Source organism: Roseateles hydrophilus (assembly GCF_026712245.1).
GTDB classification, from domain to species: domain Bacteria; phylum Pseudomonadota; class Gammaproteobacteria; order Burkholderiales; family Burkholderiaceae_C; genus Pelomonas; species Pelomonas hydrophilus.
The window spans coordinates 171579-396533 of the sequence record NZ_JAPPUY010000003.1; the positions used below are offsets into that span (position 1 = coordinate 171579).

The 224955-nt window shown below is 70.3% G+C and carries 206 protein-coding genes and 1 pseudogene (2 of these 207 running past the window's edge); 78 read left to right on the forward strand and 129 right to left on the reverse strand.

The window, feature by feature from the left end; all coding sequences use genetic code 11:
* Positions 1–639: the start of an L-glutamate gamma-semialdehyde dehydrogenase gene (locus tag NYO99_RS12425; protein WP_422395502.1), read on the reverse strand. 2925 nt of this gene lie to the left of the window's left edge; only the first 639 of its 3564 coding nucleotides appear in the window; the start codon lies at positions 637–639; its stop codon lies beyond the left edge, outside the window.
* Positions 640–726: 87 nt separating this feature from the next.
* On the opposite strand from NYO99_RS12425, the gene NYO99_RS12430 reads away from it, so the two are divergent.
* Both NYO99_RS12430 and NYO99_RS12435 read left to right on the forward strand, forming a co-directional pair.
* Complete coding sequence (locus tag NYO99_RS12430; protein WP_268168049.1) at positions 727–1197, forward strand: Lrp/AsnC ligand binding domain-containing protein; 471 nt, start codon at positions 727–729, stop codon at positions 1195–1197.
* A gap of 32 nt (positions 1198–1229) precedes the next feature.
* Positions 1230–1814, forward strand: coding sequence for a PAS domain-containing protein (locus tag NYO99_RS12435; protein ID WP_268167523.1), 585 nt, complete (start codon positions 1230–1232; stop codon positions 1812–1814).
* A 6-nt stretch (positions 1815–1820) separates the two neighbouring features.
* Here the strand turns inward: NYO99_RS12435 and NYO99_RS12440 are convergent, their stop codons facing one another.
* Positions 1821–2516 carry a dienelactone hydrolase family protein gene (locus NYO99_RS12440; protein WP_268167524.1) on the reverse strand — a complete coding sequence of 232 codons (696 nt, stop codon included), beginning with the start codon at positions 2514–2516 and terminating at the stop codon, positions 1821–1823.
* Between the two features lie 82 nt (positions 2517–2598).
* Positions 2599–4203, reverse strand: a complete 1605-nt coding sequence (locus tag NYO99_RS12445; RefSeq protein ID WP_268167525.1) for an HDOD domain-containing protein — start codon at positions 4201–4203, stop codon at positions 2599–2601.
* Between the two features lie 131 nt (positions 4204–4334).
* On the opposite strand from NYO99_RS12445, the gene ribA reads away from it, so the two are divergent.
* A complete protein-coding gene (gene ribA, locus NYO99_RS12450; protein ID WP_268167526.1) occupies positions 4335–4949 on the forward strand; it encodes a GTP cyclohydrolase II in 615 nt (204 codons plus the stop codon).
* Positions 4950–4953: 4 nt separating this feature from the next.
* Here the strand turns inward: ribA and NYO99_RS12455 are convergent, their stop codons facing one another.
* Positions 4954–5757, reverse strand: a complete 804-nt coding sequence (locus NYO99_RS12455; protein WP_268167527.1) for an AraC family transcriptional regulator — start codon at positions 5755–5757, stop codon at positions 4954–4956.
* Positions 5758–5892: 135 nt separating this feature from the next.
* On the opposite strand from NYO99_RS12455, the gene bglX reads away from it, so the two are divergent.
* Entirely contained in the window at positions 5893–8151 is a 2259-nt protein-coding gene (bglX, locus tag NYO99_RS12460; RefSeq protein WP_268167528.1) for a beta-glucosidase BglX, read from the forward strand.
* A 14-nt stretch (positions 8152–8165) separates the two neighbouring features.
* On the opposite strand, the gene NYO99_RS12465 is transcribed toward bglX, so the two are convergent.
* The 18 genes from NYO99_RS12465 to NYO99_RS12550 all read right to left on the reverse strand — a co-directional run bounded on the left by NYO99_RS12465 (position 8166) and on the right by NYO99_RS12550 (position 34397).
* Positions 8166–8468, reverse strand: coding sequence for a hypothetical protein (locus tag NYO99_RS12465; RefSeq protein WP_268167529.1), 303 nt, complete (start codon positions 8466–8468; stop codon positions 8166–8168).
* Positions 8469–8615: 147 nt separating this feature from the next.
* A complete protein-coding gene (locus tag NYO99_RS12470) occupies positions 8616–9581 on the reverse strand; it encodes a glycoside hydrolase family 43 protein (RefSeq protein WP_268167530.1) in 966 nt (321 codons plus the stop codon).
* The gene (yjfF, locus tag NYO99_RS12475) at positions 9581–10537 is read right to left on the reverse strand and encodes a galactofuranose ABC transporter, permease protein YjfF (RefSeq protein ID WP_268167531.1); all 957 of its coding nucleotides are present in this window, start codon (positions 10535–10537) and stop codon (positions 9581–9583) included. Before yjfF ends, NYO99_RS12470 begins: the two co-directional genes overlap by 1 nt.
* Before the next feature lie 17 nt (positions 10538–10554).
* Positions 10555–11574: an ABC transporter permease gene (locus NYO99_RS12480; protein ID WP_268167532.1), complete on the reverse strand. Its 1020-nt coding sequence runs from the start codon at positions 11572–11574 to the stop codon at positions 10555–10557.
* Positions 11571–13112, reverse strand: a complete 1542-nt coding sequence (locus tag NYO99_RS12485) for a sugar ABC transporter ATP-binding protein (RefSeq protein ID WP_268167533.1) — start codon at positions 13110–13112, stop codon at positions 11571–11573. Before NYO99_RS12485 ends, NYO99_RS12480 begins: the two co-directional genes overlap by 4 nt.
* Positions 13113–13613: 501 nt before the next feature.
* On the reverse strand, positions 13614–14567 hold the full coding sequence (locus NYO99_RS12490) for an ABC transporter substrate-binding protein (protein WP_268167534.1): 954 nt from the start codon (positions 14565–14567) through the stop codon (positions 13614–13616).
* Positions 14568–14653: 86 nt separating this feature from the next.
* Complete coding sequence (locus tag NYO99_RS12495) at positions 14654–17008, reverse strand: glycoside hydrolase family 127 protein (protein ID WP_268167535.1); 2355 nt, start codon at positions 17006–17008, stop codon at positions 14654–14656.
* A 128-nt stretch (positions 17009–17136) separates the two neighbouring features.
* Complete coding sequence (locus NYO99_RS12500) at positions 17137–18657, reverse strand: glycoside hydrolase family 43 protein (protein WP_268167536.1); 1521 nt, start codon at positions 18655–18657, stop codon at positions 17137–17139.
* 203 nt (positions 18658–18860) lie between these two features.
* Positions 18861–20405, reverse strand: coding sequence for an alpha-N-arabinofuranosidase (locus NYO99_RS12505; protein WP_268167537.1), 1545 nt, complete (start codon positions 20403–20405; stop codon positions 18861–18863).
* 102 nt (positions 20406–20507) lie between these two features.
* Entirely contained in the window at positions 20508–22094 is a 1587-nt protein-coding gene (locus NYO99_RS12510) for an aldehyde dehydrogenase (NADP(+)) (RefSeq protein WP_268167538.1), read from the reverse strand.
* A gap of 13 nt (positions 22095–22107) precedes the next feature.
* Complete coding sequence (locus tag NYO99_RS12515; protein ID WP_268167539.1) at positions 22108–23862, reverse strand: IlvD/Edd family dehydratase; 1755 nt, start codon at positions 23860–23862, stop codon at positions 22108–22110.
* Between the two features lie 120 nt (positions 23863–23982).
* The gene (locus NYO99_RS12520; protein WP_268167540.1) at positions 23983–24936 is read right to left on the reverse strand and encodes a glycoside hydrolase family 43 protein; all 954 of its coding nucleotides are present in this window, start codon (positions 24934–24936) and stop codon (positions 23983–23985) included.
* A gap of 140 nt (positions 24937–25076) precedes the next feature.
* A complete protein-coding gene (locus NYO99_RS12525) occupies positions 25077–27947 on the reverse strand; it encodes a TonB-dependent receptor (protein ID WP_268167541.1) in 2871 nt (956 codons plus the stop codon).
* Positions 27948–28316: 369 nt separating this feature from the next.
* On the reverse strand, positions 28317–28550 hold the full coding sequence (locus NYO99_RS12530) for a DUF2805 domain-containing protein (RefSeq protein ID WP_268167542.1): 234 nt from the start codon (positions 28548–28550) through the stop codon (positions 28317–28319).
* A gap of 67 nt (positions 28551–28617) precedes the next feature.
* A complete protein-coding gene (locus tag NYO99_RS12535) occupies positions 28618–29880 on the reverse strand; it encodes an acyl-CoA dehydrogenase family protein (RefSeq protein WP_268167543.1) in 1263 nt (420 codons plus the stop codon).
* Between the two features lie 96 nt (positions 29881–29976).
* Positions 29977–31752, reverse strand: coding sequence for a lipoprotein N-acyltransferase Lnb domain-containing protein (locus NYO99_RS12540; RefSeq protein ID WP_268167544.1), 1776 nt, complete (start codon positions 31750–31752; stop codon positions 29977–29979).
* 20 nt (positions 31753–31772) lie between these two features.
* Positions 31773–32135 (reverse strand): hypothetical protein, encoded by a 363-nt coding sequence (locus NYO99_RS12545; protein ID WP_268167545.1) that lies wholly within the window; start codon positions 32133–32135, stop codon positions 31773–31775.
* Between the two features lie 270 nt (positions 32136–32405).
* Complete coding sequence (locus NYO99_RS12550) at positions 32406–34397, reverse strand: monovalent cation:proton antiporter family protein (RefSeq protein WP_268167546.1); 1992 nt, start codon at positions 34395–34397, stop codon at positions 32406–32408.
* Positions 34398–34555: 158 nt separating this feature from the next.
* Here NYO99_RS12550 and NYO99_RS12555 point away from each other — a divergent pair, with 158 nt between their 5' ends.
* The 3 genes from NYO99_RS12555 to NYO99_RS12565 all read left to right on the forward strand — a co-directional run bounded on the left by NYO99_RS12555 (position 34556) and on the right by NYO99_RS12565 (position 37251).
* A complete protein-coding gene (locus NYO99_RS12555; RefSeq protein ID WP_268167547.1) occupies positions 34556–35167 on the forward strand; it encodes a hypothetical protein in 612 nt (203 codons plus the stop codon).
* Positions 35168–35181: 14 nt separating this feature from the next.
* Complete coding sequence (locus NYO99_RS12560; RefSeq protein WP_268167548.1) at positions 35182–35778, forward strand: hypothetical protein; 597 nt, start codon at positions 35182–35184, stop codon at positions 35776–35778.
* A 201-nt stretch (positions 35779–35979) separates the two neighbouring features.
* Complete coding sequence (locus NYO99_RS12565; RefSeq protein WP_268167549.1) at positions 35980–37251, forward strand: Glu/Leu/Phe/Val family dehydrogenase; 1272 nt, start codon at positions 35980–35982, stop codon at positions 37249–37251.
* A gap of 52 nt (positions 37252–37303) precedes the next feature.
* On the opposite strand, the gene NYO99_RS12570 is transcribed toward NYO99_RS12565, so the two are convergent.
* Positions 37304–37747: an OsmC family protein gene (locus NYO99_RS12570; protein WP_268167552.1), complete on the reverse strand. Its 444-nt coding sequence runs from the start codon at positions 37745–37747 to the stop codon at positions 37304–37306.
* A 102-nt stretch (positions 37748–37849) separates the two neighbouring features.
* Between NYO99_RS12570 and NYO99_RS12575 the strand changes: the two genes are divergently transcribed.
* The 5 genes from NYO99_RS12575 (at position 37850) to NYO99_RS12595 (ending at position 43839) form a co-directional block, all read left to right on the forward strand.
* Positions 37850–38410 (forward strand): DUF2242 domain-containing protein, encoded by a 561-nt coding sequence (locus NYO99_RS12575; protein ID WP_268167553.1) that lies wholly within the window; start codon positions 37850–37852, stop codon positions 38408–38410.
* Complete coding sequence (locus tag NYO99_RS12580; protein WP_268167554.1) at positions 38410–40149, forward strand: M14 family metallopeptidase; 1740 nt, start codon at positions 38410–38412, stop codon at positions 40147–40149. The genes NYO99_RS12575 and NYO99_RS12580 overlap by 1 nt, the downstream gene beginning before the upstream one ends.
* A gap of 359 nt (positions 40150–40508) precedes the next feature.
* Entirely contained in the window at positions 40509–42482 is a 1974-nt protein-coding gene (locus NYO99_RS12585) for a methyl-accepting chemotaxis protein (protein WP_268167555.1), read from the forward strand.
* 44 nt (positions 42483–42526) lie between these two features.
* Positions 42527–43192 (forward strand): hypothetical protein, encoded by a 666-nt coding sequence (locus tag NYO99_RS12590; RefSeq protein ID WP_268167556.1) that lies wholly within the window; start codon positions 42527–42529, stop codon positions 43190–43192.
* A complete protein-coding gene (locus NYO99_RS12595) occupies positions 43189–43839 on the forward strand; it encodes a phosphatase PAP2 family protein (protein ID WP_268167557.1) in 651 nt (216 codons plus the stop codon). Before NYO99_RS12590 ends, NYO99_RS12595 begins: the two co-directional genes overlap by 4 nt.
* A 5-nt stretch (positions 43840–43844) precedes the next feature.
* Here the strand turns inward: NYO99_RS12595 and NYO99_RS12600 are convergent, their stop codons facing one another.
* From NYO99_RS12600 to NYO99_RS12625, 6 genes are read right to left on the reverse strand one after another with little or no spacing between them, the layout of a single operon-like run.
* A complete protein-coding gene (locus NYO99_RS12600) occupies positions 43845–44501 on the reverse strand; it encodes an arginine N-succinyltransferase (RefSeq protein ID WP_268167558.1) in 657 nt (218 codons plus the stop codon).
* Positions 44498–45520 (reverse strand): arginine N-succinyltransferase, encoded by a 1023-nt coding sequence (locus NYO99_RS12605; protein WP_268167559.1) that lies wholly within the window; start codon positions 45518–45520, stop codon positions 44498–44500. The genes NYO99_RS12600 and NYO99_RS12605 overlap by 4 nt, the downstream gene beginning before the upstream one ends.
* A complete protein-coding gene (locus tag NYO99_RS12610) occupies positions 45517–46509 on the reverse strand; it encodes a GlxA family transcriptional regulator (RefSeq protein ID WP_268167560.1) in 993 nt (330 codons plus the stop codon). Before NYO99_RS12610 ends, NYO99_RS12605 begins: the two co-directional genes overlap by 4 nt.
* Positions 46510–46528: 19 nt before the next feature.
* Entirely contained in the window at positions 46529–47917 is a 1389-nt protein-coding gene (locus NYO99_RS12615) for a YfcC family protein (protein ID WP_268167561.1), read from the reverse strand.
* On the reverse strand, positions 47914–49032 hold the full coding sequence (locus tag NYO99_RS12620) for a succinylglutamate desuccinylase/aspartoacylase family protein (protein WP_268167562.1): 1119 nt from the start codon (positions 49030–49032) through the stop codon (positions 47914–47916). The genes NYO99_RS12615 and NYO99_RS12620 overlap by 4 nt, the downstream gene beginning before the upstream one ends.
* Positions 49033–49044: 12 nt before the next feature.
* Positions 49045–50271 carry a cyanophycinase gene (locus NYO99_RS12625; RefSeq protein ID WP_268167563.1) on the reverse strand — a complete coding sequence of 409 codons (1227 nt, stop codon included), beginning with the start codon at positions 50269–50271 and terminating at the stop codon, positions 49045–49047.
* A 247-nt stretch (positions 50272–50518) separates the two neighbouring features.
* Between NYO99_RS12625 and NYO99_RS12630 the strand changes: the two genes are divergently transcribed.
* Positions 50519–53290, forward strand: a complete 2772-nt coding sequence (locus NYO99_RS12630) for a TonB-dependent receptor (RefSeq protein ID WP_268167564.1) — start codon at positions 50519–50521, stop codon at positions 53288–53290.
* Positions 53291–53347: 57 nt separating this feature from the next.
* Here the strand turns inward: NYO99_RS12630 and NYO99_RS12635 are convergent, their stop codons facing one another.
* The 6 genes from NYO99_RS12635 to NYO99_RS12660 form a co-directional block, all read right to left on the reverse strand.
* A complete protein-coding gene (locus NYO99_RS12635) occupies positions 53348–54607 on the reverse strand; it encodes an RNA polymerase sigma factor (RefSeq protein ID WP_268167565.1) in 1260 nt (419 codons plus the stop codon).
* A gap of 4 nt (positions 54608–54611) precedes the next feature.
* Positions 54612–55097 (reverse strand): VOC family protein, encoded by a 486-nt coding sequence (locus NYO99_RS12640; protein WP_268167566.1) that lies wholly within the window; start codon positions 55095–55097, stop codon positions 54612–54614.
* 10 nt (positions 55098–55107) lie between these two features.
* Positions 55108–55509 (reverse strand): VOC family protein, encoded by a 402-nt coding sequence (locus NYO99_RS12645; protein ID WP_268167567.1) that lies wholly within the window; start codon positions 55507–55509, stop codon positions 55108–55110.
* Positions 55510–55520: 11 nt separating this feature from the next.
* Positions 55521–55964: an SRPBCC domain-containing protein gene (locus NYO99_RS12650; RefSeq protein ID WP_268167568.1), complete on the reverse strand. Its 444-nt coding sequence runs from the start codon at positions 55962–55964 to the stop codon at positions 55521–55523.
* A 10-nt stretch (positions 55965–55974) separates the two neighbouring features.
* Positions 55975–56379 (reverse strand): YciI family protein, encoded by a 405-nt coding sequence (locus NYO99_RS12655; protein ID WP_268167569.1) that lies wholly within the window; start codon positions 56377–56379, stop codon positions 55975–55977.
* 147 nt (positions 56380–56526) lie between these two features.
* Positions 56527–56874 (reverse strand): YciI family protein, encoded by a 348-nt coding sequence (locus NYO99_RS12660; RefSeq protein WP_268167570.1) that lies wholly within the window; start codon positions 56872–56874, stop codon positions 56527–56529.
* 113 nt (positions 56875–56987) lie between these two features.
* Here NYO99_RS12660 and NYO99_RS12665 point away from each other — a divergent pair, with 113 nt between their 5' ends.
* Complete coding sequence (locus NYO99_RS12665) at positions 56988–58685, forward strand: GAF domain-containing sensor histidine kinase (RefSeq protein ID WP_268167571.1); 1698 nt, start codon at positions 56988–56990, stop codon at positions 58683–58685.
* A gap of 38 nt (positions 58686–58723) precedes the next feature.
* Positions 58724–59032 carry a YkgJ family cysteine cluster protein gene (locus NYO99_RS12670; protein WP_268167572.1) on the forward strand — a complete coding sequence of 103 codons (309 nt, stop codon included), beginning with the start codon at positions 58724–58726 and terminating at the stop codon, positions 59030–59032.
* Positions 59033–59045: 13 nt separating this feature from the next.
* On the opposite strand, the gene arsC is transcribed toward NYO99_RS12670, so the two are convergent.
* Genes arsC through NYO99_RS12695 form a run of 5 tightly spaced genes read right to left on the reverse strand, consistent with a single transcriptional unit; the run spans position 59046 to position 61448 of the window.
* The gene (gene arsC / locus NYO99_RS12675; RefSeq protein ID WP_268167573.1) at positions 59046–59477 is read right to left on the reverse strand and encodes an arsenate reductase (glutaredoxin); all 432 of its coding nucleotides are present in this window, start codon (positions 59475–59477) and stop codon (positions 59046–59048) included.
* Positions 59474–60124: an aquaporin gene (locus NYO99_RS12680; RefSeq protein WP_268167574.1), complete on the reverse strand. Its 651-nt coding sequence runs from the start codon at positions 60122–60124 to the stop codon at positions 59474–59476. Before NYO99_RS12680 ends, arsC begins: the two co-directional genes overlap by 4 nt.
* 2 nt (positions 60125–60126) lie before the next feature.
* Positions 60127–60630, reverse strand: a complete 504-nt coding sequence (locus NYO99_RS12685) for an arsenate reductase ArsC (RefSeq protein ID WP_268167575.1) — start codon at positions 60628–60630, stop codon at positions 60127–60129.
* A gap of 3 nt (positions 60631–60633) precedes the next feature.
* Positions 60634–61110 carry an ArsI/CadI family heavy metal resistance metalloenzyme gene (locus tag NYO99_RS12690; protein ID WP_268167576.1) on the reverse strand — a complete coding sequence of 159 codons (477 nt, stop codon included), beginning with the start codon at positions 61108–61110 and terminating at the stop codon, positions 60634–60636.
* Positions 61111–61121: 11 nt separating this feature from the next.
* On the reverse strand, positions 61122–61448 hold the full coding sequence (locus NYO99_RS12695) for an ArsR/SmtB family transcription factor (protein ID WP_268167577.1): 327 nt from the start codon (positions 61446–61448) through the stop codon (positions 61122–61124).
* Positions 61449–61631: 183 nt separating this feature from the next.
* On the opposite strand from NYO99_RS12695, the gene NYO99_RS12700 reads away from it, so the two are divergent.
* A complete protein-coding gene (locus NYO99_RS12700) occupies positions 61632–61874 on the forward strand; it encodes a hypothetical protein (RefSeq protein ID WP_268167578.1) in 243 nt (80 codons plus the stop codon).
* Between the two features lie 52 nt (positions 61875–61926).
* Positions 61927–64167 carry a helicase-related protein gene (locus tag NYO99_RS12705; RefSeq protein WP_268167579.1) on the forward strand — a complete coding sequence of 747 codons (2241 nt, stop codon included), beginning with the start codon at positions 61927–61929 and terminating at the stop codon, positions 64165–64167.
* Positions 64168–64268: 101 nt separating this feature from the next.
* Here NYO99_RS12705 and NYO99_RS12710 read toward each other — a convergent pair whose 3' ends face one another.
* Positions 64269–65066 carry a PEP-CTERM sorting domain-containing protein gene (locus NYO99_RS12710; RefSeq protein ID WP_268167580.1) on the reverse strand — a complete coding sequence of 266 codons (798 nt, stop codon included), beginning with the start codon at positions 65064–65066 and terminating at the stop codon, positions 64269–64271.
* Positions 65067–65216: 150 nt separating this feature from the next.
* On the opposite strand from NYO99_RS12710, the gene NYO99_RS12715 reads away from it, so the two are divergent.
* A complete protein-coding gene (locus tag NYO99_RS12715) occupies positions 65217–65696 on the forward strand; it encodes a helix-turn-helix domain-containing protein (RefSeq protein WP_268167581.1) in 480 nt (159 codons plus the stop codon).
* A 102-nt stretch (positions 65697–65798) separates the two neighbouring features.
* Here NYO99_RS12715 and NYO99_RS12720 read toward each other — a convergent pair whose 3' ends face one another.
* Entirely contained in the window at positions 65799–66836 is a 1038-nt protein-coding gene (locus tag NYO99_RS12720) for an NAD-dependent epimerase/dehydratase family protein (protein WP_268167582.1), read from the reverse strand.
* A gap of 50 nt (positions 66837–66886) precedes the next feature.
* Here NYO99_RS12720 and NYO99_RS12725 point away from each other — a divergent pair, with 50 nt between their 5' ends.
* From NYO99_RS12725 to NYO99_RS12735, 3 genes are all read left to right on the forward strand, one after another.
* Entirely contained in the window at positions 66887–67831 is a 945-nt protein-coding gene (locus tag NYO99_RS12725) for an ion transporter (RefSeq protein ID WP_268167583.1), read from the forward strand.
* 88 nt (positions 67832–67919) lie between these two features.
* On the forward strand, positions 67920–70247 hold the full coding sequence (locus tag NYO99_RS12730; RefSeq protein WP_268167584.1) for a methyl-accepting chemotaxis protein: 2328 nt from the start codon (positions 67920–67922) through the stop codon (positions 70245–70247).
* Positions 70248–70284: 37 nt separating this feature from the next.
* Entirely contained in the window at positions 70285–70953 is a 669-nt protein-coding gene (locus tag NYO99_RS12735) for a glutathione S-transferase family protein (protein ID WP_268167585.1), read from the forward strand.
* Positions 70954–70975: 22 nt separating this feature from the next.
* On the opposite strand, the gene NYO99_RS12740 is transcribed toward NYO99_RS12735, so the two are convergent.
* Positions 70976–72961, reverse strand: a complete 1986-nt coding sequence (locus NYO99_RS12740; RefSeq protein WP_268167586.1) for a peptidase U32 family protein — start codon at positions 72959–72961, stop codon at positions 70976–70978.
* Positions 72962–73067: 106 nt separating this feature from the next.
* On the opposite strand from NYO99_RS12740, the gene NYO99_RS12745 reads away from it, so the two are divergent.
* The gene (locus NYO99_RS12745; RefSeq protein WP_268167587.1) at positions 73068–74999 is read left to right on the forward strand and encodes a methyl-accepting chemotaxis protein; all 1932 of its coding nucleotides are present in this window, start codon (positions 73068–73070) and stop codon (positions 74997–74999) included.
* Positions 75000–75021: 22 nt separating this feature from the next.
* On the opposite strand, the gene NYO99_RS12750 is transcribed toward NYO99_RS12745, so the two are convergent.
* Entirely contained in the window at positions 75022–78081 is a 3060-nt protein-coding gene (locus NYO99_RS12750) for a ligand-binding sensor domain-containing diguanylate cyclase (RefSeq protein WP_268167588.1), read from the reverse strand.
* Positions 78082–78254: 173 nt separating this feature from the next.
* Between NYO99_RS12750 and NYO99_RS12755 the strand changes: the two genes are divergently transcribed.
* Complete coding sequence (locus NYO99_RS12755; RefSeq protein ID WP_268167589.1) at positions 78255–78974, forward strand: response regulator; 720 nt, start codon at positions 78255–78257, stop codon at positions 78972–78974.
* Between the two features lie 3 nt (positions 78975–78977).
* On the opposite strand, the gene NYO99_RS12760 is transcribed toward NYO99_RS12755, so the two are convergent.
* Complete coding sequence (locus tag NYO99_RS12760) at positions 78978–80342, reverse strand: MFS transporter (protein WP_268167590.1); 1365 nt, start codon at positions 80340–80342, stop codon at positions 78978–78980.
* A 71-nt stretch (positions 80343–80413) separates the two neighbouring features.
* Between NYO99_RS12760 and NYO99_RS12765 the strand changes: the two genes are divergently transcribed.
* Positions 80414–81514 (forward strand): 6-carboxytetrahydropterin synthase, encoded by a 1101-nt coding sequence (locus tag NYO99_RS12765; protein ID WP_268167591.1) that lies wholly within the window; start codon positions 80414–80416, stop codon positions 81512–81514.
* Positions 81511–82146 (forward strand): 7-carboxy-7-deazaguanine synthase, encoded by a 636-nt coding sequence (gene queE / locus NYO99_RS12770; protein ID WP_268167592.1) that lies wholly within the window; start codon positions 81511–81513, stop codon positions 82144–82146. Before NYO99_RS12765 ends, queE begins: the two co-directional genes overlap by 4 nt.
* A gap of 19 nt (positions 82147–82165) precedes the next feature.
* Here queE and NYO99_RS12775 read toward each other — a convergent pair whose 3' ends face one another.
* The 4 genes from NYO99_RS12775 to NYO99_RS12790 all read right to left on the reverse strand — a co-directional run bounded on the left by NYO99_RS12775 (position 82166) and on the right by NYO99_RS12790 (position 85074).
* On the reverse strand, positions 82166–82426 hold the full coding sequence (locus NYO99_RS12775; RefSeq protein ID WP_268167593.1) for a hypothetical protein: 261 nt from the start codon (positions 82424–82426) through the stop codon (positions 82166–82168).
* 39 nt (positions 82427–82465) lie between these two features.
* Positions 82466–83077, reverse strand: a complete 612-nt coding sequence (locus NYO99_RS12780; RefSeq protein WP_268167594.1) for a PH domain-containing protein — start codon at positions 83075–83077, stop codon at positions 82466–82468.
* Between the two features lie 131 nt (positions 83078–83208).
* On the reverse strand, positions 83209–83877 hold the full coding sequence (locus NYO99_RS12785; RefSeq protein WP_268167595.1) for an OmpW/AlkL family protein: 669 nt from the start codon (positions 83875–83877) through the stop codon (positions 83209–83211).
* A gap of 30 nt (positions 83878–83907) precedes the next feature.
* On the reverse strand, positions 83908–85074 hold the full coding sequence (locus NYO99_RS12790) for an SGNH/GDSL hydrolase family protein (RefSeq protein WP_268167596.1): 1167 nt from the start codon (positions 85072–85074) through the stop codon (positions 83908–83910).
* A gap of 391 nt (positions 85075–85465) precedes the next feature.
* On the opposite strand from NYO99_RS12790, the gene NYO99_RS12795 reads away from it, so the two are divergent.
* The 3 genes from NYO99_RS12795 (at position 85466) to NYO99_RS12805 (ending at position 87047) form a co-directional block, all read left to right on the forward strand.
* Positions 85466–85783 (forward strand): nucleotide pyrophosphohydrolase, encoded by a 318-nt coding sequence (locus NYO99_RS12795; RefSeq protein WP_268167597.1) that lies wholly within the window; start codon positions 85466–85468, stop codon positions 85781–85783.
* Positions 85783–86433 (forward strand): 3'-5' exonuclease, encoded by a 651-nt coding sequence (locus tag NYO99_RS12800; RefSeq protein WP_268167598.1) that lies wholly within the window; start codon positions 85783–85785, stop codon positions 86431–86433. The genes NYO99_RS12795 and NYO99_RS12800 overlap by 1 nt, the downstream gene beginning before the upstream one ends.
* A 95-nt stretch (positions 86434–86528) precedes the next feature.
* Positions 86529–87047, forward strand: a complete 519-nt coding sequence (locus NYO99_RS12805) for a GNAT family N-acetyltransferase (protein WP_268167599.1) — start codon at positions 86529–86531, stop codon at positions 87045–87047.
* Between the two features lie 76 nt (positions 87048–87123).
* Here NYO99_RS12805 and NYO99_RS12810 read toward each other — a convergent pair whose 3' ends face one another.
* Positions 87124–87834, reverse strand: a complete 711-nt coding sequence (locus NYO99_RS12810) for a PEP-CTERM sorting domain-containing protein (protein WP_268167600.1) — start codon at positions 87832–87834, stop codon at positions 87124–87126.
* Between the two features lie 65 nt (positions 87835–87899).
* Positions 87900–88943 carry a hypothetical protein gene (locus tag NYO99_RS12815; RefSeq protein WP_268167601.1) on the reverse strand — a complete coding sequence of 348 codons (1044 nt, stop codon included), beginning with the start codon at positions 88941–88943 and terminating at the stop codon, positions 87900–87902.
* A gap of 126 nt (positions 88944–89069) precedes the next feature.
* Here NYO99_RS12815 and NYO99_RS12820 point away from each other — a divergent pair, with 126 nt between their 5' ends.
* The 4 genes from NYO99_RS12820 (at position 89070) to NYO99_RS12835 (ending at position 91125) form a co-directional block, all read left to right on the forward strand.
* On the forward strand, positions 89070–90038 hold the full coding sequence (locus NYO99_RS12820; protein ID WP_268167602.1) for a helix-turn-helix transcriptional regulator: 969 nt from the start codon (positions 89070–89072) through the stop codon (positions 90036–90038).
* Between the two features lie 91 nt (positions 90039–90129).
* Positions 90130–90438 (forward strand): ElaB/YgaM/YqjD family protein, encoded by a 309-nt coding sequence (locus tag NYO99_RS12825; protein WP_268167603.1) that lies wholly within the window; start codon positions 90130–90132, stop codon positions 90436–90438.
* A 16-nt stretch (positions 90439–90454) separates the two neighbouring features.
* Positions 90455–90838 carry a phage holin family protein gene (locus tag NYO99_RS12830; protein ID WP_268167604.1) on the forward strand — a complete coding sequence of 128 codons (384 nt, stop codon included), beginning with the start codon at positions 90455–90457 and terminating at the stop codon, positions 90836–90838.
* Entirely contained in the window at positions 90835–91125 is a 291-nt protein-coding gene (locus tag NYO99_RS12835) for a hypothetical protein (RefSeq protein ID WP_268167605.1), read from the forward strand. Before NYO99_RS12830 ends, NYO99_RS12835 begins: the two co-directional genes overlap by 4 nt.
* 1 nt (position 91126) lies before the next feature.
* On the opposite strand, the gene NYO99_RS12840 is transcribed toward NYO99_RS12835, so the two are convergent.
* Both NYO99_RS12840 and NYO99_RS12845 read right to left on the reverse strand, forming a co-directional pair.
* On the reverse strand, positions 91127–91723 hold the full coding sequence (locus NYO99_RS12840) for a cob(I)yrinic acid a,c-diamide adenosyltransferase (RefSeq protein WP_268167606.1): 597 nt from the start codon (positions 91721–91723) through the stop codon (positions 91127–91129).
* Between the two features lie 47 nt (positions 91724–91770).
* Positions 91771–91998 carry a hypothetical protein gene (locus tag NYO99_RS12845; RefSeq protein ID WP_268167607.1) on the reverse strand — a complete coding sequence of 76 codons (228 nt, stop codon included), beginning with the start codon at positions 91996–91998 and terminating at the stop codon, positions 91771–91773.
* An 89-nt stretch (positions 91999–92087) separates the two neighbouring features.
* Between NYO99_RS12845 and NYO99_RS12850 the strand changes: the two genes are divergently transcribed.
* From NYO99_RS12850 to NYO99_RS12860, 3 genes are read left to right on the forward strand one after another with little or no spacing between them, the layout of a single operon-like run.
* Positions 92088–93497 (forward strand): FAD-binding oxidoreductase, encoded by a 1410-nt coding sequence (locus NYO99_RS12850; protein WP_268167608.1) that lies wholly within the window; start codon positions 92088–92090, stop codon positions 93495–93497.
* A gap of 45 nt (positions 93498–93542) precedes the next feature.
* On the forward strand, positions 93543–96164 hold the full coding sequence (locus NYO99_RS12855; RefSeq protein WP_268167609.1) for a glycoside hydrolase family 3 C-terminal domain-containing protein: 2622 nt from the start codon (positions 93543–93545) through the stop codon (positions 96162–96164).
* A 38-nt stretch (positions 96165–96202) separates the two neighbouring features.
* Positions 96203–97120, forward strand: coding sequence for an alpha/beta hydrolase (locus tag NYO99_RS12860; RefSeq protein ID WP_268167610.1), 918 nt, complete (start codon positions 96203–96205; stop codon positions 97118–97120).
* 27 nt (positions 97121–97147) lie between these two features.
* Here the strand turns inward: NYO99_RS12860 and NYO99_RS12865 are convergent, their stop codons facing one another.
* On the reverse strand, positions 97148–97951 hold the full coding sequence (locus NYO99_RS12865; RefSeq protein WP_268167611.1) for a hypothetical protein: 804 nt from the start codon (positions 97949–97951) through the stop codon (positions 97148–97150).
* 142 nt (positions 97952–98093) lie between these two features.
* Between NYO99_RS12865 and NYO99_RS12870 the strand changes: the two genes are divergently transcribed.
* Entirely contained in the window at positions 98094–98492 is a 399-nt protein-coding gene (locus NYO99_RS12870; RefSeq protein ID WP_268167612.1) for a VOC family protein, read from the forward strand.
* 61 nt (positions 98493–98553) lie between these two features.
* The gene (gene sugE / locus NYO99_RS12875; RefSeq protein ID WP_268167613.1) at positions 98554–98868 is read left to right on the forward strand and encodes a quaternary ammonium compound efflux SMR transporter SugE; all 315 of its coding nucleotides are present in this window, start codon (positions 98554–98556) and stop codon (positions 98866–98868) included.
* A gap of 41 nt (positions 98869–98909) precedes the next feature.
* Here the strand turns inward: sugE and NYO99_RS12880 are convergent, their stop codons facing one another.
* From NYO99_RS12880 to NYO99_RS12890, 3 genes are all read right to left on the reverse strand, one after another.
* Positions 98910–100454 carry a SpoVR family protein gene (locus NYO99_RS12880; RefSeq protein ID WP_422395506.1) on the reverse strand — a complete coding sequence of 515 codons (1545 nt, stop codon included), beginning with the start codon at positions 100452–100454 and terminating at the stop codon, positions 98910–98912.
* A 53-nt stretch (positions 100455–100507) separates the two neighbouring features.
* Positions 100508–101791: a YeaH/YhbH family protein gene (locus NYO99_RS12885; RefSeq protein WP_268167614.1), complete on the reverse strand. Its 1284-nt coding sequence runs from the start codon at positions 101789–101791 to the stop codon at positions 100508–100510.
* A 76-nt stretch (positions 101792–101867) separates the two neighbouring features.
* Positions 101868–103790: a PrkA family serine protein kinase gene (locus tag NYO99_RS12890; RefSeq protein ID WP_268167615.1), complete on the reverse strand. Its 1923-nt coding sequence runs from the start codon at positions 103788–103790 to the stop codon at positions 101868–101870.
* 490 nt (positions 103791–104280) lie between these two features.
* Here NYO99_RS12890 and NYO99_RS12895 point away from each other — a divergent pair, with 490 nt between their 5' ends.
* A complete protein-coding gene (locus tag NYO99_RS12895; RefSeq protein WP_268167616.1) occupies positions 104281–105225 on the forward strand; it encodes a PEP-CTERM sorting domain-containing protein in 945 nt (314 codons plus the stop codon).
* 31 nt (positions 105226–105256) lie between these two features.
* Here NYO99_RS12895 and NYO99_RS12900 read toward each other — a convergent pair whose 3' ends face one another.
* Together NYO99_RS12900 and NYO99_RS12905 are read right to left on the reverse strand one after the other, a co-directional pair.
* Complete coding sequence (locus NYO99_RS12900; protein ID WP_268167617.1) at positions 105257–106162, reverse strand: ParB/RepB/Spo0J family partition protein; 906 nt, start codon at positions 106160–106162, stop codon at positions 105257–105259.
* A 16-nt stretch (positions 106163–106178) separates the two neighbouring features.
* Entirely contained in the window at positions 106179–106718 is a 540-nt protein-coding gene (locus tag NYO99_RS12905) for an RBBP9/YdeN family alpha/beta hydrolase (RefSeq protein ID WP_268167618.1), read from the reverse strand.
* A 49-nt stretch (positions 106719–106767) separates the two neighbouring features.
* Here NYO99_RS12905 and argC point away from each other — a divergent pair, with 49 nt between their 5' ends.
* The 3 genes from argC to NYO99_RS12920 all read left to right on the forward strand — a co-directional run bounded on the left by argC (position 106768) and on the right by NYO99_RS12920 (position 111580).
* Positions 106768–107715 carry an N-acetyl-gamma-glutamyl-phosphate reductase gene (argC, locus tag NYO99_RS12910; protein WP_268167619.1) on the forward strand — a complete coding sequence of 316 codons (948 nt, stop codon included), beginning with the start codon at positions 106768–106770 and terminating at the stop codon, positions 107713–107715.
* A 95-nt stretch (positions 107716–107810) separates the two neighbouring features.
* The gene (locus NYO99_RS12915; protein ID WP_268167620.1) at positions 107811–110240 is read left to right on the forward strand and encodes a hypothetical protein; all 2430 of its coding nucleotides are present in this window, start codon (positions 107811–107813) and stop codon (positions 110238–110240) included.
* Positions 110237–111580 (forward strand): esterase/lipase family protein, encoded by a 1344-nt coding sequence (locus NYO99_RS12920; protein ID WP_268167621.1) that lies wholly within the window; start codon positions 110237–110239, stop codon positions 111578–111580. Before NYO99_RS12915 ends, NYO99_RS12920 begins: the two co-directional genes overlap by 4 nt.
* A 29-nt stretch (positions 111581–111609) precedes the next feature.
* On the opposite strand, the gene NYO99_RS12925 is transcribed toward NYO99_RS12920, so the two are convergent.
* From NYO99_RS12925 to NYO99_RS12955, 7 genes are all read right to left on the reverse strand, one after another.
* Positions 111610–112650 (reverse strand): OmpA family protein, encoded by a 1041-nt coding sequence (locus tag NYO99_RS12925; RefSeq protein ID WP_268167622.1) that lies wholly within the window; start codon positions 112648–112650, stop codon positions 111610–111612.
* A gap of 78 nt (positions 112651–112728) precedes the next feature.
* A complete protein-coding gene (locus NYO99_RS12930; RefSeq protein WP_268167623.1) occupies positions 112729–113484 on the reverse strand; it encodes a GNAT family N-acetyltransferase in 756 nt (251 codons plus the stop codon).
* A complete protein-coding gene (locus tag NYO99_RS12935; protein WP_268167624.1) occupies positions 113481–114254 on the reverse strand; it encodes a ParA family protein in 774 nt (257 codons plus the stop codon). Before NYO99_RS12935 ends, NYO99_RS12930 begins: the two co-directional genes overlap by 4 nt.
* Before the next feature lie 78 nt (positions 114255–114332).
* The gene (rsmG, locus tag NYO99_RS12940) at positions 114333–114959 is read right to left on the reverse strand and encodes a 16S rRNA (guanine(527)-N(7))-methyltransferase RsmG (protein WP_268167625.1); all 627 of its coding nucleotides are present in this window, start codon (positions 114957–114959) and stop codon (positions 114333–114335) included.
* Positions 114956–116917 (reverse strand): tRNA uridine-5-carboxymethylaminomethyl(34) synthesis enzyme MnmG, encoded by a 1962-nt coding sequence (gene mnmG / locus NYO99_RS12945; RefSeq protein ID WP_268167626.1) that lies wholly within the window; start codon positions 116915–116917, stop codon positions 114956–114958. The genes rsmG and mnmG overlap by 4 nt, the downstream gene beginning before the upstream one ends.
* Positions 116918–117148: 231 nt before the next feature.
* Entirely contained in the window at positions 117149–117403 is a 255-nt protein-coding gene (locus tag NYO99_RS12950) for a hypothetical protein (RefSeq protein WP_268167627.1), read from the reverse strand.
* 13 nt (positions 117404–117416) lie between these two features.
* Positions 117417–118229: an SOS response-associated peptidase family protein gene (locus tag NYO99_RS12955; RefSeq protein WP_268167628.1), complete on the reverse strand. Its 813-nt coding sequence runs from the start codon at positions 118227–118229 to the stop codon at positions 117417–117419.
* A 127-nt stretch (positions 118230–118356) separates the two neighbouring features.
* Between NYO99_RS12955 and NYO99_RS12960 the strand changes: the two genes are divergently transcribed.
* The 3 genes from NYO99_RS12960 (at position 118357) to NYO99_RS12970 (ending at position 119577) form a co-directional block, all read left to right on the forward strand.
* A complete protein-coding gene (locus NYO99_RS12960) occupies positions 118357–118995 on the forward strand; it encodes a Crp/Fnr family transcriptional regulator (protein WP_268167629.1) in 639 nt (212 codons plus the stop codon).
* Positions 118996–119062: 67 nt separating this feature from the next.
* Positions 119063–119257: a YgaP family membrane protein gene (locus NYO99_RS12965; protein WP_268167630.1), complete on the forward strand. Its 195-nt coding sequence runs from the start codon at positions 119063–119065 to the stop codon at positions 119255–119257.
* A 35-nt stretch (positions 119258–119292) separates the two neighbouring features.
* On the forward strand, positions 119293–119577 hold the full coding sequence (locus NYO99_RS12970) for a YkgJ family cysteine cluster protein (protein ID WP_268167631.1): 285 nt from the start codon (positions 119293–119295) through the stop codon (positions 119575–119577).
* Here the strand turns inward: NYO99_RS12970 and NYO99_RS12975 are convergent.
* The 6 genes from NYO99_RS12975 to NYO99_RS13000 all read right to left on the reverse strand — a co-directional run bounded on the left by NYO99_RS12975 (position 119565) and on the right by NYO99_RS13000 (position 125530).
* Positions 119565–119792: a DUF2061 domain-containing protein gene (locus tag NYO99_RS12975; protein WP_268167632.1), complete on the reverse strand. Its 228-nt coding sequence runs from the start codon at positions 119790–119792 to the stop codon at positions 119565–119567. The two genes, NYO99_RS12970 and NYO99_RS12975, sit on opposite strands and share 13 nt — an antisense overlap.
* A gap of 89 nt (positions 119793–119881) precedes the next feature.
* Positions 119882–120412 (reverse strand): hypothetical protein, encoded by a 531-nt coding sequence (locus NYO99_RS12980; protein ID WP_268167633.1) that lies wholly within the window; start codon positions 120410–120412, stop codon positions 119882–119884.
* 33 nt (positions 120413–120445) lie between these two features.
* On the reverse strand, positions 120446–121615 hold the full coding sequence (locus NYO99_RS12985; protein ID WP_268167634.1) for an ABC transporter permease: 1170 nt from the start codon (positions 121613–121615) through the stop codon (positions 120446–120448).
* Positions 121612–122394: an ABC transporter ATP-binding protein gene (locus tag NYO99_RS12990; protein WP_268167635.1), complete on the reverse strand. Its 783-nt coding sequence runs from the start codon at positions 122392–122394 to the stop codon at positions 121612–121614. The genes NYO99_RS12985 and NYO99_RS12990 overlap by 4 nt, the downstream gene beginning before the upstream one ends.
* Positions 122391–123845 carry an alpha/beta fold hydrolase gene (locus NYO99_RS12995; RefSeq protein ID WP_268167636.1) on the reverse strand — a complete coding sequence of 485 codons (1455 nt, stop codon included), beginning with the start codon at positions 123843–123845 and terminating at the stop codon, positions 122391–122393. Before NYO99_RS12995 ends, NYO99_RS12990 begins: the two co-directional genes overlap by 4 nt.
* A gap of 122 nt (positions 123846–123967) precedes the next feature.
* Positions 123968–125530: a thioredoxin family protein gene (locus tag NYO99_RS13000; protein WP_268167637.1), complete on the reverse strand. Its 1563-nt coding sequence runs from the start codon at positions 125528–125530 to the stop codon at positions 123968–123970.
* A gap of 67 nt (positions 125531–125597) precedes the next feature.
* Between NYO99_RS13000 and NYO99_RS13005 the strand changes: the two genes are divergently transcribed.
* On the forward strand, positions 125598–126284 hold the full coding sequence (locus NYO99_RS13005) for a DNA alkylation repair protein (RefSeq protein ID WP_268167638.1): 687 nt from the start codon (positions 125598–125600) through the stop codon (positions 126282–126284).
* Between the two features lie 228 nt (positions 126285–126512).
* Positions 126513–126722: a hypothetical protein gene (locus tag NYO99_RS13010; RefSeq protein ID WP_268167639.1), complete on the forward strand. Its 210-nt coding sequence runs from the start codon at positions 126513–126515 to the stop codon at positions 126720–126722.
* A gap of 30 nt (positions 126723–126752) precedes the next feature.
* On the opposite strand, the gene NYO99_RS13015 is transcribed toward NYO99_RS13010, so the two are convergent.
* Positions 126753–128804: an NADPH-dependent 2,4-dienoyl-CoA reductase gene (locus NYO99_RS13015; RefSeq protein WP_268167640.1), complete on the reverse strand. Its 2052-nt coding sequence runs from the start codon at positions 128802–128804 to the stop codon at positions 126753–126755.
* Positions 128805–128995: 191 nt separating this feature from the next.
* Here NYO99_RS13015 and NYO99_RS13020 point away from each other — a divergent pair, with 191 nt between their 5' ends.
* The 7 genes from NYO99_RS13020 to NYO99_RS13050 all read left to right on the forward strand — a co-directional run bounded on the left by NYO99_RS13020 (position 128996) and on the right by NYO99_RS13050 (position 134846).
* A complete protein-coding gene (locus NYO99_RS13020) occupies positions 128996–130318 on the forward strand; it encodes a DUF4397 domain-containing protein (protein WP_268167641.1) in 1323 nt (440 codons plus the stop codon).
* A gap of 85 nt (positions 130319–130403) precedes the next feature.
* Positions 130404–131090, forward strand: a complete 687-nt coding sequence (locus NYO99_RS13025; protein WP_268167642.1) for a hypothetical protein — start codon at positions 130404–130406, stop codon at positions 131088–131090.
* Between the two features lie 17 nt (positions 131091–131107).
* Positions 131108–131518 carry a DUF1801 domain-containing protein gene (locus tag NYO99_RS13030; RefSeq protein ID WP_268167643.1) on the forward strand — a complete coding sequence of 137 codons (411 nt, stop codon included), beginning with the start codon at positions 131108–131110 and terminating at the stop codon, positions 131516–131518.
* Positions 131515–131733, forward strand: coding sequence for a cysteine-rich CWC family protein (locus NYO99_RS13035; RefSeq protein WP_268167644.1), 219 nt, complete (start codon positions 131515–131517; stop codon positions 131731–131733). The genes NYO99_RS13030 and NYO99_RS13035 overlap by 4 nt, the downstream gene beginning before the upstream one ends.
* 7 nt (positions 131734–131740) lie before the next feature.
* Positions 131741–132616, forward strand: a complete 876-nt coding sequence (locus NYO99_RS13040) for a DMT family transporter (protein WP_268167645.1) — start codon at positions 131741–131743, stop codon at positions 132614–132616.
* On the forward strand, positions 132613–134283 hold the full coding sequence (locus NYO99_RS13045) for a long-chain-fatty-acid--CoA ligase (protein WP_268167646.1): 1671 nt from the start codon (positions 132613–132615) through the stop codon (positions 134281–134283). Before NYO99_RS13040 ends, NYO99_RS13045 begins: the two co-directional genes overlap by 4 nt.
* 47 nt (positions 134284–134330) lie before the next feature.
* A complete protein-coding gene (locus tag NYO99_RS13050; RefSeq protein WP_268168051.1) occupies positions 134331–134846 on the forward strand; it encodes a nucleotidyltransferase family protein in 516 nt (171 codons plus the stop codon).
* Here the strand turns inward: NYO99_RS13050 and NYO99_RS13055 are convergent.
* The 4 genes from NYO99_RS13055 to NYO99_RS13070 all read right to left on the reverse strand — a co-directional run bounded on the left by NYO99_RS13055 (position 134804) and on the right by NYO99_RS13070 (position 137191).
* Entirely contained in the window at positions 134804–135031 is a 228-nt protein-coding gene (locus tag NYO99_RS13055; protein WP_268167647.1) for a hypothetical protein, read from the reverse strand. The genes NYO99_RS13050 and NYO99_RS13055 overlap by 43 nt on opposite strands.
* 95 nt (positions 135032–135126) lie before the next feature.
* On the reverse strand, positions 135127–135789 hold the full coding sequence (locus NYO99_RS13060) for a PEP-CTERM sorting domain-containing protein (protein WP_268167648.1): 663 nt from the start codon (positions 135787–135789) through the stop codon (positions 135127–135129).
* A 156-nt stretch (positions 135790–135945) separates the two neighbouring features.
* Positions 135946–136641, reverse strand: coding sequence for a PEP-CTERM sorting domain-containing protein (locus tag NYO99_RS13065; protein WP_268167649.1), 696 nt, complete (start codon positions 136639–136641; stop codon positions 135946–135948).
* A gap of 226 nt (positions 136642–136867) precedes the next feature.
* Positions 136868–137191, reverse strand: coding sequence for a DUF2834 domain-containing protein (locus NYO99_RS13070; RefSeq protein WP_268167650.1), 324 nt, complete (start codon positions 137189–137191; stop codon positions 136868–136870).
* Between the two features lie 111 nt (positions 137192–137302).
* Here NYO99_RS13070 and NYO99_RS13075 point away from each other — a divergent pair, with 111 nt between their 5' ends.
* The 3 genes from NYO99_RS13075 to NYO99_RS13085 all read left to right on the forward strand — a co-directional run bounded on the left by NYO99_RS13075 (position 137303) and on the right by NYO99_RS13085 (position 140238).
* Complete coding sequence (locus tag NYO99_RS13075; protein WP_268167651.1) at positions 137303–138103, forward strand: helix-turn-helix domain-containing protein; 801 nt, start codon at positions 137303–137305, stop codon at positions 138101–138103.
* Between the two features lie 212 nt (positions 138104–138315).
* Positions 138316–140064, forward strand: coding sequence for a sodium:solute symporter family transporter (locus tag NYO99_RS13080; protein WP_268167652.1), 1749 nt, complete (start codon positions 138316–138318; stop codon positions 140062–140064).
* Between the two features lie 33 nt (positions 140065–140097).
* A complete protein-coding gene (locus NYO99_RS13085; protein WP_268167653.1) occupies positions 140098–140238 on the forward strand; it encodes a hypothetical protein in 141 nt (46 codons plus the stop codon).
* A gap of 144 nt (positions 140239–140382) precedes the next feature.
* Here NYO99_RS13085 and NYO99_RS13090 read toward each other — a convergent pair whose 3' ends face one another.
* The 17 genes from NYO99_RS13090 to NYO99_RS13170 form a co-directional block, all read right to left on the reverse strand.
* The gene (locus tag NYO99_RS13090; RefSeq protein ID WP_268167654.1) at positions 140383–145467 is read right to left on the reverse strand and encodes an alpha-2-macroglobulin family protein; all 5085 of its coding nucleotides are present in this window, start codon (positions 145465–145467) and stop codon (positions 140383–140385) included.
* An 87-nt stretch (positions 145468–145554) separates the two neighbouring features.
* Positions 145555–145686, reverse strand: a complete 132-nt coding sequence (locus tag NYO99_RS13095; RefSeq protein ID WP_268167655.1) for a hypothetical protein — start codon at positions 145684–145686, stop codon at positions 145555–145557.
* Between the two features lie 103 nt (positions 145687–145789).
* Positions 145790–146773: a branched-chain amino acid ABC transporter permease gene (locus NYO99_RS13100; RefSeq protein WP_268167656.1), complete on the reverse strand. Its 984-nt coding sequence runs from the start codon at positions 146771–146773 to the stop codon at positions 145790–145792.
* Complete coding sequence (locus NYO99_RS13105) at positions 146773–147660, reverse strand: branched-chain amino acid ABC transporter permease (RefSeq protein ID WP_268167657.1); 888 nt, start codon at positions 147658–147660, stop codon at positions 146773–146775. Before NYO99_RS13105 ends, NYO99_RS13100 begins: the two co-directional genes overlap by 1 nt.
* 240 nt (positions 147661–147900) lie before the next feature.
* Positions 147901–149109, reverse strand: coding sequence for an ABC transporter substrate-binding protein (locus NYO99_RS13110; RefSeq protein ID WP_268167658.1), 1209 nt, complete (start codon positions 149107–149109; stop codon positions 147901–147903).
* A gap of 23 nt (positions 149110–149132) precedes the next feature.
* Positions 149133–149846 carry an ABC transporter ATP-binding protein gene (locus NYO99_RS13115; protein WP_268167659.1) on the reverse strand — a complete coding sequence of 238 codons (714 nt, stop codon included), beginning with the start codon at positions 149844–149846 and terminating at the stop codon, positions 149133–149135.
* 1 nt (position 149847) lies between these two features.
* A complete protein-coding gene (locus NYO99_RS13120) occupies positions 149848–150618 on the reverse strand; it encodes an ABC transporter ATP-binding protein (RefSeq protein ID WP_268167660.1) in 771 nt (256 codons plus the stop codon).
* A gap of 65 nt (positions 150619–150683) precedes the next feature.
* On the reverse strand, positions 150684–151538 hold the full coding sequence (locus tag NYO99_RS13125) for an alpha/beta fold hydrolase (RefSeq protein WP_268167661.1): 855 nt from the start codon (positions 151536–151538) through the stop codon (positions 150684–150686).
* The gene (locus NYO99_RS13130; RefSeq protein WP_268167662.1) at positions 151535–152617 is read right to left on the reverse strand and encodes a branched-chain amino acid ABC transporter permease; all 1083 of its coding nucleotides are present in this window, start codon (positions 152615–152617) and stop codon (positions 151535–151537) included. The genes NYO99_RS13125 and NYO99_RS13130 overlap by 4 nt, the downstream gene beginning before the upstream one ends.
* On the reverse strand, positions 152617–153591 hold the full coding sequence (locus NYO99_RS13135; RefSeq protein WP_268167663.1) for a branched-chain amino acid ABC transporter permease: 975 nt from the start codon (positions 153589–153591) through the stop codon (positions 152617–152619). Before NYO99_RS13135 ends, NYO99_RS13130 begins: the two co-directional genes overlap by 1 nt.
* Positions 153592–153595: 4 nt before the next feature.
* Complete coding sequence (locus tag NYO99_RS13140; protein WP_268167664.1) at positions 153596–153973, reverse strand: hypothetical protein; 378 nt, start codon at positions 153971–153973, stop codon at positions 153596–153598.
* Entirely contained in the window at positions 153970–154710 is a 741-nt protein-coding gene (locus tag NYO99_RS13145) for an ABC transporter ATP-binding protein (protein WP_268167665.1), read from the reverse strand. The genes NYO99_RS13140 and NYO99_RS13145 overlap by 4 nt, the downstream gene beginning before the upstream one ends.
* Positions 154707–155450 carry an ABC transporter ATP-binding protein gene (locus NYO99_RS13150; protein WP_268167666.1) on the reverse strand — a complete coding sequence of 248 codons (744 nt, stop codon included), beginning with the start codon at positions 155448–155450 and terminating at the stop codon, positions 154707–154709. Before NYO99_RS13150 ends, NYO99_RS13145 begins: the two co-directional genes overlap by 4 nt.
* Before the next feature lie 19 nt (positions 155451–155469).
* Positions 155470–156681 (reverse strand): substrate-binding domain-containing protein, encoded by a 1212-nt coding sequence (locus tag NYO99_RS13155; protein WP_268167667.1) that lies wholly within the window; start codon positions 156679–156681, stop codon positions 155470–155472.
* A gap of 160 nt (positions 156682–156841) precedes the next feature.
* Entirely contained in the window at positions 156842–158347 is a 1506-nt protein-coding gene (locus NYO99_RS13160; protein ID WP_268168052.1) for a sigma-54 interaction domain-containing protein, read from the reverse strand.
* A 65-nt stretch (positions 158348–158412) separates the two neighbouring features.
* Positions 158413–158643, reverse strand: a complete 231-nt coding sequence (locus NYO99_RS13165) for a hypothetical protein (protein WP_268167668.1) — start codon at positions 158641–158643, stop codon at positions 158413–158415.
* A 53-nt stretch (positions 158644–158696) separates the two neighbouring features.
* On the reverse strand, positions 158697–160895 hold the full coding sequence (locus tag NYO99_RS13170; RefSeq protein WP_268167669.1) for a TonB-dependent receptor: 2199 nt from the start codon (positions 160893–160895) through the stop codon (positions 158697–158699).
* 259 nt (positions 160896–161154) lie between these two features.
* Here NYO99_RS13170 and NYO99_RS13175 point away from each other — a divergent pair, with 259 nt between their 5' ends.
* The gene (locus NYO99_RS13175) at positions 161155–162087 is read left to right on the forward strand and encodes an MBL fold metallo-hydrolase (protein WP_268167670.1); all 933 of its coding nucleotides are present in this window, start codon (positions 161155–161157) and stop codon (positions 162085–162087) included.
* 11 nt (positions 162088–162098) lie between these two features.
* Positions 162099–162551, forward strand: coding sequence for a hypothetical protein (locus NYO99_RS13180; protein ID WP_268167671.1), 453 nt, complete (start codon positions 162099–162101; stop codon positions 162549–162551).
* A 16-nt stretch (positions 162552–162567) separates the two neighbouring features.
* On the opposite strand, the gene NYO99_RS13185 is transcribed toward NYO99_RS13180, so the two are convergent.
* The 3 genes and pseudogenes from NYO99_RS13185 to NYO99_RS13195 form a co-directional block, all read right to left on the reverse strand.
* Entirely contained in the window at positions 162568–163701 is a 1134-nt protein-coding gene (locus NYO99_RS13185; protein ID WP_268167672.1) for a GGDEF domain-containing protein, read from the reverse strand.
* Between the two features lie 44 nt (positions 163702–163745).
* Positions 163746–164252: a YgjV family protein gene (locus tag NYO99_RS13190; RefSeq protein ID WP_268167673.1), complete on the reverse strand. Its 507-nt coding sequence runs from the start codon at positions 164250–164252 to the stop codon at positions 163746–163748.
* Between the two features lie 177 nt (positions 164253–164429).
* Positions 164430–164792, reverse strand: a pseudogene (locus NYO99_RS13195) (Fur family transcriptional regulator); the annotation flags it as partial.
* Positions 164793–164866: 74 nt separating this feature from the next.
* On the opposite strand from NYO99_RS13195, the gene NYO99_RS13200 reads away from it, so the two are divergent.
* The 4 genes from NYO99_RS13200 to NYO99_RS13215 are packed head-to-tail and all read left to right on the forward strand — an operon-like array spanning position 164867 to position 170503.
* Positions 164867–167005, forward strand: a complete 2139-nt coding sequence (locus NYO99_RS13200) for a TonB-dependent siderophore receptor (RefSeq protein WP_268168053.1) — start codon at positions 164867–164869, stop codon at positions 167003–167005.
* A 2-nt stretch (positions 167006–167007) separates the two neighbouring features.
* Entirely contained in the window at positions 167008–167730 is a 723-nt protein-coding gene (locus tag NYO99_RS13205; protein ID WP_268167675.1) for an ABC transporter ATP-binding protein, read from the forward strand.
* Positions 167727–169154: an ABC transporter permease gene (locus NYO99_RS13210; protein WP_268167676.1), complete on the forward strand. Its 1428-nt coding sequence runs from the start codon at positions 167727–167729 to the stop codon at positions 169152–169154. The genes NYO99_RS13205 and NYO99_RS13210 overlap by 4 nt, the downstream gene beginning before the upstream one ends.
* Entirely contained in the window at positions 169151–170503 is a 1353-nt protein-coding gene (locus NYO99_RS13215) for a DUF3526 domain-containing protein (protein ID WP_268167677.1), read from the forward strand. Before NYO99_RS13210 ends, NYO99_RS13215 begins: the two co-directional genes overlap by 4 nt.
* A 165-nt stretch (positions 170504–170668) precedes the next feature.
* Here the strand turns inward: NYO99_RS13215 and NYO99_RS13220 are convergent, their stop codons facing one another.
* On the reverse strand, positions 170669–170974 hold the full coding sequence (locus NYO99_RS13220; RefSeq protein WP_268167678.1) for a hypothetical protein: 306 nt from the start codon (positions 170972–170974) through the stop codon (positions 170669–170671).
* Between the two features lie 91 nt (positions 170975–171065).
* Here NYO99_RS13220 and NYO99_RS13225 point away from each other — a divergent pair, with 91 nt between their 5' ends.
* Positions 171066–172397, forward strand: a complete 1332-nt coding sequence (locus tag NYO99_RS13225; protein ID WP_268167679.1) for a hypothetical protein — start codon at positions 171066–171068, stop codon at positions 172395–172397.
* Between the two features lie 701 nt (positions 172398–173098).
* On the opposite strand, the gene NYO99_RS13230 is transcribed toward NYO99_RS13225, so the two are convergent.
* The gene (locus NYO99_RS13230; protein WP_268167680.1) at positions 173099–175381 is read right to left on the reverse strand and encodes a TonB-dependent receptor plug domain-containing protein; all 2283 of its coding nucleotides are present in this window, start codon (positions 175379–175381) and stop codon (positions 173099–173101) included.
* Positions 175382–175615: 234 nt separating this feature from the next.
* Here NYO99_RS13230 and NYO99_RS13235 point away from each other — a divergent pair, with 234 nt between their 5' ends.
* Positions 175616–176107 (forward strand): hypothetical protein, encoded by a 492-nt coding sequence (locus NYO99_RS13235; protein ID WP_268167681.1) that lies wholly within the window; start codon positions 175616–175618, stop codon positions 176105–176107.
* Here NYO99_RS13235 and NYO99_RS13240 read toward each other — a convergent pair.
* The 9 genes from NYO99_RS13240 to NYO99_RS13280 form a co-directional block, all read right to left on the reverse strand.
* The gene (locus tag NYO99_RS13240; RefSeq protein WP_268167682.1) at positions 176082–178061 is read right to left on the reverse strand and encodes a TonB-dependent receptor family protein; all 1980 of its coding nucleotides are present in this window, start codon (positions 178059–178061) and stop codon (positions 176082–176084) included. The two genes, NYO99_RS13235 and NYO99_RS13240, sit on opposite strands and share 26 nt — an antisense overlap.
* Positions 178062–178215: 154 nt before the next feature.
* Complete coding sequence (locus NYO99_RS13245; RefSeq protein ID WP_422395503.1) at positions 178216–179319, reverse strand: PQQ-dependent sugar dehydrogenase; 1104 nt, start codon at positions 179317–179319, stop codon at positions 178216–178218.
* Positions 179320–179397: 78 nt separating this feature from the next.
* Positions 179398–180132: a zf-TFIIB domain-containing protein gene (locus NYO99_RS13250; RefSeq protein WP_268167684.1), complete on the reverse strand. Its 735-nt coding sequence runs from the start codon at positions 180130–180132 to the stop codon at positions 179398–179400.
* Between the two features lie 44 nt (positions 180133–180176).
* Positions 180177–180701 carry a PEP-CTERM sorting domain-containing protein gene (locus NYO99_RS13255; protein WP_268167685.1) on the reverse strand — a complete coding sequence of 175 codons (525 nt, stop codon included), beginning with the start codon at positions 180699–180701 and terminating at the stop codon, positions 180177–180179.
* A 41-nt stretch (positions 180702–180742) separates the two neighbouring features.
* The gene (locus NYO99_RS13260) at positions 180743–183262 is read right to left on the reverse strand and encodes an Ig-like domain-containing protein (protein WP_268167686.1); all 2520 of its coding nucleotides are present in this window, start codon (positions 183260–183262) and stop codon (positions 180743–180745) included.
* Positions 183263–183308: 46 nt separating this feature from the next.
* Complete coding sequence (locus NYO99_RS13265; protein ID WP_268167687.1) at positions 183309–185903, reverse strand: LamG-like jellyroll fold domain-containing protein; 2595 nt, start codon at positions 185901–185903, stop codon at positions 183309–183311.
* Complete coding sequence (locus tag NYO99_RS13270; RefSeq protein ID WP_268167688.1) at positions 185900–186577, reverse strand: hypothetical protein; 678 nt, start codon at positions 186575–186577, stop codon at positions 185900–185902. Before NYO99_RS13270 ends, NYO99_RS13265 begins: the two co-directional genes overlap by 4 nt.
* 133 nt (positions 186578–186710) lie before the next feature.
* Complete coding sequence (locus NYO99_RS13275; RefSeq protein WP_268167689.1) at positions 186711–187607, reverse strand: caspase family protein; 897 nt, start codon at positions 187605–187607, stop codon at positions 186711–186713.
* Entirely contained in the window at positions 187604–190450 is a 2847-nt protein-coding gene (locus NYO99_RS13280; protein WP_268167690.1) for a CHAT domain-containing protein, read from the reverse strand. The genes NYO99_RS13275 and NYO99_RS13280 overlap by 4 nt, the downstream gene beginning before the upstream one ends.
* A 103-nt stretch (positions 190451–190553) precedes the next feature.
* On the opposite strand from NYO99_RS13280, the gene NYO99_RS13285 reads away from it, so the two are divergent.
* The gene (locus NYO99_RS13285; RefSeq protein ID WP_268167691.1) at positions 190554–191126 is read left to right on the forward strand and encodes an RNA polymerase sigma factor; all 573 of its coding nucleotides are present in this window, start codon (positions 190554–190556) and stop codon (positions 191124–191126) included.
* On the forward strand, positions 191116–191709 hold the full coding sequence (locus NYO99_RS13290; protein ID WP_268167692.1) for a hypothetical protein: 594 nt from the start codon (positions 191116–191118) through the stop codon (positions 191707–191709). The genes NYO99_RS13285 and NYO99_RS13290 overlap by 11 nt, the downstream gene beginning before the upstream one ends.
* Positions 191710–191720: 11 nt before the next feature.
* Here the strand turns inward: NYO99_RS13290 and NYO99_RS13295 are convergent, their stop codons facing one another.
* Positions 191721–193373: a peptide chain release factor 3 gene (locus tag NYO99_RS13295; RefSeq protein ID WP_268167693.1), complete on the reverse strand. Its 1653-nt coding sequence runs from the start codon at positions 193371–193373 to the stop codon at positions 191721–191723.
* 158 nt (positions 193374–193531) lie between these two features.
* Here NYO99_RS13295 and NYO99_RS13300 point away from each other — a divergent pair, with 158 nt between their 5' ends.
* Positions 193532–195340 (forward strand): methyl-accepting chemotaxis protein, encoded by a 1809-nt coding sequence (locus NYO99_RS13300; protein WP_268167694.1) that lies wholly within the window; start codon positions 193532–193534, stop codon positions 195338–195340.
* Positions 195341–195346: 6 nt separating this feature from the next.
* On the opposite strand, the gene NYO99_RS13305 is transcribed toward NYO99_RS13300, so the two are convergent.
* From NYO99_RS13305 to NYO99_RS13315, 3 genes are all read right to left on the reverse strand, one after another.
* Entirely contained in the window at positions 195347–196666 is a 1320-nt protein-coding gene (locus tag NYO99_RS13305; protein WP_268167695.1) for a hypothetical protein, read from the reverse strand.
* Positions 196663–197157 carry a Dps family protein gene (locus NYO99_RS13310; RefSeq protein WP_268167696.1) on the reverse strand — a complete coding sequence of 165 codons (495 nt, stop codon included), beginning with the start codon at positions 197155–197157 and terminating at the stop codon, positions 196663–196665. Before NYO99_RS13310 ends, NYO99_RS13305 begins: the two co-directional genes overlap by 4 nt.
* Before the next feature lie 78 nt (positions 197158–197235).
* Positions 197236–198156, reverse strand: coding sequence for a hydrogen peroxide-inducible genes activator (locus tag NYO99_RS13315; RefSeq protein ID WP_268167697.1), 921 nt, complete (start codon positions 198154–198156; stop codon positions 197236–197238).
* A gap of 87 nt (positions 198157–198243) precedes the next feature.
* On the opposite strand from NYO99_RS13315, the gene panB reads away from it, so the two are divergent.
* On the forward strand, positions 198244–199053 hold the full coding sequence (gene panB / locus NYO99_RS13320; protein WP_268167698.1) for a 3-methyl-2-oxobutanoate hydroxymethyltransferase: 810 nt from the start codon (positions 198244–198246) through the stop codon (positions 199051–199053).
* 2 nt (positions 199054–199055) lie between these two features.
* Positions 199056–199895, forward strand: a complete 840-nt coding sequence (panC, locus tag NYO99_RS13325; RefSeq protein ID WP_268167699.1) for a pantoate--beta-alanine ligase — start codon at positions 199056–199058, stop codon at positions 199893–199895.
* On the opposite strand, the gene NYO99_RS13330 is transcribed toward panC, so the two are convergent.
* A complete protein-coding gene (locus tag NYO99_RS13330; protein ID WP_268167700.1) occupies positions 199888–200361 on the reverse strand; it encodes an FKBP-type peptidyl-prolyl cis-trans isomerase in 474 nt (157 codons plus the stop codon). The two genes, panC and NYO99_RS13330, sit on opposite strands and share 8 nt — an antisense overlap.
* A 139-nt stretch (positions 200362–200500) precedes the next feature.
* Here NYO99_RS13330 and NYO99_RS13335 point away from each other — a divergent pair, with 139 nt between their 5' ends.
* From NYO99_RS13335 to NYO99_RS13360, 6 genes are all read left to right on the forward strand, one after another.
* Positions 200501–201196 carry a peptidylprolyl isomerase gene (locus NYO99_RS13335; RefSeq protein ID WP_268167701.1) on the forward strand — a complete coding sequence of 232 codons (696 nt, stop codon included), beginning with the start codon at positions 200501–200503 and terminating at the stop codon, positions 201194–201196.
* Between the two features lie 123 nt (positions 201197–201319).
* Positions 201320–202219, forward strand: a complete 900-nt coding sequence (locus NYO99_RS13340) for an alpha/beta fold hydrolase (RefSeq protein ID WP_268167702.1) — start codon at positions 201320–201322, stop codon at positions 202217–202219.
* Positions 202220–202222: 3 nt separating this feature from the next.
* Positions 202223–203269, forward strand: coding sequence for a sensor histidine kinase (locus tag NYO99_RS13345; protein WP_268167703.1), 1047 nt, complete (start codon positions 202223–202225; stop codon positions 203267–203269).
* Positions 203266–204009 (forward strand): LytR/AlgR family response regulator transcription factor, encoded by a 744-nt coding sequence (locus tag NYO99_RS13350; protein WP_268167704.1) that lies wholly within the window; start codon positions 203266–203268, stop codon positions 204007–204009. Before NYO99_RS13345 ends, NYO99_RS13350 begins: the two co-directional genes overlap by 4 nt.
* Positions 204006–205127 (forward strand): 6-phosphofructokinase, encoded by a 1122-nt coding sequence (locus NYO99_RS13355; protein ID WP_268167705.1) that lies wholly within the window; start codon positions 204006–204008, stop codon positions 205125–205127. Before NYO99_RS13350 ends, NYO99_RS13355 begins: the two co-directional genes overlap by 4 nt.
* A gap of 115 nt (positions 205128–205242) precedes the next feature.
* Positions 205243–205437, forward strand: coding sequence for a hypothetical protein (locus tag NYO99_RS13360; protein WP_268167706.1), 195 nt, complete (start codon positions 205243–205245; stop codon positions 205435–205437).
* 37 nt (positions 205438–205474) lie between these two features.
* On the opposite strand, the gene recG is transcribed toward NYO99_RS13360, so the two are convergent.
* From recG to NYO99_RS13380, 4 genes are all read right to left on the reverse strand, one after another.
* Positions 205475–207619 (reverse strand): ATP-dependent DNA helicase RecG, encoded by a 2145-nt coding sequence (gene recG, locus NYO99_RS13365; RefSeq protein ID WP_422395504.1) that lies wholly within the window; start codon positions 207617–207619, stop codon positions 205475–205477.
* A gap of 31 nt (positions 207620–207650) precedes the next feature.
* Positions 207651–208400: a substrate-binding periplasmic protein gene (locus NYO99_RS13370; protein ID WP_268167708.1), complete on the reverse strand. Its 750-nt coding sequence runs from the start codon at positions 208398–208400 to the stop codon at positions 207651–207653.
* 105 nt (positions 208401–208505) lie between these two features.
* Positions 208506–208874, reverse strand: a complete 369-nt coding sequence (locus NYO99_RS13375) for a hypothetical protein (protein WP_268167709.1) — start codon at positions 208872–208874, stop codon at positions 208506–208508.
* Between the two features lie 20 nt (positions 208875–208894).
* Entirely contained in the window at positions 208895–209257 is a 363-nt protein-coding gene (locus tag NYO99_RS13380; protein WP_268167710.1) for a TraR/DksA family transcriptional regulator, read from the reverse strand.
* Between the two features lie 127 nt (positions 209258–209384).
* Here NYO99_RS13380 and queA point away from each other — a divergent pair, with 127 nt between their 5' ends.
* Entirely contained in the window at positions 209385–210431 is a 1047-nt protein-coding gene (queA, locus tag NYO99_RS13385) for a tRNA preQ1(34) S-adenosylmethionine ribosyltransferase-isomerase QueA (RefSeq protein WP_268167711.1), read from the forward strand.
* Here the strand turns inward: queA and NYO99_RS13390 are convergent.
* Positions 210383–210988, reverse strand: coding sequence for an IMPACT family protein (locus NYO99_RS13390; RefSeq protein WP_268167712.1), 606 nt, complete (start codon positions 210986–210988; stop codon positions 210383–210385). The genes queA and NYO99_RS13390 overlap by 49 nt on opposite strands.
* 31 nt (positions 210989–211019) lie before the next feature.
* Here NYO99_RS13390 and tgt point away from each other — a divergent pair, with 31 nt between their 5' ends.
* On the forward strand, positions 211020–212147 hold the full coding sequence (tgt, locus tag NYO99_RS13395) for a tRNA guanosine(34) transglycosylase Tgt (protein ID WP_268167713.1): 1128 nt from the start codon (positions 211020–211022) through the stop codon (positions 212145–212147).
* Positions 212148–212153: 6 nt separating this feature from the next.
* Here the strand turns inward: tgt and NYO99_RS13400 are convergent, their stop codons facing one another.
* From NYO99_RS13400 to NYO99_RS13425, 6 genes are all read right to left on the reverse strand, one after another.
* Positions 212154–214376 carry an ATP-binding protein gene (locus tag NYO99_RS13400; protein ID WP_268167714.1) on the reverse strand — a complete coding sequence of 741 codons (2223 nt, stop codon included), beginning with the start codon at positions 214374–214376 and terminating at the stop codon, positions 212154–212156.
* A 23-nt stretch (positions 214377–214399) separates the two neighbouring features.
* Positions 214400–215230 (reverse strand): phosphate/phosphite/phosphonate ABC transporter substrate-binding protein, encoded by an 831-nt coding sequence (locus NYO99_RS13405; RefSeq protein WP_268167715.1) that lies wholly within the window; start codon positions 215228–215230, stop codon positions 214400–214402.
* 235 nt (positions 215231–215465) lie between these two features.
* Complete coding sequence (locus tag NYO99_RS13410) at positions 215466–217364, reverse strand: MFS transporter (protein WP_268167716.1); 1899 nt, start codon at positions 217362–217364, stop codon at positions 215466–215468.
* The gene (locus tag NYO99_RS13415; protein WP_268167717.1) at positions 217361–218155 is read right to left on the reverse strand and encodes a DUF2145 domain-containing protein; all 795 of its coding nucleotides are present in this window, start codon (positions 218153–218155) and stop codon (positions 217361–217363) included. Before NYO99_RS13415 ends, NYO99_RS13410 begins: the two co-directional genes overlap by 4 nt.
* A complete protein-coding gene (locus NYO99_RS13420) occupies positions 218152–218592 on the reverse strand; it encodes a hypothetical protein (protein ID WP_268167718.1) in 441 nt (146 codons plus the stop codon). The genes NYO99_RS13415 and NYO99_RS13420 overlap by 4 nt, the downstream gene beginning before the upstream one ends.
* A 17-nt stretch (positions 218593–218609) precedes the next feature.
* On the reverse strand, positions 218610–219086 hold the full coding sequence (locus tag NYO99_RS13425; protein WP_268167719.1) for a YiaA/YiaB family inner membrane protein: 477 nt from the start codon (positions 219084–219086) through the stop codon (positions 218610–218612).
* Positions 219087–219278: 192 nt separating this feature from the next.
* Here NYO99_RS13425 and NYO99_RS13430 point away from each other — a divergent pair, with 192 nt between their 5' ends.
* Entirely contained in the window at positions 219279–220082 is an 804-nt protein-coding gene (locus NYO99_RS13430; RefSeq protein WP_268167720.1) for a helix-turn-helix domain-containing protein, read from the forward strand.
* Here the strand turns inward: NYO99_RS13430 and NYO99_RS13435 are convergent.
* From NYO99_RS13435 to mnmH, 5 genes are all read right to left on the reverse strand, one after another.
* Positions 220051–220734: a CAAX prenyl protease-related protein gene (locus NYO99_RS13435; RefSeq protein WP_268167721.1), complete on the reverse strand. Its 684-nt coding sequence runs from the start codon at positions 220732–220734 to the stop codon at positions 220051–220053. The two genes, NYO99_RS13430 and NYO99_RS13435, sit on opposite strands and share 32 nt — an antisense overlap.
* Positions 220735–220821: 87 nt before the next feature.
* On the reverse strand, positions 220822–222693 hold the full coding sequence (locus tag NYO99_RS13440; protein WP_268167722.1) for a phosphoenolpyruvate carboxykinase (GTP): 1872 nt from the start codon (positions 222691–222693) through the stop codon (positions 220822–220824).
* A 270-nt stretch (positions 222694–222963) separates the two neighbouring features.
* Positions 222964–223287: a hypothetical protein gene (locus NYO99_RS13445; RefSeq protein WP_268167723.1), complete on the reverse strand. Its 324-nt coding sequence runs from the start codon at positions 223285–223287 to the stop codon at positions 222964–222966.
* A gap of 12 nt (positions 223288–223299) precedes the next feature.
* Positions 223300–224358: a selenide, water dikinase SelD gene (gene selD / locus NYO99_RS13450; protein WP_268167724.1), complete on the reverse strand. Its 1059-nt coding sequence runs from the start codon at positions 224356–224358 to the stop codon at positions 223300–223302.
* Positions 224355–224955: the 3' portion of a tRNA 2-selenouridine(34) synthase MnmH gene (mnmH, locus tag NYO99_RS13455; protein ID WP_268167725.1), read on the reverse strand. Its footprint extends 446 nt past the window's final position; the window shows 601 of its 1047 coding nt (coding positions 447–1047); its start codon lies off the right edge, out of view; it ends in the stop codon at positions 224355–224357. Before mnmH ends, selD begins: the two co-directional genes overlap by 4 nt.

Sequence of the window (224955 nt, forward strand, 5' to 3'; positions counted from 1 at the left end):
GGCGGCCTGGTAGCGCTCGGCGTCATGCTCGGTGCGGGCGCCTTCGCCCAGCATGTCGTAGCTGAAGCGCAGGTTGGCCTGGGCCTTGCGCGCGTCGCTGGCCTCGCCCATGGCCTCCTGGATGTTGCGGCCCAGCACGAACTGGCGGCCCAGCAGCTGGATGGCCCGCACGGTGGCGGCCACCACGGTCTGCGCGCCCAGGCGCTTGAGCAGGCCGCCTTCGTCCTCGGCGCCCGGCAGGAAGCGCTTGGACATGGCGATGGCCGAGGCCGACAGCGCGGCCAGCATCTTGTGCGGGCTGCCCTCGCTGGCGCCGTCGAAGTCGGCGCGGCCCAGCTGGTCGGCGGTCAGCGCGATCGCGGTGGGCGCGTCGGGCACGCGCAGCAGCGCCTCGGCCAGGCGCATCAGGGCCAGGCCCTCGGCGCTGGTGATGGGGTACTCGCGCAGCAGCGACTCCATCGCCCAGAACGGCGCGGGGTTCTTGCGCACCTGCTCCACCCAGGGCGAAGCCATGTCGATGACGCCCGGCCAGTGCAGCGCGGCACCGACACGTTCAGCCAGCGCCTGCACGACGGGCGCCTCGGCCCGGTAGGGCTCGGGCAGGCGGGGTTGCTCGATGGGCGCGACAAACTTGGTCATGGCTGGCTCCTGGTGAGATCAGCAATGTATTCAGCGGGTTCTAGAATTAATCGCTGATGATCGAATGATTCGATGAAGAAAATCCAGATGACGGACGAAAACCGACTCGACAAGATCGACGCACGCATCTTGCGCGTGCTGCAGGCCGATGGGCGCATTTCCAACCTGAAGCTGGCGGAAGAAGTGCACCTGTCGCCCACGGCCGTGCTGGAGCGCGTGAAACGGCTGACGCGCGACGGCTACATCCTGGGCTACGAGGCGCGGCTGAACCCGGCGAAGCTCGGCGCGGCCATGCTGGTGTTCATCGAGGTGCACCTGGACCGCACGGTGCAGGACGTGATGGACACCTTCAAGGCCGCCGTGCAGGCGCGGCCCGAGATCCTGGAGTGCCACCTGGTGGCCGGCGGCTTCGACTACCTGCTCAAGACCCGCGTGCGCGACATGAGCGCCTACCGCGAGTTCATCGGCAGCGTGATCTGGAGCCTGCCCGGCGTGCGCGAGACGCGCACCTATGCGGTGATGGAAGAGGTGAAGGCCACCAACGCCCTGCCGATCTGAGTCGGACAGCCAACACCCGCACAATGAGCCCCATGGACATGCGGCATCAACCGGCCTGGCTGCGCTGGCGCCAGGCCCTCGCCACCGGGGAACTGGGCGTCTGGGACCTGCGACTGGACCTGGAAACCGTCCACTACTCCCCGCACTGGAAGCTGCGGCTGGGGTTCCCCGAGCCGGAGCGGCCCGACAGCACGCACTTCTGGCGCATCCGCGTGCACCCGGACGACATCGACACCATGATGACCGGCATGCGTGAGCATGTTCGCGGCCTGCAGCCCACCTATGAAGCGCGCTTCCGGCTGCGCAGCAATGGCTCGGGCTACCGGCTGGTGCAGTCGCGCGGCCGCGTCGTCGAGCGCTGCACCGAGGGGCGCGCCGTGCGCATGGTGGGCACCATGCTCGACCTCACCGACCGCCCGCCCACGCCTCAGGGCGGCCTGCCCGAAGGCCCGCGCGGCGCCATGGAAGCGGCGCCGCTGGTGCGGCCCTTCCACCAACTGCTGACCGAGGACGACAGCCACGAGCCGAGCCAGCTCGAGCGCGACCGCGTGCTGGCGATGGTGGACGACCTGCTGCAGGACACGCTCACCCAGCTCGCCGCGCTGCGCCCCGGCTGAGCCCGGTCAGCCCAGTTGCCGGCCGAAGAAGCGCATGGTGCGGTCCCAGGCCAGCTGGGCCCAGGCGGCGTCGTACTGCGTCTGCGGCAGCCGGCCCGGGCCCTGCGCCGTCTCGTTGGCGAACGCATGGTGGGCCAGGTAACGGTGGCCCTCGTAGGCCACGCCGGCCTCGGCCAGCTTGGCCTCCAGCGCGTCCACGCCGTCGATCTTGAAGAACTCGTCCTGCGTGGCCCAGTGCGCCTGCAGCGGGATGCCGATCTTGCTGGCGTCCACGAATTCCAGCGGCGGCATACCGTACCAGACCACCGCCGCATCCGCCTCGGGCACCAGCGTGGACGCCAGCACCGTCAGCGCGCCGCCCATGCAGTAGCCGGTGACGCCCACCTTGCCGCTGCCCAGGGCCAGGCCCTTCAGGTAGCTCACGGCGCCGCGCACGTCCTGCGCGGCCGCCTGGCCGAAGTCCAGGCCCGACATCAGGTGATGCGCTTCTTCAGCCTCCACGGTGCTCTGGCCGCGGTACAGGTCGGGCACCAGGGCCGTGAACCCGGCGCGGGCGAAGCGGTCGGCCACGCCACGGATCTGGTCATTCAGGCCCCACCACTCCTGGATGACCACGACGGCACCCACGGGCTGCGCCGCTTGGGCCAGATAGCCGCTGACCATGGCGCCATCCGGGCGCTGGAACTGGACGGTTTGGGACATGCCTGACTCCTGAACGAATGGGGCTGCAGTCTGCCTCAATCGCAAGCCCGAGCAGGGCCTGCTGGCATTGGGGAAGGCGCCGCTAGGCAGCGCCCGTGGCCGGACGCGCCATCATCAGCGCGGCCAGCACCTGCGCGCGCAGCGCCTTCAGCAGGGTCAGCGCGCGCTCGTGCACCAGCAGGTCGCCGGGCTGGCGCTGATCGCCATAGATCATGCCCAGCACGCCCGGCGGGCCGACCAATGGCAGCAGCAAAAAGGCGCCGGCATCCACCTCGGCGCGGAACCACGCCGGCAGGCGCTGCGCGATGACCGGGTCGGTGATGTCGCTGATCAGCGTATCGGCATTGCGGCTGCACAGCATGCCGAACAGGTCGGCCGGCGGATTCAAGGGCACATCGAACAGCGGCGCCAGCACCACGGCCTTGTCGCCCAGGCCCAGGCGGCCCTGCAGCGCACCGCGCGCCGGGTCCAGCAGGCAGATGACGACGCGCTGCAGGTGCAGCGCCTTCTGCAGCAGCCGTGCGGCCGTCTCCAGCACCTCGCTCAGCGGCGCGCCGCGCCGGTTGAGGCGGGTCAAGTGGTCGATGGCGTCCGCCAGGTCCTCGGCCAGAGCCTGGCGGTAGGCCTTGCTGTTGGGGTCGGGGCGGGCAGCGGCCTCGGCGGCCGCCAAGGCGGCATCGTCCGGCAGCGACATGCCCAGCGACCGCAGCAGCTCCTGCCAGGCGCCGTGGGTGCGCTCGACGAGCGGCACCAGCGTGTCGGCGTCCAGGCCCAGCGGCCCGGCAAGCTGGGCTGCACATCGCTGCACCACGGCGGCGCGTGCGGCCTCGCGCTCCTCGGGCGTGCCCGCAGTCGGCAGCCGCACCAGCTCGCCCGCCAGAGCGTTCATCGCGGTGCACAGGGTGCGCGCATAGGCGTCACCGCTGAGCGCATCTCCACCCGGCGCCAGCGGCAGCGAGCGCATGGTGGCCAGCAGGTCGGGCGGCCAGCCCCAGCCCGCAGCGACCGAATGGCCGATGGCTTCCACCGTGTCGCCCCATTGCAGCCGCGCCAGGCGCTCGCGTTCGCGCAGCCGCTCGGGGGATTCGGGCGCCAGCTTCTGCGCGTCCAGCAGGTCGTCGAAGGCGCGCACCTCGTCGCGAAAGTGCAGCCCGCCCAGCATGTCACCCAGGCGCTGGAACAGCGCGGCGAGGTAGATGTGGTCCAGGTGCGCGCGGCTGTGGCAGACCTCGTGGGCCAGCAGCGCGGCCAGCTGGGCCCGCGCGAACTCGCGGCCCAGTCGCTGGCCATCGGCGCCCGCGGGCAGCTTGTCGAACAGCATCAGCGAGCTGGCCAGCATCGCGATCTTCTCGAAGCCCAGCAGCGACACCGCGCGCGCCATGCTGGTGATCTCGCCGCCACCGGCCGTGCGGTAGAAGGCTGCGTTGCTCAGGCGCAGCAGCTTGCTGAGCATGCCGGGGTCGTTGTGGATGAGCGCCTCCAGCGCGCGCACATGCGAGTTCTCGGCATGGGCTACCCGCTGCAGCTGGGCCATCGAGGTCTTCAGGCTGGCGAAGTCGGGGCGGGCATCGATGCCCTGCAACAAGCGCGTCAGGCGCTCGCGGCGCTGGGCGTCTTCCTGCGCCGCCAGCGCGTCCTGGCGTGCCTGAGGCGACGGCGGCGTTTCGACTTCGGGTGTGGGCTGCATCGCGGACGGGAGCCTACACCGACCCGACCCGGCGCGCGCCCGGCGCAGCCAGGTTCGGCACGCGCCATCGGCACGCCGGCCACGGGTATTTCCCGGGGCGGCGACAATGGCACCCTGATCGCCCCCACCCCATGAAGCTCGACCACATCGTCTCCACCCGCCTGCCCACGCCGTTCGGCGAGTTCGCCATCCACGGCTTCCGCGAGAGCGACAGCGGCCAGGAGCACGTGGTGCTGAGCATGGGCGACCTCGTCGGCCAGCCCGGCGACGAGCCGCCGCTGGTGCGCGTGCACTCCGAGTGCATGACGGGCGAGGTCTTCGGCTCACTGCGCTGCGACTGCCGGCCGCAGCTGGAAAGTGCGATGAAGCGCATTGCCGCCGTGGGGCGCGGCGCCATCGTCTACATGCGCGGCCACGAGGGCCGGGGCATCGGCCTGGTGCAGAAGCTGCGCGCCTATGCCGAGCAGGACGCCGGGGCCGACACCATCGAGGCCAACGCCGCCCTGGGCCTGCCCATTGACGCGCGCCGCTACGACGCCGCCGCCTGCATGCTGCGCGCCCTGGGCGTGCAGCGCATCCGGCTGCTGACCAACAACCCGCTCAAGATGGCCGCACTGGCCGAGTTCGGCATCGAGGTCGTGGAGCGCGAGGCCTCGCTGACCCGCCCCGGCCCCGAGAACGAGAAGTACCTGCGCACCAAGGCCGAGTCCATGGGACACCACGACCTGGGGCACCTGTTCGAGTGAGGCCTCAGTCGCTGCGGCGGTAGCGCTCGCGGTAGGCCGAGGGGCTGAGCCCGTGGCGGCGCCGGAAGCGCTGCGTGAAGTAGAACGGGTTGGCAAAGCCCACCATCTCCGCCACCTCCGCCACCGGCTGCGCCGTGGCGCGCAGGTAGTGCGCCGCCATCTCCAGGCGTCGGTCTTCCATGTAGACCTGCGGCGAACGCCCCGTGCCACGCCGGAACAGCAGGCAGAACTGTGAACGCGACAGCCCGGCGCATTCGGCCAGCTGATCCACGTTGACGGTGGCCGCCAGGTCGCAGTGAAAACGCTCCAGCACGCGCTCGATGCGCGGGTCCACCGGCGTGGCGCCGCCCGGGCTGGCTGCGGCTGCGGCCACCCGCAGCAGGAAGGCTTCCAGCAAAGCCTCGACGATGGGCTCGCGCTGCGGCAGGTCGGGTTGCGCCAGGTTGAAGCGATGCGCTGCCTCCAGCTGCGAGGCCAGCTCCACGCGCAGCGACACATCGGCCACCGCATGCACCTGCCACGGGCGCCGCGGGTCGAACCAGCTCAGGCGCTCGCCCAGCCGGGGCGTCATCCGAAAATGTAGCCAGTAGAACTCCCAGCCGACCTGCGGGTCCGGGATGCGGTAGGAGCGCGGATGCGTGGGGGACAGCAGCAGCAACTCACCAACGCCGGTGGCAACCGTCTCGGCCGCGAAGCGGACCTCGCCTTTTCCCCGGAGCGTGAAGTAGCCGTTCCAGTGCGCGAGGTTGCCCTCGCCCCACTGGCGCGGCTCGGCACGGCTGTTGAAGTAGCCGGTCATGGGCATCATGGGCCCGGTCGATCCGATCACGCCACGCATCGGCCGATGTTATAGGTGGATCGCCCTTGCGGCGATTCACGGCCGCGGGGGTGGGCCCCTAGAGTCGCCGCCGGCCCTGCCCATACAACACCCAGGAGACACCCCATGGCCCGCCCGTCCCGACTCGCCGCCGCCGTTTGCACCGCCCTGCTGGCCGGCAACACCCTCGCCGCCGACGCCCTTGTTCGGCGCGCCGATGCGCTGATTGCGCGCATGACGCTGGACGAGAAGATCGGCCAGCTCACGCAGCTGGGCGCTGACGCCCCGGGGCCGGACAAGGAGGCCGCCGACACGCTGATCCGCGCCGGCAAGGCGGGCTCGGTGCTCTGGACCATCAACAGCGATGCCATTGCCCGCATGCAGCGGGTGGCGGTGAAGGAAAGCCGGCTCGGCATCCCGCTGCTGTTCGGCTTCGACGTGATCCACGGCTACAAGAACGTCTTCCCCGTGCCCCTGGGGCTGGCGGCCACCTGGGACACCGCGCTGGTGGAGCGCGTGCAGGCCATCGCGGCCAAGGAGTCGCGCGTGGCGGGCATCAACTGGACCTTCTCGCCGATGGTGGACATCGCGCGCGATGCGCGCTGGGGCCGCATCGTCGAGGGCGCGGGCGAAGACACCTTCCTGGGCGTGGCCATGGCACGCGCCCAGGTGCGCGGCTTCCAGGGGCCTGCCCTGGGCACGCCTGAGCGCGTGCTCACCAGCGTGAAGCACTTTGCCGCCTACGGCGCCGCCGATGGCGGGCGCGACTACGACTCGGTCTACGTGCCCGAGGTGCAGCTGCGCAACGTCTACTTCCCGCCGTTCCAGGCCGCCATCGACGCCGGCGCCGGCACGGTGATGGCCGCCTACATGACGCTCAATGACGTGCCGGCCTCCGGCAACCGCTGGCTGCTGCGCGACGTGCTGCGCGGCGAGATGGGCTTCAAGGGCTTTGTCGTCAGCGACGCATGGTCGGTGCACTCGCTGGTGAACCACGGCTTCGCGGCCGACAAGGCAGACGCCGCGCTGCGCGGCCTGCAGGCCGGCGTGAGCATGGACATGGGCAGCAACACCTACCTGACCCAGCTGCCCGCGCTGGTGAAGCAGGGCAAGCTGCCGCTGCGCGTGGTGGACGACGCGGTGCGCGAGGTGCTGCTGGTGAAGCTGCGCATGGGCCTGTTCGAGCAGCCCTACGGCGCGCCCGAGCGCAAGGACGCGGTGTTCAACGACCCGGCCCACCGCGCCGCCACGCGCGAAGCCGCGCAGCGCTCCATCGTGCTGCTGCGCAACGAGGGGCGCGCATTGCCGCTGGCGAGCACGCTGCGGCGCATCGCCGTGATCGGCCCGCTGGGCGACAGCACCGAGGACATCAAAGGCTCGTGGACCGTGGAAGGCGGCGCCGCGGTATCGGTGCTGGAAGGCATCAAGGCGCGCTGGCCGCAGGCCGAGGTGAGCTTCGCGCGGGGCGGCGACATGCAGCGCGCCTATGCGCTGCCCTGGGACGCCGACCAAGGCAAGCCCGCCCCGACGCTGATGCCCGCCGCCGAGCAACAGGCCGAGCTGCTGAAGGCGGTGGACACCGCCCGCCAGGCCGAGGCCGTCGTGATGGTGCTGGGTGAACGCGCCAACATGAGCGGCGAGGCCGCCTCGGTCGCCTCGCTGGCGCTGCAGGGCAACCAGCAAGCGCTGCTGGAGGCCGTGGTGGCCACGGGCAAGCCGGTGGTGCTGGTGCTGCTCAACGGCCGGCCGCTGGACATCCGCTGGGCCAGCGAGCATGTGCACGCCATCGTGGAAGCGTGGTTCCCGGGCACCGAGGGCGGCCACGCCGTGGCCGACGTGCTCAGCGGCGCCATCAACCCAGGCGGCAAGCTGCCCGTCACCTGGCCACGCAGCACCGGCCATGTGCCGGTCTACTACAACCACAACCGCACGCATGCCGACGAGACCAGCCGCACCTTCACCTCGCGCTACGCCTCGGACGCAACGTCCTCACCGCTCTATCCCTTTGGCCACGGCCTGAGCTATACCAGCTTCAGCTACGAAGGGCTGACGCTGGACCGGCGCACCGCGCGGGTGGGCGAGCCGATCCGCGTCAGCGTCACGGTGCGCAACACCGGGGCCGTGGCCGGCGACGAGGTGGTGCAGCTCTACACCCACCAGCGCGCCGGCAGCACCGCACGACCGCAACGCGAGCTCAAGGGCTTCCAGCGCATTCACCTTGCGCCCGGCGCCGCGCAGACGGTGACCTTCACGCTGGGCCGCGAGGAGCTGAAGTTCTGGAGCCCCATCACGCGCGCCTGGGGCGTGGAGGCTGCGAGCTTCGACGTGTGGGTGGGCGGCAGCTCGCTGGCCACCGCCCATGCCGAGTTCAAGCTGACCCGCTGAGCGCGGGCCGCGCGTCAATCCTCCAGCCCGCCGCCCCAGGCGGCCTGGAACGCGTCCGCGAACTCGGCCGAGGCGCTGAACGTCAGCGTGACGGTGATCCACCCGCCGTCTTCGTGCTGCACCAGCAGCTCATGGTCCCAGGCGTTGCCGTCCTCCACCGGCCCGTGCCGGCTGCCGAAGTGGGCCTGCGCCCAAGCCAGCATCTGGTTCACCTCCACCATCACGGCCGCATGCTCGGCCCCGCGGGTGGAGGCCATCGCTTCCAGCGTGAGGATGTCGTCGGAGCTGTCGGTGAAGTCGAAGGTGAGGTGGCGCATGGGGGGAACGGTCGTGCGTTCACCATTGTCCTGGCGAGGGCGCGTCTGCGGCGGCGGTGACGTGCGACTTATCGGGGGATTGCCGGGCGCGCATCCCGGCAATGCAACGGGCAAACGCCTGCTACCCGCAGACAACCCGACAACGCATCAGCGCTTGCAAGCCGCCGAAGGATTCGCCCTCGGCCCCGTCTTCGTCTGCGGAATGAACGGCATCGTCCCGTCCTCGCGGTACTCGAACTCCTCGATCGCCACCGACCGCCGGTACTCCCCGCCGCCCGGCAGTTCGGCGTTGTGATACGCGATGTAGCTGCGGCCGTTGAAGTCGAAGATGGCCTGGTGGATGGTGGGCGTCTTCAGGTTCTTGGCCATGATGACGCCGCGCGGCGTCCAGGGGCCCGTCGGTGACGGCCCGGTCAGGTAGGCCGTCTGCTCGGGGAAGAACTCCGAGTAGCTGAGGTAGTACATGGCCTTGCCGCCCACCTTGCGCTTGTGCAAGTAGGGTGCCTCGACGAAGTCCTTCACCGGCAGCACCTGGATGGGCCCGTCCAGCTCGGTCATGTTGGGCTTGAGCTTGGCGTACTTCAGCACCGTGTTGCCCCAGTACAGATACGCCTGGCCGTCGTCGTCCAGGAACACGCCGGGATCGATGTCGTCCCAGGCGATGTCGGTCTGGGTGGTCATGTCGTTGGTGATGAGCGCCGAGCCGCGTGCGTCCTTGAACGGGCCGGTGGGCGAGTCGGACACCGCCACGCCGATGGCAAAACCTGGCACCGTGGCGTGCTCCACTGTCGAGTAGAACCAGTACTTGCCGTCGCGCTTGACGATGTCGGACGCCCAGGCGCGGGCCTTGGCCCAGGCGAAGGTCTTCACGTTCAGCGGCACGCCGTGGTCCTGCCAGGTCACCATGTCGCAGCTGGAGAACACGCGCCACTCGTGCATGACGAAGTCCTTGCCGCCGGGCTGGGCCTCGTCGCGGCCGGTGAACAGGTAGACGCGGCCGCCGTCCACCAGCACGGCCGGGTCGGCCGTGTAGAGCGGGGCGAACAGCGGGTTGGTGGCGGCGTGCGCCGCGCCGCACGCCAGCGCGGCGGCCAGCAGGAGCTTCTTGAACATCAGTGTTGGGCTTTCTTCAGAGACAGCAGCCGTTGCACGGCGCAGAACACGAACAGCAGCACGCCGATGACGATCTTGGTCCACCAGGAGCTGAGCGTGCCGTCGAAGGCGATCAGCGTCTGGATGAGGCCCAGCACCAGCACGCCCGACAGCGCGCCGGCGACGTAGCCGTAACCGCCCGTCAGCACGGTGCCGCCGATGACGACGGCGGCGATCGCGTCCAGCTCCACGCCCTGGCCGTGCTGGCCGTAGCCGCTGAGCATGTAGAACGCGAACAGCAGGCCGGCCAGCGATGCGCAGAAGCCGCTGAGGCCGTACACGGCCACCTTGGTGCGGCCCACGGCCAGGCCCATCATCAGCGCCGAGGTCTCGTTGCCGCCCAGCGCGTAGACGGTGCGGCCGAAAGCGGTGCAATGCGCGATCCACAGCCCCGCGCCCAGCACGGCCAATGCGATCACCGCGCCGGGCGACAGGAAGGCGTCGCCCAGCAGCGGGATCTGCGTCTGCGACAGGCTCACGAACAGCGGCGCGTCGATGGTGATGCTGTCCACGCTGATGAGGAAGCACAGCCCACGCGCCAGGAACATGCCGGCCAGCGTGACGATGAAGGCCTGCAGCTTGAACACGTGGATGACCAGGCCTTGCAGCGCGCCGAACAGCGCGCCGCCCAGCAGCACGACCGCGATGACCAGCGCCGCCGGCCACTGCGCGACCTGCAGCAGCCAGGCCGCGACCATGGTGGTCAGCGCCAGCACCGAGCCCACCGACAGGTCGATGCCGCCGGACAGGATGACGAAGCTCATGCCCACCGCGATGACGAGCAGGAAGGCGTTGTCGATGAGCAGGTTCAGCACCACCTGCGTGGAGCCGAAGCCGGTGTAGCTGGTCGCACCGGCCACGAACAGCAGCCCCATCAGCACGACGCTGACCCAGGTGGTGAAGGAGGGAGCGGCCATCGCCGCACGCAAGGCTTTCACTTGGACCTCCGCGCGGACCAGATGGACGACTGCGAGATGCAGACGGCGAACACGACGACGGCCTTGACGACCATGGTCACCTGCGGCGGCACGCCCAGGGCGTAGATGGCCGAGGTCAGCGTCTGGATGATGAGCGCGCCGATGAGGCTGCCGGCCAGGCTGAACTTGCCGCCGTTCAACTGCCCGCCGCCCAGCGTGACGGCGAGGATGGCATCCAGCTCCAGCAACAGGCCGGCATTGTTGGCGTCGGCGCTCTTGATGTTGGACGAGATCAGCAGGCCCGCGAGGCCCGCGCCCAGGCTGCAGTACACGTAGACGAAGAACACGATGGCCGCCGTGCGCACGCCGGCCAGCCGGGCGGCCACCGGGTTGATGCCAACCGTCTGGATGAACAGGCCCAAGGCGGTGCGCTTCATCAGCAGCGCGGTGAGGCCCGCGACGAGGGCGACGACGTAGAACGACACCGGCAGGCCCAGCACGTAGCCGGCGCCCAGCCAGAAGAAGCTGGCGGGCTCGTAGACGGTGAGGATCTGGCCGTCGGTCAGCAGCTGCGCGAGGCCCCGGCCGGCGACCATCAGGATCAGCGTCGCGATGATGGGCTGCAGGCCCAGGCCGGCCACCAGCAGGCCGTTCCACAGGCCGCACAGCAGCGCGGCACCGAGCGCCGCACCGAAGGCGACGGCCACGCCGTGGCTGGCCGCGAGCACGCAGGCCACGGTGCCGGAGATGGCGACGATGGCGCCCACCGACACGTCGATGCCACGCGTGGCGATGACCAGCGTCATGCCCAGCGCGGCCAGCATCAGCGGCGCAGCGCGGTGCAGGATGTCGACGAGGTTGCCGTAGAGGCGGCCGTCCTTGATCTCCAGGTGCAGGAAGCCGGGCACGCTGATGGCGGCGATGGCCAGCAGCAGCGCGAGCGCGGCCAGCGGGCGGAACAGCGGGTGCTGCCAGGGCCGGCGGGCGGCCGCGGCGCTGGGCGGGGTAGGGGTGAGGGTCACGGTCGGGGAACTCATGCGGTGGCGGCCTGGGGCGCCGGTTCGGCGGCGATGACTTCGAGCACGCTGCGCTCGTCCAGTTCGCCACGGCGGTACTCGCCGGCGGCACGGCGATCGCGCATCACGAGCACGCGGTCGCTGCAGTGCAGCACCTCGGGCAGTTCGGACGAGATGAAGACGACCGCCATGCCGGCCTGGCCGTCTTCAGCATGGGCCAGCGCGCGCACCTGGTCCATCAGGTCTTCCTTGGCGCGCACATCGATGCCGCGGGTGGGTTCGTCCAGGATGAGCACGGCCGGCTGCGTGGCCAGCCAGCGCGCGAGCAGCGCCTTTTGCTGGTTGCCGCCGGAGAGCTGCCCGATCGGCGTGTCAGCGCTGGCGGTCTTGATGCCCAGCTTGCGGATGTAGTCGTCGGCCAGTGCCTGCTGCTGCTCGTGGCTCATGCACAGCCGCAGGCCGGTGCGGGCCTGCAGCGCGAGCAGGATGTTCTCGCGCACGGACAGGTCCAGGATGGCGCCCTCGTGCTTGCGGTCCTCCGAGCAGAAGGCGATGCCGGCGGCGATGGCGTCGCGCGGCGACTGCCAGCGGCGCGCCCGGCCCTGCAGGGTGATGTGGCCGGCGTCGGCCGCATCGGCGCCGAACAGCAGCCGCGCGGCCTCGGTGCGGCCGGAGCCCAGCAGGCCCGCAAGGCCCAGCACCTCGCCTCGGCGCAGCGTCAGGTCCAGCGGCTGCAGCGCACCGCGGCGGGCCAGGCCCTCCACCGTCATGAACGTGTCGCCACCGGCGCTGGCGCGGCTGTCCAGCCGCGTGGGCTGCTGGTCGGGCGGCGCGCCCACCATCTTGTTGACCAGCGCCAGGCGGCCCAGGTCGGCGGCCAGGTACTCGCCCTCGGTCTCGCCGTTGCGCATGACGGTGATGCGGTCGGAGATGGCGTAGGTCTGGTCCAGAAAGTGGGTGACGAACAGGATGGCCAGGCCCTGGTCGCGCAGGCGCTTCAGCACGGTGAACAGGCGCTGCACGGCGGCATCGTCCAGGCTGGACGTGGGCTCGTCCAGGATGAGCACGCGCGCCGAGATGCGCAGCGCGCGGGCGATGGCCACCATCTGCTGCACCGACAGCGAGTAGCGCGACAGCGGCGCCGTGACGTCGATGTCCAGGTCCATCTGCTTCAGCACGCGCTCGGCGTCAGCGTTGACGGCGGCCCAGTCGATGCGGCCCCACTTGCGGGGGAAGCGGCCCGCGCAGATGTTCTCCGCCACGCTGAGGTTGGGGCAGAGGTTGACCTCCTGGTAGACGGTGCGGATGCCGTGGGCCTGGGCGTCTTCAGTGCGCTTCGGTTGAATGGCCTGGCCGTCGAGCGTGATGGTGCCGGCGTCGGGCTGGTACAGGCCCGTGAGCACCTTGATCAGCGTGGACTTGCCGGCGCCGTTCTGGCCCATCAGCGCGTGGACCTCGCCGGGGAAGAGGCGCAGCGACACATCGCTGAGCGCCTTGACGCCGGGGAAGCTCTTGTGGATGCCGGCGAGTTCCAGCACGGGGTGGGTCGTTGTTGTCATGTCTTTGCGACTCTTGTTGAGTGCCAAGAGTGGTGCCCGGCGTTCGCCCGGGCGGGCGGCCTACTTTCTTGTGCGGACAAGAAAGTAGGCAAAGAAGGCGCCCCCGATCCGCCCGCCCTTCGTTGCGCTACGGGCTCCCTGCGGTGCTCGGTGCGAACGGCATTCGGGCTTGGCTGTTGGCCGTTGGGATGGGCTGTTTGAGGCCTCCCCTTCAAAACCGCTGAGAAGCACAGAAACCCAGGGCGCGCGCGCAGCGCGCTTCAACATCTGACTTCGCGCCCCTTTGTCTGAACGGAGCGTAGCGAAGTGAGTTGGGCGCGGCCCTGGGTTTCGAGCATCGCAGGGGACCCGGCTTTGCCGGGCGGTTTTGCAGGGGCGGTTTCTTTGCCTACTTTCTTGTCCGCACAAGAAAGTAGGTCGCCCGCCGGGGCGAATTCCCGGCATGGGCCTCACGCGACAACCTGCTCCCACCACAAGCGAGCCCGGCAGCCGTCGACGGAATCAGTACTTCCGGTTCGGCAGCTCCTTCGCCGCCATGTCCGCCGTGAACACGCCTTCATTGACGGTGATGCGCTTGTCCACCGGCTTCTTGGCCACCACATCCTTGGCCAGCTGCATCAGCTGCGGGCCCAGCAGCGGGTTGCATTCCACGGTCACGTTCAGCTTGCCCGCCTTCATCGCTTCAAACGCGCCACGCACGCCGTCGATGGAGATGATGACGATGTCCTTGCCCGGCTTCAGGCCGGCTTCCTCGATGGCCTGGATGGCGCCGATGGCCATGTCGTCGTTGTGCGCGTAGAGCACGTCGATCTTCTTGTCGCGCTGCTTCAGGAAGGACTCCATCACCTCCTTGCCCTTGGCGCGCGTGAACTCGCCGGACTGCGAACGGATGATCTGCAGCTTGGGATTGGTCTTGAGGACTTCCTCGAAGCCCTTCTTGCGGTCGATGGCCGGGGCCGAACCCACGGTGCCCTGCAGTTCGACGATGTTCAGCGCGGCGTTCGGCGACTTCTTGGCGTGCTCCAGCAGCCAGCGCGCGGCCTTGCGGCCTTCCTCGACGAAGTCGGAGCCGATGAAGGTGACGTACAGCGACGGGTCGGCCACCTTGACGGCACGGTCGGTCAGGATGACGGGGATGCCGGCCTTCTGGGCTTCCTTCAGCACCGTGTCCCAGCCCGATTCGACGACTGGCGAGAAGGCGATCACGTCCACCTTCTGCGCGATGAAGCTGCGGATGGCCTTGACCTGGTTCTCCTGCTTCTGCTGCGCGTCGGCAAACTTCAGCGTGATGCCGGCTTCCTTGGCGGCCGACTTGATGGAGGCGGTGTTGGCCGTGCGCCATTCGCTCTCGGCACCCACCTGGGAGAAGCCCATGGTCAACGGCGCGGCCAGCGCGGCGAAGGCAGGCAGGGACAGCGCAGCTGCGATCAGCGCGCGGCGGGCAACGAGTTTCATGGGTTTGTCTCCGGGTTGTGGGGCGATGCTAGGAAGGGCGGCGATGCAGCGCAATGACATTTCCGCTCCTGGCGATATCCAATTCGTTATCGAAGCAGGCGCAAGCCGTACAAGCCACCGGCGATGGAGCCGGGCTGGGCGACGAACTTGACCTCCAGCTTGCCGCCGGCGGCCTGCACCAGCGCAGCGGGCAGCGCGAAGTCGCGCGTGTAGATCTCCTCGCGGCTGGCGTCCGAGGCGAGCTCGATGTCGGCCACGTGCTGGCCGTTGAGCTGCAGCGCGAAGCGCCGCCCGGCGTCACGCGTGGAGAAGCTCAGGCGCAGCACGCGGGCCTCGGTCTTGGGGTCGTTCAGCACATAGCTGAACCACTGCCTGGCATGGCGCCAGCGGCCGGCCGGGGCGATGCCGTTCTCGGCGCCCTCGCCCTTGAAGAAGTGGTCGGACTCGGGCTGCTGCTCGCCGGGGGCGACCTGGTCGATGGTCTGCGCATCCAGCGCCAGCCGGGCTTGCTCGGCCTGGGCGAGCTCGGCGCGGAGCAGGCTCTGCCGGGCCGGCGTGCTGCGGCCCCAATAGAGCATGTAGCGGGAATCGTGCAGGCGGAAGAAGGGGATGAGCTGCAGGCGGTCGGCGCCGGGGCGACCCTGGATGAGGCCGGGCGCGGTGAACGTCAGCGGCTGGCCGGGCACGGCGCGGAAGCGGCGCACGAAGTCGGCCTTGTCGCTGACGAAGACGGGCGCCGCGTCCTGCGGGCAGACGGCGCCGTGCGCGATGTGGCCCATGCGCGAGGCGTCAGCACGGAAGTTCAGCGTCTCGCCGGGCTGCGGCGTCTTGGCGGCCAGCACGATGGGGCCGTGCAGCACGGCGACGTAGTTCGTCAGCCCGGGCATGGGCTCCAGCGTCGTGCGCATGGGCAGCTCGACGTCGACGGTGTCCCCGCGCTGCCAGGTGCGGCTCAGCGTGACGAAGCCGCCGGGCCGGGCCGTCAGCGTCACCGGCTTGCCGTTGAGCTTGAGCTTCAGCGCGCCAGGTGCCACCCAGCCGGGGTAGCGCAGCTTCAGCACGAAGCGGCCCGTGCCGTCCACCGTCAGCCGCGTGCGCGACTCGTCGGGGAAGCGGGTGGCCTGGGTCAGCTGGATGCCGCGCTCGCGCCAGTCCAGCGTGGACGCAACGAAGAGGTTGACGAACAGCGTGTCGCCGTCGTGCGCGTAGATGAACTCGCCATGCCGCGCATGGCTCTCGATGCCGGAGCCCACGCAGCACCACATGCCCTCGTGCACCTGCGAGTAGACGCGGTAGTGCTGCGGCCGCATGGGCGTGAAGTAGACGAAGCCGCCCTGCGGGTGCTGGGACGCGAGGATGTGGTTGTAGAGCGTGCGCTCGTAGTAGTCCGCATAGCGGCCGGTCTCGGGCGCGGCCTGGGCCAGCAGCGCTGTCAGCTTCAGCATGTTGTAGCTGTTGCAGGTCTCCGGCCCTTCCACCTCGTTCAGCATGGGCTTGAAGTCGGTGTCGGGGTGGAAGTGCTCCTTGACGCTGTTGCCGCCGATGGCCACCGAGCGCTTGTCCACCACGGTGCGCCAGAAGAACTCGGCCGCCTGGCGGCCTTCGGGCTCCTCGGTGAGCTGCGCGATGCGCGCGAAGCCGATGACCTTGGGGATCTGCGTGTTGGCGTGCAGGCCGGTCAGCTTGTCCTGGCTGCTGGCGAGCGGCTGCAGCACGGCCTGGTGCGAGAAGCGCCGCGCCAGCGCCAGGTAGCGCAGGTCGCCGGTCATCTGCGCCACGTCGGCCAGCACCTCGTTCATGCCGCCGTGCTCAGCCCGCAGCATGTCCTGCATCTGCGCGTCGGTCAGCGGCGTGGTCAGGCGCAGCGCCCAGTCGGACAGCTTGACCAGCATGGCCTTGGCGTCGGCATGGCCGGTGTGCACCCAGGCGTCGCGCAGACCCGCGAACATCTTGTGGACGTTGTACCAGGGCACCCAGCGGCCGTTGACGGAGAAGCTGTCGACCTTGAGCTGACCGGCGCCGACCTCGCCCCAGGCCTTGCCGCCGTCCGGAATGCCGCCGAGGTAGCCGGTGCCCAGCGCGTCCTGGCAGCGCTTGAGTTCGGCGATGACGTAGTCCAGCCGCTGACGGGCCTGCGCGTCGCCAGTGGAGGCCACCATCAGCGCCAGCGCCGACAGGTAGTGCCCGCCCATGTGGCCGTCCAGGCCCGTGGACTCCCAGTTGCCGTAGCTGGGCGACTTCGCCGGCAGGCCGGCCTCGCGCAGAAAGGGCGCGAGCAGCCGGTCGGCGTCCAGCGCCAGCAGGTACTGCAGGTTGGTGGCCTGGGCCTGCTGGAAGGGGCCGTCCTGCAGCCGCACGCGGTCCAGCGCAAAGAGCTGCGTCGCCGCGCCAGCCGCATGGGCACAAAGCACGAGGGCCAGCGAGGCGAGCAGCCGACCCATGAAGCTCGCGGGCCGAGCGCCGGGCCGCTCCCAAGCCGGCCCGCTCTGGCGATGTGCTTGCGGCTCAATGCCGCAAGCATCGCCGTCCCCGCGGGGGACCGGCCAAGGTCGCCCTTGGACGAGGGGCTTCACGTCCTGATCGCCCACAGCGACACCCCGCCCGCCGACAGCGCGCTGAAGCTCACGACAAAGGCGCTGGCGTTGGTGTTCCACTGCCGGGACAGTACGCCCTTGTAGGTCGTGCCGCCGCTCACCACGCTGAGTTTGTTGGCGCCGTTGTGCGTCCAGGTGCCGGTCAGGCCGCCGCTCACGGTGCCGTCGGTGTTCAGCGTCACGTTGATGGAGCCCTTGGCCGCGGCCGCGATGTCCTTGCCGTGGTTGACCAGCTTGTAGCTGCCGGCCGCCTGCGCGGCACTGACGTCGGCCGTCTGTGCGGGGCTCGCCAGGCTCAGCGGGGCGTAACGCAGCGGTGCGATGACGGGCCAGCCGTCCTCGTTCAGGTGCATCTCGTGCACGCGGATCTCATGCGCCTCGCCCATGCCGGGGAAGCGCGTGTGGAAGATCATGAAGAGCTGGCCCGTGGCCGCATCCAGGTAGGCCGAGTTGTGGCCAGGCGAGATGTAGCCCAGTGCCGTGCCGGTCTCGCCGCTGGCATTGGCGAACTGGTGGGCACCCATCAGCTTCATGCCGTGCGGCGCGATGCTGGCGTCGTCGAAGAAGGTGCCGGCCGCGCCCTTCACGGTGGACATGTCCTTGCCGGCGCCGTCCACATAGGGGCCGTCGGGCGACAGCGAGCGTGCCACGCGCACGTTGTAGCCGCCGTCGGTACCGGCGCCCAGGCCGCCGAAGGAGACGAACAGGTAGTAGTACTTCGTGGCCGGGCTGTACAGCACATAGGCGCCCTCGATGCGCGCATGGTTGCCGCCCATCAGATGCTTGCCGTAGCCCTGGCCGGCCAGCGGCAGGCCGGTCGTCGCGTTGAGCTGCAGGATGAAGATGCCGCCCGAGTACGAGCCGTAGATCATCCACAGCTTGCCCGTCGCGTCGGGGAAGACCGAGGGGTCGACGACGTTGGGGTGGATGTTGGCGTTGTAGGTGCTGCCGTCCTCGCTGGCGCCGGCCATGCCGGACTTCAGCAGCAGCTGCTTGTTGACGTAGGGCCCGTCGACCTTGTCGGCCACGGCGATGCCCAGCGCCGACAGCGGCGAGTCGCCCTTGCAGGCGCAGTAGTACATGTAGAACTTGCCGTCGGCCAGCTTGGTGACGTCGGGCGCCCACAGCGTGTCGGTCTTGGCCCAGGCCAGCGCCTCGGCCAGCTCGGTCGTCACCTTGTTGCCGAAGATGGGGTTGGCGTTGTTGACGCCGTCGCCGATCTTGGTCCAGTTCATCAGGTCCGTCGTCTTGGCGGCCGCGAGGTGCGAGCCGAAGACGTAGAACGTGCCGTCGGCCTTGATGACGGAGGGGTCATGCACCCCAGCGTTGCCGAATGTCAGCGCCGTCTGCGTCGGGTTGCTCGGCGTGGGCGTGACGACGGGGGGCGTCGCGACGGGCGGGGTGGTGGCGCTGCTGCCACCGCCGCCGCCACCACAGGCGGTCAGGGCGAGGGCGGCCGAGCCGGCGAGGAAGTCGCGGCGGTTGTGAAGGGCCATGTCAATGTCTCCGGGTCTGGTTGTTCTGGCGCGCGCAGCCTAGGGGCCAGGGCTGCAGCGCACCAATGACATTGCAGGCGCGGTCGATCCTGGTTTTGATATGCCCCATGCGGGGCACGCACGCAGCGCAAAGCCTGGGCCAACAACATGGCGGGCCCAGGCTTTCTCAGGTCGGCAGGAGGTGCTTGCCGAGGGGCTGGCGATCAGCCCTCGACCGCCACCACAACGATGGACTTGGCCGGCAGCTTGATCGTCAGCTTGCCGTCCGTGGCCTTGGCCTCGAAGGGCTGCGGCACGACCTGCGCGGCCTTGCCCAGCTCGTTCTGCGCGTCCATGGCGCCAGCCGTCAACACCTGGCCCTTGACGGTCTTGGGCGCGCCCGCGCCGACCTGCAGGTCCAGCTCTGCCGCCTGCGTGGCGTTGGCGTTCACCAGGCCCACGTAGAGCTTGCCGTCCTTGGCGCGGCCGGCCGTCACGGACAGGCCCGGCATCTCGAACTTGTCGTGCTTGTAGACGGGGTTGTTCTCGATCTTGACGGGCAGCGAGGTCGCGTCCTGGAAGGGCGTATAGAGCTTGAACGCGTGGTAGGTCGGCGTCAGCACCAGCTTGTCCTTGCTGGTCAGGATCATGGCCTGCAGCACGTTGACCATCTGGGCCACGTTGCTCATCTTCACGCGCTCCGCATGGCTGTGGAACACGTGGAAGTGCAGCGCCGCCAGCAGCGCGTCACGCAGCGTGTTGCGCTGGACCAGGAAGCCGGGGTTGCTGCCGGGCTCGGGGTCGTACCAGCTGCCCCACTCGTCGAAGTAGATGGCGAGCTTCTTGGCCGGGTCGTTCTTGTCGAGGATGACGCGGCTCTTGGCCAGCGTGTCGTCGATCTTCTTGACCTGCGACAGCATGGAGATCCACTCAGCCTCGGGGAAGCCGGCGGCCGCGCCCTTGCCTTCCCACTTGCCGCTGGGGAAGGTGTAGGCGTGGTGGGCAATGCCGTCGAAGTTGTGCTTGACGTTCTTGCTCAGCACCTCGGTCCAGGTGGTGTCGACATCGTTGCCGCCGCTGGCGATGAACTGCGGGCGGTTGTGGGCCGGCGTCTTCAGGAAGGTGGCCCAGTGGCGATACAGGTCGGCGTAGTACTCGGGGCGCATGTTGCCGCCGCAGCCCCAGGTCTCGTTGCCCAGCGCGTAGTAGTGCACGCGGAAGGGCTTGTCGCGGCCGTTCTTGCGGCGCTGCTCGACGATGGTGGCATTGCCCTCGCCGGTCATGTACTCCAGCCACTCGGCCGCTTCCTGCGGCGTTCCGGTGCCCATGTTGGCGTTCACGTAGGCCTCGGCGCCCAGTTGCTCGACGAGGTCGAAGAACTCGTGCGTGCCGACGGCATTGTTCTCGGGCACGCCGCCCCAGTGGGTGTTGACCTTGACCGGACGCTTGTTGCGGGGGCCGATGCCGTCACGCCAGTGGTACTCGTCGGCAAAGCAGCCGCCGGGCCAGCGCACCAGCGGCACCTTCAGGTCCTTGAGCGCCGCGACAACGTCCTTGCGCCAGCCGCGCACGTTGGGGATCTTGCTCTCGGGGCCCACCCACATGCCTTCGTAGATGCCGGTGCCGAGGTGCTCGGCGAACTGGCCATAGATGTTGCGGTGGATGACGGGGCCCGGCTGGTCGGCGCTGACGACGACCTTGATGTCGGCGGCCAGCGCACCTGCGCTCACCGCCAGCATGGCCGCGAGGGCCAGCAGTGGTTTCTTCATCTGTCTTGTCTCCTGAATGTCGCGGTTCGAGTGATCTCCGACAGGCCCTGTGCCGGGCCCTTGTGTCTCTGGCGCTCGTGCGGTGGGGCGCACGAGCTGTCATCAGTTCCGGGTCAGCGCGCCATCGCGGCGGCGCCAGACGCCGCGCTCGTTGGGCTCGCGCAGCACCGCCGGCAGCAGCGCGCGCGGCAGGTTCTGGTAGCTCACGGGGCGCAGGAAACGCTGGATGGCGGCCGTGCCGACCGAGCTACTGCGGCCGTCGCTGGTGGCCGGGAAGGGGCCGCCGTGCACCATGGCCGTCGACACCTCGACACCCGTCGGGAAGCCATTGGCCAGGATGCGGCCCACCTTGCGCTCCAGCGCGGGCAGCAGCGCGCGCGCGGCGGCGATGTCGGCCTCGTCGTCGTCCTGCAGCTGCAGCGTGGCGGTCAGCTGGCCTTCCAGGCCCTCGATGACGGCCAGCAGCTCGGCTTGATCCTCACAGGCCACCAGCAGCGACGTGGGGCCGAAGATCTCGGCGGACATCGCATGGTTGGCCAGGAAGGCCGCGCCGGTGGTCTTGAACAGGCTGGGCGCGCCCGTGCAGGCGGCGGATTCACCGCGCAGCAGCGCATCCACCTGCGGCTGGCCGGCCAGGGCGGCCTCGCCGCGCTGGTAGGCGCCGGCGATGCCGGGGGTCAGCATGGTGGCGGCCGGCACGGGCTTGAGCGCCTCGGCCGCAGCAACGGCGAAGCGGTCGAAGTCGGCCCCGGCAATGCCCAGCACCAGGCCGGGGTTGGTGCAGAACTGGCCCACGCCCATCGTCAGCGAGGCCGCAAAGCCGGTCGCGATCTCGGCGCCACGGGCCTTGAGCGCACCGGGCAGCAGGATGGTGGGGTTGATGCTGCTCATCTCCGCGTAGACGGGGATGGGCTGCGGGCGCGCGGCGGCCACCGCCATCAGCGCCAGGCCGCCAGCGCGCGAGCCGGTGAAGCCCACCGCCTGGATGGCCGGGTGCTGCACGAGCGCCGTGCCGATGTCATTGCCGTTGCCCGGCAGCAGCGCGAACACGCCGGCCGGCAGGCCCGACAGCTTGACGGCCTCGGCCACCGCACGACCGACGAGTTCCGACGTGCCGGGGTGGGCCGGGTGGCCCTTGACGACGACGGGGCAGCCGGCGGCCAACGCGGCGGCGGTGTCGCCACCGGCGACCGAGAAGGCCAGCGGGAAGTTGCTGGCACCGAACACGGCCACGGGGCCCACGCCGATGAAGCGCAGGCGCAGGTCCGGCCGCGGCGGCGTGCGCGTGGGCAGGGCGGTGTCGATGCGGGCGTCCTGCCAGCTGCCTTCGCGCAGCAGTTCGGCGAACAGCTTGAGCTGGTTCATCGTGCGGCCGCGCTCACCTTCCAGGCGGGCACGCGGCAGGCCGCTCTCGGCCATGGCGCGCACGATGAGGTCGTCACCCAGCGCGAGGATCTGCGCAGCAATCAGGTCCAGGAAGTCGGCGCGCTCGTGGTCGCTGGTGGCGCGGAAAGCGTCGAACGCCGCATTGGCCAATTCGCAGGCCTGGGCGACCTGGGCGACGTCCACCGAGTGGAAGTCCGGGCCCAGCGCTTCGTTCTTGCTCGGGTCAAACGCCTGGAAGGCCGCGCCGTGGCCGCGCACGGCCTCGCCGCCGATCAGGGCCAGGCCGTGGATCGTGTTGCTCATGGGAACCTCGGAATCAGTGGGAGTGGCGCGGGACAGCGGAGCCGCGGCAGCCGCGCAGGAAGTCGAAGTCGCAGCCCTCATCGGCCTGCAGCACGTGGTTCACGTAGAGGTGGCGGTAGCCGGTCGCATCCGCCGGGTCCACGGTCTGCGCGGCGGCCCAGGCTTCCAGGCGCTTGGCCAACTCTTCCTCGGAGACGTCCAGATGCAGGCGGCCAGCGGCGCAGTCCAGCTCGATGAAGTCGCCTTCCTGCACCACCGCCAGCGGGCCGCCGGCACGCGCTTCGGGCGACACGTGCAGCACGACGGTGCCATAAGCCGTGCCGCTCATGCGGGCGTCGGAGATGCGCACCATGTCCTTCACGCCAGTGGCGAGGATCTTGGGCGGCAGGCCCATGTTGCCCACCTCGGCCATGCCGGGGTAGCCCTTGGGGCCGCAGTTCTTCATGACGAGGATGCAGCTGGCGTCCACATCAAGGTCGGGGTCGGCGATGCGGGCCTTGTAGTCGTCGAAGTTCTCGAACACCACGGCGCGGCCGCGGTGCTTCATCAGCTCGGGCGTGGCGGCCGAGGGCTTGAGCACGGCGCCGCGCGGCGCGAGGTTGCCGCGCAGGATGCAGATGCCGCCGTCGGCGATCAGCGGCTTGTCCAGCGGGCGGATGACCTCGTCGTCGTAGATGGGCGCGTCGACGCAGTTGTCCCACAGGCTCTTGCCGTTGACGGTCAGCGCACCCGGGTTGGGCAGCAGGTTGGCTTCGCCCAGGCGGCGGATGACGCCCGGCAGGCCGCCGGCGTAATAGAACTCTTCCATCAGGAAGCGGCCCGAGGGCAGCAGGTCCACGACGGTGGGCGTGCCGCGGCCGATGCGGGTCCAGTCTTCCAGCTCCAGGTCCACGCCGATGCGGCCGGCGATGGCCTTCAGGTGGATGACGGCGTTGGTGGAGCCGCCGATGGCGGCGTTCACGCGGATGGCGTTCTCGAACGCTTGCTTCGTGAGCACCTTGGACAGGCGCAGGTCTTCCCACACCATGTCGACGATGCGCATGCCGGACAGGTGGGCCAGCACATAACGGCGTGCATCCACGGCGGGGATGGCGGCGTTGTGCGGCAGCGAGGTGCCCAGCGACTCGGCCATGCAGGCCATGGTGGACGCGGTGCCCATGGTGTTGCAGGTGCCGGCGGAGCGCGAATGGCCGGCCTCGGCGGCCAGGAAGTCGTGCATCTTGATCTCGCCGGCCTTGACCTGCTCGTGCAGCTGCCACACGGCCGTGCCCGAGCCGATGTTCTTGCCGTTGAGCTTGCCGTTGAGCATCGGCCCGCCGGTGACGACGATGGCCGGCACGTCGCAGCTGGCCGCGCCCATCAGCAGCGCGGGGGTGGTCTTGTCGCAGCCGGTCAGCAGCACCACGGCGTCAATGGGGTTGCCGCGGATGCTTTCCTCGACGTCCATGCTGGCGAGGTTGCGCGTCAGCATGGCGGTGGGGCGCAGGTTGCTCTCGCCGTTGGAGAACACCGGGAACTCGACCGGGAAGCCGCCCGCCTCCAGGATGCCCTTCTTCACATGCTCGGCGAGCTTGCGGAAGTGCGCATTGCAGGGCGTCAGCTCGCTCCAGGTGTTGCAGATGCCGATGATGGGCTTGCCCTGGAACTCATGGTCGGGGATGCCCTGGTTCTTCATCCAGGAGCGGTACATGAAGCCGTTCTTGTCCTGCGTGCCGAACCACTCGGCGGAACGCAGCTTGACCTTGCTCTTCTTGTCCTCAGTCGTCATGTCTTGTCTCGAGTGTTCGTGTTCTCGGGCACGCGCGGAAATGCGCTCTGAAACGATGCTAGGCGGCGTGGAAATTGCAATCCAATCAATTCGCCGCCCGTATCGATGCCAATTTGGATATCAGTCGCGGCGGGAAGGCCGGCCGAACAGCGGCATGCCGTCCGCGCTCCAGCGCAGCGGCTTGACGAAGGTGTGGCGATCGGGGTTCCACAGCGGGTCGCCCTCGATCTCGGTGTAGGTGCGCGCGTGGTAGACCAGCAGCACCTCGTCGGGGTTGTCGGTCTCGGTGAAGCTGTTGTGGCCCGGGCCGAAGACGCTGTCCTCGGCGGCACTGCGCATCACCGGCTCCGGCGACTTGTGCCAGCTGGCCGGGTCCAGCAGGTCGGCGTTCTCGTCGGCCCACAGCAGGCCCATCGCGTAGTTCTCGTCGGTCGCGCTGGCCGAGTAGCTGATGAACACCTTGCCATGCCGCTGCAGCACCGACGGGCCCTCGTTGACCAGGAAGCCGCGGCATTCCCAGTCGAACTCGGGCTTGCTGAGCATCACGGGCGCGCCGGCCAACTGCCAGGGCGTGCTCATCGGCGCGATGTAGAGGTTGGAGTTGCCGGCGATGGCGCGGTCCTTCTGCGCCCACAGGTAGTACAGCTGGCCGCGGTGGGTGAAGGTCGTCGCGTCCAGGCAGAAGCTGTCGATGCCACTGTCCACCTGGCCCAGGAACTCCCACTCGCCGGTGAAGGGATCGGCCGCGACGTTGCGGATCGCGTACATGCGGTGCTGGAACATGCCCAGCGCGTCCAACGCCCGCGTGTGCGCGGCCGCGAAGTAGACATACCAGGCGCCCTGGTTGAAGTGCAGTTCCGGCGCCCAGATCAACTCGCTCCAGGGCCCGGTGTCGGGCTTGCGCCAGGCGACATAGGCCGGCGCGTTGGTGAGGCCGTCGATGCTGGTGGCCCGGCGCAGCTCGATGCGGTCGTACTGCGGCACCGACGCGGTGAAGTAGTAGACGCCGTTGCCATGACGGGAGATGTGCGGGTCGGCCCGCTGCGGGATCAGCGGCTGGATCAGGTCAGACATGGGCGGCTGCCGAAGAAAAGAAAAAGGGCGTTGCCCGGGAGGCCCGTGCAACGCCCGAACGAGGATGAGTCCAGCCTCGACAACAGGGGAGCAGGTCCGGTCGCGTGCTCGGGCCGCGCCGGACGTGCCGGATGCCTGCCTTACAGCTTCCAGCGGAAGCCCACCGAGACCGAGCGGCCGGTCTGCACCGTGCCGAAGTTGGTCAGCTCGGGGCTGCCGGCGTCGCCGAACTTGTAGTACTGCTGCTGCATCTCGTTGGTCAGGTTCACGCCGCTCAGATCCACCGACATGCTGTCGTTGATCTTGTAGCTGAACTGCAGGTCCACGCTCTTCTCCGGCTGGCGCCAGATGCCGATCGGGTTGGCGAACAGCGCGGCCTCGTTGGCAGCCAGGAAGCTGGAGCGACGGACATACGACAGGCGGGCGCCGATCGGGCCCTTGTCATAGGCCAGCGTGGCGTTCCACGACAGCTTGGACACGCCGAAGAACGGTGTCTCCAGTTGCGAGACGATGTTGCCGGCGCTATCGGCGGTCGGCACGTTCTGCGACGAGGTCAGGCGCGTCATGCTGCCCTGGAAGCCCACGCCGTCCAGGTACCACGGCAGGCCCTTGGGGAAGTAGATCGCGCCCAGCTCCACGCCGCTGATCTTGCCGTTGGAGGCATTGACCGGCGAGCTGATGACGTAGTCGTAGCCGTTGCTGTGGTCGCCGCCCGAGGTGGAGTTGCGGAACGGGTCATTGGCGGGGTCCACGCGCACCTTGCGGCGCAGCGGCACGACCAGGCCGTCGATCTTGCGCTGGAACACCGTGCCGTACAGCGCGCTGTCCTTCTTGAAGTACCACTCGCCCGTCAGGTCCAGGTTCTTGGAGCGGGTCGGCTCCAGGCCCGGGTTGCCGCCGCTGCCGCCGCCGTAGCCCACGCGGGACACGTCGTCGCTGAGTTGCAGCACCGGGTTCAGCGCGCCGAACGCCGGGCGACGCAGCGTCTCGCCGTAGTTCAGGCGAACCAGCACGTCCTTGACCGGCTCGTAGCGCAGCGTCAGGCTAGGCAGGAACTTCTTGGCCGTCTTCTCGCCGTTCTTGGGCGTCGCCACCTTGGTGGTGGCGTTGACGTCATAGGCGGTCATGCTGGTGTCCACCTGCACATAGCGCACACCGAAGTTCGCGCGCAGCGGGCGACCCAGCAGCTCGTGCTCGGCATCTGCCATCACGAACAGGTTGGTCGTGTCTTCCTTGACCTCGAAGATCTTCTGCAGATAGAGCTTGTCGGTCGTCAGGAAGTTCGCGTCGGCCGCGTTGTACATCTTGCGCCAGGCGTCGATGTTGTCGCGGATGTAGTACGCGTTGGGCTCGATCCAGGAGCGCGGCACGTCCGAGATGTCCGAGCCGAAGTCGGAGTTGACGTGGTAGTAGTTCGCGCCCAGCGTGGCCAGGTTGCGCCCCAGGAAGGCCGACTGCTCACGCTTGGCTTCCGAGGCCTTGCGGCTATCAAAGCGGAAGCCGAAGTTCAGCGTCTTCACCGGGCCCCAGTCGGCGTCGTAGGTGCCGTTCAGGCTCGCGGTCGCGGCGCTGCCTTCGTTGCGGTTGGCGTTGTCGTAGAACTGCGCGACGTTCCACTTGGTGGGGTCTGCCAGGTCCGCGTTGTTGTTGAACTTGAACGCCATGTTGCCGCCGCCCGAGTTGAAGTCGACGGTGATCTGCGGCGCAACGCGATCGATGCGGGTGGCGGTGAATTCCGAATGGAACTTGCTGGTCTGGTAGGACACGTCGCCATCCAGACGCAGGCGGTCACCCAGGTTCCACTTGCCGTTCAACGCGTAGACATACGAGTCGGTGGCCGAGGTCGTGTAGTCGCCGCTGTTGAAGCCATAGACGTCATTGACGACGCGCGTCTTGATGACGTTGGTGCCCGGGAAGGTCGTGATCGTGCTGGCCGGGTTGCTACCCAGGCTGCCCCACCAGTCCACGAAGCTGAACAGCAGCCGGTTGAACGCCTTGTCGCGGTAGCCGTTGTACATGGCCTCGAACGTGTAGACAGCGTCCTCGTTGGGCTGCCATTGCAGCGCGAGGTTGGCAGCCGGGCGCTCGCGCTGGCCGGCGACGTCGCTCTGGAACACCGCGTCACGGGCCAGGTAGAAGGGACGGGCCGTGCCATTGAAGCTCAGCGTCGAGCCGGCCTTCTGCGGCAGGCCGGTGTAGGTGCCGGGCGTCCAGATGTTGTTGTCGAAGATGCGCTGCAGCGGCGTGTAGCCCGCCGGCACCTCTGCCGCATTCGGGCTCGTGAACGGCACCATGGCGCCCGGCGTCACGCTCTCGTTGCGATAGTCGGTCTTGACCATGGACAGGTTGACCAGCGCGCCGACGTCACCGAAGCTGGTCTTCCAGCGGTTGCTGGCCATGCCGCTGAGCTGCGGATTCCACTTCTTGGCCGGGTCCAGGTAGGTCTCACGGGCCAGCAACGAGAACTGCGCGCCCTTGAAATCGAAGGGGCGCAGCGACTTGACGTCGATCTGGCCGGCGATGCCGTTCTCCAACTGGCTGGCGTCGCGGGTCTTGAACACGTCGATCTGGCGCACCAGCGTCGACGGGATGTCCTGCAGCGCCACCTGCGTGCCGGACGCGGTGAAGATGTTGCGGCCGTTCCAGGTGGTGGCGATGTCCGGCAGGCCACGGATGGAGATGGCACCCACCTCGCCACCGGCGCGGTTGGTGACCTGGATACCCGTCACGCGCTGCAGCGCCTCGACGACGTTGTTGTCCGGCAGCTTGCCGATGTCTTCAGCCACCACCGATTCGACGACCTGCTCGCTGGTGCGCTTGATGGCCAGGCTCTTGGTCAGCGAGGCGCGCACGCCAGTCACCGTGACCGTCTCCAGCGACTCGGCCTTGGGGGCCTCCTGGGCCACAGCGATGGACGACAGCGCGGCCAGTGCGGCGGCGGCGGTCAGGCTCAGGGCAAAACGGGTGGACGTGGCGGACGCGCGCGGCGACGCCTGGGCGGGCTTGTTCATCTTGTCTCCGGGATCGTTATGGAAGGAGCGGCCAACCTCGGCAGCCGTCCGGCCCTCGTAGGGAGGCCGGTGAGGCTCGGGTATGGATTTCATGCTATGGATCCAAGCGATCCCGCACTAATCACATTTTTGGACTTCACGATGCTGATTCGCGCATCACTGTTCCGGGTTAGCCCGTGGTTTTCCTAGGAAACATGGCCCTGTTGCCACCAGGGGCAGCCGCCCGGGCAGGGCGCCGCGCGGCGCGGCTTGTGGAGCTCGCGCAACAGTGTCCCGCAGGTGCCAGGCGCACGAGCCCACGCCCGCGCGCTCACGCGTGGCGGTGGTGATCGGTGGTGGCAGGCAGGGCCGCCGTCCGGCGGCGAGGCTTCAGCGGCCGTGGGGCCAGGTGCCCTGCGTGGCCGGCCCCTTGGCGGCCTTGGTGCGCGACACCCACAGCTTGTAGGCGGCCGGCGTCAGCTCGCGCTTGAGCAGCGCCACCAGCTCGCCATGGCCGATGCCGTGCTCCACCAGCACGCGGCGGAACGGCGGCTTGTCGTCCCAGGCCGTGGCGATGACGCGCTGGGTTTCTTCGGGACTGAGTCGGGGGGCTTGCTTGGCCATGGGCGCATTGTCGCGGCAAGGGCGCCCAAGCGCCCCTGCCACGCTCACGCCATGCCCGCGTTGCGCGTCAGGCGCCGCGCGTGACGGGCATGCGGATGCCGTCGGTCGGCAGCTTCATGTGGCGGGCCAGCTCCAGCTTGGCCAGCGAGTTGCGGTGCACCTCGTCGGGGCCGTCGGCCAGGCGCAGCGTGCGCTGGTGCGCCCACATCATGGCCAGCGGCGTGTCCTGGCTCACGCCGGCACCGCCGAACACCTGGATGGCCCAATCGATGACCTGCAGCGCCATGTTGGGCGCCACGATCTTGATCATCGCGATCTCGGCCTTGGCAACCTTGTTGCCCACGGTGTCCATCATGTAAGCGGCCTTGAGCGTCAGCAGGCGGGCCTGCTCGATCATGCAGCGCGCCTCGGCGATGCGCTCCTGCGTGACGGTCTGCTGCGCCAGCGTCTTGCCGAAGGCGGTGCGTGCGATGGCGCGCTCGCACATCAGCTCCAGCGCCCGCTCGGCCGCGCCGATGGAGCGCATGCAATGGTGGATGCGACCCGGGCCCAGGCGCCCCTGAGCGATCTCGAAGCCCCGGCCCTCGCCCAGCAGGATATTGCTGGCGGGCACGCGCACGTTCTTCAGCTCGACTTCCATGTGGCCATGCGGCGCGTCGTCGTAGCCGAACACGCTCAGCGGGCGGATGACGGTGATGCCCGGCGTGTCCGCCGGCACCACGATCATGGATTGCTGCTCGTGCTTGCCCGCCTCGGGGTTGGTCTTGCCCATCACGATGTAGACGGCGCAGCGCGGGTCGCCCGCACCGGAGCTCCACCACTTGCGGCCGTTGATGACGTAGTCGTCCCCGTCGCGCTCGATGCGGCATTCGATGTTGGTGGCATCGCTGGACGCGACGGCCGGCTCGGTCATCAGGAAGGCCGAGCGGATCTCGCCCTTGAGCAGCGGCTCCAGCCAACGGTCCTTCAGCGCCTCGGAGGCGTAGCGCTCCAGCGTCTCCATGTTGCCGGTGTCGGGGGCCGAGCAGTTGAAGACCTCGGGCGCCCAGAATGCGCGGCCCATGATCTCGCACAGCGGCGCGTACTCGAGGTTGGACAGGCCCTCCGGCGCCCGCGTGCTCTTGGGCAGGAAGAGGTTCCACAGGCCTGCGGCGCGCGCCTTGGGCTTGAGCTCCTCGATCACCTGCGTCGGCAGCCAGGGGTTGCCCGCGCGGCGGTTGGCCTCGACTTCTTCCAGGTAACGACGCTCGTTGGGCGTGATGTGTTCGTCGAAGAAGGCGAGCAGGCGTTCGCGCATCTGCGCGACCTTGGGGCTGTAGTCGAAGTTCATGGCGCGGCTCCTGTGGGGCGGACGCCAGTGTGGCCCAGCACTGCGCGCGCGCTTGTCACCGAGGCGGCAGGGCCCCGGCAACACGCAGACGGTTGCTCAGAACAGCCGCTTGAGCCGCAGCTGCGCCTCGCGCCGTGACAGCTCGCCCTGCTGGCGCAGGGTGTAGCCGCCCACCAGCGTCCAGTGGCGGCCGATGTACTTGGCCTGAGTCCACTGCCACTCGCGCACCGTGCGGCCGTCGCCCAGGCCGTTGTGCAACAGGCTGAAGCTGACCACCGCCTTCATGGCGAACACCTGGCGCAGCACAAAGCCCACGCTGGGCTGGGCGTACAGGTAGGCGCCGCTGCGGGCGCCCACGCCGGCCGTCGCCATCGCAAACACATCCACATCGCGGCCCAACCGCTGGGTGAGGCCCAGGCCGCCTTCGACGAGCAGGCTGCCACGGCTGCGCAGGTCACCCCCGGCCTGCGGCTCGTGGCCGATCTTGAAGCGCCCGGACAGGCCGCCACTGAAGCGGTCGCGCGGCAGCAGCGACTCCACGGCGTAGACCGTGGCCCGCTCCACCCGCGCGCCGCGGCCGCGCAGCGACTGCGTCAGCGCGAGCTCGAACAGCCGCAGCGCGCTTTCGTTGAAGTACATGTCGTTGCGGTCTTCCAGCCGGTGCGAGGCGGGCAGGAACTCCAGCAGCAGCGCCTCGTCGCCATCACGGCGCAGCAGGCCCACGCTGATCTGCGCATCGGGCGGCGCCGCGCTGGGGCTGAGCGCCGGGCTGCTGGTCAGCGTGAGGTCGTCCTGCGCGGCGGCCTGCAGGCGGCGCTGGTAGGCCGCACCGACCTCGGGCGCGCGCTGGCCGTTGCTGACCCACTGCTGGTTCAGCGCCAGCGCAGCTTGCTGGCGCAGGAAGCCGCGCGGGTCCTGCGGCGCGGCTGGGGGCAGGTCTTGCGCCGCCACGGCCTGCTGCACGCGGGCCACGTCGTCGGCGCTCAGCGCGGGGTCCAGCAGGTGCAGGGTCCAGCGCGGCGCGCTGAGGGCGCGGGCCGGCTCCAGCATGCCGGCGGCCTGCGCCGCCCGCACGACGTCCTTGGGCGTGGTCCAGAGGTCGGGCGTGGACAGCACCTCGGGCCGCGCCACCGCCAGCACCTGCTTGACCAGCGTGGCGCAGTTGTAGCGCTGGAAGTAGTAGGTGAACTGCACCGGCCGCAGCTCCATCAGGTGGGCCTGCAGCAAACGGCGCTGGGCCGCGTCCAGGCGCAGCGGGTGCTCCCACAGGCTGCGGCCCTCGCGGCCGATGTAGCCCTGCACCTGCTCGGCGTACGGGCCCAGCGTGAAGTAGCCCGGCATGCCGGCCACCAGGCTGCGCCAGAACAGGCGCGGCAGGTTCCAGGTCACCGGCTCGGTGAAGAAGGAGATCGCGTGCTCGCGGGCCTGGCCCGCAGCATCGTTGCCGCTGAGCTTCAGAAACACGTGCCCCATCATGCTGGAGGGCTGGCTCAGCGTCTCGGAGGCGAACACCAGCGCCACCTCGTCCATGGGCGCGCGGGCATTGAATTCGGTCAGGTCGGCGCAGTGCGCGAGCGAGCGCTCGGGCAGCACGCCCTGGCGGTGCAGCCAGAGGTAGCGGGCGGGAAAGCGGCACAGGCTCTGCGCGTCAGGCCCTTGCAGCAGCGCCACGGTGGCCTGCAGCTCGGCGCGCGGCGAGAACTGCGGCAGCGACAGCAGGAAGGCCGGGTCGCGCACCATGGGCTGGCCGTCGCTCACATGCAGCAGCGCCGCCCAGCCGGGGTCGGCGGCCACGGTGTCGAGGTCGGCCGCCGCCACCGGGGCAGCGGCGACGCACAGCCATGCAAAAGCGGCCCGAAGGCCGCTTTGCATGCGCAAGCGCAGGCGGGAGATCACTGGCAGCTGACGACCACCGAGTCAGCGTACTTCCACATGCGCTCGGTCGAGTAGTCGGTCGTGGAGCCCAGGGCGCCACCGCTCAGGATGTTGATGAAGAACTTGGAGTCCACCGAGCTGGCGACGGTGGTGTTCTTGGCGCAGCCGGCGGTGTCGACGGTCACGATCTTGTCGCCCTTGGCGCGGGTGAACTGCACCACGCCCGGGCCGGTGAAGGCCTTGCCATCGACGGTGCCGGTGATGGGCTTGCCGGTGGACGAGGTGATGTTGACGCCTTGGGTCTGGTCGTTGAGGATGGAAGCGCAGCCGGTGGACAGGACAGCGATGGCAACCAGGGCGGCAGCGTTGAGTTTCTTCATGGGTGTTGAAGCAAAGGTTGGAAACAAGGATGCGGCCAACCGCTGCGACGACCGGCAACGAGACGAAAGACCGCCGCACCGCGCTTGCGCGATGCGCCTGTTGCCCTCCTCCCTCACTGCAGGCCGTTGTGCCACGGCTGAACGCGGCGCGACTGTAACCAAGGCTTTGTCGCTGGCCGCCAACAAATCCAGGGCAACAATGCCCAGGCCCACCCTCACCCGCGTGGGCCGCCATCCGGCGCACAGCCAGCTGGTGGCGGCGGCTTGTGCTCAGGCCTTCAACAGCTTCTCTTCGGCCAGCACCAGCGCCGCCGGCGTGCCGCTGATGACCAGCGTGTCGCCGCCGGCGAGCGTGGCGCCGTCGACGAGCTGGCCTTTGCCATCGGCGCGGCGCAGCGACACCACGGCCACGCCGATCGCATGCAGCGCCAGGTCGTCCAGCGGCCGGCCGGCGTGCGCCGAGGCCGTGGGCAGCGTGACGGAGGACAGCCGCGCCTGCTCGATCTCGTCCACCGTGTCGTCGTCCGCGCCGTGGAAGTAGCCGCGCAGCAGGCCGTAGCGCTTGTCGCGCGCGTCGCGCGTGATGCGGATGACGCGCCGCATCGGCACGCCCACCAGCGCCAGCGCATGGGACGCCAGCATCAACGAGCCCTCGATGGCCTCGGGCACCACCTCGGTCGCGCCGGCCGCCTTGAGGCGCTCCAGGTCGCTGTCGTCAATGGTGCGCACCACCACCGGCACGCGCGGCGCATGCGCGCGCACCAGGTCCAGGATCTTCAGCGCCGACGGCGTGTCGTGATAGCTGACGACGACCGCGCTGGCCCGCGCCAGGCCTGCCGCCATCAGGCTCTGCACCTTGGCAGCATCACCGAACACGACGCTCTGGCCGGCCGCCGCCGCCTGGCGCACGCGGTCGGGGTCCAGGTCCAGTGCCATGTACGGAATGTGCTCGCCTTCCAGCAGACGTGCCAGGTTTTGCCCCGAGCGGCCGTAGCCGCAGATGATGACGTGGGCTTCCTGCTTGATGCTCTTCTTGGCGATGGTGGTCAGCTGCACCGACTGCATCAGCCAGTCGCTGCTGGACAGCTTCATGACGATACGGTTGCTGTACAGGATGAGCAGCGGCGTGGCCAGCATGGACAGCACCATGCTCGCCAGCACCGGGCTGACCCAGTGCGGCGCGATGAGCTGGTGCTGCGCGCCCAGCGTCAGCAGCACAAAGCCGAACTCACCCGCCTGCGCCAGGTACAGGCCCGTGCGCAGGGCCACGCCCGGCGGCGTGCGGAACAGTCGCGCCAGCCCGGCGATGAGCACGAACTTGGCCAGGATGGGCAAGGCCGTGAGCAGGATCACCAGCCACCAGCTGTCCACCAGGGGGCGCCAGTCCAGCTTCATGCCGATGGTGATGAAGAACAGCCCCAGCAGCACGTCGTGGAAGGGCCGGATGTCGGTCTCCACCTGGTGACGGTACTCGGTCTCCGAGATCAGCATGCCGGCCACGAACGCCCCCAGCGCCAGGCTCAGGCCGGCATGCTCGGTCATCCAGGCCAGGCCCAGCGTGACGAGCAGCAGGTTCAACATGAACAGCTCGTCGCTCTTGCGCCGCGCCACCAGCGTGAGCCACCAGCGCATGAGCTTCTGGCCACCGTACAGCAGCAAGCCCAGCAGCACGATGGCCTTGAGCGCCGCCCAGGCCAGCGCCTCGGCCATCTGGCCGCCGCTGCTGTTCAGCGCCGGGATCAGCACCAGCAAGGGCACCACCGCCAGATCCTGGAACAGCAGCACGCCCATCACCAGCTTGCCGTGCGGGCTCTCCAACTCCAGCCGCTCGGCCATCAGCTTGACGACGATGGCCGTGGAGCTCATGGCCATGGCGGCGCCCAGCACCAGCGCGCCCTCCCACTGCAGCTCCCACACGCCGCCGAGCAGCGCGTAACCGGCGATCAGCAGCGCGTTGCCGACCATCGCGCCGGCAACGGTCAGCACCACCTGCGACATGCCCAGCCCGAACACCGCCGTCCGCAGCGCGCGCAGCTTGGGCAGGTTGAACTCCAGCCCGATGGCGAACATCAGAAACACCACGCCGAACTCGGCCAGGTACTGGATGCCGGCCGAGTCCTGCGCGAACGCCAGTGCGTTGGGGCCGATCAGCACCCCCACCGCCAGATAGCCCAGCATGGGCGGCAGCTTCAACGAACGGCAGACGACGACGCCCAGCACGGCGGCGACGAGATAGAGCAAGGCGAGGTCGAGCGAGGTCACCGGGCGATGGTATTCGTCACCATCACCGCAAGCCTGGGGATAGTGCGGGCCTGCGACGCCGTGGCATGTCCCTATAGTCCGCGCCGCTGCGTAAGCCCGCCTTGCGACGAGGCCGCGGTTGCAGGCAGCGCGTTCCATCCAAGACACAAGGGAGTTCCATGTCCGTACTGATGAAGTGGGCGCGCCGAACCGCGCTCGGCCTGTTCCTGACCACCACCGCCCTGCTGGGCGGCTGCGCCAGCGCCTACCTGGACGGCAGCACCAAAGAAATTCCCGCCGCGCAGTTCAAGAAGCCGGCCAGCCCGGCGCCGGTGCAGGTGCTGTTCGACTTCCAGACCAAGGGCGTGGCCAACGCGCACGCAACCGCGCTGCTGCGCGACCGTGTCATCGCGCAGGTCAAGGCCAGCGGCCTGTTCAGCGACGCCAGCACCAACGCCACGCCCAACGGCGCCGTGCTCAGCATCACGGTGAACAACGTGCCGCTGACCGATGACGCGTTCTCCAAGGGCTTCGTGACCGGTCTGACCTTCGGCCTCGCGGGCTCGCAGGTTTCGGACGGCTATGTCTGCACCGCCACCTACCGCGCGTCCAACAACGCCGCGCCGCTGACCAAGCAGGCCCGTCACGCCATCCACACGACCATGGGCGCAGCCGCCACACCCGGCAACGCGACCAAGATGCCGGACCACCAGGAAGCCGCCTTCCAAATGACCACCCAGGTCGTGAGCAACCTGCTCAACCACCTGTCGCACGACGCCAACTTCAAGTGAACCCACCGACCACCATGAACATCACGATGAACCCTTCGCGCGCGCTGTGCCAGCGCCTGGCCCTGGTCGCCCTGCTGGCCGTGCTGACGGGCTGCGCGTCCGTGACCATGCCGGCTGCCGCGCCCAGCGCCGCCAATGCCGAGAAGCTGCGCGCCACCAAGCTCGCGCCCGCGCAGATGGGCAGCTTCAAGCTGGCTGCCGGCAAGCCGGCCGACATGGACACCACGCTCGGCGGGCTGCGCGGCTCGTCGGTCAGCCCGGCCAACGGCAGCTTCGCGGGCCAGCTGCGCGATGAGATCGCGTCGGAACTGGCGGCCGCGGGCCTGCTGGACCCCAAGTCCGGCATCGTCATCGAAGGGCAGCTCACCGACAGCATGGTCGACGCCGGCATGAGCACCGGCAAGGGCCGGCTGGCGGCCAAGATCCAGGTCAAGCGCGGCGGGCAGACGCTGTTCGACAAGGAGATCGTCGCCGAGGCCACCTGGGAGTCGTCCTTCGTTGGCGCCATCGCGCTGCCGGCGGCCATCAACCAGTACGGCGCCCTCTACAAGACCCTGGCCGGCAAGCTGTTTGACGACGCCGACTTCAAGCGCGCCCTGGCGGCCAAGTAAACCGGCGACGCGCCACGACCAACCCGGCTCTGGCCGGGTTTTTTTGTGCCTTGGGTGCGCGGCCACCAGTGGAATTCCGCACGGTTTCATGGGGCTCATGCATTGCTTGCATGAGCGCATGACCAGTTGGCTAGACAAGTTGTTGAGGCGAAGCCAGCCTTCGCGCTACCGTTCGCCCCACCAAAAATTACGGAGCGTTTCATGCCCAACCTGTCCTTCGTCTCGCCGACGCGCAACAGCCCCTGGGGCACGTATCTGTCGCAGATTGATGCGGTGGAGCCCTACCTGGGCCACTTGAGCAAGTGGGTCGAGACGCTGCGCCGCCCCAAGCGCGCGCTGATCGTGGACATCCCCATCGAGATGGACAACGGCACGGTGGCCCACTTTGAGGGCTACCGCGTGCAGCACAGCCTGACGCGCGGCCCCGGCAAGGGCGGCGTGCGCTACCACCCGGACGTCACGCTGGAAGAAGTGATGGCCCTGTCGGCCTGGATGACCATCAAGAACGCCGCGGTCAACCTGCCCTACGGCGGCGCCAAGGGCGGCATCCGGCTGGATCCGGCGCTGCTGTCCATGAAGGAACTGGAGAAGGTGACGCGCCGCTATACCAGCGAGATCGGCATCATCATCGGCCCGCAGCAGGACATTCCGGCGCCGGACGTGAACACCAACGGCAAGATCATGGCCTGGATGATGGACACGTACTCGATGAACACCGGCGCCACGGCGACCGGCGTCGTCACGGGCAAGCCCATCGAGCTGGGCGGCTCGCTGGGCCGCGTGGCCGCCACCGGCCGCGGCGTGTTCGTCGTGGGCCGTGAAGCCATGCGCCGCCTCAACATCAACATGGAAGGCGCCCGCATCGCGGTGCAGGGCTTCGGCAACGTCGGCTCCATCGCCGCCAAGCTGTTCGCCGCCAACGGCGCCAAGATCGTTGCCGTGCAGGACCACACCGGCACGCTGGTCAACAGCAACGGCTTCGACATGGCCGACCTGCTGGACCACGTGGCCAAGACGCGCGGCATCGCCGGCTTCAAGGGCGGCGACATGATCGCCAACGAGGACTTCTGGGACGTCAAGAGCGACGTGCTGATCCCCGCCGCGCTGGAAGGCCAGATCACCGCCGATCGCGCCAAGCGCATCTCCACCCGCCTGGTGCTGGAAGGCGCCAACGGCCCGACGACGCCCGACGGCGAGGCCGTGCTGGCCGACCGCGGCATCGTGGTGGTGCCGGACGTGATCGCCAACGCCGGTGGCGTGACGGTGTCTTACTTCGAGTGGGTGCAGGACTTCTCGTCCTTCTTCTGGACCGAGGACGAGATCAACCTGCGCCTGGACAAGATCATGATCGGCGCGTTCAAGCACATCTGGGAAACGGGCGAGCAGCACCGCATCCCGCTGCGCACCGCCGCTTTCACGGTGGCCTGCACGCGCGTGCTGCAGGCGCGCGAAGAGCGCGGCCTCTACCCCTGAGCCGCCGGCCTCGTCCCAGCCGCAAGCCCGCCCCGTGCGGGCTTTTTTGTCCTCAACCCTTCAGCACGGCGCCCGTGCTGTCCAGCACGCGCAGCGCCACCGGGATGGCGCCGGCCACGCTCTGCGTGACGGTGCAGTAGTCCTCGAAGGTGTCGAGCACCCGCTGCAAGTGGGGCAGTTCGGCCGCCGGGCGGCCCAGGTGCAGGTCCACCGCCAGGCCCAGCACCCGCATGCGGTTGCGCTCGTTGCGGCCGACCGTCGCCTTCACGTCGGCGCGCAAGCGGCCGGGCTCGTCCTTGTACTTCTGGCAGGCGAACAGCAGCGACGCGCTGAGGCAGTTGCCCACGGCCGACGCCAGCAGCTCCACCGGGTCGGGCCCCAGGCCCGTGCCCAGCGGCGCGGGCTCGTCGGACAGCAGCACCGGGATGTCCGGGCCAAAGCGGTGTTCGAACTGGTAGCCCTGGCGCTGGGTCAGGGTGACGCTGGGTTGGTCCATGAAGCCTCCGGAATGAGGCCGCCATTCTGTGCCTGTCATCGCGCGGCCCGCCGCGTCCGTTGCGTCACGGCCCCGCTGTGGCGGCGCTGAATAATGCACCCCATGCCACGTCTGCTTTCGTTGTTCCTGCCCCTGCTGCTCACCGCCCTGCTCGCGGGCTGCGGCGGCCTCCCCAAGGCGGCCGACAAGTCCAAGAAGGTCTACCAGGGGGAGAGCTTCGCCGCCGAGGAGACCTTCTCACGCCTGTTCGACGCCGGGGTGGACGACACCTGCGAGGCCGCGCGCCGCGCGCTGCTGAGCCAGGGCTACGTCATCAGCAAGGCCGCCAGCGGCATGGTGCAGGGGGCCAAGCGCTTCCAGCCCGAGGGCGAGGTGCATGTGGAGATCGGCTTCAACGTCGTCTGCGTGGGCGACGGCCCCAAGCAGCAGGTTGCCACCGCCTACGTCAGCGCCCAGCAGGACCGCTACGTGCTGAAGAAGAACGCGCAGGCCGCCAGCCTGGGCGTCAGCGCGCTGGGCTCCATCTCGGTGCCGCTGTCGTCCACCGAGGACTCGCTGGTCAAGGTGGCCTCCGAGACCATCCCGGCCGGCGAGTTCTACGACCGCTTCTTCACGCTGATGAGCCGCATGCTGCGCGAAAACACCACGGGCGAGCCCCGCTGATGCGCGCGCTGCTCACCACGCTGGCACTTGCCGCCGCCGCGGGCCACAGCCTGGCCGCGCCGCCCCTCACCACGCAGGCCGAGCGCAGCGGCTTCGTGCAGACCGGCCGCTACGACGAGGTCGCCCAGCTGTGCCGCGACTTTGCCCGGGCCCACCCGGCGCAGGTACGCTGCGAGCGCTTCGGCACCACGCCGCAGGGCCGGCCGATGTGGGCGCTGGTGGCCAGCCAGTCCGGCGCGCTGACGCCGGCCGCCGCGCGCCGCGCCGGGTTGCCGGTCACACTGGTGCAGGGCGGCATCCATGCCGGCGAGATCGACGGCAAGGACGCAGGTTTCCTAGCGCTGCGCGAGCAGCTGGCCCGGCCCGGCGCGCTGCGCCACCAGGTGCTGGTGTTCGTGCCGGTGTTCAATGTCGACGGCCATGAGCGCTTCGGCCCCTGGCACCGCCCCAACCAGCGCGGCCCCGAGCAGATGGGCTGGCGCACCACCGCGCAGAACCTCAACCTGAACCGCGACTACGTCAAGGCCGACGCGCCCGAGATGCAGGCCATGCTGGGCCTGGTGCGCGCCTGGGACCCGCTGGTCATGGTGGACCTGCACGCCACCGACGGCGCGCAGTTCGAGCACGACATCGCCATCATGGTGGAGCCCGTGCACGCGGGCGATGCCGCGCTGCGTGAGGCCGGCCGCGCCTGGCGCGACGGCGTCATCGACGCGCTCGCGGCCCAGGGCGGGCTGCCGCTGCCGTTCTACCCGTCCTTCGTCGAGATGGACAACCCGGCCAGCGGCTTCCGCGACGGCGTGCCCACGCCGCGCTTCTCGCAGGGCTACTTCCTGCTGCGCAACCGGCTGGGCATGCTGGTGGAGACGCACAGCTGGCGCCCGTACCCGCACCGCGTGCGCCAGACCCGCCAGACCATCGACGCGGTGCTGGACCAGGTGGCCCGCCACGGCCGCGACTGGCTGCGGCGCGCCCACGCGGCCGACGCCCGGCCGCCCGCCGAGGTGGCGCTGACCTGGCGCACACGGCCCGAGGCGCGCGAGATCGAGTTCCGCGGCTATGCCTACACGCGCACGCCCAGCGAGGTGTCGGGTGCGCTGATGACGCGCTATGACGAGACGCGGCCGGAAGTCTGGCGCGTGCCGCTGCGCGACCGCATCGAGCCCGACCTCGTGCGCGCCGCGCCCCGCGCAGGCTACCTGGTGCCGGCCGAACACGCGGCCTGGGTCGGCGAGAAGCTGGCGCAGCACGGCGTGCGCTTCGAGCGCCTGGCCCGGGGCCGCACGGCGCTGCCGGTGCAGGTCTGGCGCGCCAGTGCCGTCAAGCGCGACGCCGCCTCCACCGAAGGCCACCACCGCATGGCGCTGGCCGGCCAGTGGGCCGCCGAGGCGCGCGACCTGCCCGCCGGCAGCCTGTTCGTGCCGGCACAGCAACCGCTGGCCGCGCTGGCCATGCACCTGCTGGAGCCCGACGCGCCCGACTCGCTGGCCAGCTGGGGCCGCTTCGCGCCGGCCTTCGAGCCCAAGGAATACATGGAGCCCTACGTCGCCGAGCAGGTGGCCCGCGAGCAGCTGGCCGCCAGCCCGGCGCTGCGCGAGGCCTTCGCCACCCGGCTGCGCGACGACGCCCGCTTCGCCGCCGACCCGCAGGCGCGGCTGGACTTCTTCTACCGCCGCGCACCCAGCTGGGACGAGCGCTTCAACCTCTACCCGGTGCTGCGCACGGATCAGCGCCCCTGACCCACGCCTAGACGCAGCGCGGGGCCGGGCCGGCGGCCCGCGGTCAGGCGTGGCCGCCGGGCATTCACTGGCGATGAGCCCCCCCTGACGATCAGCCGAGCGCTGACGCGGGACGCTGCCCGCTCATTTCTTCGCCGGTCGCACCGGCCCGTTGTGGTGCTGGTGCAATCGATGCGCAGCGTCGGCGCCACAGTCGCCCCGCGCAGTGGGAACAAATCCACGCCCATCGCGCGATGCGTTGCGAAAAATCACAGGGCCTCATCACTTTTGACGAAACACTCGCGGCGCCGCAACGGCTTTCCGTCTCCGAAGGTCCCGCCGCGCCCCCCGCGCCACGGGCCGCTGACCGCACATCGTCCATGTCTCATCCGCGCGCTTCCCTGCCCTCCGAGCCCAGCAGCACCCCGTCATGGGCCCGCCCGGGCGTGTCCTGGTTCCGCAACATGCGCTTCACGGCCAAGGCCACCGTGATCCTGCTGTTCCTGCTGGTGCCCATCCTGTTCACGACCTACCTGCTGGTTGCCGACCGCCAGGCCGCCATCGCGGCCACGCAGCTGGAGCGCACCGGCCTGCGCGGCGTGCAGTTGGTGATCCCGGCGATGGACGCCACGCAGCTGCTGCGCCGCGCGCTGGTGGACCAGGCCAATGGCGTGGAACGCCCCGATGTGGCCGAACTGCGCCAGCGCTTCAAGGCGGCCATGGACGCGCTCGCCAAGGACGGCAAGCCCCTGCTGGACACCCTGCCCGACCCCGGCACCGAGCACTGGCAGGCCCTGACGGCCGCGCGCCAGGCGGCGGACAGCCAGGCCAGCGGCCTGAGCGCTGCCGAGGTGCGCAAGCCCTATGTGGAGATCAGCGCGCAGCTGGGCGAATTGACCCAGCATCTCGTGGACGTGAGCGGCCTCGCGCTGGACCCCGAGGGCGACTCCTACTACCTGATGATGGTCGGCACCGTGCACCTGCCTGACCTGCTGGAGAACCTGGGCCTCACGCGTGCCGCGCTGGCCAGCCTGGCCGCCGACCCACAGAACGCCCGGCTCACCGCACAGGCCGCCGCCCGCATGGCGGTAGACAAGAAGCTGGTCGAGACCGTGGCGTCCGAGTTGGGGCGCGTCACCGAGTTCAACCCCACACTGCCGGTGGCCCAGCACCTGGATCACCTGAAGCCCGTCAAGGCGTTGATCGCGCAGCTGAGCCCGCTGGTCATGCAGCAGGCGGCCGAGCTGCCCGCGCCGGCCGAGATCGTCAAGCAAGCCTCGGCGGCCATCCAGTCGCTGAGTACGCTGCAGCGCGACGTGGCCAACGAGCTGGACGGCCTGCTGCAGGCCCGCGAGGAGCGCCTTGTGTCGCGCATCACGGTGGCCATCGCCATCGTCAGCGTGATGGTGCTGGGCGGGCTGTACTTCTTCTACTGCTTCTACCTGTCGATGAAGTCCGGCATGCGCACGCTGACCCGCCGCATGCACGCCATGGCCACCGGCGACCTGACCGACACGCTGGTCCCCAAGGGCAGCGACGAAACCGCCGACCTGCTGCGCTCGCTGGCCGAGATGCAGACCTCGCTGCGCGGCACCGTGCGCGACGTGCGCGAAGCGGCCGACGCCATCATGCAGTCGTCGCAGGAAGTCGCCGAAGGCAGCCTGGACCTGTCCCGCCGCACCGAGCAAGCCGCTGCCAACCTGGAGGAAACCGCCTCGGCGATGGAGCAGATCAGCGCCACCGTGGCCAGCACCACCGACGGCGCCGGTCAGGCCGCCCGCTCGGCCGATGGCAACGCGCAGCTGGCCCAGCGCGGCGGCGAGGTCATCGCTCAGGTGGTGGACACCATGTCTGGCATCGAAACCTCCAGCCGCCGCATCGGCGAGATCATCGGCGTCATCGACAGCATCGCTTTCCAGACCAACATCCTCGCGCTGAACGCCGCCGTCGAAGCCGCCCGGGCCGGCGAGCAGGGCCGGGGCTTTGCGGTCGTGGCGAGCGAGGTGCGCGCGCTGGCCCAGCGCAGCGCGTCGGCCGCACGCGAGATCAAGCAGCTCATCCTGGAAAGCGGCGAACGCGTCGACGGCGGCCAGCGCATCGTGGCCGAGGCGGGCACCACCATCCGCGCCATCGTGGACAGCACCCACCAGGTGGGCGAGCTGCTGGGCAGCATCGCCAACGGTGCCCGCGAGCAGTCGCAAGGCATCGCCCAGGTCGGCGCCTCCATCCAGGAGCTGGACCAGATGACGCAGCAGAACGCCGCGCTCGTCGAGCAGACCGCCGCGGCAGCCAGCTCGATGCGCCAGCAGGCCGAGCAGCTGGCGGCCGCCGTGGGGGTGTTCCGGCTGCCCTGAGTGGCCTGGCCGGTGGCGGCTGGCGGTGTAGATTCGCGGCCGCCATGAACCGCCTGCTCACCGAACTGCAACGCCTGTACCCGCCCGCCGACGCCGGCCTCACCCACACGCTGGTGCTGGAGCTGGCCCGGCCGGCCGACTGGACCGCCCTGGGCCCGCTGTGGCGCGGCGTGCAGGCCGACCTGGGCCTGCCCGCGCCGGCCATTGCCGTGTCTGGCACCGACGGGCTGCAGCTGTGGTTCTCGCTGCAGCAGCCCGTCACCACCGCCCGTGCGGCCGACTTCCTGGCCGCGCTGCAGGCCCGCTACCTGCCCGATGTGGCACCGGCCCGGCTGCGGCCCTGGGCCGACGGCAGCCGGCCCACGCTGCCGGCGCAGGACGCCGCCAGCGGCAACTGGTCCGCCTTCATCGCGCCCGACCTCGCCCCTGTCTTCGCCGACACGCCCTGGCTGGACATCCCGCCCAGCGCCGACGGCCAGGCCGACCTGCTGGGCCGGCTCACCAGCATCCCGCCCGCCGCCTTCGACGCCGCACTGCGCGCGCTGCAGCCCGTAGCCCCCATCAGCGCGGCACCGGCAGCAACCACCACCGCCCCCCAGCCCGGCCCGCGGCTGGACCCGCGCCAGTTTCTGCAACGCGTGCTGGACGACGAGAGCGCGCCGCTGGCCCTGCGCGTCGAGGCCGCGCGCACGCTGCTGCAGCACCCATGAGCGCCCGCAACACGGCACGCCGCCCGCTGGGCCTGGCGCTGATTTTCTTCATCGGCTTCGGTCTGCTGGGCCTGGCCATGCACCACGGCGCCACCGCCGGCTGGGACCAGGCTGCGCTGCAACTCGCCCAGCAGTGGCGCGCCGCCCACCCGGCCGTGACGCGCGCCATGCTCGACGCCAGCAGCCTGGGCGGCACGCCGGTGCTGACGCTGTTCACCCTGCTGGCCGCCGGCTACCTGCTCAGCGTGGGCCGGCCCGCGCGGGCGGCCGCCGTGGCTGCGGCCATGGTCAGCGGCGTGCTGGCGCTGGACGGGCTGAAAGCCGTGTTCGAGCGCGCCCGGCCCGACCCCGCCTTCGCCGCGCTGGTGCAGGACGGCCTGAGCTTTCCCAGCGGCCACGCCAGCATGTCGGCCGTGTTCTACCTGACGCTGGGCGTGCTGCTCGCGCAACGCCACGGCCGGCGTGCCGAGCGGCTCTACCTGCTCGCCGTGGCGACGCTGCTGGCCGCGCTGATCGGCACCAGCCGCGTCGTGCTGGGCGTGCACTGGGCCAGTGACGTGCTGGCCGGCTGGGCCTTTGGCGTCGGCTGGGCGGCGCTGTGGTTCAGCCTCGCGGCACGCCTGCGCGACGCACGCGGCCCGGGCTGACGCGCTCAGCCCGGCGCACGCCACACCAGCACCGGCCCGCCGTCGTCGATGCGCGCATGCACCGGCCGCTGGAAACCGGCGGCGCGCAGCGCGGCCAGTGCCGGCAGCGCGCGGTCGTCGGCGCGGGCCAGGCTGGCCTCGGCCGCGGCACCGAGGAAGGACAGGTAGATGGTCTGACGCGGCAGCAGCGCAGCCAGGTGGCTGCGCCAGGCCGCGCCCAGCCGGGCCTGCGCCTCGGCCGGGTCGCCGGCGTAGAAGCGCGCGCCCAGCGCCTGCCAGAACGGCGACGCGCCCGCAGCATCGCGCCAGCCCGGCAGCTCGGCCACCAGCGCGTCGCCGAAATCCTGCGGGTGCTGCTGCATGAGCGCCTGGGCGGCGGCGATGAGCGCGCCCAGCGCGGCCGTCTGCTGCGCGGCGCCCAGGCCGGGCGCGAGCTGCAGGTCGGCCAGCTCGGCCTGGCCCGTGTGGTCGTTGCCCAGCAGCAGCGTGGTCTGCACGCGGAACAGCGCGAGCTCCTGCGCCGCGTGCACGACGCGGCCGATGTGGAAGTGGTAGCGCGGCAGCGCCAGGCCCAGCCGCGGCACCAGCCGCAGCGACGCGCTGCCATCGGGCAGGGCCAGCCGGTGGCCATCGGCCGTGGTGTCGATGCGCAGGTCGCTCATGCCTGGCCCTCCGGTTGCAGCGGCACGGCCAGCAGCCGCTCGCCGGCACTGGCGGCCATGGCGCCGGTGTCCTCGGGCGTGGGCTGGTCGCCCGCGCGGGCCAGCACGGCGGCGAAGCGCTCGCGCGCCGGCCGCACCAGCAGCTGCAAGCGGCGCGGGCCGTCCGCCGCCTCGGCCTGCACCGTCACCTCGCGCGCCAGCCGCACGCTGCGCAGCGAGGCCAGCGGCGCCTCCACAGTGGGGCCGCCGTCGAAGATGTCCACATAGCTGTCGGCGTCGAAGCCCTCGTCCTGCAGGATGCCGAACGGGATCTCGCCCACCGGGTGCAGCTGGCCGATGGCCCACTGCGCGGCTTCGGGCAGCAGCGCCACGTAGACGGGCGACGGCGGCATCAGCTCGGCGATGCAGGCGCGGCTGCGGCCGCCGATGACGGCCTCGGCCTCGGGGTAGTCCATGCCGAAGAAGCGCCGGCCGACGGCGTCCCAGAACGGGCTCTGGCCGGCGGCGTCGGTCACGCCGGGGCTTTCGGCCGCGATGCGCTCGGAGAAGCGCTCGGCATGCGCCTGGATGAACAGCAGCCGCGCCCGGCTCAGCAGCTGGGCGGCCGGGCCGTGTTCGTAGGCAGGGTCGAGGTAGAACGAGGTCAGCAGCGTGGCGCCGGTCAGGTCGTGGCACAGGTGCAGCGTGTGCATGCGCTGCGACACGCCCAGCGCGGCGCTCGCATGCACGACGAACTCGTTGCGGTAGCTGTAGAAGCGGTCGAAGAAGCCGGCGCTGGCGGCGATGCCCGAGCAGCCCACGAGCCGGCCGGCGCTGGTGTCCTCCAGCACGAAGAGGTAGGTCTCCTCGCCGCTGGCGTCGTCGGGGCTGGCGAAGGCCTGCAGCGACGCGGCGATGCGCCGGCGCAGCTTGGCCTCATCGTTGGGCAGCGAGCTGATCGCATCGGCGCTGGCGGCGGCCATGCGGTGCAGGTCGGCAAGGTCGGCCGCCGCCACGGGGCGCAGCAGCAGGTGGTTCATGAGGTCTCTCCCGTGGGGGTGCCGCTGCGCCAGGCGAGCGCGCGGCGGCTGCGCTCGTCGCGCGGCGTGTGGCCGAAGTGGGCCTTGTAGGCGTTGGAGAAATGCGGCCCCGACGCGAAGCCGCTGGACAGGCCGATCTGCAGGATGGACTGGCTGCTCTGCTGCAGCAGCCGCTGCGCGCGGGCCAGGCGCAGCGCGAGGTAGTGGCGCGAGGGCAGCGTGTCCAGGTGCTGCTTGAACAGCCGCTCCAGCTGCCGGCGCGACACGCCCACCAGCCGTGCCACCTCCTCGGTGGGCAGCGGCTCGGCGAGGTTGGCCTCCATCAGCGCCAGCGCCTCGGCCAGCTTGGGGCTGCCGGCGCCGCGCTGCTCGCTGTAGCCGGCGCGCTGGCGCTCGTCGCGCGGCCGCAGGCCCTTCAGGCCCAGCGCCTGCGCCAGCTCCTGGCCGACGCGCTCGCCATGCTGCGCGGCCAGCCAGGCGCAGCACAGGTCCAGGCTGGCGGTGCCGCCGGCGCAGCTGAGCTGGCGGCCGTCCGCGGCGATCTCCCACAGGCCGGCCGCCCAGGCGACCGCGGGGTAGGCGTCGGCCAGCGTGTCCAGCTGCGCCCAGTCGGCGCAGGCGCGCTGGCCGTCCAGCAGGCCGGCCGCGGCCAGCGCGGCGGCGCCGGCGTCCACGCCCGCCAGCACGGCGCCCTGCGCGGCCCAGGCGCGCAACGCGGCCGACAGCAGCGGGTCGGCCGGCCCGGCCTCGGCGCTGAGCAGGAAGACGGCATGCCAGTCGGCGGCCAGCGCCCAGGGCTGGGTCAGCGCCTGCAGCCCGCTGGACGACGCCACCGGCCCGCCCGCGGCGGACAGGCAGTCGGCGCGGTAGCAGGCCTCGTCCTGCAGCGCGTTGACGGCGGCCAGGCTGTCGAGCACGCCCGCCAGCGCGAGCGCCGGGAAGCCGGGCTGCAACACCAGGCCGACACGGCGCAGCGGGGCGGGGGTCATGCGCGCATTGTGGCCGCCGTCACGCCCAGCCCATGCTGGCGGCGATGGCCAGCAGCGCCAGTGCCATGACGAGGTAGGCCGCCTGCAGCGGCAGCATCCAGCGCACCCAGGTGCCGTAGGGGATGCCCGACAGCGCCAGCACGCCCACGGTGATGCCGGACGTCGGGATGACGGCCGTCGTCAGCTCGCCGAACTGGAAGGCCAGCACGGCGGTCTGGCGCGTGATGCCCACCAGGTCGGCCAGCGGCGCCATCAGCGGCATGGTCAGCGCCGCCTGGCCGGTGCCGGAGTGGATGAAGAAGTTGATGACCGACTGGATCAGGAACATCTTCTGCGCGGCGAACACCGGGTTCTCCGAGCCCACCAGCGGCGCCAGCGCATGCAGCATCGTGTCGATGATCTGGCCGTCGCGCAGCAGGATGACGGTGGCCTTGGCCAGCGCGATGACGAGGGCCGTGCCGACCAGGTCGCGCGCGCCGTGCAGGAAGGCGGCGACGATGTCGTCGGCCGACAGCCGCGCCACCAGCCCCACCGCGACGGCCATGACGAGGAACAGCGCGGCGATCTCCTCGATGTACCAGCCCCAGCGCACGACGCCCGCGATCATGCCCACCAGCGTGGCGGCGAACAGCCACAGCACGGCGCGCTGGCGGCCGGTCATGCCGGCGAAGGCCTCGAAGCTGGCCAGGTCCAGCGTGCGGCGGCGCTCCTCGTCCAGCGCGAAGCTGGGGCTGAGCTCGGGCTGGCGGCGGATGCGCGCGGCCCACCACATCAGGAAGGCGATGGTCAGCCCCGTCGCGATGGCCCAGCAGATCGCGCGGTAGCCGATGCCGGAGAACAGCGGCACGCCGGCGATGCCCTGCGCCACGCCGACGTTGAACGGGTTCAGGAAGGCGGTGGCGAAGCCCACCTGCGAGCCGACGAAGGGGATGGCCACGCCGGTCAGCGAGTCCAGCCGCAGCGCCAGCGCCAGCGGGATGAAGATCAGCACGAAGGGGATGGCCTCCTCGGCCATGCCGAAGGTGGCGCCGCCCAGCGAGAACAGCGTGACGAAGCCAGGGATGACGGCCGCCCGCACCCACGCGGATTGCCGGTGCGCGCGGGCCACGGCCTTGATCATCGCGTCGATGGCCTCGGTCTTCTGCAGCACGGCGAACGCGCCGCCGACGATGAGCACGAAGCCGATGATGAGCGCCGCCTCCACGAAGCCCTTGATGGGCGCGGTGAGGAAGGCGACCACCCCCTGCGGCTTGGCCGCGGCGGGCTGGAAGCTGCCGGCGACGACGACCGGCTTGCCGTTGACCAGCTCGGTCTCGAAGCGGCCGCCCGGCACCACCCAGGTGGCCAGCGCAATGAGCGCCAGCAGGGCCAGCAGCAGGACGAAGGTGTTGGGGAGCTTGAGCTTCATGGCGACAGCAGGTTGCCGCTGCGCCACGGGGTGGCGCCGGCGATCTTCATGAGCCGCATGCCGCGCGTGGCGTAGCGGCGCGACGTGCGGGCAAAGCAGCGGCCGGCGGCGCGGGCGTGCAGCGGCGTGCGCGCATCGGACAGCGGGCAGACGAGTTCGGCCACCAGCTCGCCGGCGGCCACCCAGTCGCCTGGCGCCTTGGCGAACACGACGACGCCGGGCACGGGCGCGGTGACCGGCTCCACGCCCTCCAGCGGCGTGGCGGCACAGGCCGGCGGCGCGGGTGCGGCGTCGCCCCGCACATGGCCGGTGTCCTGCAGAAAGGCCAGCAGCGCGTCGGCGTCCTGCTCGGCCAGCGCCTGCGACACCTCGGTCTCGCCGCGCAGCTCCACGGTGGCGGCCAGGCAGCCCAGCGGGTCGATGGGGAAGCGGCCGTCGAAGTGCGCGGCCAGCTCCCACCAGGTGCGCGCCACGGTCTCGTCGAAGGGCTCGTCGCCCGACACCTCGGCCACCAGCAGCGCCTGCGCGCCCAGCCGGGCGGCCAGCGGCGCGAGGGCCGCGGCCTGCGGCGTGGCGGTGTAGACGTGCATGACGGCCTCGTTGTCGCAGTGCAGGTCCAGCACCAGGTCGGCATCGACCGCCAGGCCTTGCAGCAGCCGCTTCAGCGCCTCGGCGGCATCGGCCGGCTGCCAGGCCTGCAGCAGCGCGGCGCTGGCCGCGCGGATGGCGCGCGCATTGGCGTCGCGGTCGGCGCCCAGCCGGCCTTCCAGCCGCGGGATGAGCGCCGCCGTCAGGTGCCTGAAGCGGCGGTTGAAGTTCAGGCCCGTGGCGAGGTCGAAGCGGCCGAAGGCGCTGCCTTGCAGGTGCTGCGCCAGGCCCAGCGGGTTGGCCATGGGCACCAGCACGATCTCGCCGTCGATGGCGCCGGCGTCGTCCAGCGCCTGCAGCCGCTGCGCCAGCGCCTGCGCAACCAGCATGGGCGGCACCTCGTCGGCATGCAGCGCGGCCTGCAGATAGGCCTTGCGGCCGGACACGCCGCGTCCGAAGTGCAGGCTGCGCAGGCAGTGGGTGGTGCCGGCACTGGCGGCCGGCAGGTCGTGGATCAGGGTTCGCATCGGGCAGGGCGCTCAGGGCGCGGTGATCGGCGTCACGAAGGGCGTGGCCACGCGCACGGGCTGCACGTCCAGCCGCGCGTTCAGCACGGTGTAGTCCTCGCCGCCCAGCGCGCCGCTGAACCAGCCCGTCAGACCCGCGCCCTTGTAGAGCCGGAACTCGAAGCCCACGTCGGGCGCAGCGTCGCCGCCGCGCGGCCGCGCGCGCCAGGCCAGGCCGCGCACCTCGGGCGCCGGGCTGTCCAGCAGCTGGGCCATCGCGGTGACGAGGGTGTTGTCGCCGAGGATGTCGAGGAAGTAGGTGTCGGCGCGCAGGTAGGGCTTGTAGTCGCTGGCGGTGGGGTCGATGCGCGGCTCGCGCAGCTTGTGCGCGGCGGGCGTGGTGACGCCGGTGGCGAGGTCGTGGCGATCGCCGCGGTCCAGGTAGCTCAGGCGTGCGCCGCGCAGGTTGAAGTGCGGCAGCCGCGCATCGCTGCTGGCGTCGGACAGGTCCACCAGCAGCGCGCCGCGCGCGCCGATGACCTCCACCGCCGTGCCCTTGACGACGATGGCCGAGTCCTCCTCCACGCCCAGGCCCAGCCGGTAGCCGAAGGCGCGCATGGCCGGCAGCATGCGGCCGATGCGGCCGCGCTTGAGGAAGTGCTGGTCGATGAAGAGGTCGGGCCCGACGAAGCCCAACCCGCGGTCGTACTCGCGGCGCTCGCGCCAGCGGCCCTTGAGGATGTCCAGGTTGTCCTGCGCGTCGCGGAACATCATGCGGCTCATGATGGCCGCACCGGCGCTGGTGCCGGCCACGACACCACCGCCGTCGAACACCTCGCGGATGGCCTTCAGCATCGCGGTGGGCTGGCCGCCGGGCTGCAGCGTGTCGACGATGAGCTCCTGCGCGCCGCCGGAGAAGAACACCGCGCGCGCGGCCTTGACCTGCGCGATCAGCGCGGGGTCGGCCAGCTTGGCGGCCAGGTCCACGCCGGCCAGGCGCGGCGCCACCGGGATGACTTCGGCCTGCGCGCCGCGGCGGTTCAGCGCGGCGGCGATCTGCGCACCGCTGCGCGCCGGGTTGGCGGCCGCCGTCGCGAACACGGCGATGCGCGCACCCGCGCCGCCGGCCTCATCGACGATGCGCTGCCAGACGGCGTCGTTGTCGGTTTTCAGCGCGCCGCCGATGACGATGGCCGTGCCGGCCTGCGCGGCGCCGGCGGCCAGCAAGGCGGCCAACAAAAGGGGTTTCACGAACTTCATGCAGCCATGTTGTCAGCGGGCCTGTGCGGCGGCCACAGGGTTGGGCCCCGCATCGGTGCGCCATGCACCGCGGACGCAATTGCATGTCGCTTCAACGCAAGCGCTGTGGCGAGGCCGCCCGGCCCGCTTGCCGGGAAGCGACGCGCATTTGCGCGCAAGCGACCGGCGCGCCCAAACCCCATAGGCAAGTCGCGACGCGCCTCCCTAACCTGATTGGCATCCGCTCACCGCCACACCCCGAGGCCCTATGACCCCAGCCCGTTCTTTCTCGCTGCACACGCTGGCCCATGCCGCGCTGCTCACCGTCACCGCGCTCACCGCGCATGCCCAGGACCAGAAGCTCGAACGCGTGGAGGTCACCGGCTCCAGCATCAAGCGCATCGACGGCGAGGCCGCGCTGCCGGTGGACGTCATCAAGCGCGCCGACATCGACAAGGCCGGCGTGACGACGGCCGCCGAGCTGCTGCAGAAGATCACGTCCAACGTCGGCGGCCTGACCGACGGCGCCAGCGTGACCGACCAGACCGGCGGCCAGCGCGGCTTCAACGGCGCCAACCTGCGCGGCCTGGGCGTGTCCAGCACGCTGGTGCTGCTGAACGGCCGGCGCCTGGCCAACTTCGCCTCGCCGGGCGACAACGCCGGCGTGGACCTGAACAACATCCCCACCGGCGCCATCCAGCGCGTGGAAGTGCTGAAGGACGGCGCCTCCGCCATCTACGGCACCGATGCGATGGGCGGCGTCATCAACTTCATCACCCGCAAGGACTACCAAGGCGCCGACCTGAGCGTCTACGGCCTGCGCACGCAGGACGGCGGCGCCGGCAAGACGACGTTCAGCGCCTCCGGCGGCTTCGGCGACCTCGCGCGCGACCGCTTCAACGTGTTCGCCGCGCTGGACGTGCAGCAACTCGACGCGCTGGACGCCAGCCAGCGCGACTTCATCCAGGCATACAGCCTGCCCACGCGGCTGCCGCCGCAGACGTCCAGCAACAGCTTCCCGGCCAACGTGGACCTGACGTCCGGCCAGCTCAGCGCGCTGAACGCCTTCGTGCTGGCCAACCCCAACACCGCCCTCAAGGGCAGCAACGCCAACGGCACCTGGAACCCGGGTGGCGTGAACTCCGGCTCGCGCCGCGTGAACTTCGGCAAGGCCTCGTGCACCGGCGGGCTGAACCCGAATTCCGTGCAGCCGCTGGGCCTGGGCGGCCGCGAGGGCTGCTCCTACGACTACGTCGCCGGCTCGGAGATCTACCCCAAGTCCGACAAGGCCAGCGTCATCGGCCGCGCGACCTTGCAGCTGGCCGAGGAGCACCAGCTGTTCATCGAGGCGCTGTTCGCCAAGACCGACACCGACTACGCCGCCTCACCCGCCACGGCGCGCTTCCGCACCGCCTCGGGCATCACGCTGCCGGCGTCGCTGCAGGCCGTCACCGGCATCACCAGTGCGGTGGATTTCCGCTTCCGCCTGGAAGACGCCGGCAAGCGCATCAGCCGCGTGGAGAGCCAGGCCACCCGCGTCGTGGCCGGCGCCAACGGCCGTTTCGCCGACTGGGACTACGACGTCGCGCTGAACCACAGCGTCAACAAAGCCACCGACACCAACCTCGACGGCTGGGTGTCACTGACAAAGCTGGAAGCCGGCATCAAGGCGGGCGCCTACAACCCCTTCCAGCGTGCCAGCGACGCCAGCGCCGGCCGCGCCTTCATGAACAGCATCCGCATCGACGGCGCCGCGCGCATCGCCGAGGGCAGCAGCACCAGCCTGGACGGCAAGCTGACCCGCGCGCTCACCACGCTGGCCGGCGGCGACCTGATGCTGGCCGTGGGCGCCGAGCTGCGCCGCGAGAAGCTGCAGTTCCGCGCGACCGATGCGCTCAAGAGCAACGACGTCAACAACGACCGCTCCAGCTCCGGCCCGCTGCTGGCCGACACCGACCACCACCGCGACGTGATGGGCGCCTTCGCCGAGCTGAGCGCGCCGTTCACCAAGCAGTGGGAAGGCCAGTTGGCGCTGCGCCACGACCGCTACGACGGCATCTACGACGCCGCCACCAACACCACGTCGCCCAAGCTCAACACCACCAACCCCAAGCTGGGCCTGAGCTTCCGCCCCGACCGCACGCTGCTGGCGCGCGCGTCCTACGGCACCGGCTTCCGTGCGCCGACGGTGTCGGAGCTGTTCCGCCCGCTGCGCTCCGGCATCACGGCCAGCTTCGTGAAGGACCCGGTGTCCGGCGAGGTCGCGCAGATGGCGGTGGACCGCTACTCCAACCCGGCGCTCAAGCCCGAGAAGAGCAAGCAGTTCAACATCGGCATGGTGTTCGAGCCGAACAAGCAGTGGAACGGCAGCGTCGACTACTGGGCCATCCGCAAGACCGACATCATTTCCGAGATCGGCGAGGAGACCATCTTCACCAACCCGATCTACTACAACGACCCCACCATCGTGAAGCGCTTCTCCGACGGCTTCGTCGAGTTCGTCAACGTGAAGAAGGAGAACCGCGGCAAGCTCGACACCTCGGGCCTGGACGTGTCGCTGGCCTGGCGCGGCGAGAACACCGCCTACGGCCGCTTCGGCGCCAGCCTGGCGGGCACGCTGATCACCGAGTACAAGTTCAACACCGACCCGCGCTCGCCCATGGTGGACGGCCTGGGCAAGTTCCGCGACGACAAGGCCGTGCAACGCTGGCGCCACAAGCTCAGCGTGGACTGGGACCTGCGCGACGTCGGCCTGACGCTGGCCAACACCTACCTGTCCGGCTACCGCGACCAGAACACGCCGGGCCTGGCCGCGCCGGAATGGAACGACCGCGACGTGAAGCCCTACTCGCTGTGGGACCTGACGGGCAGCTACCGCATCACGCCGCAGCTGCGCCTGCGCGCCGGCGTGCTGAACCTGGCCGACACGGCCCCGCCGTTCACCAACCAGTCGCGCTACTTCCAGGTCACCTGGGACCCGACCTATGGTGACCCGCGCGGCCGCAGCTACTTCGTCAGCCTGAGCTACGCGATGCGCTGAAGGGCCGCGGCCTGAACCGGGGCGGGCATCGGGCGCCGCACCGGTTCACGCACCGGTTCAGTTGGCCAGGCGCGTCGCCCGCTCCAGCAGCAGCGCGCGCTGCACCTCGTTGTGCTGCAGCTCCGCAGCGCGCAGGTAGGCCTCACGGGCCTCGGTCACGCGGCCCAGGCGCTCCAGCACATCGGCCTGGGCGCCGGCCAGGTAGGGGTAGCGCTGCAGCTGCGGCTCGGCGGCCAGCGCGTCCAGCAGCGGCAGCGCGGCGGCCGGGCCGTCGGCGAAGCTGATGGCCAGCGCGCGGTTCAGCGCGATGACGGGCGAGGGGTTCAGCGCCAGCAGGCGGTCATAGCCCTGCACGATGGCGCGCCAGTCGGTGTCCTCGGCGCGCGCCGCGCGCGCATGGCAGGCCGCGATGGACGCCTGCAGCGTGTACGGCCCGGGCTCGCCCAGCGCCAGCGCTTGCGTGAGCGCCGCCAGGCCGCGCTGGATGAGCAGGCGGTCCCACTTGCGACGGTCCTGGTCGGGCAACAGCACGGGGCGGCCTGCGGCGTCCAGCCGCGCGGGCAGGCGCGAGGCCTGGATCTCCAGCAACGCGGCCAGGCCGTGCACCTCGCCGTCCTGCGGCAGCAGGTGCTGCAGCTGGCGGGCCAGGCGCAGGGCTTCGTCGCACAGCGCCGGGCGCAGCAGCGTCGCGCCGCTGCCGGCGCTGTGGCCCTCGTTGAAGATCAGGTAGACCACGGCCAGCACGGCGCCCAGGCGCTGCTCGCGCTCCTCGGCCGGCGGCAGCTCATAGGCCTGGCCGTTGAGCGCCTTCTTGGCGCGCACGATGCGCTGCGCGACGGTGGCCTCGGGCTGCAGGAAGGCCCGGGCGATCTCGGCGGTCTCCAGCCCGCCCAGCAGTCGCAGCGTCAGCGCCACCTGCGCCTCGCGCGGCAGCACGGGGTGGCAGGCGATGAAGATGAGCCGCAGCAGCTCGTCGCCGATGGCGGCCTGGTCGCGCGCGGCGTCGAGCTGCTCGGTGAAGTCGGGCACGACGTGGGTGCCATAGGCCGCGTCGTCGGCCGCGAGGTGCTCATGCTCGCGCGCCAGCATCGCGCGGCGGCGCAGCCGGTCCAGCGCCTTGTTGCGGGTGGCGGTCATCAGCCACGCGGCCGGGTTGGCGGGCTGGCCGTCGCGCGGCCAGCTGTCCAGCGCGGCGATGAGGGCGTCCTGCGCGCAGTCCTCGGCCTCGTCCAGGTCGTGCAGCAGCTTGGCCGCCGCGCCGACAAGGCGGCTGCGCTCCAGGCGCCAGACGCCGGCGGCGATGTCGGCATGGCTCACGCGCTCACTGCCCGTCGTAGGCGCGCTGCAGCGCGGCGAGGTCGATCTTCTCCATGGCCCAGATCGCCTGGAACACGCGCTGCACGCGGGCCGCGTCGGGGTCCCGGATCATGTCGAACCAGGCTGCGGGGATGATCTGCCAGGACAGGCCCCACGCGTCCTCCACCCAGCCGCAGGCCTTGGGCTTGCCGCCCTGGGCCTGCAGCTGTTCCCACAGGTGGTCGATCTCCGCCTGGTCCTCGCAGGCCACCATCAGCGAGAACGCTTCGGTGAGCTTGAAGTGAGGGCCGCCGTTGAACGCCGTCATCTGCTGGCCCAGCAGCTCGAACTGCACCACCATGACGCTGCCGGCCGCACCGGGCGCGTTCTCGCCCCAGCGCTGCGTGTGAATGACCTGGCCGCTGCCAAACACCTGCAGGTAGTGCGCCACCGCGTCTTCGGCACCCTGCTCGTACCAGATGAAGGGGGTGAGCTTTTGCTGGATTCGCATGGCTGGCGCCTCAGGCGGGGCTGCCGGTCATGCAGGCCAGCTCCCAGATGTGACCGTCCAGGTCCTCGAAGCCGTGGCCGTACATGAAGTCGCCGTGGATCTGCGGCTCACGCGGCACGGCGGCGCCCGCGGCGCGGGCCTTGGCGACGAGGCTGTCCACCTGCTCGCGGCTCTCGCAACTCAGGCACACCAGCACTTCCGTGGCGGTGGTGGCGTCCACCAGCGGCTTGCTGGTGAAGCCGCGCGCGAAGTCTTCGGTCAGCAGCATCGCGTAGAGGTTGGGGCCCAGCTCCAGGCAGGCACCCACTTCGTTGCTGAACTGCGGGTTGAAGCTGTAGCCCATCGCCTCGAAGAAAGCGCGGCTGCGCGGCAGGTCCTTGACGGGCAGGTTGACGTAGATCTGTTGGTGCATGGGGTGTCCGGTCAGTGGGTGGATTCGGCCAGGGCCTTCAGGCGCTGCAGCGCGCGGGGCCAGGTGTCTCGCAGGAAGGCAAGGAAGCCGTCATTCCAGCTTTGCAGGTGCACCGTCAGCTGCGTGCCACCCCCGGGCAGGGCGCTGAACTCGTAGCGCTCATGGGCCGGCGTGGCGGCCAGCGGGCTGTCGGCCACGGGCCGGCCGGCGCTGATCTCGCCCACCAGGCGCAGCGACAGGCGCTCATGCAGCCGGTGCTCGTCGACGATGGCCTCCATGCCGTTGCCGTCCGGGTCGCGGAACACGATGCGCGCGCCCTGCGCCCACGAGCCCTCGTAGGTCGAGCCCTCGCAGAAGGCACGCGTCCAGTCGGCGTAGGTGGTGGCGTCGAACATGCAGTCCCACACGCGCGCCACGGGCGCGGCGATGACGATGTCGTAGTGCAGGTCTTGCATGCGCATCTCCTCAGGCGCCGCCGATGGCCATGTCGCCACCGGGCGCGAAGTCGGCCTCTTCGTACAGCCGGCGCACCTCGATCTCGCAGGCGATGCCGACGAAAGGCATGGGGAAGCGGCGGGCCCAGGCGCGGGCCTCGGCCTCGTCGCGCACCTGGATCAGCGTGTAGCCGGCGATCAGCTCCTTGGCTTCGGCGAAGGGGCCGTCCAGCACCTCCACGCGGCCGTCGGCGCCGTAGCGCTGGCGCCAGCCGTCGCGGCTGGGGCGCAGGCCGGCACCGTCCAGCAGCACACCGGCGCGGGCCATTTCGCCGTGGAAGGCACCCATGGCCTCGAACAGCGGGGCGTACTCAGGGCCGGGTGGGTCGCCGCGCTCGCTGACGGCATTGGCGCGGACTTGGATCATGAATCGCATCGAGGGCTCTCCTGAAAGGTGGCGGGCAGGCGGTACGCGCTGCCTTCCAAGCCACGACGATCGAGGCACACCGGCCTCGACAGCCCCCGGGAAACTACCGAATCTCCGGGCCGCCCGCGTCCAGCGGGGCGGTACCCGGCGAAGGGCTCACAGGTAGCAGGGGCCCACGCCGCGCACTTCCACGGTGGCCCACTCCGCCGCCGGGCAGCGGGCCGCCCAGGCCAGCGCGACGTCCGGGTCGTCGGTGTCGAGCAGGAAGTAGCCGCCCACCATCTCCTTGGCCTCGGCGAACGGACCGTCCAGCACCTGCACCGAACCGTCGCGTTTGGCCAGGCGTCTGGCCGCCGTGCCCAGGGAGTTGACGCCCAGCAGCAGGCCCTCGGCCTGCAGCAGGCCGGCAAAGTCCAGCATGCGCTGGTAGGCCACCTCGCCGTCGGCGCGGCCGCGTTCGGCGCGCTGGCCCGGGGGTTCGACGATGAGCAGCATCTGCGGCATGGCGGCATCCATCTTGGATAGGAACGGGCGGCGATTCTGACGCGACACCGGGGCCCGCCGCCACAGCGGCTGGGGTGTAATCTGCCTAAGCACGCGACTCTGTGGAGGACGTGATGGACGACATGACCCATGTCGCGATCTTGCTGGTGACGGCCACGCCCGGGCTGCCCATCCTCGGCGCGGCCTCCGGGCACGCCAAGGTGCTGGGCTACGACCCGCAGGCGCTGCGCGACATGCCGCTGGCCGCGCTGTGCCCGACCCACCAACCCGACGGCCGCGCATCCGCCGCGCTGCTGGACGAACTGCTGGCCCAGGTGCAGCAGGACGGCGCCGCGAGCCTGCGCTGGACCTTCGAGACCCGCAACGGCGAGCATCGCCCCCACGAACTGCACCTGACCCTGAACCTGCGCGACGACGGCGCGCAGCTGGCCGTGTGCATGGTGGACATCAGCCGCATGCAGTTCGCCGAACGGCTGAACGAGGCGAAGAACGAGCTGTTGGAGATGGTGGCCACCGGCCAGCCGCTGTCGCCCGTGCTCGCGCGGCTGACGGCGCTCATCGAGGCGCCGTTTGATGGCCTGTACTGCACCGTGCTGCTGCTGGACCTGGACGGCCGCCACGTGCGCCCCGGCGCCGGGCCGCGCATGCCGGCCGAGTACATGCAGGCGCTGGATGGCGCCGAGATCGGGCCCACGGCGGGCTCGTGCGGCACGGCCATGTTCGATGACCGCGTGGTCATCGTCGACAACATCGCCACGCACCCGCTGTGGACGAACTACCGCGACCTGGCACTGCCCTACGGCTTCAAGGCCTGCTGGTCGGCGCCGATCCACGGGCCGCAGCGCGGCGTCATCGGCAGCTTTGCGATGTACTACCGCGAGGTGCGCCGCCCCACGCCCGAGGAACTGGCGGCGCTGCACGCGGCCAGCCACCTGGCCGGCATCGCCATCGACCAGGCGCGCCGCAGCGAGGAACGCCAGCGCGCCGCGCAATGGCTGGAAGAGCAGGTGCAGGCGCGCACCCGCGAGCTGCTGGCCGCGCAGGACGAGCTGGTCAACAGCCGCAAGCTGGCCGCGCTGGGGCGGCTGCTGTCCGGCATCTCGCACGAGCTGAACACGCCGCTGGGCAATGCGCTGCTCAGCGCCAGCGCGCTGCGCGCGGGCAGCGCCGGCTTCGCCGAGCGCCTGGCGGGCGGCCAGCCGCTCAAGCGCCAGGAGCTGACCGACTGGCTGACGCAGACCCGCGAGGGCGCCACGCTGGTGGAGCAGAACGTGGACCGCGCGCTGCGGCTGATCAGCCGCTTCCGCCAGCTCACCGACGGCAGCGGCCATGCCGAGCGCACGCGCTTCGACCTGCGCGACGCCGTGCTGCGCGCCTGGGCCCGCGTGCAGGCGCGGCTGAGCGTGGAGCAGGTGCAACTGGCCTGCGAGCTGCCCGCCGGGCTGATGCTGGACAGCTATCCCGAGGCGCTGCTGCAGGTGCTGGAGCAGCTGATGGAAAACGCCTGCCTGCATGGGCTGCAGCCACTGGGCAGCGGCCGGCCCGCGCAGCTGCGTGTCAGCGTTCGTCGGTGCGCCGATGAGCGCCGGCTCGCGCTGCTGCTGCAGGACAACGGCGTGGGCATGCCCGCCGCCGACGTCGCCCGCGCCTGCGAGCCCTTCTTCACCACCACCTTCGGCCGCGGCGGCAGCGGGCTGGGTCTGTTCGTCGCACACAGCCTGGTGGGCGGCATGCTGGGCGGCAGCCTGCAGCTGGACAGCCAGCCCGCCGAGGGCACGACCGTGCGGCTGGAGCTGCCCCTGGCCTTGTAGCCCGGGCGCGGCCGGCTGGCCCGAAAATCGCCGCCACCATGAGCGCCGCCTTCGATTGCCAGCGCTGCGGCGCTTGCTGCGCGCAGTTCCGTGTGTCCTTCTACTGGGCCGAGGCCGATGACGCGCCCGGCGGCACCGTGCCCGTGGCGCTGACCCGGCCGGTCGGCACGCTGCACCGCTGCATGGCCGGCACCGAGGCCCGCCCCGTGCGCTGCGTGGCGCTGCAGGGCGAGGTGGGGCGGGCGGTGGGCTGCGCCATCTACGCGCAGCGCGCCAGCACCTGCCGCGAGGTGCAGCCTGGCGACACGCAATGCCTCAAGGCCCGCGCGGCCCACGGTCTGGGCTGAGCGGGCGCGCGCCTCAGCGAACAAGCGAGCGACGGTGGCCGTTGTCGTGGATGAGTTCGCCGTCTTCCTTGGTGAACGGCGGCAACGGGCCCACCGGCAGCAGCGCCAGCACCGCCTCGGACGGCCGACACAGCGCCGTGCCCAGCGGCGTGACGACAAGCGGCCGGTTCAGCAGCACCGGGTGCTGGGCGATGGCGTCCAGCAGCGCGTCGTCGCCCAATGCCGGGTCGGCCAGGCCGAGTTCGGTGAACGCAGCCTCCTTCTCGCGCAGCAGCGCACGCAGCGGCTGGCCCGTGGCGGCAGCCAGCGCGCGGATCTCGTCGCGCGTGGGCGGCGTCTTCAGGTACTCGACGACGCGGGGTTCGAGGCCGGCATGGCGGATCAGCGCGAGCACATTGCGCGAGGTGCCGCAGCGGGGGTTGTGGAAGACGGTGATGTCGCTCATGGCCGGAAAGCGCCCAGGGCGCGGTGAGCCAGCACTGCCAGCGCCGCGCCGGCCAGCTGCGCGGCGACGAAGCCGGGCACGCAGGCCGGCGCAATGCCGGCGAAGCTGTCGCTGAACATGCGGCCAAAGGCCGCCGCGGGATTGGCGAAGGACGTGGACGCCGTGAACCAGTAGGCCGCGCCGATGTAGGCGGCCACCATGGACGAAGCCCGGCCCGCCGGCGCCCGCAGGATGACCAGCAGCAGGCCGAACGTGGCCACCGCCTCGGCCACCCATTGCCCGGTGCCACTGCGCAGCTTGGTGGAGAACTGCAGCAGCGGCAGCTCGAACATCGCATGCGCCAGCCAGGCGCCCAGCACCGCGCCCGCCAGCTGCGCCAGCACATAGGGCGGCAACGCGGCGCGCGGCAGCTCGCCACGCCACGCCATCACGGCGCTGACGGCGGGGTTGAAGTGCGCGCCGCTGATCGGGCCGAACACCTCGATCAGCACATACAGCCCGCCCACGGTGGCTGCCGTGTTGGCCAGCAGTGCCAGCGCGACATTGCCACCCGACAGCTGTTCGGCCATCACGCCGGAGCCGATGACGATGGCCAGCAGCAGCGCCGTGCCCAGGCCCTCGGCGGCCAGCTTGCGAACCAGCCCCACGGTCAGCGCCCGGCGATGTCGGTCAGTGCCTGCTGCAGCGCAGCGCGGTCCATGCTGGCCAGCGGCAGCTGCAGCAGTTGCAACATGCGATAGCCAATGGCCTGGCGCGTCAGCTCGAACGCGCGGCGCTTGCCTTCGTCGCCGCCCTCGGCGTTGGAGGGATCGGGGTAGCCCCAGTGCACCTTGACCGGCTGGCTGTTGCCGCCGAAGAACACCGGGCACTGTTCGGCCGCCGCGCTGTCGCACACCGTGATGACGATGGCCAGCGGCGGCGCGTCAGGCGTCGTGAACTCATCCCAGCTCTTGCTGCGATAGCCGCTGGTGTCCACGCCCGCGTTGCGCAGCGCCTCCAGCGCGAAGGGGTTGATGCGGCCACTGGGCGCGCTGCCGGCGCTGTGGGCCTGCACGTCGACACCCAGGCGGCGGGCCCAGTGATTGAGCATGCCCTCGCTGAGCACGCTGCGGGCGGAGTTGTGGGTGCAGAGGATGAGAACGTGGGTGGTCATGGATCAGCAGCAGCTGTTGTTGGACTTGACGGCAATGCCCACCGGCTTGCCGCGCGACGGGGTGGGGCAGCAGGCCGACGCAGCTTGCGGCGCCGCCGCCTGGCTGGCGCTGAAGGTGGGGATGTCGGACAGGGTCTGGAAATGCTCCCAGGCAATGCCCTGGGGGTCGGTCACCCAATGCTTGTCGCTGGCGGCGTAGCAGCAGGTGGTGGCGCCTTCGTCCAGCAGCGCGGCGTCGGCCACGCGGGCGCGGGCCTTCAGCTCGGCCAGTTCCTCGGGCGTGTCGGCCTGGATGCCGAGGTGATCCACGCCGGGCTTGCCGCCGCGCGAGGAAATCGCGAAGTTGATGCGCGGGTCGTCCAACATCCACTTGGCGTAGTCGGCCTCCAGCCGCGTGGGCGCCACGCCGAACAGCTTCTCGTAGAAGGCCACGCTGGCCTGCAGATCCTCGACATGGGCATGCACATGGAAACGCTTCATCACAAGCTCCTTCAACAACAGGACGGGGATGCGCCAGCGGGCACGGCACAGGCCGAGCCCTGGCAGCAGTTCTCGGTCAGGTAACCGAGCACGGCATTCATGCGCCCGTAGGCGGCGCGGTAGATCAGGTGGCGGCTGGCACGCTCCTGCGTGACGAGGCCGGCATTCACCAGTTCCTTCAAGTGGAAGGACAGCGTGTTGGCCGGCATGCCCAGGCCCTCGGCCATGGTGCCGGGCGTGAGGCCGGCGTCACCCGTCACCACCAGCGCGCGGAACACCTTCAGCCGCACGGGCTGGGCCAGCGCAGCCAGGGCCTTGATCACGTCTTGCTCGTCCATATTTCCAGAATACTCGAATTGTTGTGGCGGCACAAGACACGCAAGCCTCGTACTCGCGTCGTCGCGGCCGCCCGGGTCTGCACGGCCGCTGCACCCGGTTACACAGCACCGACATCAGGGTGCCACGCGCTTGTGTTCCACTCGACCCCAGCTTGACGATGCCAAGCGCTTGCGGAGATCTCGATGATCCTGACTGCCCCGGCCACCACGCGGCGAGACATGCTGCGCGACCGATTGCTCGCCACCGTGGACCTGCTCAAGCAGCGCCGGGCGGCCGAGATCGCTGAGGGCTTCATCGATGACTACGTCGAACTGCACTGGATGGAATGGCGCGGCGGTTCGCTGGCGCTGACGACCACCGGGGAAAACCTCTGCAAGCACCTGCGGGCGCTGCTGAGCCAGGGCGACAAGCGCGCCGGACGCTGACGGCACCCGCCGGGCAGCGCCGTGGCGGCGCGGGCTGTGTTCCACTTCCGGCGTGAATTCCGAAGTCCCTGCCTCCAAGCCGCCCAAACCGGCCAAGCCGCCCGCGCCGGCGTTCCCGCTGCCCCAACCCCGCCACGCGTCGCGACTGCCAGCCAGCCTCACGCCCGAAGACTGGGCCCGCATCCGCCAGGCCGCCCATGCGCTGCCGCAGGTGCTGACGCCCGGCGACCTGGACGATGGCAGCGAAGACGCGCTGGACCGACTGGGCGCCATCCAGATCTCCAAGGCTGCCGGCGGCGCACGCCCCAGCCGCTGGATCATCCCGGCCCACATCCCCGTCGCGCTGGCGCAGCTGGACGCCACGCCACTGGCCAACACGCTACGCCCGCAGCTTCAGCAGCGCCTGCATCAGCTGGAAAGCCTGGGCCTGCGCCGCGAGGGCCTGGTGTTCACGCGGCTGTGCATCCACCCGCTGACGCTGGCGCATGAAGGCTGGCGCATCGATCTCTCGCACCGCGTGCCGGTGCCCGAGGCGCCGGTGTGGGCCTTCTTCCGCGACGGCGACACCGCCGCGCTGCGCCACGGCCTGGGCCAGGCACCGGAGTACTCGTTCAAGGCCGAGCTGGCCCTGCACCTGAACCACCTCGTGGCCCGCAGTGAGGCCATGGGCGACAGCGCCCAGCTCGCGTCGCTGCTGCCGCGCCTGCAGGCCGAGTGCGGCGTGCCCATGCCGTTCGACGACCTGAAGGCGGCACTGACCCGCGCGCAGGACCGCTGGGAACAGCAGGTGGAAGAGCAAAGCACGCTGGCCAGCCTGGGCCGCGAGCTGGCCTTCCAGGGCTACCCGGACAGCTTCGACGCCGCCCGCAAGCTGGGCCGCAAGGTGACGCTCTACCTGGGCCCGCCCAACAGCGGCAAGACGTACTCCGCCTTCGAGCGGCTGGCGCAGGCGCTGGACGGCGCCTACCTCGCGCCGCTGCGGCTGCTGGCCCTCGAAGGCCGCGACCGGCTGGTGGGCCGCGGCGTGCCCTGCTCGCTGCTGACCGGCGAGGAGAACGTGCCGGCCGCCAACGCCCGCGTGGTGAGCAGCACCATCGAGATGGTCAACACGCGCGACGTGATCGACGTGGCCGTGATCGACGAAGCGCAAATGATCTTCGACGACTCGCGCGGCTGGGCGTGGACGCAGGCCATCGTCGGCGTGCCGGCGCGCGAGGTCATCATCATCGCGTCGGCCTACGCGGCACCCGCCATCGAGCGGCTGCTGCAGTTGTGCGGCGAGAAGGCCGAACGCCGCGTGTTCGAGCGCAAGCAGCAGGTGCAGCTGATGCCCGCACCGGTGCCCATGACGCACCTGCAGGCTGGCGACGCCGTGGTGGCCTTCAGCCGCCGCGACGTGCTGATGCTGCGCGACCAGATCTCGCAGAACGGCCACGCCGTCAGCGTCATCTACGGCGCGCTGCCGCCCGAGGTTCGCCGCCGCGAGGCCGAACGCTTCGCGGTGGGCGCGAGCGACATCCTGGTGGCCACCGACGCCATCGGCATGGGCCTGAACCTGCCCATCCGCCGCGTGCTGTTCTCCACGCTGACCAAGTTCGACGGCGTGGGTGACCGGGAGCTGAGCGTCAGCGAGGTGCACCAGATCGCCGGCCGCGCGGGCCGCTACGGCATGCATGACGAAGGCTTCGTCAGCGTGCTGAAGGAGGCCGAGGCCGAGGCGATGAAGATCCTGCGCCAGCAGCTGCCCAAGGAGCCGCGCGCGCCGCGCGACTTCAAGTGCCCGGTGGCGCCCAACTGGCGCCACGTGCAGACCATCTCGCAGCGCATGGGCGTGAACAAGCTCTACGCGGTGCTGAGCATCTTCATGCAGCAGCTGCGCCTGGACGACGCCCACTTCGCCGTGGCCGAGCTGGAGCAGATGCTGGAGCTGGCCGACATGCTGGACCGCAACGCCATCGCGCTGCCGCTGAACGAACGCTTCAAGTACGCCCAAGCGCCAGTGGACGCGCGCCTGCCCATGCTGCTGGACCAGTTCCAGAGCTGGGCCACCAACCACGCCCGCACCGGCAAGGCCGGCGAGCCGCACTTCCTGGACGAGTTCGACCAGCACGGCCGCCTGGACCGCATGGAACAGGCGCTGCGCATCTGCACGCTGTGGCTGTGGCTGGACCTTCGCTTCCCGGGCGTGTACGGCCACGTGGAAGAGGTCATCGACCTGCGCGGCCGGCTGAACGACGGCATCGAACGGCAGCTGAAGGGCAAGCGGCCGCTGTGGCAGCGGCGGGGGCGGTAGCCAGGCCGGGCAGCACGCACGGGCACCTCCCTTGGGATGATCACGCATCAAGCGTTGCCGCCCGCCAGGCCATCACGCACTCGTCAGGCATGAGGCAGGCGTCAGCAGCCGGGTGAAGGGGCCTGACGTTGCCGTCTGCGCAGGCCCAGCATGGCAACACCAAGCAGAGCCAAGGTACCGGGCTCCGGCAGTTGGCCGACCGGGCCCACGAAGTGCATGAACAGCCCGTCCACCGGATTGGAAAACTGCTTCTCGAAGTCATTCACGACCTCGAAGGCTGAGCAGCTCGAGCCCGTCTCCGTGCAGTCGTGACTCTGGAACAGTGAGATGAAGACGTCGTTGCCCAACAGGTCAAACAGGGTCAGCCTGGCGCCGTACAAGCTCGCATAGGCCGAGTAGGGCGTGTAGGCTGCCAGGTACCCGGGGTAGTCCCCGCTGCCGGGGAAGGCCGGATGCGCGACGACATCCTTGAGCGGCGCCTGCCCAGAGCCCGGCGGGAATTCGCCAACCGGCGCCAATGCGTCGTTGAAATACCAGTCGAGCGCGTAGGAGCCGCTCCGCACGCCTCCCTGGAACAGGTGCCCGCTGATGGTCCGGCATTTGTCGACGCAGTAGGAATCGGTGCCGCTGCGAATGGCGCTGACGCTGGTGACGTTGCCCGCCCCAAGGATGCCGACACCGGAGAAACTCGCATGCTGCAGGTTGGCGCTGGAGAAAAGGCCCTCTGCATCACCACGCAGGATGGCAGCGAGAGAGGTCGAGCTCAGCGTATTCGCGTCGGGGCCGCTGCGGTCGCCGAAGCTCAGGCTCATGTGCAGCGGTGCCGCCGAGATGCCTAGGCTGACGGTGGCCAGGACGGCAGCGACGCTGCGCAACAGGCCAAGAGAAGTGGATGCCATGGTCTGCTCCTTGAAGCGTGGTTGAGAGAACGCAAAACGATCAGACCGAAGCGGTGCACCATTCATGCCGCGCGCCGAACCTCCGGCACGGCACGACAGAACCGCTGTCGCGGCACACCTGCCACACCCCAACCATCTCGCTGATGCCCCATGTGTGCCACACCCGACCTGGATCTGTTGCCCCTTCAACGCGCCTGGCATGTCGCAGCACAGCGGGATGACGAGGCGCGATATCAGCACCGTCTTCTGGCAGTGCTGCTCGTGGCGCAGCACCACAGTTGCATGCACGTCGGCGCATGGCTGGCCTGCAGCCCGCGCAGCATCGAGCGCTGGGTGAGCGCCTACCGTTCCGGCGGTTGCGCCGCACTGCACATGCTTCGCGCTGGTGGTCGGCCAGCCCGGTTGACGGCCATCCAGCAGATGCGGTTGAGTGCTGACCTGGCGGGTCCCCCCAGCGCCGTGGGTTTTGTCCAGACCGGCTGGTGCGGCAAGTTGCTGGTCACGCATCTGTCGCGCAGTTACGGCCTGGCGCTCAGCCTGCGTCAATGCCAGCGCATGATCCGCCAGTCACACCTAGAGCATGGCGAGACCGCCGCCATGCGACAGGGGTTGCGGCGTTATGAGGGCTGAACCAGCGCCGGGCCGCCCCGCCCCCCGCACCGACCTGCCGGTCTTGTCAAGTTTCTCGACAGACAGGATGTTCCTGCGGGCGCAGCCTTGCTGAATGGCACGTCAACGTGTTGGCCCCATGCCCAGGGCCAGCAAATCCCTAGCCGACGCCAGGATGGCCTCCCGCGGCGCCCGCGGCACCCAGCCCAGCACCTCGCGGGCATGGCTGGCATCCTGGTGTCGTGTCGTGCCCAACTCGCTGGCCGCATTGCGCACCAGCGGGCTGACCTTGGCCATCAGCCGCACGCTCCAGTCGGGCAGCTGCAGCGTGGGCACGCGGCGGGCATCCGCGCCCAGTTCCTCGCGCAGCACGGCAGCGATGTCGCGCAGCCACGTGAAGCCACCGCAGGCGATGAAGCGCTCGCCGGCCATGCCGGGCGCGGTGAGCGCCAGGCGGTGCAGCTCGACCACGTCGCGCACGTCGACGATGCCGAAGCCGATGCGCGGCAGCGCCGGGATGCGCCCCTGCAGCAGGCTCTGCACGATGACGACACTGGCCGAGTAATCGGCGCTGGCCACGGGCCCGAGCACCACCGACGGGTTGACGGTGCAGAACTCCAGGCCGCCGCCCTCGCGCGCCACCCAGTCGCGCGCGGCACGCTCGGCGACCGTCTTGGATTGCACGTAGGGCGGGACGCCGGGCGCGGCGAGGTTGGTCCAGTCGCGCTCGGTGAAGTGGCGATCGCCGGGGCCGTGGCCATAAGCGATGGCGGCGACGGAGGACGTCATCACCACCCGCTGCACGCCGGCATCGCGCGCGGCCTTCAGCGCGCGCAGCGCGCCATCGCGGGCGGGCACGATGAGCTCGTTGGCATCGCGCGGCACGCCGGTGGGCAGCGGGGACGCCACATGCGCCACATGCGTGCAGCCGGCCGCAGCCTCGGCCCAGCCGGCGTCGGCCATCAGGTCGGCGGCGAAGCAGCGCAGCTGGTCCTTCTTCACGCCGCGGCTGGCGCCGAGTGCCTTGCGCAGCGCCGGCTCGCGGGCCAGGTCGCGCACGGTGGTGTGCACCTGCCAGCCGTCGGCCAGCAGCTGGCGGATCAGCACACCGGCGATGTAGCCGGTGCCGCCGGTGACGAGGATGCGGGACGGGGTGCTCATGCGGGCTCCAGGGTGGCCGGCGATTCTCGGCGACGGGCTAGCATGGCCCGATGAGCTCGCGCCCGCCGCCCACCCCCGACACCGCCCCCGCCAACCCGCATGCCGGCTGGCGCCTGCGCCTGTACACGGTGATCTTCGAGGCCGACACGCGCGCCGGCCGGGTGTTCGACCTGGTGCTGATCGGCCTGATCCTGGCGAGCGTGGCCGTCGTGATGCTGGACAGCATTGCCAGCGTGCATGCCCGCTGGGGCCCGGTGTTCACGGTGCTGGAGTGGGGCTTCACGCTGATCTTCACGGCCGAGTACATCGCCCGCCTGAGCTGCGTGAAGCACCCGCTGCGCTACGCACGCAGCCCCTTCGGCATCATCGACCTGGTGGCCGTGCTGCCCACCTACCTGGCCATCCTGGTGCCGGGACTGCATGCGCTGATCGATGTGCGCGTGCTGCGGCTACTGCGGCTGTTCCGCATCCTCAAGCTGGGCGCCTATGTGCACGAGTTCGCGATGCTGGGCCGGGCGCTGATGGCGTCGCGGCGCAAGATCCTCGTATTCATGTCCTTCGTGCTGATGGTGGTCACCATCATGGGCACGCTGATGTACGTGGTCGAAGGCCCCGAGCACGGCTTCACCAGCATCCCGGTGGGCGTGTACTGGGCCATCACGACCATGACCACGGTGGGCTTTGGCGACATCACGCCCAAGACCGACCTGGGCCGCGTGATCGCCTCGGCCATGATGCTGCTGGGCTGGGGCACGCTGGCCGTGCCCACCGGCATCGTCAGCGCCGAGTTCACGGCCCAGCGCATGGGCACGCCGCCCACCACGCGCACCTGCCACGAGTGCCTGAGCGAAGGCCATGCGCCTGACGCGCGCTTCTGCCGCGACTGCGGCGCTCCGCTGCCCAGCTGGCAGCATGATGACGAGCATGCCCAGCGCCCGGACGGCGCAGCAGGCCTGTCGCCAGCGAGCCACTCGCCAACGCGGCCAACCCGGTAATACGCCACGCTGCCCTGCCGGTGCTGGGTTGACGCAGCCCCGTTGAGCCAAGCCGCTCGATACATTCGTCCGCCGTTGGAGGTGGAACATGCGTCTGCGTGAGTTGCTTTATCCCGGCATGTGGGCGGTGCGCCGGCTGCGCTTTGGCACCAAGCTGACGTTGTTGTTCTTCATCGTGGCGATTCCCCTGCTGGTGAGCGCAGCCTTGCTGCTGACGCGCACGCTGGACGACCTGACGCTGACCCGCCACGAGCTGGACGGCATCGACCGCCTGGAGCGCGTGTACGACCTGACGCGCCAAGTCCAGGCCCACCGCGGGCTGACCAACATGGTGCTGCTGGGCGATGCGGCCCAACAGCCACGCCGTGACGCGGCCCGCGCCGAGATGAGCAAGGCGCTGGCCACGCTGGATCGCACGCTTCAGGACGCCGGCTTTGAAGCCTCCAAATCTTGGCCCACCCTGCGCAGCCGGCTGCAGGGCCTGCCCGCGCAGCTGGAGGGCCTGCCGGCAGACAAGGCGTTCGCGCTGCACACCGAGCTGGTGGAAGCGCTGGGGCGAACCACCTTTGAAGTGGCCGAAAGCTCCAGCCTGCTCTACGACCCCGACCCGCTGACCTATCTGCTGATGGACATGTCGGTGCTGCGCCTGCCCGTCTGGCGCGACCAGCTCGGCCGGCTGCGCGGCAAGGGCGCCGGCCTGCTGACTTCACCCGTGCTGGACGAGGCCGACTCGGCCGTCGTGAAGAGCTGGGTCGACGAGCTGGCTGGCACCACACGCAGCATCCAGCATGCGCACGACATCATCACCAGCAAAGGGCTGACGCCCGCAGGCTTCGACAAGGCCGTCGCGGCCGTTCAGCAGTTGCTGGAGGACAGCCGCGCCCGCTTCCGCTCCGGCGAGCGCTCGGGGTCGGCGGAAAGCTACTTCGCCTCGGCCAGCGGCGCGCTGGAGGCCGTGGGCAGCTACCAGCGGGCCATCAACAGCGGCATGCGGGCCTCGCTGGAGCAGCGCCAAGCCGCGCTGGTGCGCAAGGCCTGGCTGGCCGGGGTGGGTGCCTCGGTGGTCATCCTGGCGTTCAGCTACCTGATGCTGGCCTTTCAGGTCAGCTTCCTGGCCGACCTGCGCCAGGTCTTGCACTTCATGGAGAACACCGCGCAGGGCAACCTGCAGCATGTGGTGCGCATCCGCGGCAAGGACGAGCTGTCCGACATGTCCGCCGCCATGTCGGTGATGGTGAACAACATCTCCTTCATGGTGGCCGCCGTGCGCAGCAATGCGGCGCTGCTGTCGGGCTCGGGCGATGTGCTGGTGCAGGGCAATCATGCGCTGTCAGAGCGCACCGAACAGCAGGCTGCCAACCTGGAAGAAACCTCGGCCAGCGTGCAGGAGCTGGCCGCCACGGTGCAGATCAATGCGCAGGCAGCGCAGGCCTCGGATGCCTCGGCCCAGGCCGTCAGCCAGACGGCCGAGCAGGGCGCGGCCGGCATGAAGGCTGCCGTCGACGCCATCGAAGCCATCGCGGCCAGTGCCCGACGCATGGACGAGATCGTCGGCGTCATCGACTCGCTGGCCTTCCAGACCAACATCCTGGCGCTGAACGCCGCCGTCGAGGCCGCCCGCGCGGGCGAGGCTGGGCGCGGCTTTGCCGTCGTGGCCACCGAGGTGCGCACGCTGGCGCAGCGCTCGGCTGCCTCGGCCAAGGAGATCCGCCAGCTGATCACGGCATCGTCCGAGCAGGTGAATGCCGGCGTGGGCATGATCCGCGGCGCCGGGCAGCGCATCGAGGCCATCGCCGACGGCGTGCGTTCGGTGGCCGAGCACATGTCGCAGATCTCGGCCTCCAGCGCCGAACAGAGCGCCAGCCTGACCGAGATCACGTCCGCCATCCGCCAGCTGGACACGCTGACCCAGCGCAACGGTGCCATGGTGGAGCAGGCGGTGGCCCAGGCCACGGAACTGCAGGAGCGCGCCAAGGTGCTGACAAGTTCGGTGTCCGCGTTCAAGTTGCCGCAGGGCACGGCTGACGAGGCCCGCGAACTGGTGGATCGCGCGCTCGACATGCGCCGCGAGGCCGGCAGCCGCGATGCGCTGCTGCGCCGCATCAATGCGACCGACAGCGGCCTGTTCGACCGCGACATGTACGTCTTCGCGCTGGACGCGCAGGGCCGCTACCAGGGCTTTGCGGGCAACCCGGCCCGGGTGGGCCAGCGCGTGCAGGACGTGATGAAGGGCGGTGCCGGCGAGCAACTGCTGCAAGCCATCATCGAGCAGGCCGAGAGCGGGCCGGGATGGGTGCAGTACACCATCGCCCATCCGCAGACCGGCGAGCCGCAGCAAAAGATGTCTTACGTCGTCAAGGTAGACGACCTGTACCTAGGCTGCGGCGTCTACAAGGGCTCGATGCGGGCGCTGTGAGGCGCACGGCCGGCAGGCCGTCCCTACACTGCGCCGCATGATCACCGTCCACCACCTGAACAACTCCCGCTCGCAGCGCGTGCTGTGGCTGCTGGAAGAACTCGACTTGCCCTACGAGGTGAAGCGTTACGAACGCGACGCCAAGACCTCGCTGGCGCCCCTGGAACTCAAGGCCGTGCACCCGCTGGGCAAGAGCCCCGTCATCACCGACGGCAGCCTCACGGTGGCCGAGAGCGGCGCCATCCTGGAGTACCTGGTGGACAAGTACGGCAGCGGCCGCCTCAAGCCCACCGGTGAGCAGGACGCGCTGCGCTACCGCTACTTCCTGCACTTCGCCGAGGGCTCGGCCATGCCGCCGCTGGTGATGAAGCTGGTGTTCAACAAGATCAAGCGCAGCCCCATGCCCTTCTTCGTGAAGCCCATCGCCAAGGGCATCGCGGACAAGGTGCTGGCCAGCTTCGTGCAGCCCAACATCGACAACCAGTTGCGCTTCCTGGAAGCGGAGCTGGCTGCGCGCCCCTGGTTTGCCGGCACCGAGTTCAGCGCAGCGGATGTGCAGATGAGCTTCCCTCTGGAAGCCGCCGCGGCGCGTGGCGGATCGCTGGACGGTTTCCCGAAGATCCAGGCCTTCCTCGCCCGCATCCATGCGCGGCCGGCCTATCAGCGCGCGCTGGAGCGCGGCGGTCCCTACGACCTGTTGAGTTGAGGCAAGCGCCCTGCGGGTGCGCTCAGCCCGCCGGGCGGCTGCGGTAGAAGCGCACCGGCTCGGCCTTCATCTGGCTGTTGAGCTGCTTGAGCACATGCTTTTGCATGCTGCCCACCACGTGCATTTCGCAGGGCTTGCAGTCAAAGCGCAGGGTGAAGTGGTCGTCGCCGTGCTGCAGCGTCAGCGGCTCGGCGCGCACCGTGCCTTGCACGCCGGTCACGCCCTTGGCCTGCTTGGGGCACAGGCTCAGGCTCCAGCGCACGCAGTGCTTGGTGATCATCAGCGGCACCTCGCCCAGTTCCTCGTGGCTTTCGTAGGCGGCACCGATCACCTTCACGCCGTGGCGGGCGTAGAACGCGGCGGCCTGGGCGTTGTAGACGTTGGCGAGGTAGGTGAGCGTGTCATCCGGGTAGGGCACGGGCGGCTCCACCGGCGCGTGGCGCGGCAGGCGCCGGAAGGCGGCCTCGCGGGCGGCCTCCAGCGCGGCCACGCCGTCGCGGCGCAGGGCGTTGAGCTTGCTCACCGGCAGGAAGTAGGGCTCGCGCATGGCCAGCCGCACGCGGCGGGCGTCGAAGATGGTGTCGCCCAGCTTGGCCAGGTGCTCCTTGTACTGGGCCTCGGCCTGCTGCGGGTTGCGCGCGGGCTCCAGCGCGTGCGGCAGGCGCACGGCGGCCTTCACGCCGGTTTCGTCTTTGAGGCTGAGCTCGAAGCCGTCGGCCACCTGCGCCAGCGTCACGTCCACGGCGATGCGGCGGTCGGCGCTGGGCTTGGCCAGCAGGCGCTCCCAGGCCATGTCGCGGTTGCGGTTGAGCGCGGTGCCGGGGAAGAGGTCCTTCAGGTCGCTGAACTGCTGGCCCTTGGACAGGTTGGGCTCGATGCGCCAGGCCGTGCCGCCCAGCGGCGTCGCCACGTTCACCGGCACGCCCTGCAGCTCGCCCTGGCGGTCCCACCAGGTCAGCGCGTCGCCGTTGTTGACCACCCGGGTCGCGTCGCCCGTGTCCACGTCGAAGCTGTCGGGCCCCACGCGCTTGACCTCGCCCAGCGGCATGCCCGCGTGCTTGGGGCTGTCGAAGGCGCCGATGTCGATCTTGCGGCCGTTGACGAAGTAGTCGGTGCCGCCGCGGTTGAAGGCCTGCTCGGGCTCGGGCGTGAAGGTGTAGCGGCAGCGGCCGTCGCTGCTGCGGGCCAGCTCCGGTCGGCGGTCGATGATGGCGTCCAGCAGCGTGCGGTAGTGGGCCGTGACGTTCTTGACCGTGGCCATGTCCTTGTAGCGGCCTTCGATCTTGAAGCTGCGGATGCCGGCGTCAATCAGCGCCTCCAGGTTGGCGCTCTGGTCGTTGTCTTTCAGGCTGAGCACGTGCTTGTCATGCGCCACCACGCGGCCCTGGCCGTCCACCACGGTGAAGGGTTGGCGGCACTCCTGACTGCACGAGCCGCGGTTGGCGCTGCGGCCGGTCATGGCGTGGCTGATGAAGCACTGGCCGCTGTAGGCCACGCACAGCGCGCCGTGCACGAAGAACTCCAGATGCGCGTGCTGCACCTGCTCGCGGATCGCGCGGATCTGCTTCAGGTCGAGCTCGCGGGCCAACACCATCTGCGAGAAGCCGACGTCCTGCAGGAAGCGCGCTTTCTCGGGCGTGCGGATGTCGGTCTGCGTGCTGGCGTGCAGCTGGATGGGCGGCAGGTCCAGCTCCAGCAAGCCCATGTCCTGCACGATGAGCGCGTCCACACCGGCGTCGTGCAATTGCCACGTTAGCGTTCGTGCCCCCTCAAGTTCGTCATCGCGCAGGATCGTGTTCAAAGTCACAAAGATGCGCGCGTTGAAGCGGTGCGCGTGGCGCACCAGGCGGGCGATGTCCTCGATGGCATTGCCTGCCTTGTCACGCGCGCCAAAGCCCGGACCCCCGATGTAGACGGCATCGGCGCCGTGATTGATGGCCTCGATGCCGATATCGGCGTCGCGGGCGGGGGCGAGAAGTTCGAGACGGGTCATGGGCGTGGCGGGCATACCGAATTTTATGAATTCGCCCGCTGGGCTTGATGGCATCTGTTGCGGCGCAGCATGAGTCCAGATAGTCTTTTCTAGCGCTACCAACGGCGCAGGGAGACATGGCATGAAGACCTGGATCGAACGACTGGGCGTGAGCCGGAAACTGGCCGCTGTGGCATGCGTGAGCGCCTTGATGGGCCTGGTGCCCTCGGTGCTGTACGTGCGGGAGGCTGTGCAAGCGGAGCGGCAGATCAGCAAAGAAGCCAATGCGCTGCCCGCCGTCACGCTGGGCCTGAAGGTGGCGCGGCTGACTGCCCAGCACCGCGGGCTGGCCAACAGCCAACTGAACGGCGACGCGGCTGCGGAAGCCAAGCGCAACGAGGTGTGGCGCAACTTGCTGGCGCTGAAGGCGCCCAGCCTCGCTGCCACCGAGGCCGCGTTGAATCCCGCGCTGCTTCGCGAGCTGCAGGACTACTGGCGCGGGCAGGAGCAACTGGCCGCAGACATCAGCAGCCGCAGCATCACAGCGCCGGACAGCTTCCGCCGGCATACCGAGCTGATCGACGCCCGGCTGGCCTGGCTGTACGAGGCGGCCGTGGCGTCGGAGATGGTGCTGCACCCGTTCGCCAACGGCTACTTCCTGCAGGACGCTGCGCTTCAGCACCTGCCGCGCAGCGCGGAACTGCTGGGGCGCTTGCGGGGCGCCGGCATGGGCATGCTGGCCAAGGGCGAGCTGACCCCGGCCGACAAGCAGCGCCTGGTGGTGGCGCTGGAGCGGGCGCTGGCCGACCAGGCCAACGCCATGCGATCGCTGCGCCACGTCGTTCTGCCCAGCGCCGAGCAGCAAAAACTCACCGCGCTGACCGAACAGTTGACCGGCCGCCTGAACGAGGCGCGCCAGCTGGCGCTGAAGGGCCTGATCGAGCCGGAATCGCCGCAGGTCAAGGCGCCCGACTGGTGGGCCGCGACCACGGCCGCCATCGATGCGCAGTACGCCCTGGGCGACGCCGCCATGGCCGCGCTGGAGCAGGACCTGATCGACACGCTGGCCTACGACCGCCGCATCGTCATCGGTGGTACGCTGTTCTTCCTGCTGCTGGCCGCAATCGGCGGCTGGCTGCTGTGGGTCATCGCGCGGCAGACCTCGCGTTCCATGGGCCGCGCGCTGGGCATTGCCCAGGCCGTGGCCGACGGCAATCTGGCGCATGCGGGCGATGTGGACCGCCGTTCGCAGGACGAGGGCGAGCGCCTCACCGCTGCGCTGCTGGACATGGCGGCCAAGCTGGGCGACGTGGTCTGCACCGTGCGCAGCCGCGCCGACGAGGTGGCCACCGCCAGCCAGCAGATCGCCTCGGGCAGCGCCGACCTGTCGGCCCGCACCGAGACGCAGGCCGCCGCGCTGGAGCAGACCACCGCCTCGGTAGACACCGTGCGCCACGGCCTGGAGCAGGGCGCCCAGCAATCCGGCCACGCCGCCGAGCTGGCCACCGAGGTGCGCAAACTCGCGGAGTCCGGCGGCGGCCTGGTGAGCACGCTGGCCGTCACGTTGCGAGACATCCAGACCAGCTCGCAGAAGATTGCCGACATCATCGGCACCATCGACGGCATTGCCTTCCAGACCAACATCCTGGCGCTGAACGCCGCCGTCGAGGCAGCCCGCGCGGGCGAGCACGGCCGTGGCTTTGCCGTGGTGGCCAGCGAGGTGCGCGCGCTGGCGCAACGCGCGGGCGCGTCGGCCAAGGAGATCCGCACACTCATCGGCGCCAGCGTGGAGCGCGTCGGCGCCGGCCATGCACAGGGCGAGGAGGCCGCCGCGCTGATGCAGCGCGTGGTGGAGGCCGTCACGCGCGTGACCGGCGTCATCGGCGAACTCAGCACGCTGTCGCGCGATCAGCACCTCAGCATGGACGAGGTCGGCGTGGCCATCCACCAGATGGACGACACCACGCAGCAGAACGCCGCGCTGGTGGAAGAGAGCGCTGCCGCCGCCGAGAGCCTGAAGCGCCAGGCCGAGGCGCTGCGCCAGGCCATGGCGGGCTTTCGCACCGCCGGCTGAACGGGCGCGGCCGGCCGGCGGGTCAGGCGGGCTGGGCGTCGCGCTGCGCGCTCGTGATCACCTGCAGCCGCGCCTCGCGCCGCCAGCCGGCCAGGCTGGTGGGCGCCTCGCGTGGCGCCAGGCCCAGGCTGTCGATGGCGCCCACAAAGCCGTCGCGGCCCTGTGCCTTGGCGGCGTACAGCGCCGAGTCGGCCAGGCCCAGGCAGGCGCGCCAGTCCCACAGGCGCGGCTGGCGCGGGTCCAGCGGGAAGGCGCAGAAGCCGATGGACACCGTCACCTGCACGGTCTCGCCGGGGCCGATGTCGAACGGCCGCTCGCGCACGGCGGCGCACACGCGCGCCGCCAGGTCAGCGCCATCGCGGCGCTCGGTTTCGCGGGCCAGCACCAGGATCTCCTCGCCACCCCAGCGCACCAGCGAGTCGGTCTCGCGGAACACCTGGCGCAGGCGCTGCGCGAGCTGCACCAGCACCGCATCGCCCGCTGCATGGCCGTGCTCGTCGTTGATGCGTTTGAAGTGGTCCAGGTCCAGCAGCATCAGCAGCAGGTCGGCCCCTGGGCCGGGGCCATCGCCGTCGGGGGTCTCGAAGCGGCGCAGGCACAGCGCCAGGTCGTCGTCCAGGCGCAGCTCCAGGTAGCGGCGGTTGCGCAGGCCGGTCAGCGTGTCGGTGAGGCTGAGCTCGCGCAGCTCGGCGGTGCGCTCGGCCACCAGTGCCTGCAGCTCGGCTTCGTGCCGGCGCAGCTGGCGGGTGCGCCAGCCGGTCCAGGTCCAGATCACAGCCAACAAGGCCAGCAGGCCGGCGACATGCGCCGGGCCGGTTTCCCACCAGGCGGGCTGCAACTCGATGGGCAGTTGCAGCGGCTCGCCATCCCAGCGCGCGTGGTGGGCCGTGGCGCGCACCTGCAGCGTGTAGCGGCCGGGCTTCAAGGGCCCGAAGCTGGGCTGACGGCCGGCGGCGTCCACGCGCGTCCAGTCGTCATCCAGGCCCTGCAGGCGGTACTCGTAGCGCAGCCGAGACGGGTCCGCATAGTCCAGCGCCGCGAACTCCACCGACAGCATGCGCCGGCCTGGCGGCAGCGTCAGCACACCCTGGCCCTGCGGCCAGGGCTGGCCATTCACGCGCAGGCTGCTGACCACCAGCGGCGGGCTCGTGCGCAAGCTCTGCCAGGCCTCGGGCTGCACGCGCAGCAGGCCCCGGCTGCCGCCGAACAGCAGGCCACCGCCGGGCAACTCGGCGCTGGCGAAGAGCCAGAAACTGCCGAAATGCCCGCCATCGGCACCGCCGAAGGCGTCCAGCCGGTCGGTCTGCGGGTCGTAGACATGCTGCTGGCTCCAAATGCGGCCGCGCGCGTCCTCGTGCAGGTGGCCGCCAAACAAGCCGTCCACGCCCAAGCGCTCGCTGATGGACTCGAAGCGTGCACGGCCCTGGCCATCCCAGCCCTTGAGGCGGTGCAGGCCGGCCACGGTGGTGTCGGCATACAGCCGGCCGTCGCGGGCCCACAGCAGGGCCATGACGGCGGGGCTGCCCAGCGCCTCGCCCGGCGCCTGCGGCACGGGTGCGAGCACGCCGCCAGCGGCCGCTTCCTCGCGCAACAGACCGGCCTGGCCGCCCACCCACAGGCGCCCGTCCGGCGCCTCGCGCAGCACGTAGATGCCGCCATGCAGCGGCGCGTCGCCCTGCAGGTGCACGCGTTCCAGCGCCGTCGCCTGCGCACCGGCCAGGCGGTACAGGCCTTCCTGCATGCCCAGCCACACGCTGCCGTCGGCACGCAGCAGCAGCTGCTGGGCCCGGCCGCCATCCAGCGCCCAGTCGCGCAGCAGGCGGCCATCGGCGGCGCGGTGCTCCAGCCGGCCGGCAGCGGCCATCCACAGGCTGGCGTCGGGCGCCTCGGCGAGGTGCTCGACCACGGTCTGCCGCTCCCGCGGCCAGGTGCCCAGCGTGGCCAGCTCGCGGCCCGGGCGGCCGTCCAGCCGCACGACGCGGCCGGTCTGCGTGGGCGCCAGCACCTCGCCGTTGCGCAGCGCCAGCAGCGCGCGCACATCGGCCTCGGCCAGCGGGCCGCTGCCATCGGCATCGGGGCCGCGCACGGCCAGTGCCGGGTGGTGCAGGTGGCGCTGCACGCCCAGCCCGTAGCCGCTCACCCACATGGCGCCACTGGCGTCGCGCAGCACGGCGCTGAAGTCATTGCCCGCCAGGCCCATGGGGCGGCGCGGGTCCTGGCGCAAGCGGGCCTGCACGGCGCCGCTGGCCGTATCGACCCAGAACAGGCCGTTCTTGCTGCCCACCCAGAGCTGGCCGTCGTACCCCTCGGCCAGTGCCTGCACCGGCAGCCCCAGCGACTGCACCCAGCGCACGCGTCCCTGCTCGACAACGCCCAGCTGCCCGCTCTGCGTGCCCAGCCAGAGCCGGCCGCCGCTGTCCTCGGCCAGCGCCAGCACCGTGGCGCCGGCGGGCAGGCCCGGCAGTGGCACGTCCTCCCAGCGCTCGCCGACACGGCGCGCCAGGCCGCGCCAGTGGCCGGCCCAGACGCCGCCGTCCCGCGCAGCGAGCAGCGCGAGCACGCGACTCTCGGCCTCGCCGCGCCAGGTCAGCACCTGCGACTCGACCCGGCCGCTGCGCGGCTCGTAGCGGTACAGGCCCCGGCCCACGGTGCCCACCCAGACGGCGCCCGCACGGTCCTCGGCCACGGCGCGGATGGGGGCCTGGGGTGCGCCTGGTGCATGGCGCTGCACGCGGTCTTGCGCCGGGTCGTAGGCCACCAGGCCCAGGAACTCGGTGCCTATCCACATGCGTCCGTCGGCGGCCGGCGCCATCGCCCGCACCCAGCCCAGGCCACGCCGCGCGCCCGTCTCGGGCGGCAGCTCGATGGGGCGCAGCCGGTAGCCGTCGTAGCGCGCCAGGCCCTTGGTGGTGGCAATCCACAGCAGCCCTGCGCGGTCCTGGGCAATGGCGGGCACCGCGTCCTGAGGCACCGGCACACTGCGGAACTGCACCTCCAGCGGGCCAGCGCCGGCATCTGCCCGCGCCGCGCTCAGCGCCAAGGCAGCCAGCAGCGCAGCGACACTACGAACTAGGGGATGCATGGGAGCGCATCCTAAGGTAAGCACTGGCAACAACACCCCGGCGCTCGATGCGTCCACCTGGGGCGGACGCGGGGGTAAAGCCCCGGAATCCGTGACGGATGCCGGCAAATCATTGATGGTGCCCGCAGTGAGCGGGTGTTAGGCTGCCCGGCCTAGACGCAGGGGATGGAGAGATGTTTCACGAGTTGCAGGAGTTGCTGGGCGCGTACCTGATGCCGGTGCTGATCGCGATCCCGCTGGCCATCATCGTGCTCATCGCCGCCTTCAAGCGTGACGACTACCGGCCGCCACGCGAGTACACGCCGCCGCCGCGCCCGCCGGAGGGCCAGCGCACTCGCGCGGCCCAGGCGCCGGTGGTGCTGCCGCCACTGCCCGGCACGCCCGGTGCACCGACGATGGCCAGCGCCTTCGTCATGGCGCCGTCGCCCATGCAGCCGCCCGCTGCTCCCGCCCCGGTGGTGCCCGAGGGCCCGCCCACGGTGCTGATCGCCGACGACTCCGCCGTGGTGCGCACCAAGCTCAAGCGGCTGCTGGAAGGCGCCGGCTTCACGGTCGTGCAGGTCAACGACGGCAACGAGGCGCTGGCCGAGCTGGATGCCAAGCCCGCCATCGCCGTGCTGATCACCGACCTGGAAATGCCCAACAAGGACGGCTTCGAGCTGATCGCCGACGTGCACGGCAGCCTGGCCACCGAAGACCTGCCGGTGATTGCCATCACCGGCCACGACGAGCTGCACGGCCGCGTGGGCCAGATCGAGGGCGTCTACGGCATCTTCAAGAAGCCCTGGAACGACCGCGAACTGCTCAAGCGCGTGGAGTCGCTGGTGCACCTGCGCAGCGCCGCAGCCCGGCGCGGCCGGCGCGTGACAGACGTGCGGCCGCCCGCGGCCTGACCCTCACGCCGCCCGCGGCAGCGCTCGCGGGCTGACCACGGCCGCAGCGGCCGCCAGCGCGCAAGCCATCACCAGCACCGGCAGCACCTGGCGCGTGGACGGGTCGAACAGCAGGCCCGCCAGCCCCAGCGCGGCACTGCTGACCAGCGCATCGCTGAGCTGCAATGATGAGGTGTTGGCCCCCTGGCTCTGCGGCGGCGACAGCTTCAGCAGCAGCACCGACAGCATCGGGAACGACAACCCGATGCCCAGGCCCACGACTGCCCAGCCCAGCAGTGCCAGCCACGCCGGCAGCGCCGCGACAAGCACAGGCGCCATGACGACGGCCAGCCCCAGCGCCGCGAGCGCAAAGCCCGATGGCAGCAGCCGGCGCCGCGCGGTGTCGCCCTGCACGCGCGCCTGGATGGCGCTGCCAATGCTCCAGGTGACAGCGCCGGTGCTCAGCGCGATGCCAGCCTGCGTCAGGCTCCAGCCGAAGTGCTGGGTCAGCAGCAGCGGCAGGAAGGCCTCGGCGCTGGCAAACGCGGCGGCGATGAAGCCGCGCAGCAACACGACGCTGGGCAGGCCGCGCGCCGCCGTCAGCGTGCCGGCCGGCAACAGCTGGCGCGCCGCGAGCCAGGCCGCCACGGCGCCGACCGCGAATAGCAGGCCAGCGCCGACGCCCTCGTGCTGGCCAGCCCCATGCAGCAGCAGGGCGCCGCCGCTGGCCAGCGCCGCCCAGCGCAACCCGCCCCAGTGCAGCGTTGCACCGGTGCCGCCACCGCCGCGCCGCAGCGATGGCAGCATCAGCGCCGCCGCCACCGGCACGGCCGCCGCAACCGCCAGGAACACCCAGCGCCAGCCCAGCCAGTGCACCAGTCCGGACGCCAGCGCCGGGCCCACCAGGCCAGGCAGCACCCAGGCGCCGGCAAACATCGCGAACAGCTTGGGATGCAGCGGCGCCGGCACGACCTGGCCCACGCCCACATACAGCGCCACGCCCAGCACGCCCGTGCCCAGGCCCTGCAGCGCGCGGCCCAGCACCAGCGCGGTCATGGACGGCGCCAGCCCGGCCAGCAGCAGGCCGGCCAGAAAGGCCGCCAGCCCCAGCAGCGATGCACGGTAGGCACCGCGCTTGTCGCACAGCTGGCCGGCGATCGTCATGCCGATGACCGAGGTGGCCAGCGTGGCGCCAAAGGCCAGCGCATACAGCGACAGGCCGCCCAGCGCCTCCGCCACTGCGGGCATGGCGGTGGCCACGGCAATGGACTCGAAGGCCAGCATGGAAATCAGCGCGACGGCGCCCACGCAGGCCGCGCGGCGGCCGGGGGCGAAGAGCCTGTCGTCAGGGGTGGTGTTGGCAGCTGTCACGGGGTCGGCGAGGTTCATGGGCTGAAGCCTAGAAGTTCAAGTCGGCTTCAAGTCAAGCAAGGTCATGAGCCCCAAGGGACAATCGGGGCATGTCAGTTTCGGTCCTTCACTGTGCGTCCGCCGGCTTCGAGTCGGCCTGCCGCATTCCTGCGCTGCCGGCATCGCACCGCAGCCACGGCCTGCACGGCCACAGCTATTTCGCCACGGTGCGCAGCGCGCTGCCCGCCGGCTGGGCGGCTTTCCCGGGTGGCGAGGTGGAGGACCTGCGCGCGCGCATGGCTGGCACCGTCGCACCGCTGGACCATGCGCTGCTGAACGACCACCTCGACGAGCCCACCGACGAAAACCTGGCCCGCTGGGTGCGCAGCCGGCTGAACGTGGATGTGCCCGGCATCGTGCAGGTGGGCGTGCAAAGCACCACGCACAGCGGCGTGGACCTGGACGGCGCCGGCCATGCCCATGTGTGGCGCCGCTACCGCTTCCAGGCTGCGCACCAGCTGCCCAACGTGCCGGCCGGCCACCAGTGCGGCCGCATGCACGGCCATGGCTTCGAGGTCATCCTGCACGCGAATGCCGATCTCGGCGAGCGTGACCTGGCCATCGACTACGACCACCTCGACGAAGTCTGGGCGCCGCTGCACTTCGAGCTGAACTACCGCTGCCTGAACGACATCCCGGGCCTGCAGAACCCGACCAGCGAGAACCTCTCGGCCTGGCTGTGGGCGCGGCTCAAGCCCCAGCTGCCGGAACTGAGCTGGGTGACCGTCTACGAAACCGGCTCCAGCGGCGCCAACTTCAACGGCCAGAGCTACCGGATCTGGAAGGAGATGACGCTGGACAGCGCCGTTCGCCTGCGCCACGCGCCCGACGGCCACCCGCTGGCCGGCACGCACGGCCACACCTTCACCCTGCGCCTGCACCTGGCCGCGCCGCTGGACCAGGTGATGGGCTGGACGGTGGACTTTGGCGATGTGAAGAGCCTGTTCAACCCCATCTTCAAGCGGCTGGACCACCACCCGCTGTTCGAGATCGCCAACTTGCCGGACGGCGACGCCGCCAGCATCGCGACCTGGGTGTTGAACGAGGGCGGCTCGGTGCTGCCGCAGATCGACCGCGTGGACCTGTACGAGACGCGCGGCTGCGGCGCCATCGTCAGCCGCGCCGACTCGGAAGAATTGATTCCCGTATGACGTATTCAGTCAAAGAGCTGTTCTACACGCTGCAGGGCGAAGGCGCCCAGGCCGGCCGCGCGGCAGTGTTCTGCCGCTTCACCGGTTGCAACCTGTGGACCGGCCGCGAGCAGGACCGTGCCACCGCCGTCTGCACCTTCTGCGACACGGACTTCGTCGGCACCGACGGTGAAGGCGGCGGCAAGTTCGCAACACCCGATGCGCTGGCCGATGCAATCGCCAAGGCCTGGCCTGACGGCGAAGGCGGCCAGCGCTACGTGGTGTGCACCGGCGGCGAACCGCTGCTGCAGCTGGACACACCGCTGATCGATGCGCTGCACGCGCGCGGCTTCGAGGTGGCGGTGGAAACCAACGGCACGCAACCCGCACCGCCGGGGCTGGACTGGATCTGCGTCAGCCCCAAGGCCGATGCGCCGCTGGTGCTGACGTCAGGCCACGAGCTGAAGCTGGTCTACCCGCAGCCGCTGGCAATGCCGGAGCGGTTTGCCCATCTGGCCTTCGAGAACTTCTTCCTGCAGCCCATGGACTCGGTGCTGCAGCGCGAGCACACCAAGGCCGCGGTGGCCTACTGCATGGCCCACCCGCAGTGGCGGCTGTCGGTGCAGATGCACAAGGTGGTGGGCATCGCCTGAGAGCGCGACGCCGGCCGTATCAGCCGGCGTCGGCCATACGCTGGCGCCTGCGCGCTGCCAGCGCGCTCGCCAGGCAGCCCACCACGATCAGGCCGAAGCCGCCACCCAGGCACAGCCCGAGCAGGCTGTTCAGCAAGGCCCCGAAGCCGTCGCCGATCGCAGGCTCGGGAACGCCGCTGAGGGACCACCAGAACCCGGCTGCGGCGCCAGCCAGTGTGATCAACGTCCACACGCCGACATAGAGAATGCCCCTGAACATGGAGCGCGCGATGGCTTGCATGCCTGCAGCTGAGGTTGTCGATGCGGTCGAGCAAACCTCTCAGTTCTGGATGTAGCGCTCGAACACGCCGCCGAAATCCTTGCGGCTGAGCTTGTCCAGCACGACGCTGTTCACGGTGTTGAGCAGCGACAGGTAGTGGCGGCTGACCTGTTCCTCCGTGACCTCCTGGCCCAGCTTGAACATCTGGCCGGTCACGCCCAGGCACTCCATCGCATGGGCACGCGCCTGTTCGTCACGTTCCTGCAGCTTGCCGATGCTGTGCAGCGCCTTGTAGAGATCCTTGAGCTGCTCGATGAAGTTCTTGCGCACGTCGATGCTGAACGGCGCGCCCTCACCGATGTGGAACTTGATCTCGACGTCCATGTCGATGGTGCCGGCCGTCTCCAGCGTCACGTGGCTGATGCGGTGGCTCAGCCAGTCGTAGCGCCGGATGACGCGCTTGGACGACACGGCGGATTCGCCATCCACATGCACCAGCGCGAGGTTGGTGAAGCAGTACTCGTCCTTCTTGGACTTGATGAGGAAGTAGATCTTCTCGCCGTCCTCGCTGAACAGGTAGTCGTCGGCATCGACCTTGTTGAAGTCGGCCGCGGGCACGATGACGCCGATGTCGCTGAGGCCCAGCGCCTCGGAAGCCAGTCTCTTGAACATTGCTTGCTCCTGGTGGTTTGGCGGCGCGAGTGTGCCCGCCGCAGACGGCAGCAACCGGGCCGCCTGACGGGAATATCAACCCAACAAAAAAGGAGCCCGCAGGCTCCTTGTGGCGACGTGCCGCTAGCGGCTCAGAAGCGGTAGCCGACGCCGAACTTGATGGACACGGGGTCCAGCGAGGTCTCGATGGTCTGGCCGGTGGACAGCGAGCCCGTCGTCTTGATCATGGTCTTGGTGACCGAGACGCTGGCCGACCAGTCGCGGCTGATGTTGTAGGCCGCGCCCAGCTCCACGGTGGCGCCCAGGCGGCGCTTCATCGTGAGCGTCGTCGGCGTGTTGACCGTGCCACCGGTGATGCCGGACAGCGTGGCCGTGGCGCGCGGCTTGAAGAAGTAGGCATAGGTGGGGCCTGCACCGATGAAGGGGCGCACCGTGCTGTTGGCATCACCGAAGCGGTACTGGGCCAGCAGCGTCATGGGCAGGGACTTCACGCTGCCGATCTTGCCGACGCCGTCGATCGCACCGGCACCGACGATGTCGTGCTCGAAGGGCAGCGCGATGGGCAGCTCGATGCTGAGCTTGTCGGTCCAGTAGTAGGTGATGCCGCCGACGAAGGAGCTGGCCTTCTTGACGTCGATCTTGGTGCCGGGAAGGCTGGGCGCGGTCAGGTCGCCGCTGTCGACCTGCGGGCTGATCTGGGCCGCACCGGCACTGATGACGAAGCTGCCGGCCGATTGGGCCCAGGCGCTGCCGGTGAGCAGCAGCGCGGCGGTCGCACCGAGGAGGAACTTGGTGGTCATGGGATATCTCCGTGAACGGGTGCGTGCGGCTTACAGCCAGCCCTTGGTGGTGATGGACTTGGCGATGAGCTGCTGGATCAGCTGGTGGGCGTAGGGCGTGGGGTGGAAGCCGTCCGAGAAGCCGTAGGTCTTCCACCAGTCGGCGCCGGTCACCCCTGCCGGCGGCGCGGCGCTCAGTGCCGCGGCCGTGCAGGTGGGGAAGCTGTAGGTGGGCAGGCCGTCGCTGCCGACGCCGGTGCGCGGGCAGGCCGTGTCCTTGGAATTGGTCAGGCCGAACTGGGCGGGCGTGGTCACCTGGTCCTGCAGGCCCTTGTAGAAGTCGATCAGCGCGACACGCTCGTCATTGCCGACCTTGGCGGCGAGCTGGGTGTTGTAGGCCGACATCCAGGCCCGGAACGTGGCCTGCGCCTGGGCGCGGGCCGTGGCACCGGTGGTGCCGCCACCGCTGGCCAGCGCGATGCCGTCCAGCACGGCCTGGAAGCGCGGCGTCAGCGTGATGTCCGGCAGGTTCATCAGCACCACGTGCGTGGCGCCCTTGTCCAGCACGCTGGCCTTGATGGACGCGTAGAACTTGTCGGCCAGCGCCGCCATGTAGGTGCCGCCGATCTGGGCCGTGGTGGTGGCGCCGCCGGCCAGCGCGGTGCCGATCTGTGTGGGGGTCAGCAGCGTGCCCAGCAGCGCCGAGAAGGCCGCAGCGCTGTCACGCGGGATGTTGAGGTAGGCGCCGACGAGGTCAGCCGCGTCATTGCCGCCGCCGTCAATGATGACCAGATCGCTCGCCGTGTAGCTGCCCACGGCGGCATAGGTCGCCATCTGCACACCCACGTTCAACGGGTTGGCGGCGCTGGCACCGGCACCCGTGTAGGTGATGCGGCCGCCACCGATGGAGAAGTTGGTGCAGCCGGTCTTGGCCGTGTTGGCGGCAAAGGTGGTGCCGGTGAACACGTAGAAGTTGCACAGGCTCAGGCCGTAGTTGGCGGCGATGCGCTCCGGGTAGACCAGGTTGTCCGCCGTCTGCACGGTGAACTTGTAGCCGAAGGTGCCGCTGTCCTGCAGGCTGTCGCCGAAGACCTTGACCGAGGTGATCTTGACCTGGGGCGTCGTGTCGGCCGTGGCGCCGCCACCGCAACCCGCCACCAACACGCTGCCAAGCAAGGCTGCCGACGCTGCGGCAAGCCGGGTGAGGACGTATTTCATCGTTGTCTCCTGGGCGGCACCGCTCTGACGACGCCTTTGAATTCGGGGAGGGCAACTCTAGCCGCTGACTTTTAGAACGGTCGTTCGTTTTTCCCCTTGGTCACGTCAAGAAAGGCGGCCGAAAGCTAGAGAGCGCCGCCTAGAACGCATGGGGCAAGTCTGTGGATGACGGCCGAACAACTTCATAGATATCCACAGGCTGAGGCTGCGCCGCCAAGTTGTTCCCAATTGAGGGACAAGTCATCCGGGGCCTGGCGCACAGGCTTGTTAGGAAGCCAAGTGGTTGCTGCGAAAGAGATTTCTTATCTTGTCCACAGCGCAGGCCGCCCTCTACCACCACGACTACCTTTGATTCTTCAATACAGTCTTGAATACAGAGGACATCTTTTCCATGAACATTTCCGCCTTGCAGGCCCGCCTGCGGCGCTTTGCCGCCGACCGCGACTGGCAGCCCTACCAGACGCCCAAGAACCTGGCGATGGCCATGACGGTGGAAGCCGCCGAGCTGCTGGAGATCTTTCAGTGGCTGACGCCCGAGCAGTCGCTCGCGCTCGACGACGACCAGCGCCGCCATCTCGGCGAAGAGTTGTCCGATGTGCTGCTGTACCTGCTGCAGATTGCCGACCACACAGGTGTGGACCTCGAGGCGGCGGTGGAACGCAAGCTCGCGATGAACGCCATCAAGCACCCGCCATTGACGAGGTCTTGATGGAGACCATCGCCGTCGTCGACTTCGAGACCACCGGGCTCGGGCCCACCAGCGGCGGCCGCGCCACCGAGGTGGCGGCCGTGCTCGTGCGCCAGGGCGAGGTGGTGGATGCCTGGAGCAGCCTGATGAACAGCGGCACGTGGGTGCCACCGCACATCCAGGCGCTGACGGGCATCAGCAACGAGATGCTGGCCAGCGCACCACCGTCTGCCGATGTGATGGCCGAACTGGCCCGCTTCACGGCAGGCTGCCCGCTGGTCGCGCACAACGCCTCGTTCGACCGCGGCTTCTGGCAGGCAGAGATGCAGCGTGCCGGCATCGCACCCGACCCGGCGCATGAGTTCGCATGCACCGTGCTGCTGTCACGACGGCTGTGGCCCGAGGCCGGTAGCCATGCGCTGGGGGCGCTGGTGCGGTTTCATGCGCTGAGCTTCAGCGGCCGCGCGCACCGTGCCATGGCCGATGCGCGCGTGACGGCGGAGCTGTTGCTGAAGGTGCGGCGCGAAGTCGCTACGCGTTTCGCGCTCGACCTGGGCGGCATGGCCGTGGACCACGCACTGCTGGCCACGCTGCAGCGCACCCCGCTCAAAAGCCTGCGCCGCGGCCTTGTGGACCATGTGAAAGCACGGGCACGAAAACACATGTCCTGATCACAGGAAAAATTTCTGTCAAGAGCCCGCTTGCACGGCTTGGACAAGGACAATCTTGCCCTTTCGTGCCCAGCGTATTGCTCAAGAAGAATTCCATGTCCGTGATCCAGGTTCGCCCCGCCACCCTGCGCGATGCCAAGGCCATCGCCGAGATTCACGTCGCAGCCAGTCAGGATGCCTACAAGGCCCTGCTGCCCGCGGCCGCGCTGGATGCGATGTCGGTGCAGAAGCGTCAGGCGTTCTGGCGCGAGGCCATCGACCTGTGCGAGCCGCAAGTGATCGTGGCCCACCTGGACAACAAGATCATGGGCTTTGCCGGCTTCGACCGTTCGCGCGACAAGGGCACGCCGGCCACCACCGGTGAAGTCTGGGCGCTGTTCGCCAGCCCCGAGCACTGGGACAAGGGCGTGGGCTTGGCGCTGTGGGACGCCACGCGCGACGGTCTGCAGGAAGAAGGCTGCACCAAGGCCACGCTGTGGTGCTACCTGCGCAATGAGCGCGCGCTGCGCTTCTTCGAGCTGGCCGGCTTCAAGCGCGAGCTGGGCAGCGCCCGCACGACGGAAGTGGGCGGCTCGCGCGTCGAAGAGATCCGTCTGTTCCGTTCGCTGGTCTGACGCCACGGCCCTGGCCGGTTTGGCCATGAAAAAAGCGCCCCTCGGGGCGCTTTGTCATTGCCGCAGCGTGCGCAGATCAGCCGCGACGACGGCGCGCGATGAAGCCGACGGCCAGCAGACCGGAGAGCATCAGGGCGTAGGTTTGGGGTTCGGGCACGGCGGAGACGGCCGACACCGTGGCCATGTCGAAGCGCCACGTGCCCGTACCGGCGTAGCTGGAGCTGCTTCCCGCATAGGCGTTGGTGCCGGGTGCAAATGATGCGACGACGCGAACACCGAAGTTGGCGTTGTTGGACGCGCCAGCGATGCCGCTGAGGTCGACGCTGCGGTTGTTGAACCAGGTGTCGCCAGCGGCACCGGTGAACAGGGCGATGTCGTTGAACGTGGTGCCGTCCAGCGTGTATTGCACGCGCTCATGGCGGGCCGACGTGTTGCTGTGGCGCAGGTCGTAGCTGAAGCTGATGCCCTGGAAGCCGACTGTGCTGACCTTGAAGAAGACGCCGGCGGTCTCATTGCCAGTGCCTTGGGCCTTGTAGCCCGTCGTCTGCAGACCGGTGTCATCGATGGACGCAGGGTCCGATGAGCCGCCGTTGGCAGCGCCGCTGCTGAAACCACCGGTGACCCCGCCAATCAGACTGAGCGAGCCCGTGCCGATGCTGGGCAGTTGGGTGCCAGTGCTGGCGCTGCTGTCCGCGGGGACGGAATTGAAGTTCCACTGGGTGACAACCACGGCGTGCGAGGGCAGGGCTGCCGCAGCCAGGGCGAGGGTCAGCAAAGTCTTGGTCATGAGCATGGGAAGTTGGTGAACGAAGCGGTGGCACTCTGTCCGGCGCAAATGACCATGCCGTGACGTCAGCGCAGATACCCCCCCGTTTCCAGGGCCCATCCCTCCGTCGCATCGTCATGCCGCTGCACATGCACCGGGCTCAGCTTGCGGGCAGCGGCGCGTTCCACCAGGGCCTCGGCCTGTTCGGGGTGCAGCTGCAGCGCAAAGCGCGTCCAGCGCTTCATGACCAGCGGCTGGGCCCAGGCGTCTTCCAGCGCCCAGCGGATCTCATGCGGCGACTGCAACTCGGCAGCGGCCAGCACGCGCGGGGCCAGCGCGAGCAGGAAGCGGTTGAAGTCGGTGCGCAGGGCCTCCGTGGGCAGCAAGGCCTCCAGCCGCGCCAGGCGGGCGCTCCAGCCCGGCGTGGCGAGCTGGCGCGTGACCAGCGCCTGCAGCGCCTGGATGGGGTTGAACAGCCGCATGCGGTTGGGCGGCAGCACGCGCAGCGGGATCTGGGCGGCCTCTTCGTGGCTCAGTGGCGTCACGAAGCTGCTCAGCACAGCCAGGCGCTGCCACTGGGCTTCATCCAGGCCGCCGATGCGGGTGATGGGGCCGGCGGCGCAGCTGCTGGCCATGTCCAGCAGGGCCTGGCGGTTGCGGCTACCCTTGGCGCGGTTGGCGCGCTGGCTCATGACGGCGAGGTTGCCGGCCGCATAGCCAGCGTCGTCGCGCACGCGGTCGATGCTGCGGTTGTCGTCGCCCAGTAGCTCACGGGTGATGGGGCAGTGCGTGGTGTCCAGCTGTGCCAGGTGATGCGGCGTGAGCTGGATGTCCTCGAAGCTGCGGCCACGGGCCCAGGCGTGCGTGCGCAGCGCCAGCCACAGCTCGACCTGCGGGCTGGCCGGCGTGCGCACGGCGCGGCTGCGGGCCGACATCCAGCCGCGCTGCAGCGGCGATTGTGGGTAGAGGTGGGCGATGGGCGGCGTGAGGCCATGCAGTGCGTAGTCGCGGCCCAGCGCGAGGCCCACGCGTTCGTGCGCGCTGACCTGCGCGGGCGTGTCGTCCATGTCCAGCGTGAACTGGGCCAGGGCGGGGTGGGCGTGGATCTGGGCGGTGGTGACGGCTTGCATGGCGGCTCCTGAGGTTGAGAGGCCTGGGCTGTTGAATCGCGGGCCTTGCAAGCAGTCTGTGAGCCAGCTGGCTCATGAGATGATCCACCAGGAAAACACTGTGAATCTGTTCAGCCACCCCGTCTCATGGACCGCACCGAACGCTTCTACAAGATCGAGCACCTGATCCGCTCCCGCGGCTGCGTGTCGTTTGCCGAGCTGATCGCGGCGCTGGAGGTGTCACCCGCCACGCTCAAGCGTGACCTGGCCTACCTGCGCGAGCGGCTGGACGCGCCCATCGAGTACGACGCGGCCGAGAACGGCTACCGCTTCGGCCAGCAGTGGCGTGGCGGCAAGCACGAGCTGCCGGGCGTGTGGTTCAACGAGGCCGAGCTGCACGCGCTGCTGACCATGCAGCAGATGCTGGCCGGGCTGGACGAGCAGGGCATCGTCGGCCGCCATCTGCAGCCCATGTTCGACAAGATCACCGGCATGCTGGGTGTGGACGCGGCCGAGGCCGACGAGCTGCGCCGTCGCGTGCGGCTGATCGGCACGGCGCGGCGGCGCGTGGCCAGCGACTGTTTCGAGACCGTGGGCAGCGCCGTCGTGAAGCGGCGCCGGCTGGCCATCCGCTACCGCAAGAAGCGCGACGGCGCGGCCAGCGAGCGAGAGGTGTCGCCGCAGCGCCTGGTGCATCACCGCCATGCCTGGTACCTGGATGCCTGGTGCCACGCCAGCGATGGTTACCGGCGCTTTGCGCTGGACGGCATCGAGGCGGCCACCTTGCTGGAGGCCGGGGCGCGCCCCGTGCCGCTGGCCGAGCTGGAGGCCGAGCTGGACCAGGGCTACGGCATCTTTGCCGGCGGCACGCCGCGCGAGGCCGAGCTGCTGTTCAGCGCCGAGGCCGCGGCCTGGGTGTCGCGCGAGGAGTGGCACCCGGCGCAGCAGAGCGAGTTCCTGCCCGACGGCCGTTGGCGTCTGCGCCTGCCGTACGTGGACGACACCGAGCTGCTGATGGACCTGCTGCGCCATGCCGGCCAGGTGACGGTGGTGGCGCCCGCACCGTTGCGGGACGCGTTTGCGGCGCGGCTGCGCCAGGCGGTGGCGGCGCTGTAGGACAAGTGCGCGTCCTTTGCGCCTGGTCATACGGGCGGCAAGCAATCGCGTTAGGCTTGATTCACCAAGCAACCCGATCAAGGAGCCTGCGATGAGCAACACCGCCCAAGCCAAGGACAAGCTGGCCGCCGACTTTCGCGCCGTGATGGATGACATTGATGCGCTGATGAGCAGCACCGGCAATGACGTCAGCGGCGAGGCCAAGGCCTTGCGTGCGCGCATCCGGGAGCGCCTGGATGGCGCCAAGGAAAAGCTCATCGATGTGCAGCACGAGGCCGTGCAGCGCGCCAAGGATGCGGCCGCAGCCACCGACGACTATGTGCACGCCAAGCCCTGGCAGGCCATCGGCGTGGCGGCGGCGGTTGGCTTGGCGCTGGGCGTGCTGATCGGCCGCCGTTGAGCGCGCGGCGATTCAGGTGAGTGAGGATCAGGAACCCGTCTCCGCACCGCTGCGGCGGCTTGGCCGTTCGCTGCTGACACTGGGCCGCATCCGGCTTGAACTGCTGGCCATCGAGGTCCAGGAGGAGAAGGACCGCATCGCCAGCCTGGTGCTGTGGGCCGTGCTGGCCGCGCTGCTGGCCGGCTTTGCGGTGCTGATGCTGCTGGTGCTGGCCATCGTGGCGCTGTGGGACAGCCATCCGCTGCTGGCGCTGGGCGCGGCCACCGGCGTGCTGCTCGTCGCGGCCGCGTTGGCGCTGCGCCAGCTGAAGAGCCTGGCGGCGCAGCCGTCCACGTTGTTCCAGGCCAGCATCGCCGAGCTGCGCAAGGACGCGGCGGGCCTCGATCCGCGGCAGCCATGATCCCGCCCATCCCGCAAGACCCGGCCCGGCGCAGCGAGCGCAAGGAGAACCTGTTGCTGGCGTCCACGCTGCTGCGCGGCCAGCTGCAGCAGGACCTGCAGGTGCTGGGCGGGCACGCCGACCGCGTGGCGCGGCCGGTGATGCTCGTGAAACGCTGGCTGTCGGACCCGCTGATCCTGGCCGCCGTCAGCGGCGGCACGGCCTTCTTCGCCGCCTCTCGACGTGGGCGGGCGCTGGGCCTGCTGCGCTGGGCCTGGCTGGCGTGGCGGGTCTGGCAGCGGCGTTGAGTCAGCCGGTGTTGTCCGCGTCGTAGGCGTCCAGCCGCTTCATGCGCTCGCTCTGCCAATAGACATCGTCGCCGCCCAGCCCGTCGAGGTTGGCGCGGTTGAGCACGCGGGCCAGCACGAACAGCAGGTCGGACAGGCGGTTCAGGTACTGGCGCGGCGCGGCGTTGATGGCCTCGCTGGCCGCCAGCATGATGACGGTGCGCTCCGCCCGCCGCGCGACGGTGCGGCACACGTGGGCGATGGCCGCGCTGCGTGTGCCTGCCGGCAGGATGAATTCCTTCAGCCGGGGCAGGTGCTCGTTGTAGTGGGCCAGCGCGTCGTCCAGGCGCAGCACGGCGGCGTCCTTCAGCAGGTGGCCGCCGGGCCAGGAGAGTTCGCCGCCGAGGTTGAACAGCTCATGCTGGATGGTGACGAGCAACTCACGCACGTCGCCCGGCAGCGGCTCGGCCAGCAACACGCCCAGCTGCGAGTTCAGCTCGTCGACATCGCCCATGGCCTGCACGCGCAGGTGGCTCTTGCTGACGCGGCTGCCGTCGGACAGGCCGGTGCTGCCGTCGTCGCCGGTGCGGGTGGCAATCTGGGTGAGGCGGTTGCCCATGTGGCGGTCTGCAGAGGTTGCGGGGCCGCCATTGTGCTCAGGCGCCGTCAGTGGCGTCGGCCGCTGCGGTGAAACGCCGGCTTGCGGGTGGGGGCGTTGTGTGGGCGCAGGCCGGTGTTGTGGGGTTGCGGGGCCGCGGTGGCGTCGATGGGTGGAACAGTGCCGGCGGGTGGGCCGACGAGTTCGCGCCAGCGGGCTAGCAGCACCTCGAAGCGCAGGGCACCCAGCACGATCAGCAGGGCGGCCAGGATCAGCAGCAGCCAGGTCAGGGTCATGGAGAGGCTCCCGGAGTGGAGACTTCATGCTGGCACTGAGGGCACGGCGCTGCAACACAATTCCCTGACGTGGATCAGGAGACCTGCCGATGAATGCGCCCGCTTTCCCAACCGCCGTCGCGGCGCCCCTGCCGGCAGACCTGCTGGCCGCGCTGCAGGCGGCGTTCGGCGCGCGCTGCTCGACCGCCCGCGCCGTCTGCGAGCAGCATGGCCGGGACGAGTCCGTCTTCGATGTGCCGCCGCCGCAGGCCGTCGTCTTCGCCGAGAGCGAGGCGGAGGTGGCGCAGGTCGTGGCGGCGTGCGCCGCACACCGCGTGCCGGTCATCCCGTATGGCGCCGGCTCGTCGCTGGAAGGCCACCTGCTGGCGGTGCAGGGCGGCGTCAGCCTGGATGTGTCGCGCATGAACCGCATCCTGCGCATCGATGCCCAGGACCTGACGGTGACGGTGCAGCCCGGCGTCACGCGCAAGGCGCTGAACGAGGCGTTGCGGCACGAAGGCCTGTTCTTCCCCATCGACCCCGGCGCCGATGCGAGCCTGGGCGGCATGGCCGCCACGCGCGCCAGCGGCACGAACGCGGTGCGCTACGGCACGATGCGCGAGAACGTGCTGGGCCTGCGCTTCGTGGCGGCCAGCGGCGAGCTCATCCGCACCGGCTCGCGCGCGAAGAAGAGCAGCGCCGGCTACGACCTGACGCGGCTGCTCGTCGGCAGCGAGGGCACGCTCGGCGTCATCACCGAGCTGACCGTCAAGGTGCATCCGCTGCCCGAGGCGGTGTCGGCGGCCATCTGCTTCTTCCCCAGCATCGACGCGGCCGTCCAGACGGCCATGCAGGTCATCCAGATCGGCGTGCCCATCGCGCGCTGCGAGCTGCTGGACACGAACGCGATCCGGGCCGTCAACGCGCACGACCGGCTGGGCCTGAAGGAAGCACCCATGCTGCTGATGGAGTTCCATGGCAGCGAGGCCGGCGTGGCCGAGCAGGCAGCCACCGTGCAGGACGTGGCGGCCGACCATGGCGGTGACGCCTTCGAATGGGCCACCACGCCCGAGGCGCGCACGCGGCTGTGGGCGGCCCGGCACCATGCCTACTTCGCGGGCCTGCAGATGCGCCCGGGCTGCCGTGCCGTCACGACCGACACCTGCGTGCCCATCTCGCGGCTGGCCGAGAACATCAACGCCTCCATCGCCGAGGTGGAGGCGGCCGGCCTGCCGTACTTCATCGTCGGCCATGTGGGCGACGGCAACTTCCACATGGCCTACCTGCTGGACCCGGCGCGGCCCGACGAGCTGGCCACGGCCGAGCGGCTGAGCGCCCAGATGGTGGCGCGGGCCCTGGCGCTGGAGGGCACCTGCACCGGCGAGCATGGCATCGGGCTGCACAAGCAGCGCTTTCTGCTGGACGAGACGGGCGCCCCGGCCGTGGCCCTGATGCGCGCGCTGAAGTTGGCGATGGACCCGATGGGCATCCTGAACCCAGGCAAGGTATTCTCTGGATGATTGCGCTACCAGCAGGCGGGCGCAGCATCACAAGAGGAGACATGCTTGAAGACGCTGACCGCCGCTTGCCTGGTTTGGGGCATGACAGTCGCCGGCTTGACTGGTGCCGCTACCAATGACGATGTAGAGCGCCGTGCGCGCGACCTCGTCGGAGCGCTGACGCTGGACGAGAAGCTGGAGCAGTTGCTCAACGGCGCGCCGGCTGTTCCCCGGCTCGGCATCCCGGCCTACAACTGGTGGACGGAGTCGCTGCATGGGGCCTTCGGGCCGGGCGCCACGACCAACTTTCCGCAGCCCGTGGGCCTGGCTGCGAGCTTCAACGATCGGCTGATGCATGACGTGGCCAGCGCCATCAGCACCGAAGTGCAGGCCGTGTACGCGCTGGGGCGTGGCAAGCCCAATCCGCACCGGATGGGCGGCGCGCTGAACACCTGGTCGCCCAACATCAACATCTTCCGGGACCCGCGCTGGGGCCGCGGGCAGGAAACCTACGGGGAAGACCCCTTTCTGACCGCCCGCCTGGGCCAGGCCTTCGTGCAAGGCATGCAGGGCCCGGACCCGGCGCGGCCGCGGGTGATCGCCACACCCAAGCACTTCGCGGTGCACAGCGGGCCGGAGTCCACGCGGCACTCGGTGGACGTGTGGGTGTCGATGCAGGACCTGGAGGACACCTACCTGCCGGCCTTTCGCGCCGCGATGGTGGATGCGCAGGCGGGCTCCATCATGTGCGCCTACAACCGCGTCAACGGTGAGCCAGCCTGCGCCAGCCGCAGCCTGCTGATGGATACCCTGCGCCGCGACTGGGGGTTCAAGGGCTATGTGGTGTCGGACTGCGATGCGGTCGTCGATATCCACGCGCACCACAAGTACGCCCCGGACGCCGCCGCAGGTGCTGCGTTGGCGCTGAGGCATGGCGTGGACAACGAGTGCAACGGCGCAACGCTGTCGCACACGCCGGGCCTGGGGGAACGCTATCGCCAGGCCTTGCAGCGCGGCTATGTGCGCGAGGCCGACATCGACACCGCGCTGCAGCGCCTGTTCGCCGCGCGCCTGCGGGTGGGCGACCTGCCCGGCGCCGTCAGCCGCGAGTTCCCCGCTGAGGCGTCCATCAACTCGACGGCGCACCGTGCACTGGCGCTGCGCGCCGCCGTGGAAAGCCTGGTGCTGCTGAAGAACGACGGCACGCTGCCGCTGAAGGCCGCGGCCCGGGTGGCGGTGGTTGGGCCGCTGGCCGATGCGCGCCGGGTGATGCGGGGCAATTACTCATCGGCACAGACGGGGCCGACGCAGACCGTCCACGAAGCGCTGCGCCAGCTGCTGCCGGCCGCGCAGGTGACGCTGCTGCCGTTTGGCGCGTCCATCACCGACGGGGATGCTGTGCCGTCTTCGGTCTTCCTGACGCCCGACGGCCAGCCGGGACTGCAGGCCAGCTATCACCTGCTGCAGCACGGCTCGCCGCAGGCTGCAGGCCAGCGCCGCTACGAGCGCCAGGCGGCCGCCACGCATCGTGTGCCGGCGCTGGAATCACGGCCGCAGGACATGTTGCCCACCGGGGCCATCGTGCGCACGGTGTGGACGGGCTTCTTCGTCGCGCCCGAGACCGGCACCTACCGCCTGGGCTTGGCCGGCGTGCAGGGCCGCCTGCGCGTGGACGGGCGCGATGTGTCGCTCGCCAAGCGGCCCACGCGCTGGGCCGAGCCTGTGGCGCTGACGCAGGTGGCGCTCAAGCGGGGCGAGCGCCATGCGCTGCGCTTCGAGACGGAGAGTGGCGTCAGCGCGCCGCCGGGCATGATGTGGAAGCGCGTCTCCACCCGGCCGCTGGCCGATCTGCGCGCCGGCCTGCGCGAGGTCGACGTGGTGGTGGCCGTGACCGGCCTGACCTCGGACCTGGAAGGCGAGGAGATGCCCGTCAAGATCGAGGGCTTCTCCGGCGGCGATCGCACGTCGCTGGACCTGCCAGCCGATCAGCGGGCCTACCTGCAGGCTGCCGCGGCGGCGGGCAAGCCGCTGGTGGTGGTCAACCTCAGTGGCAGCGCGGTCAACCTGGCCTGGGCTGACCAGCATGCGGCGGCGGTGCTGCAGGCCTGGTATCCCGGCGAGGGCGGTGGCCAGGCCATCGCTCAGGTGCTGACGGGTGCCGCCAACCCGGCCGGGCGCTTGCCGGTCACGTTCTACCGCAGCGCTGCCGACCTGCCGTCCTTTGACGACTACCGCATGGCTGGGCGCACCTACCGCTTCTTCGACAAGCCGGTGGTCTACCCCTTCGGCCACGGGCTGAGCTACGCGAGCTTCCGCTACGACACACCGCAGGTGGCGCTGGAGGATGACGGCCAGCGCCAGCGGCTGGTCGTGCGCACCGCCGTCACCAACCACAGTGCGCGCGATGGCGACGAGGTGGTGCAGCTCTACCTGACGCCGCCGCGCTTCGAGGGCGGGCCGCGCCTGGCGCTGCGGGCCTTCGAGCGGTTGCAGCTGCGGGCCGGCGAGCGGCGCGAACTGCGCTTCGAGCTCGGGCCGCGCGAGCTCAGCTTTGTGGACCGAGACGGCCAGCGTCTGGTCATGCCCGGCGACTACCGCCTGGCCGTGGGCGGCGGCCAGCCGGGCACCGGCGCCCCGGGCGCCAGCGCCGCCTTCACGATCACCCGTGCCCAAGCCCTGCCGCGCTGAACGCGGTGCCACCGGTGTCAACCTCAGGATTCCTGACCATGCCCCAACTGCCCTTGCTGTTGTCCACGCTGCTGCTCATGTGTGCCCAGGCCTCCCAGGCCCAGGACGGCACGATCCGGCCGCTGGCGCCACCCACCGAGCCGCCGTCCATCGTGCTGGGCACCGGTGGCGTGGAACAGCAGCCCGCGCCGGAGAGCTGGTTCCACCAATGGGGCCAGCCCATGGTGCGCAACGTCAGCACGGCCACGCTGACGCCTTTCCTGCCTGCGCCCGGCAAGGCCAATGGCGCGGCCGTGTTGGTGGCACCCGGCGGCGGCTACCGCTGGCTGGCGATCAACCATGAAGGCTGGCAGGTGGCCCAGGCGCTGGCGGATCAGGGCATTGCCGCCTTCGTCCTCAAGTACAGGCTGCAGCCCACGCCGGCATCGCTGGACGGCTTCAAGCAGAGCATGGACCGCATGTTTGCGGCGGTCGGTACGAGCGACGCCAATCCGCGCGCGCTGGTGCCCAACCTGGACAACCAGCTGGCTGATGCCGAGGCCGCGTACGCCCTCATCCTGTCGCGCGCCAAGGACTGGGGTGTGGATCCTCAGCGCCTGGGCATGGTGGGCTTCTCGGCAGGCGCGGGCCTCACGCTGCACAGCACGCTGAACTCCAAGACCATGAAGCTGGCCTTCATCGGCCCCATCTACGGCGGCATGGGGCCGGTAGCCGTGCCCAAGAACGCGCCGCCGATGTTCAACGTCATCGCCACGGACGACTTCCTGTTCCGCGGCCAGACCGGCATCGTCAAGTCCTGGTTCGACGCCGGCCGGCCGGTGGAGTTCCACCTGTTTCAGAACGGCGGTCATGGCTTCGGGCTGGGCTATCCGGGCTACACCTCCAACGGCTGGTTCCCGCTGTTCACGCGCTGGCTGGACGTCAACGGCTTCCTCAAGCCGGCGGGCGCGAAGTAGGGCGCCTCGGCGCGCCCGGCCGCGTGCTCAGGGCTCGGTCGCGCGCACCAGCAGCAGTGCTGCCAGGCCGGCCAGCGCCAGTCGATCGTCGGCGTGCAGCCCGGGGCTCAGCCACACCGTGCCGCCGCCGCTGGTGGCCACGGCCGCAACGGTGCGGCCGTCGCGTTCGAACGCGTAACCGAGCGCCAGCCCGCGCACCGGCATGGCGATCGGGCCTTGTGGGCCGGCCAGTTGCGTGAGGGGGGACAGCGTCAGCCGCTGGCCCAGGTCGTTCTCGGCCCAGCCGCTCAGCTGCGGGCCGGTGTCGGCCAGTGCGAGCCGCCAGCCGGGCTGGCCGGCCTTGGCGGGCTGGACGGTGCCGAGCACCTGGATGTTGCGCACGAAATCGGAGCCAACGTCGCTGGGCACGCCGAACCACCGGGTGATCCACGCGCGGCGTTCCTCGTCGATGCGTTGCACCAGCTGTACATCGGCCTCTGCGCCCTGGCCGTCGACCAGCGTGAGGCCGACCCGCTGCGTGGTGGTGCGCAGCGCTTCGTCGAAGCGCCGGCTGTACACGCCCAGCTCGACGCGGCTGCAGCCTTGCGGGCAGGCCTGCGTCTGCACCTGCTGGCGCTGGGTGAGTGCGCGGGTGGCGTAGTCGCCAAAGCGAAGCTCGCGGCCGGGCAGCCAGCCCTGGCGGCCAGCGACAGCCAGCGGCGTTGCCGTGGCCAGGGCGGGTGGGGGCTGCACCTGCACCGTCGTGACGGCGCAGGCCGTCAGCAGCAGCGCGGTAGACAGCACGGCGAGCATGCGGGCGAGTGGCGGCGAAGCGGGGGAGCGTCGGTTCATGCGGCGCAGCCTAGCGGCGGCCAGCGGCCGTGACGGAAGTCCTGCCGTCGGGCATGCGAGCGCTTCCCGGCGGGCCGGGCCGGACTTGACCACAATGCGGCGCCTGAACCTTTCCATCCCTCTGCACAGGAGATATGAGCCCATGTTCAACCACATCATGGTCGGCAGCAACGACATCGAGCGCAGCAAGCACTTTTATGACGCCGTGCTCGGCGTGCTGGGGGCACCGGCCGGCTTTGCGAACCAGGCGCCCAGCGGTCACCAGCGCGTGTTCTACCGCCACGCGGGTGGCAGCTTCGGCGTGAGCCAGCCCATCAACGGCGAGCCGGCCAGCCACGCCAACGGCGGCACCATCGGTTTCAAGTGCGAGTCGCCGGAGCAGGTCAAGACCTTCCACGACGTGGCCGTGGCCCATGGCGGCACGTCCATCGAAGCCCCGCCCGGCCTGCGCGAAGGCGCGCTGGGCGCCATGCACCTGGCCTATGTGCGCGACCCCGACGGCAACAAGCTGTGCGCCGTCTACCGCGTGCCCAAGGACTGATGCACCTCGTGCACGGCGCGTTGCTCAGCCCTGAAATCGCTCACTACCGAAAGGCACGGCCATGGCCTGGTTGCTGCTCCTGATTGCCGGCCTGCTGGAAGTGGGCTGGGCCATCGGCCTGAAGTACACCGAGGGTTTCACGCGGCCCGTGCCCACGGTGTTGACCGTGGGCGCCATGGTCGCCAGCGTCGGCCTGCTGGGTGTGGCGATGAAGACCTTGCCGGTGGGCACAGCCTATGCCGTGTGGGTGGGTGTGGGCGCCGTGGGCACGGCGGCGCTGGGCATGGTGCTGTTCAACGAGCCGGCCACGGTGGGCCGGCTGGTGAGCCTGGGCCTCATCGTGGCGGGCATCGTGGGTCTGAAGCTGGCGAGCTGAGCTCGCCGTGAGGGGGCCGCGCGCCGGCCCACCTCGATGCTTCAGCCGTGCTGCGCCGGCACGTTCCAGCGCCGGGTCACGTCGCCGCGGCCGTTGACGCTTTCCAGGTTGACGGCAAAGCCCCACAGCCGGCCGACATGGCGCAGCACTTCCTGGGCGCTGTCGTGCAGCGGGCGGTTGAGGTGCTGCTGGTGGCGCAGCGTGAGGGAGCGGTCGCCGCGCAGGTTGACGTTCCAGACCTGGATGTTGGGCTCGCGCGTGGAGAGGTCGTACTGGCGTGACAGCGCCTGGCGCAGGTGGCGGTAGCCGGTCTCGTCGTGGATGGCGGAGATCTCGTACTCGGCCTTGGCCTCGTCGTCGAGGATGGCGAAGAGCCGGAAATCGCGCATCACCTTGGGGCTCAGGTACTGGCCGATGAAGCTCTCGTCCTTGAAGTTGCGCATCGCGTGGTCCAGCGTAGGCAGCCAGTCGCTGCCGGCGATGTCGGGGAACCAGGCGCGGTCTTCGTCGGTGGGAGCCTCGCAGATGCGCTTGATGTCCGTGTACATCGCAAAGCCCAGCGCATACGGGTTCAGGTTGGCGCCCGGGTGCTGGTAGACGACGTTGGTGTGGGACTTGAGCCACTCGATCATCATGCCGTCGCTCAGGTAGCCATCGTCATACATCTGGTTGAGCAGCCGGTGGTGCCAGAAGGTGGCCCAGCCCTCGTTCATGACCTGGGTCTGCCGCTGCGGGTAGAAGTACTGCGCGATCTTGCGGACGATGCGCACGATCTCGCGCTGCCAGGGCTCCAGCAGCGGCGCGTTCTTCTCGATGAAGTACAGCAGGTTCTCCTGCGGCTCGTCGGGGAAGCGGCGGCTTTCGGCGGCTTCGTCCGGCCGGTCGGGCTTCCTGGGCAGCGTGCGCCACAGGTCGTTGACCTGCATCTGCGCATGGTGCTCGCGGTCCTTCAGTCGCGCGCGTTCCTCGGCCAGCGAGAGCTTGGCCGGCCGGCGGTAGCGGTCCACGCCGTGGTTCATCAGCGCGTGGCAGCTGTCCAGCAGCGCCTCGACGGCATCCAGCCCGTGCCGCTCCTCGCACTCGGCCACGTAGTTCTTGGCGTAGACGAGGTAGTCGATGATGGACGACGCATCCGTCCACATGCGGAACAGGTAGTTGCCCTTGAAGAAGGAGTTATGCCCGTAGCAGGCGTGGGCGATGACCAGCGCCTGCATGGCCAGCGTGTTCTCCTCCATCAGGTAGGCGATGCAGGGGTCGGAGTTGATGACGATCTCGTAGGCCAGGCCCATCTGGCCGCGCTTGTAGTTGCGCTCGGTGGCGATGAACTCCTTGCCGTAGCTCCAGTGCCGGTAGTTCACCGGCATGCCGACCGACGCGTAGGCGTCCATCATCTGCTCGGAGGTGATGACCTCCAGCTGGTTGGCGTAGGTGTCCAGGCCGAAGCGGTCGGCGGTTTGCTTGATGACGGCGTGGTAGTCCTCGATGAGTTCGAAGGTCCAGTCGTTCGGGGAAGGCAGCGGCTGGCTGGGTCGCTGTTGCAGCGGCAGCATGCAGCGCAGCGGGTCGCGCTGTCGGCGTTCGGGCATGCCGGGCGGCGGCGTGGCCACGCGCTCGGCGTGGCGGCGGTCTTCCTTGCAGCTCATGATGTCGCGCCCTCCTTCTTGAACAGCTCACGGAAGACCGGGTAGATCTGCGAGGCCTCGACAGCCTTGCGCATCGCGAAGTGGCCGACGTCGTCCTGGAGCTTCAGGTATTCCTCCCAGAGGTTCTGTTCGGGCTCGGCCACTTGCACGTAGGCGAAGTAGCGGCACAGCGGGAGGATCTTGTCGGCCAGCAGCTCGCGGCAGCGGCCACTGTCGTGGTGCCAGTTGTCGCCGTCACTGGCCTGCGCGCCGTAGATGTTCCATTCGGTGGGCGAGTAGCGCTCGCGGATGATTTGCTCCATCAACACGAGCGCCGACGACACGACGGTGCCGCCGGTCTCGGTGGCGTGGAAGAAGTTCTGCTCGTCGACTTCCTGTGCCTGCGTGTGGTGGCGGATGAAGACGACGTCGATCTTCTCGTAGTGCCGCGTGAGGAACAGGTACAGCAGGATGAAGAAGCGCTTGGCCAGGTCCTTGCGGCTCTCGTCCATGGAGCCGGACACGTCCATCAAGCAGAACATGACGGCGCGCGTCGTCGGCACCGGCACGCGCACGCGGGAGCGAAAGCGCAGGTCGATGGGGTCCAGGAAGGGGATGGCCTCCAGCCGGGCCTTCAGGTGGGCGATGCGCTCGCGCGTTTCCAGCAGCAGCCGGGGCGTCTCCGGGCGGTCTTCCTTCAGCAGCTCCTGCTCGCGGGCTTCAAGCTCATGCAGCTCGCGGCGCTTGTCCATGCCCAGCGCGATGCGCCGGCCCAGGGCGCCGCGCATGGAGCGCACCACGTGCAGGTTGGTGGGCGTGCCGTCGGACGAGAAGCCAGCGCGGTGGCTCTTCCACTCGGGTGTGTCGGCAAGCGTCGTGCGGGCGAGGTTGGGCAGGGCCAGGTCGTCGAAGAAGACCTGCATGAACTCTTCCTTGCTGAGGTGGAAGACGAAGTCGTCCTCACCCTCGCCCTGGTCGCTGGCTTCGCCGCTGCCACTGCCTTGCCCGCCTTGTCCACCTTTCGGCTTGGCGATGCGGTCGCCCTTCACGTACTCCTGGTTGCCGGGCCGCACGACCTCGCGCACGCCACCGTCGCCATGGCCGAAGACGGGTTCGTTGAGATCCTTTTTCGGGATCGTCACGTTCTCGCCGCGCTCCATGTCGCGGATGCCTCGGCCGTCCACTGCGCGCTTCACGGCCTCGCGGATCTGCTCCTTGTGCCGACGCAGGAAGCGCTCGCGGTTGCCGATGGACTTGTTCTTGCCCGACAGCCGTCTATCGATGATTTGCTGAAGCGACATCGCTACCTTTCAGCGGGCCGGCCCGCATCCCCTCGGGGGATCGGCCGACGTATTCGTCGGACGAGGGGCCCATGTTTCAGCTGCTCTTGCGCACCCTCAAGTACCACTCACACAACAACCGCACCTGCTTGGCCGTGTAGCCCTTGTCCACCATGCGCTGCACGAAGTTCTCGTGCTTCTTCGCATCCTCGGCGCTGGCCTTGGCGTTGAAGCTGATGACGGGCAGCAGCTCCTCGGTGTTGGAGAACATCTTCTTCTCGATGACGGTGCGCAGCTTCTCGTAGCTGGTCCACAACGGGTTCTTGCCCGCGTTGTTGGCGCGCGCCCGCAACACGAAGTTGACGATCTCGTTGCGGAAGTCCTTGGGGTTGGAGATACCCGCCGGCTTCTCGATCTTTTCCAGCTCAGCGTTCAGTGCCGCGCGGTCGAAGACCTCACCGGTGTCGGTATCGCGGTACTCCTGGTCCTGGATCCAGTAGTCGGCATAGGTCACATAGCGGTCGAAGATGTTCTGGCCGTACTCGGAGTAACTCTCCAGATAAGCGGTCTGTATCTCCTTGCCGATGAACTCGGCGTAGCGCGGCGACAGCTGCTCCTTGATGAAGCCGACGTACTTTTCTTCCAGCTCCTTGGGGAACTGCTCGCGCTCGATCTGCTGCTCCAGCACGTACATCAGGTGCACGGGGTTGGCCGCCACCTCGGCGCTGTCGAAGTTGAAGACCTTGGAGAGGATCTTGTAGGCGAAGCGCGTGCTGATGCCGCTCATGCCTTCGTCGACACCGGCGTAGTCGCGGTACTCCTGGTAGCTCTTGGCGCGCGGGTCGGTGTCCTTCAGGTTCTCGCCGTCGTAGATCTGCATCTTGGAATACAGCGACGAGTTCTCGGGCTCCTTCAGGCGCGTCAGCACCGCGAACTGGCTCATCATCTTCAGCGTGCCCGGGGCGCATTTGGCCTCGGCCAGCGACGAGCCGCGGATGAGCTTCTCGTAGATCTTGACCTCTTCGCTGACGCGCAGGCAGTACGGCACCTTCACGATGTAGACGCGGTCGAGGAAGGCCTCGTTGTTCTTGTTGTTGCGGAAGGTCTTCCACTCGCTCTCGTTGCTGTGCGCCAGCACGATGCCGTCGAAGGGAATCGCGCCGAAGCCTTCGGTGCCCTTGTAGTTGCCCTCTTGAGTTGCGGTCAGCAGCGGGTGCAGCACCTTGATCGGCGCCTTGAACATCTCCACGAACTCCAGCAGGCCCTGGTTGGCCAGGCACAGACCGCCGGAGTAGCTGTAGGCGTCAGGGTCGTCCTGCGCGTACGTCTCGAGTTTGCGGATGTCGACCTTGCCCACCAGGCTGGAGATGTCCTGGTTGTTCTCGTCGCCCGGCTCGGTCTTGGCCACGCCCAGTTGCTTGAGCACGCTGGGGTAGCGCTTGACGACCTTGAACTTGCGGATGTCGCCGCCGAACTCGTCGAGCCGCTTCACGGCCCAGGGCGACAGGATGCGGTTGAGGTAGCGGCGCGGGATGCCGTAGTCGCGCTCCAGCAGCGGGCCGTCTTCCGTGGGGTCGAACAGGCCCAGCGGCGACTCGTTCACCGGCGATCCGGCGATGGCGTAGAAGGGCACGTGTTCCATCAACTGCTTCAGCCGCTCTGCGATGGAACTCTTGCCGCCACCCACCGGACCCAGCAGGTAGAGGATCTGTTTCTTCTCCTCCAGCCCCTGCGCGGCGTGCCGGAAATAGGACACCACCTGCTCGATCGCTTCCTCGAGCCCGTAGAACTCGGCGAAGGCCGGATAGATCTTGATCGTCTTGTTGGCGAACAGGCGCGACAGGCGCGGGTCGTTGCGCGTGTCCAGCATCTGCGGCTCGCCGATGGCCTGCAGCATGCGCTCGGCGGCCGTGGCGTAGGCCAGGGGGTTGCGTTTGCACTCGGCGAGGTACTCCTCCAGCGAGAGCTCTTCGACCTTGGTGCGCTCGTAGCGCGCCGCGAAATGGCTGATGACGTCCATGTTCGACCTCCTGCGGTTTGAACTCCACAGGGCCACAGGCACGATGCGTGCCCGAGGGGCTGGGGGGTTCTGATCGCGCCTCAACTGCAAGGCGTCATCAGAACTCTCCGCGTGTCTGAGTGGCAGCTTGACGCTGCCGGCAACTGGCTGATCTCAACAATAAGCCGCGATATGCCCACCAACAAACCACGTCGGTGATTGGTTGACATGGCGAGTCCAGCATACGCCCGCCGCACAGGCAAGACCTGGCACCTGATGGACAAACCACACAGACATGGGGGCATTGCCGACCGGGGCTTGCAAGGGCCCAGCACCCGCTAGCCGCGTGGCTGCCGTGCTGCGTGCGCGCGACGCGGCTGTCCCTGATCACGAGGACGTCGCGGGCGTCGCCCCCGGGAACCCGGGGGGCCGCCGACCTGCCCACCTTGTACAACCGCGGGCTTTCCATTCGTTGAGACAAATGATGATGCTTGTGAAGCCCATGCGTTGGATGTGTTCAGCCGCTCTGCTGGGCCTGGCGGTGTCGGCTCAGGCGGACGTCACGTTCGCCTACGGCGTGACGGCCGAAGACCAGCTGAACCGGGTGGGGGTGTACCTGTACCCACCGGTGCAGACCGAGGGCGTGCTCAGCACCGGTGGCCCGCTGGTGGCCCAGGCCGGGCAGGTGTCGGCGCAGGTCAACGCCTGGGCCGACGTGCGCACCGGCATGTTCAAGGCCATGACACGCGTGGACATCAACCCCGTCGGGCAGAAGCCGACGGACATCGCCGAGGCCTATGCACGGCTGGATGTGACGGACACGCTCGTCTTCAAGGGGCCGGGCGCCACGGCGACGGCCGAGTTCCGCCTGAGCTATGACACGCACTTCAGCGGCCTGGGCTTCGAGGCCTTTGCGCGCGAGGGGGCGCTGTCCCACTTCCAGCAGCTGGACTCGTTCCGGACCTTGACGCTGTCCTACGACATCGAGAACCCCGACTACGACCCCGGTGCCGTGTGCACGGACTTCGGCAGCGACGGTGTCTACTGCCCGCCCGAGGCGCAGCGCTACCTCACCATCGAGAAGTCAGCCGGCAAATCCTTGTTCCGGGAGGTGGCGCTGGGTGGCCCGACGGGCATCTACACCAACGGGGATGCCGACAACGGCCACTACAGCGGCACCGAGGTGCTGACGCTGGAAGTGCCGACGGGCGTGGAAGTGCGCCTTTCCTACACGGCCTACAGCGGTGCGCGCTGCTTCCACCTGGCCTCGTGCGCGCTGGTGAACGATGCGACGCATTCGGACTACCTGGCGCTGCTGGCTCCACAGGGTTTCAGCTCGGCCAGCGGCTATGCCTACCTGGGCGTGGCGGCAGCGGTGCCCGAGCCGGCGACGGTGTGGATGGGGCTGGCCGGCCTCGGGCTGGTGGCCGGCGTGCTGCGCCGCCAACGCCGCTGAGCGGCAGCGCTGGCGTGAGTGGTGCGGGGCCTCAGCCGCCCCGCAGGCGCTGCAGGATGCCGTCCAGCGCGTCCAGCGAGTCGAACTGGATGGCCAGCTCGCCGCTCTGGCCGCCCTTCTTGGTGCGCTTCTTCACGCGCACTTCCACCGTGGTGCCCAGCGCGTCGGCCAGTTCTTCCTCCAGGCGCAGCACGTCGCGGCTCTTGTCGCCCTTCACGCGCAGCAGCGGCGCCTGACGGGCGGCGCCCTGGGTCTTGGCGACCAGCTTCTCGGCCTCGCGCACGCTGAGCTTCTTGGCCGCGATCTCGCTGGCGGTGGTGATCTGCGTGGCGCCTTCCAGCGGCAGCAGCGCGCGGGCGTGGCCCATGTCCAGATCGCCGGCCATCAGCATGTTCTGCACCGGCGCGGCCAGGTTCAGCAGGCGCAGCAGGTTGCTGGCGGCGCTGCGCGAGCGGCCCACGGCCTGCGCGGCCTGCTCGTGCGTCAGGCCGAACTCGTCGGTCAGGCGCTTCAGGCCTTGCGCTTCTTCCAGCGGGTTGAGGTCCTCTCGCTGGATGTTTTCGATCAGCGCCATCGCGGCGGCCGATTCGTCGGGCACCGCCTTCACCAGCACCGGCACCTCGCGCAGGCCGGCCAGCTTGGCGGCGCGGAAGCGGCGTTCGCCGGCGATGATTTCGTAGCTGACGCCGCCGTTGGGCGTGATCGGGCGCACGAGGATGGGCTGCATGATGCCCTGGCCCTTGATGCTCTCGGCCAGCTCGTACAGCGAGCCCTCGTCCATGCGCGTGCGCGGCTGGTACTTGCCGGCCTGCAGCTGTTCGAGCTTCAGCGTGCTGGGCGTGCCATCGCGTTCTGCGGGCGCGGGGGTGTCGCTGACCTTGGGGCCCAGCAGGGCTTCCAGGCCGAGGCCGAGGCCTTTGGGTTTCTTCGTTGCCATGGGCGCGGATTGTCCTTCACGGCTTCGCGAGGCTGCGCAGCAGCTCGCGGCCCTCGGGCCAGTCGCCCAGGCCCGAGTCGGCGTTCAGGTGGCCGCGCGGCCCGGCGATGACGACGCTGCTGCCCCAGTCCGCTGCCATCGCCGTGCTGCGCTCGGCGGCGCCGAAGGGGTCGTCACTGCTGATGACCGCGATGCTGGGGAAGGGCAGGCGGCCGCGGCGGATGGGGCGCCAGTTGTGCAGCTGCGGCGGCATGTCCTCGCGCTCGGTGTCGGGCGGGGCGACGAGCAGTGCGCCGGCCACGCGGGCCGTGTGCTGCGAGTGCTCCGCCCAGCTCGCCACCAGCTGGCAGCCCAGCGAATGCGCCACCAGCAGCGCCGGGGCGTCGTCCTGCAGCAGCACCTCGTCCAGCCGCGCCATCCAGTCGCCACGGCGTGGCCAGTCCCAGTCGTGCTGGTCCACGCGCTGGTCGCCGTGCAGGCGCTCCCAGCGGCTCTGCCAGTGGTCGGGGCCGGAGTTCTGCCAGCCGGGAAGGAGCAGGACGCGGGTGGGATTCATGGTTTGCCCTTAAGCTGCACGGTTCGCGATTTTCAGTGGAGCAGCGGTCATGACGTTCAAGGTGTTTGTGGATGGGCAAGAGGGCACGACGGGTCTGCGGATTCATGAATACCTCGCGGCCCGCACCGACATCGAGGTGCTCAGGATCGATGCCGACAAGCGCAAGGACCCCGCCGAGCGCGCCCGCCTGCTGAACGCCGCCGACGTGGCCTTCCTGTGCCTGCCCGACGCGGCCTCGCGCGAGGCCGCGGCCATGATCACCAACCCCAACACCTGCCTGATCGACGCCAGCACGGCGCACCGCACCGTGCCCGGCTGGAGCTTCGGCCTGCCCGAGCTGGCCCGTGGCCAGCGCGACGCCATCCGCGCGTCCAAGCGCATCGCCAACCCGGGCTGCCACGCCAGCGCCTTCATCCTGGCCGTGCGCCCGCTGGTGGATGCCGGCCTGCTGCCGCGCGATGCGGCGGTCAGCGCGACGTCCATCACCGGCTACTCGGGTGGCGGCAAGAGCATGATTGCCGAGTACGAGCAGCAGCCGCTGCCCGTGCACCTGCAGGCGCCGCGCCCCTATGGCCTGACCCTCAAGCACAAGCACTTGCCGGAGATGATGGCCCACACCGGCCTGGCCACGCCGCCGGTGTTCATGCCCATCGTCAGCAGCTTCTACAAGGGCCTGGCCGTCAGCGTGCCGCTGCAGCTGAGCCAGCTCAAGGCCGGCACCACGCCCGAGCACCTCCACGCCGCGCTGGCCGCTCACTACGCGGGCGAGCGCTTCATCAACGTGATGCCGCTGCGCGACGCGGCGACGCTGGAAGGCGGCTTCTTCGACGTGCAGGCCTGCAACGACACCAACCGTGTGGACATCTTCGTGTTCGCCAGCGACACGCAGGCGCTGGTCATCGCGCGGCTGGACAACCTGGGCAAGGGCGCCAGCGGCGCGGCCGTGCAGAGCATGAACGTGCACCTGGGTGTCGAGGAAAGCCTCGGCCTCGTTTGAGAGGGTCTCATCCTCTGACCCCCAAACGGTGACGTTACGCCGCTGCGCGGCGTCGCCATACTCCGGGCCCTTGATGGCCGACAGGAGAACTGCCCGTGGCAACAGCAGGCAGACCGGGGAAGGGCGCCGCGCGCGCGCATGAGCAGCTGCTGGCAGGCGTGCACATCGCCCATGATGGCGATGCGCTGGGACAGACGCTGGCCGCCGTGGACGAGCGCTCGCGCCAAAGCATGGCGCAGCAGGCGCTGCGCTGGACCTACCTGCTGCGCTCGCGCCAGCGTTGGGTGCGCGAGGCCAAGGTGCGCGAGCAGCACCAGGCCGACGCGGCCGCCACGCTGCGGGCTTTGGGCCTGGGTGCGGCTCAGCTGCAGGCGCTGGGCCAGGCATCCACGCTGGTGGTGCGCGTGCCGTATCAGCACGAGGCGCTGTGCTGGGAGGGGCGCGTGTTCCCGTGGGAGTACGTGCTGGCTGCCGCCACGCGCGAGCAGCGCCGCGCGGCCCCGGGTGGCCCGCGGCCGCTGACCGTCATCCGCGAGCTGCAGGTGCAGCATGAGGTGGCTGGCGCGTGGCAGCCCGTGCCGCGCCAGGCGGTGGTGCTGCCGGCCTGGCGGGAGCTGCGCGTGCTCTTCGTCAACGTGCTGCCCAGCGAGCTGGCCGAGCGTTGGACGGTGGAGGCCGAGCTGAAGAACCTGGCCGCTGCGCTGCCGCGCGAGGTGCCGGCGCCGCGCGTGCTGAACCATCCCAGTCTGGAGGAACTGGTGACCGAACTGGCGGCCCGCCCGCCCCACCTGCTGCACGTGGCCGGCATGGACAGCCACCAGGCGCTGCGCGAGCTGGGCGCGTTGGCCGCGAGGACGGCGCTGGTGGAGGTGGCCAGCGCCGATGCGCTGGACGCGCCGCTGCAGCGCCTTCCGCTGGACGAAGTGCTGGCCGACGCACGCCGCCTGCAGGACGGCCTGTTGCTGCGCGGCACCGACGGCGCCCCGCGCCTGGTGCCGGCCCAGGCACTGGCGCAGGCCATCGCGGCGGCGGTGGGCACGCAGCCGCCCTATCTGACGACGCTGAACGTCTGGAACAGCGCCGCGCGGCTGGCGCCCATGCTGATCGCCGAGGGCGCGTCGCGGGCGGCGCTGGGTTTCCAGGATGCCTTCGACGACTCGCTGGCCGAGTACGCGCTGACGCTGCTGCTGCGGCAGCTGTTCGATGGTGGCTTCGACCTGCCGGACGCCTTCTCCCGCATGTGGGCCGAGGTGAGGGCGCTGCCCGAGTCGGTGGACGCCACCGGCGTGACACTGTGGCTGGACGGCCCGGTCTTCGTCGACCCGGCCACCCGAGCGGCGCACGCGGCCCAGGGGCGGCGGCTGGCCGTGCGTGCCGAGGCCGCCACGCGCCCGGCCTCGGCCGAGGTGCGCTGCGAGATCGAGCCCTTCCGCGAGCTGAACTACGCCGTGCTGCACAACGCCCAGCCGCTGTTCCGGCGCTTCGTGCTGAGCTGCGAGCGCTTCCAGGATGCTGCGCCGCTGGATGTGGAGGTGGCCGTGCACCTGGGCGCCGAGGTGGCGCGCTACCAGCGCCGCGTCAAGCTGCGCCAGGTGCGCGAGAAGCTGACCGACAAGATCCATGTGCCGCTGACGGCCGAGGTGGCGCGCAGCGTGCACGAGGCCATCAACACCAGCCTGCATGTCTGCGTGCGCCAGGGCGGTGAGGTGCTGTACCACGACAGTCACCGCCTGCGCCTGCTGCCCGTGGACCAGTGGCGCGACAACCGCCGGGACGGCCGCTGGCTGCCGTCTTTCGTGCTGCCGCGCGACCCGGCTGTGGTGCGCGCCGTGGCGCAGGCGCAGCGCTACAACCGCGTGCTGCGCGACGACCCGTCAGCCGGCTTCGAGGGCTACCAGGCCGTGCCGGCCGATGCCATCGACGAGGACGCGCTGCGCGCCGTCGACCGCCAGGTGGAGGCCATCTGGGCCACGCTGCTGCACGACTGGCAACTCGGCTACATCAACCCGCCGCCCAGCTACAGCGGCGACCTGGACTCGCAGCGCCTGCGCGTGCCGTCCACCGTCCAGGCCGACCGCGCCGGCACCTGCATCGACCTGGCGCTGCTGTTCGCGGCCTGCCTGGAGCTGGTGGACATCTACCCGGTCGTCTTCCTGCTCGACGGCCACGCGCTGCCTGGGTGGTGGCGGCACAGCAGCTTCCAGCAGGAGTACCAGCAGATGGGCGCGGCCAGCTACAGCGAGGTGGTGCAGGCCGATGCCGGCGGCAGCTCGGCGGCCAATGCGCAGACCGTCGGCTGGCATGCCGGCAAGGCCAGCTGGGCCGAGGTGAGGCGCTGGATACGCGAGCGCAAGCTGGTGCCCATCGAGACCGTGCGGCTGACCGAGCACTGCGGCTTCATCGAGGCCATCGAGTCTGGCGTGCAGGCGCTGGCCGAGCGGGCCGACTACGACTCCATGCTGGACATCGTCACCGCGCGGCGGGCCCAGGTCACGCCGCTGCCACTGCTCAAGGAGCTGCCATGAGTTCGCATGCGCTGTGGGCCCAGGCGCGAGAGTGCTTCACCGAGCCGCCGGTGGCGCCGGGCGAGGTGTTGAGGCCGTCGCTTCAGCAGCGCCGCCGGCGGGACTTCGAGCCAGGCGACGGGCGGGCGGCGGTGCGCCTGGTGCGCGATGACGACGGCCTGCTGCGATGGGTGTACGAGCCCCCGGCGCGGCCGCGCGGCGCCAGCGGCGCCCGGCGCAGCTGGCGCGCCATCGGCGTGGATGCGAACGACACGGTTGAGCGCATTGCCTTCCCCGAGCTGGGGCTGAATGCCGTCACCGACGGCCTGCGCCGGCTGGACGAGCGGCTGAACCCCGCGCTGGCCGGCCAGCGCCCGGTGGACGGCTTGCGGCGCTGGAATGGCGCGCACTGGGCGCCGCTGGCGGCGGGCGAGCTGGCCAGCCTGCGGGGCCGTGTGCTGGTGCTGGTGCATGGCACCTTCAGCGCCAGCGCCATGTATGCCAAGGAGCTGGCCGCCACGGCCGACGGCGAGGCTCTGCTGGCGCGGCTGGCCCGCGCGGGCGGCACCTATGCCGCCGTGCTGGCCTTTGACCACCCGACGCTCAGCGTCGCGCCGTGGCTGAACGCGCTGGCGCTGCGCGACGCGCTGGCCGACTGCACGGCCGAGCTGGACTTCGTGGGCCACAGCCGGGGCGGGCTGGTCATCTCCTGGCTGCTGCGCCTGGCGCCCACGCTGCCGGTGCGCCAGGCGCTGTTCGTCGGCTCACCGCTGGCCGGCACCTCGCTGGCGGCGCCGGACAAGCTGCGCCAGGCGCTGGACACGCTGGCCAGCTTTGCCGATGCCGTGGCCCACGCGGCCCTGAAGGCCGACCGGGCCGTGCCGCCCGGCCTGCAGCCGTTGGCGCTGGGCGTGGCCGGCCTGGCCTGCGTGCTGGGCCAGGTGCTGGCCCTGGGCGCCCGCACGCCGCTGGCCGACGCCGCGGTGGGCCTGGTGCCCGGGCTGCTGGCGCAGGGGCGCGTGGCCAACAACCTGGAGCTGGCCCAGCTTTACCCGCTGCCCGGCAGCGTGGACGTGCACGCCATCGGCGGCAGCTTCGTACCGGCCGAGGTCAACCAGCCGCTGTGGACGCTGTGGCAGCGCGTGACGCAGCTGAAGGACCAGGCGCTGCACCGCGGGGCCGATCTGATCTTCCAGCAACCCAACGACCTGGTCGTGGACAGTGCGTCCATGAACCAGCTTGGCACCACACCGCTGGCTGCGCCGCACTGGCAGGACCTGGGCGCCAGCGCCGAGACCCACCACTGCAACTACTTCCAGGACCTGCGCGTGCTGACCTGGCTGGACGCGCGACTGCGCTGAACGGTGTCGTCAGGCGGGGCGGCGGGCGCTCATTGCGCCACCAGCTCCACGCGCCGGTTCTTCGCCCGGCCGGCCTCGCTGCCGTTGCCGGCCACGGGCGCCAGGGCGGCTAGGCCGCGCGCAGCCAGCCGCTTGCCGTCCACCTGGTAGGGCGGGGCCGTCAGCGCCGCCACCACGGCCTGGGCGCGGGCCAGACTGAGCTTTTCGTTGGCCTCGACGCTGCCCACGTTGTCGGTGTGGCCGACGATCCAGGCCTTGAGCCCGGGTTGGGCCTTCAGCAGCTCGGCCATGGCCTCCAGCTGGGGGCGGGACTCGGGCTTGAGCTCGGCCTTGCCGGTGTCGAAGAACAGGCCGGTCAACGCGATGCGGCCGTCGGCCTGCAGCCCAGCGGCGATGGCGTTGGCGTCCACGCTGACCTGGCCGGTCTGCATGGACCGGGGCTCGACGATCTCGATGTAGGTGGCGGCGCGGTCGGTGTAGGCGTTGTCGGCCAGCGAGGTGTAGAGCAGCAGCTCCAGCGTGCTGCCGTTGCGGGTGAGCGTGCCGGCCAGCATGCGGCCCTCGTCGGGGCTGAGCGCCATGACGAGCGGGAACTCGCGGCCCTTGAAACTGCCCCGGGCGCCCATCAGCGAGCCCTTGGCCCAGCTCATCTGGCGGCCGCGGGCGTTCTTGCCGAGGGCGAAGTAGGTGTCGTGGCAGGCCTTGAGCTCGCAGCTGAAGCGCGGCTTGAAGCCGGCTGCCACCAGCGCCTGCTGGTGGTTGCGGAAGACCTCCAGCGCCGTCTTGCCCACCGGGCCCAGGTAGAACAGCTGGGTCAGCTTGCCTTCGGCGCGCACGGGGTCGGCCAGCTGGCGGCGATCACCGCGCGCGGCTCCGGTGGCGCTGGGCAGTTCGGTGGCGGCCCAGTCCTGCTGACCCCAGCCGGCCAGCGTGCTGCCGGTGAAGCGGCTGATGACGGGGTGGTCCGCACTCCCCGGCACATCGGCCAGGGTCACGGGGTCAACGGCCTGGGCGCTCAGCGGGAGCGTCAGGGCGAGCAGGGCGGTCAGGGCGTGGGTGGTCAGGCGCATGGTCGGGCATGTTGGCCCAGCCGCCGGAGCCTGCCTGTCGGACGGCGCCCTGAAAACAGGGGACAGCCGGGCGGGCGCTCAGACCAGCTCGGTCTCCGGGCTGCGGTAGTGGTAACGGTAGGCGAAGACGAAGCCCAGGCGGCCGTAGAGGCGCTGGGCGACGGCGTTGTCGCTGCCCACCTGCAGGTAGGCCTGGGTGGCGCCCTGCTGGCGAGCCAGGGCCAGCAGCGCGCGGCACAGGCGCTCGCCGTGGCCTTGGCGTGGTACGGCGGAGGCGATGTCGTACAGGCCGACGAGATCGCCCGCCACCACCATCTGGCCGCAGGCGAGCAGCTGGCCTTGCGCGTCGTTCAGCGCGAAGCCCTGGTAGGCGACCGGGGCCTTGGCGATGCGCTCGGCGTGGGCGGCGATGGCGCTGGCTGACGAGCCGCGCAGCGTGCCGACGAGGGCGGCGTAGGCCGGGGCGTCCAGCGCCTGGAGGGCAGCCGGCGCGGGCTGTGGCGCCAGGGTTTCCAGCACCATCACGTCGGCCGCATCGAAGGCGGCCCAGCCCTTGGCAGCGAGGCGTTCGTCCAGGTCGGGCGGCTGGCTCCACGGCGTCACGCGCACGGCCAGCGGCAGGCCGGCGGCATCAAAGGCGCGCTGGCAGCGGGCCAGCAGCTCGTCCAGCGGCAGCGTGCCCTGGCGCAAGGCGTTGATGCAGCGCGAGCGCTTGGCCTTGCCAGGGGACAGGCGGATCAGCCAGCCGTCGATGTCGGTTTGCTGCGGCGGGGCGGAGGCATCCAGGCCGGCGAGTTCGGCGCGCACGGCGAGCGCCGGCAGGGCGGTGTTCACCGCATCGTCTCGATGCGCTTCACCATCTCCTTGGCGAAGTCCACGAATGCCACGGCGCCCTTGGAGGACGGGTCGAACACCACGCCCGGCAAACCGTAGCTCGGTGCTTCGGCCAGGCGCACGTTGCGCGGGATGACGGTGTCAAACACCTTGTTGCCGAAGTGGGCCTTGAGCTGGTCGCTGACCTGCTGCTGCAGCGTGATGCGCGGGTCGAACATGACGCGCAGCAGGCCGATGATCTCCAGGTCGGGGTTCAGGTTGGCGTGGATCTGCTTGATGGTGTTGACCAGGTCGGTCAGCCCCTCCAGCGCGAAGTACTCGCACTGCATGGGCACGATGACGCCATGCGCGCTGCACAGGCCGTTCAGCGTCAGCATGGACAGCGACGGCGGGCAGTCGATGAGGATGAAGTCGTAGTCGGCTGCGGCCTGGGCGATCGCGGCCTTGAGCCGGGCCTCGCGGCGCTCCAGCGCCACCAGGTCCACCTCGGCGCCGGCCAGTTCGCGGTTGGCGCCCAGCACGTCGTAGCCAGCTTTCTCGGCGTGGGCCTTGGCCTCGGCGATGGTGGCAGACTCCAGCAGCACGTCGTAGACCGTGGTCTCCAGCTTGCGCTTGTCGATGCCCGACCCCATGGTGGCATTGCCTTGCGGGTCCAGGTCGATGACGAGGACGCGCTGGCCGATCTTTGCGAGGCCGGCGGCCAGGTTGACGGTGGTGGTGGTCTTGCCGACGCCACCCTTCTGGTTGGCGATGCAGAAAATCTTGGCCATGGCTGGGGTTCCGGGAGCAGCCGGCATCGTACCGGTGTCAGAGGGGGTTGGCCCTCGGGCTCGACCCGTGAAGCGGCCTCAGCGAGGCCTCATCCAGACGATGCAGCGCTGCGCGTCCAGACCGGGGACGGCCAGTTGTTCCACGTGAAACACCTCCACGTCAGCCGGCAGGGCGGCGATCTCGTCGGCCGGGTGCTGGCCCTTCATGGCCATCCACACGGCGCCCGGGGCCAGGTGCTGGCGGGTCAGTGAGGTGAAGTCCACCAGCGACGCGAACGCGCGGGATGTGATGACGCCGAAGGGCTCGGTCGTCAGTTGCTCGACGCGGCTGTGCACGCCGTGCAGGTTGGGCAGCTTCAGCTCGGCGGCCACCTGCTGGATGAAGGTGGCCTTCTTGGCGACGGCATCCACGCAGGTCACGTCGGTGGCGGGGCAGCAGATGGCAATCACCACGCCCGGCAGCCCGCCGCCTGCGCCCACGTCCAACAGGCGCACCGGCGCGCCGTGGCGTAGCAGCGGGGGCAGGGCCGACAGGCTGTCGATCAGGTGGTGGCTCAGCATCTGCGCCGGGTCACGCACGGCGGTCAGGTTGTAGACCTTGTTCCACTTCTGCAGCAGGGCAAGGTAGGCCAGCAGCTGGTCGAGTTGGTGGTCGCTGAGGTTCAGGCCCAGTTGGGTGGCGGCGGCTTGGAGGGTGTCTTTCATGCAGTGGCCACCGTGTCGGCAGCTTCGGTGAAGCCCTTGAACTTGCCCTTCTTCAGGTGCACCAGCAGCAGCGAGATGGCAGCCGGTGTGATGCCCGAGATGCGCGAGGCCTGGCCCAGGGTTTCCGGGCGGTGGGTGTTGAGCTTCTGCCGCGCCTCGAAGGAGAGGGCGTGGACGAGGCTGTAGTCCAGCTCATCCGGCAACTTCAGATGCTCGAAGTGGGCGGCGCGGGCGACATCATCGACCTGCTTGTTGATGTAGCCGGCGTACTTGACGCTGATTTCCACCTGCTCGGCCACCAGGTCGGCCAGCTCAGCGCCGAGTTCGGCGGCGAGTGTTTCACGTGAAACCACGACCTCGGGTTTGGCGATGGCGGCCACCTCGGCCACAGTGTCGAAGCCCACACCAGGGCGGCGCAGCAGGTCGGCGAGGTTGTACTCGCGCTCCAGCGCCTTGCCCACCAGCCGCTCGGCCTCAGCCGCGGGCAGGATGCCCGGGTGCACCCAGGTGCTCTTGAGCTTCTCTGTTTCACGTGAAACAGCGTCGCGCTTGCGGTTGAAGGCTGCCCAGCGCTCGTCGTCCACCAGGCCGAGCTGGCGGCCTACTTCGGTCAGGCGTGCATCGGCGTTGTCCTCGCGCAGCTGCAGCCGGAACTCGGCGCGGCTGGTGAACATGCGGTAAGGCTCGGTGACGCCCTTGGTGATGAGGTCGTCCACCAGCACGCCCAAGTAGGCCTGATCACGCGCTGGCGTCCACGGCCCATCGCCGCGCACCTGCAGCGCGGCGTTCAGGCCGGCGAACAGGCCCTGGGCGGCGGCTTCCTCGTAGCCGGTCGTGCCGTTGATCTGGCCGGCGAAGAACAGGCCCTGGATCACCTTGGTCTCGAAGCTGCTCTTCAGCCCGCGCGGGTCGAAGTAGTCGTACTCGATGGCGTAGCCGGGGCGAATGATGTCGGCGTTCTCCAGGCCCGGGATGCTGCGCACGGCGGCCAGCTGGATGTCGAAGGGCAGGGAGGTGGAGATGCCGTTGGGGTAGAACTCGTGCGTCGTCAGGCCCTCAGGCTCCAGGAAGATCTGGTGCGAGTCCTTGTCGGCGAAGCGGTTCACCTTGTCTTCGATGCTCGGGCAGTAGCGCGGGCCCACGCCCTCGATGACGCCGGTGAACATCGGGCTGCGGTCGAAGCCGCTGCGGATGATCTCGTGCGTGCGGGCGTTGGTGTGCGTGATCCAGCAAGGCACCTGCTGCGGGTGCATGGCGGTGTTGCCCATGAAGCTGAACACCGGCACCGGCGTCAGGTCACCCGGTTGCGCCTCGCACTTGCTGAAGTCGATGGTGCGGCCATCGATGCGCGGCGGCGTGCCGGTTTTCAGGCGCCCTTGTGGCAGCTTGAGTTCCTTCAGCCGCGCCGACAGCGACACGGCCGGCGGGTCGCCCGCGCGGCCGGCGGCGTAGTTCTGCAGGCCCACATGCACGCGGCCGTCCAGGAAGGTGCCGGCCGTCAGCACCACGGCGCGGGCGCGGAACTGGATGCCGGCCTGGGTAACGGCGCCCACCACGCGGTCGCCCTCCACCATCAGGTCGTCCACCGCCTGCTGGAACAGCATCAGGTTGGGCTGGTTCTCCAGCCGGCGGCGGATGGCAGCCTTGTAGAGGATGCGGTCGGCCTGGGCGCGGGTGGCGCGCACGGCCGGGCCCTTTGACGAATTGAGGATGCGGAACTGGATGCCGCCTTCGTCGGTGGCCAGCGCCATCGCGCCGCCCAGCGCGTCCACCTCTTTCACGAGGTGGCCCTTGCCGATGCCGCCGATGCTGGGGTTGCAGCTCATCGCCCCGAGGGTTTCGATGTTGTGGGTCAGCAGCAGCGTCTGCGCGCCCATGCGCGCAGCGGCCAGCGCGGCCTCGGTGCCGGCATGGCCGCCGCCGACGACGATGACGTCGAATTCCTTGGGGTAGAGCATCTCGTTCCTGGCAAGAGCAGGCCCGGGCAGGGCGCCTGGGCAAACCCTGAATTTTACGAACCGCCTGTGGACAAGTCACCCACCGGATTTCTCGCCGGCTGCGCCTTCCTGCCGCGTGTGCATGCCGCCGAAAAAGTGCCCGACGGCCGTGCTGACCGTCGGGCCCAAGGTCCTGTCGTCCAGAAGACGCCAGGCAACTGCGCGAATGCCGCTGCGTTGCAGGCGCCGGGCTCAGTCGGCGGCCGATGCCTCGGGCCAGGCGATGTCGTCCGGTGCGGCGGGCGGCGTGAGGTGCCAGGCGTGGTCGGCGGGCGGCTTGAGTGCGCGCAGCTCGGGCCGGGCATCGATGACGCGCCGCGCGCTCAGGATGCTGTGCGCGAATTCGGGGCTGGCCAGGAGCTTGTAGTCCAGGTAGCTGTCATGGCGCTCGGGCCAGACGCGCCACCAGGCCACGATGCTGTCCACATTGCTCAGGTCGAGTTGCATGGCGTGCTCCGCTTCAGAAGAGCTCGGCCGTGGTTGGGCCGACGGGCTCGGATGCCGGGATGCGCAAGGCGCGCGGGCCCCGGGGCGTGCGTGGCGGCGGCGCTTCGACCGCCATCGCGTGCCACTCGTGGGCGAACATGTCGGGCAGCACCGACCAGCTGGCCGGTTCGCGCGGCAGGGCCGTGGCACGCGCCTCGGGCGCGGCGTTCAGCGGCTCGGTCGCTGCGCGTTGCAGCAGTCGCTCGGCGTCCTTCAGGCCGCTGTCCAGCCACAGCGGCAGCGCTGGCGCCGCCAGCATGACGGGCATGCGAGGCGGCTGGCCGGGCAGGGTCAGGTGGCGGAACACCTCGTGCTCGTCGGCGGCTCGGGTCAGCACGCTGAAGCACAGCACCGTCTCGCCGGCTGGCCCGGTCCATTCGTTCCACAGCCCGGCCAGCGCGAGCGGCGCGCCGTCGGCATGCTGCACCTGCCAGCGCTGCGGCCGGCCGGTGGCGTAGCTCCAGGCCGAGACATGCGCCACCGGCACGATGCAGCGGCGCCCGGCCCACCAGCTTTCGCGGACCTTGGCTTGTGACTTCATCGCCTCGACCGGGCAGTGCATGGTGGGCTGCGCCAGGTCGGCCGTGCCGGCCGCCGGGGGCAACAGGCCAAGCCGCCCGAGGCGCACGTCGCCGAGCGCGCCCTGCGGGGCTGCATCGGCATGAAGAATGACCGGCCATGCCGCGGCCGGGCCGGCGGTGGCGGGCGGGGCGCTCTCGGGCAGCGCCATGCCGAAGCGAGCGAGCCACTGCGCGTTGTCGGTGACGGGTTCGTAGTGCGTGAGCATGGTTGGATGCTGTGGCCAGCCGGGCCGTCCCTGGGCTGTGTGGTGATGTTACTGTATAAAAAAACAGCTGTTGGTGTTGTGGGTGACCGATGCCTGCGCAGGCCACGCGGCGTGCTGCAATCGCGCCATGTCTATTCCGTCTGATGCCGTGCTCGCGCCGCTGGCCGACCTCGCCGCGCGCGCCCAGCCCCTGTGCGTGCCGGCCGGCACGCGGCTCTTCGATGCCGGCCAGCCCTGCCCAGGCTTCCCGCTGGTGGACGCTGGCAGCGTGAGCGTGTCGCTGCTGGCGCCGGACGGTCGGCGGCTGGAGCTCTATCGGGTGGAGCCCGGCGAGGTCTGTGTCGTGTCGGCCACCTGTTTGTTTGCGCATCGCGTGGCCACGGCCAGCGGCGAGGCGCGCACCGAGACGGCGCTGCGCCTCATCAGCCCGGCGGACTTCGAGGCCGTCTGCGAGCGCGACCCGGTGCTGCGCCGCTACGTGATGGGCCTGATGGCCGAGCGTCTGGCCGACCTGATGGCGCTGGTGGAGGCCGTGGCCTTCCAGCGGTTGGACCAGCGCCTGGCCGCGCTGCTGTGCGCCCGCGGCCCGCGGCTGCTGGCCACGCACCAGCAGCTGGCCGACGAGCTGGGCACCGTGCGCGAGATCGTCAGCCGGCTGCTGCGCCGCTTCGAGCGCGACGGCTGGGTGCAGCTGGGCCGGGAGCGCATTGACGTGACCGACGTGGCCGCGTTGCATCGCCTTTGCGCGGCGTCAAACGCTGTGTGACGCAGGTCACCGACAGCGGTGGCTCCCCCGCCGAGGATGACGGCATCGCAACCCGAAGGAGAGCTTCATGTTCAAGACCAATGTCGGCGGCGTCGACCGCATCGCCCGCATCGTTGCCGGCCTCGTGCTGCTGGCACTGGCCGTCACCGGCACCGTGGGCGCCTGGGGCTATGTCGGCCTCGTGCCGCTGGCCACCGGCTTGCTGAGCACCTGCCCGCTGTACTCGGTGCTGGGCTTCAACACCTGCCCGCTCAAGGGCTGACGTCCGCCGGGCGGCGCGCGGCCGACAATGCCGCCATGGACTGCCGCCCCCGTTGTGCCGCCTGCTGCATTGCGCCGTCGATCAGCTCGCCCATCCCCGGCCACCCGCAGGGCAAGCCGGCCGGTGTGCGCTGCGCGCAGCTGGACGATGAGCTGCGTTGCAGGATCTTTGGCCGGCCCGAGCGCCCGGCCGTGTGCAGCTCGCTCGCGCCGCAGGAGGAGATGTGCGGCAGCAGCCGCGAGCAGGCGCTGCGCTGGCTGGGCTGGATGGAGGAGCAGACGGCGCCCCATCCGCCCGAACTGCCTGATCAGCCTGGCTGAGCCACCGCCGCCGGGCGGCCGACGCGCCAACGCGCGCGCCAGGCCTGGGCGCGGGCATGGTCCCAGTACTTGTCGAAGAAGTAGTGCAGCACCGTGTTGGCCAGCGGTTCCAGGAAGGTCACCGCGCCCGCAATCGTCACGCTGCCCGTCAGCGCATAGGTGATGCTGAAGGCCGTGATCAGGTGCATGACGCCGAAGCAGAGGGTCTTGGTCATGGTGTCTATCGCCTGACTGGTTTGAATAGGCAAATGCTAATTATTCGCATCGGCCTTGGCCAATCAGTTCCGGCTATGCCGGCGATGGGCTAGCCCGCCGTACCCGGGCCGCTGACCTTGGCGGTCGCCGGCTGCCCGGTGGCGAGATCCTCGATCCAGGCTTCACAGGCGCCGCTATCGATGCGGCCGCGCACCGCGTAGCGCGCGCCGGCCCGGGGCGTGAAGTCCACATCGCCCACCGTGCGGCAGCTGGGCTGGGACAGGGCGACCACGGGCGACGCGTACTGCGTGGCGGCCTGCAGCCGCACGCGCGTGGGCCGCACGGCCAGTTCGTTGGTCAGCGCCACCGGCGTGACCGTCATGCTGCCGCCCTGGCCGGCGCGCCGTGTGGCGGTGCTGCTGCTGGCCAGCCGGCGGCCGTCCACGTGCGTGATCTCGAACACATGCAGCCGCTGCGGGCCGACCGCCTGCACCGCGTCCGCCACATTGGCCGTGGGGCCGTCGTAGTCGGCCGGCGTGGCGGGCTGGAAGGCGTCGAAATGCGGCAGGGTGGCGCAGCCCGCCAGGCTGGTGGCCAGCAGGGCGGTGGCGAGTGCAGGGAGGGCCGGGATGCGGGTCATGGCGGCGAGCCTACCGCGAGCCGGCCCCCGGGTTCAGCGTGCCACCGCCGCGCGCATCGAGCGGGCCACGTAGGCCAGCGCGCCGGCCGTGATCGCCACGCCGGTGATGACGCCCGGCGCCACCTGCTCCCAGCGCAGCGCCTCGCCCTTGAGCACGGCCAGCATCAGCGTGTTCTGGGCCAGGCCGGGCACCCAGAGGTACCACGCCGCGTCGCCGCCCGGGTTCAGCAGGCTGACCATGGGCATCAGGCTGATGACGGTGACGATGAGCGTGCTGCTGGCCTGCGCTTCCTTGAAGGTCTTGGAGCGGATGGCCAGCGCCATCAGCAGTCCCGACAGGCCGGCGGCCAGCGGGATCTGCAGCAGCCAGAAGGCCATTACCTCACCCATGCCGAACTGGAACATGGCCTGCAGGCTGTCGCTGCGGATCAGCCATTGCGCGGGCACGAAGCTCAGGCTGGCCAGCAGCGCCACGGCCATGCCCATCAGCGCCACGGCGCCCCACTTGCCGGCCACGATGGCGCCATGCGGTGCCGGGTTCATCAGCAGCGGCTCCAGCGAGCCGCGTTCGCGCTCGCCGGCCGTGCTGTCCAGCGCGGCGCTCAGCGCGCCGTACAGCACCGCCATGATGATGAACATCGGGATGATGCTGGTCAGCCGCGCGGCGCGGGCCTGGGCACTGGCCAGGTCGCGCTCCTGCACGTCCACGGGTTGCAGCAACTGCGTGGACACACCGCGCAGCGCCATGTTCAGCGCGGCCCGCTCGTTGTTGAAGCCCATCAGCAGGCGCTGCACCGAGCCCACGCCGGCCGCGGCGCGCTGGTTGGCGCTGTCGCTGACGATTTCCACCGTGGGCGCCTCGCCGGCCAGCAACTGGGCCTCGAAGTCCTTGGGCACCACGAGCACGGGCTCCAGCAGCCGCGTGGCGCGCAGTTGGGCTTCGTAGTCGGCCGGCGCGGCCTTGAGGGTGTAGGTCTGGCGCTCGATGAAGTTCTGCAGCGTGGGCGCGTGTTCCAGGCCCACCACCATCAGCTCGCGCCGCTCGGCGCGTTCCTCCAGCGAGGCGATCAGGCCCGACAGCGCCGCCAGCAGCAGCGGCCCCATCAGCAGTGCCGGTACCAGGATGCGCAGCAGCGTGCGCCGGTCGCGCAGTGCGTCGGCCAGTTCCTTGGCGAAGACGATCCAGGTCTTGTGCTTGTTCATGCCGCAGCCTCCTCGGGAAATGCGAGCTTCACGAAGGCGTCCTCGAAACGGGATTCGCCGGCTTGCTGCAGCAGCGCGGGCACGCTGCCGCGGGCCACGCTGCGGCCCTTGGAGACGACGACCACCTCGTCGCACAGCAGCTCCACCTCCTGCATGATGTGCGTGGAGAAGACGATGCACTTGCCGCCGCCCTCCGGGCTGCGCAGCCAGCGCAGTGCCTCGCGCAGCGCGCGCGTGGCCAGCACGTCCAGGCCGTTGGTGGGCTCGTCCAGCACGATGTTGGCGGGGTCATGCACCAGCGCACGGGCCAGGGCCGTCTTCATGCGCTCGCCCTGGCTGAAGCCGTCGGCGCGGCGGTCGAGGATGTTCTTCATCTCCAGCAGCCGGGCCAGCTCGTCGGCGCGGGCGTTGGCCGCATCGGCGTTCATGCCTTGCAGGCGGCCGAAGTAGATGATGTTCTCGCGGGCCGACAGGCGCGGGTACAGGCCATGCGCGTCGCCCAGGATGCCCATGCGGGACAAGGCTTTCAGCGGGTCGTCCTGCACGGTGATGCCGTCGACCGTGATGCGGCCCTGGTCAGGCGCGAACAGCCCGGCCAGCATGCGCAGCGTGGTGGTCTTGCCGGCACCGTTGGCGCCCAGCAGCCCGGTGATGCGGCCATCGGCGGCGTTCAGGCTCACGCCCTGCACCGCATGCACGGTGCGCTTCTCGCCGCGCTTGAACAGGCCGGCACCGGTGCGGCTGGTGAACTGCTTGTGGACGTCATGGATCTCGATCATTGGGGGCTCCCTTCGCGCACGGGCTGGAAGGCGGTGGGGCGCGGGATGCGGGTGGCGCAGGCTGCGTCCTGGGGCAGGGCGGCGGTGTCGGTCTTGGCGTCGATGAAGCGGAAGATCACGTCCCGCATGCAGCCCACGCCGGTCAGGCCGTGGCCGGCCTCGGGCACCACCACATGCTGCACGCGGGCCGGCTGGCCGGCGGCCAGGGCCTGCACGACGCGCTCGCCGTGGCGCGGTGGCGTGACGGGGTCGGCCCCGCCGCTGAGCACCAGCACCGGGCTGGGCGCGGCCGGGACCTTGTAGAAGTCGGCCGGCACGTCGCCGCGGGGCCAGGTCTTGCACACGCGCGCGTACATGTCGGCGTCGAAGCGGCCGTAGTCTGCCCCGGGCTGGTCGGTCGCGCCGTCCAGGCGCGGCGCATCCTCGGCGCACACCACCGAGAAGTGCATGCCCATCGCCAGTTTCATGCCCTTGCGGCCGGCGAAGGCACTGGTCAGGCCGAACAGCCCGTCGAAGCGGCCCTCCTGGGCGGCCGCCCGGATGGCGGCCGGCAGGGCTGCGCCCAGCGCGGGCTGGTACAGCGGTGCCCGCACGGCGCGCAGCAGCAGCGCGCGGTCCACCGTGAATTGCTCGGGCTTGCCCGTCATCGGGTGGGCCACGCTGACCGTGCGCGGCAGTGAGGCCAGCAGCTTCTGCCAGTCCTCGCGCAGGCCGGGGAAGGTCTTGGCGTGGGCGTCGATGAGCTTGTCCAGCGCGGCCTGCGTGTCGGTCGAGAAGCTGGCCGGCAGCACCATGTCCGGCGGCGCGATGCCGTCGATGACGGTGCGGCGCACCTTGCTCGGGAACTGGCGCAGGTACTCCAGCGCGGCGCGTGTGCCGTAGCTGCCGCCTTCCAGGTTCCACTGCGGCACGCCTAGATGCTCGCGCACGGCGTCCATGTCCTGCATGGCGATGGTGGTCGTGTAGAAGCGCAGGTCGCCGTGCGGCAGCTTCTCCAGCGTGGCGCGGCAGGCGTCCAGGCGGCGCAGCTGCGCGGCCGTGTCCAGCTGCTCGGTCAGCGGCAGCTTGCTGTCGTCAGGGCAGTCCAGGCGGGCGGAGCGGCCGGTGCCGCGCTGGTCGATGAAGACCAGGTCGCGCCGGTTGTTCAAGCGCGACAGGCGCTGCAGCATCAGCGGCGCCAGCTCGATGGCGCTCTGGCCAGGCCCGCCGGCCAGCACCAGCACGGCGTCCGGCTGCTTGTTGCGCGCCATCGCGGGCGCGACGACGAAGTGGACATCGATCTTCACGCCGTCCGGCCGCGCCGGGTCCAGCGGGCGCTGCAGGCTGCCGCAGCGCAGCTCGTTGGGAATGCCGTCGATGCGGCAGGGCTTGAGCGGGCTGTTTGCCGCTGCCGCGCTGCCGGTGCCGGCCAGAGTCAGGAGGGCCAGCAGGCCTCCACGCCAATCACGCATGACTTCTCTCGGGAAGTTGGGAGTGGCGCGAGTATCTGGTGTGGCCGGGGGGCTTCAGGGCCTGCGTCGGGCGAACGGCGGTTCGGGCCACACCAGCGGCCCGAAACCGCGGATGGCTGGTGTCAGCCCTTGCGCGTCAGCAGGCCCTGGCAGGCGGCGCGGGCCTTGGCGTCGCTGCCGTCCAGCTGGCCGCACACGCCGTCCAGCTGGCTCTTGAGCCGGCCCACGGCGGCGGCCTGGGCAGGGCTCTTGTTCCAGTCGGCCAGCAGCGAGGCCACCTTCTTCAGCGAGCGCTCGCTGCGCTCGTAGAAGGCGCCGGGGTCCTTGGCGGCCTCGGCAAACAGCTGGGCGGCCGCCTTCTCGATGCGCGCCGTGTCCTCGGGCGCCAGCTCCACCAGCGCGCCCAGGTAGTTGGCGCCCCACTGCAGCCGCGTGGCCGGGCCCTCGCTCTTGTTGAAGGCCTCCTCGTACCAGCGCAGCGCCTCGGCCTTCTGGCCCTGCTTCTTGGCGTTGCCGCCCAGCTGGCTCATCAGGTAGTAGGGCGAGTGGCTGCGCGCCAGCGCGGACTTGAGCAGGTCGTCGCTGTCCTTCCACAGCCCGGCGCGGCCCAGCAGGTGGGCGGCCTGGGTGATGACGGCCTGGCGCTCGTAGCCGTCGGTGATCTCGCGGTTGGCGCGTGCGGTCTGCTCGCGGGCCTCGGCCAGCAGCGCGGCGGGCAGGGCCTTGGGATGGGGCTCGTCGCGGGCGGTGTCCAGCCGGGCCAGCTCGATGCGGCCCTGCAGCGCGCTGAGGCGGTCGGCGCGGGACAGCGAGGTGTCGGCGTTGAGCCGCTTCAGCGTGGCGTCGAAGTCGGCGCTCAGCTGCGTGCGGGCGTCGCCGGCCGTGGGCGTGAACGCGCGCACCAGGTCGCGGGCCTCGTTGGTCAGCACGTCCATCTGCGCGCGCGACTGCGCCGCATCGGCCAGCAGCGCGCGCAGGCGCGGCAGCTGGGCAGCGTCGGCCGCCTTGCCCTCGGCCAGCGTGCCGACCGACTTCAGCCACAGCCGCGTGGCGGTCTCGGCATCGGCGCCCTCGCTGGCGCGGGCCAGTTGCGCCAGCGTCGCCGGGCGCTCGGCCACCGGCAGCAGTTGCTGCTCGTCCGTCTCCCAGCCGTAGAAGCCCAGCAGCCGCCATTCGTTGGCGTTGAGCTTCTTGCCGGCGCGGGCATCGGCCAGCACGGCCTTCACGGGGCGGCCGCTGGATAGGCCCAGCTGCAGCACCTTCATGACCTGGGCCGCATCGGCCTCGCCGGGCAGGCGCGTGATCTCGCTGCCGGCGGGGTTGAACAGGATCAGCGTCGGGTAGCCGCGCACCTTGAAGCGCGTGCCCAGCTTCTGCGCGCCCGGCGCGTCACCGTCGATGCTGACGGCAACGAAGGCCTTGCTCTGGTCGATGAAGTCCGCGCGGTTGAACAGCGTGGCCTTGAGCTGGTTGCACGGCGGGCACCATTTGGCGCCCCAGTACAGCAGCACCGGCTTCTTCTCGGCGGCGGCGCGGGCGAAGGCGCGGTCGATGTCGGCGTCGGCCGCGGCGGCCTGCCACGAGACACCCGGGCCGGGCGCCGCGTGGGCGGGCAGGGCGGGGGCGAACAGCAGGGCGGCAGCCAGCGCGGTGGCGGGGGCGGCAAGGGCGAAGAGGTGCTTCATCGGGCCTGGAGGTCGATCGTGTCGAGGCGGCGATTGTGAGCCGTGCGCGCCGCCGCAGAATCAGTGCATGCCGAATAAGCACAAGCCGTCGCTGGACGAAGCCCTGGCCGCGCTGCAGGCCGCCGCCCGGCCCGAGGCGCTGGCCGGCATGGCGCGCTTCGGCCTGACCGGGGACGGGCGGCTCGGCCTGGCCGTGCCCCGCCTGCGCGCGCTGGCCCGCGAGTTCGGGCGCGATCACGAGCTGGCGCTGGCCCTGTGGGACACCGGCATCCCGGATGCGCAGATCCTGGCCGGCATGGTGGCCGAGCCGGCGCGCCTGACGCTGGCGCAGATGGATCACTGGGTGGCTGGCCTGGCGGCCTGGGACGTGTGCGACCAGGCCTGCCTCAATGCCTTCGTGCGCAGCCCGCTGGCCTGGGAGGCCATCCCGCGCTGGGCCGCGCGCGAGCGCGAGTTCGAGCGGCGTGCTGGTTTCGCGCTGCTGGCGGTGGCCGCGGTGCATCACAAGCAGCGGCCCGATGCCGACTTTCTCGCCCGCCTGCCGCTCATCGACGCCGCGGCCGACGACAACCGCAACTTCGTTCGCAAGGCCGTCAACTGGGCGCTGCGCCAGATCGGCAAGCGCAGCCCCGGCCTGCACGGGCCCGCCCTGCAACTGGCGCAGCGGCTGTGCGAGCGCGACGAGGCCGCCGCCCGCTGGATCGGCCACGACGCCCGCCGGGAGCTGCTGAAAATGGGGTCGGAGTCCATTTGACGCGTTGGACGGCGCGGCCCGCGCCCCGTGGCGCGCAGCGCCCGGGGCGTTGAAATGGACTCTGACCCCAGTTTCACTCCCCCCTTTGGAGGGATGTCGGGGGAGGCGCGGGGGCTGTCTCCCCCGTCGTCCCACCTTCTGGGTGATGTTGGCGATGCGCCCCGGCGCCGATGCTGACGGCATGACGTTGTTCACGACGTCGCCGCCAACACCGCACGGGAGTCCGCCATGTTCTTCACGTCCTCGCAGCAACCCTGGACCCAGCCCAAGGCCGTTTCCATGCTGGCCACGCCGATGCGCGCACCGGCTGTGCCTGCGGTGAGCAAGCCCGAGTGCTGCGGCTGGTTCGACTCCAGCTTCGACCTGGCAGCCGGCCTGGACGTCACTGAGCAGGACTGCAACACGCTCTACCAGCTCTGGGACCTGTCGCAGCGCTGAGCGCGCCGTGCGCGCTCAGCCTGCAGGTGCCTACAGCTGGCAGGCCAGCGTGGTGCCCTGCCGGATGGCCCGCTTGGCGTCCAGCTCGCCGGCCTCCAGCGCGCCGCCGATCAGGTGCACCTTCACGCCGGCCGCCTTCAGTGGTGCTTCGAGTTCGCGCAGCGGCTCCTGGCCCGCGCACAGCACGATGGTGTCGGCCTCGATCAGCTGCGCATCCGCCCGCTTCTCGCCGTAGCTGACCCACAGGCCCTCGGGCGTGATCTGCTCGTAGTTGACGCCGGCCAGCATCTCCACCCGCTTCATCTTCAGCGCCGCGCGGTGAATCCAGCCGGTCGTCTTGCCCAGGCCGGCGCCGGGCTTGCCGGCCTTGCGCTGCATCAGCGTGATCTGCCGCGTCGGCGCGTCGGGCGCCGGCCGCAGCAGGCCGCCGCGCACGGCTTGCGGGTCGCCCACGCCCCAGTGGCGGCGCCAGGCGGCCGGGTCCAGCGTCAGCGAGTGGCCGGCCTCCAGCAGGTACTCCGCCATGTCGAAGCCGATGCCGCCCGCGCCGACGATGGCCACGCGCGTGCCCACCGGCTTGTCGTGGCGCAGCACGTCGATGTAGCTCAGCACCTGGCCGCGCGCCTGGCCTTCGTCCTGGCCCGGGATGCGCGGGTTGCGCGCGCTGACGCCGGTGGCCAGCAGCACCTCGGCGAAGCCCTTCAGGTCGTCCGCCCCCACCCGGGTGTTGAGCTTCAGGTCCACGCCGGTGACCTCGATGCGGCGCCCGAAGTAGCGCAGCGTTTCCTGGAACTCTTCCTTGCCCGGCACGCGCTTGGCCATGTTGAACTGGCCGCCGATCTCGGCCGCCGCGTCGAACAGCGTCACCGCATGCCCGCGCTCGGCCAGCGTGGTGGCGGCGGCCAGCCCGGCCGGGCCGGCACCGACGACGGCGATGCGCTTCTTCGCGCCCTGCACCGGCCGCACGACGATCTCCTGCTCGTAGGCCGCGCGCGGGTTGACGAGGCAGGTGGAGATCTTCTGCGCGAAGGTGTGGTCCAGGCAGGCCTGGTTGCAGGCGATGCAGGTGTTGATCTCGTCGGCCCGTCCCTGGCGCGCCTTGCGCACGAAGTCCGGGTCGGCCAGGAAGGGCCGTGCCATGGACACCATGTCCGCCGAGCCGTCGGCCAGCAGCCCTTCGGCCACCTCGGGCGTGTTGATCCGGTTGCTGGTGATCAGCGGCGTCGTGATGCCCTCGGCCCGCAGCTGCGCACGCAGCTTGGCCGTCACCCAGGCGAAGCCGGCGCGCGGCACGCTGGTGGCAATGGTCGGGATGCGCGCTTCATGCCAGCCGATGCCGGTGTTGATGATCGTGGCGCCGCCGCGCGCCACGCGCCGGGCCAGCTCCAGCACCTCGTCCCAGCTGCTGCCGTTGGGAATCAGGTCCAGCATCGAGAGCCGGTAGATGACGATGAAGTCCGGCCCCACCGCCTCGCGGATGCGCGCCAGGATCTCCAGCGGCAGGCGCATGCGGTTTTCATAACTGCCGCCCCAGGCGTCGGTGCGCTGGTTGGTGTGCTCCACCAGGAACTGGTTGATGAAGTAGCCCTCGCTGCCCATCACCTCGATGCCGTCGTAGCCCGCTTCGCGCGCCAGCCTGGCGCAGCGCACGAAGGCGCGGATCTGCCGCTCGATGCCCCGGGCGCTCAGCTCACGCGGCGTGAACGGCGTGATCGGGCTCTGGATGCGCGACGGCGCCACGCACAGCGGCGAATAGCCGTAGCGGCCGGTGTGCAGGATCTGCAGCGCGATCTTGCCGCCCTCGGCGTGCACGGCGTCGGTGATGACGCGGTGCCGGCGCGCCGCGCCCGAGGTGGCCAGCGTGCCGGCGAAGGGCTTGGCCCAGCCCTCGATGTTGGGCGCAAAGCCACCGGTGACGATCAGCCCCACCTCGCCGCGCGCGCGCTCCGCGAAGTAGGCGGCCATGCGGTCGAAGTGCTTGCGCCCGTCCTCCAGCCCGGTGTGCATGCTGCCCATCAGCACGCGGTTCTTCAGGGTGGTGAAGCCCAGGTCCAGCGGGGCCAGCAGGTGTGGATAGTTCATCGGCCGATGCTAAACAGCGCTCGTCGAGATGGATTGGAGCCGCCTCCTCAAAGCGCCCCCGGGTTTTCCAGCAACAGTTCTTCACCCGGTGCTAGATGGCGGAAATGGCGAGGTCGCTGGCTTGAGTTCTAATCGCCAGTCCGCTTTCCTGGGGATAGGCCCGGCGGCAAGGTTTTTTCGGAGAGTTCTCGATGCGATTCACCCCCTGGGCCCACCGGCTGGCCCTGACGCTGAGCCTGTCGGCCGCTGCCGCTCTGACCGCCTGCGGCGGCGGTGGCAGCAGTGACAGCAAAACGCAGGTTCGCCTGCTGAACGCCACACGCTCGTACGCCCAGCTGGATCTGACGGTCAACGACAAGACCATCAACAGCAAGGTGGCCTACGCCGCCGTGGGTGAATACGGCACCGTGGACACCAACAGCACCGCCACGCGCGTGCTGACCAGCGATGTGGGCACCAGCGTCTCGGCCACCACGCCGACGCTCAACGCTGGCAGCAACTACACGTACATCACCTACGGCTTCGCAGGTGCGGTTCGTACCACGCTGCTGGAAGAGACCCAGACGGCGCCTGAGGCCAACAAGGCCAAGCTGCTGGTGCTGAACCTGTCGCCTGACGCTGGTGCACTTGACATTTACGTCACCACAGCAGCGGATTGCTCCCTCACGTCGGACACTGCCTTGGCGACCAACCTGCAGGGGGGCTCGGGTAGCGGCTACATCCAGATCAACTCTGGCAACTTCCGTGTCTGTGTGACAGGCTACAACAAGCGCAGCGACCTGCGCCTGAACATTCCTGCTATCACGCTGGACTCGGCGAGCGTGAACACGCTTGTTCTGACCGCTACCGACGGCGGTGTGCTGGTCAACGGCATCACGCTGGTTCAGAAGGGTGCCGTTAAGAACTACGCGAACACGCAAAGCCGCGTGCGCACCGTCGCAGCGCTGAGCGGTGCCGGTCAGGTGACGTCGTCCATCAACAGCTCGACGATGCTCACCAACGCTGCCAGTCCGCTGATCAGCGACTACGTCACGACGAACTCTGGCGCTACCAGCCAATTCAGCATCAATGTGAACGGTACGCCGCGCAGTTTCACAGCGCCGACACTGGGTGCGGGCAAGGACACCACACTGCTGGTCTGGGGTGACCCGGCGGATCCGAAGCTGGCTGTGCTGGATGATGACAATCGCCTGCCTACCGTTTCAGGTGATGTGAAGGTTCGTTTGGTCAATGCGCTGCCTACGGCTGGCGCTGGTCTGAACGTGTCGTTTGGCTCCATTGCGTCCAACGTCCCAGCCGGCAGCGCCTCTACGTTCAGCACGACGAGTTCGTCGTCTACCGGTGTGCAGGTCGATCTGAATGTGCCGGCGATCGGCACGATTTACACGAACTCGGCGCTGGTTTTCCCTTCCAACAGCGTCTGGACCTTCTTTGCCGCGCCGACCACGGCAGCAACCACCACCAACTCGCCTGTGGTGGGCTACACCGGTCTGCCCAAGCGCGAGCGTCCTTAAGCGGCGTTGGCGTGTCTTCACGCCAAGCCCCCGTGCCCACCGGCCGGGGGCTTTTTTCATGCGCGGCTGCGGCGAAGATGGCGGCATGACCGCGCCCCGCCGCCACCACCTGCAGCGCCTGCGCCAGCTCTGGCGCAGCGCCGGCTGGCCCTGCCAGGACCTGGTGGAGGTGGAGCTGCTGGCGGCCGGCTGGGTGGAGCGGCTGGCCGAGCCCGACGGCCGCGAGCGGCTGCGCGTGACGGATGCTGGCGTTGCGCTGATCGCCGACTCGCTGACCCGCAACCGTGCCGCCCGCGACGCGCACGAGACGCTGGTGGAGCGCGTGGCCGTGGAGATGCAGCGCGCCGGCCGCATCGCCTGGCGCGGGCTGACGCTGCGCGCCGGGCTGCCGCAGGAGGACGGTGCGCTGCAGTGGGTGCAGGCCATGCCCGACGTCTATTCCATCCGCCACAGCACGGTGGAGGACTACCTCGAACCTGCCATCCACGAGATCAAGGTCAGCCGTGCCGACTTGCTGGGCGAGCTGCGGCGGCCGGCCAAGTCTGCCGCCTACCGGGCGCTGTGCGGCCAGTGCTGGTTCGTGCTCAAGGCCGGCATCGCCGAGCCCGACGAGATCCCGCCCGAGTACGGCGTGCTGATCGGCCACGCCAGCCACCTCGAGCTGGCCCGCCCCGCGCCCAAGCGGGCGCACAAGCCCGATTTCGCCACCTGGATGGCCCTGGCCCGCGCCACGCCGCTGCCCACCGCCGAAGACCCACAATCGCCGCTCTGACCCCTTGGAGGATCGCCATGGCCACCGTGAACAAGACCCAGCCGGGTGACGCCGACGTGCAGGCCTACGTCGCCGCCCAGCCCGAGGCCCGTGCGGCCGACTGCCAGGCGCTGATCGCGCTGATGCAGCGCGTCAGCGGCCACCCGCCGCGCATGTGGGGCCGCATGGTGGGTTGCGGCCATCACCACTACGTCTACGACAGCGGCCGCGAGGGCGACATCTTCGAGCTCGGCTTCGCCAGCGGCGCTGGCGGCAAGGGCGACATCAGCCTCTACGTCAGCGGCGGCAGCGAGCGCGCCGCGCTGCTGGCCCGGCTGGGCAAGCACCGCGAGGGCAAGGGCTGCATCTACATCAAGCGCCTGGCCGATGTAGACGCCGACGTGTTGGCCCAGCTGTGCGAGGCCACCTTGCACGAGCTGCGCGCGTGAGCACATCACCACCACCGCTGCCGCTGGACTGCAGCTGCCCGCGCTGCGGCGGCGGCTTTGCGTGCGGCGCGGCCACGGGGGCCTGCGACTGCTTCGACCTGCGCCTGAGTGACGCGCTGCGCGCCGAGCTGGCCGCGCGTTGGCCGGGCCGCTGCCTGTGCCTGGGCTGCCTGCGCGAGCTGAGCGCGCCGCCGCCGGGAGCGCCCCAGGCATGATGGCCGGATGTCCCTCCTCGACCGCCTGGCCCCGCCGCTGTTCATCTTCATCTGGGCCACCGGCTACATCGCGGCCAAGCTCGCCGCGCCGCATGCCGACCCGCTGACTTTCCTGAGCTGGCGCTATGCCGGCGTGGCGCTGCTGATGCTGGGTCTGGCGCTGGCCGCGCGCGCGGCCTGGCCCACGCCGCGCCAGATGCTGCACCTGGCCGTGGCCGGCCTGGGCATCCAGGCGCTGTACCTGGCCGGCGTGTGGGTGTCCATCCGCCAGGGGCTGCCGGCCGGCACGGCCGCCCTCATCGTCAACCTGCAGCCCGTGCTGGTGGCCGCCGCTGCGCCGCTCATCGGCGAGCGCGTGTGGCCGCGGCAATGGGCCGGCGTGGCGCTGGGGCTGGGCGGCGTGGTGCTGGTGATCTGGCACAAGCTCAACCTGGGCGCCGGCTTCGGGCCGCCGCTGCTGCTGTGCCTGATGGCGCTGCTGGGCATCACCGGCGGCACGCTGTACCAGAAGCGCTTCGTGCCGCAGTTCGACCTGCGCACGGGGCAGGTGGTGCAGTTCGGCGTGTCGCTGGCTGCCACGTTGCCGCTGGCCTGGGCGCTGGAGCCCATGCGCATCGTCTGGAACGCCGAGGTCGTTATCGCCATGGCCTGGAGCATCCTGGTGCTGACGGCCGGCGGCATCAGCCTGATGTTCTACATGCTGCGCCACGGCCGCGTGACGGCGGTCAGCAGCACCATGTACCTGGTGCCCTCTGTCACCTCGGTGATGGCGTGGGCGCTGTTCAACGAGACACTGGGCGCCCAAGCCATCGCCGGCATGGGCGTGACGCTGCTGGGCGTCTACCTCGTCGTCGGCCAGAGAAAGCCGGAGACGACCGCATGACCCGAGCGCATCACCTGTTCTGGCCGCCCCGCGTGCCGCATGCCATCACGCCGCCGGCCACGGCCCTGCCCGACAACCTGGCGGTCAGTGCGCGGCGGTTTCCGCAGCGGCCGGCGCTCGTGTTCCTGGGCCACACCGTGAGCTACGCGGCCCTGCAGGCCCAGGTGCAGCGCCTGTCGGCCTGGCTGGCGCAGCGCGGCGTGCGGCGCGGTGACCGCGTGCTGGTGGACCTGCAGAACTGCCCGCAGTTGGTCATTGCGCATTACGCCATCCTGGCGGCCAATGCCGTCGTCGTGCCCGTCAACCCGATGAACAAGGCGGCCGAGCTGCGCCACCTCATCACCGACAGCGGCGCCACGCTGGCCATCACCAGTGCCGACCTCTGCGCCGAGTGGCTGGCCGCCGGCATGGCTGCGGGCGACCTGCTCGTCACCCGGCTGGCCGAGGCACTGCCCGGTGGCCACGTCGACGGCGAGGTGCTGCAGGGCCTGCCCGCCGGCTGGGCCGACTGGCTCCACGCCACGCCGCCCCTGCCCGAGGGCGCCACGGCCTGGGCCGACGCGCTGGCCTGTGCGGCTGCGCCGCCCGAGACCACGGTCGGCGCTGACGACCTCGCGCTGCTGGCCTACACCAGTGGCACCACCGGCCACCCCAAGGGCTGCATGCACCGCCACAGCAGCCTGCAGCACAACGTGTTCGCTGGCGCGCTGTGGGCCAACGGCAGCCACGAAGACGTGGTGCTCGGCGTCGTGCCCATGTTCCACATCACCGGCATGGTGGTGGTGATGCACGGCACGCTAATGGCCGGCGCCTGCCTCGTGCTGATGCCGCGCTGGCAGCGCGAGCTCGCCGCGCGGCTCATTCAGCAGTACCGCGTCACGCGTTGGACCAACATTCCCACCATGGTCATCGACCTGCTGGCCAGCCCCGAGGTGGACACGTTCGACCTCACCAGCCTCGTCTACATCGGCGGTGGCGGTGCCGCCATGCCGCAGGCCATTGCCGAGCGCCTGCGCCAGCGCTGGGGCCTGCGCTACGCCGAGGGCTACGGCCTCACCGAGACCGCCGCGCCCAGCCACAGCAACCCGCACGACGCGCCCAAACAGCAATGCCTGGGCGTGCCCTACATCAGCTGCGACGCCCGCGTGGTGGATCCCGACACCGGCGCCGAGCTGCCCCCGGGCCAGCCGGGCGAAATCATCGTGCACGGCCCCATGGTGTTCGCCGGCTACTGGCGCCAGCCCGAGGCCACGGCGGCCGCCTTCGTGGAGTTCGACGGCCGGCGCTTCTTCCGCACCGGTGACATCGGCTATGTGGACAGCGACGGCTATTTCTTCATGACCGACCGCCTCAAGCGCATGATCAATGCGAGCGGCTTCAAGGTCTGGCCGTCCGAGGTGGAGAACCTCATGCACGCGCATCCCGGCGTGGCGGAGGCCTGCGTGGTGTCAGCGCCCGATGCCTACCGCGGCGAGACGGTGAAGGCATTCGTCGTGAAGCGTGCCGGCCACGAGGCGCTGAGCGCCGAGCAGCTGCGCGACTGGTGCCGCACGCAGATGGCGGCCTACAAGGTGCCCGCGCAGATCGAGTTCGCCGCCAGCCTGCCCAAAAGCGGCGCCGGCAAGGTGATGTGGCGCGCCCTGCAGGAGCGCGAGCAGGCGCGGTGAACAGCTTGGCCCAGCTGACGGCGCTGGTGCGTGCCGCGCCGTGGTTCATGGCCGCGCTGCGGGCCGGGCGCTCGCTGGGCCTGGCCCATTGGTGCATTGGCGCTGGCGCGCTGCGCAACCTCGTCTGGGACGCGCTGCACGGCCACGCGCACGCCAGCGCGCTGGCCGATGTGGACTTCGCCTACTTCGACGCCGCCGACCTGGACCCGGCGCGTGACGCCGCGCTGCAGCAGCGGCTGTGCCAGTGCGTGGACCTGCCCTGGGAAGTCACCAACCAGGCCGGCGTGCACCTGTGGTTCGAGCAGCACTTCGGCCACGCCGTCCAGCCGCTGCACTCCCTGGAGGACGCCATCGCCAGCTGGCCCGAGCCCGCCACGGCCGTGGGCGTGTGGCTGGACGCGGCCGACGTGCTGCATGTCATCGCCCCGCTGGGCCTGGACGACCTGCTGGGCCTGCGCGTGCGCCGCAACCCGGCGCGCGTCAGCGTCGAGACCTACCGCCAGCGCTGCGCCAGCAAGCGCTACGCCGAGCGCTGGCCGCGCGTGGTGGTCGAGCCCGCCTGAGCCGGCTTGGCAGACCACAGCGGCTGGCGCGCCAGCTCGGCCGCCGTGGCGTCGTCGGCCGTCACGGCGTATTCATGGCCGCTGCGCTCGACGAAGTAGGCCGAGCGAAAGCGCTGCAACAGCCCGCCCAGCGCGCGGCGGGCATCGGCAGGTTGGCCTTGGAAGGTGAGGGTCAGGGTGGTCATCAGGGGGGCTCGCATCCGGCGGATGCGGGCCGCCGGTCACCCCTGAACGGCGCTGGGCCTGCGGCGCGTTGACAGGCGCTTTGCTACCGCTTGTGTCAGGCGGCGTGGCGCTTGCGGGCCCACGCGCCCACCGTCAGCACGCCAGCCAGCAGCAGGGCCAGCGAGGACGGTTCTGGCACGGTCTGCACGTAGACGTTCAGTCCGCCGGCGCTGTTCTTGAGGTTGCTGTGGGCCGCGAAGTAGTCGGCCTCGCCCCAGAGGATGGCGTTGCTGTTGATGCCCGCGAAGTGCTCGGGCGCATAGGTGATCCAGGGGTCTTCGCTCACGCCACCGCGGCTCAGCACGTTGCCCTGCACCTGGCTGACCACACCGTTCAGGCCCAGCGTGAAGTCGATGTTGGCGCCGAAGTAGCCAGCGCGGGCCTGGATCTGGGTGACGAGCGCTTTGTAGTCGGCCATCGCCCACACCGAGCGATCGCCCGTGATGAACAGGATGCGGCTGATGGGCGCGCTGATGGCGATGGAGAAGTCAGGCGTGCTGGCGGTGGGGGAGGCCACCGCGGTGCCGTAGGCCTGCGAGAAGCTCAGCTCGCCCTGGCCGTCGAACATGCCACCCGTGTTGGACATGTGGGCTGCCAGTGTCCAGCCGCCTTGGTCCAGCGGCGACGCGGGGACGGGGATGGCGAACACGGCATGGGCCGTCGGTGCGGCCAGCGTGGCGGCAGCAGCCACCAACAAGGACAGGGCAGGGCGAGACACAGTGAAGCTCCAGGGTGTGGGATTGACTCAATGCGGCGGCGGACGTTATCCGCCGCCGCAACCACGCACAGCCCCCGAGGCGCGGGCCATAGAAACCCGCGTCATCCTCACGATTAACGATGGCGCCTTGCAGCCATCGCGTCCTGCCCCGCTGCCTCAGGCGCGCTTGCGGCGCAGGGCGGCCACACCGGCCAGGGCCAGGCCCACCAGGGCCAGGCTGGCGGGCTCGGGCACCGTGCTCGCGGCGGCGGTGGCCGTGCTCAGCATCACGTTGTCCAGCGCGAAGTACTCGGTGTTGGAGTTGGTGCCGTAGGCGTAGCCGTAGCCGATCCAGCGGATGCCGTAGGTGCCCGGGCCCAGGCTTTCGGTGAACGGCACGTTGACGGCCAGCGCCCGCGTGGCGTTGGAGGCGATCAGGTCGGCCATCAGGTTGGTCCAGCCGCTGCCGTCGTTGATCTGCACCGCGTACTTGTATTGCTGGTACGTCGGGAAGTTGGGGTTGTGGTTGTGGTACGTCGTGAACGACAGCGTCAGGTTGTCGAGCGTGTCGGCCAGCGTGAACGACATCGACGGCACCGTGGTGCCGTTGTCGAAGAAGCGCGTCAACAGCACCTTGTTGCCAACGGCGCCATGCCAATCCACCACGCCGTGGTTGGGCGCGCTGAAGCTGGCGTTGGTGACGCCGGACGCCACCGTCGAGGCCGCGATGTTGGTCAGCTGGTTCGTGGTCGCGTTGTCAAAGGCCCAACCCACGACGACGCCAGCCTGCGCCGCAGGCGTGGCCGCCAGGGCCGCAGCCGCCAGCACGCCGGTCAGGCTGGCGCGGGACAGAAAGTGGTGAATGGCAGTCATGGGAAGTCCCTCGTCATCGGTTGTGTGTGGTGCCGCCTCAGGCCGGGCGGCTTCAAAGCGGCTTGCAATGTAGGGGTTGACGTATCGCTCCGATGGCAGATAGGCCCCCGCGAGCCCGGGGGCGGGCACCCCCGCGAATGGCGGGTTCGCGGCGCCAACCGCGACACAGTTCACGACTTTGGGGCCAGGTCTTGCCCTTGCTGGCCGGCACAGCCAGTGCCGATGCTCAGGGCTGCAGCGCCGCCATATCGGCCGGGTGGCGCGGCGCCAGCAGCAGGTACAGCAGCGGCCCGAACGAGCCCACGGCCAGCGTCATCACGACGAAGGGCCAGGCCTTGCGCCCCGTGCGGCGCGCGTCCTGCACCAGCCAGGCCAGCGCGATGAGCGACATCAGCACGAAGTCCAGCAACAGCTGCCAGGCGCCCACGCTGGCCATGCCGGCCTGCCAGATGCCGACATAGCCCACGGCCCACAGCGCGTACAGCGAGTAGGCCCCGAACGCGGCGAACACGAGGCCGAGGGCGAGCAGGGTGAAGGGGGCAGGGCGCATGGCGATCTCCAGATGGGTTGAGGGTGGCGCCATGCTCGGCAGCGCAGCACATCGCCGCAATGACCTCGCAGGTCATGGCCGCGCCGCGGGCCGCACCGCAGAATGCGCCGCATGACCGCCACGTTCGCCGCCCTGCGCAAGTCGCGCCGCGTCAGCCAGCTGGAGCTGTCGCTGCGGGCCGGCGTGTCGCAACGCCACCTCAGCTGCATCGAGACCGGCCGCGCCCGCGCCGGCCGCGAGACGCTGATCGCGCTGCTGGATGCGCTGGGCGCCTCGCTGGAAGAGCGCAACCAGGCGCTGCTGGCCGCCGGCTACGCGCCTGCGCACGGCGAACGCCCGCTGGACGCGCCCGAGATGGCGCCCGTGCGGGCCGCGCTAGCCCAGCTCATCCACGCCAACGGCGCCGCCCCGGCGCTGGTGCTGGACGGTGAGTACAACGTCGTCATGGCCAACGCCGGCCTGGCGCGCCTGCTGGTGCTGCTGGGCCTGCCGGCGCAGGAGCTGCTGGCCGGGCCGCTGAACCTGCTGCGCGCCTTCTTCGCGCCCGGCGGCCTGCGCTCGCTGTGCGTGGACGAAGCCTGGCTGTGCAACGAGATGTGGGGCCGCGCCAGCCGCGAGGCCGAGCACCTGCCCCGGCTGCGCGCGCTGCTGGACGAGTTGCGCCCCACGCTCACCGCCTGGGCCGCCCCGCAGGCCGCCAGCCTGCTGCCCGTGCTGGCCTTCCGCCTGCGCGCGGCCGACGGCCGCGTGCTGAGCTTCTTCTCCACCATCACCAGCTTCGGCACGCCGCTGGACATCACGCTGGCGTCGCTGAAGGTGGAGCACCTGTTTCCGTCGGATGAGGTCACGCGCGAGGCGTTGGCGACGGGGCTGGGTTCAGGGCGCAGCACCGCGTTGCGGGCTGCGGGCTGACACGCCGGCGCGGCGCCGATCGCGCCCAACCGCCGCGTTCTGATCAAAGACCTGACCGCGACGCCGAGTTCGCGGGTTCCGGGCTCGTTGGGCCGCGACAGATCGCTATATTTCGCGCCGCTGAATATCCGCCAGCGCGGCAACGGGTACCCCGTTGATCGGTAACTCGTCAGCGTTCAGATCACCGATCAACAAGACGGCAAGGCAAACAGATGAATCTTGATGTCAATGCGCTGATCGTGTTGGTGTACTTCGCTTTCATGATTGGCATCGGCCTCGTTTTCCGTCGAATGGCCAGTCAATCGACCAGCGACTATTTTCGTGGCGGTGGGCAGATGTTGTGGTGGATGGTCGGTGCATCCACCTTCATGACGCAGTTTTCAGCCTGGACGTTTACAGGCGCGGCGGGCAAAGCCTATTCGGATGGCTTGACCGCAATCGCGGTGTTTATCGGGAACGTGGTGGCGTTTGGCGTGTCGTGGCTCTGGTTTGCTGCGCGCATGCGCCAGATTCGCGTGGACACGCCCACGGAAGGCGTGCGCCGGCGCTTCGGGCCGGCGAATGAACAGTTCTTCACCTGGGCCATCCTGCCCCTGTCCGTCATCAACGCGGGTTTGTGGCTGAACAGCCTGTCCATTTTTGTGGCGGCGGTGTTCAAGGTCGACATTGGCATGACGATTTGGGTGACCGGCTTGGTCGTCCTCTTTGTGTCGCTGTTGAGCGGCGCCTGGGGTGTCGTGGCCAGCGATTTTGTGCAGGCCCTGATCGTTGCCGTGCTGTCGGTGGCATGCGCGGTGGTGGCGCTGGTTCAGGTGGGTGGGGTTGGCGCCATGACGGCCAACTTTCCCAGTGGTTTTGTCAGCGGCCCCGACATGAACTTTCCGCTGATGGTGGTGGGCACGTTCCTGTTCTTCATCGTCAAACAGATGCAAAGCATCAACAACCTGCAGGAGTCGGGCCGATTCTTGTGCGCCAAGGACTCTCGCCATGCCAGCAAGGCGGCGCTGATGGCCATGGTGCTGATGCTGTTGGGCGCCTTCATCTGGTTTATCCCGCCATGGGTGAGTGCGTCCTTGTTGCCCGATGCTGCAACGGTGCATGCCGACGCCCTGGGGGGCAAGGCCGGTGATGCCGTCTATCTGGTCTTCACCGAACGCTACATGCCCTTGGGCACGGTGGGTTTGTTGCTGGCGGGATTGTTTGCGGCAACGATGAGTTCCATGGATTCAGCGCTCAATCGCAATTCCGGCATCTTCGTGCGCAGTTTTTACAAACCCATCCTCGCGCGCAACCGCGAGGTATCGGACGCCAGCTTGCTGCGCGTGGGGCAGGTGGTCACCGTCGTCAACGGCATTCTGGTGATCTTGATGGCGCAGTTTTATCAGTCGCTGTCGCACCTGTCGTTGTTTGAAATCATGATGCAGGTTGGCACCTTGCTGCAGTCTCCCATCCTCGTGCCGCTGTTTTTCGGCATGTTCATTCGGCGCACGCCGACATGGGTGCCCTGGGTCACGGTTCTGGTTGGCCTGGCGGTGTCGTGGATGCTGGTGACTTGGCTGAAACCATCCTTGGTGGGCGAATGGTTGGGCGTGAGTTTCACGAAGCGCGAGGCAGGCGATCTCTCGCTGATGTTGAACATCACGGCGCACCTGCTGCTGACGGGGGGATTCTTCTGTTTGACCACGCTGTTCTACAAACGCGAGGAAAATGCAGTCCAGCACGCCACGGATGAATTCTTTCGGGATTTGGAGCGCCCGGAAGTTTCTGATGACACGCCGACTCAGGCAGACTTGAACCAGCGCAATAAGCTGGGCGATATCGTGACCGTGGGCGGTCTCGGGATGTTTGCGATGGTGTTGATCCCGAATCCGACGTGGGGGCGTTTGACGTTCCTGCTGTGTGCCTTGAGCGTGCTCGCGATCGGCCTGCTCTTGAAGCGCAGTGCGCGGGTCAGGGTTTAGGGCGCCTGCCACTGCGAAGCGCAAGCGGCGTGCTTGCTGCTTGTGCAGAGCTTCTTCTCCACCATCACCAGCTTTGGCACGCCGCTGGACATCACGCTGGCGTCGCTGAAGGTGGAGCACCTGTTTCCGTCGGATGAGGTCACGCGGGCGGCGTTGGCGGAGGGGTTGGGTTGAGGGGGGATGACGCCGAGCCTGTCGGTTGCGGTGAACGCCGTGAACCTCAACCCAGGTGCCCGGGTGACCAGGTGGCAGGTCGATGGTTGGGGGGGGGGGCGCGAGCTCACCCCAAGCTGCGAGTCACGCGCTGATTGCAGCGCATCACGGCGCAGCCTTCTTGTCCACCACCACGATCTCCCCTTCGGCCTTGCCCACCCCCCGCACCTCCGGCCGGTACATGTCCTCCGCAAACGTCGCCGGCACGACGTAGCGCCCGGGCGTGACAACGCGCACCAGGTAGAACAGGTCCAGTGGTGAACCCAGCCGCGCGGCGGCGACGAAGCGGTCGTCGCGGTACTCGGTGTGGACGATGCGTTCGTTGGCATTGGCCTGCGCCACGTTGACGCCTTCCACCGCGAACTCGCCGGCCTGCGGGCCCTGGCTGAGGTTGAGGTTCTCGATCTCGAAGCCGGCGGGGATGCGGTCCACCACCAGGCCGTCCTTGATGGCCTGGGTGGCTTTCACGCGCAGGCGCACGACGAGCATCTCGCCGGTGCTGAACTGCCGCGTGGCCACGGGCTTGCCGTCGGTGGTGAACAGCGTGCGTTCCACCGAGATGCGCTCGGCGCTGGGCGCCAGCGGCTTGATGGGGTAGCCCTGGGCGGTGATGTCCAGGTAGAGCGGCTTGTCGCCGTCGTTCTTCAGCGCGAGGCCGGCGCGCAGCTGCCCGACGTCGAAGCTCTGCTGCCCGTTGCCGCTGCCGGCCCAGGCGTCGACCTTGGGGCCGACGGTGAGCGTGGTCTTCCAGCGGTCGTCCTTGCCGGCGCCTTGTGTGGCGGCCTGCACGGCCAGGAACAGCGCCAGCCGCTCCTGCGTGGAGTAGTGGCTGCGCTGGCGGAAGTCGTCGGCCAGGTCGAACAGCAGGTTCTCGCGCTTGTCGTGCGCCACCTGGTGGCGCAGCAGCAGCGCATACGCCATGGCGCGGTCGCGGATGCGGGAGCCGTAGTCGCCCAGCCATGGGCCCCAGCCGGCGTCGTCGGGCTGGTAGCCGTAGGGGCGGGCCATGGCGTCGTCCAGCGCGGCCTGGGCGCGGGTCTGGTCGCCCATCAGCTTCAGCGCGAGGGACAGCTGCACCAGCGGCAGCGGGCTCAGGGCGCTTGCGCGGTGCTTGTCGTGCAGCGTGCGCAGCGTGGCCAGCGGCGCCTTCTGCTCGCGGGCCAGGATGTAGCCGGCGTGCGCGGCCTCGGCAAAGCGCTGGTGGGCCAGGCGCAGCACCTCGGCCTCGCGGTAGTCGGCGAGGGCGCCCTTGTTGTTGCGGCGCGGGGCGGCCGGCGGCGTGACCTGCTGGCCGGGGCTGCGCTGAAACTGCTCGGTCAGGCCGCCCAGTGACTTGGCGAGCTGGGCCTCGGGCACGGCGAAGCCGGCGTCGCGCGCGTCCTGCAGGAAGCCGGTGACGTAGGCGCTGAGCCAGGCTTCGTAGGGGTTGTCGGCCGCCCACAGGCCGTAGCCGCCGCGCGCCTGCTGCAGGCCGGCGAGCCGGGCGAAGGCGCCTTCCAGCCGCTTGGCGCGCTCGTCGCGCGGCACGGGCGTCAGGCCCCAGCGCTGGGCGGCGGCGTCGTCGATGAAGAGCAGCGGGTAGGCGCTGGAGGTGGTCTGCTCCAGGCAGCCATAGGGGTAGGTGAGCAGGCCGCGCACCTGGGCCTGGATGTCGATGGGCGGCGTGTTGGCCACGCTCAGCGCCAGCGTGGCGGAGCCGGGCCAGTAGGCGTCCAGCAGCGCGCGGTCCACGGCCTGCGTGGCGCCGGGCTCCAGGCGGATGCGGCGGCTGTCGCGCGTCAGCGGCGTGACGGGCTGCACCTGCAGCGCGGCCCCGCGCACCAGGCTCAAGGGCCCGGCGCTGACGGTGAGCTTGAGCGGTGCCAGGCCGTAGGCGTCCAGCGCCTCGGCCTGGAAGCGCAGGATGTGGCGCTGCTTGTCGGCGAGCTTGATGCTGTCGGTCGCGCCGGTGACCCGCACGGGCCCGGTGGCCGACAGCGCCACGCGCACCTCCTGCGACGCGCCGCTGAGGTTGGTGACGTCCACGGCCAGCGTGGCCTTGTCGCCGGGGGCGATGAAGCGCGGCATGTTGAGCTCGGCCACCAGCGGCGCGGCGACGACGGTGTCGGCCTGCGTGCTGCCGTAGCTGTCGGCACTGCTGACGACGGCCATCAGCCGCAGCGTGCCGTTGAAGTCGGGCAGCTTGACGGGCACGCTGGCCTCGCCCTTGGCGTCCAGCACGACGGGGCCGCTGAACACATCCACCAGCAGCAGCTTGCGCGGCAGGCTTTGCGTGTCGCGCTTGCCGGCGTCGCCGCCGAAGCGCTGCTGCGCGGTGTTGCCGTCCATCTTCTCGATGAGGCGGCCGTAGAGGTCCAGCAGGTCGGCGCCATAGCGGTGCTTGCCGAAGAAGAAGTCGGCCGGGTCGGGCGTCTTGAAGTGGGTGATGCTGAGGATGCCCAGGTCTACGGCCGACAGCGTCACCACGGCGCTCTTGCCGGCCAGCTGGGGCACCTTGACCTTGACCGGCAGCGTGGTGGAGGGCTGTGTCTTGGTCGGTGCCTCCAGCGCCACCTTGAGCTTGCGGTCCTCGCGGTACAGCGGCAGGTGCACCAGGCCCAGCGCGCGGGCCGGTGTCACGCGGTCGCCCTGGCTGCCAGGGCGGAAGGCGGCCACGGTCACGTACAGGTCGTTGCGCGCCCAGGCGGCATCGACCGGGATGTCCAGCTCGGTGCCCGAGGCCTTCACGCCGACGCGCCGGCTCCACAGCACGCGGTCGCCTTCCACGGTGACGATGGCCTCGCCGTCGTGCGGCGGCTTGAGGGTGAGCTTGGCGGTGTCGCCCGGCTTGAAGGGCGCGCCCTTGAGCTGCAGCTGCACGCGGTCGGGGCGGTTGCCGATGTCGTCGGCGTCCTGCGCCCCGTAGCCGGCGTAGAAGCCGTAGCGCAGCGTCTGCCGGGTGGCCGGGTCCTCGATCTCCAGCCGGTAGCGGCCCCACTTCACGGGCAGGCTGACGGTGGTCTTGGCGCTGAGGTTGAGCGTGCGGGCCTCGACGAGCTCGTCCGTGGTGTTGAAGCCGGAGTGCCAGCCGCGGCCCTCGTCATAGCGCCAGTACCACTGGCGCTCCTCGTAGGTGAGGGTGAGCTTCAAGTCCCTGGCGGGCTTGAAGGCGCCGGTGGCGTCCACACGCTGCAGCTCGAAGCCGGCCAGGCCGCCCTCGGGTGCGACATGGCGGTCGAACAGCGGCCGCACGGCGACGAGCGCGGGCGCCGGCCACCACGTGCGCTCCAGGCTGCGCACGACGGGCCGGCCGCCGCTCTCCAGCAGGCTGAACGCGCCGCGCACGCGCATGGGCGAGCGGCGCTCGGCCAGGTTGGCGCTGAGCTGCACGGTGGTCTGGCCACTGTCGTCCAGCGTCTGCTCACCCAGGTCCTGGCGCGCGCGGGCCTTGTCGTCGGCAAAGTCGCCGAACACATAGCCCGGCAGCTTCTGCGGCAGCGGGTTGGCCAGGCGCTCGGTGGCCACCGTGGCCTGCAGCGTGTTGCCGGCCGCGGGGGCGCCGTAGAGGTAGTCGCCCTGCACCTGCACGGGCAGGCTGACCTCACCCTGCAGCGGCGCCTCGGGCGCCGTCAGCGTGAGCTTCATGCGCTCGGGCAGGAACTCCTCCACCTTGAAGGCCCACTGCGCATCGGGGGTCTTTGCGGCCGGGTCCACGCGTGCTTGCAGCGTCCAGCCGCCGGTGGGCGCGTCGGCCGGCAGCGCAACGGTGTGCTGAAAGTAGCCTGTACCGGTCTTGCCGGGTTGCACCAGTTGCTCGACGAGCTTGCTGCCGTCCGGCTTCTTGACGGTGAGCGTCAGCGGCAGCAGCTTGGCCGGCAGGCGGCCGTCGGCGTCACGCGACAGCACCGACACCTGGAAGCTCTCGCCGGGGCGGTACAGGTCGCGGCCGGCGTAGACGAAGAGCTTGTTGCTGCGCGAGGGGTGGCCGGTGGCGTCGAACTCGCTGAGGTCCAGCGCCGCGTCGCGCAGCGACAGCACCGACATCTCGCGCCCCTGGCGGGCGAGCACGGCGCGGGCCTTGTCGCTGCTGCCCTGGAACACCGCATGGCCGTTGCCGTCGGTCTGGGCCTGGGCCAGCGCCTGGCCGGTCTCGTCCACCAGGCTGAGCTCGATGCCGCCGAGCGCGCGGCCGTTCTTCAGCGAGGTGGTGAACACGTCCAGCTGCGCGGCGTGGCGGCGCAGGTGCAGGCCGATGTCGGTGACGTAGTAGTGCGTGACCTGGTAGTCCCAGCCGAAGCGGCCGGGCTGGCTCATGATCGCCACGTAGACGCCGGGCTCCTGCAGCGCCTTGATTTTCTCGACCGGCAGGAAGCTGACGTTGCGGCGGTTGGGCCGCTCGTCGGTCTTGAAGCGGGTGAGGTAGACGCTGTCGGTCATCTCGCGCAGCTCGTCCAGCACCCAGCCGCCCACGGTGCCCTTGAGGCGGCGCTGGTTGTCGCCCCAGCCGTCGTAGTAGGCGCCTTCGTCGTCGGCGTTGTCCCGCCCCTGGCGCTCGCGCCGCCCGCTCACCTGCTCCAGGAAGGCCGGCAGCGAGGCCGGCTTCACGCGCAGGAACTGCACGTCCACCTCGGGCGTGTTGATGCTGACCACCGGCAGGCCGCCGTTCTGGCCGGCTGGCAGCACCAGGCCGCGGCTGGCGAAGTAGAAGCTGGCCGGCATGGCCTCGCTGGCGGCCTCGCAGGTCTGCGGCGTGGCCAGTTTGGCGCCCGAGCGCGACGCCAGGCCGGCGTTCATCGTGATGCGGTAGGCGCGCTCCGGCGTGACGTAGGGCAGGTAGAGCACGCGCGGGTTGTCGCCCAGCACCCAGCGCGCCGCCAGCGGCTTGAAGCTGGCGGGGTCGGCCGGCGCGGCCTTGGACGAAGAGTCGTTGGGGTCGGCCTTGTCGCCGGGCGTGCCTTCGGCGGCGCTCAGCAGCGCGCCGAAGTCCTGCCGGCGGTCCAGCGCCTGCGTGAACATCACGGCGATGGCGGGCGAGCCGTCCAGCAGCCGCGCCTTGCACTCGGTGAACGCGAAAGCCGCTTCCTCGGCGCCGATCTCGGCGCTGCTGGGCAGGCCGGGCTGTCGGAAGTGCTGCCACGCGAGGGTGCCCGCCACGGCCACACCGGCCACCACCACCGCCGCTGCGGCGGCCTTCACGACGCTGGAAGCCATCACCATCCCCTGCTGAGTGCGGGGCGAGTGTAGGGAGGCTGGACGGGCGCTCGGCCGGGTCAGATTCCCCAGGTTGGGGATGGCGGCTCAGCGCTGCGGCGTCTGCATGGCCAGCGGCTCATCGAGCAGGGGCCGGTGCGTCTCGCTCAGCGGCACGAGCACGCCCAGCAGCGCCGCGATGAGCGCGGCGCCGAGGCGGAGGCGGGCGGGCGAGAACATGGCTGCATGGTGAGCCAAGGCCACGCGCAGCGGTCCCCCTAGGTTGCAGGTGATTGCTGACGGCGTGGTGGCAGCAGCCTGCGCGGTCAGTGCGCTGGTGGCGTCAGCGGGCAGCGGCGGGCCGGCGCTTGTCCCACAGCGCCATGGCCTCGCCCACCAGGCCACGGCGGAAGGCCAGCACGCAGACGATGAAGATCAGGCCGGTGACCAGGCTGACCGACTCGCCCAGGCCATTGAACCAGGCCACGCCGGTGGTGTCGGCCAGCCACTTGCCGGCGTCGCCGATCTTGTTTTCCAGCGCGATGATGACCAGCGCGCCCACCATGGGGCCCACCAGCGTGCCCATGCCGCCCACCAGCGTCATCAGGATGACGAGGCCGGAGGTGGTCCAGATCGCGTCGGTCAGCGTGGCGAAGCCCAGCGTCAGCGTTTTGGTGGCGCCGGCCAGGCCGGCCAGGCCGGCGGACAGCACGAAGGCCAGCAGCTTGAAGTGGGCCGTGTCATAGCCCAGCGAGGTGGCGCGGGCCTCGTTCTCGCGGATGCTGGTGAGCACCTGGCCGAAGGGCGAATGCACGATGCGGTAGATCAGCCAGAACGCGGCGATGAAGATGCCCAGCACGACGTAGTACAGCGTCAGGTCGCTGCTGAGGTCCAGCCCCAGGAAGCTGCCGCGCGGCACGCTCTGCAGGCCGTCCTCGCCGCCGGTGAACGGCGCCTGCAGGAAGAAGAAGTACAGCATCTGCGCCAGCGCCAGCGTGATCATCGAGAAGTAGATGCCCGAGCGGCGGATGGCCAGCAGCCCGAACACCAGGCCCACGCCGGCCGCGGCCAGCGCGCCGACGACCAGGCCCACCGGCGTGGGCAGGCCCCAGACCTTGAGCGCATGGCCGCACACATAGGCCGCCGTGCCCAGGAAGGCGGCATGGCCGAAGGACAGCAGGCCGGTGAAGCCCACCAGCAGGTTGAAGGCGCAGGCGAACAGCGCGTAGCACAGCACCTTCATGACGAAGATGGGATAGGCGCCCAGCGCGGGCAGCAGCGCGATGCCGACGAAGAGCGCGGCGTAGCCGATGAGCTTGGGGTTCATCACTTCTCTTTTCCGAACAGGCCCGCCGGACGCACGAGCAGCACGATGGCCATGACGACGAACACGACGGTGTTGGACGCCTCGGGGTAGAACACCTTGGTCAGCCCTTCGATGATGCCCAGACCCAGGCCGGTGACGATGGAGCCGAGGATGGAGCCCATGCCGCCGATCACCACCACGGCGAACACCACGATGATGAGGTTGCTGCCCATCAGCGCCGACACCTGCAGGATGGGCGCGGCCAGCACGCCCGCGAAGGCGGCCAGCGCCACGCCACCGGCGTAGGTCAGCGTCACCATCGCCGGCACGTTGATGCCGAAGGCCTGCACGAGCTTGGGGTTCTCGGTGCCGGCGCGCAGCTTGGCGCCCAGCGAGGTCTTCTCGATCAGCGCCCACACGGCGAGGCACACCACCAGCGAGGCCACCACCACCCAGGCGCGGTAGTTGGGCAGGATCATGAAGCCCAGGTTGGTGGCGCCCTGCAGCTGCTCGGGCACCGAGTAGGGCTGGCCCGACACGCCGTAGAAGCTGCGGAACACGCCCTCGATGACCAGCGTGATGCCGAAGGTCAGCAGCAGGCCGTAGAGGTGGTCCAGCTTGTAGAGCCACTGCAGCATGGTGCGCTCGATGACGATGCCCAACGCGCCGACCAGCAGCGGCGCCAGGCCCAGCATGACCCAGTAGTTCAGCCCCAGCAGGTCCATGCCCATCCACGCCAGGAAGGCGCCCATCATGTACAGCGCCCCGTGGGCGAAGTTGATGATGTTGAGCATGCCGAAGATGACCGCCAGGCCCAGCGACAGCATCGCGTAGAACGAGCCGTTCACCAGGCCGAGCAGCAGCTGCCCGAGCAGGGCAGGCAGGGGGATACCGAACAACTCAGTCATGGCATTGGTATTCAGACCCTGGATGCCCGCCGGGCCGCTCCCAAGGGCGGCCAGGGCCGATGTCGATGCCGGCCGGGCCGGCATCGATCGGCGTCCCCTCGGGGGCTGAGGCCGGACTCGGCGAGTCCAGTGGACTCGTCGTGCCTGCCGAAGGGCAGCGGGCTGGCCCGCTGCGCGGTCCGCAGGACCGACCGGACGCGCGCGCGCTCAGCGGCGCGTGGCTGGGCGAGGGGCTCACGATCACTTCTTGACGATCGGGCACTTGCTGTCGGCCAGCTTGGTGTACGCCTCGGCGGCCGGGATGGTCTGCACGACCTTGTAGTAGTCCCACGGCTCGGTGGACTCCTTGGGCGACTTCACCTGCATCAGGTACATGTCGTAGCGGTGGCGGCCGTCGGGGCCGATCTCGCCGTTCTTGGCGAAAAAGTCGTTCACCTTGGTGGCCTTCATCTTGGCCAGCACCTTGTCGGCGTCGTCGGTCTTGGTGGCCTCCACGGCTTTCAGATAGTGCGTGACGGAGGAGTAGTCCGCCGCCTGCAGCATGGAGGGCATGCGCTTCATCTTGTCGAAGAAGCGGCGGCTCCAGGCGCGCGACTCGGCGTTCTGGTTCCAGTACCAGCCGTCCGTCAGGTACATGCCTTCGGTGGCCTTCAGGCCCAGCGAGTGCACGTCGTTGATGAACATCAGCAGGCCGGCCAACTTCATCGTCTTGGTGATGCCGAACTCGTTGGCCGCCTTGATGGAGTTGATGGTGTCGCCGCCGGCATTGGCCAGGCCCAGGATCTGCGCGCCCGAGCCCTGCGCCTGCAACAGGAAGCTGGAGAAGTCGCTGGCCGACAGCGGGTGCTTCACGCTGCCGACGATCTTGCCGCCGGCCTTCTGCACGACAGCCGTGGTGTCGGCCTGCAGGCTGTGGCCGAAGGCGTAGTCGGCGGTCAGGAAGTACCAGCTCTTGCCGCCGCTCTTGACCACCGCGTTGCCCGTGCCGTTGGCCAGCGCCACGGTGTCGTAGGCGTAGTGCACGGTGTAGGGCGTGCAGTCCTCGTTGGTCAGCCGGGCCGAGGCGGCGCCGATGGAGATGAAGACGCGCTTCTTCTCGGCAGCCACCTTGGCCATCGCGATGTTGGCGCCGGAGTTGGTGCCGCCGATCAGCAGGTCCAGCCCCTGCGTGTCCATCCACTCGCGCGCCTTGGCAGAGGCGACGTCGGCCTTGTTCTGGTGGTCGGCGAACAGGAACTCGATCTTCTTGCCGGCGGCCATGCCCTTCATGTCGGCGATGGCCATCTTGATGGCCTCCACGCCGCCCTGGCCGTCGATGTCGGCATACAGGCCGGAGAGGTCCGTGATGATGCCGATCTTGATGACGTCGCCGGACACCTGGGCCTGGGCGCCCAGGGCGCAGGCGCCGAGCGCGGCGGTGGCGAGGGTGGTGCGGATGGCTTTCTTCATGGTCTGTCTCCTGTTGGGTGTGATCAAACGCTGAGCAGCTCGTCGAGCTGGGCCTGGTGGGCAGCCAGCTCGGCAGCGGGAAAGGACAGCACGACCTCGCCGTGCTCGATGACGACGAAGTGGTCCGCCAGCGGGGCGGCGAAGCGGAAGTTCTGCTCCACCATGACGATGGTGAAGCCCTGGGCCTTGAGCGCGCGGATCATGCGCGCCAGGGCCTGGACGATGACGGGCGCGAGGCCTTCGCTGATCTCGTCCAGCAGCAGGATGTCGGCGCCGGTGCGCAGGATGCGGGCCACGGCCAGCATTTGCTGTTCGCCGCCCGACAGCCGCGTGCCGGGGCTGTGGCGGCGCTCGGCGAGGTTGGGGAACATCGCGTAGATCTCGGCCTCGGACATCACCTTGCCGCGCCGGGACTTCAGCGGCGGCGGCAGGCGCAGGTTCTCCTCGGCGGTGAGCGACGCGAAGATGCCGCGTTCCTCGGGGCAGTAGCCGATGCCCAGCTGCGCGATGCGGTGCGTGGGCAGGCCGATGGCCTCCTCGCCGTGGATCTTGATGGAGCCCTTGCGCGCGCCGGTCAGGCCGAGGATGGCGCGCAGCGTGGTCGTGCGGCCGGCGCCGTTGCGGCCGAGCAGCGTGACGACCTGGCCGGGCTGCACGCTGAGGTTGATGCCATGCAGGATGTGGCTTTCGCCGTACCAGGCGTGGAGGTTGTGGATCTCGAGAGCGGGTGTGGCCATGTCAGTGCGCCCCCTGCAGCTCGGTTGCTTCGGTCCCCATGTAAGCCTCCAGCACCGCCGGATGCTTGGACACCGTCGCGTAGTCGCCCTCGGCCAACACCGCGCCGCGCGCGAGCACCGTGATGCGGTCCGCGATGCTGGCCACCACCTTCATGTTGTGCTCCACCATCAACACCGTGCGGCCCTCGGCCACGCGCTTGATGAGCGCCGTCACGCGGTCCACGTCCTCGTGGCCCATGCCCTGCGTGGGCTCGTCCAGCAGCATCAGCTGCGGCTCCATGGCCATGGTTGTCGCGATCTCCAGCGCGCGCTTGCGGCCATAGGGCAGGTCGGCGGCCTTCAGCTGCGCCATGTCGCGCAGGTCGACGAGCTCCAGCAGCGCCAACACCTTGGCGTCCAGCGTCTTCAGGCCCGTCAGGCCCTTCCAGAAATGAAAGCTCGTGCCGGTGAAGCGCTGCAGCCCGATGCGCACGTTCTCCAGCACCGTGAGGTGCGGGAACACCGCCGAGATCTGGAAGCTGCGGATCACGCCGCGGCGGGCGATCTGCGCGGAGGTCTCGCCGGTGATGTCATGCCCCGCGAACACGATGCGGCCGCGCGTGGGCGTGAGGAACTTGGTGAGCAGGTTGAAGCAGGTGGTCTTGCCCGCCCCGTTGGGGCCCAGCAGGGCGTGGATGTGACCTCGCTGCACCCGCAGGTTCACGGCGTCCACGGCCGTGAAGCCCTTGAACTCCTTCGTGAGGTCGCTCGTCTCCAGAATGATGTCGCTCATGGATGGGGGGCTGAAGCGTTGCGGCTGACTCTAGGGCCTGTCGGCAGGCTGCGGGCTCGGGGCATTCACCCCCCTGAGCCTGTCACCTCGGCGGCAGCGAGGAAGCGCTCCACCAGGCCGATCTGCTCGGGCGTGTTCAGTGCCGGCGCATGGCCGCAGCCGGCAATGGTGGCCACCGCCGCGCGCGGGCCGTGCTCGCGCATGGCCTGGGCGGTCTCGGCGGTCAGCAGCGTGGAGTCCTCGCCGCGCAGGCACAGCACCGGCAGGTCCAGCTGGTCCCAGGCGTGCCAGAGGCTGTAGTCGTCCGGGTGGTGCTGGAACTGCAGCGCCAGTGCCGGGTCGTAGTGCGGCGTCAAGCGGCCATCGGGCAGGCGGCGCAGCGAGGTCTCGGTCAGGTGGCGCCACTGGGCGTCGGTCAGTGCGCCGAAGCTGGCGTAGATCTCGCGGAAGTAACGCTCCAGTGCGCTGACGGTGGCAAAGGCCGGCGGCTGGCCCGCATAGGCCTGGATGCGCGCCAGCGCGGGCGCGGCGAGTTCGGGGCCGTTGTCGTTGAGCACCAGCCGCTTGATGCGCCCGCGCAGCCGCGTGGCGGCAGCCAGCGTGCCGACGGCGCCGCCCATGGACGTGCCCACCCAGTGCACCTTCTGCAGGCCCAACTGGTCCAGCAGCGCCTCGGCCTGCTCCACGTAGAACGACAGGCAGTACTCGCGTGCCGGGTCCACCGCCCATTGCGACAGGCCGCGGCCTAGCGTGTCGGGGCACACCACGTGCCAGCGCGCGCTCAGCGCGGCGGCGAAGTCGTCGAAGTCGCGGCCGCTGCGGGCCAGGCCGTGCCAGGCGATGACGGCCGGCAGCCCCGGGTCGCCCCAGGTCGTGACGTGCAGCTCGCGGCCCAGGCAGCTGAGGTAGTGCGATCTCATGCTTGCTTCCTCCCTCGCGCCCAAGAGGCCAGCCGCAGCCGCCCGACGATGCCGCCGGGGAAGTGGTAGACCGCCAGCACGAACAGCACGCCCAGCCACAGCAGCCAGCGGTCGGGCGACACCAGCGTGCTCAGCACCGGCACGCCCTCCACCAGCGCGCCCGCACCCTTCAGCAGCGCCTGCAGGTAGTTCTGCGCCACGATGAACAGCACGCTGCCGATGACGGCGCCGTACACCGTGCCCATGCCGCCGATGACGACGATGAGCAGCAGGTCCAGCATGATCTCCATGCTCATGGCCGTCTCGGGGCCGGTGTAGCGCAGCCACAGCGCCAGCAGCGCGCCGCCGCAGCAGGCCAGCAGCGCGGCGATGACATTGGCGCCGGTGCGGTAGACGACGGGCCGGTAGCCGATGGCCTCGGCGCGGAACTCGTTCTCGCGGATGGCCTGCAGCACGCGGCCAAACGGCGAGTTGACGATGCGCAGCAGCAGCAGGATCAGCGCCGTGACGGCGGCGAAGAGCAGGTAGTAGATCAGCAGCCGGCCGTCCAGCATGACGCCCAGCAGCGGCTCCTCCATGAACTCGGTGGACGGGCGCAGCACGTCAGGCAGCTGGAAGTTCAACCCGTCCTCGCCGCCGGTGATGTCACTGAGCTGGGAGCACAGCGTCATGAAGGCCGAGGCCACGGCCAGCGTGATCATCGCGAAGAAGATGGCCTTCACGCGCAGGCTGGCCAGGCCCATGGCCAGCGCCAGCACGGCGCTCAGCGCGAGGGCGGCGACGAAGCCGAGCGCGAGCGAGCCCCAGTCCGGCCCCATGCGCGTGGAGGCGATGGCGATGCCGTAGGCGCCGATGCCGACGAACATCGTGTGCGCGAAGCTGACGATGCCGGTGTAACCCAGCAGCAGGTCGTAGCTGGCCACAAGCAGGATGAACACCAGCACCTTGGCCGCGACGTTCAGCGCCTGCGTGCCGGGGAAGATGAAGGGCGCCCCGAGCAGGCCGATGAAGCAGGCGGCGAGCAGGCCGGCCAGCAGACGGCTGCGCGGCAGGTCGTGGGAAAGCAGCGCGCGCAGCATCACTTGGCTCCGACGGGGTAGAGGCCCTGCGGGCGCCACAGCAGGATGGCGACCATCAGCCCGATGTTGCAGAACAGCGCGGCCTTGGGCGCGAGGAAGCCCACGTAGTTGGCCACCAGGCCCACCAGCAGCGCGCCCACCAGGCAGCCCAGCGTGGAGCCCAGGCCGCCGATGATGATGACGATGAACAGCAGCAGGTTGACCTTGGCGCCGATCTGCGGCTCCACGCCCTGCTGCACCAGGCCCCACAGCACGCCGCCCAGGCCGGCGAGCGCCGCGCCGGCGACGAACACGCCGACAAACAGCCGGCGGATGCGGTAGCCCAGCGCCTCGACCATCTCGCGGTCCTGCACACCGGCCCGGATCAGCAGGCCGAGCTTGGTGCGGTTCAGCACGAGCAGCAGGCCCACGAGCACGACGATGCCGATCAGCATGGCCAGCACGCGGAACTTCTCCACCGCCACGTCGCCCATCAGGAAGATGCCGCGCAGGGCCTCGGGCAGGGGCAGCGGGATGAGCTGCGCACCCCAGCTGGCCTTGATCAGCTCCTCGCCGATGATCATGCCGCCCATGGTGATGAGGATCTGCTTCAGGTGCTGGCCGTAGACGGGCCGCACCAGCACGCGCTCGAACACCAGGCCCACGGCGGCGGCGATGGCCATGCCGGCGAGGCACGCGGTTGCGAGCGCTGCCAGGTTGGCGAGGACGTCGGGGCTGGTGGCCCACGGCGCCATCGCCGCCAGCACGGTCGTGGCCATGAAGGCGCCCAGCGCGATGAACACGCCGTGGCCGAAGTTGAGGACGTCCATCAGGCCGAACACCAGCGTCAGGCCGGAGGCGATGACGAAGATGATCAGGCCCATGGCAATGCCGGCCAGCGTCAGGTTGAGCCAGGTGGAGGGGCTGCCAGTGAGGGGCAGGGCGAGCAGCGTGATGGCTGCGAGCAGGGCCAGGGGTTTGGGGTCGAGCTTCATGTGCTCACTGCTTCAGGTTGATGGCGAGTGCCGTGCCGGGATGCGCGCCCGGCAGCGCGGTAACTTTCTTCTGCGGGGCCAGAAGAAAGTCACCAAAGAAGAGGCCCTGAACCGCACACGACCTGTCTCCTGCGGCGAGTGGCGCGCGAAAACACGCAGTTGTTTGGCGGGCAGACGCGACCCGCTGCGCTCTCGCGGCTGTCCCTGTGACGAGCGCCATCCATCGCCCCTTCACGCCGCTTAACGCCGGCTGCACGCCGGGCTCATCAGGAATTGCCGCGTCGCTGGGGCGACGGCACGAGCGGTAGTGATCGGCAGTGCCGCCCGGGTGGCGCTGCATGGGGCGGAGGCGCGAGCCCGAAGGCTTGTCGAGACGGCTCATTGATGCGCCCCCAACGACAACCCCAACAGCCGCTGTTGCAAGCCAGCGTCCTCGATCAACTCGGCCATCGCCCCGCGATGCACGATCCGCCCGTCATCCATGACGGCGACCGAGTCACCCAACTCCGCAGCGACCCGGAAGTTCTGCTCCACCAGCAGCACCGTCGTCTGCGACGTCTTCTTCAGCTCGCGCAGCGCCGCGATCAGGTTCTCCACGATGGCCGGCGCCAGGCCCTTGCTCGGCTCATCGATGACCAGCAGCTCGCGCGGCTCGATCAGCGCGCGGGCGATGGCCACCATCTGCTTCTGCCCACCGCTCAACTTGCCCGCCGGGTGCTGCCAGAAGGTCTTCAGCGCGGGGAACAGGCCGAACAGCCAGTCCAGCCGCGCGGCATCCAGGTCCGCCAGCCGCTTGGCCGAGCGTGCCGCCAGCAGCAGGTTCTCCGCCACGGTCAGCTCGCCGAAGATGCCCATGGTCTCGGGCACGTAGGCGATGCCGCGCGACGCGATGTCGGGAGTGGCGAGCTTCGTGATGTCCTCGCCCTTGAACGTCACCGTGCCGGCGCTGGCCGTCCACAGGCCCATCAGCGTGCGCAGCGTGCTCGTCTTGCCGGCGCCATTGCGGCCCAGCAGCATGGTCACCTGGCCAGCCGGCACGTCGAGGTCCACGCCGTGCAGCAGGTGGTAGGCGCCGACGTGGGTGTGGACGCCCTTCAGCGATAGCAACGGCGCGCTCATGCCGCCACCCCCAGGTAAGCCTCTTGCACGATGGGCGAGGCGATCACCGTCGCCGGGTCGCCATCGGCCACCAGCTTGCCCTGGTGCAGCACGATGATGCGGTCGGCCAGTTCGCGCACCACGTCCATCTTGTGCTCCACCAGCAGCAGCGTGTGGCGCTTCTCCGCCTTCAGCGCGCGGATCAGGTCCAGCACCACGGGCACCTCGTCCACGCTCATGCCGGCCGTCGGCTCGTCGAACAAATACACCTTGGGGTCCAGCGCGATCAGCATGGCCACTTCCAGCTTGCGCTGGTCGCCATGCGGCAGGCTGGCGGCCGTGTCGGTGGCGCGGTGGGCCAGCCGCACGCGTTGCAGGATGGCCTCGGCTTCCGTGATCAGCGCCTTGTGCGACAGCCACACCGACAACAGCTTCAGCCCCAGGCCGCGCCGCGCCTGCACGGCCAGGCGCACGTTCTCCAGCACCGTGAGGTGCGCGAACAGCTGCGTCAGCTGGAAGGCCCGCCCGAGCCCACGCCGCGTGCGGACGGGCGCGGGCAGCTTGGTCAGGTTCTCGCCGTCCAGCCACACCTCGCCGCTGCTCGCCGGCAACTGGCCGGAGATGAGGTTGAAGTAGGTCGTCTTGCCCGCGCCATTGGGGCCGACGATGGCGGTCAGCGTGCCCGGCTGGAAGGCACAGCTCACGCCATCGACGGCCACATGGCCGCCGAAGCGGATGGTGAGGTTCTTGGTTTCGAGCACGGGCCGCCGTCCGCTCAGATCAGCGCTTGTTGCGGATGGGCACCGCCATCTCTTCCGGCTTGATCTCCCGCACCAGCTCCGGCACGCCCCACGGGAAGGCCGGGTCCACCTTGATGCGGAAGTGGTACATCGACTGCATCGCCTGGTGGTCCTCGGCGCGGAAGGTCATCTTGCCCTTGGGCGTCTCGAAGCTCATGCCCTCCATGGTCTTGATGAGCTTGTTGGTGGTCGTGTCGCCGGCCGTCTTCTTGAGCGCCTCGACGATGGCGATGCCCGCGCTCATGCCGCCGGCCGTGAAGAAGTCCGGCGGCGCCTTGAACTGCTTGTAGTGGTTGGCCACCAGCCACTCGTTGACCGGGTTCTTCGGGATGCCGAAGTAGTAGTAGGTCGCGCCCTCCATGCCGGGGAACTGCTTGTAGGCGGCCATGGCCGGCAGGATGTTGCCGCCCGAGCCCACGGCGATGCCGTAGCGCTTCTGCAGGTCCAGCGCGGCCAGCGCGCCGAAGGGTGTGGAGGCGCCGGCCCACACGACGGCGATGACCTTGGGGCCGGGCTTGTCCTTCAGCGCATCGACCAGGCGCTGGATGCCGGCGGTGAAGTCGGTCGTCGCCGTGGGCAGGTATTCCTCGTGGACGATCTTGGCCTTCTTCAGCGCCTCCTTGTAGGCCTTCACGGCGTCACGGCCGAAGGCGTAGTCCTGCGCCAGCACGCCGATGTTCAGGCCGGCGATGTCAGAGGCCACGGCGTTGCCGATGGCGTCCTGCGAGGAGTTGCGGCCCGTGCGGAAGATGTACTTGTTCCACTTGTCGCCGGTGATGGAGTCGGCGACCGCCGGCTCCACCAGCAGGATCTTTTTGTACTCCTCGGCCACCGGCAGCATGGCCAGCGCGACGCCGCTGGACGACGGGCCTACGGCGATGTCGGCCTTGTCGTCGCCGTAGGCCGCGGCCAGCAGGCTCTTGCCCACGTCGGGCTTGCCCTGGTCGTCCTTCTCGATGACGACGAGCTTCTTGCCGGCCACGGTCATGGTGCCGCCGGTGGCGTATTGCAGGCCCATCATCAGCCCGATCTGCGTCTGCTTGCCGTAGGCCTCCAGCGGGCCGGTCTTGCTGTAGACGTGGGCGATGCGGATCTCGTTGCCGGCGGCCAGGGTCAGGCCGGGCAGGGTGGCGGCCAGGGTGGCGGCCAGGGTGGCGGCCGCGAGGGCGAAGCGGCGCGTGGTGAGGCGCATGGGCTTTGTCTCCTGTGTTCGAGTCGGTCTGCTCTGTTGGCAGACGGTGTCTTCCCTTTTTGCAAGGGCCATGCCCGGCGGGGAAGGGGCGCCGGGGGCGGTTTTCCTGCGGGTTGTCCCGAGGTTTTTGGCCGTTAGGGACGCGGCGAGTGTCTGACTTTCAGGCGCCGCCTGAAACCTGGACTTCCAGGTCCGGCCACCGTGCCAGCCGCTCATACAACGACGCTCGCGAAATCTGCAGCAGCCTAGCCGCCGCCATGCGGTTGCCGCCGGTGGCCTGGAGCGCGCGGCGGATGGCGTCGCGCTCCAGCGCCTCGATCAGCTCGGGCAACGGCGCGACAGCCTGGGCCGTCGAGATGGCCGGGGTGCTGGCCAGGGCTGTGGCCGGCGCCGGCGCGGCCGCGGCCGTTGCCGGCAATGCCGGCCCGCCCTGGAAGTGCGCCGCCGTCAGCTGCATGTCGTCGCTCATCAGGCTGACCTGCTCCAGCGTGTTGCGCAGCTCGCGGATGTTGCCGGGCCAGGCTTGCTGCATCAGCCAGTCGATGGCGTCGGGGCTCAGCAGCTTCTGCGGCATGCCGCTGCGGCGGGCGATGTCTTCGCCCAGCGCTTCGGCCAGCGCCTCGATGTCGTCCAGCCGCTCGCGCAGCGCCGGCACGCGGATGGGCAGCACGTTGAGGCGGTAGTACAGGTCGGCGCGGAACTGGCCCGCCGCCACCATGGCGGCCAGGTCGCGGCTGGTCGCGGCGATCACGCGCACGTCCACGCGCATCACGGTGTTGCTGCCCAGCGGCTCCACCTCCTGCTCCTGCAGCACGCGCAACAGCTTGCTCTGCAGCGCCAGCGGCATGTCACCGATCTCGTCGAGGAAGAGCGTGCCGCCGTCGGCCAGCTTGAACTTGCCGTCGCGGCCCTTGCGCTCCGCACCGGTGTACGCGCCGGGCGCGACGCCGAAGAACTCGGCCTCCAGCAGTGTCTCGGGCACGGCGGCGATGTTGACGCCCACCAGCGGCCGGTGCGCACGGCGCGACGCGGCGTGGATGGCGTGCGCCATCAGCTCCTTGCCGGTGCCGGTCTCGCCGAGCAGCAGCACCGTCGAGTCGGTCTGCGCGACGCGGCGCGCCTGGCGCTTCACTTCCAGCGCCGCCGGGCTGGCGCCGATGAAGCTGGCGATCGTGTACTTGGGCCGGCGCTGCGCGGCGAGCTGGCGGCGCGTGTCCTCCAGCTCCTGCTGCAGCCGCGCGAACTTCTGGATCAGCGGCTGCATCGTTGTCTCGGGGTGATCCAGCAGCACCAGGCCCAAAGCGCCGATGACCTCACCCGCGTCGTTGCGCAGCGGCAGCCGGCTGACGAGGAAGGTGCCGGCCTTGTTGGTCAGCAGGTCGACGAGCACCGGCTTGCCGGTTTCCAGCACCTGCAGCATCTGCGTGTTGGGGACGACGTCTTCCACGCGCTTGCCGACGAACTCGTGCTCGTCGTTGAAGCCCAGCGCCGGCAGGAAGCGCTTGTAGCCGTCGCTGATCCAGACGACGCGGTGGTGGCGGTCCACCACCATCATCCCTTCCGTCGACCGCGCCAGCACGTCGAACATCGACTGCGCGGCCAGGCGCAGCAGGCCGTCGACATCCTGGGGGATGCCGGCGGGTGTCTGGGATTTGGACAGCGGCATGGCCGCGGCAATGTACCGCGCCGTCCGGCGATCCGACAGGCTGAGGCCGTCGTCGACAGGGTTCATCAGGAGCGACGCGGCATCAGCAGTTGATAGAGCACGAGGCCGATGGCCACGACGGCCAGGCTCGTCACCGAGAAGATGAACATCACGAGGCCCAGGCCCAGGTCGTCCGTGCCATCGGCACAGCCGATGCGGCCGCAATGCCTGGCTTCGATGAACCAGCCGCCCAACTGGACGATCAGCGTCCAGACCAGCAGTGCAACGAAGGATCGACGCAGAAGTCCCTTGAACATGGCCGGTGCAATGTACCGCGCCGGCCAGGCATCAATACCGCTTGATTGCACCGTCAGAACTTGTAGGTGCCTCCGACCGTGAACGTCCTCGGCGGGCCGTAGTAGGCGTTCAGCACGCCCAACGCAGCGATGTTGTAGCCGTCGGTCTTGTAGGCCTTGTCGGTCAGGTTGCTGCCCTGCAGGAAGAAGCTCAGCTTGGCGTCCTTCTCCCAGATCAGGCCGGCGTTCACCAGCGTGTAGGCGTCCTGCGCCAGGGCTTCCGACAGGTCGGTCGTGGGGTAGACCTTGCTGCGGTGGCTCAGGCCCAGGCGTGAGCGCAGCGTGCCGATAGGCAGCGTCATGCTGTGCTCCACGGTCAGGCTGGCCTGGAACTTGGGCGTGTTGGTGAACTTCTTCTGGTCGGCCACGTTGACGTTGCGGTCGATGTACTCGTCGTACTTGGCGTCCAGCGTGGCCAGGTTGCCGCTGAGGCGCCAGGCGGGTGTGGGCGTCCACAGGAACTCCACCTCGGCGCCGTTGACGGTGGCCTGGCCGGCGTTGGTGAAGTCACCAAAGAAGCCTGGCTGGCCGTTGGCTTGCGTGTAGCTGGTGAACACCGACAGCTGCACGTTCTTGTACTTGTTGTGAAAGACCGCCGTGTTCAGCTCCAGGCGACCGCCGTCCAGGATCATCTTGGCGCCCAACTCCAGCGAGTCGAGCTTCTCGTCCTCGAAGGGTTTGCTGGACGACGGGAAGGCCACCGTGTTGGCGCGGATGTTGTAGCCGCCGCTCTTGAAGCCGCGCGAGGCGGTGGCGTAGAGCTTCGCTTCCTTGCTGGCCTTGTATTCCAGCGACAGGCGCGGCGAGGTGTTGGTCACCGAGCGGCTCTTGTCGAAGTTGGCCGGCACTGCAACGGGCGTGCCGCTGAACTGGTCGTTCGCGAAGGCCTGGTTCAGCACCACGGCGCGCTTGGTTTCGTCGGTGTAGCGCAGCCCGGTGCTGACGCTGAACTGCGGCGTGATGCGCCAGCTCCAATCCCCGAACAGCGCCTTGCCCTGTGTGTAGACCAGGCCGTTGGTGGTGCCGAAGCTCGCATTGAAGAAGTTGTTGCGCACCGTGCCGCCGGCGCGGCCGTCGAAGTAGTACGCGCCGATCACGCCGGAGCTGTTCTGCCCCTCGTAGGCCGCCTGCAGCTCGTGGCTTTGCGAGCTGTCGTGGTACTCGGCGCGCACGTCAGCGATCTTGTTGGGCAGGCCGTCGAAGTCGATGGAGGTGTTGGTGTCCGACGCGCGGTGGGCCAGGATGTACTTCAGGCTCCAGGTGTCGCTGACGCCCCAGTTCAGCGTCAGCGATTCGCCTTCGCTCGTCGTGCGGTTGGCATTGGGCATGCCGGTGGCGATGTCGTAGCGGCCGGTGGTGGCGGGCGTCTTGGCGGGGTCGAAGGGGTTCACGTTCAGGCGCTGGAAGCCGCGCATGTGCGAGGCGTCTTGCGTGCGGTCCACCGACACCTGGGCGTTGAACGATGAGCCGGTGGGGAACCAGCCTGCCGACACGCGGCCGCTGGTGGTGTTCTGGTCGCTGACGGCGCTGCCGTCGGTCAGGTTCTTGCCGTAGCCGTCGCGGTTCAGGCTGGCAGCTGCCAAACGGAAACGGAACTGGCCGTCGGCCACTGCCGTGCCCACGCCACCCTTGGCGGTGACCTGGCCGTGGTTGCCCACGGCCAGCGTCACCTGTCCCTCGGTCTGCGTCGGCAGCGGCTTGGAGACGTACTTCACCGCGCCGCCGATGGTGTTCTTGCCGTACAGCGTGCCCTGCGGGCCGCGCAGCACTTCCACGCGCTGCACGTCGTAGACGTCCAGCAGCGCGCCCTGCGGGCGGGCGATGTAGACGTCGTCGAAGTAGATGCCCACGCCCGGGTCCACCCCCCACAGCGGGTCGGCCTGGCCCACGCCGCGGATGAAGGTGGTGATGGTGGTGTTGCTGCCACGGGCGGCGTAGATGGTCAGGTTGGGCACCTGGCCCTGCAGGTCACCCAGGTCCTTGATGGCGAGCTTCTCCAGCTGCTCGGCCGTCAGCGCCGTCACGGCCACCGGCACGTCCTGCAGCGACTCCTCGCGCTTGCGGGCTGTGACCTTGACGGTCTCCAGCGTGGCCTTGGGTTCGGGCGTGGGGGTCTGGGCCGCGGCCGGCAGGGCGATGCAGCTGCCCAGGGTCGCGAGGATGGCGAGTTGCAGGCGTTGAACGCGCAGGCGCGCCGGTAGGCGTCGTGGCATGGCTTGTCTCCTGATGGGTTTTTTGGTGCCACCCGCTTTGCGCAAAAGCCGTGCCTGCACCAGCCCAGCGCCAATCCCGCGCAAACCCTTGCGGGTTGACCCGCGATTTGCCGCTTGGCGGGCGCCCTGGTGTCCGGATTCCAGGCAATCGCGCCGCGCTGGCCTGTCCAGCGGGCAGACGGTTGCCCTGCGGCTGCACGCCCGCGCCAGCGCCGATATGCTGCGCCGCACCGTCACCCCGACCGCCTGGAGACACGCCATGTTGCAACGCCTGATCCCCGCCGCACTCGCCCTGGCCCTGGCCAGCGCTCCCGCCCTGGCCGCCGGGCCGCAGCTCAAGGGCCAGGCGCCCGGCTGGTACCGCGTGCAGCTGGGGGACTTCGAGATCACCGCGCTGTCTGACGGCGTGCTGCACCTGCCCGTCGACAAGCTGCTGCAGCAGCCGCCCGCCAACACGCTGCGCGCCCTGCAACACGCCTACCTGGGCGTGCCGCTGGAGACCTCGGTGAACGCCTACCTCGTCAACACGGGCAGCAAGGTCGTGCTGGTGGACACCGGCACGGCCGGCCTGTTCGGCCCCACGGCCGGCCGCGTGCTGGCCAACCTGCAGGCCGCCGGCTACAAGCCCGAGCAGGTGGACGAGATCGTCATCACCCACATGCATGGCGACCACATCGGCGGCGCCTCGGCCAGCGCCTTCCCGAACGCGGTGCTGCGCATCGACAAGCGCGACAGCGATCACTGGCTGGCGGCCGAGCAGGTGGCCAAGGGTGGCGATGGCGCCAAGGCCATCGCGGCGCTGGTGAAGGCGTTCGCCGACACCGGCCGCTTCAAGCCCTTTGACGGCAGCAAGGACGGCGTGGAGATCGTGCCTGGCGTGAAGGCCTTCCCCGCCTACGGCCACACGCCCGGCCACAGCAACTTTGTTGCCGAGAGCAAGGGCCAGAAGATGATGTTCTGGGGCGACCTGATGCACGTGGCGGCGGTGCAGTTCCCCGACCCGTCCGTGACCATCCAGTTCGACAGCGACCCCGCCACCGCCCGCCCGGCCCGCGAGGCCGCCTATGCTGCGGCGGCCCGTGATGGCTACTTCGTCGCCGTCACGCATGTCAGCTTCCCCGGCATCGGCCGCCTGCGCGCCGACGGCAAGGGTTACGACTGGCTGCCCGTCAACTACTCGGCCAACCGTTGAGCCGCACACCCATGCAACGACTGCTCCCCACCCTGCTTCTCTCTTTGGCGGCGGCGCTGCCGCTGTCGGCGCAGGCCGGGCCCAAGGCCCAGGCCCTGGGCGCCTGCCTGGCCGACAGCACGACCGGCAAGGACCGCAAGGACTTGGCGCGCTGGATCTTCATCGCGATGGCGACGCACCCCGAGATCAAGGACCTGTCGCGCGTGGACCAGCCGGCCCGTGACGGCGCCGACGAGGCCGCCGCCAAGCTCTTCACCGCGCTGCTGGCCGAGCGCTGCCAGGTGCAGGCCCGCGAGGCCGTGCAGGCCGAGGGCCAGGCCGGCATGGTGGCCGCGTTCCAGACCCTGGGTGCGTTGGCCATGCAGGAGCTGATGAGCAACCCCGAGGTGGCCGCCGCCGTTGGCGGCTTCGAGCGGCGCGTGGACCGCGCCAAGGTGGACGCGGCGCTGGCGCCACCCAAGTGATCGCCGGCGCTGCCGTTCAGGCCGCCACGACGCGGTCGCGGCCGGTGCGCTTGGCGGTGTAGAGCGCGTCGTCGGCCCGGGCCAGCAGCGCGGCGGCGTCGTCCCCGGCCCGCCAGGTGGCCACGCCCACCGACACCGTGACCGGCACGTTCGGCGCCAGCGGCGCGCCCGCCACCGCGCGGCGCAGCCGCTCGCCGGCGTCCAGGGCCAGCGCGTCCGCCGTGCCGGGCAGCACCACGCAGAACTCCTCGCCCCCGTAGCGGGCGCAGACGTCCGAGCGGCGCAGTTGCGCCTGGATGCGCTGCGCGAAGCCGCGCAGCACCGCGTCGCCCATCGCATGGCCGTGCGTGTCGTTGACGGCCTTGAAGTGATCCAGGTCCAGCATCAGCACCGAGAAGGGCCGGGCCTCGCGCTGCGCCATGGCCAGCTGCGCGTTCAGCAACTGGTCCAGCGAGCGGCGGTTGGGCAGGCCGGTGAGCCCGTCCGTGGCCGCCTGCTGCGACGCGGCGGCCAGCGCCTCGCTCAGCTGCGCCGTCAGTGCGGCATTGGCCAGCTGCAGCCGCAGCCCCTCCACCACGCGCCGGGCGATGTCGCGCATGACGAAGCACAGCAGGCCCATGAACAGGCCCAGCCCCATGACGATGTCCGCCATGCCTGGCGCCAGGTGCCCGGGCAGGCTGCACAGGGCCACCAGCCACATGGCCGCGCACATGGCGTGAAAGGCGCGGATGCGCGGCACGTACACCGGCGCGTTGACCGCCATCGCGCCGCACAGCACCGCAGCCAGCAGCGCGTTCAGGGCCATGTCGTCCCCGCTCAGCAGGGGCATCACGGCGCCCCACCAGGCGCCATCGGTGACGGCCACGGCCAGCAGCCACCCGTTGTGGCGCTGCACATCAGGCCCGACGCGCCGCAGCCGGGCCAGCACCAGCAGGCAGGCCACCCAGCCGGTGAACGCCAGGCCCAGCCAGGTCAGCAACGCGACGGGCGCGATGCGATCCCCGCAGAGCCAGGCCACCAGCGCCCAGCCCAGCGGCGTGGTGCGCAAGGTGCGCTGCAGGCCGGTCACGCACTGCACGAAGGCGCCTTGCTGCGCCTCCATGGCAAACGCCAGCGCGGGCGGCGGTGCGGGCAACGGGGCGGCGCTCATACACCCAGTATCGGCAACCGCGCGCCGCTGTCCACCCGCCGGGTTCAGCGCGACGCGCGCAGCATCCGGGCGATGGTCGTCAGGTTGATCGCCGCGATGACCAGCTCCAGCGCCGTGCCGCCGATGGAGCCGACGATGACGTTGTTGGCCACCCACAGGCCCGTGCCGCACAGCATCAGCAGCCGCATGGGCACGCCCTGCAGCGTGAAGAGGGCGATGGTGCCCAGGCAAGACGCCGTCAGCGGCAGCCAGTCGCTGGGCTTGTCGGCGATGGCGAGGCCGAAGCCGATGTTGGCGGCCACCACCGCCACGGCCACCCACGGCGAGCGCGTGCGCAGCGACAGCAGCGAGCGCGCCATCGAGATCAGCGAGCTCACCACCGCCGTTGGGTTGCCCAGCAGCGCGAAATGCACCACGTAGGCCATGCACTCGCCGGCCATGAACCACTTGAAGCGCCGGTCATCCGTCTGCAGGAAGCAGCTCACACCCAGCACGAAGGCGAGGTAGCCGAAGCATTGGGCGGGGGAGAGCCAGTCGGTGGGCAGCAGCATGCGGGCGGGGCAGGGCGGGGGCGCGCATCGTGCGGCGCCCCGGTTCGGGAGTGAGCGGGTTCAGCGCGCGCGGCGCGCCGGCTTGGGGGCGTGGTCGTGCGCGTGGCCGTGATCGTGCGTGTGGCTGTGCGCCGCCGCGGCGGGCTTGGCCGCCTTGCGGCCGCGCGCGGGCGTCGCGCAGTCGGCGCAGCGGCCGTAGAGCGTCAGGTCGTGGTCTTCCACCGTGAAGCCGGCAGGTGCGAGCGAGGCCAGGTCGCCCGGGCAGGCGTCCACCTCGAACACGCGCTGGCAGCTCAGGCACTGGAAGTGGTGGTGGTGCCCGCCGCCGGCCACCTCGTAGCGCGCCACCTCGCCCGGCAGCAGCACCGAGCGCAGCTCGCCCTCATCCACCAGCGTGCGCAGGTTGCGGTAGACCGTGGCCATGCTCAGGCCCGGCGCACCGGCGCCGGCCGCCTCCAGGATTTCCTGCGGCAGCAGCGGGCGGGCGGCGTCGGCGATGGCTTGGCGGATGGCCGTGCGCTGGCGGGTGTTGCGTTCCATGCCGCAAGCTTAGCGCCGGCATTAATGCAAATGCATTCGCATTAGAATGTGAGACCAACTTCACCCTTCGATCGATCGCCGTGAACCGTCTGCCCGCACTCCGTCTCATCCCTCTGGCCGCGGCCCTGCTGGCCGCTGGCGCCCAGGCGCAACAGCCGGCCGCCACCGGCTCGGCGGAGGCCGTGCTGCCAGCCGTGGAGGTGGTGGGCCGCACCGCCTCGGGCGCCTACCTGGCCGGCGACGCGAGCGGCGCCAAGACCGAGCTGCGCCTGCGCGAGCTGCCGCAGTCGGTGCGGGTGCTGACCCGCCAGGCGCTGGACGACCTGGGCGCCACCAAGCTTGACGACGTGCTGGACTACGTCGGCGGCGTCTCGCGCCAGAACAACTTCGGCGGCCTGTGGGACAACATCGCCGTGCGCGGCCTGGCCGGCAACGAGAACACCGGCATGGCCACGCTGCTCAACGGCTTCTCGTCCAACCGCGGCTTCAATGCGCCGCGCGACCTGGCCGGTGTCGATCGCATCGAGTTCCTGAAGGGCCCGGCCGCCGCGCTGTACGGCAGCAGCGAGCCCGGCGGCACGCTGAACATCGTGTCCAAGCGCCCGCTGTGGCAGGCCGGCCATGCGCTGGAGGTGTATGCCGGCAGCTTCAACCTCAAGCGCGTGGCGCTGGACAGCACCGGCCCCGTCAGCGACGCACTGGCCTATCGGCTCAACGTGGCGCTGGAAGACCGCGACAGCTTCCGCGACCACGTGCAGGCGCGCCGAGAGGTCATCGCGCCGGCCTTCAGCTGGAAGCTGGGCGCCGACACCGTGCTGGACTACAGCGGCGAACTGCTGCGCCACCGCACGCCGCTGGACCGTGGCGTCGTCGCCAGCACGACGGGCCAGCTGGGCATCATTCCGCGCGAGCGCTTCCTGGGCGAGCCGGCCGATGGTGACGCGACGGTGAACAACCGCACCCACCAGTTCATCCTGTCGCACGACTGGAGCGACCGCTGGCGCAGCCGCGTGGGCCTGTCCACCCGCACCACGGCGTTGAACGGCTTCTCCACCGAACCCACCGCGCTGCGCGCCGACAACACGCTGACGCGCCAGCGCCGGTTCCGCGACTACGACTCCGACGACCTGGCGCTGCAGGCCGAGCTGCAGGGCCGCGTGCGCGCCGCCGGCGTGGTGCACGAGCTGCTGGTGGGGGCCGAAACCTTCCGGTTCGACATGGACTCCGTGATGCTGCGCATCAACCCGTCCACGGCCAACCCCTACGCCATCGACATCTTCCAGCCCGTCTACGGCCAGGCCCAGCCCACGCCCGCGGCCAACACCAACACGCTGGAGCGCCAGCGCGGCACGGCTGTCTATGCGCAGGATGCGCTGACGTTGGCGCCGCAATGGCGCCTGGTGGCCGGCGTGCGCGTGGACCGCTACCGCCAGTCCCTGCAGAACCGCCGCACCGGCGTGACGACGCAGCAGACGCCGTCGGCCACCTCGCCGCGCCTGGGCCTGAGCTGGCTGCCCACGCCGCAATGGACGGTCTACGCCAGCGCCGGCAAGTCCTTCCGCCCCAACGTCGGCACCGACTTCGGCGGCCAGTCCTTCGCGCCGGAGAGCGGCCGCGCGCTGGAGCTGGGCGCCAAGTGGGAGCGGGCCGACCGCCGCCTCGGCCTGACAGCGGCGCTGTTCGACATCCGCAAGCGCAATGTGCTGACGGCCGACCCGGCGGCGCTGACGGACCCTGCCCGGGCCGGTTTCTCGATTGCCGCCGGCGAGGTGGGCAGCCGCGGGCTGGAGCTGGACTTCGCCGGCCAGGTCAGCACGTCCTGGCGCGTCAATGCCAGCCTGGTGCTCAACGACGTGGAGGTGCGCCGCGACACCACGCTGGCCGCCGGCACCCGGCTGCTGAACGTGCCCAAGGTCAACGGCAGCCTGCTGGCCGTGTACGAGGGCGCGCTCGCCAACGGCCAGCGCTACGGCCTGGGCGGTGGCGTCACGCATGTCGGTGCGCGCCTGGGCCAGACGGCCACGAGCTTCGAGCTGCCCGCCTACACCACCGCCAAGCTGGTGGCCCACTGGCGCATCAGCCCGACGCTGCGCGCCACGCTGGACGTGGACAACCTGTTCGACCGCACCCACTACACCAGCTCCTACAGCCGCGTGTGGGTCACGCCGGGCGCGCCGCGCACCGTGACCGCCGGTCTGCAAGCGAAGTTCTGACCATGCGCAGTCCCGTGCTCGACATCGTCAACGCTGTTGCCGGCTATGGCGGCCGCGACGTGCTGCAAGGCCTGACCCTGCAGGTTGCGCCGGGTGAGATCTACGCGCTGCTGGGCGCCAACGGCGCTGGCAAGACCACCACGATCAACCTGCTGCTGGGCTTTGTGCCGGCGCGCAGCGGCCGGGTGCGCGTGGGCGGGGCCGACCCGGCCACCGCTCCCACGGCTGCGCGTCGGCAGATCGCCTACATCCCCGAGAACGTGGCGCTGTACGAGCCGCTGAGCGCCTGCGAGAACCTGGCCTACCTGCTGGACCTGGCCGGCCAGCCCGCCAGCGACGCCGCCATCCGCGAGGCGCTGAGCGCCGCCGGGCTGGACGCCGCCGCGCACGACCGGCGCGTGGCCGGCTTCTCCAAGGGCATGCGGCAGAAGGTGGCCATCGCGCTGGCGCTGGCCCGCCACGTGCCGGCGCTGCTGCTGGACGAGCCCACCTCGGGCCTGGACCCGCAGGCCAGCGTCGAGTTCGGCCGGCTGCTGGGCCTGGTGCGGGCGCGCGGCGTGGCGGTGCTGATGGTCACGCACGACCTGCTGGGCGCGGCCGACGTGGCCGACCGCATCGGCTTCCTGCGCGACGGCCGGCTGGTGGAGCAAGCGAGCGCTGCCGGGCCGGAGCGCTTCGACGTGCGCGCGCTGCACCGGCACTACGCCGCCGGGGCGCCGCTGTGAACGCCGCGCTGCGCGTGGCGCGCGAGGAATGGCGGCTGCTGCGGCGCGACCGCGTGGCTCTGCCAGCGCTGGCCCTGCTGCTGCTGCTCAGCGCCATCGCGGCCTTCACGGCCTGGGAGCAGCGCCACGCGGCCGCGGCTGAGCGCGCGCGCCACCAGGCACAGGTGGACCACGAGTTCCACGCCCAGCCCGACCGCCATCCGCACCGCATGGTGCATTACGGCCACTTCGTGTTCCGGCCGCTGAACCCGCTGGCGGCCTTCGATGCCGGCATCGACCCCTACACGGGCCACACGCTGTTCCTCGAAGGCCATCGCCAGAACAGCGCCAACTTCGGCGATGTGCGCCAGTCCTCGCTGCTGCTGCGCTTCGGCCAGCTGACGCCGGCCTTCGTGCTGCAGGTGCTGGCGCCGCTGCTGCTGGTGTTCATCGGCCACGCGGCCGTGGCGCGCGAGCGCGAGCGCGGCACGCTGCGCGTGCTGCTGGCCCAGGGCCTGCCGCCGGGGGCGCTGGTGGCCGGCAAGGGGCTGGCGCTGCTGGCCGTGGCCGGGCTGATGCTGCTGCCGGCCGCCGTGGCGCTGGCGGCCATCGCCGTGTCGGCGCCGGCCAGCGCTGCAGCCGCCCTGGCGCTGGGCGCGGCGTATGCGGCCTGGCTGGGGCTGTGGGTGCTGGGCGTGGTGCTGGCGTCCACGCTGGCTCGGCGCGGGCGCGATGCGCTGCTGGCCCTGCTGGCGGCCTGGGCCGTGGGCGTGGTGCTGCTGCCGCGGCTGGCGCCGGAACTCGTCACCGCCACGCTGTCACTGCCCACGCGGCTGGAGACCGACATTGCCGTGGCCCGCGAGCTGGCCGCGCTGGGCGACAGCCACAACCCCGACGACCCCTACTTCAGCGCCTTCCGCCAGCGCGTGCTGGCGCAGTACGGTGTCGCGCGCGTGGAAGACCTGCCGGTCAACTACAAGGGCCTGGTGGGCATGGAGGGCGAGCGCCTGACCAGCGAGCTGTTCGCACGCCATGCCCGCGACGGCTTGGCGCTGCAGCAGGCGCAGCTGGCCCGGCTCAGCGGCTTCTCGCTGCTCAGCCCGGCCATCGCGCTGCGCCGCCTCTCCATGGGCGCGGCCGGCACCGACCTGCTGGCCTACAGCCGCTTCCTGACCCAGGCCGAGGCGCACCGCTATGCGCTGGTGCAGGCGCTCAACCGGCTGCAGGCGGAGCAGATGAGCTGGGCCGGCGACCGCAACAGCCGCGAGAGCCGCATCAGCCGCGAGCATTGGCAGGGGCTGGCCGAGTTCCGCTTCACGCCCGAGCCGCCGGCCGATGCGCTGCGCCGCACGCTGCCCATGGCCGGCGTGCTGGCCGCGTGGGGGCTGGCCCTGGGCGGGGCCTTGCTGCTGGCCACGCGCCGCCTCGGCGGAGGCCGGCCATGAGCGCGTGGCGGCATGAAGCGCGGCTGCTGCTGCGCGCCCGCGGTGCCGTGGCGGCGCTGCTGCTGCTGGCGGTGCTGGCCAGCGTGGCCGTGGGGCTGGGCCTGCGCGAGGTGCAACGCCAGCACGACACCATCGCCCGCGTGGCCGAGCTGCAGCGCCAGGAGCTGGCCGCGCAGGGCCCACGCCTGACCCGCCACGGTGACGCCGGCACGGTGGCCTACTACAGCTTCCTGGCCACCTGGGACCCGCCGTCAACGGCCGCCTTCCTGGCCCTGGGTTTGCGCGATGCCACGCCCTATGTGCTGCGCGTGCGGGCACTGGCCCTGCAGTCGCAGCTGCACGAGGGCGAGACCTTCAACCCCGAGCTGGTGCTGGCCGGGCGCTTCGACTTCGCCTTCGTGGCCGTCTACCTGCTGCCGCTCTTCCTCATCGTGCTGCTGCACGACCTGGTCAGCAGTGAGCGCCAGTCGGGCCGGCTGGCGCTGCTGCGGGCCTTGCCCGGGGCCGGGCGTGGCCTGTGGCTGCGCCGTGCCGGGCTGCGCGCCGGGCTGGCCGCGGCGGCGCTGCTGCTGCCGGCTGCGGCCGGCGCCATCGTCAGCGGCATGCCGCTCGCACAGCTGGGCCTGGTGGCCGTGGCGGTGCTGGCCTATGCCGCCTGCTGGACCGGGCTCGCGCTGTGGGTGGGCGCGCGAGATGCCGGCTCGGTGGCCCATGCGCTGGTGCTGATGGGCGCCTGGGTCGCAGTGACGCTGGTGTTGCCCACGTTGGGCCAGGCGGTGCTGGCGCGCAGCGTGCCGGTCAGCCAGGGCGTGGCGCTGATGCTGGCCCAGCGCGAGGCGGTGCATGGTGCGTGGGACGTGTCGCGCGAGGAGACGCTGGCGCGCTTCTTCCGCAGCCACCCGCAGTGGCAGCACACCGCGCCGCTGCCGGCCGGCTTCCACTGGAAGTGGTACTACGCCTTCCAGCAGCTGGGCGACGAGGCCGTGGCGCCGCAGGTGGCGGCCTACCGTGAGGCGCTGCTCGCGCGCCAGCGCGCCACCGACGGGCTGGGCGTCGCGCTGCCCGGCGTGGGCCTGCAGGCCGTGCTCCATCGCCTGGCCGGCACAGACCTGGGCGCGCAGCTGGCCTACCAGGACGCCATCACCGCCTTCCACACCCGGCTGCGCGAACACCACTACCCGTACCTGTTCGGCGAGCGGCGCTACGGCCTGGACGACTTCGCCCGCCTGCCGCGCTATGCGCCGCCGCCGGCCCGGGCGCCGTTGCCGTTGGGGTCACTGCTGGCCCTGGCCGTGCTGGGCGGTGCGCTGCTGCTGGCTGGCGCGAGGGCGGCCGGCCGCGTGCAGTGACCGGGGCCGCTCAGAGGTTGAGAGTTTTTCGGCCGTGCCAGAAAGGCGCGTCAAAGCGCCCTCGGACCAGGCGCAAAGCGCAGCCATAGCCCGGGCACAGGCTAAGCACTTGCAACGACGGGCGAGGGCGTTTTGGCGTGCAAGGCGGGCATGGGTGAAAGACTCTCAACCGCTCGGAACTCGCTGGGCGCTTGCACGACGAGACGGCCGTCCTCGGCCAGGCGGGTGGGCGCGCCGAAGACCTGCACGTCGAGCCGGAACGTCGCCTCGCGCGCTGGCATTCAGCTGCAAGCGCCCCGGCCACACGCAATGCGCCGTCTCACCCTCGGCTTGCGCCGGGCAGCCCAGCGGCGGCTGGCCCTGCTGCGCCCAGGGCAGCCAGTCGCGCAGCGTGGGCGGCAGGTCGGCTGGGGTCAGCGGGGCGGTGTGGCTGGCGAGCAGCCACAGCAGTGTGGTCGAGAAGCGCTTCATCCCGTGTCTCCCTGAGCGCCGCGGATTCCAACACGCAGGGAGGCGGCGGCCCCGGGGTTTCTGCCCAGGGCGCGCCAGGCGCGGCCGGCGGGTGAACGACATGCGCCTGCCGCCTACCATCGCCGTTATCAAAGTTCGAGCCGAGGGAGACGAGATGGCGAAGAGCGCGTGGTGGAAGGCGGTCTGGCTGCCCCTGTTTCTGGCGCTGTCCGTGCATGCGCAGCCGCCGGAGTCGGACATCGTGCTGGGCCGCGCCGATGCGGACGCAAGCGGCGGTTGGCCTGTCGTGCTATGGGTGGTCGACGGCGACCGCGCCAGCGTCGTCGTCAGTGCATCGCGCGACGCATTGGGCGAGCTGCCCGGTGCCTCCTGGGTGCCGGTGGATGCGCAGGCGCTGATGAGCCTGGAGCGGTTTGGTGCGCCGCAGCTGGTGGCGCGACCGGACGCGACGGTTTGCCCGGTGACGCTAGGCTGGGCCCGATCCACCCCTCCGCAACTGGCACCCTACGCGCATTGGGCCGGCGAGCGCCTGGCGCTGCGCCATACCGAATGCGCAGGTGGCGACTGCGCGATGCGGCAGGCCTGGCGCATCGACCTGCCGGCCGGCAGTGGCGAGTCTCTGCCGCTGGCCCGTCTGTTACCTGGCCTTGCGGCGCACGGGCCGGAGTGGCTGGTGCTGCACGTCGTGAGTCGCCACAGCTGGCCCGGCCTCGCCGAGTTGCGCTATCTCGCCGTGCCTCCGCCGTTGGCCTGGGCCGACGCTGCCACGGTGCCGGCACTGCCGCTGGCGGCGGCGGCGCAGTTTCCGGCCATCCAGGCGGAACTGCTGTTGCAGGCGGCCCGGGCTCAGGGTCGCGCCGCGACGTCGACCTTGATGCGCGCCGATGCGATGGGCTCCATCGGGCGCGTGGGCTATGTACGCAACTGGGCGGGCAGTGCGGCGCAGCGGGAGGCGCTGGGGGTGCAGTCGATATCGGCGCAGTCCGGGCGAATCGCCCGGTTGCTGCTGCGCCTTCACCCTGCCGATAGGCCCGCCACACTGAGCCTGATGGCGCGGCCGCCCAACGCGGGCTCCAATTTCGTGACGCTGCACGCGCTGGTGCCCGAGCCGGCGACGATGCCAGCCTGCCAGGTCGCACAAGCGGCATTGCGCTGCGAGCCCGCTTGCGCGGAGAGGGTCGCAGAGTTGCAGCAACTGAATCGTTGGGCCTGGGTGGAGCCCGCCGTTGCGCGTCTGACGCCAGCCGCCCGGCTGGCGTCATGTAGGCAGTCTTGCCAATTGCAGAAGCAGCGCGTCGAGCAGGACATGGCGTTCAACTTCGAGCGGGTGGCTGAGCGCCAGCAGCGGGCGTGGCAGTGGGTGGAGTCGCTGACCGGCCGCAGCGCCGCGGCCTGGCAGCGGCAGGCCGCTAGGTTGGAGTGAGCCTGCGAACTCCAAAATCGCCTATCCGTTGATTTGTTTTACCGGCGCTGGTTTGCCGCGTGAGGCCCAGCCGGGAGTTCGCCCCGGCGGGCGACCTACTTTTTGGGCGACCAGAAAGTAGGCAAAAAGTCTCCCCTGTTCCGTCGCCCCTTCGCTGCGCTACGGGGTCCCCTGCGCTTCTCGGCGGCCGGGGCCGCGCCCAACTCGCTTCGTTCGCTGCGCTCACTACGCTCAGACAAAGGGGCGCGAAGTCAGATGACGAAGCTCGCCGCGCTCGCGCCCCGGCCGCCTGCGATGCTCGGCTCCTCCAAAGGGGAGTGAAGGAACAGCCAACAGCCCAGAACCCCCGTCGCGTCGCCCGAGCGACGCTGACTTCAACACCCTGGTGAGCCCGGCGTGCAGCCGGCGTTAAGCGGCGTGAAGGCGCGATGGATGGTGCTCGTCACAGGGACAGCCGCGAGAGCGAAGCGGGTCGCGTTTGCCCGGAATGACGCTGAGCGTTTTCGCGCGTCGCTCATGGCGCCGTGAAGGTCGAGTGCGGTTCAGGGCCTCTTCTTTGGTGACTTTCTTCTGGCCCCGCAGAAGAAAGTTACCGCGCTGCCGGGCGCGCATCCCGGCAATGCAGCGGTCAAGCGCCACATCTACCGAAGCCAACCAACACTGCAGACACAGGCGAGCGTCGATCAGCGAGCTGAACCGCGTCAAAACCTCACCACCCAACTCGCATTCACCGCCCTGAGCGTGTTCCGCCTCGTACTGCTGCCCGCCGAGAAACCGTCCAGGTCGTCCACCGTGTTGGCGGCCACGCTGTCGGGCGCCAGCAAGTTGGTCAGGCCCAGGCGCAGCTGCGAGAAGCGGTCGACCTTCCAGGCCGCAAACGCGTCCAGCGTGCGCACCGCGCTGCGGCGCGCCAGCTGCAGGTCGGTCTGGTTGGTGGTGTAGCCCGGTTGCAGCACCAGGCTGGCACCGAGGGTCCAGCCGCTGCGCGGAACGCGCCAGTCCAGCCCCAGGTTGGACAGCCAGGGCGGCTGCGCCTCCAGCCGGTTGTCCGGGCCGTCCACCTGCTCCACGGCGGAGCGGTACAGGCTCACAGCGGCGCGCAGGTTGACGCCGCTGTCCTTGTCGAACAACACGGGCAGCCACTCCTCGCCACGGCCCTTGATCTCCAGCTCCAGCCCGCGCGTGGTGGCCTGGCCGATGTTCATCGGGCGCGACACCCAGCGCGGCACCTGGGTGATGTCCGGCGCCATGCCGCTCTCCAGCCGCACGCCGCGGCGGATCAGGTCGTCGATGCGGCGGTAGAACACGCCCACGCTGAACACGCCGCCGCTGGCCGGGTAGTGCTCGAAGCGCAGGTCCAGGCCGGTGGACAGCTCGGGCTGCAGCTGCGGGTTGCCGGCCGAGTCGGCGGCGATGGGCGTGTTGGTCTCGGTGCGCTCGTAGCTGCCGTTCAGCACATAGCGGCCCACCAGGGCCGACAGGTCCGGCATCTTGAAGCTGCGCGTGAGGCTGGCGCGGATCTGGTCGCGGCCCTTGGGGTCGAAGCGGTAGTTGATGTGCAGCGTCGGCGCCGTGACGCGGGCGCGGTTGTCGATGGTGTTGCGGCCGTCGTCGCTGCGGGTGCGAACCTCTTCCAGCCGCAGCCCCGGCTGCACACCCCATTGCGGGCTGATCGTCCAGTCGTCCTGGATGAACACGGCGGCACGACCGATGCGCGCCGTGAAGGGCAGGCCGGTGGCGCTGTCCAGGCGCTCCACGCCGAAGTCCCACACGCGGCGCAGCTCGTCGCGCTCGCGGGTCTCAACGTCCCAGCCGGTGACCACCGTGTGGTCGTCGGCCACGGGCTGCGTCCAGCGGCCGCCCAGGGCGCCGCGCTGCTCGCCGAAGTCGGTGCGGGTCTCGCGTGTCACCAGCAATCGGCCGTCGGCGCGGTAGCTGTCGTAGTGGCTGCCGCTGTCGCGCGTGGTGTCCTGCCAGGAGCCCTTGAGCTCCAGCTTGCCGCCGTCCTGTTGCTTGTGCACCCAGTTGGCCGCGGCGCGGCGCACATCGCTGTCGGTCTCGGACTGCGAGCCATCTCGGGCCGTGGCCCAGGGGGTGCCCAGCAGCGTCGTGATGTCGCGCTCGCTGGCGTTGCGCGACTGGCCGTGCTGCCAGAAGGCGCTGAGGTTGAACGTGTCCCAGTCGCCGGCCTTCCACTGCAGCCGTGGCGCGACCTGCACCGTGGTGCTGCGGCCCTCGTCGCGGCCCTGGATGGCCTGCGACCGCACCTCGCCGGCCGGTGTGCGCGAGAGGCGCACCTGCTCGTAGTCCGTTGCCTGCGCTCCCCGGGAAATGCTCAGCGGCACGACGAAGGACAGCGCGCCCAGGCGGTCGCCCCACTGGAAGGCGGTGCTGCCGCCGGGCTGCAGCGCGCGGTGGTTGAGGTTGCTGCGCCACTCGCGCTGCAGCGTGCGCGGCGGCTCGCGCAGCACGACGTTGATGGTGCCGGCCACGCCGGGGTACTCGGCCGTGGCGCCGCTGACGACCTCGATGCGCTCCACGTCGGCCGGCGCCAGCGAGTCCAGCGAGAAGCCCGGCGGCGCCGGCTCGCCGTTGATGAGGATCTGCGTGTAGCCGCCGCCCAGGCCGCGCAGCCGCGGCGCGCCGCCGTCCATGGACACGCCGGGCAGGCGCTTGAGCACATCGGTCACGTCGATGTCGCCCTGGCGGTCCAGCTCCTCACGGCCGTAGATGGACATCGCGACCGACTGCCGCCGCCGCAGGCCGTCGTCGGTCTCGGCGGCTGCGGTGACCTGCACGCGGTCCAGCGTGTTGCCGGCCGGCGGCTCGACGGCCGCCTTGGCCGGTGCGGCTGCCGATGCGGCCGAGGCTGCCGCTGCTGGGGCCGAAGCCGCCGAGGTGGTCGGCAGCGGCGGGGTTTGGGCTTGCAGGGCCAGCGGGCCCAGCAGCAGCGCGAGGGTGAGGAACTGGCGGATTGCGGTCATGCCGACTCGGCGCGTTTCGCAGGTCATGCGCGGGCGGCCGATGCGCCAGGGCTTGGGAGGAGGCCGAACTGTAAGAGCCCGGCCGGGCCCGCCGATGCCCGCTTTGCGCGCTCAGGGTCATCGCCCCAGGGGACGCATAGGTTGCCGTTATGGGCATGCCTCAAGTTGGCATCGGCAAGGCGACCGGTTCTGACGCGGTGCTAGATTGATTGCCCCTCGATCACGCCATCCGCCATGCCGTCATCCCTCTCTCACGTGGCGCCGCGCGCGCCGGTGGTCTTGCCATCAGCGGTATGGCGGTGTGCGGTGGCGGCCGGCGGCTTGATCGCCGCACACGCGCTGGCCCAGCCGGCGCCGCCTGCGGCCGGCGGGCCCCAGCCGTTTCCGGCCGGCTGCATGGCCGAGGCGCAGGCCATCGTCCAGGGCGCGTTCAAGGAAGGGCAGGCCTCGGCCGCGCTGCAGCGTGTGCCAGTGGGGATGGCCACGGAGTTGGCACGGATAGGCATCCACCGCGGGACCTTGGTCTTGCAGTCGCTGATCTCGCCGCCGTCCACCTTCGAGCTCTACCAGCTGCCCGGCGCAGGCGGCTTGCGTGACGTGAACGGCTGCCCGCTGCACGAGACCTATCTGGGTTACCGCCAGGGCGGCTTCGCGCCGCAGCCGCTCAGGTTCTACGGCCCGTTGCGGGCGCCTGAGCCCCTCAGTGCGGCTGCCAGCTCAGGCTGAAGCTGGCGCCGCGCGGCGCGGCCGGCTCGAAGAAGCGCCGGTTGGCCTCGTTGACGATGACGCTGGCTGCCGTGGCGCGGTTCAGCAGGTTGTCGGCGCGCAGCCGCCAGCGCCACTCGGGCGCCAGCGGGCCGCCCAGCGTGAGGCCCCACAGCCCGCCCCCGGCCGCTGCCGCAGTGCCCGCGTCGTCGGCCGGCAGGCGGGCGCGGCCCTGCAGTGACAGCGCGGCGTCCCAGCCGGCGCGGGCCCAGCGCAGCTCGGCCTGGCCGTGGCGGGCCGGCACGCCCGGCAGCGGCCGCCCGGTGGCCAGCACGCGGGTGTGGAGCTGCGTGGCGGCGAGGTCCAGCGCCCAATCGCGCGCCAGCATCAGCGTGGCGGCGGCCTCCAGGCCGCTGCGGCGCGTCTGTGCGGCGTTGGTGAACACGGTGCGGCCGCCGCTGCTCTGCAGCACGCTGATCTCGTCGCGCGTGCGGGCCTGGAAGGCGCTCAGCGCGACGCGGCGGGCGCCCGCGCGCCACTCCCAGCCCAGCTCGGCCTGCTGGCTGCGCTGCGCGCGCAGCTCGGTGTTGAAGCCGCTGCCGCTGCTGCGGTAGGCCAGCTCGGTCAGCGTGGGTGACTCGGCAGCACGGCCCAGCGCCAGGCGCAAGACCTGGCCCTCGCTGGGCCGCCAGGCCAGGCCGGCCACCGGCTGCACGCCGCGAAAGCGCCGCGCGCCGCTGTCGTCGCCATTGGCCAGGAAGCGGTCCTCGCTGTCCATGCGCAGCGCGCTGGCACGCAGGCCGGCCAGCAGCTCCCAGTCGGGTGTGGGCGTCCAGCGCCACTGCGCATAGGGCTCGCTGGACAGCGCGCGGTTGGTCTCGTCGCGCTTGAGTGCCCCGGTGACGCCGGCGTTGCTGAGGTAGCCGCGCCTTGCGTCGCGCTGGGCCTCCACGGCCCAGCCCAGCGTGAGCTCGTGGTCGGCCAGCAGCGCCCAGTTCAGCCGCGCGTCCAGGCCACCAAAGCCGCGCCGCAGCGCGATGACGCCGCCGGGGTGCGTGGGCGCGTTCTGCACGTTCAGCGGGATGGATTGCCACTGGTCCACCGCGCGGTGTCCCCACCAGCCAGCCACCTGCAGGCGCAGGCGTTCGTCCACCTCGCGCTGCCAGCGCAGGCCCAGCTGCTGCTGCTCGGCGGTCTTGCGGGTGTTGAAGGCCGTGGCCTGCGACGCGGTCTGGCGCGGGTCGGCCGCGAACTGCTCGGCCGTCAGGCCCAGCGGGTCGTCGGCGGGCTGGCTTTGCAGCTGCAGCACGGCCAGGAACTGCTGGCCCGGCGCGCGCAACTGCCAGCGCGCCTGGGCCAGGCGGCGCTCGCTGGCGCTGTGGGCGCGCCAGCCGTCGCGCTGCGTGAGCTGGGCGGTCAGGCTCAGGGCTTGGTCAGCGCCGGGCAGGCGGTCCAGGCTCACGCTGGCCTGGCGCAAGCCGAAGCTGCCCAGAGCCAGCGCGGCTAGCGTGCGCTCGGCCGCGGGCCAGCGGCTTTGCAGCGCGATGACGCCGCCGCTGGCGCTGCCGTACAGCGCCGAGAACGGGCCGCGCAGCACCTCCAGCGCGGCCGCGTCGGCGATCAGCCAGTGGCCCAGCTGGCCTTGGCCGTCGGGCGTGCTGGCGGGAATGCCGTCGGCGACGAGCCGCAGGCCGCGCACGCCGAAGCTGGCCCGCGCGCCATAGCCGCGGCTGGACAGCTGCAGGTCCTGCGCGTCATTGCCGCGGTTGGCGGCATAGACGCCGGGCACGCGCGCCAGCGTGCGCGCGAGCGCCTGGGCCGGGTCCTGCGCGTCGGCGTCACGGGCCAGCGTGGCGGCGTCCACACGCTCCAGCGCCAGCACGGGCGCCGCCGCGCGGCCGTGCAGCACGACGGTGTCGAGCTGCGGTGGGCTGGCGCTGGCCAGCGCCAGCGTCATCACGGCAGACAAGGTCACGGCGCGCTTTCTCTTGCGGGCCGAGCGCCGGGCCGCTCCCAAGCCGGCCCGCGCTGGCGATGTGCGCTCGGCTCGAGGCCGAGCGAATCGCCGCCCCCTCGGGGGGCCGACCAGGCACGCCCGCGTTCAGCGGGGCGGGACTGGGCGAGGGGCATCAAGGCTTGACCCGGACGACCTTGCCGGCGCCTTCCAGCACGAGGTAAAGCAGGCCATCGGGGCCTTCGCGCACGTCGCGCATGCGGCCGGTGTCCGGGAACAGGCGCTCCTGCTCGACGACGCGGTGGTCAGGCCCCAGCTTCACGCGCTCCAGATGGCCGAACTTCAGCGAGCCGATGAAGAAGCTGCCCTGCCACGATGCGCCATAGGCCGCGCTCTTGAGCTTGGCCAGGCCCGCCGGCGCGATGGACGGCACCCACTTCACGTTGGGCTGCTCCATGCCGGCCTTGGCGGCAAGGCCGTCGCCGATCTTGCCGCCGCCGTAGTTCTCGCCGTAGGTGATGACGGGCCAGCCGTAGTTCAGCTTTGGCTTGATGAGGTTGAGCTCGTCGCCGCCCTGCGGGCCGTGCTCGTGTTCCCACAGCAGACCCTTGTCGTCCAGCACCAGGCCCTGCGAATTGCGGTGGCCCAGGCTCCAGATCTCGGGCAGCGCGCCGGCAGTGCCGACGAAGGGGTTGTCGGCCGGCACGCTGCCGTCCTTGCCGATGCGCACGATCTTGCCGAAGTGGTTGTCCAGCGTCTGCGCCTGCTGCATGCCCTTGTAGCGCTCGCCCAGGCTCAGGAAGAGCTTGCCGTCCGGCGCCTCGGCGATGCGGCAGCCGAAGTGCAGCCGGCTTTCCATCTTGGGCTTCTGGCTGAAGATGACCTTCACGTCCGTCAGCCGGCGGTTGTCCGCGCTGAGCTTGGCGCTGGCCAGCGCGGTGCCATTGGTCTTTTCGGCGCCGGGCTCGGCGTAGCAGAAATAGATGGTGCGGTTGCGGGCGAAATCGCTGTCGGTGACGACGTCCAGCAGGCCGCCCTGGCCGACCGCGTCGACCGCCGGCACGCCCTGGATGGGCGCGCTGGGCTTGGCGCCGGCCTTGGCCGTGCGCAGGGTGCCGTCGCGCTCGGTGATCAGCAGCTGACCATCGGGCAGGAAGGCGACCGCCCAGGGCGTCTTGAGGCCGTCGACGACGGTTTCCAGCGACGGTGCGGCGTGGGCGAGGCCCAGGCTCAGCAGCAGGGGCAGGGCAGACAGGACGGGACGAAGGCGCATGCGCATCATGGCGATTGGCAGGGGGCTGCGGGATGGGAGCGTCATCATCGCAGCCCTGCGAAACCCGCGGGGCCCGGCGGACTTTCAGTCGTCCCACAGGCGGGCCAGCAGGCCCAGGCTCACGCTCAGCAGGTCCACACCGAGCACGCCTGCGGCGGGCAGGGCCAGCGCTGCGCCCGGCTGCGCGCGCTGCTGGCGCGAGCGTTCCTTCTCCAGCGCCACGATGGCATCGGCCACGTCACCTGCGCTGCCCCAGGCGGGTTGTGCCGGCGCCTGTGCGTAGGTCTGCAGTGCCCGCTCGACGGCCTGCGGGTCCAGCAGCGACAGCGCCGTGCGGCAGTGCGAGCAGGCGTCTTCCTTGCGCAGGTCCACCGGCGCGCCGCAGGCGCTGCAGTGGATGGCGCCCACTTTGGCGGCGATGTCGGCGATCTCGGGCCGGGTCAGCTGGCGCACGAAGCCCTTCTCGATCATGAAGGACGAGAAGCTGCTGAAGCGGCCATGCCGGCTGGCGCAGCGGTGCGTGATGTAGCGGCCGCTCTTGACGACGTCGAAGCCCTGCACCAGCGGGTCATGGCAGGTGGGGCAGGCCAGCCGCGGGGCCAGCGGCGTGCGCGGCGCGTCGCGATGCTGGTGCATGGCCTTGAACACCGTGGCCACGGCCGCCGGCGACAGCTTGAGGTTCTCCATCTGGTCGAACCACAGGCCGTGGCAGCCGAAGCAGAAGTCGATCTCCACCTCGCCGCCGTACTGGGCGGGCAGCGTGTGCACCTGCAGTGCGTTGCTGCAGGAGGGGCAGGGGCGGGTGGGGGCGGTGGGCATCACCGCATCCTAGAGGGCGCGCCCCGCGCCCATTGTTTGCCGGCTCAGCCGCGCAGCGCCCGGCGGCGCCAGGCCAGGCCCGCGAGACCGGCCAGCAGCAGGGCAGCGGAGGTGGGTTCGGGGACGGGGGTGAGCGAGTGAGCGATAACGGGTGTCGTGAGTCTTTGGCCAGCCACGGAGCGAACGCCCATTGCTTGAAAGTCCGTGACCGAGGCCAGGCCCGTGGGGTCGTACAAGCCCATCGAGAACGTGCCGTCAGTGAGGCCCGTCCAGCCAGCTGAAAAGCCTGGATACGAGAAGGCCGTGTAGAAGTCCAATGGCAGCGTGACGTCATACGAAGACCCGCTGCCATCAAGGCCGTCAAACCAGACGAAGTGAATCGTTGTTGGCGTTCCGCTGGTTTCGTAAGACAGCCTGAAAGCCACAGAACCATACGGCGGCGTGGGCGAAAACTCCGTGAAGTCGAAATTCAGGATCAGCGGCCGGGACGGGTCGCTGGGGAGTTGCACGGCCTGGGCCGGCAGCCCCAGCACGAGTGCCAGGGCGGCGATGGCGGTCTTGAGTGACATGGTGTTCCCGAGGGGTGGTTGAAGGTGGAGGCCGCGAGGCGTCAGGGGATGCTGACCTCGACCGAGAACGTGCCCGTGTCGGTGTAGGCCGAGTTGGCGGTGCTGGCCTTGGTGAAACTGCCGCTCCAGACCTTGCCGGTCAGCGTGCCGGTGAAGCGGTAGCCCCAGCTGTCTGGCCCGACGTCCAGCGTGATGGCGGTGGTGGTGCCGGTGCGCGGGATGGCGCCGCTCTGGCTGCTGGTGCTGATGCGGTTGTTGCTGCCGAAGCAGGTGCCGTTGGGGCCGGTGTTGTCGGGTGTGGCGGTGCAGGGGGTGAGCGTGCCCTTGGTGGTGTGGAAGTCGTAGTCGCCCCCGGTGATCAGGCCCTTGGCGTCCAGCGTCAGGCTGACCCGCAGCGCGAACTTCTCACCGTTGCTGCTGACCAGCGTGCCCAGCGCAGCCGGCGTGGTTGGCGCCGTGCTGCCACCGCTGCAGCGGTCGCGCGTCAGCACGTTCAGGCGCCAGGGTCCGGACGCAACTCCCTGCGCGTTGCGCAGCTGCTCCAGCACGCTGAAGCAGCTGCCCGTGGCGTCGCTGTTGAGCGGGCGCCATTCGCGGGCGCTTGAGACCGTGCCGTTGCTGTTGAGCATGCTGATCAGCGCGCTGCCGCGAGCCCAGTCGGCGGTCCAGCGCAGGTTCTGTGCCGTCTCGGTGCCGTTGACGAGGTTCACCGTGATGCGTTGGCCACTGCCGTCCTGCTGAAAGACGTAGTCCTGCCCAGCTCCCACGCCGGACGGGGTGACCCGGCCCAGTTGGGCGGCCCAGCGCGGGCCCAGCAGCGTGCCGACAAAACCACCGTCGTCCAGGCTGGTGGCAGGCAACACGTCCACGCTCTGCAGCGCGCCGGCCCGCAGAGTCTTGACCGCCAGCCACTTGATCACGTTGAAGGCGTCGGGCAGGCCCAGGTCGTAGTACCGGCGTTCCAGGTCGCCCTGGCTGATGACGAGCGCGCCGTCGTCGCCGACCTTCCAGGCCAGCTGCTCGCCGCTGCGCAGCAGGCGGGCCGTGGCGGCGCCAGTCAGCTCCAGGATGTCGGCGCCGCTGCGCGCGTTGACGGACAGGCCGATATCGGCCAGCGGCGCGATGCCGGCGAACTTCATGCCGGCGCTGAACTCGCTGGCCTTGAAGGGCGTCATCTGTGCCTGGGGCATGAATCGGCGCAGCGCGTTGCTCCACACGGTTTTCGTTTCGCCCTTGCGCGACCCGCTGAGGATCTCGGTCTTGGCGCGCATCTGAACCAGGGCAGCACCGCTGGCAGCGTCGCCCGAGAGTTGCTTGAAGCGGTACAGGTCGATGTCCTGGCGCAGCTCGTAAGACTGGCCAGTGGCCGCGTCTATCACCGTGGCGGTCAGGCTGCGCGGCACATCCAGGCTGAAGACAACGTCACCTTGGGTGGCATCAAAACTCCATTTGCCGCTGGCGTCGCCATCCTGTGTGGCCAGGCGCCCTGTGCCGTCAGGCTGAAACACCGCCTGGATGGCGGTGCCGCTGGTTCCCAACAGCAGGTCGTAGAAGAAGCGATGCGTGGCCACCGTTGGCGCAAAGCCCTGGCCCGGCACGCCAGTGGCCGTCAGCACCTCATCGCGTGTGGTGGCCAGTTGTGTCGCGTTGCTGGCCTGCTGTTGCGCGATGAAGGCCTTCAGCGCAGCCGAACTGCCCGGGCTGCTGACGAGCGCTGCCGTGTCGGCCACCCCGCTGGGCAGGGGCACGCCCTTGTCTACCACCAGCTTGATTGCGGTGGCCAGCTCCAGCAGCCGCTCGGGGGCGACGCTGCGGCCCAGTTCGGCCGCCTTGGCCACCGTGGCCGGCGCCTGGCCGGCGTTGGCGTCGGCCAGCAGCGCGGCCAGCGCCGTCGAGTAGTGCGTGACGCCGGCGCCGGCCAGCACGCCGGCCTTGTCGGCCTGCTTGTAGAGGCTGGCCAGGTCGCCCAGCGTGGCCGTCAGCTTCACGTGCGACTGCGCCCCCACGCCGTTGGCGCTGAGCTGCACCGCGTCGGCGGGCGTCGAGGTCGTCACGGCCAGGCTGTACGCGCCTTGAGCGTCTGCCGTCGTGGTGAAGCTCTGCGTGCCAACTTTGGCCGTGACGGCCGCGTTGGCAATCGGCCCGTCGGTCACCACGCCCTTGAGGGTCAGCGCGGCCTGCACGGTCAGCGTGACCGTGCCGTTGGCGGTCACGCCGTCCTCGGCCTTGGCGGTGTAGCTGAAGGTGTCGGTGCCGACGAAGTCGGCCTTGGGCGTGTACTCCACGTCGTTGCCGACGAGCTTGGCCGTGCCGTTGGCCGGTGTGCCCACGGCCGACAGCGTCAGCGCGCCGCGGCTGGCCGTGTCGTTGGCCAGCACCTTGATCGTGCCGGGCAGGTTCCAAGGCAGCGTGGCCGTGTCGGCGGCCGGCGTGACGACAACGGCCGCCGGCTTGGGCGGCTCGGCGGGGCTGGACGACCCGCCACCGCCGCAGGCGGTGAGCAGGGTGGCGAGGGCGCTCGGGATCAGCGCGGGGGTGATGACAGCAAAGGTCTTCTTCATGTCGGTGCTTTCTGGGGCGCTCTGCGACGCCGGCAGGCGCGAAGGTCTATCGGCCGGACGTCAACTTGAGGCTGGCAACTTCCAGCTGCAGGTTGTTCTTGCCGCCGATGGAGAAGGTGTCGAGCGGGCCGACCCTGCCGATGTAGGCCTGGCTGTGCTTGAGCACGCCGTCGACGTAGATCCTGACGGTCTGGCCCTGGGTTTCCAGCACGTAGTGATGCCAGCTCCGGGTGTCGAAGGCGCTGGGCTGGCTGATCCGCCCGGAGTCCTTGACATCGCTGTTGACCAGGAAGAAGTCGGGGAAATAGCCGTTGGTCATCGTGAACGACACCTGGCGGGTCGGCGTCTCGTTGCCCGCCGCATCGACCTTGCCGGACGAGAAGTCGTTGCTCAGCGTGAAGCCCAGGTCATAGGCTGGCGTGCCGCCCAGGAACGGGTCGTTCTTCGCACGCAGCTCCAGCCGGAAGTTGTCGCCGTCCACGGGCGAGGCCAGGCGCAGGCGCAGCGGGCCCCAGTTGGACGTGGTCTTGGTGACATAGCCGTCCTTGAGCGTGACCTCGCTGGCGACGTACTTCTTGCCGTCCCAGCCCGTCCACACGCCGGGTGCCGAGCCCTGCAGCGTCACGTTGCGCGGCAGCCCGGCGGGGCCTCCGGCGTCGGCCAGGGCCACCTCGCGCGTGCCGGGAGCGGCGGTCGTGCATCGGTACTGGTGCGCGGTGGCCGTGGCGGTGCTGGTCAGTGCGCAGGCCTGGCCGTCCAAGGTGATGGGCAGGGCGGCGGCAGGCAGCTGCCGGCCCTGCACGTCGAGCAGCCATCCCGAGCCGTCGGCGGCGCCGGTGACGCCGCTGACCCAGGGGTCCTGGGCCGTGTCGACGACGCGGAAGTACTCGGAGAACAGGCTCAGATAGGCGATGAAGTAGCTGCGCCGGGCCTTGTCGACCTCTTGCACTAAACGATCTGTGGCGGCCTTGTGGACTTCGTCCAGCTTCTTCGTGGAGGCGATTTCCAGCTCCCAGGCGGCGATGAACGCGTTGGCGGTCTGCACGGCAAGGTCCAGCGCGGCAAAGACCTTCTCGCTTGCCGCGTTGGGGGCCATCAAGGCCACGCCCTGGATCAAGCCGTCCGTCGTCGCGACGATCAGCTTCGCGAAGGCCAGGTTCAGCTGCTCTTCGGTCAGCCCGTCATAGACGCCGGCACCGGTGGTCAGCAGCATCCGGCTGGTATCGATGGCGGTCTTGCGCGACTTGCTGATGCGCTGGACTTCAGTCATGCCGCCCAGCAGGAAGTCGCCGCAACCAGCGACCAGCGAAACGGCCGAATCGACGAGCTCCTCGGACGACGCGTTTTCGAGGTCGACCATTGCCTTGGCGCATTTCGTCGCCTTGAGGCCGAACAGTGAGTTCTTGAAGAAGGTGTCGATCTTCTTTAGGTCTGCGGCGTTCTTCTTTCGCCAGGCCAGCAGCTTGGCTGAGGGGCGCCCTGGCTTGCGGGCCGGCGTTCCTATGACCATGACGTCGATGGCCACGTTGGCCGCAATGGTCGCGTCTTCTAGTGCGAAGTTGAAGAACGCGTCCGGATCGCTGATGAAAAAATCCTTGATGCTGCGTCCTAGGCGGTACTCGGTGATCTCGGCAAAGGCCTTGCCGGCGCTCGCCTCCAGCGCCATGCGCTCCTGGCGGTATTTCTCGATCCGTGCGCGCATCGCCGGGTCGCGCGTCAGACCCTCGCGCTTGTTGATGGCCATCGCCGCCTGCTGCAGCGACGCGTCGTCCAGCTGGTCCCACACAAGCGTCGTGCCGTAGCGCACCATGCCCTTCTGGTTGATCAGATCCGCCACGCCGTCCAGCGCCGCGTTGTCCGCTGCGTCGGCACTGTTGACGGCGCGCAGCGCGCGGTGGTTCTCGTTGGGCTGGAACCACTCGGCCAGCGTGCAGCCCAGGCAGCCGGGGCGGTAGTCGTAGGGCAGCAGCCCCAGCAGTGCACTGGCCCGCACACCCGGCACGGTCAGCCGTTCGCCCAGCGCGGTCAGTGCGCCCTTGGCCATCTCGTCGGGTTTGCCGCTGGCCTGCTGCAGCAGCCCGCGCACCTGCTGGGCCAGCGAGTGCATCTGCCGCTGGGCATCGGTCGTGGCGGGCAGATAGATGCTCAGTGCCGAGGCCGGCAGCCCCAGTTGCTTGACCACCAGGGCATCGGCCTCTTCCACCGACTTGGCCGCGCCGGTCTGCAGCTGCCCGGCGACCAGTGTGGTGTGCGGGCTGATGAACTCGTGCCGGCCGGGCGCGGCCAGCAGCGTGTAGCTCAGCCCCACGGTCTGCAGCGGCTGGTCTTCGTCGATGGTGTCGGGCCCGACATGGGCGATCAGCTGGCAGGCCGCCGAGGGTGCGGTGGCCAGCTCGTACCTGCCGCGCTCGCCCGTGGTGGTGCGGGTTTCGCTGGCATCCAGCTGCTGGTTGGCATTGCAGTCCCAGAACACGGTGGCGCCGCGCAGATAGCCGTCGGCGACCTGGCCGCGGATGGTGGGCGGCGCTACGGGCGCCTCGGCGACGTTGCTGCCGCCGCCACCGCAGCCGGCGAGCAGGCCAGCCGCGAGCGCAGTCAGGGTCAGTGTGCGGGTGATGACGGAGATGGGCCTTGTTTTCATTTGGAGGGGGTCTGCTTCAGGAGGTCGTCATGGCGGCGGCGAGTGCCCAGCAGCGCCAGCAGGCCCGTGCCCGCCAGCAGCAGCGCCCCGGGCTCGGGCAGCGGCGTCGCCGGGGCTGCTTCGATGCGCTGCCGCCACAGCGCCGAGCCGGTGTCGGGCCGGGTCTCGGACAACGAGACGGTGCTGGCGGTGGCATTGGCCCAGCTGGGGGCCGTCGGCTCCAGCGAGCCGTAGCCCACCATGGCGACGATCTGCAGGCGGTTCGCGTAGTCGTCGGCCAGCCCGTACCAGTCGGACGTGATCGCACGCACGGTGACGTAGGTGGTGTCGCCGTCGGCGCCGTCCAGGCCCCAGCTGCCGATGAAGAACTTGGCCTCGGCGTCGGGCGCGGGGTAGCGCGGGCTCAGGCCCGCGTTGTCGAACAGCTGCCAGACATCGGCCACATCGGCATGGGTGAAGCCGTTGTAGTCGCCGCCGGCGCCGAGTTGCGCGGCCACCTGCTGGTAGCTCAGCCCTGCCGTCAGCGGCAGGCGCAGCCACTCCCGGTCGGAGATGGTGTCCCACATGAGGGCCTGATCGCCGGCGGTCTTCCAGTCAGTGATGACGAGTTCGGCCTGGGCGGCCAGCGGTGCGGCCAGCAGCAGGGCGATGGCGGAACTGAGAAGGGCTTTCATGGGCGGCGTCCTGCATCGCAGGCTCCCGGGTTGGCAGGTGACGCCGCTGCAGCGGCATGCCTGCTGAGAGCGCGGCGCACGCCGAACATCAGGCCCAGCGGCCCCCGCGATCACGGGGGCGGGACAACCCGGGTCAGCGCCGCGCCTGTTGCGCGAGGGCGCCGGCCAGCACCGGCACGGGCTGCTGCCGGCGCTCGCTGGCGTAGCGCTGCTGCAGCGCGGCCAGCAGCGAGGCGGGTTCGCCCAGGCCCTGTTCGCGCAGCAGGGCCGCTACGTGCCAGCTGAACACCCCGTGGCGGCGGCTGCGCGCCAGGCCGGCGCCGCGGGGCAGCCATTCCTCGGCCACGCCCTCGTGGCTGCGGCCGGCGAAGAACAGGGCCCGCCCGTCCAGCCGCGGGCTGCCGAAGCGGGGCGCGCCGGGGCGCGGGCGTGCTTCCAGCGCGAGGCCCAGCTCGGCGGGCGCCACGGCGCGCAGGCCGCGGGTGGCGTCGCCGCGCGCCATGCCGGCCGCGTGGCAGGTGTCGAAGAAGGCCCAGACCTGGGCGCCGCGGTCCACCAGCGCGTCCAGCCAGTCGCCGATCTCGTCGTCACGCAGGGCGTTGGGGATGGCGGCCACCTCGCCGGGGCCGGCCCAGCCGCGCACGTCGGCGGGCAGCAGCACCTCATCCAGTCCGTCGGGCTCGGACTGGCGGGCGCCGGCCGGCTGGGGCTGCTGGCTGCCGTGGCCGGAGAAATGGAACACCACGCGGTCGCCCGGCTGCACGCCGCGCAGCACGGCGGCCATGGCCGCGACGATCTGGGCCCGCGTCGGTGCGTCGCTGAGGCTCAGCACCTGTTGCGGCGCAAAGCCGCGGGCCAGCAGCGCCTCGCGCATCAGTGCCACGTCGTTGGCCGGGCCGTCCAGCCACAGCCGCTGCGGCAGCGCGGGGTAGCGGCCCACGCCCACCAGCAGCGCCTGGTCGGCGGCCAGGGCCGCGCCGGGCAGCAGCGTGGCGAGCAGGGTGAGGGCGGTGGCGAGGGCGCGCTTCATTCGAACCATGCGTAGGCGGCCCAGTAGTGCGGGTGGGCGCGTGGGGAGTCCCGGTGGGCGAGCAGCCATTGTTGCTGCGCCTGGGCCAGCCAGTCGGCGCGCGGGCGTTGACGTGCCAGGTCTTGCGCGGGCAGGCCGGCGTAGAAGGCGCTGATCCAGTCGGCCGCGGCCGCGTCGGCGATGCGCCATTGCGTGGCCAGCACCTGCTGCACGCCGGCCTGCCGCAGCCGGGCGGCGAGGCCGCCGGCCTGGGGCTGGCCGTCGACCGGCAGGCCGGTCTGGCAGCCCGACAGCAGCGCCAGCTGCACGCCGTGCCAGGGCAGGCGGGCGAGCTGCTCCACGCTGAGCTGGCGGTCGTCACCCAGCAGCAGGTAGGAGGCGCCGTCGCCGCCGGGGTCGCGGTGGAAATGGCTGGCCAGGTGCACCAGCGCGGGCTGGCGGGCCAGGCCGTCGCGCAGCCGGGCCTCGCTGAAGGCGGCGTCCAGCGCGAGTTCACTGTCGGGCCAGCGCTGCAGCGCCTGCAGCTCGCGCGCGACGGCCGGCAGGGCGGGCTCGGTCGCCCGGCGCGCGCCCGCCCGTACCCGGCCCAGGCCCAGCGCGCCGCCGGTGTTGGCAGCGCTCGCGGTGGCGGCCGGGCTGTGCTGGCTCAGCACGAAGCGCTCGGCGAGGTAGTGCCGGCCGTCGTGCAGCGCCGCGAATGGCAGGTAGTGCAGCACGCCATCGGCGCGCAGCCGCAGCCGCCGCACCTCGCGTGGCAGCTGGGCCAGCGCCGGGGCCAGCAGCAGATCGTGCAGGCCCTGGGCCTGGCGCTGCAGCGTGTCGATGTCGCTGTCCGGCCGCTCCAGCAGCTGGCGCAGCTGCTGCACCTGGCGGGCCAGGTCGGCGCGCGGCAGGGCCTGGCGCCAGTGCTTCACCTCGCCGGAGGGCAGGCGCAGCAGCACGTCCAGCTGCCGGCCACCGACGGCAAAGCCCAGCTCGGCCGTGCCGGCCGGCGGCGGTGGCAGGTTGGCCGGTGGCGGCGCCTCGGTGGCGGCGGCCAGCAGCTGCTGGCTGGCCTGGGCGATCGCCGCGCCGGCCTGCGCCTGGGCCTCAGTGGCCTGGGCCAGCCGCACATGGCCTGGGAAGGCCAACGGCGCCTGTTCGTCCAGCGGGCGCTCCAGCGCCTGGGCCGTCTGCCGCAGGGCATCGCCGATGCGGGTGACGGCGGCATCCCAGGCCTGCTCGCTGGCGTCCAGTGCGGGCGGGCCATTGAGAGCCGTCTGGCGGCGCTCGAACGCATCCAACTCGCCCTCATGCAGAAAGGCCAGCGCCTGCTCGGCCTCGTGCAGCCGGCCCTGATCCAGCAGCAGCGTGACGAAGCGGCGCAGTGGCGCCTCGAAGCGCGCGAAGCTCATGCGCAGCAGCTCGGCCGAGGTCACGTCAGCGCGTGAGCGGTGCAGCGCCCGGCAGCCGCGCTTGTACAAGGCCACGGCCAGCCGGGGCGCGCGTGCGGCCAGCGCGTCGGCGGTGTCGAACAGCGCCAGCGCCTCCAGCCCCGGGCCTCGGCCCATGCTGCCCAGGGCCACGGCTTGCCAGCGGGCTTCGTCGGCCTGCTCAGGCGAGCGTCTCGCACGCATCAGCTCGCCCAGCAGGGCCTCGGTCTGCAGCGGCTGCACCCAGCGGGCCAGGTGGCGTTGCAGGGCCTGCTGCGCCCAGGCGGCGAGCGCGGTCTCGCCTTGTTGCTCGGCGCCCAGCCAAAGCTCCTCCAGCGGCGCGGCCTGCAGAAAGAAGTCAGAGGGCTCCAGTTCGTCCAGGGCCTGCCGCAGCGCCTGCAGCGCACCGGGCTGGCTCAGGCGCAGCTGGCTCATGGCCAATGCCAGGCGTGCGGTGACGTTCTCCGCGCCGATCTGCCAGGTGAGCGCACCGGCGTCGTCGGCCCAGGCTGCAGCCCGGCGCGCATGGCTGGCCACAGCGTCGGGCCGGCCGATGGCCAGTTGCAGGCGTGCGACGTTCTGCTCGGCCCGGGCACCGCGCATGCGCTCGGGTTGGGGATGGCGTGCCCAGAAGTCGGCCACGCGCAGCTGGGCGCCCAGCGCTTCCTGGACGCGGCCCAGCCGGTCCAGCACCAGCGCCCGCTCGCTGTCCAGCCAGGCCAGCAGGTCGCTGCCGGGGTAGGCGATGAGCGCATGTCGGTAGGCCGGCTCGATGGCGGCGAGGGCCTGCTCGGCCCGACCGGCGCGCCGGTGTGTGACGGCCAGCACCCGCGCGGTGGCCAGCACCGGCGGGGCCGTGGGCCCCAGCGCGCTGGCGAGCCGTTGCTGTACCGCCTCGACGCGGCCCAGCGGCGCGCCATAGCCGTACAGCGTCTCCACGAGGTGGGTCAGCTCGGCCATCGCCTCGCCGACACCGGCCTGGGCATCGCGCAGCAGCGGGGTCAGCAGCTCCGCGTCCAACCAGGCGTCCGCTGCAGTCGGCCCGTGCAGGCGATCGACCCAGTTCCAGACGAGGGTGCGTTCCCGCATGCGCGGCCACAGCGCCATGCCGTGCTGGCGGGTGAGCTGCCAGCGTGCGTGGTGCATGGCCGTCAGCTCGGCCAGCGTGGCGCCCTTGTTGGCGACATGGGCCATGCGGCAGCCGAATTCGTGCAGCAGCGCCCAGGCGACGCGCTCGTCGGCGGCATGGGACAGGGCCTGTGTTGCGAACGGCGTGAGCGCGGCGCTACAGGCTTGGTAGTCCGCACGGTTGCCGTGCTCGGCAGCCGCGTCTGTGGCGAGCCTGAGGGTCTCCAGCAGGCGTGGCGGCGGCGAGGCCGGCACGGCTGCGGCTACAGTCGCGCCCGCCGCGATGGCGAGGCCCAGCAGCACGGCTCGCCCGCGCCGGCTGCGGTGCCCGACCGTTGCTGTACGCCTGCCCACTGTGCTCCTCCCGGGGTGCGGGGGCCTTGTCCGACCCCTCAACTGGCGCGCGATGTTACCGACCGATGACGATGCGCTGATCGCCGGCACGCCCCCTGAACCGGCGGAGGCCGTGGCGCCGCCCACGGCGGCCGATCTCGCGGCGCTCTACCCGGCCTGGTACCCGCGGCTGGCGCGCTATTTCAGGGCCTGCGGCTGCCACCAGGCGCTGGCCCATGAGCTGGCGCAGGAGAGCTTTGTGCAGGCCTTGCGGGGGCTGCCCGGCTTTCGGGGTGGGTCCCAGCTGTCGACCTGGCTGTGGGCCATCGGCCAGCGGGTGTGGCTGGCCGAGCTGCGCCGCAAGCGCCCGCTGGACCGGGTGGACGACGTGGAGGACCTCGACGGCCTGATGTTTGCCGACGATGCGCATCTCAGTGAACCTGTGGACTGCGTGCGGCGCGGTTTTGCTCGGTTCGCGATGGCGCATCCGCAGCGCGCCGAAGCGCTGTACCTGCATTACTGGGGCGGCCTCCAGCATGGAGAGCTGGGCGAGTTGATCGGCCGCACCGAACGTGCCACGACGGTCTACCTGGCCGCCAGCCGCGCCAAGCTGGCGCCGTTCCTGAAGGAGTGCGATGACTGCTGACAACACCGATCCCCGCGACGAGGCCTGGCTGCGCGGCCTGGCGGGCGCGCCGGTGGACGAGGCCCATGCGGCCGATGCGGCCCATGCAGCCGACGTGGCCGCCGGCCGCCGGCTGCGCGCCGGGCTGGACCGCGTGCCGGCCGTCGAGGCCCCGGCTGACGGCTGGGCCGATGTGCTGCGCCGGGCCGACCAGGGCGTGCCGGCCGTGCTGGCGCCGCGTGCGGCGGCCAATGGCGCTGCCGGCCGCTGGGCCGGGGGTGTGGCGGCGGCCCTGCTGCTGGGTCTGGGCGTGGGCGGGTACTGGTGGCCCGGCGAGGATGCGCAGTGGCGCGGCGACGGCGCCAGCACGGCCGACGCCCACTGGCTCAGCGCCAGCCCGCAGGCTGACGCGCGCAGCCTGGCGGCTGAACTGCGCGGCTGGGGCGCCGAGGTGGCCGAATCGACCCCGGCACCGCAGGCGGTGTGGCTGGACATCCGCTGCCCCGCGCCGTGCGACGCCCGCGTGGGCGCGCGGCTGGCCGAACTGGAGACCGCGCTGGCGCCGGATGGCCGCTTGCGCTTGAAGGTCAGCGACGCGCGCTGACCCCCGGGGCTTCAGCCCTCCATGCGCTGCTGGAACACCAGGCCCGCGTGCTCGCGCAGCGCGTGGAACTTGATGCGCGGCCAGTTCTCCTGCATGGCGCGCAGCTCGCCGGCGTACTCCAGCAGCACGGTGGGCGCGTTGACCGCGTCCCAGGCCACGCGGTGCGCGTTGTGGTCGATGAAGCGGCGCAGCTCCTTCTCGCCACTGCCGGGCTGGCCCTCGGCGTCGTCGCAGGTGACCCAGCGCGCCACGTTGTAGCGGGCCGGCGCCACGCGGGCCTTGCAGCCGTACTCATGCTCCAGGCGGTGCGCGACGACCTCGAACTGCAGCTGGCCCACGGCGCCCAGCAGCAGCACGCTGCCGGCCTCGGGGCGGAACACCTGGATGGCGCCTTCCTCGCCGAGCTGGCGCAGCCCCTCGCGCAGCTGCTTGGTGCGCAGCGGGTCGGCCACTTCCACCGAGCGGAACATTTCCGGCGCGAAGAAGGGCAGGCCCGTGTACTGCAGCGCCTCGCCTTCGGTGATGGTGTCGCCCAGCTGCAGCACGCCGTGGTTGGGGATGCCGATGATGTCGCCGGCAAAGGCCTCGTCCAGCAGCTCGCGCTTCTGGCTCATGAAGGTGACGACGCTGTTGGGCCGCAGGCTCTTGCCCGAGCGCACGACCTTGAGGTTCATGCCGCGCTCGAAGCGGCCCGAGGCCACGCGCACGAAGGCGATGCGGTCACGGTGCGCGGGGTCCATGTTGGCCTGGATCTTGAACACCACGCCGGTGAACTTGGGCTCCTCGGGCTTGACGGTGCGCTGCATGGCTTCGCGCACGTCGGGCGCGGGCGCCAGCTCCACCAGCGCGTCCAGCACTTCCTGCACGCCGAAGTTGTTGACGGCCGAGCCGAAGAACATCGGCGTCTGCTTGCCGCTCAGGAACTCGTCATGCACGAACTCGGGCGCGGCCTCGCGCACCAGCTCGATCTCGCCAGCCGCGTTGTCGTACTGCATGCCGAAGCGCTCGGCATACGCCGGGTTGTCCAGGCCTTCCAGCACCTCCTCGGTGCCGGCGGCGCGGTCCTCGCCAGGCGCGAACACGCGCATGCGCTGCTGGCGCAGGTCCATCACGCCGTGGAACTGCTTGCCCATGCCCACCGGCCAGGTGAAGGGCACGACGGTCATGCCCAGCTCCTGCTCGATCTCGTCCATCAGCGCCAGCGGGTCCTTCACCTCGCGGTCCATCTTGTTGACGAAGGTGAGGATGGGCGTGTTGCGGGCGCGGCAGACCTGCAGCAGGCGGCGGGTCTGCGGCTCCACGCCGTTGGCCGCGTCGATGACCATCAGCGCCGCGTCCACGGCGGTCAGCACGCGGTAGGTGTCTTCCGAGAAGTCCTGGTGGCCCGGGGTGTCCAGCAGGTTGATCACGCAGTCGCGGTACTCCATCTGCATGACCGACGAGGCCACCGAGATGCCGCGCTGCTTTTCGATCTCCATCCAGTCCGACGTCGCATGCCGGGTGGCCTTGCGCGCCTTCACCGAGCCGGCGATCTGGATGGCGCCCGAGAACAGCAGCAGCTTTTCCGTCAGCGTGGTCTTGCCGGCGTCGGGGTGGCTGATGATGGCGAAGGTGCGGCGGCGGCGGACTTCCGTCTCGATGCGGCTGGCGATGGGTTCGGACATGGGGGGCTTCTGGCGGGCTAACCCGCGATTATCCGTGGCCCGCCAGCGCAGGCCGCTGTATCGGCGCCGCCATGGACGGGGGCGGGTGCGCTGGCTAGAGTCAGCCGCAGGTGCCCGGCGAAAGCACCGGTTGCCCGATCACTCCGGAGGGAACACCCATGCTGACGAACGTCAAGTCCTTGCGTGTGCAACTGGTGCTGCTGGCCGTGCTGGCCCTGCTGCTGGGGTTGTTGACGCTGGCGGTGGCCAACTACCTGACCGCGCGCGGCCAGGTGCTGGAGGGCCTGCAGAAGAGCACGCTGGACCTGGCCCAGGCCCAGGCCCGCGCCATCCAGGACTGGGCGGCCGGCAAGACGGCCGTGGTGCGCGCCACGCTGCCCGCTGCTGCGCTGGCCGACCCGGTGCCGGCGCTGGTGCAGGCCCAGGTGTCGGGCGGCTTTGACAACAGCTACATCGCCTACGCGGACAAGCGCATCGTCTTCAACGCGCCGCAGAACCTGCCCCCCGGCTACGACCCCACCGGCCGGCCCTGGTACCAGCTGGCCGCCGGCGCCAGCGGCCCCGTGCTGACAGCGCCCTACAAGGACGCGGCCACGCAGCGCATGGTCGTGACCTTCGCCGTGGCGCAGAAGGAGGGCGGCGCGACGACGGCGGTGGCGGCGGGCGATGTGTTCCTGGACAACGTCGTCAGCATCGTCAAGTCCATCCAGCCCACGCCGGCCAGCTATGCCTTCCTGACGGACAAGGACGGCAACTTCATCGCCCATCCCGACCTCAAGCGCGGCGGCACGCCGGCCCGCGAGGCCGTGGCCGGGCTGACCGTCGAGGGCCTGCAGCAGCTGGCCAGCGCCGGCCAGCTGAAGGCGGCCGACATCGACGGCGTGCCGCATGAGCTGCTGGCCACCGCCGTCAAGGGCACGGACTGGGTGCTGGTCATCGCGCTGCACCGGGGCGAGGCGCTGGCCTCGCTGCGCGGCCTGGCGCTGAGCTCGCTGCTGGCGACGGTGGTGGTGCTGGTGCTGGCCGGGGCCACGATGGCCGCGCTGGTGGCGCGCAAGCTGCAGCGGCTGGCCCAGCTCAGTGCGGCCATGCAGGACGTGGCCTCCGGCGACGGCGATCTCACGCGCCGCGTCAGCGCCGCTGGCGACGACGAGCTGGCCGAGATCGCGGCCGGCTTCAACACCTTCGTCGAGAAGCTCAGCCACGTGCTGCGCGAGATCCGCGATGGCAGCGAATCGGTGCGCACCGCGTCGCAGGAGATCGCGCTGGGCAACCAGGACTTGTCCGCCCGCACCGAGCAGACCGCCAGCAGCCTGGAGCAAACCTCCAGCTCCACCGAGCAGCTGACCGACACGGTGCGGCTCAACGCCGAGCGGGCCGCCCAGGCCAACCAGCTGGTGGGCGCGGCCTCGCAGGTGGCCGGGCGCGGCGGCGAGGTGGTGGCGCGCGTCGTCACCACCATGCAGGAGATCAGCGCCAGCTCCACGCGCATCGCCGACATCATCGGCACCATCGACGGCATTGCCTTCCAGACCAACATCCTGGCGCTGAACGCCGCGGTCGAGGCCGCCCGCGCGGGCGAGCAGGGCCGCGGCTTTGCGGTGGTGGCCGGCGAGGTGCGCACGCTGGCCCAGCGCAGCGCCGAGGCGGCCAAGGAGATCAAGAGCTTGATCTCGGTGTCGGTGGAGCGGGTGGAGACCGGCTCGCGCCTGGTGCATGAAGCCGGCGAGACCATGAACGAGATCGTCGGCTCGGTGGGGCAGGTCACCGGCATCATGCAGGAGATCGCCGCCGCCAGCAGCGAGCAGAGCGGCAGCATCGCCGAGGTCAGCCAGGCCGTGGGCCACCTCGATCAGCTGACCCAGCAGAACGCCGCGCTGGTGGAGGAGTCGGCCGCGGCGGCCGAGGCGCTCAAGCAGCAGGCCGAGCGCCTGGCGGCGGCGGTGGGCGCATTCCGGCTGGCCTGACGCCGCTCAGGGCGCGGCCGGCCGCAGCAGCGGCAGCGCGTCCAGCCGGCGCTCGATGTCGGCCAGCATGCGGCGGTAGGGCGGCGCGCCCACGCCGCCGTAGGCCTGGCGGAACTCGCGGGCGCCCAGGAACTCCGGCAGGTCGGACACATCGGGCATCACATCGCTGGCGCGCACGCCCTGCGCCAGGCGCCGCTGCAGCGCCGCCGGGTCGCGGCGGGCCAGCAGCCCCAGCCGCGCACCGGCGCGGTCGGCCGCAATGTCGTTGAAGCTGAAGCCGCTGCCGTGGCGCAGGTCGGCCACTTCCTTGTAGACGCCGATGGCATCGGCCAGCGGGCCGCCGCCTTCCAGCGCCAGCACGGCGGAGATCAGGAAGTGCTGGGCGAAGTCGTCTCGGCCCGACAGCGTGATGGGCATGTGCTGCGGCTGCGGTGCAGCCTGGATGGCCGGCACGAGGTCGGACAGCTGCCGCCCGGTGGCCTGCAGCGCCAGCGTCAGCAGCGCCGCGCGGTTCTCCGCGAGCGGGTCGTTGCCGCCGGCGCTGCGCTGGCTGGCTAGCGTGAACAGCGAGGTCAGCAGCTGCTCCAGCGGCAGCGCCTTGCTGCCGCTGCCGGCCGCCGCGTGGGCCTGCATGGCGCCGCTCAGCGCCTGGGCGTAGGCGGTCAGGCGGGCCTGCTCGTCGGGCGGCAGCAGCGTGCCGAGCACGCGGCGCAGGCTGTCCTCGCCCCAGGCATAGCTCACTTCCAGCCGCGCCGGCTGCAGACGCACCTGCCTCACCATGCTCAGCGCCAGTGCGCCTTCCGGCGTGCTCTGGCGGGCGCGCTCGGCCAGCACGCGCAGCAGCCGCGTGGCGACCCAGCCGGGCACCGGCAGCCGGCCCACCGTGAGGCTGTCCACGGCGGGCAGGCCGGGGGTTTCGCGCAGCGTGGCGTCGATGTTCAGCCAGGCCGTGACGGCGCTGTGCGGCAGCGGCAGGCTGGCCTGCACGCGGGCGCTGCCAGCGCCCAGCGCCACCCGCGCCGTCGCGCCGGCGGCGGCGCGGCGGGCCAGCTGGCCCAGCAGAAGGTTGGCCTCGCGCTCCGAGGTGACCAGCGTGCGCAGCGGGCCGGGCGCTGGCTGGCGCGGGTCGTTGCGGCGCAGGAAGTCGCGGGCGCGGGCGATGTCCGCCACCGACACCTCGGCAGCGGCCGGCCAGCGCGGCGCACCTTGCAGGGCCAGCGCGACCGCAATCACGCTGCCCACCACCAGCGCCAGCGTGAGCCAGGCCAGCGCCTTGAGGGCGCGCCGCAGCGCACTGCGCGGGCGGCCTGGGGCGGCTGCGATCACTCCTCCAACAAGCTACGCAGCATCCAGGCCGTTTGCTCGTGCACCGTGATGCGCTGGGTCAGCAGGTCGGCCGTGGGTTCGTCGCTGGCCTTGTCGACGGCGGGGAACAGCGCGCGCGCGGTGCGGGCGACGGCTTCGTGGCCTTCCTTCAGGATGCGCACCATCTCCAGCGCCTTGGGCGGCGTGGCGGGCGCGTCGGGCAGGCCGCTGAGCTTGGCGAACTGCGCGTAGCTGCCGGGCGCGGCGTGGCCCAGCGAGCGGATGCGCTCGGCCACCGGGTCCACGGCGTTCCACAGCTCGGTGTACTGGGCCATGAACATCGCGTGCAGGCTGTTGAACATCGGCCCGGTGACGTTCCAGTGGAAGTTGTGGGTGGTCAGGTACAGCGTGTAGGTCTCGGCCAGCAGCTTGGACAGGCCGGCCACGATGGTGGCGCGGTCCTTGTCGCTGATGCCGATGCTGAGGGTGGGGGCGGCGGACTTCTTGGGCATGCGGGGCTCCGGGGGAACAGACGGTACGCAGCAAGCCTACCGCAAGGGCCGGCGCGCTCGCTGCCTGGGGGGCAGGGCTCAGGACAGGCGTTTGACGCCGTTCAACTCGCAGGCGTAGATGGCGTTGCGCAGCGCCGCGATGGCCTCGTAGCGCGTGAAGCTGCGCCGCCACGCCAGCACCACGCGGCGCGTGGGCACGGGGGCGCTGAAGGGCACGAAGCGCAGGTGCGGTGAGGCGTCGCGCGGCACCGACAGGCGCGGCACCACCGTCACGCCCATGCCCGAGGCCACCATGTGCTTGATGGTCTCCAGCGACGAGCCCTCGAAGCTGCGGCGTATGCCCTCGGCATCGCTGGCGAAGCGCGCGAACTCGGGGCAGACCTCCAGCACATGGTCGCGGAAGCAGTGGCCCGTGCCCAGCAGCAGCATGGTCTCGCGCTTGAGCTCCTCGGCGCTGATGGTGGCGCGGTCGGCCATGGGGTGCGAGGCTGGCAGCGCGACGACGAAGGGCTCGTCGTACAGGTCAGCCGTGGCCAGGCCGGTGTCGGGGAAGGGCTCGGCCATGATGGCGCAGTCCAGCTCGCCGGTGCGCAGCATCTCCAGCAGCTTGGCCGTGAAGTTCTCCTGCAGCATCAGCGGCATCTGCGGGTAGCGGTCGATGGTGTGGCGCACCAGCTCCGGCAGCAGGTAGGGGCCGATGGTGTAGATGATGCCCAGGCGCAGCGCGCCGGCCAGCGGGTCCTTGCCGCGCTTGGCGATCTCCTTGATGGCGCCGGCCTGGTCCAGCACCGACTGCGCCTGGCGCACGATCTCCTCGCCCAGCGGCGTGACGCTGACCTCGCTGCCGCCGCGCTCGAAGATCTTGATGTCCAGCTCTTCCTCCAGCTTCTTGATCGCGACGGACAGCGTGGGCTGCGACACGAAGCAGGCCTCGGCCGCACGACCGAAATGGCGCTCGCGGGCAACGGCGACGATGTAGCGCAACTCGGTCAGGGTCATGGCGGCAGGACGACTTCGGGGAAAGGACCCGAACGCTACACTGCCGCCGCCCCACAAGGGCTCCAAGGGTTTTCACCGAGGTATCCCATGACTGCTGAACGCAAGCCGATGACCTTGCCGCGCCTGGCGCAGATGCATGCCGGCGGCGAGAAGATCGCCATGCTGACCTGCTATGACGCGGCCTTCGCCAGCTTGCTGGACGAGGCGGGCGTGGACATCCTGCTGATCGGCGATTCGCTGGGCAATGTGCTGCAGGGTCGCGGCTCCACGGCGCCGGTGAGCCTGGAGGACATGGTCTATCACACGCTGTGCGTGTCGCGCGGTCACCGCTGGGCCTGGATCGTGGCCGACCTGCCCTTCGACAGCTATCACGTGAGCAAGGAAGAGGCCTGGAAGAGCGCCGCCGCGCTGGTCAAGGCCGGCGCCCACATGGTGAAGCTCGAAGGCGGCGGCTGGACGACCGAGACCGTGCGTTTCTTGAGCGAACGCGGCATCCCGGTCTGCGTGCACCTGGGCTTCACGCCGCAGACGGTGAACGCTTTGGGCGGCTTCAAGGTGCAGGGCCGCGACGAGGAGAGCGCCGCGCGCATCAAGCGCGAGTCGCAGGAGGCCGTCGAAGCCGGCGCGGCCATGCTGCTGTACGAAATGGTGCCCGCCGCGCTGGCCGCTGAGATCACGGCCGCGTCGCCGGTGCCCGTCATCGGCATCGGTGCGGGCGTAGGCTGCTCGGGCCAGGTGCTGGTGCTGCACGACATGCTCAACATCACGCCGGGCCGCAAGCCGCGCTTCGTCAAGAACTTCATGGCCGGCCAGGACTCGGTGCTGGCCGCAGTGAAGGCTTACGTGGACGAGGTGAAGGCCGGCACCTTCCCCGTGGACGCCGTCCACGGCTTCTGAACATGCAAGTCATCCACACCATCCCCGAGCTGCGCAACGCGCTCGCCCTCCATCGCCAGCGGGGCTTCGTGCCGACGATGGGCAACCTGCACGACGGCCACCTGGCGCTGGTGAAGCAGGCGCGCGAGCTGGTGGGCCCGGCTGGTGCCGTGGTCGCGAGCATCTTCGTGAACCGGCTGCAGTTCGCGCCGCACGAGGACTTCGACACCTACCCGCGCACGCTGGAACGCGACTGCGAGCTGCTCGAAGGCGCCGGCTGCGACATCGTCTTCGCGCCCAGCGAGAAGGAGCTCTACCCCGAGCCCCAGGGCTACAAGGTGGTGCCGCCGCCCGAGCTGGCCGACATCCTGGAAGGCCACTTCCGCCCCGGCTTCTTCACCGGCGTGTGCACCGTCGTGCACAAGCTGTTCAACCTCGTGCAGCCCACGCTGGCCGTCTTCGGCAAGAAGGACTACCAGCAGCTGATGGTGCTGCGCCGCATGACGGCACAGATGGGCCTGCCCATCGCCATCCACGGCGGCGAGACGCGCCGCAGCGAGCAAGGCCTGGCGCTGTCGTCGCGCAATGGCTACCTCAGCGACGCGGAGAAGGTGGAGGCGCTGCGCCTGTCACGCACGCTCAAGGCCCTGATCGCGCGCTGGCAGGCGGGCGAGCGGGACGTGGCCGCGCTGGAAGCCGACGCGATGCAGTCCCTGCGCGACGCCGGCTGGGCGCCGGACTACGTGACGCTGCGCCGCCAGCATGACCTGGGCGCGGCCGTCGACGGCCAGCCGCTGGTGGCGCTGGCCGCCGCGCGGCTGGGCACCACGCGGCTGATCGACAACCTCGAAGTCGTCAGTTGACGCTGAGCAGCTCGATGTCGAACACCAGCGCGGCGTTCGGCGGGATGCTGGTGCCCACGCCACTGCTGCCATAGGCCAGCGCGGCGGGGATGGTGATGGTGCGCTTGCCGCCCACCTTCATGCCCGTGACGCCCTGGTCGAAGCCGGGGATCACCGTGCCGGCGCCGAGCTTGAAGCTGAACGGCGTCTTGCCCACCGAGGTGTCGAACTGCGAGCCCTTGGTGGTGGCCACGCGCACGTCGTACACATAGCCGGTGTAGTGCACCGACACGGTCTTGGTGGTGTCGGCCTGCGCGCCGGTGCCCACGGTGGTGTCGGTGGTCTTCAGCGCGGTCACGGCCGCCCAGCCGTAGGCGTCGGTGTTGGCGCTGGAATCGCTGCTGCCGCCGCCACCGCAGGCGGCGAGGGCGAGGCTGGCGCTCAGGGCGAGCACAAGGGTGGCACGGCGGGAACGGAGAGCAGGCATGGGTGTACGGCTGGTGAGGTGTGAAAGCGCCGCAGCAGGCCGCGGCGGCGCGGACTATAGCCAGCGTGCGTAAAGGCTTGTAAGCAAAGTCAACACGAAGCTTGCCGGGCCGTTGAGCAGGCCAGACTGGAGACCTGCCATGCGCCTGCAATCACACCGCTTCACCCGTTATGTGTTGACCCTGGGCCTGGCGGGCCTGCTGACCGCCTGCGGCGGCGGCGGTGGTGACCACCATGGCAGCGGCGGCGGCACGCCCTACCCGCAGCCCAATCCCAACCCCAACCCGCCCACGCTGTCCTGCAGCGCGGCGGGCCTGGCCGCGTCGGCGTCGTCGGCGTGGCCCACGGTCTGCATGCTGACCAGCAGCGGCGAGATGGTCGTCGAGCTGTACGACACCTACGCACCGCAGACGGTGGCCAACTTCTACAAGTACGTGGCCGCGGGCTTCTACACGAAGACGCTGATCCACCGCGTCGACCGCGACTTCGTCGTCCAGGGCGGCGGCTACACGACCGGCATGGTGGCCAAGGCGCCGCTGTACGCGCCCATCAAGCTGGAGAGCAACAACGGCCTGTCCAACCTGCGCGGCACGATCGCGATGGCGCGCCGCAGCGATGCCGACTCCGCCACCAGCCAGTTCTTCTTCAACGTGGTGGACAACACCAGCCTCGACTACCAGAGCGCCGCCAACCCGGGCTACGCGGTGTTCGGCCGCATCATCTCGGGGCTCAATACGCTGGACGCCATCAACGTGGTGCCCACCTACACCTACAGCCCCAGCGACATCCAGCCGCGCACCGAGGTGCTGGTGTACTGGGTGCAGCGGCTGAAGTAGCGGCGCCGCTGGCCCCGGGTTCTCGCCATTCGTCAGCCCGGCTCGCCGTTCGTCATCGAACGCCCGGCGCGGGCCGGGGGCTGCGGCAACATGCCGGCCATCACAACACCTTCTGGAGTCGAGATGTCCCGCAGCAAGCGTTCCTGGGCCGGTCTGTTCGGTGCCGCCGTCGCCATCGCCACCGCACTGGCCGTCGGCAACAGCCAGGCCGCCGCGACCGAGTTCCGTGACCTCAAGGTCGAGGTGGTCGGCAATGGCCGCCCGGTCGTCATGATCCCCGGCCTGAACAGCGCCGCCAGCACCTGGACGGAGACCTGCGCCGCGCTGCAGCCCGGCGTGCAGTGCCACATCGTGCAGCTGCCCGGCTTCGCCGGCGCGCCTGCGGTGAAGACCGAGGCCTTCCTGGACGGCATGCGTGACCGCCTGCTGGCCTACGTGGACGACCGCCAGCTCGACAAGCCCGTCATCATGGGCCACAGCCTGGGCGGCGCGCTGGCGCTGAAGATGGCCGCCGAGAAGCCGGGCCGGCTGGACCGCCTGGTGATCGTGGACTCGCTGCCCTTCTTCGCCGGCCTGCGCGGCATGTCGCCCGAGGCTGCCAAGGGCGCAGCGGCGGCCATGCGCCAGCAGATGCTGAACTCGACGAAGGAGCAGTGGGAAGCCGGTGCGCGCCAGGGCGCCATGGGCATGAGCCGCAGCCCGGCCAACAACGAGCGCGTCATCGCCTGGAGCCTGGCCAGCGACCGGACCACGTCCGCACAGGCCATGTCCGAGCTGTGGGGCGAGGACCTGCGCCCGCTGCTGCCCAAGATCACCACGCCCACGCTGGTGCTGGGCGCCTGGGCGGCCTACGAGCCCATGGGCTCGACGATGGACAGCACCCGCAAGATCTTCGAGGGCCAGTACACCGGGCTGAACGGCGTCAAGGTGTCCATGAGCCCGCGCGGCTTCCATTTCCTGATGTGGGACGACCCGGAGTGGCTGGTGGGCGAGGTCAAGGGCTTCCTGGCCGCCGCTCGCTGATCCATGACGAACACCCGACGCGCCGCGCTGCAGGCGCTGTTGTGGAGCGGGTACGTCGCAGTCTCGCTGGCCATGGTGGCCAGCGTCAGGCCGCTGACGGGCTCGCTCAGCTTCGTGATGGTCTGCCTGGGCGCGCTGCTCTGGGCGGCCAGTGAGGGCTTGCGCGGCCTGGCGCTGTGGCAGCGCTGGCTGGACCGCTCGCCGCGCTCGCTGCTGTTCTGCGTGATCTTCATGCCGCCCGTGTTCGCGGCGCTCGTGCAGCTCACGCTGCTGGTGATCAACAAGACCGGCCTCGCGCTGGGCTGGCTGAGCTTTCCCCCTGGCACGCCGCATGGCTGGGGGGTGCTGGCCGGCTACACCGCCAACACCAGCATCCTGCTGTGGCTGTGGCTGACGGCCTGGGTGGGCGCGCAGCTGCTGACGCGCTGGCGCCAGGGCGAGATCGCCAAGTGGCAGGCCGAGGCCGCCGCCCGTGCGCTGGAGTTGCAGGTGCTGCGCGCGCAGATCAACCCGCACTTCCTGTTCAACGCGCTGAACAACCTGCGCGCGCTGATCAACGAAGACCCGGCTCGCGCCCGCGACATGGTGAGCCGCCTGTCCAACACGCTGCGCCACACGCTCACGCACAGCGCCCGGGAGCGCGTGCCGCTGGCCGACGAGCTGGCCGTGGTGCGCGACTACGTGGCGCTGGAGCAGCTGCATCACGAGGAGCGGCTGCAGGTTCAGTGGCAGATCGACCCCGCGGCGGCTGACGCCCAGGTACCGCCCATGCTGCTGCAGTTGCTGGTGGAGAACGCCATCAAGCACGGCATTGCCCGCACGCCTGGCGGCGGCGTGGTGGACATCGCCATCACCCGCCACGGCGCGACGCTGAGCATCGCCGTCAGCAACCCCGGCCAGTGGAAGCCCGTGCCGGACGCGCCCACCAGCACCGGCCTGGGCCTGGTGCACCTGCGCGAGCGGCTGGCGCGCGCGGGCGGCGACGGCGCGGGCTGCCGCATCGACGCGGCCGACGGGCGCGTGCGCGTCTGCGTGACACTGGCGGCATGAGGATATTCATCGTCGAAGACTCGCGCCTGGCCCGCCAGGAACTGCGCACGCTGCTGGCCGCCATCCCCGATGCCGACATCGTCGGCGAGGCCGCCGAACTGCTGCCCGCGCGCGAGGCCATCGAACAGCTGCGACCCGACCTGCTGCTGCTGGACGTGGAGCTGCCTGGCGCCACGGGCTTTGACCTGCTGGACCAGCTGGAACACCTGCCGCTGGTGGTGTTCACCACCGCCTATGACCAGCACGCGCTGGCCGCCTTCGAGCGCAATGCGCTGGACTACCTGCTCAAGCCCATCGCGCCGGACCGGCTCGACGCCGCGCTCGCCAAGGCCCGCGAGCGCCTGCGCGCGGCGGCCGCTGCGCCCGCCGCGGCCCCCACGGGCAGTGCGGGCAGCGCGGGCAGCAAGGGTGCCGACGACATGGTCTTTCTGCGCGACGGCGAGCGCTGCTGGTTCGTGCGGCTGGGCGACATCACCGGCTTCGAGGCCTGCGGCAACTACGCCCAGGCCTGGTTCGATGGCCAGCGCCCGCTGATCAGCCGCACGCTCACCAGCCTGGAGGAGAAGCTGGACCCGCAGCTGTTCTTCCGCGCCAGCCGCAGCCACCTCATCAACCTGCGCTGCATCCAGGCCGTGGCGCCGTCCAGCAGCGAGGGCTACCGCGTCACGCTGCGCGACGGCCACCAGGTGGAGGTGTCGCGCCGCCAGGCCAAGCTGCTGCGTGAGATGCTTGAGCTATGAGTGCGCCGATTGCCACCATCCGCCGCATCGCCATCACCACCGGCGGCGGCGACGCCCCCGGGCTGAACGCCGTCATCCAGGCCGTCACGCGGGCGGCCCTGCAGCGCGGTTGGGCCTGCCTGGGCATCCGCGACGGCTACGACGGCCTGCTGCGCCCCGAGCGCTACCGGCCGGGTGACGGCTGCATCGCGCTGACGCCCGAGCGCGTCGAGGGCATCGCGGCGCTGGGCGGCACGTTGCTGGGATCCACCAATCAGGGCAACCCCTTCGCCTACCCGGTGCGCCAGGCCGACGGCAGCACCGCGCTGGCCGACCGCTCGCAGGACCTGCTGGACGCGCTGGCGCGCGAGCAGATCGACGCGCTGGTGGCCGTGGGCGGCGACGGCTCGCTGGCGATCGCGCATCAGCTGGCCCAGCGCGGCTTGCGCGTGGTGGGCGTGCCCAAGACCATCGACAACGATCTCGACGGCACCGTCACCACCTTCGGCTTCGACACTGCCGTGGCCTTTGCCAGCGAGTGCATCGACCGCCTGCACACCACGGCGGCCAGCCATCACCGCATCATCGCGGTGGAGGTGATGGGGCGCTACGCCGGCTGGATCGCGCTGCATGCCGGGCTGGCGGGCGGGGCGCACGCCATCCTGCTGCCCGAGCTGCCCTTCGACCTTGCCGCCGTGGCCGCGCTGATTGCGCGGCGCGAGGCGCAGGGCCAGTCGTATTCCATCGTCGTCGTGGCCGAAGGCGCTCGCCCGCATGACGGGGCGCACGCGACGCTCGCGCCTGCCGAGGCCGGCCACGCCGAGCGCCTGGGTGGCATGGGCGAGCAGGTCAGCCAGGCACTGGCCCGTTTGACGGGCAAGGACGCACGCTGCGTCGTGCTGGGCCATCTGCTGCGCGGCGGCAGCCCGACGGCGTACGACCGCGTGGCGGCGCTGCGCTTCGGTGCGGCCGCGGTGCGCGCGCTGGCGGCGGGGCAGCAGGACGTCATGGTGGCGCTGCAGGGCGGAGACGTGCGCCCCGTGCCGCTGGCCGACGTGGCGGGCCGCATGAAGGCCGTGCCGCTGGACGGCGACACGCTGGCCACTGCGCGTGACCTGGGCGTCTGCCTCGGCGCTTGAGCCTCGCGTGGCTGCAGTCTGGCACCGCGCTCGTGCAGCCCGTCGCACGCCGGGCGACAGCGCCGGGCGGCGCGCCTACGCTGCGGGCTTCATTCATTCCAACGAGGGAAGCCCCATGAACCGCATCGCCACCATCCTCACCGCTGTGACCGCCGCCGCCCTGCTGAGCGCCTGCGTGTTCGCGCCGCCGTCCGGCTCGTCCCACGCGTACGACGCCGAGGCGCTGGCCAAGAACAGCGACCGTGCGATCGCCGCCTGCGGCGCCGGCAACGTCAAGGAAGTCAGCGCCAAGAGCTACAGCTGCAAGTGAGGCGCTGTGCTGGCGATGAGAGGCATCGCCAGCGCCCTCAAGCTTTCAGGAACTCGGCCTTCGTGCCCAGCCAGCGCGCCACCTGGCGGCGCGCGGCGTCGGGGTGCTCGTCCAGCAGCCACGGCGCCAGCTCGCGGGCGGCCACCAGCAGCGGCGCGTCCTCCTGCAGGTCGGCAAAGCGCAGCAGCTCGGCGCCGCTCTGGCGCGCTCCCATGAACTCGCCCGGGCCGCGGATGTCCAGGTCGCGCCGCGCGATCTCGAAGCCGTCGGTCGTCTCGGCCATGGCCTTGAGGCGGGACTTGCCGGTCTCGGACAGCGGCGGCGTGTAGATCAGCACGCAGACGCTGGCCTTGCTGCCACGCCCCACGCGGCCGCGCAGCTGGTGCAGCTGCGCCAGGCCAAAGCGCTCGGCATGCTCGATGACCATCAGGCTGGCGTTGGGCACGTCCACGCCCACCTCGATGACGGTCGTCGCCACCAGCACGCTCATCGCGCCGCTGGAGAACTGCGCCATCACGGCCGCCTTGTCGGCCGGTGCCATGCGGCCGTGCAGCAGGCCCACGGCCGTGCCGGCCAGCGTGGCGCTCAGCTCCTCGTGCGTTTCGGTGGCGTTGCGCAGGTCGATGGCCTCGCTCTCCTCCACCAGCGGGCAGACCCAGTAGACCTGCGCGCCGTCGGCCACCGCGAGGCGGATCTTGTCGATGACGTCGTCGCGCTTGGCCGAGGTGAACACCTTGGTGACGATGGGGCTGCGCCCGGGCGGCAGCTCGTCGATGGTGGAGACGTCCAGGTCGGCGAAGTAGGTCATCGCCAGCGTTCTTGGAATCGGTGTCGCACTCATCATCAGCATGTGCGGCTCCAGAGGGACTGTTGGCCCCCACGTCGCCTGCGGCTCCTGCCCCCCGAGGGGGCGCACGCCGCCTTGGGGCGGCCCGGCGGCGGCGTCTGCCTTGAGCTTGCCGCGCAGCGCCAGCCGCTGTGCCACGCCGAAGCGGTGCTGCTCGTCGATGATGGCCAGGCCCAGCTTTGCGAAGCGCACCTTGTCCTCGATGACGGCATGCGTGCCGACGATGAGCTGGGCCTCGCCCGACGCGGCGGCGTCCAGCATCTTCTGGCGCGCCTTGCCCTTCACGCTGCCGGTGATCCAGGCCACCTTCAGCCCCAGCGGCTCCAGCCAGGCGATGAGCTTGCGGAAGTGCTGCTCGGCCAGGATCTCGGTGGGCGCCATCAGCGCGCACTGCCAGCCGGCGTCGATGGCCACGGCCGCGGCCAGCGCGGCGACGACCGTCTTGCCCGAGCCCACGTCGCCCTGCAGCAGCCGGTGCATGGGCTGGGGGCGGGCCAGGTCTTGCGCCACTTCCTCGCACACGCGCTGCTGCGCGCCGGTCAGCTGGAAGGGCAGCACGGCCAGCAGCTGCTCGTGCAGGCCGCCAGGCCGGGCACGCAGCGCGGGCGCCACCAGCAGCGCACGCTCGCGCTGGGCGCGCAGCTGCGACAGCTGCTGCGCCAGCAGCTCCTCGAACTTGAGCCGGTGCCAGGCCGGGTGGTGGTGTTCGTGCAGCGCTTCCTGCGACGCGCTGGGCGGCGGGTGGTGCAGGTAGGTCAGGGCCTCCTTCAGCGTGGGCAGGCCGGCCGGCACGCAGCCGGGCGGCAGGATCTCGCGCAGATCGGCCCGCGCCAGGCCGGCGCCCACCGCCTTGCGCAGATAGGCTTGGGGCAGCTGGGCCGAGGTGGGGTAGACCGGCGTCAGCGATTGCGCCAGCGGCGTGTCGTCGGCCACCACCTTGACGACCGGGTGCACCATCTCGCGGCCGAAGAAGCCGATGCGCGCCTCGCCGCGCACGCGCAGCCGCGCGCCCACGGCCATCTGCTTCTGCTGCGAGGGGTAGAAGTGCAGGAAGCGCAGCAGCAGGCCGCCGCCGCTGCCGTCCTTGAGTTTCACCAGCAGCTGGCGGCGCGAGCGCAGCTCGATCTGGCAGTCCACGACGACGCCTTCCACCTGCGCCGGCTCGTTGTCCTGCAGCGCGGCGATGGGCGTGAGGCGGGTCTCGTCCTCGTAGCGCAGCGGCAGGTGCAGGGCGAGGTCGATGTCACGCACCAGGCCGAGCTTCTCCATCGCCTTCTGGGGCGCAGACTTGGGCTTGTCGGGGGGCGGTGACGGCGGCGCGGTCATGGCCGGCATTCTGGCCGCTGGCCAGGGCGCCGCCGGGCGTTCAGCGGAAGTAGCGCTGGCGCAGCCGCTCGTAGCGACCGTCGCGCCGCAGCGTGTCGAGTGCGGCCTGCAGCCGGCGCACGAGCGCGGGGTCGGCATCCAGGCGCAGGCCGTAAAAGTAGCTGTGCGTGGCGTCCTGTTCCATGGCGGGCTGCAGCGTGGTGAGCGGCAGCTGCAGCTGGCGCAGGTTCCAGGCGGCCGCCCAGTCCAGCAGCGCGATGTAGTCCATGCGGCCGGCCAGCAGCTTGCGCAGGTTGGCGGCGTCGTCCAGGCCTTGTTCGAGCTGCAGGCCCGGCCGCAGCCCGGCGGCCTGCAGCTGGCGGTCGGCGGCGGAGTCGCGCACGACGCCGATGCGCGCCGTGCCCAGCTCGCTCAGCTGCGTCAGCGTCAGGTCGGTGCGGCTGGCCAGCCTGTACAGCAGCACGCGCCGCTGCGCGATCGGCCCCACCCACTGGAACTTGCCCTCGCGCTCGGGCGTGCGCGTCAGCGAAAACAACACGCTGTGGGCGCTGCCCTCGGCGGCCTGCATGGCGCGCTGCCAGGGCATGACTTGCACGGTCAGCTTCAGCCCGGCCTGCGTGGCCATCAGCCGCAGCAGCTCCACGCTGAAGCCCTGGGCGCCCGTGTCGTCGCTGTAGTTCAGCGGCGGCAGGTTCTCGGTGATGCCCAGCAACTCGATATCGCCGCCCGAAGCGACGGCGGGTCGCGCAACGAGCAGGGCGGGCAGGGCGAGGCAGGAACGGCGTTTCACGGCAGCGGTCGGGCGGGCGGCGCGAGTCTAGGGCGCCCACATGACAAACCTTTGCAGCCGTGAACGGCCGGCGTGCGATTTCGCGCGGCCGGCCGGCTTGCGTGCTCAGGTCGGCGTCGGGATGCCGGCCATGCGGTCGTGGCTGACGAAGAACTGGCGAGCCATCGCCAGCATCTGGCCCTGGCTCAGCGGCGCGGCGGGCCGGTAGTCGGCGATGCGCGGGGCCAGCTTGGGGCGGTGCGCCTCGATGTAGTGGCGGAACTGGTTGATCACGACATGGGCGCCGGTCACCAGCACCTCGGGCGTGTCCTGCACGGCCTGGCAGATGGCCTCGAACAGCGCGTGCTCGCTGCGCTCGTCGTGCCCGTGGGCGCGGCGGTGGTGCGCCTCGATGTTGGCGGCGTGGACCTGGTGATCATCGAAATGCAGCACCTGGGCGTGTTGGTGGTCGAGGTGAACGATGGCGTGGAACATGTCGGGTCTCCGGTGAAAAGTCAGTGGGCGGCTTCGGCAGCGGTCTGGCAGTCGAGGCAGCGCAGGGCCTGGGGCTGGCGTTGCAGCCGGTCAAACGGGATGGCGGCGCCGCAGTCGGTGCAGCGGCCGTAGCCCGGCGTCCTGAGGCGCCGCAGCGCGTCGTCGATGGCCTGCAGTTCCACCAGCAGGTGGTCGTCGCGGGCCTGGTCCAGCTCGCGGTCGGGGCGGTGCTCGGCCGGGTCGTCCTCCAGCAGCGCGGCGGCGTGGGCCACGCGGTCGCTGCCGCCGCGCTGGGCCTGCAGGGCGGCCTGCAGGCGCTGGCGGTTCAGCTGCAGCTCGCTCTCCAGCAGGGCATGTTGTCCGGGTGTCAGGTCAGTGCTCATGGAACCTCCTGGCACCCATGCTGGCACCGGCGCCGCGGCGCGGTATTGCGCTGCATCAAGAGGGGGCGATGGGAGAATCCGCGTCCCTTTTTCTGGTTTGGCACGGGTTCGTCCAGCCCTCAAGCACATGTCCTACACGGTCGCTGACTTCGATTTCGATCTCCCCCCCGAGCTGATCGCCCAGCACCCGGCCGCCGAGCGCAGCGCCTCCCGGCTGCTGGACGGCACCGGCCCCGCGCCGGTGGACCGCGTGTTCCGCGATCTGCCCGGCCTGCTGTCCCCGGGCGACCTGCTCGTCTTCAACAACACGCGCGTCATCAAGGCGCGGCTCTACGGCGTGAAGTCAACGGGCGGCCATGTCGAGGCGCTGGTGGAGCGCGTGCTGCCCGGCACGCAGGAGGTGTGGATGCACCTGCGCGCCAGCAAGAGCCCCAAGCCCGGCAGCCGTGTGCGCTTCGCCGATGCCTTCGACGCCGAGGTACTGGGCCGCTGCGGGCCGGACAACGGCCTCTTTCACCTGCGCTTCGCGGGCGACCCCTTCGCGCTGCTGGAGGCCCACGGCCACGTGCCGCTGCCGCCCTACATCGAGCATGCCGACAGCGCCGACGACGAGCGCCGCTACCAGACCGTGTTTGCCAAGGAGCCGGGTGCCGTGGCCGCGCCGACCGCGGCGTTGCACTTCGACGAGGGCGTGCTGGCCGCGCTCGCGGCGCGTGGTGTCGAGCAGGCGCATGTGACGCTGCATGTGGGCGCAGGCACCTTCCAGCCCGTGCGCGTGGAGCAGCTGGCCGACCACAAGATGCACAGCGAGTGGTTCGAGGTGCCGCTCGCGACGGTGGACGCCATCGCCGCCTGCCGCGCGCGTGGCGGCCGCGTCGTCGCCGTGGGCACCACCACGCTGCGGGCGCTGGAGTCTGCCGCGCGCGGCGGCACGCTGCAGGCCGGCGCGCGCGAGACCGACATCTTCATCACGCCCGGCTTCGAGTTCCGCGTGGTGGACCGCCTCGTCACCAACTTCCACCTGCCCAAGAGCACGCTGATGATGCTGGTCAGCGCGCTGGCCGGCCACGGCCACGTGATGGCGCTGTACCGCCATGCGGTGGCGCAGCGCTACCGCTTCTTCAGCTACGGCGACGCGATGCTGCTGGACCGCACCCAGCCGACGCGGCCCTGAGCCACCTCGTCCACCGCGGCCGTGAACACGGCCCGCGCGGTGACGGGCAGTGCGAAGCGCATGTGCACCCGCGCGTCGTGCCGCACCTCCAGCAGCGCCGCCGCGTGCTGCTCGGCCAGCCGGCGCAGCCGGCCCTCCAGCTCGTAGGGCAGCTCGCAGCCCAGCTCCACCTGGGCCACGCGCTCAATCTTGTCGGCCGTCAGCAGGGCCTGCGCGATGCAGTCCGTGTAGGCCCGCACCAGGCCGCCAGCGCCCAGCTTCACGCCGCCCCAGTAGCGCACGGCCGTGGCCAGCACGCCGTCCAGCCCCTGGTGGCGCAGCACGTCCAGCATGGGCCGGCCGGCCGTGCCGCCGGGCTCGCCGTCGTCGTTGGCGGCTGAGTGGCCGCCGGCCAGCAGCGCCCAGCAGACATGGGCGGCGCCCGGGTGCTCGTCGCGCAGCGCGGCCACGCGGGCCAGTGCGGTGGCGCGGTCGGCGCAGGGTTCCACGCGCCCGAGGAAGCGGCTTTTTTTGACGACGAGTTCGTGTTCGGCCGGCGCGGCCAGGGTCAGCGACATAGCGGGATTGTCGGCTGCGACAATCCCGCCAATGCTGAAGTTCGACCTCCTCACCACCGAAGGCCGCGCCCGTCGCGGCACGCTCACGCTCAACCACGGCGTGGTGCAGACGCCCATCTTCATGCCCGTGGGCACCTACGGCACGGTCAAGGGCGTCACGCCGCGCTCGCTCAACGAGATGGGCGCGCAGATCATCCTGGGCAACACCTTCCACCTGTGGATGCGCCCGGGCCTGGATGTGGTGAAGCAGTTCGGCGGCCTGCACCGCTTCGAGAGCTGGAACAAGCCCATCCTGACCGACAGCGGCGGCTTCCAGGTGTGGAGCCTGGGCGCCATGCGCAAGATCAGCGAGGAAGGCGTCAAGTTCGCCTCGCCAGTCAACGGTGACAAGCTGCTGCTGACGCCCGAGGTCAGCATGCAGATCCAGACGGTGCTCAACAGCGACATCGTCATGCAGTTCGACGAGTGCACGCCCTACGAGACCAAGGGTGTGCTGACCACCGAGCGCGAGGCCAAGCAGTCCATGGAGCTCAGCCTGCGCTGGGCCAAGCGCTGCATCACCGAGTTCGAGCGGCTGGAGAACCCGAACGCGCTGTTCGGCATCGTGCAGGGTGGCATGTACACCCAGCTGCGCGACGCGTCGCTGGCCGGCCTGGCCGAGCTGGACCTGCCCGGCTACGCCATCGGCGGCCTCAGCGTGGGTGAGCCCAAGGCCGAGATGCAGCGCATCCTGGAGCACACGGGCCACCAGCTGCCGGCCAACAAGCCGCGCTACCTGATGGGCGTGGGCACGCCGGAAGACCTCGTCGAAGGCGTCAGCCAGGGCATCGACATGTTCGACTGCGTGATGCCCACCCGCAATGCGCGCAACGGCCACCTGTTCACCCGCTTCGGCGACCTGCGCCTGCGCAACGCCCGCTACAAGGCCGACGAGTCGCCCGTGGACCCGACCTGCAGCTGCGAATGCTGCACCGGTTTCAGCCGCGCCTACCTGCACCACCTGGACCGCTGCGGCGAGATGCTGGGCCCCATGCTGACCAGCGTGCACAACCTGCACTACTACCTGGCCCTGATGCAGGAGATCCGCGACGCGCTGGACGCCGGCCGCTTCGAGGCCTGGCGCGCGCAGTTCCATGCGGACCGGGCGCGCGGCGTCTGAACCGGCTCAGGCGGCAGGCGGCGCAATGCGGCGCAGCCGCAGCGTCACCGTCGTGCCGGCGCCGGGCGTGCTGCGCAGTTGCACGCTGCCGTTCATCAGCTCGACGATTTCCTTGACGATGGCCATGCCCAGGCCGGTGCCTGGGATGGTGCCGGAGCGGTCGGCTCGGTAGAAGCGCTCGGTCACGCGTGCCAGCTCCTCGGCGCTCATGCCGATGCCGTGGTCCTCCACCTCGACGTCGACATGCAGGTCGTCGACCGGTAGCAGGCGCATCGCCACCGGGCCACCGTCGGGCGAGTACTTGTAGGCGTTGGACAGCAGGTTACGCAGCGCCTGGCCGAGCTTGCTCGCGTCCACGTGCACCCAGTACGGCTCGGTGGTCAGCGTCAGCTGCGGTGGCTGGCGCTCGGGCGGCACGCCGAAGTCTCCCAGCGTCTGGCGCAGCAGGTCGTTCAGGCACACCGCCTGGAACTGGAAGTCCAGCCCGCGGCGGGCCTCGATGCGGGAGAGGTCCAGCAGTTCGTCGAGGATGTCCATCATGGCGCGGCTCTGGCGGTGCACGCGCTGCAGCACCTCGCCGCGCCGCTCGGGTGACAGCTCGCGATGCATCATTAGCTCGACGAAGCCGTAGATGCTGGTCATGGGCGTGCGCAGCTCGTGCGCGGCGGTGGTCAGGAATTCGCTCTTCATGCGGTCCAGCTCGAACTGCTGCGTCACGTCGCGGATGTGCAGCAGCTGCGGCATCTCGGCGGCGCCGCCGTCGTGCAGCGCCAGCGACAGGATGCGCTGCATGGGCCGCGCCATCTGCACCACGCGCGGCCCCTCGCGCAGCTCCTGCAGCCGCAGCGGGCGCAGCGCATCCTGCTGTCCCAGCCGGCCCTGCAGCAGCGCCTCCAGGCCGGTCTCGTCCTGCCCCAGCAGGTCGCGGTCCGACAGCAGGGTCAGGAACACGCAGGTCGGGCTGACGAACTGCACGCGCCGCTCGGCGTTGAAGGCGATGAATCCGTCCGGGCTGAGGCTGAAGATGGCCTGCAGCTGGCTGGTTTGGCGGCGCAGCTGCGACACCAGGTCGCCCACTTGGCCGGACAGCTGTTCGATGTCGACACTGCGCTGCAAGCCGCCGGGCGCCGGGCTGGCCGCGCCCAGCATCTGGCTCATGGCCTCCATCGCGTGGGCGCGCGCGTCGAGCTCCTCGCGCAGCTGCACCTCCAGCAGGTGCTGCTCGGTCACGTCGCGCAGCACGATGACGGCGCCGGCCGCCTCGCCCTGGTCGGAGCGCACCGGCGCCAGGCTGGCCTCCAGCACCTGCTGCCCGCGCTCAAAGCGTCGGCCGCGCCAGCCGCCGTCGTCATCGACGGCAGGCAGTTGCAGCTCGGGCAGCAGGGCCGACACCGGCTGACCCAGCAGCGCGGCGCTGTCGCTGCCCAGCAGCCGGCCCAGCACCGGGTTGGCCAGCACCACCACGCCGGCCCGGTTGATGGTGGCCACGCCCTCGGCGATGCTGGCCAGCGTGACGCCGGCCTGCGCACGCTCGGCCTGCAGCGAGGCCGCCACCTGGTTGATGACCTCGAAGGTGCGCTGGAACTCGGTGGGGGCCTTGTCCGTCGGCATGGGCAGCACGGCCTGGCCGCCTTGCTGCAGCCGCGTGCCCAGGTCGCTGACGCGGTCCAGCTGGCCCAGCCAACGCCGCAGCGGCCACCAGACGAAGCCGATGCCGGCCAGGATGCCGGTCGTGGCCAGCAGCAGGCCCAGTCGCATGACCTGCCAGATGTCGGCAGCCACGCGCTCGCTCCAGATCGTCAGCCGTGTGATGCCGTAGTCGCGGCCGCCCACCGTGATCGGTGTGTTGATGGGTTCCTGCTGTGCGGCCACCTGGCGCACCAGCCACTCCGGCGGGCGAGTCGAGGGGTGGTCCTGCCGCACCACCTCGATGCGGCCGCCCTTGAGATCGATGAAGGCCGAGCGCTCGAACAGCGGGTGATCGATGGCGCGGTCCAGCGTGCGCTTGATGGTGTCGTAGTCGCCGATGACGGCCGAGTCCGCCACCGCCGGGGTCAGCAGCGCGGACATCGCCTGTGCGCCCGCCTCGGCGTCCTCCAGCATGGCGCGTGTGGCGTGGGTCAGGAACACGCCCACGCCAGCGGTGACCAGCAGCACCAGCACCGTGCTGTACAGCAGCATGACGCGGCTGAGCAGCGAGCGCGGCAGCAGGGCGTCAAGGCGGGACATGGCGGCAGCCCCGGTGCGGCTGGTTAGCGCAGCGCGGCCGGTGCGGACTGGTAGAAGCGCCGGTAGGCGGCGTACTCGTGACCATCCGACGCGATGAAATGCGCGTCAGCCGGCAGCCCGATCAGCTTGCCGCCGGCCGCCAGGATGTCGCGGCCTTGCGGGTCGCTGGCCATGCCCGCGAAGGCCTTGGCCACGGCCTGCACGTGCGCGGCGGGCACCTTGGGCGAGGCCATCAGTGCCAGGTCGTGATACGGCTCTGAGCTCCACAGCACGCGGAACTGCTTGCCCTCGCGCTTGGCATAGCCCTCCACCAGCTGCGAGTTGGCGCCGACCGCCGCCACCTTGCCGCTGAACAGCTGCGCGAAGGCGCCGTCCATGTTGCCGCCGAACACCGTGCGCACATTGAGCTTGCGGCTCAGCAGCTGGGCGTAGGTGGTCTTGTAGGCCAGGAAGGCCTCGGGCCCGGGGAAGCCGACTTCCTTGCCGTCGAGCTGCGCCAGGTCGGTGATGGGCGAGTCGGCCGGCACGACGATCTGGCCATGCAGGGCCGGCGTGTTGCGGCGGCCGAACACCTTCCAGCCCATCTGCTCGCGCTCGGGGCTGAACAGGTGGTTGGTGAAGGCGAACTCCACCTCCTGTGCCAGCACATAGGCCGTGGTGTCGGCCGAGGTGCGGCCCAGCTTGAGCGTCAGCTTCACGCCGCTCTTCTCTGACACATAGGCCACGATGGGATTCCAGTACGACGCCGCTGTCGTGATGTTGGCCTGGTTGACCGGCGAGAAGCGGTACTCCGTCTGCGCGCGCAGCGGCAGGGCGAGGCTGGCAGCGGCCAGCAACAGGGCGAGGGCTTTCATCGGACCTCCGGCGGTGGCGTCACAAGGCGCGGCGCAGGCCGTGCCGGCGCAGCCCGCCAAGTGTCCCCGCGCGGCGCTGGTGATGGCCTGCGGCATCGCCCGCCCGGTGGGCAGCCGAGCGTGAAGTATTTGGCTTGCTGGGGCTGTCAGCAGCGCTGGCGAGGCGGTGCGCAATGCCCTGATCGCCCGCCTGTTGCGCGACGTCGGCGTCCCCGCGCTCTAGGCGCCCGCTGTTTCAGGGCCCAACCGTGCCGAGCAAGGCTTGCACGCGCGCTTGCAGCCCCTGCGGCGTCGCCGCCGCAGCCGGCAGCGGCTCATCCACCGTCAGGCTCACCCGGCTCCACAGGCCGCGCCGCATCGGCTTGACCATCGCGTGGCCGCCCTCCACGCGCGAGAAGAAGCTGCCCCACAGATTGCCCAGCGCCATCGGGATGACCGGCACGTCGGGCAGGCCGTCGACCAGCTTCATGACGCCGCCCTTGAAGGGCTGCAGCGTGCCATCGCGGGTGATGCCGCCCTCGGGGAAGATGCAGACCATCTCGCCGTCGGCCAGCACGGCGCGGGCGGCGGTGAAGGCGGCTTCATACGTGGCGGGGTCGGCCTTCTGCGGCGCGATGGGGATGGCCTTGGCGAGCTTGAACATCCATCCCAGCACGGGGATCTTGAAGATCTGGTGGTCCATCAGGAAGCGGATGGGCCGGGGGCTGGCGGCCATCAGCAGCACGGCGTCGACGAAGCTGACGTGGTTGCACACCAGCACGGCCGGGCCGCTGGTCGGGATGCGCTCGTCGTGGACGATGCGAAAGCGATAGATCAGCCGTGTGAGCACGAAGGCCGCGAAGCGCAGCAGGTACTCCGGCACGATGAGGAAGATGTAGATGCCGACGATGGCGTTGGCGATGCCCACGGCCAGGAAGACCTCGGGGATGCTCAGGCCGGCGCCGAGCAGGGCGCCGGCGATCAGCGAGCTGGCAATCATGAACAGCGCGTTCAGGATGTTGTTGGCCGCGATGATGCGGGCGCGGTGTGTGGGCTGCGCGCGCAGCTGGATCAGCGCATACATGGGCACGCTGTACAGGCCGGCGAACAGCGCCAGCAGCGTCAGGTCGGCCAGCACGCGCCAGTGGGCCGGCTGCGCCAGAAAGGCGGCGACGCTGAGCTCGGCGGCCGGTGGCAGGCCGGTGGAGGCGAAGTACAGGTCGATGGCGAACACGCTCATGCCGATGGCGCCCAGCGGCACCAGGCCGATCTCCACATGGCGCTTGCTCAGCAGCTCGCACAGCAGCGAGCCGATGCCAATGCCGATGGAGAACACCGCCAGCAGCAGCGAGGCCACCTGCGGACCGCCGTGCAGCACCTCCTTCGCGAAGGCCGGGAAGTTGGCCAGGAACACGGCGCCGAAGAACCACATCCACGAGATGCCCAGCAGCGAGCGGAACACCGCGAGCTGCTCATGCGCGAGCCGCAGGTTGCGCCAGGTCTCGGTGACGGGGTTCCAGTTGATCTTGAGGCCGGGGTCAGTGGACGGGCTGGCGGGAATGCCCTGCGCCGTCAGCCGGCCCAGCACGGCCAAGGCGAGGCAGGCCCAGGCCACGTGCTGCGGGCCGACGACCGGCGTGTCCACCAGCACGCCGCCGGCCAGTTGGCCCAGCAGGATGGCGACAAAGGTGCCCATCTCCACCATGCCGTTGCCGCCGGTCAGCTCGCGCTCGTTGAGTTGCTGCGGCAGGTAGGCGTACTTGACCGGGCCGAACAGCGTGGAATGCAGCCCCATCAGGAACACGCATGCCAGCAGCGTGGGCACATGTGCGGCGTAGAAGCCCCAGGCCGCCAGCGCCATGATGGCGATCTCCAGGCTCTTGACGAGCTGCATCAGGCGCGCCTTGTCATGCTTGTCGGCGAGCTGGCCGCTGGTGGCCGAGAACAGCACGAAGGGCAGGATGAACAGCGCGCCGATCACCAGGCCGGCCATCTGCGGCGGCAGCCAGCTGAGCTGCAGCTGGTAGGTCACCATCAGTGTGAACGCGAACTTGAAGACGTTGTCGTTGGCGGCGCCGAGGAACTGCGTCCAGAAGAAGGGCGCAAAGCGGCGTTGCTTCAGCAGGGCGAACTGATTGGGATGCTCGTGGCTCATGGTGTGACCAGCTGCAGGGGTTCCGAGAGGCCGCTGCGCATCAGCCAGTCGAACATCGAGTCGGCGGTCACCGTGTCGATGTGCCGGGTCATCCGGCGCGCGGTCGGATGATCGTCGAAAGCGATGTTGGCCCGCGTGAGCCGGCCACCCAGCCGCGTCAGCGCCGACAGCCGCAGGTCGGTGGGCTGGTAGCCCTGGTGCTTGAGCCAGTCCTGCGCCGCGCGCCGGCTGACCACGCCCGGCGCAGCCGCGCCGGCCAGCGTCTCCAGGGCCCACTGGTTGCTCTGCTGGTAGGTCGTGCCGAAGGCGTAGGCCACCATGCTGTAGCGCCGCTCGTGGAAACGAGCGACGCGGGCGTTGTCGGTCAGCATCGGAAGCAGCGCCTGTTGCAGCTCGGGCTTGAGCGCGACGAAGGCCGCCTCGTAGCGGTGCGGGCTGTCGAGGAAGAACTCACCCAGGCCCTGGCGGAACAGCGCGGCCTCGTCGGTGCCGCAGTGGTTGAGCTTGTGCATGACGCGCCAGACCGCCGGCTGTTGCGTGCTGTCCTTGTAGGCGAAGCCCACGTGCGACCAGCGCAGCTGGTACTCGGACAGGTCCTGCCCGGCGCGCGCCAGGATCAGCACCTGCGCGCCGCTGTCGTCCAGCCGGCGCGCCGTGGCCTGGGCGAGGGCCAGGCCTTGCTCCAGCTGGCGGGTGGTCTGCGGCCTGTCCTCGCAGGGCCGGCCGGCGAGGGCGGCCGGGGCGAGGGCCAGGCCGGTCAGCAGGCACAGCGCGGCGGCGGTGCGTTTCATCGCGTCACCCGCTCGTTGTGCAGGAGCGCCTTGCCGATCTCGTTGGGGATGAAGCAGATCACCTGCCCCGCCGCCGACAGCACCGTGCCGGCGCCGATGACCGACACCGTGACCGCCGCGCCGGTGGACACGGCCACGCCCTCGGCGAGCTTGCCCGAGGCCTTGATGCTGAGGCGGGCGCCGTCGGAGGCGCGCTCCAGCACCCACACCGTGGCCGTGCCGACGACCTCGACGCTGACGACCGTCAGCGTGACGCCGGCCGACAGCAGCCCGGCTGGCACGGCAACCAGCGCGGCGCCGGTGACGCTGACCGCGCCGACCGAAAGCGCGATGGGCGCGACCGACAGCGTGGCGCTGGCCTCAGACGGCGTGACGTGGGCGTGTGCCGGCTGGCACAGCGCCAGGGCCAGGGCGGTGGTGGCGAACAGGGTTTTCATCGTCAACTCCTTGGGGGTCAGGCGGTGGGGGTCAGGTCGGCCGGCAGGGCCTGGGCCTCGCGGCGGCCTTGCAGGCGGGCTTCCAGCAGGTCGGCCTCGTGCGCGTCGCGCAGCATCTTGGCCAGCGTGAACACGTTGGAGATCAGGTAGAGCCAGCACACGCCGAGGTAGGCCTTCCAGACCGGCTGGATCTCCATGCGCCAGAGGCCCCAGCCCGTCAGGCCCATGGCCAGTGCGAAGCCGGCCCACACGACGACGCGCCACATCGGCGTGTCCACGGCCTGGGCCTGGTTGTCGCGGATGAACTTGGCCAGCGCGAAGGCGGTGGACAGGCAGAACACATAGCCCATCACCATGAAGGCGCGGTCCAGGTCTTGCCCCGGCAGCCAAGCCAGGCCCGAGGCGCACAGCGTGACGCTGATGCCGAACGAGGCCCAGACCTGCAGGCGCCAGGCGGGAGTATCGCGGCGGATGTCGGAGGAGAGGCTGTTCATGTGTCGTCCCTGGGTGGTTTCGGAATGGGCGCGATGTTGCGTGAAGCCCGCGGGTTCACGACGGGGAATCCTGCCGAGGCGCGCGGCAAGCGACGGCTGGTAGCGTTTAACGCGCCTGGGTGACGGTTCTTCGGCGTTCTAGGGGCGTGATCTGCTGCTGAGCGGCGTGCCGGTGCGCTACCGTTCGCCCCCATGTCGAGCACCCAATCCCTCGTGGCCCTGATCAAGGCCGAGCTGAAGAGCCAGGGCCTGAGCTACGCGGCGCTGGCCGGTGAGCTGGGGCTGTCGGAGTCCAGCGTCAAGCGCATGCTGGCGCCGGGCGGCGAGATGCCGCTGTCGCGCGTGGACGAGATCTGCCGCGTGCTGAAGCTGGAGTTCGCCGAGCTGGCCGGGCGCATGGCGGCGCAAGCGCCCACGCAGCGCGTGCTGAGCCTGGAGCAGGAGAAGGCCGTCGTCGCCTCACCCACGCTGCTGCTGGTGGCCATCTGCTGCCTGAGCCTGTGGACGCTGGAGGACGTGCTGGCCCGCTACCGGCTCAACGAGGCGGACGCGGTGGCCGCGCTCGTCAAGTTGGACCGGCTGGGCGTTATCGAGCTGCGGCCGGGCAACCGCTACAAGCTCAAGGTGGCCAAGACGCTGCGCTGGCGGCCGCAGGGGCCGGTGATGCAGTTTTTCCGCGAGCGCGTGATGGCGGACTTCTTTGCCGGCGGCTTCGACGGCGAGGGTGAGCTGCTGACGCTGGTGCACGGCGAGTTCGGCGCCGGCCATGCGCGAGAGCTGGCCGAGCGGCTGCAGCGCGCCGCCGATGACTTCGCCCGTCAGCACCTGCTGGACCAGAAGCTGCCGCAGGCCGACAAGCGGCCCTACAGCGTGGTCATCGGCCTGCGGTCCTGGGTGTTCGAGGCCTTCCGCGACCTGGAGCGGCCCGGGCTGGGCCAGCGCAAGGGCGTGGCCACGGAGCGTGTCACCAGAACTCCCAGCGCCCGGTCGCGATGACGTAGACACCCAGCATGCCGTTGGTCACCGCGTGCGCGATGACGGCCGTCCACAGCTTGCCGGTGCGGCGGTAGAGCAGCGCGTAGGCCAGGCCCGCGACGATGGCCGCCAGCCACAGCGTGTGCGCCAGCATGAAGACGAAGGTGGACAGCACGATGGCCTTCAGGCCCACGGTCTGCGGGTCCACCCGCTCGAAGCCCGGGTGCTGCACCCAGCGCATCAGGAAGCTGCGCCAGAACAGCTCCTCCATCACCGGCACGACGAGCGCCGCGCCGATCAGGCGCAGCACCACCAGCGGCCAGATCAGCCGGCCCTCGCCGTCCAGCGGCACGAAGCTGGCGGTGGCCTCACCCAGCTGCATCCACGGGGCATCCAGCTGCACCCAGATCGCGAACACCGCCACGCCCACTGCGACGGCCCAGCCGGTCTCGCGCGCGTCGGGCAGGTTCTGTCGGGCCAGCTCGCCGTAGCGGCGCCAGTAGCCGGCCAGCAGCCCCGCCACGATGAGGGCCTGGGCGCCGTAGACCCAGCGCGCGTCCCAGCCCAGGCTGTCGGGCAGGTAGCCGCGCAGCGCGAGCAGCGCCATGAAGACGGCGAACGGAATGCAGCGCGCCAGCGCGGCCGGGCTGAGGGAGGCGGGATGGGCAGACATGGCGACGCCAGCTTAGCCGGCGCCGGTGACAGTCGCTCGCGCCGGCCGCCCCCGAAGCTCAGGGGGCACCGGCCGCTGCGGCTCCACTCAGCCCAGCGTGGCCAGGCGGGCCTCGATGGCGGCCTTGGCCTGCAGCAGCTCGGCCGGCACCTTGGCGCCGAGCTGGCGGAACAGCTCGTCGTGCAGCGCCATCTCGGCGCGCCATTCGGCGGCGTCGATGCGCGTGACGGCCTCGAACTTGTCGGCGCCGAAGTCCAGCCCCTGCCAGTTCAGGTCGTCGAGGTCGGGCGTCACGCCGAACACGTGTTCCGTGCCGCCGCCGTTGCCGTCGATGCGGTCCAGCATCCACTTCAGCACGCGCATGTTCTCGCCGTAGCCGGGCCAGACGAACTTGCCGTCGGCGCCCTTGCGGAACCAGTTGACGCAGTAGATGGCGGGCAGCTTGGCGCCCGAGGCCTTCAGCTTGGCGCCCAGATCCAGCCAGTGCTGGAAGTAGTCCGCCATGTTGTAGCCCATGAAGGGCAGCATCGCGAACGGGTCGCGGCGCACCACGCCCTGCTGGCCGGCGGCGGCGGCGGTGGTCTCGCTGCCCATGGTGGCGGCCATGTAGACGCCTTCCACCCAGTTGCGCGCTTCGCTCACCAGCGGCACCGTGGTGGAGCGGCGGCCGCCGAAGATGAAGGCATCGATGGCCACGCCGGCCGGGTTGTCCCAGTTGGCGTCGAGCGCCGGATTGTTGGTGGCGGCCACCGTGAAGCGGGCGTTGGGGTGCGCGGCCTTGGCGCCGGTCGCCTTGGCGATCTCGGGCGTCCAGTCCTTGCCCTGCCAGTCGATGCAATGGGCCGGCGGCGTGTCGGTCATGCCCTCCCACCACACGTCGCCGTCATCGGTCAGCGCCACGTTCGTGAAGATCACGTCGCGCTGCAGGCTGGCCATGCAGTTGGGGTTGGTGTGCGAGTTGGTGCCCGGGGCGACGCCGAAGTAGCCGGCCTCGGGGTTGATCGCGTACAGGCGGCCGTCGGCGCCCGGCTTGATCCAGGCGATGTCGTCACCGATGGTGGTGATCTTCCAGCCGTCGAAGGCGGCCGGCGGGATCAGCATCGCGAAGTTGGTCTTGCCGCAGGCGCTGGGGAAGGCAGCAGCCACATGGGCCTTCTTGCCCGACGGGCTCTCCACGCCCAGCACCAGCATGTGCTCGGCCAGCCAGCCCTGGTCACGGCCCATGGTGGACGCGATGCGCAGCGCAAAGCACTTCTTGCCCAGCAGCGCGTTGCCGCCATAGCCCGAGCCGTAGCTCCAGATCTCGCGCGTCTCGGGGTAGTGGACGATGTACTTGGTGGTGTTGCAGGGCCAGGACACGTCAGCCTGCCCGGGCTGCAGCGGCGCGCCCACGGTGTGCACGCAGGGCACGAACTCGCCATCGCTGCCCAGCAGTTCGACGACGGCGCGGCCCATGCGGGTCATCGTGCGCATGTTGACGGCCACATAGGGGCTGTCGCTCAGCTCCACGCCGATGTGGGCGATGGGGCTGCCCAGCGGGCCCATGCTGAAGGGCACGACGTACATCGTGCGGCCCTTCATGCAGCCCTTGAACAGGGCGGTCTCACCGGTCTGCAGCAGCGCGCGCATCTCGGCCGGGGCCATCCAGTTGTTGGTGGCGCCGGCGTCTTCCTGCCGTTCGGAGCAGATGAAGGTGCGGTCCTCGACGCGGGCGACGTCGCTGGGGTCGGAGTTGGCCAGGTAGCTGCCGGGGCGCAGCGCCGGGTTGAGCTTCTTGAACGTGCCGGCGGCGACGAGCTGCTCGCACAGGCGCTGGTACTCGTCGGTGCTGCCGTCGCACCAATAGACGTCGGCCGCCTCGGTCAGCGCCGCGATCTCGGCGACCCAGGCGATCAGCCGGGCGTTCTTGACGTAGGCAGGCAGGTTCAGGCGCAGGCCCTGCATCACGGGTTGGTTCATGGGAAAGCTCCGATCGGGTGGATGTGTTTGGGCCAGCCGTCGGCGCTGGCCCAAGCACACCGGCCTGGGCCTGCCATTGTCGAACTCGGTGTAATCGTCCCGTAACCGCCGAGATGGGTGTTCCCATGCAAAACCGGAATAACGCCATGCAGACCGAATGCTGGTGGCGCTATCCCGAGCGATGAAGTGGTCGAAATCGTTCAGGTGGTATGTAACCGTCAGAAATTTCGACAAGGCCGCCGCGCCGGCGAGGCTTCACCGCGCGGCGGGCTAAACGGCCTGTCGCCAAGCCGTGGCGACCCCAGGGTGGCCGATGACGGCCAACTCGGTGAAGTCAGGGCTGGCAAGGCGAATCTCGGCTTGCCCGATGACTGACGTGATGAGTTTGGTGGCCGTGTCAATCGTCATGAGCCCGCCCAGCTTGCGCGACACGTGAACCACGAGGGTGTCGTGAGTGAAGTGCGCGTGCAGGAACGCATGAACGCGCGCGGTGTCGTTGCTGTCGCCATGGGCCAGCAGCTCCCACGCATGTGCGCTCGCGACGAACACCGGAAAGCGGGCCCGGATGAGCGCGTGGGTGTGGCGGGCGTTCACTGCGTGCTGGCGTCAAGCCACCCGCAGCGCCGCCCCGCCCGCCTCGCGGGCTGCCACGTGGCCGATCTCGGCGGCTGCGGCGAAGCCGTGGCGGTGGAACACGGCCAGCACCTCGTCCACCGCACCCGCGTCGCAGGACACCAGCAGGCCGCCGCTGGTCTGTGGGTCGGTCAGCAGCGCGCGGTCGGTGACGTTGAAGCCGTCGGGCAGCGCCACTTCGGCGCCGTAGCCGGCCCAGTTGCGGCCCGAGGCGCCGGTGATGAAGCCGGCCTGGGCCAGCTCGCGCACCTGCGGCAGCAGCGGCACGCGCGCCCAGTCCAGCGCCACCTGCACGCCGGCACCGCGCGCCAGCTCCAGCGCGTGGCCGGCGAGGCCGAAGCCGGTCACGTCGGTCATCGCATGCACGCCGTCCAGCGCCGCCAGCTCGGGGCCGGGGGTGTTGAGCTGGGTGGTGGTGGCCACCATGCGCGCATAGCCGTCGGCGCCCAGCGCCTCCTTCTTCAGCGCGGCCGACATCACACCCACGCCGAGCGGCTTGCCCAGCACCAGGCGGTCGCCCACGCGGGCGTCGGCGTTGCGCTTGACGCGCTGGGGGTGCACCACGCCCAGCGCCACCAGGCCGTAGATGGGCTCGACGGAATCGATGGTGTGGCCGCCCGCGATCGGGATGCCCGCCGCCGCGCAGACCGACTCCCCGCCGGCCAGGATGCGGCCGATGACGTCCAGCGGCAGCACATTGATGGGCATGCCCACCAGCGCCAGCGCCATGATGGGCTTGCCGCCCATGGCGTAGACATCGCTGATCGCGTTGGTGGCGGCGATGCGGCCGAAGTCGAAGGGGTCGTCGACGATGGGCATGAAGAAGTCCGTCGTCGCGATCAGCGCGATGTCATCGCTGAGCTGGTAGACGGCGGCATCGTCCGAGGTCTCGATGCCCACCAGCAGCTGCGGGGGCACCGGCAGGCCACGGGTGCTCTTGAGGATCTCGCTGAGCACGCCGGGCGCGATCTTGCAGCCGCAGCCGCCGCCGTGGGAGAGCGAGGTGAGGCGGGGAGTGGGGGAGGCGGTCATGGGGTGTCGGCGATGCGTTGGGCCAGGGCCTGGATGCCGTCGTCGGAGAGGTCGTCGCTCTCGACGCGGCGGGCGTTGGGCAGGCCGGCCAGGTGGCGGCCTTGGGAGCGGGCGTAGAGCGGGTCGTAGTGGCGGGACATCAGTGCCTCGAACAGCGGCGGCAGCTCGCCCGCCAGCGCCCAGGCCTGCCACTGGGCCAGCAGCTCGCGCGGCAGCACCTCGCGCAGGCCGCCCAGCTTGCTGGCCAGCGCGGCGCCGTCGTCGCCCAGCCAGGCGTAGTCGCGCAGCAGGTAGGCCAGGCGCGCCGCGGGCGTGGCAGCAATCTCCACCACCGGGCTGGCGCGCAGGCGCAGCAGCAGCGGCTCGGGCACGGTGATGCGGCCGATGCGCCGGCTTTCGGCCTCTACCCAGATGCGGCGTGCCGGGTCGAACCGCGTGAGCCGATCGAGCAGCTGGGTCTCGAAGGCCTTTTGCGACGGCTGCGGCCGCCCGGGCACGGCGCCCAGCACCGAGCCGCGGTGGGCGGCCAGGTCTTCCAGGTCCAGCACCTGCTCGCCACGCGCGGCCAGCGCCTGCAGCACGCGGGTCTTGGCGCTG

Bases quoted from the DNA above. Each gene is read 5' to 3' on its own strand.
- NYO99_RS12430 (WP_268168049.1), top strand. From the start codon at position 727: ATGACGGACGAAAACCGACTCGACAAGATCGACGCACGCATCTTGCGC.
- NYO99_RS12435 (WP_268167523.1), top strand. From the start codon at position 1,230: ATGGACATGCGGCATCAACCGGCCTGGCTGCGCTGGCGCCAGGCCCTC.
- NYO99_RS12440 (WP_268167524.1), bottom strand. From the start codon at position 2,516: ATGTCCCAAACCGTCCAGTTCCAGCGCCCGGATGGCGCCATGGTCAGC.
- NYO99_RS12445 (WP_268167525.1), bottom strand. From the start codon at position 4,203: ATGCAGCCCACACCCGAAGTCGAAACGCCGCCGTCGCCTCAGGCACGC.
- ribA (WP_268167526.1), top strand. From the start codon at position 4,335: ATGAAGCTCGACCACATCGTCTCCACCCGCCTGCCCACGCCGTTCGGC.
- NYO99_RS12455 (WP_268167527.1), bottom strand. From the start codon at position 5,757: ATGATGCCCATGACCGGCTACTTCAACAGCCGTGCCGAGCCGCGCCAG.
- bglX (WP_268167528.1), top strand. From the start codon at position 5,893: ATGGCCCGCCCGTCCCGACTCGCCGCCGCCGTTTGCACCGCCCTGCTG.
- NYO99_RS12465 (WP_268167529.1), bottom strand. From the start codon at position 8,468: ATGCGCCACCTCACCTTCGACTTCACCGACAGCTCCGACGACATCCTC.
- NYO99_RS12470 (WP_268167530.1), bottom strand. From the start codon at position 9,581: ATGTTCAAGAAGCTCCTGCTGGCCGCCGCGCTGGCGTGCGGCGCGGCG.
- yjfF (WP_268167531.1), bottom strand. From the start codon at position 10,537: ATGGCCGCTCCCTCCTTCACCACCTGGGTCAGCGTCGTGCTGATGGGG.
- NYO99_RS12480 (WP_268167532.1), bottom strand. From the start codon at position 11,574: ATGAGTTCCCCGACCGTGACCCTCACCCCTACCCCGCCCAGCGCCGCG.
- NYO99_RS12485 (WP_268167533.1), bottom strand. From the start codon at position 13,112: ATGACAACAACGACCCACCCCGTGCTGGAACTCGCCGGCATCCACAAG.
- NYO99_RS12490 (WP_268167534.1), bottom strand. From the start codon at position 14,567: ATGAAACTCGTTGCCCGCCGCGCGCTGATCGCAGCTGCGCTGTCCCTG.
- NYO99_RS12495 (WP_268167535.1), bottom strand. From the start codon at position 17,008: ATGGGTCGGCTGCTCGCCTCGCTGGCCCTCGTGCTTTGTGCCCATGCG.
- NYO99_RS12500 (WP_268167536.1), bottom strand. From the start codon at position 18,657: ATGGCCCTTCACAACCGCCGCGACTTCCTCGCCGGCTCGGCCGCCCTC.
- NYO99_RS12505 (WP_268167537.1), bottom strand. From the start codon at position 20,405: ATGAAGAAACCACTGCTGGCCCTCGCGGCCATGCTGGCGGTGAGCGCA.
- NYO99_RS12510 (WP_268167538.1), bottom strand. From the start codon at position 22,094: ATGAGCAACACGATCCACGGCCTGGCCCTGATCGGCGGCGAGGCCGTG.
- NYO99_RS12515 (WP_268167539.1), bottom strand. From the start codon at position 23,862: ATGACGACTGAGGACAAGAAGAGCAAGGTCAAGCTGCGTTCCGCCGAG.
- NYO99_RS12520 (WP_268167540.1), bottom strand. From the start codon at position 24,936: ATGTCTGACCTGATCCAGCCGCTGATCCCGCAGCGGGCCGACCCGCAC.
- NYO99_RS12525 (WP_268167541.1), bottom strand. From the start codon at position 27,947: ATGAACAAGCCCGCCCAGGCGTCGCCGCGCGCGTCCGCCACGTCCACC.
- NYO99_RS12530 (WP_268167542.1), bottom strand. From the start codon at position 28,550: ATGGCCAAGCAAGCCCCCCGACTCAGTCCCGAAGAAACCCAGCGCGTC.
- NYO99_RS12535 (WP_268167543.1), bottom strand. From the start codon at position 29,880: ATGAACTTCGACTACAGCCCCAAGGTCGCGCAGATGCGCGAACGCCTG.
- NYO99_RS12540 (WP_268167544.1), bottom strand. From the start codon at position 31,752: ATGCAAAGCGGCCTTCGGGCCGCTTTTGCATGGCTGTGCGTCGCCGCT.
- NYO99_RS12545 (WP_268167545.1), bottom strand. From the start codon at position 32,135: ATGAAGAAACTCAACGCTGCCGCCCTGGTTGCCATCGCTGTCCTGTCC.
- NYO99_RS12555 (WP_268167547.1), top strand. From the start codon at position 34,556: ATGTCCGTACTGATGAAGTGGGCGCGCCGAACCGCGCTCGGCCTGTTC.
- NYO99_RS12560 (WP_268167548.1), top strand. From the start codon at position 35,182: ATGAACATCACGATGAACCCTTCGCGCGCGCTGTGCCAGCGCCTGGCC.
- NYO99_RS12565 (WP_268167549.1), top strand. From the start codon at position 35,980: ATGCCCAACCTGTCCTTCGTCTCGCCGACGCGCAACAGCCCCTGGGGC.
- NYO99_RS12570 (WP_268167552.1), bottom strand. From the start codon at position 37,747: ATGGACCAACCCAGCGTCACCCTGACCCAGCGCCAGGGCTACCAGTTC.
- NYO99_RS12575 (WP_268167553.1), top strand. From the start codon at position 37,850: ATGCCACGTCTGCTTTCGTTGTTCCTGCCCCTGCTGCTCACCGCCCTG.
- NYO99_RS12580 (WP_268167554.1), top strand. From the start codon at position 38,410: ATGCGCGCGCTGCTCACCACGCTGGCACTTGCCGCCGCCGCGGGCCAC.
- NYO99_RS12585 (WP_268167555.1), top strand. From the start codon at position 40,509: ATGTCTCATCCGCGCGCTTCCCTGCCCTCCGAGCCCAGCAGCACCCCG.
- NYO99_RS12590 (WP_268167556.1), top strand. From the start codon at position 42,527: ATGAACCGCCTGCTCACCGAACTGCAACGCCTGTACCCGCCCGCCGAC.
- NYO99_RS12595 (WP_268167557.1), top strand. From the start codon at position 43,189: ATGAGCGCCCGCAACACGGCACGCCGCCCGCTGGGCCTGGCGCTGATT.
- NYO99_RS12600 (WP_268167558.1), bottom strand. From the start codon at position 44,501: ATGAGCGACCTGCGCATCGACACCACGGCCGATGGCCACCGGCTGGCC.
- NYO99_RS12605 (WP_268167559.1), bottom strand. From the start codon at position 45,520: ATGAACCACCTGCTGCTGCGCCCCGTGGCGGCGGCCGACCTTGCCGAC.
- NYO99_RS12610 (WP_268167560.1), bottom strand. From the start codon at position 46,509: ATGACCCCCGCCCCGCTGCGCCGTGTCGGCCTGGTGTTGCAGCCCGGC.
- NYO99_RS12615 (WP_268167561.1), bottom strand. From the start codon at position 47,917: ATGAAGCTCAAGCTCCCCAACACCTTCGTCCTGCTGCTGGCCCTGCTG.
- NYO99_RS12620 (WP_268167562.1), bottom strand. From the start codon at position 49,032: ATGCGAACCCTGATCCACGACCTGCCGGCCGCCAGTGCCGGCACCACC.
- NYO99_RS12625 (WP_268167563.1), bottom strand. From the start codon at position 50,271: ATGAAGTTCGTGAAACCCCTTTTGTTGGCCGCCTTGCTGGCCGCCGGC.
- NYO99_RS12630 (WP_268167564.1), top strand. From the start codon at position 50,519: ATGACCCCAGCCCGTTCTTTCTCGCTGCACACGCTGGCCCATGCCGCG.
- NYO99_RS12640 (WP_268167566.1), bottom strand. From the start codon at position 55,097: ATGCGAATCCAGCAAAAGCTCACCCCCTTCATCTGGTACGAGCAGGGT.
- NYO99_RS12645 (WP_268167567.1), bottom strand. From the start codon at position 55,509: ATGCACCAACAGATCTACGTCAACCTGCCCGTCAAGGACCTGCCGCGC.
- NYO99_RS12650 (WP_268167568.1), bottom strand. From the start codon at position 55,964: ATGCAAGACCTGCACTACGACATCGTCATCGCCGCGCCCGTGGCGCGC.
- NYO99_RS12655 (WP_268167569.1), bottom strand. From the start codon at position 56,379: ATGCGATTCATGATCCAAGTCCGCGCCAATGCCGTCAGCGAGCGCGGC.
- NYO99_RS12660 (WP_268167570.1), bottom strand. From the start codon at position 56,874: ATGCCGCAGATGCTGCTCATCGTCGAACCCCCGGGCCAGCGCGCCGAA.
- NYO99_RS12665 (WP_268167571.1), top strand. From the start codon at position 56,988: ATGGACGACATGACCCATGTCGCGATCTTGCTGGTGACGGCCACGCCC.
- NYO99_RS12670 (WP_268167572.1), top strand. From the start codon at position 58,724: ATGAGCGCCGCCTTCGATTGCCAGCGCTGCGGCGCTTGCTGCGCGCAG.
- arsC (WP_268167573.1), bottom strand. From the start codon at position 59,477: ATGAGCGACATCACCGTCTTCCACAACCCCCGCTGCGGCACCTCGCGC.
- NYO99_RS12685 (WP_268167575.1), bottom strand. From the start codon at position 60,630: ATGACCACCCACGTTCTCATCCTCTGCACCCACAACTCCGCCCGCAGC.
- NYO99_RS12690 (WP_268167576.1), bottom strand. From the start codon at position 61,110: ATGAAGCGTTTCCATGTGCATGCCCATGTCGAGGATCTGCAGGCCAGC.
- NYO99_RS12695 (WP_268167577.1), bottom strand. From the start codon at position 61,448: ATGGACGAGCAAGACGTGATCAAGGCCCTGGCTGCGCTGGCCCAGCCC.
- NYO99_RS12700 (WP_268167578.1), top strand. From the start codon at position 61,632: ATGATCCTGACTGCCCCGGCCACCACGCGGCGAGACATGCTGCGCGAC.
- NYO99_RS12710 (WP_268167580.1), bottom strand. From the start codon at position 65,066: ATGGCATCCACTTCTCTTGGCCTGTTGCGCAGCGTCGCTGCCGTCCTG.
- NYO99_RS12715 (WP_268167581.1), top strand. From the start codon at position 65,217: ATGTGTGCCACACCCGACCTGGATCTGTTGCCCCTTCAACGCGCCTGG.
- NYO99_RS12720 (WP_268167582.1), bottom strand. From the start codon at position 66,836: ATGAGCACCCCGTCCCGCATCCTCGTCACCGGCGGCACCGGCTACATC.
- NYO99_RS12725 (WP_268167583.1), top strand. From the start codon at position 66,887: ATGAGCTCGCGCCCGCCGCCCACCCCCGACACCGCCCCCGCCAACCCG.
- NYO99_RS12730 (WP_268167584.1), top strand. From the start codon at position 67,920: ATGCGTCTGCGTGAGTTGCTTTATCCCGGCATGTGGGCGGTGCGCCGG.
- NYO99_RS12735 (WP_268167585.1), top strand. From the start codon at position 70,285: ATGATCACCGTCCACCACCTGAACAACTCCCGCTCGCAGCGCGTGCTG.
- NYO99_RS12740 (WP_268167586.1), bottom strand. From the start codon at position 72,961: ATGCCCGCCACGCCCATGACCCGTCTCGAACTTCTCGCCCCCGCCCGC.
- NYO99_RS12745 (WP_268167587.1), top strand. From the start codon at position 73,068: ATGAAGACCTGGATCGAACGACTGGGCGTGAGCCGGAAACTGGCCGCT.
- NYO99_RS12750 (WP_268167588.1), bottom strand. From the start codon at position 78,081: ATGCATCCCCTAGTTCGTAGTGTCGCTGCGCTGCTGGCTGCCTTGGCG.
- NYO99_RS12755 (WP_268167589.1), top strand. From the start codon at position 78,255: ATGTTTCACGAGTTGCAGGAGTTGCTGGGCGCGTACCTGATGCCGGTG.
- NYO99_RS12760 (WP_268167590.1), bottom strand. From the start codon at position 80,342: ATGAACCTCGCCGACCCCGTGACAGCTGCCAACACCACCCCTGACGAC.
- NYO99_RS12765 (WP_268167591.1), top strand. From the start codon at position 80,414: ATGTCAGTTTCGGTCCTTCACTGTGCGTCCGCCGGCTTCGAGTCGGCC.
- queE (WP_268167592.1), top strand. From the start codon at position 81,511: ATGACGTATTCAGTCAAAGAGCTGTTCTACACGCTGCAGGGCGAAGGC.
- NYO99_RS12775 (WP_268167593.1), bottom strand. From the start codon at position 82,426: ATGCAAGCCATCGCGCGCTCCATGTTCAGGGGCATTCTCTATGTCGGC.
- NYO99_RS12780 (WP_268167594.1), bottom strand. From the start codon at position 83,077: ATGTTCAAGAGACTGGCTTCCGAGGCGCTGGGCCTCAGCGACATCGGC.
- NYO99_RS12785 (WP_268167595.1), bottom strand. From the start codon at position 83,877: ATGACCACCAAGTTCCTCCTCGGTGCGACCGCCGCGCTGCTGCTCACC.
- NYO99_RS12790 (WP_268167596.1), bottom strand. From the start codon at position 85,074: ATGAAATACGTCCTCACCCGGCTTGCCGCAGCGTCGGCAGCCTTGCTT.
- NYO99_RS12795 (WP_268167597.1), top strand. From the start codon at position 85,466: ATGAACATTTCCGCCTTGCAGGCCCGCCTGCGGCGCTTTGCCGCCGAC.
- NYO99_RS12800 (WP_268167598.1), top strand. From the start codon at position 85,783: ATGGAGACCATCGCCGTCGTCGACTTCGAGACCACCGGGCTCGGGCCC.
- NYO99_RS12805 (WP_268167599.1), top strand. From the start codon at position 86,529: ATGTCCGTGATCCAGGTTCGCCCCGCCACCCTGCGCGATGCCAAGGCC.
- NYO99_RS12810 (WP_268167600.1), bottom strand. From the start codon at position 87,834: ATGACCAAGACTTTGCTGACCCTCGCCCTGGCTGCGGCAGCCCTGCCC.
- NYO99_RS12815 (WP_268167601.1), bottom strand. From the start codon at position 88,943: ATGCAAGCCGTCACCACCGCCCAGATCCACGCCCACCCCGCCCTGGCC.
- NYO99_RS12820 (WP_268167602.1), top strand. From the start codon at position 89,070: ATGGACCGCACCGAACGCTTCTACAAGATCGAGCACCTGATCCGCTCC.
- NYO99_RS12825 (WP_268167603.1), top strand. From the start codon at position 90,130: ATGAGCAACACCGCCCAAGCCAAGGACAAGCTGGCCGCCGACTTTCGC.
- NYO99_RS12835 (WP_268167605.1), top strand. From the start codon at position 90,835: ATGATCCCGCCCATCCCGCAAGACCCGGCCCGGCGCAGCGAGCGCAAG.
- NYO99_RS12840 (WP_268167606.1), bottom strand. From the start codon at position 91,723: ATGGGCAACCGCCTCACCCAGATTGCCACCCGCACCGGCGACGACGGC.
- NYO99_RS12845 (WP_268167607.1), bottom strand. From the start codon at position 91,998: ATGACCCTGACCTGGCTGCTGCTGATCCTGGCCGCCCTGCTGATCGTG.
- NYO99_RS12850 (WP_268167608.1), top strand. From the start codon at position 92,088: ATGAATGCGCCCGCTTTCCCAACCGCCGTCGCGGCGCCCCTGCCGGCA.
- NYO99_RS12860 (WP_268167610.1), top strand. From the start codon at position 96,203: ATGCCCCAACTGCCCTTGCTGTTGTCCACGCTGCTGCTCATGTGTGCC.
- NYO99_RS12865 (WP_268167611.1), bottom strand. From the start codon at position 97,951: ATGAACCGACGCTCCCCCGCTTCGCCGCCACTCGCCCGCATGCTCGCC.
- NYO99_RS12870 (WP_268167612.1), top strand. From the start codon at position 98,094: ATGTTCAACCACATCATGGTCGGCAGCAACGACATCGAGCGCAGCAAG.
- sugE (WP_268167613.1), top strand. From the start codon at position 98,554: ATGGCCTGGTTGCTGCTCCTGATTGCCGGCCTGCTGGAAGTGGGCTGG.
- NYO99_RS12880 (WP_422395506.1), bottom strand. From the start codon at position 100,454: ATGCCCGAACGCCGACAGCGCGACCCGCTGCGCTGCATGCTGCCGCTG.
- NYO99_RS12885 (WP_268167614.1), bottom strand. From the start codon at position 101,791: ATGTCGCTTCAGCAAATCATCGATAGACGGCTGTCGGGCAAGAACAAG.
- NYO99_RS12890 (WP_268167615.1), bottom strand. From the start codon at position 103,790: ATGGACGTCATCAGCCATTTCGCGGCGCGCTACGAGCGCACCAAGGTC.
- NYO99_RS12895 (WP_268167616.1), top strand. From the start codon at position 104,281: ATGTGTTCAGCCGCTCTGCTGGGCCTGGCGGTGTCGGCTCAGGCGGAC.
- NYO99_RS12900 (WP_268167617.1), bottom strand. From the start codon at position 106,162: ATGGCAACGAAGAAACCCAAAGGCCTCGGCCTCGGCCTGGAAGCCCTG.
- NYO99_RS12905 (WP_268167618.1), bottom strand. From the start codon at position 106,718: ATGAATCCCACCCGCGTCCTGCTCCTTCCCGGCTGGCAGAACTCCGGC.
- argC (WP_268167619.1), top strand. From the start codon at position 106,768: ATGACGTTCAAGGTGTTTGTGGATGGGCAAGAGGGCACGACGGGTCTG.
- NYO99_RS12920 (WP_268167621.1), top strand. From the start codon at position 110,237: ATGAGTTCGCATGCGCTGTGGGCCCAGGCGCGAGAGTGCTTCACCGAG.
- NYO99_RS12925 (WP_268167622.1), bottom strand. From the start codon at position 112,650: ATGCGCCTGACCACCCACGCCCTGACCGCCCTGCTCGCCCTGACGCTC.
- NYO99_RS12935 (WP_268167624.1), bottom strand. From the start codon at position 114,254: ATGGCCAAGATTTTCTGCATCGCCAACCAGAAGGGTGGCGTCGGCAAG.
- rsmG (WP_268167625.1), bottom strand. From the start codon at position 114,959: ATGAAAGACACCCTCCAAGCCGCCGCCACCCAACTGGGCCTGAACCTC.
- mnmG (WP_268167626.1), bottom strand. From the start codon at position 116,917: ATGCTCTACCCCAAGGAATTCGACGTCATCGTCGTCGGCGGCGGCCAT.
- NYO99_RS12950 (WP_268167627.1), bottom strand. From the start codon at position 117,403: ATGCAACTCGACCTGAGCAATGTGGACAGCATCGTGGCCTGGTGGCGC.
- NYO99_RS12955 (WP_268167628.1), bottom strand. From the start codon at position 118,229: ATGCTCACGCACTACGAACCCGTCACCGACAACGCGCAGTGGCTCGCT.
- NYO99_RS12960 (WP_268167629.1), top strand. From the start codon at position 118,357: ATGTCTATTCCGTCTGATGCCGTGCTCGCGCCGCTGGCCGACCTCGCC.
- NYO99_RS12965 (WP_268167630.1), top strand. From the start codon at position 119,063: ATGTTCAAGACCAATGTCGGCGGCGTCGACCGCATCGCCCGCATCGTT.
- NYO99_RS12970 (WP_268167631.1), top strand. From the start codon at position 119,293: ATGGACTGCCGCCCCCGTTGTGCCGCCTGCTGCATTGCGCCGTCGATC.
- NYO99_RS12975 (WP_268167632.1), bottom strand. From the start codon at position 119,792: ATGACCAAGACCCTCTGCTTCGGCGTCATGCACCTGATCACGGCCTTC.
- NYO99_RS12980 (WP_268167633.1), bottom strand. From the start codon at position 120,412: ATGACCCGCATCCCGGCCCTCCCTGCACTCGCCACCGCCCTGCTGGCC.
- NYO99_RS12985 (WP_268167634.1), bottom strand. From the start codon at position 121,615: ATGAACAAGCACAAGACCTGGATCGTCTTCGCCAAGGAACTGGCCGAC.
- NYO99_RS12990 (WP_268167635.1), bottom strand. From the start codon at position 122,394: ATGATCGAGATCCATGACGTCCACAAGCAGTTCACCAGCCGCACCGGT.
- NYO99_RS12995 (WP_268167636.1), bottom strand. From the start codon at position 123,845: ATGCGTGATTGGCGTGGAGGCCTGCTGGCCCTCCTGACTCTGGCCGGC.
- NYO99_RS13000 (WP_268167637.1), bottom strand. From the start codon at position 125,530: ATGAAGCACCTCTTCGCCCTTGCCGCCCCCGCCACCGCGCTGGCTGCC.
- NYO99_RS13005 (WP_268167638.1), top strand. From the start codon at position 125,598: ATGCCGAATAAGCACAAGCCGTCGCTGGACGAAGCCCTGGCCGCGCTG.
- NYO99_RS13010 (WP_268167639.1), top strand. From the start codon at position 126,513: ATGTTCTTCACGTCCTCGCAGCAACCCTGGACCCAGCCCAAGGCCGTT.
- NYO99_RS13015 (WP_268167640.1), bottom strand. From the start codon at position 128,804: ATGAACTATCCACACCTGCTGGCCCCGCTGGACCTGGGCTTCACCACC.
- NYO99_RS13020 (WP_268167641.1), top strand. From the start codon at position 128,996: ATGCGATTCACCCCCTGGGCCCACCGGCTGGCCCTGACGCTGAGCCTG.
- NYO99_RS13025 (WP_268167642.1), top strand. From the start codon at position 130,404: ATGACCGCGCCCCGCCGCCACCACCTGCAGCGCCTGCGCCAGCTCTGG.
- NYO99_RS13030 (WP_268167643.1), top strand. From the start codon at position 131,108: ATGGCCACCGTGAACAAGACCCAGCCGGGTGACGCCGACGTGCAGGCC.
- NYO99_RS13040 (WP_268167645.1), top strand. From the start codon at position 131,741: ATGTCCCTCCTCGACCGCCTGGCCCCGCCGCTGTTCATCTTCATCTGG.
- NYO99_RS13045 (WP_268167646.1), top strand. From the start codon at position 132,613: ATGACCCGAGCGCATCACCTGTTCTGGCCGCCCCGCGTGCCGCATGCC.
- NYO99_RS13050 (WP_268168051.1), top strand. From the start codon at position 134,331: ATGGCCGCGCTGCGGGCCGGGCGCTCGCTGGGCCTGGCCCATTGGTGC.
- NYO99_RS13055 (WP_268167647.1), bottom strand. From the start codon at position 135,031: ATGACCACCCTGACCCTCACCTTCCAAGGCCAACCTGCCGATGCCCGC.
- NYO99_RS13065 (WP_268167649.1), bottom strand. From the start codon at position 136,641: ATGACTGCCATTCACCACTTTCTGTCCCGCGCCAGCCTGACCGGCGTG.
- NYO99_RS13070 (WP_268167650.1), bottom strand. From the start codon at position 137,191: ATGCGCCCTGCCCCCTTCACCCTGCTCGCCCTCGGCCTCGTGTTCGCC.
- NYO99_RS13075 (WP_268167651.1), top strand. From the start codon at position 137,303: ATGACCGCCACGTTCGCCGCCCTGCGCAAGTCGCGCCGCGTCAGCCAG.
- NYO99_RS13080 (WP_268167652.1), top strand. From the start codon at position 138,316: ATGAATCTTGATGTCAATGCGCTGATCGTGTTGGTGTACTTCGCTTTC.
- NYO99_RS13090 (WP_268167654.1), bottom strand. From the start codon at position 145,467: ATGGCTTCCAGCGTCGTGAAGGCCGCCGCAGCGGCGGTGGTGGTGGCC.
- NYO99_RS13095 (WP_268167655.1), bottom strand. From the start codon at position 145,686: ATGTTCTCGCCCGCCCGCCTCCGCCTCGGCGCCGCGCTCATCGCGGCG.
- NYO99_RS13100 (WP_268167656.1), bottom strand. From the start codon at position 146,773: ATGAACCCCAAGCTCATCGGCTACGCCGCGCTCTTCGTCGGCATCGCG.
- NYO99_RS13105 (WP_268167657.1), bottom strand. From the start codon at position 147,660: ATGACTGAGTTGTTCGGTATCCCCCTGCCTGCCCTGCTCGGGCAGCTG.
- NYO99_RS13110 (WP_268167658.1), bottom strand. From the start codon at position 149,109: ATGAAGAAAGCCATCCGCACCACCCTCGCCACCGCCGCGCTCGGCGCC.
- NYO99_RS13115 (WP_268167659.1), bottom strand. From the start codon at position 149,846: ATGGCCACACCCGCTCTCGAGATCCACAACCTCCACGCCTGGTACGGC.
- NYO99_RS13120 (WP_268167660.1), bottom strand. From the start codon at position 150,618: ATGAGCGACATCATTCTGGAGACGAGCGACCTCACGAAGGAGTTCAAG.
- NYO99_RS13125 (WP_268167661.1), bottom strand. From the start codon at position 151,538: ATGAGATCGCACTACCTCAGCTGCCTGGGCCGCGAGCTGCACGTCACG.
- NYO99_RS13130 (WP_268167662.1), bottom strand. From the start codon at position 152,617: ATGCTGCGCGCGCTGCTTTCCCACGACCTGCCGCGCAGCCGTCTGCTG.
- NYO99_RS13135 (WP_268167663.1), bottom strand. From the start codon at position 153,591: ATGAAGCTCGACCCCAAACCCCTGGCCCTGCTCGCAGCCATCACGCTG.
- NYO99_RS13140 (WP_268167664.1), bottom strand. From the start codon at position 153,973: ATGAGCCGTCTCGACAAGCCTTCGGGCTCGCGCCTCCGCCCCATGCAG.
- NYO99_RS13145 (WP_268167665.1), bottom strand. From the start codon at position 154,710: ATGAGCGCGCCGTTGCTATCGCTGAAGGGCGTCCACACCCACGTCGGC.
- NYO99_RS13155 (WP_268167667.1), bottom strand. From the start codon at position 156,681: ATGCGCCTCACCACGCGCCGCTTCGCCCTCGCGGCCGCCACCCTGGCC.
- NYO99_RS13160 (WP_268168052.1), bottom strand. From the start codon at position 158,347: ATGCCGCTGTCCAAATCCCAGACACCCGCCGGCATCCCCCAGGATGTC.
- NYO99_RS13165 (WP_268167668.1), bottom strand. From the start codon at position 158,643: ATGTTCAAGGGACTTCTGCGTCGATCCTTCGTTGCACTGCTGGTCTGG.
- NYO99_RS13170 (WP_268167669.1), bottom strand. From the start codon at position 160,895: ATGCCACGACGCCTACCGGCGCGCCTGCGCGTTCAACGCCTGCAACTC.
- NYO99_RS13175 (WP_268167670.1), top strand. From the start codon at position 161,155: ATGTTGCAACGCCTGATCCCCGCCGCACTCGCCCTGGCCCTGGCCAGC.
- NYO99_RS13180 (WP_268167671.1), top strand. From the start codon at position 162,099: ATGCAACGACTGCTCCCCACCCTGCTTCTCTCTTTGGCGGCGGCGCTG.
- NYO99_RS13185 (WP_268167672.1), bottom strand. From the start codon at position 163,701: ATGAGCGCCGCCCCGTTGCCCGCACCGCCGCCCGCGCTGGCGTTTGCC.
- NYO99_RS13190 (WP_268167673.1), bottom strand. From the start codon at position 164,252: ATGCTGCTGCCCACCGACTGGCTCTCCCCCGCCCAATGCTTCGGCTAC.
- NYO99_RS13205 (WP_268167675.1), top strand. From the start codon at position 167,008: ATGCGCAGTCCCGTGCTCGACATCGTCAACGCTGTTGCCGGCTATGGC.
- NYO99_RS13215 (WP_268167677.1), top strand. From the start codon at position 169,151: ATGAGCGCGTGGCGGCATGAAGCGCGGCTGCTGCTGCGCGCCCGCGGT.
- NYO99_RS13220 (WP_268167678.1), bottom strand. From the start codon at position 170,974: ATGAAGCGCTTCTCGACCACACTGCTGTGGCTGCTCGCCAGCCACACC.
- NYO99_RS13230 (WP_268167680.1), bottom strand. From the start codon at position 175,381: ATGACCGCAATCCGCCAGTTCCTCACCCTCGCGCTGCTGCTGGGCCCG.
- NYO99_RS13235 (WP_268167681.1), top strand. From the start codon at position 175,616: ATGCCGTCATCCCTCTCTCACGTGGCGCCGCGCGCGCCGGTGGTCTTG.
- NYO99_RS13245 (WP_422395503.1), bottom strand. From the start codon at position 179,319: ATGCGCATGCGCCTTCGTCCCGTCCTGTCTGCCCTGCCCCTGCTGCTG.
- NYO99_RS13250 (WP_268167684.1), bottom strand. From the start codon at position 180,132: ATGCCCACCGCCCCCACCCGCCCCTGCCCCTCCTGCAGCAACGCACTG.
- NYO99_RS13255 (WP_268167685.1), bottom strand. From the start codon at position 180,701: ATGTCACTCAAGACCGCCATCGCCGCCCTGGCACTCGTGCTGGGGCTG.
- NYO99_RS13260 (WP_268167686.1), bottom strand. From the start codon at position 183,262: ATGAAGAAGACCTTTGCTGTCATCACCCCCGCGCTGATCCCGAGCGCC.
- NYO99_RS13265 (WP_268167687.1), bottom strand. From the start codon at position 185,903: ATGAAAACAAGGCCCATCTCCGTCATCACCCGCACACTGACCCTGACT.
- NYO99_RS13270 (WP_268167688.1), bottom strand. From the start codon at position 186,577: ATGAAAGCCCTTCTCAGTTCCGCCATCGCCCTGCTGCTGGCCGCACCG.
- NYO99_RS13275 (WP_268167689.1), bottom strand. From the start codon at position 187,607: ATGAAGCGCGCCCTCGCCACCGCCCTCACCCTGCTCGCCACGCTGCTG.
- NYO99_RS13285 (WP_268167691.1), top strand. From the start codon at position 190,554: ATGTTACCGACCGATGACGATGCGCTGATCGCCGGCACGCCCCCTGAA.
- NYO99_RS13290 (WP_268167692.1), top strand. From the start codon at position 191,116: ATGACTGCTGACAACACCGATCCCCGCGACGAGGCCTGGCTGCGCGGC.
- NYO99_RS13295 (WP_268167693.1), bottom strand. From the start codon at position 193,373: ATGTCCGAACCCATCGCCAGCCGCATCGAGACGGAAGTCCGCCGCCGC.
- NYO99_RS13300 (WP_268167694.1), top strand. From the start codon at position 193,532: ATGCTGACGAACGTCAAGTCCTTGCGTGTGCAACTGGTGCTGCTGGCC.
- NYO99_RS13310 (WP_268167696.1), bottom strand. From the start codon at position 197,157: ATGCCCAAGAAGTCCGCCGCCCCCACCCTCAGCATCGGCATCAGCGAC.
- NYO99_RS13315 (WP_268167697.1), bottom strand. From the start codon at position 198,156: ATGACCCTGACCGAGTTGCGCTACATCGTCGCCGTTGCCCGCGAGCGC.
- panB (WP_268167698.1), top strand. From the start codon at position 198,244: ATGACTGCTGAACGCAAGCCGATGACCTTGCCGCGCCTGGCGCAGATG.
- panC (WP_268167699.1), top strand. From the start codon at position 199,056: ATGCAAGTCATCCACACCATCCCCGAGCTGCGCAACGCGCTCGCCCTC.
- NYO99_RS13330 (WP_268167700.1), bottom strand. From the start codon at position 200,361: ATGCCTGCTCTCCGTTCCCGCCGTGCCACCCTTGTGCTCGCCCTGAGC.
- NYO99_RS13335 (WP_268167701.1), top strand. From the start codon at position 200,501: ATGCGCCTGCAATCACACCGCTTCACCCGTTATGTGTTGACCCTGGGC.
- NYO99_RS13340 (WP_268167702.1), top strand. From the start codon at position 201,320: ATGTCCCGCAGCAAGCGTTCCTGGGCCGGTCTGTTCGGTGCCGCCGTC.
- NYO99_RS13345 (WP_268167703.1), top strand. From the start codon at position 202,223: ATGACGAACACCCGACGCGCCGCGCTGCAGGCGCTGTTGTGGAGCGGG.
- NYO99_RS13350 (WP_268167704.1), top strand. From the start codon at position 203,266: ATGAGGATATTCATCGTCGAAGACTCGCGCCTGGCCCGCCAGGAACTG.
- NYO99_RS13355 (WP_268167705.1), top strand. From the start codon at position 204,006: ATGAGTGCGCCGATTGCCACCATCCGCCGCATCGCCATCACCACCGGC.
- NYO99_RS13360 (WP_268167706.1), top strand. From the start codon at position 205,243: ATGAACCGCATCGCCACCATCCTCACCGCTGTGACCGCCGCCGCCCTG.
- recG (WP_422395504.1), bottom strand. From the start codon at position 207,619: ATGCCGGCCATGACCGCGCCGCCGTCACCGCCCCCCGACAAGCCCAAG.
- NYO99_RS13375 (WP_268167709.1), bottom strand. From the start codon at position 208,874: ATGTTCCACGCCATCGTTCACCTCGACCACCAACACGCCCAGGTGCTG.
- NYO99_RS13380 (WP_268167710.1), bottom strand. From the start codon at position 209,257: ATGAGCACTGACCTGACACCCGGACAACATGCCCTGCTGGAGAGCGAG.
- queA (WP_268167711.1), top strand. From the start codon at position 209,385: ATGTCCTACACGGTCGCTGACTTCGATTTCGATCTCCCCCCCGAGCTG.
- NYO99_RS13390 (WP_268167712.1), bottom strand. From the start codon at position 210,988: ATGTCGCTGACCCTGGCCGCGCCGGCCGAACACGAACTCGTCGTCAAA.
- tgt (WP_268167713.1), top strand. From the start codon at position 211,020: ATGCTGAAGTTCGACCTCCTCACCACCGAAGGCCGCGCCCGTCGCGGC.
- NYO99_RS13400 (WP_268167714.1), bottom strand. From the start codon at position 214,376: ATGTCCCGCCTTGACGCCCTGCTGCCGCGCTCGCTGCTCAGCCGCGTC.
- NYO99_RS13405 (WP_268167715.1), bottom strand. From the start codon at position 215,230: ATGAAAGCCCTCGCCCTGTTGCTGGCCGCTGCCAGCCTCGCCCTGCCG.
- NYO99_RS13410 (WP_268167716.1), bottom strand. From the start codon at position 217,364: ATGAGCCACGAGCATCCCAATCAGTTCGCCCTGCTGAAGCAACGCCGC.
- NYO99_RS13415 (WP_268167717.1), bottom strand. From the start codon at position 218,155: ATGAAACGCACCGCCGCCGCGCTGTGCCTGCTGACCGGCCTGGCCCTC.
- NYO99_RS13420 (WP_268167718.1), bottom strand. From the start codon at position 218,592: ATGAAAACCCTGTTCGCCACCACCGCCCTGGCCCTGGCGCTGTGCCAG.
- NYO99_RS13425 (WP_268167719.1), bottom strand. From the start codon at position 219,086: ATGAACAGCCTCTCCTCCGACATCCGCCGCGATACTCCCGCCTGGCGC.
- NYO99_RS13430 (WP_268167720.1), top strand. From the start codon at position 219,279: ATGTCGAGCACCCAATCCCTCGTGGCCCTGATCAAGGCCGAGCTGAAG.
- NYO99_RS13435 (WP_268167721.1), bottom strand. From the start codon at position 220,734: ATGTCTGCCCATCCCGCCTCCCTCAGCCCGGCCGCGCTGGCGCGCTGC.
- NYO99_RS13440 (WP_268167722.1), bottom strand. From the start codon at position 222,693: ATGAACCAACCCGTGATGCAGGGCCTGCGCCTGAACCTGCCTGCCTAC.
- selD (WP_268167724.1), bottom strand. From the start codon at position 224,358: ATGACCGCCTCCCCCACTCCCCGCCTCACCTCGCTCTCCCACGGCGGC.